Genomic DNA, 217,928 nt, shown 5'->3' on the forward strand with positions numbered 1-217,928 from the left:
CCTATAAAATAAACGTTTATTTGCTTATTATTATAACGTATGCAATATACTCAGACCAGCAAATCTAGTGCTATCTTTTTCAAACTACTTCTGACAAAATTACCGCTGTCAGTAAAAATTTCCATAAAATTTTAACCATTTTCTCCATAAGAAAAAGGCCTTGCGAATTTCGCAAAGCCTTGAATTTACTATGGCAGAGAGGGTGGGATTCGAACCCACGGTACCTTGCGGTACAATTGATTTCGAGTCAATCACCTTCGACCACTCGGACACCTCTCCATCGTTAAAAAGCAATAAAATTATAACACATGGCAAATCAAATTTCAATATTTTTTTATTCGTTCGTTTTTTTCACAATATCTTTCGCCATTTTTTCAAATTTTGGACGCGGCATCATAACATAATGTCCACAGCCACAGCATTTTATACCAAAATCCATTCCCACCCGCAATATTTCCCAAGTGTCGCTGCCGCAGGGATGCTTTTTTTTCATTTTGACAATATCACCTTTTTGATAGTCAATCTTATTCATTTTTTTCACCTTTATTACTTATGTTGTTATCCAAATTTAATTTGCATGTAGTTCTGGAAACTCGTTCGACAGGTTCGGGATGTATTACAACATCTACGGTCGCTCCCATAGTTTTTTTAATGTCCATTTCAATGGCATCACAGACTTTATGCACATCGCCTAAACTCATGCCGCAGTCAAAATTTATATGTGCATCTATCATTTTATATGCACCGGATGAACGTGTACGTAAATTATGATATCCCAATACAGCTTCATATTTCATAAATATATTCGATATCTTTTTTTCATATTCGGCTGACAAGCTCGCATCTGTCAGATCCCGCGTACTCTTAACGATCATTTTATAACCTGCCCGAAAGATTATCATCGCTACTGCTATTGCCACTACCGGATCAAGCCAATACCATCCCAGAATATGTATACCACAAAGCCCTATCAGCACTCCCACCGAAGTCCAAACATCAGACTGCAAATGCAGTCCGTCAGCTTCGAGTGCCTGTGAATCAGTTTTCCTTGCGACGGAAATCAATCTGCGCGAAACTAGTAAGTTGATGATTATAGAAACAAACATTATCGCGATGCCATATTCAATATCCTGTATCTGCGGATTAGAACGGAATTTATCGAAAGTTTCATAAATTATCATTACAGCGGCCAGAACTATAAGCACTGCCTCGATTGCCGAAGATAAATTTTCATATTTACCATAGCCATAGTCATATTTTTGATCAGGCGGTATCATTGCCTTTCTGACTGCCCAAAAAGCAATCATAGCGGCAATAAGGTCGACACCTGAATGCATTGCCTCTGAGATCAAGCTCATTGCGCCGACATATAGGCCCACACAAAGTTTCAGTACGACTAGTATTGTATTCGATATCACTGACAAATATGCTGTACGCCGTTTCAAAACACCATGTGCAGCCGTATCCATTATTTTACCTCTCATTCAAATACAATTTATAATAAGCACAAAAAATTAATCTGCGGAAAACCGCAGATTAATTTATTTACATTATAGTAGCATACAACATACCAAAAGTAAAGGTTACGGCTTTACAGCATACCGATTTTAGTTATATGAGAAACTTTATAACCTAGTTTTTGAAGATCAACTGTGATTTCATTCAAATCCGGAAAAGTTCCGCGAATAATTGCCTCAGAATCACCATTAGGTGTGTTAAAAGAAACAAAACTGTCAATATTCAGCTGGTGCTTTGCAAATACATCGGCAATCTCTTTGGTCGCACCGATTTTATCCTTAAAATCAAGAGTAACACGCATTTTACCGCTGGCCAGCCCCATTACCTTTACCAATACACGGAAAATATCCGTTTCAGTTATTATGCCTACCAACACCCCAACACTGCTCACTACCGGCATACCGCCTATTTTATTATTGCACATCAGCAGCGCTGCTTCTTCAACAGTTGCTTCATCAGAAACACAAACTATCGGAGCAGACATTACATCGCTGACCGGCATTTTTGCCAGTAGCGAATTTATTTCATACTTAGCCAAGGTAGTCGCAGGGGAAGGAGCTATGCGTGAAATGTCACGATCACTTATAATACCTACTACTTTGCCGTCTTTCATAACAGGCAAACGGCGAAAATGATTCATTTTCATGAGTCCCGCAGCCTCATCCACAGGAGTATCCGCTGAAACAGTAATTGGGTTTCTTGTCATATAACTTGATACAAACACATTATCAGACTCCTTTCATTAACAGCCATTATCCGCCAAGATATGCCTTACGCACGTCCTCGCTGGCAGACAGCTCTTTAGCATCGCCGCTGAGCGTGATTTTTCCGGTTTCCAAAACATAGGCACGATTAGCTATTGATAACGCCATATTAGCATTCTGTTCTACAAGAAGAATAGTTGTTCCTGCTTTATTTATATCCTTTATTATCTCAAAAATTTCTTTTATCAAGAGAGGCGCCAATCCCATAGATGGTTCATCAAGCAGAAGAAGACGCGGACTGCTCATAAGAGCACGTCCCATCGCAAGCATTTGCTGTTCACCGCCTGACAGCGTGCCTGCCTCTTGTTTCTTGCGTTCGGCAAGACGGGGAAAATGTTTGAATACTCTTTCCAGATCGCTTTTTATGCCATTCTTATCTGTTCTGATATAAGCTCCTAGTTCAAGATTTTCCATAACTGTCATATTGGCAAAAATACGGCGGCCTTCCGGTACCTGAGATATTCCATATTCGACAATTTTATGTGCCGGCTGCCCGCTTATCGTCTTATCTTCAAACGATATTGTTCCTGTTTTAGGTTTAAGCAGCCCGGAAACAGTGCGCAGAGTGGTAGACTTGCCTGCACCATTAGCGCCAATAAGCGTGACTATCTCACCTTGGTCCACCTCAAGGCTTATTCCTTTGATTGCATGAATAGCACCATAAAAAACATTTATATCATCCAGTTTCAACATTATAGCCATTATTAAGCCTCCTCACCAAGATAAGCACGGATAACCTCCGGATTTTTCTTAATCTCATCAGGCACTCCCTGGGCTATAATAGAACCATATTCCAGCACATATATACGTTCACAGATTCCCATTACGAGACTCATATCATGTTCGATAAGCAAGATGGAAAGAGCATATTCTTTTCTTATCCAGCTGATCATGTCCATAAGCTCGTTTGTTTCCTGCGGATTCATTCCGGCCGCAGGTTCATCCAAAAGCAAAAGCTGCGGATGTGTAGCCAACGCGCGCGCTATTTCCAGACGGCGCTGTGCACCATAGGGCAGATTTTTTGCTATTTCGTCGGCCTTATCTTCCAGCTTAAATATTTTCAGCAGTTCCCGCCCGGTTTCTTCAATCTGACGTTCCTGTTTGATGTAACGGCCAAAACGAAACGCAGCTTCCAGCAAATTATAATTCAAATGAGTATGATAGGCAATTTTTACATTATCCAAAACACTCAGCTCAGAAAACAGACGTATATTTTGAAAGGTTCTGGCAAGTCCTCTCTGTGTGATCTGGGATGGTTTCATCCCCAGCAAACTCCTTCCGTCTAAAGAAAGAGTCCCTGAGGTTGGCTGATAAACTCCCGTAAAAAGATTAAATGCCGTCGTCTTTCCTGCTCCGTTCGGACCGATAAGTCCCACTAATTCGCCTTTATTTATAGTCATATTAAAATTGCTGACAGCTTTTAACCCGCCGAACAATTTTGATATGTTCTTTGCCTCCAACAATATGCTCATACTCATTTTCCCCCTTTAAAACGTTTAAAAATGGGCAAACTCGTAATTTCGATATTGCCGAACAACCCCTGCGGACGATAAAACATGAGCGCAATAAGGACAACGGCATATATGCTCATTCGCAGTTCAGGCCAATCGGAAAGCAGCGCCGAGATAGTAGTAAGAATAAATGCTCCTGCTATGGAGCCGGTAATAGAACCCATGCCGCCCATAACCACCATTATCAGATAGTTAAATGATGATAAAAAAGTAAAGGACGACGGATGCACTATATAGAAAGTATGAGCAAAGAGACATCCTGCCACTCCGGCAAAGCCTGCTCCTACGGTAAAAGCAAGCACTTTGTACTTTGTCGTATTCACACCCATAGCCTCCGCAGCTATTTCGTTTTCGCGAATTGCCACACAGGCACGGCCAAACGATGAATTCACATAATTTTTTATAAAAAATACTACAAACAGCATTACAAAAAACGCCCATGCAAAATTTGTAGATTTGGGAATTCCCATAAAACCGGCCGCTCCGCCCACGTAATTGACATTCATTATAACGATACGAATTATTTCGCCCAGTCCTAATGTAGCTATAGCAAGATAGTCACCGCTGAGTCTCATCGTCGGCAGACCGATAAGGCAGCCTATGATAGCCGCCGTTACAAATGCCGTAATTAAACCGACAATAAAAGGCATATGAAAATTAACCGACAAAACAGCTCCCGTATAAGCTCCTATAGCCATAAAGCCTGCATGCCCCAAAGAAAATTGGCCTGTATAGCCATTTATAAGATTAAGACTTACAGACATAATTATATTTATACAGATTACAATTATATTAAGCTGCCAAAAAGGATCCAAGGCTTCAGAAGAGATCAATCCCTGCAATACTGCAAAGACAATTAGGCTGATAACTATTGCCTTAAGATCTGTTTTACGCAATGAACTCATTTATCACACCTACACTTTCTCGTTAGTATTTTTGCCCAAGAGACCTGACGGTTTAAAAAGTAAAACCAATATCAATATGGCAAAAGCTGCCGCATCACGAAAAGTAGAAGAAATAAAACCGCTTACCAGTGCTTCTATAATGCCCAGAATAATACCGCCGGCAGCAGCTCCCGGTAAGATGCCTATGCCGCCAAGAACAGCTGCAACAAAAGCCTTAAGGCCCGGCATTATTCCCATGAGAGGATCAATGGAATTGTAATAAATCCCCACCAATACTCCCGCAGCGGCAGCCAGGGCCGAACCTATCCCGAACGTTACTGAAATAATCCTGTTAGAGTTTATCCCCATCAACTGCGCCGTCTCAGTATCAAAGGAAACAGCACGCATAGCCTTTCCCACTTTCGTATACTGGACTATATAGGTCAAAATAGCCATAAGAATTATTGTTATGGCAAAAATCATTATCTGCTGATTATTAATAATAAACGGTCCTATATGATAAGCAGCATCATCCAGAAGACTGGGAAAAGTCCTCGGCTGCGGCGTAACAAAATACATCATTGTATACTCAAGAAAAAATGATACACCAATCGCTGTTATCAATACAGATATACGTGGTGCTGAACGCAGCGGTCTATATGCAAACCTTTCTATAAGCATCCCCAATATTCCTGTCAGAAGCATTGATACAAGCAAAGCAGGCAAAACCGGCCAATTCATTATAGTTATGCAAAAAAAGCCGATATACGCACCAACCATATAGATATCGCCATGCGCAAAGTTTATAAGTTTGATAATGCCATATACCATGGTATATCCTAAAGCAATCAGCGCATAAATACTCCCCAGCGATATTCCATTGATCAGCTGCTGCAGGAACTGATCCATAATCCCCATCAGAAAGCCCCCATTACATTTTATTTTTTTAATAAATACATAATACTATAATCAAAAGTTAAATAAATGAGAATTGCAACACTGCACTGTCCCGTGCACTTATAATTCTCGTTAAAAAACACTTTGACCATGTACCACTATTTGGCTGGCTCCTAATTATAGACAAAAATAAAACCTTCAGCCGACCAGCTAAAGGTTCCGATGCCAACCAGTGCTTCAACCTAAGCAGCTCACCGTTGAGCACATATCAACTATTATAAACATACGATCAGTTATATTTGATATTATATGTTACAGATTATATTATTGTCAATATCAGTCTGATATCTGCCAATCCTTCAGTCAATTCCAGCCGAACCGACCGAAATTGACCGTCCCCCTGATCAATTTTCCGGGGCTATCTTTTCCCGCATAACTTTATTGCCATCTTTCATTTCAATTATTACGGCAGATTTTATAGGATTATGATCCTTATTTATACTGATAACACCAGTTCCTACCTGAATATCCTTCAGATTTTCCAATGCATCACGTATTTTTTGCGGATCGCTGCTCTTAGCCTGTTTAATGGCTTCAATCAGCATTTTTCCGGCATCATATCCCAAGGCTGCAAAAACATTAGGTTCCTTGCCGTTATTTTCTTTTTCAAACATTTTTATAAAATTCTGCACATCTTTATCCTGATCGGAATAATGTGTACTGTAAAATGTATTGTTCAGCGGATCTTTGCCCGCTATATCTATAACCTTTGTATCATCCCAGCCGTCCGTACCAAGTAAAGGTGCTGTTATTCCCAGTTCACGCGCCTGTTTTACTATTTTGCCGACTTCTTCATAATAAGCAGGAATAAAAATTATATCCGGGTTGGCTGCTTTTATTTTTGTGAGTGTTGTCTTAAAATCCTGATCCTTCTGGACAAAAGCTTCTTCGTCGACGATCTGCCCGCCTGATGCTTCAAATTTTTCTCTGAATACCTTTCCCAGACTTTTTGAATAATCCGTGCTTGAATCAACATAAATAACCGCTGTTTTTGCATGTAGTGTTTTAACTGCAAAGGTAGACATTACTTCTCCCTGCTGCGGATCAATAAAGCAGCTGCGAAAAACAAAGGGCTTAACCTTGCCATTATCATCTACAGTTACCTTCGGGCTGGTAGCTGCCGGTGCGATAAGAGGAATCTTGCTGTCTGTCACGATTGGCGATGAAGCTAAAACATCACCGGTAGTAGCCGGTCCGACAATAGCTGAAACCTTATCCGTAACCAACTTTGTTGTCGCATTAGCTGACTCTGATGCTTCCGATTTGCTGTCTACTTCTTCAAGCTCAATTTTCTTTCCGTCGATTCCGCCTGCATCATTTACTTCCTTAACTGCCAATCTCAAGCCGTCCAAAGCAGCTGAACCATAATTTGCGGCATTCCCGGTAAGCTCGAAATTCGCTCCGATTTTGATGGTATTGGCATCATCTGCATTCTTTTGTCCGCCACAGCCGGAAAGAACTGCTGACATCATTGTCACACCAAGAAGCGTACCGACAATTTTTAAACGCTTTCCCCTTAATTCCATGAAACTCCTCCTATTAAGATACCTTACTTAGATTTTTAAAAGCATCTTTCCCCAGGTATGAACTTGATTATACGACGACCGCTTACACTGCAATCAGCTCAGTTGAACCCAGATCTCTATCTCGTATAAAAAAGAGCATTAACTGCCATTCTTATTGCAATAAATATATTATAGTTTGCAAGTATACACTAGTCAAGAAAAAATTTTAGGGTTATATCGTTTATATATACAAAAAAAACTTCTTATCCTCATTTTAGGAAAAAATATAAATAGTATTTTTCATAATTCCTTTAAAATATGAAAAGGGGACAAAAAATCATACTATTCTCTCCTGATGCACAATATAATTGTTCCTGATAAAATCAGGCAATATCGCTACTCAGATATACTGTGCTATAATAAACCAGAGGTGAATTATATGCTATATCCATTAAAATTAAAAGCTCCCCTTAAAGATTACATTTGGGGCGGAACCAGACTGAAAAACGAGTATGGAAAAGAAACAGATTTGCCAACGATTGCGGAAAGTTGGGAATTGTCATGTCACCAGGCCGGCTTAAACATTATTGAAAATGGTATCTTCAAAGGACAAACCCTGCCTGAATGCATTTCCCATTTGGGCAAAAAAATCATAGGCACAAAAGCAGCCAGTCTTGATTACTTTCCCTTGCTTATAAAATTAATAGATGCCCATGATAATCTATCCGTACAGGTACATCCAAATGATGACTATGCTCAAGCAGTAGAAGGCGAACCCGGCAAAACCGAAATGTGGTACATAGTCGATGCCGAACCCGGTGCAAAATTGATTTATGGCTTTAAAAATAAAATAAGCCGGGATGAATTTGAAAAACGTATAACTGATAATACCTTGCTTGATATATGCAATCAGGTTTCTGTAAAAAAGGGCGATGTATTCTTCATTTCCTCCGGCACACTGCATGCCATCGGCAAAGGTATACTCATAGCTGAAATACAACAAAATTCCAATACAACATATCGTGTTTATGACTATGGCAGAAAAGGCAAGGACGGCAATCCACGAGAACTGCATATAGCAAAAGCCCTGACGGTAACCGATCTGCATCCGCCGGCACAGAAAAAAGGCGCAATTGGCTCCATAAGCATTTTTTCTGACTATAAAATAAAACTATTATCCCAATGCTCTTTATTTACAGTATATCTTTTTACTATTGCCGGCAACTGCACACTCTGCGCAGACAATGAATCCTTCCATTCTTTGCTTGTACTGAACGGTGAACTATGCCTTGATGCACCCAACGAAAGTTTAATATTAAAAAAAGGAGACAGTGTATTTATCCCAGCTTCCATGGGAGATTATCGCATCAACGGTATGGGAGAATTTATTTTAACGACTCTCTAAAGCAATCATGGTATATACCTGGCTGCCTCCGAAATCAGCTTTTATCATTGCAAAAAGCTTCACACCAGATTATTTTTTCATGCAGACAAAAAAAGCCTTCTTCCATGGGAAGAAGGCTCTATAACCAAATGGTGGCTCACCCGAGATTCGAACTCGGGACACCCTGATTAAAAGTCAGGTGCTCTGCCAACTGAGCTAGTGAACCATTTAAGTGCCGCTCATCAAGCCGACTATGATATTATACTAAGCTAAGAAAGATTTGTCAACACTTTTATCGATTTTTATTTTTGCAGCTGCCATTCATCAATAATGCTGCCATCCTGTTTATACGCTTTTACCGCAAATTTATGCATATCAGCATCCAGTTTCAGATACATTGGCTCAGAAACAGGATTAAAAAATTCTTCGTCAGTGCTTTTTTGCGGAGAATTTTTCCATGCCTGATCACCGCTCCTGCCCGTAGAGACATAGACTGCTGGGCTGCCGCCAAAGCTTAAAGGCTCAGTACGTGAATAAGAATGTATATGCGCACTGAACACTGCGTCAACACCATGTCTGCTTATTATAGGCAAAAATGTTTCACCGATATTATTCAAGGAACCGTCAAGAGGGATTTTCCACGGTTGCCTGTGCATCAGCACTATTTTCCACGGCAGATTCGACATGGCTAAATCTTTATCCAGCCATTCTGCCTGTTCCTTAAAAAGATTAGGCAGTGCCGCCTGCTGCTCCTCAAGCTGTGTATCCAGTACCACAAAATGCACTGGCCCGTAATCAAAAGAATAGGCATGTTTTTGGATGCCGTATGAACTGTTTTCAGGAACATCAAAAAGGAGCTGGAAAATTTTTGGTCCAACCGGTTTCCAATCAAGATCATATGTTTCATGATTTCCCATAACAGGAGCGACAGGTATTGCATTAGAAAATTTGGCTATACCACCGAGCCATGCCCGCCATTGCGATAAGTCCATACCATTATCGACCAAATCGCCCATATTTATAAAGAAATCTATATCCGCATTTTTCGCATATGCTTCGTTGGCTGTTTTTTCCCACACAGAATAATCAGCAGATTGTGAATCACCGAAAATAATGGCCGACAACGTCAATTTATTTTCATCAGGAGTAGAAAAAGCATACCAATCAGAAAATCCGGCACCCGAACTCACACGATACCTGTAAGCTGTGTTGGGATCAAGCGAGCGAAGCTTCACCGTATATACTGATGTAGCTTCGTCAAAGGAAGAAACAGTTGCTTCATAGCTTACATCACAGTGTTCTGCATACGAAAGCTCCAGCAGCCCCGTATCATTTTTCCTGCCAAGCCATGAAATAGTCCTGCCGTGCGGCGCATCAGGCGGAATAGTCTGCCAGACGTAAAAGGGTTTTCCTTCAGCTTCATCAATTATATTTTCCGGTTTTTTTTCAATACCTGTATATATTTGGGGATAAAACATATATAAAATCCCCAGGAAAAGAATAATTATGCATATTGCCAGCGTGATAATCTTCCTAGACATAAAACACTCCTCATTTAAAAATATACACGCTGAATTCATTCATTACATAAAAAATAAACAAAATATAACGCTTAAACATTTATCAGGAAAAAGAAATTATTTTTTATCAATTTTCAGGCAGTATTGCCAATTCTGCATCACTGCTTCATTTTTTATAAAGAGTCCTTGATATTCGCCATAATTTCTTCCATATTTTTTTTGAATGCACCGCGTTTTGCTCTTAAATCACTGGTCGATGAGTTATTTTCCTTAGTAACATCTATGCTTTTTATAACAGCATCCCCATCAGCCAAATACGCTTTGACTTCAACGGATGCACGCCTGACCGTTTCCTTACCCCAAGAACCTGAGCCCCGTTCCGTTTTTTCGATCACCGGATCTTTTACAATGATAAATAACACTTTATCATATCCACTATATTTCACAAAATCTAAAATAATATCTTTAGTAAGTGGTTGTTCGTCAAGAAACCCTTTGTCCAACCAATAGTTTTGATATTCAGTTTGAACATTTGTCCCTACATCGACGGTATATTTTTTTATATCGGTCGGAGACTGTACCATTGCCTCAGAAATAATATCAAAAAAATCCGATGTTTTGACATCTGCATTACCTATAATTATCACACCAATTTTCCCCGTTGACCGCTGTAAAAGGTCCGATTGCCCTTTTTGTTGGACATCAGCTGCAAATGCAGTTAACGTAAATAAAGAAAAAAACATCATCGCCAATACAAAAATTCTTTTCATCCTTAACACCCCTATGATCGATTTTTAGTGCATTTACACGTTTGGAGGAAATTTTTAATTATATTAATTCAGTTTATTCTAGCACAGATAAAGTCTCACGTAAACTTTGCAATTTTATTCTCTTTGTACAATCTATAAAAAAACAATAACAGGGAATGAGAAATTACATTTGAAGCACAATAAATTTTTGTATTAGCAAAATCATTACTTTCGTATAAAATTGATAAAGTCTTATGTAGTCTGGTTTTGATAAAAGGAAACATCGCTGCAATAATTTGTTCAAACAATTTTGACCCCCAACATTTGTGCTAGGCCAGCAGCTTGCACCGCATTGATTTTTACACCTTTAAGTTCGTCGAATGTTTCGGATACCATTATCCCCTCAATGATACAATCTGATAAATCTATTCCTTTAAGTGATGTTTCAAAGAAATCCACACACTGAAAATTAGCCGCTCTAAATTTACTTCTTTGAAATTTTACCTCAGAAAAAAAAGATTCTTTAAAATTGCTGTTATCTATAGTACATTCCTTCCATACTGTATTGGCAGCGTTTACATAACATAACGAGCTATTCAAGAAGATCATTTCTTTAAAACAGCTCTTGCTGAAATTACTTCCGTCTCCCTTGCATTCTAAAAATTGGGATTTTTTCCAGTAGCTTTCTGTAAAAATACAATTTGAAAGAACACAATTTTCAAAAACCACATTATAAAAGCTGTCTTTTGAAAAATTGCAATTAATAAATTGACATTTAACAAATTGTACTGATTCAAATTCTATTTTTGAAAAATCGGCATTTGTGAAAGCTTCATATTCAAAATTCATATTCTGAATATCGCCATCTTCTAATCTTGCGTCGGCAATCATTTTTCCCAGCATGGTACCAAGATGCCTCCCTATCCATTATAAATTATCATGGTACAAAGAATACTATAACAATATTGACAAAACAAAAGGCCACACTAAGCTTATCAATTTTCATATGACCTACATTTTCCCTTGGTGGGATGTCCTGGTTTCGAACCAGTAACCTCTTGCATTGAAAGATGCCCAGTACCGGATGGGACACAACAGTGCCCGTATGCTTCTGGACGTATACAGCCACCGCTCCAGCAGCTCTTAATCACTCTGAAAATATTCCACCTAAACCAAAAATCGTGAAAGCCAAATAACGGCCCTCACGATTTTTTATTACCGTATTGCTATACGTTGCTGCATTTTACTTAAAAAGGATTTGCAGCAATCACTGCAAATCCTTGAATTTTCCTGGTGGGATATACTGGTTTCGAACCAGTGACCTCTTGAATGTGAAGCAACTTAAAAAATACCTTTCGAAGCCTTTATTTAGTGGGGTTGCAGGATTTTTACCTCGAAAAAATTGCATTTTGGAAAGTCTTTATTTATAAGGGTTTGCAGGAGTTAAGAAAAGTTAACTGTGCCCAAAGTGTGCCCACTTTTTTTCAACAATTAAGTTTTCTTAACCGTATCTTCTTATAGGCAGCTGATAAAGATTTTTAGTATTTTCAACTAATGTTCGATCATAGTCCGGTATCGCGTGACCATATAATTCGAGTGTATGGCTAACCTTACTGTGCCCAAGTCTGCGGGACACTTCAATGATAGGTTCGCCTGCCGCTAGTAGGTTTGTTGCATAAGTATGCCTTAACGTGTGAAACTTCTTATACCCTATACCAGCATCACGCAGCACACTATGCCAGAACTTATCAAATGCAGTCGGTTCAATGGGATTGTTACGGGCACTTACAAAACATAGCTGCTCATCATTTTTAGGTAGCCGGTCAAGCAGCTTTTGCAGCTCTATCATTGTCTGGTCATAGACAATTAATTTCCGGACAGATGCCTTTGTTTTTGGGTTGCCCATTATCAGATCACCGCCGGCACGTACCAATATTTTACGGATAAATATCTGCTTGGTCCTGGGGAAAACGTCACAACGCCTTAATCCCAATACTTCGCCTTTGCGCATTCCCGTTGTCGCGGCTAAAAGCACAGCAGCATATTTTTTCTTCAGTATCGGGTGGCTGGCGCAGGTTTGCAGTATTTTTGCTATCTCGGCTTTGGTAAATATCTGGATGTCTTTTTTCTCGAAATGCGGGGCATCCACACTGTCCATGATATTTTTCCTGATCAGGCCTAATCTGTACGCTTTTGAAAATATACCGACAAGTGTTGAATGTACCTTGTGCGTAGTATTTGCTGAAACCTTTTTAAGCAGCTCCTTGTACAGCTGCTGCACGTTGAGCGGAGTAACTTCCTGTAATTTTAAGCCTGCAAGCGGTTTTAAATAGCCAACAAGGAATTTATAATAGTCATACGTACTTGGCCTTACAGAGTCCTTTTTGTAGGTTTTCAGCCAATCGAGTGCCCAACGCCCGAATAACGCATCAGACGGTGCAACAAAATTATTATTGTTTATGTCATTACGCTGTGCAACCAGAAAAGCCGCTGCGTCTGCTTCGTTGTCAAACCTTTGATAGTGCCTATTTCCCTCATTATCAAAAAAAGCTACTCTGTACTTTTTACGGGATTTTTCGTATGCTATAGATCCCTCCCCACGTTTACGAATTTTTTTATTAGTAGACATAAAAAATAGCCTCCTATTCGTTTGAAAAGAAAGCTGATTACTGATATAATTTAATTGCAATTTGGTTGAGTAATCAGCCATGAGCCGTTTTGGTGTTACAGCACCGGGCGGCTTTTTTATTTTAGTATTTAATTTCTCTGAAAATCAGAATTGGAACAATTTTATATAACGATTTTGAATATAAAGTACTCATGGCAGAAGCGTAAACATCAATAGCATTTTCAATTGATTCGACTTGTGTGGGGTCCGCTTTAGCAGAAACAGAACAATCAAGAATACCAAGCGTAAACCAATTATCTGGCAGATTTACACCGTAAGTCCTCATGAGATCATCTTGCCTTATAGATAATCCATTTTCTTTTAATGTCCCATTTATAATTTCTTCTTTGAAATTTATAGATAGAGAAATGGAATCCGGCATCTGCTGTATCATACCATTCATTAACTTAAAAATATCCTGAGCATTTTTATTGAATTTAATGCCTAATGCCGACTGATTTTTTATAATTGCAGGTAGTATAGCTTTCATGCTGGCGATATCACGAATAGTGATTGGTGAATGAATTAAAGCTAAATCTCCTGCACATGGAAAAGGTAGTTTTGATAAAGATGTAAGGTTTAAATCATTAAGCAGATTTATTAATTGGCTATGATACGGGTCATACCGCTCTGCTGCACTGCTATTGTCTTTATTGTCGTTTTCATATGAGCCGTTCATAATACCTGTATTAAGTTTTGCGGATGTAGAAGAACCCTCAGAAGTACCAATAGTTTTGGTTACACTTCTCAGGGTTCCATTGCGTATCTGTGATATTAAAGAATCTATCCGTTCTTTATCAACATAGAGAAAATCAATTAGCGAAGATTTTTCAGGAAAGTCAGCGTCGGTTCCGTCTTCTTGCCCCATTTGTTTACCTCCTTGGCAATCTCTTTACATTTGGCAGCATGCTTATCATATTGAACTTTAATGGCATCAACATTAATTGATACGTTGATTTTCTTTTCCATAATGATTGCCCCCTTTTTTCTTAATTATAACAACAATAGGAAGAAGTGTACATATTAAATTTTTATAGTAAATTGCTATTTATTACCCTCCATGGCGGTCTGGTGCTACAGCACTGGGCAGCTTTTTTCTATTTTATATCGCGTTGACAATGCGGACAAACTGTCGCACCCGGTTTTACATATTCCTTACAGTATGGGCATTCGGTATAACCCTGCTTTTCAAAATCTTCTTTTATTTGCTTTGGAGATTTAGGAATAACTAACGAATGTATTAATGCTATTATGAAAAGCAACACACCGTAAATATACCATGCAACAAAATCTCTCCCCTTTTGATGTGCTATTGTTGCGGGTATGATTCCAAGAATTAAAGCCGTAGTAAGAAGCATCAGCATAATTAACTCACTTTCTTTCATCAGATATATTTTAATCATCTATATTAGGCCCCATAATATGTCCCCAGCTTGCAACTTCATTACCTGATAATTCATGTATGATTGAAAGGTGAAACGAATCTAGTTTTAAATCAATTTCACGCGAATGCGCCATTGTAGACCATGACACAAATGAAGCCTTTATAAAACCCAGTTTTGCATCTTTGGATAAGTATTGCCAATTATCATTTACAGTTACTATTAATGTAGATGCAGCAGGATCGTAATTTACTCCTGTATACACAGGAGAATATCCATTATTGCTAAATAGATTATTAAACCCATCTAACATTTCATTTAGTTTTCCATGATAATCAGTATAATATTTTTGTGCAGTTGCTTTTTCATCTTTAGCCTTTTTATCGGCTATATTATTTGTCTGCCGGTTTTGTTCTTTATCTTGTTCGGCTTGAATCCTTTTTTGTTGAGCTATGTAATTATTTTCAAATGGTTTAGGAGCATTACTTTCTGAAAATAGCCATATAACGCCAAGAGCACATGCAAATATTGCAAAAATAATAACAACTAGGGGACGCTGATTCTTATACATATTTCCACCCTCTCAATTTTTGAAATATGTAATATTTCTATAAAACTTTTATAAATTCCTTTGAAAAAGCTCATCTTACCATTGACTGAAACGCTACTGCTTTACCTAAAATCTTAAATTCCGTGCAATTATCTTTCGTACATATAATAGGTTTGTATTTAGGATTTTCCGGCATTAATGTTACGGTGCTGTTATTATGATAAAAACGTTTTAAAGTGGCGCTATCATCAATCAGAACTGCAGCTATTTCTCCATCTTCAACTTCCGGTTGTTGTTTTATAAAAACTATATCGCCATTATATATTCTGGCGTTTATCATGCTATCGCCTTGTACTTGCAAACAAAAATCGGCATGAATTCCGTCAGCCATATTTGCGTAGCCTTCTATACTTTCCTGTGCCAGAATAGGTTTTCCCGCAGCTATTTTCCCAATTATTGGCAATTTTGTTAATTCAATAGGTCGAATATTAGATGCAGAAGGAATAGTAGGTTGATTGCTAAGCTTTATAGATAATAAATCTGTTCTTTTAATATTAAAATACGTACATAATTTATCGAATTTATCCATTCTAGGAAGCTTTTTACCTTTTAGCCAATCATTTACCGTTGCTGCGCTGACACCCATATATTCTGCTAATTCTCTTTGAGTTGTTTCTTTTGAATCAAAAATACGATTAAGATTATTTTTAAAGTTTTGTCGAAGATTATCGTTTTCTTCCATAATTTCCACGCTTTCTTTTTTCTATTGACTATATTATAAAGCTTAAAGCTAATATTTACAATACAAAAACATAAAAAAATTAGCTTTTAGTATTGACATAAGCTTAAAGCTAATTTATACTAATAGTAGTGAAGGAGATGAATAATAAATGCAAATATCATTGAGAGCCGCCCGTGTAAACGCTAATTTAACGCAAAAAGATGTTGCACTGCATTTATGTAAAAATAAGCAGACTATAGTAAATTGGGAGAACGGCAAAACCCCAATTGATATGGCAAATTTTGATGCATTGTGCAGATTATATAAGATTAGTGCTAATTATATTTTTTTGCCTAGAAAGTTAGCTTAAAGTTAATAAGAAATAAAATCAAGCCAATCGTGAAATTTAGGAGGAAGGTGAGAAAAATGGAGACAATTAAAAAGAACCCTCAAACTAATGAGGATTCTGAAATGGCGCTTAATTATCGAATACAAAATAGATTGAGCATTCTATTAAACCACAAATCTCAGATGACTAATGAATTAAGGCTACCATGCCAAAAGCTAGATAATTCATTAAGAGTTCAATACACACTATTTGAAAAAGCGTTTTCAAATTTAATAGCTTGTGAAGGGGAACATTTAAAAAAATTTAATATGGAAAAACTAACATTATCAGAACTTCATACTAAATTGCTAAATGCCGACAGTGAAATAAACAAAACAATTATAAAAAAGGATATACAACAAAAAGAAAATGAGATTGTTAAGAAATTATTTTTAGTTCTTAATGACGAAGAACTTACAATTACTCAAGCAACCTCATTATTACAGATAGCAAAACAAGAAATACTAGAAACCAGATTACGGAATATTAATCGCAGTTCTTAACAATGGCATTCGGATTCATACTATTTAAAATGCGTATTTGCATTTTATCTCCATGACTACAACGATTGCCATTGAAAGCTCCAGCATAGCACCCAATAAAAACTTTTCCGTATGAAGAACAAATTGGCAGGTTCAAACAATCACAAGAATAAACCTTTTTACCTTCAGTATTTAATTCAATGTTATCACTTAAGCATTCTGGTTTAATAAAATTATCCATAAATAATCACCTCTTTTTCTAAGGCGATTATATCACAGAAAGGAGCTGTAACATGCAAAAAGCAATGAGTGCATTAAGTTATGCAAAACACTGCGGGTTACCATACCCAATGGTAAAGCAGTATTGCATAGAAGGCATAATCCCGTGCTTCAAGCAAAAGGTAAGATACTATATTCGCCCGGATATTGCGGATGAAGCACTTGCCAAGTATGAAGCACAAAAATTAGATCCAGAACCTATAAAAGAGGTACACGTATTAAAGCAACCAAAAGATTTTAATTTTTTTGAGGCCTTAAAAAAGGCGTAAGGAAGTTGGTTTAAATGATCCCACATTGTTGGCGCTGCGGGCGAATATTAAAGCCTCCTAATGTGCAGCAGTTAGTGCTATGGAGCGGGCAGTCGGTTATGGTTTGTGCTGATGACCGGAATTGCCCGGCAGTCGTAAATGGCAGCCGGCGGAAATTAAGAGAGCTACAGCGGAAAGGGGTGAGATAGTGAGCGATTTAGTACCGTGCATAGCAAGCTTTACGCTCGGCATCGGCGTGACGCTGATATGGATAGGACTTAAATCCGAAGAGCCAGTAGAGGCGAAAGTAGGCTATAAAAACGAATGCATAGGCTATGACGAAAGGGGAAAAGATAAATAATGTATAGGTCAACAATAATACGAGCTAAGGACCTGCGGGTGCTGGCAAAAATGGAGCTGATAGAAGCATGGCTAAAATCACTGAAACGGTCAAAAAAACTAAAAAAATAATGCGTCACCGTGTACTGATAGCCGATGCAATATTTATTATCTGTATCATCATGGCCGCGGCTGTTGTGCTGGGGGTGCGATAAATGGAAAAACTTAAACCGTGTCCGTTCTGCGGCAGCAGGCCCTTTATTGAGGATGACAGTCGTCCTAATTCTATAAATGATGGTAACGCTTCATGGCATATATTTTGCCCGAATTGTGGGTGCTCGCAAAAGCAAAATCAGGATATTAAAATGGTGGTCGAAAACTGGAACATGAGGGCAGAACACAAAAAAGCCGCTCAGGAGTGCAATCCATGAGCGGTATGAGAAAAAACTTATTCTAAATAAATAATACCACAAAAGGAGATAAAAATCACATGGAAATGCAATTAAATGTAAATATTAGTGCACCTGAACTTGTACAGGCTATAAATAATCTTGCGGGGGCTTTGGCAGGGAAAATTACGGTGCCAGCTGTCGTCGAAGCACCTAAGTCTACCGAAAAAGAAGAAACGGCAGAAGCGCCTAAACAGCATAGAAAAAAAGCAGCGAAACCAGCAGCCGTTAAACCGGAGACTGCGCCGTCGGCAGAAGAACCTTCAGAAACAACCAGCACTGAAAAATCAGAGGACGAATTAAGGACCGAACTTAAAAAACTGGCTGTTGAAAAGGCAAGAGGTGGTAAAAACGGTGAAGTTAAAGCAATAATTGAGTCTACCGGATCCGTAAAACTGTCGGGTATAGCGGCAGACCTGCTGCCGGATGTGCTGGAAAAAGTGAGGGCGTTGTGATGCCAGCGCATGCAATATTAAGCGCATCCGGCAGTAAAAGGTGGCTGGCCTGCCCACCGTCGGCACTTCTGGAAACAAAGTTTCCCGATACTAGTAGCGAAGCCGCAAGGGAAGGTACCTTCGCACATTATGTAGCAGAAAAGATTTTGTCGAACTATTTATCCAAGGAACCATTAATAGAAAACCAGCTGCTCTCTCCTTTAAGAGGCAGAGAATTTTATAGCGAAGATCTGATCGGCTATGTCCGTGAATATACGGATGCGTGCATTGAAAAGATTAATGCCGCTAAGGCTGCCGACACGATGGCAGTTGCTTTCATTGAAGAAAAGTTGGATTTTTCAAAATGGGTACCAAAGGGATTCGGGACCGGTGATTGCGTCATTATCTCAGACGGAATTCTTGAAATTATTGACCTAAAATATGGCAAAGGTGTTCCAGTATCCGCAGAAGGCAACACACAGATGCAGCTCTATGCTCTGGGGGCAATTGACGCATACAACATGCTTTACGATTTTGACCTTGTCCGTATGACTATTGTACAGCCACGGAACGGTGGCGTGTCACAGCAGGAAAAGTCAGTGAAAGAATTGCTGGAATGGGCCTGTGACGTAGTACAGCCGACAGCGGCGCGGGCAATAAAAGGTGAAGGTGAGCTATGCGCTGGTGATCACTGCCAATTCTGCCGGGCAGCTTTAAAATGTAAAACCTACTCAGACTACTGCATGGAAATTGCAAAGCTCGAATTTAGAGGGGCGAACCTGCTGGACGATGAAGACATCGTTTTAGTTCTGGAGCGTGTTGATCATTTAGTTAGCTACGCTAAAAAAATAAAAGAATTTGCCTTAGGGGAAGCCCTAAACGGCAAGAAATGGACCGGTTTTAAAATTGTTGAAGGTAAAAGCAGACGAGTATACTCCGATGATAGCAAAGTCGCTGACACGCTGAAAACTGCCGGTTATAAAACAGACCAGATATTTAAGCCTAAAGAACTGCTGGGGCTCACTGAAATGCAGAAACTTTTAACCAAAAAGAAATTTGATACTTTGTTATCAGACCTTATCACAAAACCTGCCGGCAAGCCCGCTTTGGTACCAGCAACCGATAAAAGGCCGGAGTATAACCCGGTCGAAGCTGATTTTAAAAATTTAATGGAATGAAAGAGGTAATTATATTATGAAAGAAACATCAAAAACCAGAACAGTATTACAGAACGTCCGTTTATCCTACGCCCACATTTGGGAACCGGCAGAAGACCTGAACGGTAGTCTCAAATACAGTGTATCACTTATAATCCCGAAGGACGATAAAGCCAATCTGGCACGTATCAAGAAAGCCATTGAGGCAGCCAAGATCGAGGGTAAATCCAAGCTGGCCAATAAAAAAGGTGTTATCCCATCAAACATAGATTTACCTGTCAGGGATGGTGATGTAGACCGTGCGGACGATGAAAACTATGCCGGCTGCTATTACCTAAATGCCAAAGCCAATCCTGATCACGCGCCTAAGATTGTTGACCATAAGTGTGAACCTGTCATGGACCAGAGCGAGGTTTATTCCGGCTGCTATGCCCATGTATCGGTAAACTTTTTTGCCTACAACAAAAACGGCAACTCCGGTGTAAGCGTTGGCTTAGGCAACATCATGAAATATAAAGACGGTGAACCATTATCCGGTGGTGCGTCCGCAGAAGAAGATTTTGCGGATTTGACCAGCGACGAAGATGAATCGGCAGACAACTTTTTAAATTAAACTTTGATCGACAACAGCAAAAGCCCGCGTGTTATATGCGGGCTTAAAAATTAGGGATGATGTCATGGATACACTAGCGATAGATATTGAAACGTACAGTGACTTAGATATTAAAAAAGTTGGTGGTTATAAATACGCCGAAAACTGCGAAATACTTTTATTTGGCTTTGCTTTTAACGATGATCCGGTAGAAGTTATAGATATGACAAAAGATAAGTTGCCCGGCGAATTATGCGAAATATTAAACAATCCGCTTGTCTTAAAAACAGCCTACAATGCCCAATTTGAGCGCACAGTGTTAAGTCATTATCTGGAGCGCGCAACATTTTTACCCGCTGCACAGTGGGCCTGCACTATGGTATTATCGCTTACACTCGGGATGCCGGGAAGCCTAGAACGAGATTCAAAGGTCTTAAATTTATCAGAGGATGAAGCTAAATTGTCAACGGGCAAAAGCCTTATACAGTACTTTTGTAAGCCATGCAGGCCGACAAAGACAAACGGAGGCAGGGTTAGAAATATGCCGGAACATGCGCCGGATCGCTGGCGGCAGTTTATAGAGTACAACCGCCGGGACGTTGAAACAGAGCGCATTATCCGTAAAAAGATGGAACGCTTTAAATTAAAAAAATCCGAACAAAAATTATACGCACTTGACCAGCAGATAAATGATCGCGGTGTAAAGATTGATATTAACTTAGTCGAAAAAGCCATAAAAGCTGACACGGAGTTTAGCAAAAAGATAAGCAGCGAGGCTGTCAGGATATCAGGCTTGGCAAACCCCAACAGCGGGGAACAGCTGAAACGCTGGATTGAAAAGCAGGAAGGTTTTTTCCCGGCATCGATAACAAAAAATAATATTGCTGAAGTAAAAGAAAAATGCCGGAGTTCGGCAGTCAGAAAAATGCTTGACTTGAAAATGCTTTTATCAAAAACCTCCGTAAAAAAATATACGGCTATGGAAATCGCCCGCTGCAACGATGGTCGGGTGCATGGACTTTTACAGTTTTACGGGGCAAACCGGACTGGCCGTTGGGCCGGCCGGCTCGTGCAGGTGCAGAATTTACCACGTAATTCAATGCCCGATTTGGACGATGCGAGAACACTTTTAAAGATCGACGGTGAGCTGCTGGAAATGCTTTATGACAATATACCTGATGTCTTGTCGCAGCTTATCAGGACCGCTTTTATACCAAAGGTTGGATGTACCTTTATAGTAGCCGATTTCTCGGCAATAGAGGCAAGGGTAATAGCATGGCTGTCAAATGAGAAATGGCGGTTAAAGGTATTCGCTGACGGCGGGGATATTTACTGCGCATCAGCTACGCAAATGTTTAAAGTACCAGTTGTGAAGCATGGGGTCAATGGCGAGTTGCGGCAGAAGGGCAAGATAGCTGAATTGGCACTTGGCTATCAGGGCTCCGTTGGTGCACTTAAAAAGATGGGTGCTGATAAGATGGGCCTTTCAGATGATGAACTGGTTGAAATAGTGGCAAAATGGCGTAAAGCCAGTCCAAATATTGTCCGGTTTTGGTACGATATTGAAAATGCTGCCAAAAAGGCAATCAATGAAAAAATGTTTGTGAAACTGCCAACGCATCATTTGACAATGAGGTATGAAGCAGGAATGCTGCGCATTGAATTACCATCCGGCAGAATAATATCCTACATTCGCCCGCGAATCGAAAAAAACAGCCAGGGCAGGGATGCAATAACCTATGAAGGTATGGAGCAGGCAAGCAAAAACTGGGGCAGGCTGGAAACCTACGGCGGCAAACTGGTTGAAAACATTGTACAGGCAACGGCGAGAGATTGTTTAGCCGTTGCAATGCGCAGGCTTGACCAGCATGATTTTAAAATTATCATGCACGTGCATGACGAGGTGATCATAGAACACGAAGATCCTAATGCATTAAAGGCAGCCTGCGATATCATGGGCCAGCCGATAGACTGGGCGCCAGGACTGCTGTTAAATGCCGACGGATATACAACAAATTATTATAAAAAGGACTGATTAAAACGAATATAGCAGCATTTTATAAATGGGCACCAAAACTTGTGAATAAAAAGGCGGTCAAATATCTGGAAAGAGTAGTCTACAGTACAAAAGACTGGCTATATATCTGCAACGATGCTAGGTTTATTGCAATCCGTAATAGCACAAATTTGCCAGAAGGGCCACTCGAGGCCGCTACTTTACAACCATTAAAAGATGACAACGCACAATATGATGTAACATACAACCGTCGTAAAAGCTTTATAGGTCAATGGTTAAATATGAACAGTGAAGAAACAGTGTCTATCGTGCCAGCTGATTGGCTATCAGCGGTGAAAATACTCGAGTCAATTATGTGTGCAGTTAGACTGTCCAATAAAAAAGTGGTACCTGTACTGATTACTGCGCAAGGAGATAAGGTTAATGCTCAACTACATTTACATGAAGAAACCCATAATTTCGATACCATACGTGGGGCATTGCCATATAAAGGTAGTTGGAAAGGTTGGGCAGTTGTAGATGTTAAACTGCTGGCGGAAACAATCAGATTGGCCAAGGCATTAACGGGGGAAGACGAGTCTTTAATTATGAGCTTTATACGGTATGAGCGGGATATAGGACAAGCACGGCGTATTAAAAATTTTGAAGAAGGCACGCCAAGTCCTTTTTTAAAATTTACAAGCACTGATCTGAAAATAATAATCGCAGGATTTAGGATGCCTCTTAAACCTTATAAGGACCTGAATATATTTGAAACAACGGAGGATTGATATTTAATGAATGGCATAGCTAACCAAATGAAACAACAGTTAGAGGTTTTGGACGATTTGAAAAAATTGCAGGACGAAGCAGAAAAAGAAAAATTGTTTGGCAATTCTACGAATGAAGAACATAAAATGATACCTTTTGATATTGATAATCCGTTATGCCGTCGCCTGGCCATGCAGTCAGACCGGATAAAATTTTTTCTGCCAGGTACCTCTTTTGATTTATACACCGCGGGCAAAAAACTTAAAAACTGTGTGGGGGCATACGTAGACGAGGTTAAAAATAAAGAAACGCAGATAGTTTTGGTATCCGATGATAAAGGCAAATTAGTTGTATGCATAGAGGTTAAAAATAATAAAGTCGAACAGGCTAAATTATTTGCAAATAAATGCGTGTCTACGGATCCGCTGTTAAACGCAGAAGTGATTGACTGGGCTGAAAAGGCGAAAATAGACTGGCAAGGCTGCAGCGATATCAAGCAGAGAGATAACTATTTGATGCCTTTACCGGCTGCCGTATGACCATGAAGGAAGGTGTACAACATGCGGGCAAGCGAAAAGCCGGCAGTCTCAACAATAAAACATGACGGTGAAATTAATATCGCCGTTGGTCATAGCCGAAAATCCAAAGCCTGGAAAAATAAAATGCTGCTCTGGTCAGCGCTTGTCAAGAGGCTTAGTGAGACAAAGCGCACAAATGAAACAGCAGCAATATACCGAAAATTATCAAAGCTGAAGCAGGATGAAATAAAAGACGTTGGCGGCTTTGTAGGCGGTACCTTAAAAGGTGGCCGCCGTACCGCTGATAATGTTGGCTGGCGTCAAATAATAACGCTTGACGCCGACTTTGCGGATAGCGACTTTTGGGATAATGTTGCTATCGGGATTGGTGGCTGCGCGGCTCTCGCCTACAGTACACACAAGCACACCAAAGATACTCCGCGCTTTAGGCTGGTACTGCCGCTGTCACGAAGCGTAAACCCTGATGAATATCAGGCGATAGCCAGAAAAATTGCAGATAATATCGGCATTGATATGTTTGATGATACCACTTATCAGCCGCACAGGCTGATGTATTTTCCGAGCACTCCCGCTGACGGCGAGTTCTATTTCAAGTTTTATGACGGTCCGTGGTTTGACGCCGATAAATGCCTGGATACGTATCCAGACTGGACGGACCAAAGCTATTGGCCAACCAGCTCAAGACTTACCGATGCAATAAAAAAACATGCGGCAAAGCAGGAAGACCCACTGGATAAAAAGGGAATCATTGGCGCTTTTTGCCGGACCTACACAATACAAGAGGCCATATCAAAATTTCTGCCTGATGTCTATGAACCCTGCGGCGCTGATGACCGGTATACCTATAAGGAAGGCTCGACCAGTGCCGGGGCAATCGTGTATGACAATAAATTTTTATACTCGCACCATAGCACAGATCCTATCAGTGAGATGCTGGTAAATGCTTTTGATCTCGTCAGAGTGCACAAGTTCCGCGGTATGGATGAAGACGCATCGGAAAGCACAAAAACAGTCAGCCTGCCAAGCTACAAAGCTATGCAGCGTTTAGCTGCGGATGATGATAAAACCAAAATTTTAATAGGTCAGGAACGATTAGCAGAAGCGCAGACTGATTTTAAGAATGTAAAAACCGATAATGGTGAATGGCTGAAAAAGCTTGATATTAACAAGTGGGGTGCATATGAAAATACCCCGAAAAACGTAAAAGTGATCTTAGAGAATGATCCCAATCTAAAAAACTGTTTGGGGAGTGATGAATTCGCTCACAGATGGATAATATTAAATAATCTGCCTTGGCACGATAAAAGCAAAGGTGTCGTATGGCGTAACGAAGACGATAGTATGCTCAGGAACTATTTAAGCGACGTTTACGACATTTCCGGCAAGGATATCATAAATGATGCATTGGTTGAGGTCGTTGACAGACACAGCTTTCATCCAGTTAAGGAATACATCAGAAAACTGCAATGGGATGGCATACCACGACTTGAAACGCTGTTTATAGACTATCTGGGGGCACAGGATACAACCTTTAATCGCACTGTTTCCCGTAAAACCTTAGTGGCGGCAATAGCAAGGATTCTAAGCCCCGGCTGTAAGTTTGACTATGTGTTGACCTTTATCGGGGCGCAGGGGATAGGCAAGAGTTACATGCTAAAAAAGCTTGCCGGTAAATGGTGTTCAGACAGCCTGACAACTCTTTCCGGCAAGGAAGCAATGGAAGCAGTGCAGGGATTCTGGATTATAGAACTCGCCGAATTATCGGCTCTTAGAAAATCGGAACTGGAAGCCACGAAGCAGTTTATAACCAAACAGGAAGACAGCTTTAGGCCTGCATATGGCAGGCGCACAGAGCAGTATCCAAGGCAATGCATATTTATTGCCACGACAAACGAAAATGACTTTATACGGGACCAGACGGGGGGCCGCCGCTGGTGGCCGATGCTGGTAGATAAGGGCAGCGCCAAGCGTACTGTAAAGGATTTGACGCAGGATGAGATAGATCAGGTATGGGCTGAAGCCAAGCACTTTTATGATACGGGAGAACAGCTATATCTGCCGGATAACATGGAAATTATAGCAAAAGAACTACAGGAGTCACACACAGAATCAAGCCCGCTGGCAGGCATGATAAGCGAATATCTTGATAAGCTGCTTCCAGAGAACTGGGAAAGCATTGATATAGGCGAAAGACGGGCATTTATTAATGATGATGGCTTTACATCTGAACTTAAGGGAACTGTACAGCGGGACCGCGTTTGTGCCTTAGAGATATGGATAGAACTACTGAATGGCGATCCCAAACGGCTTGACAGGTTAAAAGCAAATGAGATAAACGGCATTTTACGCAAAATGCCGGGCTGGGAGGCATCAAGAAATGGGTTAAGATTTGGACGGTTTTATGGTTTTCAAAGAGGTTTTCAAAGAGGTTTTATTAGAAAGGATGAGAGCTAAAATGGGTGATACAAAGTCTGATACATTGAAAAAGTTTGTATCAGAAATATTTACAATATTACACTTTTTAGTAAAAACAGCAAGACTTGAAAATGATACAATCTAAAAATGTGTATCGGGTTTTGTATCACCTTTTAACGCAGTAACCGCAAGGATAATATTCTTCTTGATACATTGATACAAAATATATATAGAGAGTTTGAAAGTTAAAATAATACATACATATGTACATATACGTTTTAACTTTCGATATACATTACGCGCGAGAAAAAAAGTTTGTATCAGGGGGTAAAAAAATGCTTGAAAGAGACCTGGAACATAAATTTAAAAAGGAGGTACAGAAACGACTAAATGCGTTTGTCTGGAAATTTGTCAGTCCGGGAATTGCAGGAGTGCCGGACAGATTGGTAATCCTGCCGAATGGCAGATGCATTTTTGCAGAGCTGAAAAAAGAGGGTGAAACATTACGCCCTTTACAGCTTTACCGCAGGCAGCAGTTACAAAAAATGGGTATGGCTGTCTGGGTTATCGACAGCAATGAAAAAATACGGGAGTTTATAAATGCCTATAAAGTATGAACCGCGGAATTATCAGGAGTACTCAAAGAATCGAATAATCGACACGCCGGCCATAGCGTTAATGCTTGACATGGGGATGGGCAAAACAGTGTCCACATTGTCAGCGGTGGAAGATTTGATGTATGACCGCTTTGATATCAGAAAAGTTTTGGTTATTGCACCGCTGCGAGTTGCGCAGACAACATGGAACGATGAGTGCGATAAATGGTGGCATACCAGTTATTTAAAAATATCTGTCGTAGTCGGGGATTTAAAAGATCGCACAGCGGCGTTAAACCAAAAAGCTGATATTTACACGATAAACCGGGAAAACGTGCAATGGCTCGTAAACTATTATGGACGTAACTGGCCATTTGACATGATTGTGATTGATGAGTCATCAAGCTTTAAAAATCCACAGGCTAAACGATTTAAAGAGCTAAAAAAAGTCAGGCCACTAGCTAAACGGGTTGTTGAGCTTACCGGGACGCCAAGGCCAAACGGGCTGATGGATTTATGGAGTCAGATATATCTTTTGGACCGTGGTGAGCGGTTAGGCCGGACAATAACAGCCTACCGGGATAAATATTTCACGCCGGGAAAACGTGACGGCCATATTGTTTACAGCTGGGAGCCGAAGCCGGCAGCAGAAAAAGAAATATATCACCGGATAAGTGATATCTGTATCAGCCTTAAAAGTGAGGATTATATAAAACTGCCACCCATAATCTATAACGAGGTAAAAATAGATCTGCCGGCTGGTGTAATACAAAAATATGAGGCTATGGAAAAGGATTTGATCATGGCCATGGGCGATAAGGTTGTAACCGCTAGCAATGCGGCTGCCCTGACAAATAAATTGTTGCAGATGGCCAGCGGTGCAGTTTATGACGAGGATAAAAACATAATCCGGCTGCATGATTCAAAAATAAATGCCTTATCCGAAATTGTGGACTGTAACGAAGGGAAAAACATAATGGTGTTCTATTACTTCAAACACGATTTAAAACGTCTTAAAAGGGCATTTCCGACAGCGAGAGAGCTATCCACAGTTAACGATATACGTGACTGGAACAACGGAAAAATAAAAATGGTTTTAGTGCATCCTGCCTCCGCGGGGCATGGATTGAATTTACAGCATGGTGGCAGCATAGTAGTCTGGTTTAGTCTTAACTGGAACCTTGAGCTATACCAGCAGGCCAATAAGCGCCTGCATCGTCCGGGGCAGAAAAGTACAGTCGTTATAAACCTGCTGATCGCAAAAGGTACAAAAGATGAGGATGTAATAAAGGCCTTGCGGTTAAAAGATAAAGGTCAAAAATATATGCTTGAAGCTATAAAAGCAAAAATTGATAAATTTAAAATTGGAGGCGTGAAATGAATATTTACGCGCTCTATCAAGGCGAAGAATATTCATATACAGGTACCATATACGAAATAGCTGAACACCAGCACATCAAAATATCCAGTCTTTATGGATATGGAACGCCAGCCCGTAAAAAGCGAATGAAACCGGGTAGCAAGCAGAAAATATTAATAAAATTGGAGAAATATAAAGCATGATAAAAATAGAAAGTCAGAATAAGGGGATGCCGCTATGGTGTGCAAACTGCAAAAGTGAATATGATGTTAAACTTATAAGCTTACAAAATTCCGAAATTGATAGAAATATAATTCCACTGTGTAGGGATTGTCGTAAAAATTTGATGGAATTGTTAATGTGTGATTTGGAGAGTGATAACAATATGGAACGCGGGAATTATATGAGTATTGATAGGGTTAAGAGGTTTTCAGGCATAGTAAATATACCGCCGGAGCAAATTAAATGCCGTGAACCTAAACCACCAGTCAGGCCATCGTGTGTGACAAAACATAAAAATCCTGCTGGCTTTACACCAAAACCGGTACCCGAGGTAAAACAGGCTGTGAATGAGCTGGTTGAGCCGGTAAATAAAGCATTTCCGCAGGATAATTCACAACCCACAGATACCACAAATAAACAATTTCCGCAAGATAGCGAAGAAAATGAATACAGATACCTTAATGCCGCATGGCTTGATGAAATTGCAACCGGATTAACCGCAGGAATTAAAAAACATCCCGGAGAAACATGGCATGATATCCCGGTCAATGAACATCTTGCAAGAGCGTTTAGACATATAAATCTCATGCGTATAGGTGATAGATCGGATAATCATATAATAAACGCGTCAATGCGGCTGATGATGGCATATGTAGTTGACAGGAATAAATAAACTTAAACGGAGGAATAAAGAAAATGAAATTATTATCACGAACAGAGAATTACACACTTAAAATAGCAGAAGCTATTGCAGCCTGTGCTGATAAGGATACAGATTATTATATTGGTGAACCACTCACAAACGATAACCTAACAGATTTTTTTACAGCGTTATTATGTGCCTATATGTTTACCTTAAACAGGGTAACAGGTCAGGAAAATGATCTACTAGATATCATCGCAATAGCTAATAAATTGGCATTTCAGTATATAAAAACAAGTGATGAGGAGTCTGACGAATGATAGACGAAATCTTAGAATCGTATGAAATGCGTGCAAAGGCAGCTGAAGAAAAAGCTCAAAACTATGAAGCAGCGCTAAATCGTGCTATATATGTGATTATAGAAAACGCGAACCACACTTGCAAAGGCTGCCCGCTAAAGGGCTCTGGGCTGCCACGAAATCAGAATAGCTGCCGAAATAGATTAATCGAATATTTCACAAATCGTGACTAAATTGTAAGCACCAATGAATAATAACATAAACGAGGTAAGCAATGAGTAAAAAAATAATGTGTCCTATTTGCCTTAGTACAAAAGGTGAATACCATGAAATGATATATAAACCAGACGGATATTTTAAATGTCCGCACTGCAAGTCTGAAGTTTGGCCAAACCAATTACCGCCCGATGAACTTGAAGTATTTTATGGGGAAATGGCTAAGACACACTACTCTACGGATGCATTGCCTGCGGGTGAAGCATTGAAAGGTAGAGGAGGCAGCGGAAACGGGAAAAAGCATAAGGCTAAATCTGATAAACCAAGTACGACAAAGCTTTATAAGCAGCTTTTTAAAGAGACTTGACATTTGACAGAAAGTAAATTACAATAAAATAGATTTGTATACCTATTTTTAAATCAATAACAATTCAACACATCGGGTCGTCTGAGAAATCAGGCGGCCTTTTATTATGCAAAAAAATAGCGCTATCATATACTGATGGCGCTAGAATACTATTTATTTAACCTATATATGGAGGTTTACGAATGCCCAAGTGATGCTTTAAAGATTCTTGTAAAATATGTGAGTAATTTACATGATGTTTTTCTGCGGCATCATTGAGCCATTTTGGAATCGTTAAAGTTTTTTTAACAGATTTATTTGCCATTTCATCTCTGACAAGCGGCATCCAAACCTCAACTAGATTTACGAAGGCATTATCAGGGAGAGTTACCTTATGAGGAGAGGTAGCGGCAGGAATTTTTTCACCATCTTCTTCTAAACCGTAAAGGTGTAATTCTAAAGCTTCTTTAGCAGCTGATAATGATTCTTCTACAGTTTCACCGCTGGTAACGATACCGGGTAAATCGGGAAATGTTATGCAATATCCATGCTGTTCACCTGGTTCGAAGATTGCTGGGAATATATATCTATCCATTTCAAACTCCTTTCAGGGGCTATTAAAGCCCCGCTTGTTTTAATATACTTTTTATTACTTTAGGGTCTAAATCTTTTTTAGGATGTTGTACCGTTACTAATCCTTTTTTAGTGGGGTGTTTAAGCTGACGATGGTCACCACGAGTTCTTACTATATACCATCCATCCGCAAGTAGTATTTTCAAAATCTCTCTTGATGAATAGCCTTTCATGTTTTCCCTCCCTATGTTTATATTATAGCACGTGTTGTAATACGTGTCAATATAAAGAATAAATATTTTAGCGTATCAGCAATGCTGGTGCGCTTTTTCTTATATCTCAGTGTAGATAAGTAATAATTGTTATTTATTACGTAATTAGATAATTAACAATTATTACTTGTTGAATGCTATTAAGGTACTTCCAGCAAATCGGCGCGCCGCAAGGGTCGCGAAGCCCCCGGCGCTTTTTTAGATATGAAGTTTTTTTAAGCCTTGTTTGTACACTTGGCTTAAGCGAAGGTGATAAAATGAAAATTTCACGTGATTTAAAAAAATTAACAACTACCCAAACAGAAATGGCAAAAATACTTGGAATTACTCAACAGCGGGTTAGTCAACTCATAAAAGATGGGGTAGTAGTTCGCGATAAAACTAACGCTGTCTTGGTAATTGAAACATTGAAGAATTATTACAAGGTGCATAGTGATAGCGAAGCCAGCGAAAAAGACATCCAACTTGATCATGAACGTGCGATTCATGAAAGGGTAAAACGTGAAATTTCCGAAATAAAATTAGCTGAAACCAGAAATGAAGTTCACAAAACTGAAGACATAGAAGTTATGTTTGGCAGCATATTTACAATTTTTAAAAGACGTATGCTTACAATTCCTCATAAATTTGCAAAATTGCTTATTGATAAATCTCCAGATGAAATTAACAGTATGCTTGAAAAAGAAGTTAAAGCGGCACTCGTTGAGTTATCATCTGCTGACTTATCTCAAATAGGATCTTATGGTGGTGAGGGTGATGATACCGAAGAAGACGGTTGATTTATTTCAACGTTTGCTAAAAATGGTGGCACCACCGCCAAGTATGAGTGTGGGGGAATGGGCAGGCTCCTATCGATTTATACCTGATGAATATGGTGCTGAACCCGGGCCATGGGATTTAAGCCGCGCTTCATACCAAGAACCTATTATGGATTCTTTCACAGATAAAGGTGTCCATAAAGTTGTGGCCATGCTTGCGGCACAACTAGGAAAGTCAGAAATTCTTTTTAATGTTCTTGGTAGATACATACATTTGGATCCGTGCCCTATGCTTATGGTTCAGCCAACAATAGAGGATTCAAGAGATTGGTCAAAAGAACGTTTTACGCCAACAGTTTCGAAAACCCCTGTGCTTGCTCAACGCATCCATGAACAAAAATCAAGAAACGGTGAAAATACGATCTTAAAAAAGCTTTTTCCTGGCGGTTATTTGGCGCTGGTTGGTTCAAATGCCCCATCAGGATTGGCAAAACGTTCTATCAGGGTTTTACTTTTTGATGAAGTTGACCGTTTTACCAAGTCGGCAGGAACAGAAGGGGATCCTGTTGACCTTGGTATTAAAAGAACATCTAACTTCTGGAATTATATTATCGGCCTTTTCAGCACCCCTACGGATGCGGCAAGTCGTATATATCGTGAATATATGCTTGGTACACAAGAAGAATGGCGGTATAAATGTCCTAACTGCGCTGAATGGCATTGGGTAACACTTCACGACATGGATTATAAATATGAATCATTTGAAATTGATGGTAAGAAATCTTACCGTGTTGATGCTGTGAAATGGCGGTGCCCCGATTGCGGTTTTGAATTTAGCGAAAATGAAATGAAAGCAACTCCACAAAAATATGTCACTCTTAATCCAAACATTACTGATGTCCGGTCTTTTCATGTGAATGCCTTTTCAAGCCCTTGGCTGTCATGGAATGACATTGTAAAAGAATATCTTATTGCTAAACAAAATGGTCCTGAATCATTAAAAACTTTTATAAATACTCGTTTGGCTGAATTATATAAACCGATTGGAGAATTAAAAAATATAGATGTGTTGCTTAAACGCAGAGAAGAGTATAAGGCGCAGCTCCCTGATGGAGTATTAGTTCTTACTGCTGCTGTTGATACGCAAGATAATCGGTTAGAATACGAGATTGCCGGCTGGGGTAAAGGTGAAGAACGCTGGGGAATAAAAAAAGGTGGCATACTTGGTGTTCCCGATCGGCAATCTACATGGGATGCCCTTGATGAACAACTTGATAGGGAATATGAGTTTGCTGATGGCAATCGTATTAAAGTTGCCAGGACATTTATTGATTCGCAAGGCCATTATAGTGATGATGTTTATAATTATTGCCAAAAGAATATATATAAACAGCGGTATTCGATAAAAGGTGCTTCGCTATATGGCGTGCCGCTTATCGCGAAATACGCTAAGGCTAAGGGGCATCCTGGATTACCGCTTGTTATGTTAGGTACTGATAATGGTAAGCAATATGTTTATCAAAGGCTAAAAGAAATAACTGAACCGGGGCCGTCATATATGCATTTTCCAAGTAATGAGGATAATGGATATGATGAACGGTATTATAAGGGCCTTCTAGCTGAACGACTTGAAGATAAGATGGTAAAAGGTGTTATTAAAAGGGTATGGGTCAATATAGCTTCTGACAAAAGGAATGAACCTCTCGACCTTCAAGTTTATAATCTTGCCTGTATAAAAAGTTTGAATCCTGATTGGAATGAGTATGCAAAATTGTTAAAACCGGCTGCGCAGGAAAAAAAAATCGAAGATGGGCAATATGGTTGTATAAAGAAGGGTGTGATTTAAATGGCAGATGATATTCAAGGGCAGCGATTACAGAACTATCTTGATGCTGAACAAAAAGCCTTAAATGGGCAGGAATGGCAATCTGGTGGAAAAAGAGTCCGCCGCCCTGACCTTAATTCTTTAAATACCGGAATTAATCAGCTGTTGTCAAATAATACGGCAGTAAGATCAAAACAAATTATACTGAGGGATTTATAAATGTCAAAAAAACGCAGGGCGCGTATGCCAACAAAAGGAAAAATAAATATTGCAAGACGTACTTTAAAAAATACTGGCTACTCTGAAAATGGTGCAAGCTATGGTAAGGCATCAATGGCTGGCTGGGACGTTGTTCGCAGCAGTCCTACTTCTGATATTATTACCAATCTCGGCACTTTAAGAGCAAGGTCAGCCGATCTTACAATGGGCGCTCCAATTGCATCAAGCGCTATCAATACTTCAAGAACAAATGTTATAGGCGTTGGATTAAGTGTAAGCCCAAAACCCAAATATAGCGTTCTTGGAATTACAGCAAAAGATGCTGAACAATGGGCAAGGATGGTTAAAAATGAATTTGATGTATGGGCATCTTCAAAATTCTGTGATATTTTCAAGAAAAATAATTTCTATGATATGCAGGATATTGCTTATATGTCATATCTTGTTGATGGTGATAGTTTTGCTGCTTTTAAATATCGTACACCACAACCTGGAATGCCTTATGCGTTAAGAATTCAATTATTTGAAGGCAGCAGGGTATGCAATCCTGGCACACAGGGAGTAATTAGTTCTGTTTCTCCATGGATGGTAATTGTCCAGAATCCTAATAATGGCAACCATATTATTGATGGGGTTGAAGTTGATGTAGACGGTGCTGTAGTTGCGTATTGGGTATGCAATAAATACTTATATGATCCAACGAACATGACTCAATTACCCGAATGGGTACGCGTAGAATCCTTTAGTCCGCAGACTGGACAACCGAATATATTACAAATTGGTCATGATGAACGTCCCGAGCAATATCGGGGCGTTCCGTATTTAGCACCAGTACTTGAAAGTTTAAAGCAAGTCAGCCGTTATACAAGTGCTGAATTAACAGCAGCGATCATTAAAGCATATTTTACGGTCTTTTTTTCAGAAGAAGTTCCAAATACAGGCGGCGCTTTTCCGCTCAATGAAGGCATTAAGCCAAGAGATAAAATAACACTTGATCCTGATAAATTCGAACTTGGGCCTGGTTCAATGAATGTGCTGCCGCCTGGCTATAAGGTTACATCAATGGATCCGCAGAGAAGCTTATCAACATTTGAACCGTTCACGCAGGCTCTAATAAAGGAAATAGGCGCGGCGCTTGAAATACCATATGAAGTATTGATTAAATCGTTCAATTCTTCTTATACGGCAAGCAGGGCAGCATTATTGCAGGCGGGTTCAAATTTTAAAATGCGGCGTACATGGTTTGCAAGAGATTTTTGCCAGCCGGTATTTGAAGCTTGGCTTGCTGAAGCTATTACGATAGGAAGAATAAAAGCACCCGGTTTTTTTGATGATCCGCTTATCCATAATGCATGGTGTAATACCGATTGGTATGGTCCTGTAATGGGAGTTTTGGATCCAATAAAGGAAGTGCAGGGGGCTGCATTACGTGTTCAATATGGCATTTCTACACGTGAAAAGGAAACAGCGGAAATGACAGGCACTTCATGGGATGAAAATGTGGAAAGATTAGCGATAGAAAAGCAGACAATGCAAAGGTTAGGCTTGCCACTTGAAACAGCGGTTGTACCAAGCTCTGATCGTTCAGAAAATGAGCAAAACGGGGAGATGAATAAGACATGAAGTTTTGGAATTTTAAACCTGTTGATGGTGGTGCAGAACTCCGGATTGATGGAGATATTGTTGACGATAATGCTATCTGGATGTATGAATGGTTTGGTATTAAAGCTGCTTCACCGAATACTTTTAGGGATGAACTTAATAAATATTCCGGACAGAATATAACAGTCTGGATAGATTCTTACGGTGGTGATGTCACGGCTGGGGCTGGTATATATAACGCTCTTAAAAGCCATAACGGAAAAGTTACGACTGTCATAGATGGTAAGGCAATGTCGGCAGCGTCGGTTATTGCTATGGCTGGTGATACTGTCCAGATGTCGCCTGTTGGTATTTTGATGATTCACAATCCATGGTCAGAAGTATCAGGAGAAGCGAAGGATATAAGAAAGGTAGCAGATGTACTTGATACCGTAAAAACAACCATTATGAATGCTTATCAGCAGAAAACAGGTAAATCTGTTGATGAAATAAGCCAGATGATGGATGATGAAACTTATATGGATGCGCAAAAAGCTAAAAATTTAGGCTTTATTGATGAAATTTTGTATCAGGACGAAGGACAAAAGCCACCCATTCAAAACTCGCTTATGTTTACTCGTTTTGCTATACAAAACAGCGGAAATGCCGATTCATTTAAGAAGTTTATTGAAAAAAATAAGAAAAAATTAATTGAAAATAAGGAGGAATTACCTTTGGAAGAAAATAAAATCAATACGCTGGAGGATTTGCAAAAAGCTTATCCGGATTTGTATGGACAAATTGCTCAAAACAGTATAGAAAATGAAAGAGGACGCATTTCAGCACTTGAAAAAATGGATGATCCACAAAATGAAGCGCTTCACGCTATAATAGTGGACGCTAAAAGCTCTGGTAAATCAGAAAAGGACATAAAATATGTAGTAGATATATTAAATAAGTATCCTGCAGCAAAAGAATCAGAATATCAAAAAAACGATGGCAAGGATTTTATGAAAGATGTCATAGAGGATAATAAAAAATCTGGTGTTGATAATATTGCATCAAACGGTAAATCAAAAATTGAAAATGAAGAAACTGAGCGTAAAAATGCGGTTAAATTCATGGTAGAAGCAATTAATAAAAGAAATGGAGTGAAAAAATAATGAGCGAATTAGTAAATACAGCAGCAACATTTACTTATGATCCTTTAATCGGTGGCCCGATACCAGCACGATTGACAAAAAACGTAACTATAATCAGCGGGGCAGGGGTTTTAGCCAGAGGTACAGTCCTTGGAAAGATTACTGCATCAGGTAAATACACGATTGTAAAAAGTACAAATACTGATGGCAGCCAGACTGCTAATTGTGTTTTGGCTCAAGCAATTGACGCAACAAATGCTGATGTTATAGCCACGGTATATTTACGTGGACGGTTTAACCGCAGCGCCTTGATATTTGGCGGGACTGACACAGCAGATACGCATGAAGACACCTTGCGTGATCTTGATATTTATCTGACGAACGTACAATAAAAAGGAGATGTAAATAATGGGATTAGATATCAATAGTACTTACACACTTTTGCAGGCATTAGAAGAAAGTTATCCGCCTCAGACACTTTTCAGGGACACTTTTTTTCCGAATGAAAATACTTTCAATACTCCTACTGTATTAATTGATTACAGAAAGGGAAGTCGTGAACTTGCGCCATTCATTGTTAAAAATGGCAGCGGAGTAACTATGCAGCGCACTGGTTTTCAGACAAAACAGTATGAGCCACCAATGATGGCACCTCAACGTCCCACTACTATAAAGGATATTGAAAACCGCTCTTTCGGTGAAAATGTATTTTCCGTTCAGACTCCGGCGCAGCGTGCTCTAGTTTTACGCGCTAAAGATATGGCAGAACTTCAAGACATGAATGTGCGCCGTATTGAATGGATGTGCGCTCAGCTAATGTTATATGGTGAATTTAATGTTACTGGCTATGCAGATGACGGAAAAACAGCTTTAGTAGATACTGTAACATTTGCTGACTGGACACAGAAGCTTACTTTATCTGGAACTGATTGCTGGAGTGCGACTACAGGTACTCCTTATAGTGTTATGCAGGATATGTCCAAAACAATAGCTCGTAATAGTGGTAAAGTACCAGATATCGCTATTTGCAGCTTTAAAACAGCAGACGCAATCATAGAAAACAGTGAAATGCTTAAGTATTTATCTATTCCAAACAGAGATAATTTAACTCTTATGCAGTTCCAGCCGCGTATTACTGCACCTGGTGTAATGTTCTATGGTTTTATTAGTTCTTTAAATCTTCAGATATGGGCTTATGATGGTGTATATGATGATGGCACAGGAACTTTGCAGCAGTACATTCCTGACGGTTACTTCATTATGGGGGTTCGTGGTCGTGGTTCTCAGCTTTTCGGCGCTGTGACTCAGCTTGAACAGGATAATGTTTATAGAACCTATGAAGGCAAGAATGTACCGAAAGTGTGGAGCGAAGTAGGAAAAGATACTCAACTGATACGTGTTGCATCTAAATGCGTGCCAAAACCAGAATTTATAGATGACTGGTATACTGTAAAGGCATTTTAAGGAGGTCTTATTGATGGATATTTTAGTTAATAAATTTAAAGTAAGGCACAACGGTAGGACTTATAAAAAAGATGATGTTATTAAAGGAATTTCCGATGATGAGGGCAAAAAATTAGCTGCCGCTAGTAACGGAACCTTAAAAATAATAGCAGGAACTTCTGATGAAGTAAAAAAAGATACGCAGCTTCCTGATGTTGATCCTAAAAAAACCATGGGTACCAAAAAATGACATTGAAGGACGATATGCTGGCTGACGTTGACAGTGTTTTTTTTAATTCTGATGAAATGGCAGAAACAATTACTTATACATCAGATGGCGTTGATAAAAATATCTCAGCACTAATTGAAATTGGCACTTCGTCAGGAGAAAAACGGAACTTAAAGGAAAAAGACCGTAGCTATGGTGATGCTACTTTTACTATTAAGCAGTCAGATATTCCCAAGCCACATACTGGCGATAAGATTTTATACAATGGTAATAAATATACTTTTGATATTATAGAGCAATGTGTGAATGGCATGTATGATTTACGATTTGCATCTAAGGAGTCAGCTGTCAGTATGGGGAGGTTGTCATAATGGAATTACAAATAGAATATGACGATATGGCAGTCCCTTATTTAAAAGATTTGGTTGCTAATAATCCGAAATGGATTGCTAGTGCATTAAAATCTGCTGCTTATCAGTCACAAAAATTAATAAAGTCTGGCATTCAGTCAGGTGCACCGGGTGACGAATCTTACACGCCCTTAATGCCTGATAAATTGCGACAGGCGCTAGAAATGGTACTGGGTGGTAATGTTAAATCACATTATCAGATAATGGGCCGCTTGAAACAAGCTGTAGGTTACGATAAGACACGAGCTGATGAAGGTGTTGTTACTGTTGGTTGGCTCAGCGGTTCAGCTGTAAATTTAGGCAGCAAGCAGCAGGAAGGTTTTACAACCGAAGTAACTGATAATGTACGTCGGGCATTTGCGGCAGCGGGCATTAAGCTTGCAAAGGGCAAGACAGAACTGACTATTGCGGCTCGTCCTACATTCCCCCCCATATTACCGGATGTCAATGTTACTGCTATGCAGACAGTACAGGCTAAGCTTGTATCTTATATCTGCGGTAATGATGTAAGATCTACGGCAAGTAGTGCTCGTATATATAAGGTTTATAAGTAGGTGAGTAAATGGAAATGACATTGCCGTTATGGTCAATATGTTCCAAATGGCTGACGGCGCTCGAGCAATCAAATAAAATTCAGGAGTTCTGCCAAGCTAATTATGGGAGGGCTCCTATTTTTTTAGGCGGCGCAAATCCAAGGCAGGCACCTGATGAAGATTTTTGTCCTTACATTCTTGTAATGCCAGGACGAAAAGGCGAAGGTTCAGACCCGCTTACTTATACAGTCGGGGTTGCTTGGGTAATCGCACAGCCAAACGTGTTAGTAGATGGCGTTAAAAAACCGTTTAATGACTATTCGGAAGCAAAAGAAATTATCATCTCCGGCATGCAGGAATGTGATGAATTTGGACAGATGATTTTTGAAGTATTACAGACCTGTGCGGAAGAAACAGGCTATCCTATTTCAAAAATTGAGTATGATATTTCTCCGGTCACCGCTTTCCCGCAGTTTGCCGGAGTTATGTTAGCAACAACTAATATTGAACCCGCTATGGGTGAGATTTTGACATATTGAAAGGAGATTGACAATGCAAGCAAAGGGCATGAAAAGCATTCTTAATCTAGTATTTGAATCTACATACGGGGTTCTTCCATCAACCGGAACAATATATCGTATGCCGTTCAATAAGAATGCTTTAACTTCTAAGCAAAATCAAATAGCATCAAATACGATTACTGGGCGCAGGGATGCTGTGCAACCTGGTTTAGGACAGATTGATGTATCGGGGCAACTCGATTTACCGCTTGATGTCCGTAATATAGGTCTGGCTTTAAAGGCAGTTATCGGTGTGCCGACAACCACTTCTTTAAGTACGTCAGGCAACTTAATTTCTAATAGTCCGATTGACGTAACTTTAGAAGACTGGACAAAAATAACCACAGGATCTTTTCATATTTCAATTGATGGCACTGCCTCCGATGTAACAGGTATTACGTTCGCATCTGTAGTGTCTATGTCTGCTATTGCCACAGCAATTCAAGCAGCAATACAGGCGGCTAATACAAAGTTTAGTGCGGTAATAGTATCTTATGATGAAGGCACACAGAAAATCACAATAACATCAGGTACGACTGGTGCAACAAGTTCTGTTAGTCAAATGACGGCGGCAGCATCGGGAACATATTTAGGTGATTTGCTTAATATGACTAATGGTGTATCAACAACGGGTGCAGCGCTTTATCAGCATGTATTTAAAGTTGGCGATAGCGTGCCATCTTTGACAATTGAAAAAGGGTTTTCTGATATTGGCAAATATTTTCGGTACCTGGGTGCGAAAGTTAATAAATTTTCGCTGACTGCCCAAGTTGGAAACAATGAAACAACTTACACAATGGATATGATGGCGGCTAACGAAGTGGAAGCGGCTGTACCTCTTACCGCAGCTCCAAGTTCTTTAGCATTATTACGGTTTAATAACGTAAATGCCGAAGTAAAAGAAGGTGGCAATACACTTGCTACATGCCGTAAAATACAGCTCGATATTGATAATGGTTTAGATGGCGATACTTATTGTCTTAACGGTTCTGGTATCCGTCCAGCTATCAATGAAGGTGTTTTAACTCCGTCAGGCTCGGTTGAAGCATTATTTATTGACACATCTTTGCTCGATAAGGCAATAAATGGTACCGAAACATCTTTGGAATTAATTTACAGCAATGGTCAGTACAGTTTAAGTATTAAATTACCTGAATTGCTTTTTGAGCGTGCTACCCCTACTGTAGATGGGCCTAAAGGAGTTACGGCTACATTAAGCTATAAAGGTTATTACAGCAATGATTCGGGCAATTCAGCGGTTATTGCTACACTTATTAATGATGTATCATCATATGCAGGATAATTGGAGGTTTCATCAATGACAGATGAAGAAAAAAAGAATCAGGAAAAAGCTAAACAGATTTATAAAGAACAGCAGGAATATATTGAAAAGTTGATTACGGAAAAGAAACTGCCAGAACTTAAAGCGCTTACTCGCAAACAACGTAAAGAACTTGATGAGTCACATAATAATTATTTAAAAGAGGTATTCACGGATAAACGTAGTCCTCTTGTTGTGCAGGAAGGCTGCTATGACTGGATTTTGGATAATGTCTATAAATCTTTTAATTTCTCTGATCTGCCTAATAATGTATGCTTAGCATTTGGACGTATGGTATACGATCTGACCTATGGAGATAAATTGTCCGAAAAAAACTAATAGATGTCTGGTCATGGACCTATGAATGGGCAGACTATTGCGAATCATGTAAGGCAGCCGGAGAAAATACGGATTGCGAAACTTGTGACGCAAAACAGACTGAACTAATGCCAATAAATTATGTTACATATAATTTATGGAGTCGTACGCAAACTCAATGGCAGTGGTCAGGTGGAATGGTGCCTGTATTGGCAGGGCTTAATTACTTGGCCATGTTTGCTATAGCAGAACAGCTTGATATTGATGTTTCACCAGGTATGCTTTTAAAGATCCAAGCGTTGGAAGCTTACACGATAGAAAAAATCAGGAAGAAAATGGAAAGAAAGTGATATTATGGCTCAAAATGATGTACAAATCAACATTATAGGTAAAGACGATGCGACAGGAGCTTTTCGGTCCGTATTATCATCCGCTGAAAAAACATCACGTAGCATACAGGGTTTAGGTGGTAATGTAGGCTCGTTAAATTCCACCCTTTCAAATGCCGGCACAAGCATAATGTCGCTTAATTCTATTCTTTCCAACACTACAAGTTATGCTTTAGCTATAGCAGGTGTAAATGGACTTGGTGATGCTATGCATTCAACTATCGGGGCGGCGCTTGAATTTTATACTACAATGCAGACCGGTGCGGTATCTCTTGCGGGGTCTTTAATGTCTATGGGGCAGATCAATGGAGAATCCCTTACATGGAATCAGTCATTAAGTATGTCTAAAGAACTTATGCAAGAACTTAGTGATCAGGCATTAGTAACGGGGGCCTCAACAAGAGAAATTTCTGACGTTTTCAGGGCAATGTTGCCGAACGCCTTGAATGCCGGAATGTCTATTGAACAGACGTTGAAATTAGCGGGTACCCTAACTACAACTGGTAAATCATTAGGCTTAAACGGAAACATTTTAATGCGTGATGCACAGGATCTAATCAGTGGTAAAAATGTTCAGCGTACAAAATTAGGTGCCGTTTTAGGTCTTACTAATGAAGATATTCAGCAGGCCAAACAATCAGCTAATGGATTATTTAATTTCCTAAGCACCAGACTTCAAGGTGAAATGGAAGCCAATCAAAATTACCTTGAACTACTAGAAGGACGCTGGAACCATTTAAAGGAAGCGATGGCTCGTGTCGGTGGTTTAGGTGCAACGCCATTACTGAAATCAGTAACCGATGAATTAGCAAATATAGCCAACCAGTTTGTTAAAATTAACAATCAAACTCGTGAGGTAGAATATGTAAATCCGGATATGATAGAAGGAATTGCATCTGCGGGGCAGGTTTTAATGAACTTTGGCAATCAGTTTCAAAGATTCGTTACAGATATCAGTGGTGTAGGCGTTCCGGCACTACATGCACTTGGTGCAGGCATTGATTTTGTATCACAGCATGCTGCCATAATGGGTGAAGTTTTAATGGTTACGTGGATAGGCCGGGGCATTAATTCTTATATCTTGGATTATAGGAATGTATTAAATGGCGCGACAGAAGCAGAAACCTTCTTAGGGCGTGCCGCTCTTAAAACAAAAACTCAACTGCAAGCACAAACAGCGGCCATGACGGCGCAAAAGACGGCATATTTAAAAGAAGCACAAACATCAATGGCGACTATTGCTGCTACTTCTGCCCCGAAAGTCAGTAAAACAAATATTGCTGCAGAAATAGCTTTAGAAGCACAGTTGGGGCAGGTAGTGACAAATACTACTAGCGCTGAAACACGTAAAATGTTAGCCGCTACAACTGCTGCTACTGCTTTTAGAGGTGCAAACGCTGCCCTTTTGGCTGGTGAAAACGAACTTGCTATAAAGATACTAGAAACAAATACTTCTTTAGATGCGCAGGGGGTTGCTGCGGGTACAATGTCAGCTCGTGCTGCAAGTGCCATCGAACTTATCCAAATGGGTGAAACTGAACTTGCTCAAAAAATATTAGAAACTAATGCCGCTTTTGATTGGCAGGGAACAGCTGCAGCGACAGCAGGAGCAAAAGCTGTTGAAGGCGCAACTGCGGGTACAGCAGCGCAAGCAGCTTTGACGGGTGAAGCTGCTAATACAGCAACTGTTATAGCTGGGGCCGGGGCTACTGCTGAAGTTACGGGCGGCAAAATGGTTACAGCTGGACGTACGGCGACAACTATTGTAAAAGATTTAGCATCTTCTGTATTTACGTTGGCTGGAGGCTGGGTAACAGTTGCTCTAATGACAATGTATGCCACTTCTAAGCTTGATGATTATTTCCAAAAAGAACAAAAATATACTAGAGAACATACGTTTCAAGCACCTAATGGGCAATATTATACTTATCAACAAAATGGTGATATAACACCTGCCGCTAATTCAGAAGGGCTGCCAAGTTACGGAATCGATTCATACTCGTCAAAACTATTCGGTCAGTTTGGTATAGGGATGAGTAGTTCCAATAGCATTGATAATTATAATGATGAAGATATAAGGGAACAGGAAGCCGCTAAAGAACAAGCTGATTATGATGCTGAAATACAAAAAGAAGCTGATGAAGAAAAATCACAACAAGATCGTTGGCTGGCTATCCAAGAAAAGCTATCACAGGATCCTCACTATTTAGATACCCAAAAAGCAATTAAAGATTTAATGGGGCAGGTAACAGGTAAATATTCTGGTGACGATAACGATAAGTCGACTCAAAAGGCTGCTCGTCAGCTTGCCCACCAAGAACAGCAGATTGCTGAAGCCAATAAACAATATTCTGACACTATTAATAAAAATGCGCAGCTTATCAAACAGGCTAACGATAAAATAAATAGTATTTTAGCCAGCCTTGATGAAAAAATTCTTGATATAAATGGGACGCAGCTGCAAATTGATTTATCAAAAGATAAAAAAGAATGGGCCGATATTGTTAAACAAATTCACGGAGCGGCTGTTAATTTAAAGACCCTGAGCTATACAACGGCTCAACATACCACTATGGGCGGCGGTTTAGGTGCAGACCTTTATAATATAGCCGCATCAAAAGACGGCATGCCTTATCAGCTTGGTGGTGATGGTGTTTCTTATACTGATTGTGGCAAATTATTTGTTGATGGCATTGAACAGGCAACAGGAGTGTCTATAGGTAGGACAGTAGATGCTATTGAACAATATGCATCGGATAATGGCGCTTGGCATCCGGCAGGCGATGGGTATATGCCAAATGTTGGTGACGGTGTTGTTGTATTAGGCGGTGATCATATTGTTATAAGCAACGGTGAAGGCGGATATGTTGGTGCTAATAGTTCGACAGGTGTGGTTGAAAAAAACAGTGTTGAAGGAGATTTCGGAGCGCCAGTTGGTTATGTATCGGTGTCTCAATTATTTCCCGAATATAACGCGCAGCCGGACATTAGTCAATCACAGGCTGCCATTCCACAGACTGATGCAGTTGGGGTAATTACAGAAGCGGCAAAAGAATTAGGCTTTGATAACGTACCACTTTTGATTGCGCTGGCCATGCGTGAATCTGGTGGTGACGATGTTAATAATATCAATGAAGATGCCTATAATCCTGATTCTGATGCTCGTGGCATGTTTCAGATCACGCCGGGGCAAGATGTTGCTAATGATGATGGCAGTCGTTCTAATATTTCTGCCCTTTATCCAGCTTATGATACGGATCCACTTGAAAATGCTAAAGCCGCAATTACTATATTACAAGATAAGATAAATCAATATGGCGATATATGGGAAGGCGTTAAGCATTATGGTGAAGGCACAGACGAATATGAAGGACAGGTTCAGGCTGATTATAATAGTTTAGGTGCTGGCGTAAATTTAGCGCCTACTTCATTTTCTCGATATACACCGAACGGGACTCAGCTTGCCTTAAGTCAAAATAGCCGATTAAAACAGATATCCGATACCAAGGCTTACCGTGATTGGAGCATAAGGCGGCGCAAACAGATTGAAGAAACGCTTTATATGAATGATGAGTTAAGTCCTGACCAAACCGCTAGAGGCAGTGCTATTCGTGATAAAGCACAAGCTGATATAAATGCCAATAATGACCAATTCAAGGATTTTGTGAAAACATCTGGATTGAATGATAAAGATACACAGGTTGCTCAAAATTATTTAGATGACCTAAATAAAAAAGTTAAGACTAAGATGGAATCAGATTTACGTGATTTAGCAAGTACTGAGCATGATGAAATAAAACAACATCTTTCTGATATGAGCTATTTACAAAATGACTACGAAAGTAATTTAGATATTAAGCAACAAAAGGAATTAGAAAGATATATCAAGGTCCTAAATGAAGAATTAAACCAAACAGATATTTCATACAAGGATAGGCTCGCATTAACTAAGGAACTTGTTGAAAAACAACAGGAATTAGCTGAAAACAAAGGTAAATATTCAACAAATGATGCTTGGAAGTCCACTATGCGTGAAATGAAAAGTTATCAAATGGATGCACAGTCAAGTATGAAAAGTGGATGGAATAGCGTAACCGGTGATATCGAAGGTGTATTTAGTGATCTGCTGACAACAAATAAGTCATTTTCAGAACGCATGAAAAACCTGTATATAGATGTTGGTAATACTATTCTTAACACTATGACAAAGATTATTATGCAGGGACTTGTCATGAACAGTATTATGACCATATTTGGCAGTAATACAGGTGCATATTCGGGTCCATCAAGTGCATATGATATTGCATTTTCCAAAATGCAATCACTTTTGACTGATTCAACATCATCTGGGGCTGGATATACTTTCGGCAGTGCATATACCTTTGGTAATGTGTCTGCTTACGCCAGTGGGGGTGAAATGGATAGCGGATATGCTCTTGTTGGTGAAAATGGTGCAGAACTTATACACACAAATACACCAGGTTATGTTTATAATGCAAGAGAAACAGCAGATATCTTAAATCGCACTGCAAATAATAATAATGCTGCTGTGCATGGTACTCCATCTGTTCAAATGACTTTAGTAAATAAAACAGGGCAGCAGATAAAAACAACTTCCGGCAACGTAAAATTTGACGGTAAAAAATATGTGGTATCCGCTGTATTGGAAGCTGTTGCCAATAATGAGTCTAACATCAGAAATATATTTAAGGGGATGGTAGGATGAGTGATGCAATTGCATTTCCGGGCATTATAAAACCATCCTATGGAACTACTATAGACCCGGAAGATACAAGCCTTTTAACAAAAATGGACGATGGTTCGCAGGTCGGGCGCCGTAAATTTACGAAAAGCCGTATATCATGGAAATTGAAGTGGGATGCCATCACAAAAAGTGACTATCTAATTTTATCAGATTTCCTGCGGAATACTGTTTATTTTTCAGCGTTAACATTTGAGTGGGTATGTCCTTTGGATAACACAACTTATACCGTAAGGTATACGGCAAAGGAAGAATTCGAGACAAAGGATGTTAATACCCTGACAGGTTCTATTACATTAACGGAGGCATAAGATGCTAGCATTATCTTCAATTGCAAAAAAAGAAAAAAATAAAATGTCTACCGATTCCGTTATGCTTATACTTTTAGAATTGCAGGTGCCGATAAGTGGCGTAGACCCTATCAGGGTTTGCTACAATACCGAAGACATCACATGGAATGGTCAGCTATGGCAAGCGTTCCCACTTGAAATAGAAGAATGCAAGGAAGATTCAACAGGTTCCTACCCGTCTTTTGCTATTAAGGTAGACAATACAAGTCGCGCACTTACTTATTATATTGAAGAATCAAACGGTGCTAATGGTGGTACAGTAGTGCTGCGAGTAGTGAATAGTAAAAATCTTGACAGCGCTACGCCAGAAATTGAAGAAAAATACGAAGTTACAAAATGCGATGTAGATCAAAATTTTGTGACACTTACCGTTGGTCCGTCTTATTCACCAGACTCAAGACGACCTATTGGCAGGTATTTAAAAAACGGCTGTCGGTTCCAATATAAGGATGCACGCTGCGGTTGCACATCAAGTGCCACTTCCTGTAATCATACATTATCTGGTTGCAGGGCAAATGGAAACAGCACGCGTTTTGGCGGTTTCCCTGGTATTGATCAGGAGGGTGTATATGTATGATAAAATATGATGATTTAATCGGAGTACCATTTAAAAATAATGGCAGGGATATAAAAACCGGAGTTGACTGCTATGGTCTTGCAATGGAAGTTTATAGCAGGTTTGGAATTAAGCTTCCAGAGTTTTTCGCTGATTATAATGATAGCGATAAAATCAGCAACATTATTCATGGACAGATGGGTTCAAGTGTATGGCGAGAGGTTAATCCTCCTTATCCGGTACCTTCATTACTTGCAATTCGGTTTGGTGTTCCATCGCCGATAATTAACCACACTGGGGTTTATATAGGAAATTCACGATTTATTCATATCAGGGGAAAAACAGGAGTTTGCATCGAAAATATACACAGCATAGCATGGCGACATGTGATTGCTGGTTTTTTTATTTATAAGGGCCAATTATGATAACACTCATCGTAGTAAAAAATCCTTTTGCGCCTTATAAAGGGCGCGAAATACATAAAATTAAATATAAGCCTGATAAAACACTGCTTGCTTATACAAAGCCATACCTTTTCGATAATATAGATGTAGATAATATGATATTTGCCGTTAAAGGAAAATTAGTAAATCCTGATAGCAAAATAAATGATGGTGACTTTATTGTTATGTCCCCGTCTATTGGTAAAGGTGGCGGTAAAAATCCACTACTTGTTGTAGCTACGATTGCTTTATCTGTGGCTGCCATGTCATTAGGTGCAGGGTTTGCAGGTGTATCTGCATTATCACAGGCAACAGGCTGGGCGGCAATAGGTGGGTATGCTGTTGCTGCTGGAGTTATGTATTTAGGTGGCACACTTATTAATCATGCTTTTGGCACGGCAAAAAAGGAAAGCACATCAAATCCTACCTATAGCTGGGATGGTATTACTACTACCAGTGGGCAAGGCAACCCTATCCCACTTACCTACGGTACTGTTAAATCCGGTGGGCAGACGCTTAGTAAATTTATTACAATCAGTAATGATGATCAGTATTTATACTGGCTTATATCTGCTGGCGAAGGACCGTTAAGCTTTAGTGATATAGAAATGAACAGTAATCCGATCGGTTATTATAAAGATACCAGCTATGACATAAGAAATGGCACTTTTAACCAATCGGCGATATCTAATTTTAATGATACAGTTTCGACACTGGAATTAGATCAGGAATTATTAACTGATTCTTATAGACAATATGATATTGACGGCAACGCTAATCAAGGCTTAATGATTCAGGTGGAATGTTCAAATGGTTTGTATTATGCAAATGATAATGGCAGCTTAAGTACAGAATGGGTATCAATAAAAGCTGATTATTGTATTACGGGTAGTAATAATTGGATAACGTTTGTTAATGAAAGTATATCAGCAGCGCAGACAAGTGCAGTACGTAAACAATATAGGGTAGATGGTATAGCGGCTGGTACTTATACCGTGCGTGTTATTTGCACAGGGCGTGGTGCTGATATAGGGTCCACCAGAGCACAAACTCGGATCTGGTGGACAGCGGTTTCAGGTATAACTTATGATGACTTTTGTTATCCAGGCATCGGACTTATTGGAATTAAGGTTCTCGCTACAGATCAGTTGTCCGGATCACCATCTGTTACCTTTTTAAAAACACGTTCAACAGTATTGGTCTATAATCCTGATAAGGCTGCATATGAACAGCAAGATGCCACCAATCCCGCATGGGCGTCATATGATGCCGTGCACAGGGCAGTTGATTTATATGGCGACGGTAGTGCGGTTGTTGTTGATGGTGCGCCGGCAGAACTCATGATGTACGATAAATTTGCTGCATGGGCGGCATCATGTACCGCAAAAAGTCTACATGTAAATATTGAGGTCAATACAGCTGATGAAATGCTGACCGTCATAAATAAAAATATTGCCTGCGTAGGGTACGGAAGAGTACAATTGTTTGGAGTCAAATATGGTTGCACATTCGACGACGTTGTGGATACGCCTGTTCAGATGTTTACAATGGGAAACATCATACAAGGAAGTTTCCAGGAAGAATTTTTGCAGACTTCCGACAGGGCAAATGCCGTTGAAATAACTTTTACTAATAAAGATAAAAACTATGAACGTGATACTACAACTGTCTATTCAGATGATTATGATGAAGCAGATCAATATAATACAGTAACATCAATTACGATGGATGGCATAACAAGCTATGAACAAGCCTATGCCTATGGCAAGTACCAACTGTACTGTAATAAATGGCTTGTACGTACTTGCGTATTTAATGCCTCAATTGATGCAATAGCCTGTAATGTCGGCGATGTTGTTGCCCTCTCACACGATGTGCCTGAATGGGCCTGTAGTGGGCGTATCACGGCTGTCAGTGAAAATACTATTACAATGAATGGCATTTTCGATAATTATGATAGTACAGCAGCTTATCAATTCCAGTATAGAGCGTCAGATACTGATTCCTTATATACTGTTGAAGTATTATCAATTATTATTTTGTCAGATGGCGTTCAAGCCGTTTTAGCTAGTCTTGGGACTGATGCACCGTCAATAGGAGACATATGCGATATTGCTAAAGTAAATATAGGCTCCAAATGGTTTACAATTAAAGCCATCACCAGAAGCAATAATGGCGAATTTGAACGTCAAATTACAGCCTTGGAATATAACGCGAACGTCTTTAACCAGAACTATACAATCCCACCGCAGAACTATTCTACTGCACAAGCTAACCAGGCACAGAATGTTATCAATATATCAGCAAAGCAAGTACATTGGCTGGCATCAGATGGAACAAAACACGCTCATTTATATGCTTCGTGGGAACTTCCATTAGGCGCATATGCGAGTAAGTTTCTTGTTTATGCATCAACTGATAATGTAACTTTTAATACGATCGCAGAAGTAAGCACATTTTCAATTGATTTTGATACGCTTCCAGATACCGTTTATTACTTAAAAATAAAAACTATTACTAATTTGTCTCAGTCAAATGGAGTTACAATTACTGCTGATGTTGGACAGGATATCCCACCTAACGACGTTACTGGACTTATGGTTACACAGGTTCTATCAAATGCTACTCAGGTTAAATTAACATGGGCAGCTAATACCGATATAGATCTTAAAGGATATCGTGTCTATGTAAATAATATCCTTGTTTCAAATATTTTAACAGACTCAACTTATATTTATACCGCATCTTCAACTGGCTCATATACTTTTGGAGTGGTAGCGGTAGATAATAGCGGAAATGAATCAACAAACCCTGATACACAAACGGTCACGATAACTTGTGAACCCGCAGATGTAGCAGGGTTTTCCTTTGCACAATCCGATGCAGATCGCAGTATTGCAGTGTTCACTTGGAACGCCAATACCGAAATAGACCTTAGCTACTACGAAATACGCATGGGCGATACTTGGGACACAGGAACAGTCATCGTTACCAAGACTAAGGCTACGACTGTACGGTATACGTTGCCAAGTTCTGGACACTATACATTCTGGGCAAAGGCAGTGAATGCTGAAGGATTTTATTCTGTTACTCCTACAAACCTCACAGAACAGGTCACACTTGAACCGGATGCAGTAACGAACCTTGCAATAGTCCAGTCCACACAGGATAAATCTAAAGCTATATTGTCGTGGACTGCATCGTCGGGCAGCGATATTTCATATTACGTTGTGAAATACGGCGATGCCTGGACTACAGGGACAGTAGTTGCACAGACCAAGGAAATCACGCTGGAAACTGCACTCCCGGGCAATGGTACATTTCATTACATGGTGCAAACCGTGACAGTCGCCGGGTATGTCAGCACAATAGCAAGCATAGATATCGTTGACGTTTCTATCCAGCCGCTCGACGTCACAAATTTTAAAGCTACACAAAGCAGCACTGATAAAACGATAGTACGCCTTACTTGGGATGCACCATCAGAAGTTGACATTTCATATTACGTGATAAAGTCAGGTGCATCTTGGGATACTGGTACGATAATTTCTCCACGTGTCTCCACGACTCTCTATGACGTAGAGTTAACAGACGAATTATCTCATACATGGTTAATCAAGGCTGTGACCATAGCAGGTAACGAAAGCCAGTACGCAGCGTCTATCTCTGGTAACTATGACCTGCGCCCGTCCGTCGTGCCATCGTTGCAAGCTGCGCAGAACGTCGATGACAGAAGTATTTTAAATATTCAGTGTGGTGAAGTTGACGATGGCGACCTTAGCGGATATCAAGTCAAGATTGGCTTTGATTGGAATAGCGGAGAAAGCCTACCATTTACCCGTGAACTTTACTCTACATATACATTGACCACCAGCGGCAATTACAAAGTAATGATAAAAGCTGTGAATAATGCCGGATATTACTCAGACGAATTGTCAATTTCAGTGAATGTGCAGGTTGAACCTTCGGACGTCACTGGCTTTATGGCGTTTCAGAATGGTGATACCGTGGAACTTTATTGGAATAAGAGCAGTGATGCTGACGTTACAGGCTATGAAGTTCATGAAGGATATTCGTTTGACCAAGGCAGCACAGTTGCAACAGGAATTACAAATGCTAATTACACAGTTGATATAGATAATACAAGAACTTATAGGTACTTTGTAAAGGCAATAAACAGCAGTGGTAAATACAGTATCAACGCGGCTAGTGCTTCGGTTACTGTGTTAAACATTTCCTCTCGGAATGTCATTGAAACTTACGATGAAATAGCGCTGGCGAGTGGAACACACAGTAATACTGCATTCGGTGCATCTGCCTTGAACTTCCAGACACTCGGTGGCAAATTCAGTGACTATCCAACGACGAAATTTTCCGATGTCGGCGGTGCGTCGGTGCTGAAATTAGCAAAGGATACTAGCGGTAATTATCCTGTATCCGGCAGTTATCTCTCGGCAGTAATCGACATAGGCAGTGTCATAACTGCAAATGTGACTACACTGTTTACAAGCTCTGTCGCACTCAAAGGCGGCTTGGCGGCATTGTATATCCGCACTTCACAGGACAACGCCACGTGGTTAGACTGGGAAGTTTTCAAGCCTATTCAACGTACTTTTCGATATATTCAATTGCGTGTAGATCTTGCGACTATTGATACTACAAAAACACCGGAAGTCAATCAGTTTATCGTGTCTATTGATGTGCCAGATACCGATATACGCAAAACTGTATCTTTGTCTGCCGCAATAAACACGATATCCTACGGGCATACGTTTTACACTAATCCTACAATTATAGGTACTGTGATAGGTTCTGGTCTGCAATTTGAATTGCTAAGTGTGGATAAGGCTCAATGCACAGGGCAAATTATAGATAAAACTAATAACGATGCTGTTGTTGCGGGCAATGTATGTCTGCAAATTGGCGGCTACTAAGGAGATGGTATAGATGTCATATAATGGCGATAATCCTGCTGACACCGAGTATATCAGCGCTGCACCTGCAGAAATCAGGGCAAATCAGGAGCAGCTACGTACTGGGCAAATTGTTGATGCAAAAGGCGCGGCGGGGCTTATACCTAGTAATAACACAGGACAGATACCTGTTTCGAATGGTACAGTTTGCGTAAATCTCAACGCCGACATGGTGGATGGGCATCATGCCAGTGAATTTGCTACGGTGGGTCATGTACATGCGGCTGCCACGGTAAATACAGATGGCTTTGAGTCTGCCGCAGATAAAACTAAGTTGGATGGCATTGCCTCAGGCGCGGAGGTAAATCAAAACACATTTGCAAATGTCGCAGTCGGCAGCAACATAATTCAAGCGGATTCTAAGCAAGACACTTTGACAGTTGTTGCGGGGGCAAATGTAAACATCGCTGCTGATACTACAAACGACAAATTGACCATCGCAGTAACTGGGTGTGTGCTAAACAGCGGTGGTGCTATATCCGGTGCACTGAATTTGGCAAATAATATACAGATAAATGGCGTAGACAAAGCAGGTACAGCGTATAATTTGGTATTACGTGATGCCAGCAACAATAGTATTCTTGGGTGCACTGCCTATCCTACGGTAATCAATTCTTCTGTTCAGCCTACATGGAGTAATGGCACGGCTGCTAAGACGCTGGCTACTACAGATGGCACAGTAGCTAATGCTACTAATGCTGCTGCGGCAATAAAGGCTACACAAGATGCCAGCGGTAATGTCATTACTGATACCTATGCACCTTTGGCATCAGCAACATTAACAGGTACGCCTAAGGCACCCACAGCGGCCTCGGGGGATAATACAACACAGATAGCTACAACGGCTTTTGTAACTGATGCGATAAAGAAAGTAGTTTCTGGTAATACTCTTACATTTGGCAGTGTGACCATAGGAGTTGATAGATAATGAGTGACTTATACTATATTTTTAATGGTATAAAAAACACTATGGAATTGGTCAATTCTAAACGATCTGGTTATGATTATCTCACTGTAGATGGGGCATATGCATTATTACTGCCAGCATATGAAGCTTCGTATACTACGAAGCTTTGGGTAAGCAGGGACGGTGGAACGACTAAGAAATATATTGCTATTCGTCAGACTTTTAACGTTACTATTTCTCAATCTGCGAACCAGACAATTACAGTAATATGCAATGGTACCAGCTATACATCATCATTTACTGCCAGATATGGTGATGCTTTCAGCGTTTCTATCATTGGCAACAACGGCTATACAGCAGGCGGCGTCAATGTATCATCTGGGAATGTTACAGGAGATATAACAGCATATGCAACGAGTGGGGCTACATTAGTTGTTGCAGGCAGTGTGACATATGCAAGTAATCAAACAGCTTCTGGGCAATTTATTGTACCTGCACATGTTAATGTATTAGCGGTTTATAGTAATGCATGGAGTGGTTCAAGAAATGTAGCCGTTACTTCTGGTAATCAATATTTAATTAGGGTAAGCACACAACGCAAAATTGGTGTTGACGTCTATAGAGAAACATTCGTATCGATTGGTAATGCAGATTTATCAAAACATACATCCGATCCAAATCCACTTACAATAACGATATCATGGTCAGATGCTGTTAATACTTATGGTACTGGGTGTAGTGCTAATTATCAGTCAGTATGGAATAGCAACTGAAGCTTGTAATCTAACTGCTGTGACAAGCTATCAAGCCGATAAATCGTGATAAGGTGGTGATTATTTTTGGAAGACAATACTGAATTTCAAAAGGAAACAGTAAGTAGACTGTCAAGTATAGAAGCTCAACTAAAGATGCTCAATGAGTCATGTATCCCATGCCAGGTAAGGACAAATAACGCTAACGACATAGCAAAAGAAGCTCTATTGTCAGCAAAGTCAGCCCATCATCGGCTTGATGACATGGAAAACTCGCGAAAAGAACTTAAAAACGATCTGGGCAATGTTATTGATGATAAAATTGGCAGCATCAATCGTACCGCACGTATAGTCAGTGCGCTTACTGCTGCTTTTATAAGCATTGTCGGTATATTACTGCAGCATTTTTGGAGGTGATCAGTTAAAATCCGCTATCTAAGTAGGAGGTGTGGTATTGATCTTATTGACAAAAATAAAAAATCATATAGGCGTTATATGTATGGCATTTGGACTACTCGCAGCGGCGGTAGTCCTTTTTTCATGGGTTTATGGCTACTGGTCTAACGGCCTTTATGGCACAAAGTTCCAAATTGATAGCTGCTGGCAAGGTATTAGTGCGTGTGGTGTAGGTCTTGTAGGATTATTTAAATGGCTGATAGACAGTACACATAACAGTCCTAAAGACCAGTTCCCATATATAAAAGGAGAAGATGAGAAATGAAACAAGGCATAGATGTGAGTTTTGCTCAAGCAGGTTTTGATTTTAATGCAGCCGTCAATAATGGCAAGTCTTTTTGTATTGTTAAGCTTGGCGAACACGATTATATAGATAGTGCTTTTGCGGATAATATCAACGGTGCACTAGATGTAGGAATGGATGCAGGCGTTTATTTTGTTCCACGTTCAACCGATACAGATGGTATTAAACAGGAAGCGCAGTTCTTCGCTGATTCTATAAAACAGAACATAACCGCTGCATTGAATTGTGGTATATGGTTGGATATTGAAGAATGTTATTATCAGGGGAAAGTAGACAAGCAAACTCTTACTGACCTTGTCATGACATTTATCAACACAGTTGATGCGGCCGGTTATGATTGCGGTTTGTATGCAAGTTATAACATGCTGACAAATTATATGGATGTAAGCCAATTACCGGATTATGTACAATTTTGGGAAGCTAACTATGGCACCAAGACTTGTGCTTTTAAGGATGAACATCCTGATAAGCAGGTATCTTACTGGCAGTATTCAGATTCTAACGGACAACTTGATTTAGACATTATGTATGAAGAAGGAGAATGATTAACATGGCAACAACAGCTGAACAACAGGCTAGTGCTGACGTTACAGCACTTAAAAATGATATATCGACATTAGAAACAGCTAAGTCAGATTTATTAGCAAAAAGTAAGGATTTGTTTATTGCGGAAATAAATAATATTGATGAAAAAATAGCTTCTAAAACTGCTGAACTTGAATCCAAAACAAAAACTGTTGTAAATACAGCCGTAAATGATGCAACAACAGTTGTAAAAGAAACTGAGGCAGAAACTACTTCATGGTGGGTAAAATCCCGCTATGACGTATATGCTATAGCGGGATTGCTGATGTTAGGGTACTACATTTTTGTAAAATGAGGTAATTGCATGATAAATTTTATAAAAGGCCATAAAAAGATTATCATAGGTGCGCTGGCCATTATTATTTTAGGTATCAGCGCATATTTTATTTACCAACATTTTCATCCAGCTAAAACCGTTACCACTGAAACGCAGATGCAAGCTGAAACCCCATCCGGTGTAGAAACTGCCGCAGACAATGCGCAGGTGCATATATCCAACGGACAGGCGCAGGAAGCCGCAAGCCAGATAAAAGATATTGTATCGTCCAAACAACAGCCGCAATATGTCGTCTATACGACGGCCAGCGAAGCACCGGCGGTAGAGAAAACTGCACAAGAAAAAGCCGGCGCCGATTTTGCAATTGTGACGGATCCGTCGAGTCCCACTGAAACGGTAGATACCTCTAAATTACCGCAGGACACGCAAATAAGTCTGAACCAATACAATGTTCAGGCGTACAAGAAAACATTGCATACAATCAGCTATGCACCAAAATCAATAGATAATACAAGTCCGAAAGAAATTGGTTATTCAATATCACGCAAAATTACTAAAGATGGAAAATATGTTGGTGTGGGAGTTGATTATAATTTTGACGATAAGGCAACAATGGTAAAACTCGAATATACATGGTAATTACGAAAGCCCGGCATTGGCATAAAACCAGTGTCGGGCTTTTTTATTTTGCTCAGCTTTACTTTTTGCCTTATATATGGTGTTTACTTTACTTTTAGTTACACCAATTTTGCATCATTAAAGTGTTGTTATTAGTGGGATATAGGCATTTGTGAATAAAAAGGTAAAGTAATTCAAGTTGCTAAAATGTGCTCATATCTGTAAAGTAGTTGCCTCGATTTTTAACTGCAACTTTTTACATGTTCAGCATGATACAGGCTGTCAAAATAGGCTGTCATAAATCGTCTGACAGCAATAAAAAAATATCTTAAATATTTCTAATTTTATACGTATAATATATTGACTTTTATACGCATAAATGTTATTATATATACATAGCAAGGGAAACCTACTAAATAAACTTGAGCCCGGTACTTGCAAAGCAAGGAGCCGGCAAAGGAGACATTAAAATGTTAAACCAAAAACAGATTAAGAATTTAGAAAGCGCAGGATTTGAAAGATGGACAAAAGGACAGGATGACCGCTTATACATCAATGCTTTTGACGTAGTAGCGAACGATGAAGGATTTCAGGCTCAAATAGGCCGTTCTGGCAGATTTGAACGTGAAATAGAAGCCACGAAAGTGTATATTGATATCGAAACCGAAGAAATCGTAATTGATTACGGTTTTAAAGGAGCATTTGACCGTAAAGACTTTAAAGCACTTGTGGATGCGCTTGTATCAGAAGCAGAAGAAGTAAAAATTGAAGATGTGATTGTTGATGATGCCACAATCACATTTGAGGAATCCCCAGAAGTTGTGACGGGGATTGCTACAGATAAAAGCGGTAGCAAGTATCTAGTCAGGTGGGCAATATTACCCGCTTGGAACGATGACGAAGACGAAATAATAGACGCAGCTGATTGGAAACATCCAATTAGTATTGAATTACAAGATTAATAAATATGGCGGTCGTTGCTGACCGCCTTTAAAAAAAGAGGTAATTAAAATGAAATGTTTTCGTCCCCTACAGAGGTTTTTATTTTGCAGAGGTTAGAAGTTTTTGCAATAAGTTACTATAATTAGGAGAATTTTAAATATGAAAAAAACTATATACATGTCCGAGCCGCTTGAACGTCTCGCAGAAGATACCAAAAGTGCCGATCGTAGAAACGGTGGGTTTTCCCGCCGTCTCGGTGAAATCGTTGAAAGATACGATATAATTGGACAACTCACAAAGTTGCCAGAGTTTACAGAGATAGAAACGCAGATACTAAGCGAAGTAATCTGCGGTAGCATCATAGATACACGTAAAATCCGTGGCTTGCATCTTGACGTACTGGATGCAAGCATAGGAAATATTAACGAGCGTAAAGCTCTTGCAGAAAAAATAAAATCCCTACAGGCAGCTCAACGGTTGAAAATTATTGAAGAGTTAGGACAATGAAAAAAGGGCAAACTACTTTGCGCAAACGTATATGTAAATGTGGCAAAGAGTTTGACGGAGGCCCGCGGGCATTGTATTGCCCTGATTGTCGTGCGGAAAAACGTAAAGAATATGATAAAAAAGCCAAGCTTAATAAAAAGCTTGGCAAAAATATAAAAATAGGTGTAACAATAAGAAAGTGCGCAGTTTGCGGAGAACCTTTTATAATGATGAGTTCTCAACAAAAATATTGTAAAAAATGCGCTTCTGATGCAATTAAAGCAGCTGATCGTGTCCAATCACGAGGCTGGCTGCAAAGAGCCGTTGATAAATACGGAAAAATTTACACGATTAAAAGAAATACCAAAAGGCGTAGTGAAAAACAAGAAAAAATATGTACTGTGTGCGGTGATAAATTTATCGCAAAAAATAAAAACAGTAAGACATGTTCTGACCGGTGTCAGCGAATTTATGCGACCTTTTTACACAGTAAAGAAAAATCTTTTGCTATGTGGAAAAAGAAAGCATTTGCACCGCACAACTATGCAAGAATGTCATGGAATAAAGCACAACAAAAATGGGTAGCGTATTATAAATCAAAATACTTGGGCACATTTGAGAAAAGAGAGGATGCTACAAATGCTGTGCAAGCCATGCATAAAAAAACTTACAAAAAATACGATTATGAATCAATGCTTGGGAAAAAAATCCAAGGCAGCCATTTAACCATTTTGAAGATAGACGATGACATGGCATATTGTCATTGTGATTTGTGTGGCAATGACAAATGGATAAGAAAAGTATTTGTCGCGTCAAAAAAACAAATTTCATGTAATTGTGTCCATAACACAACTGCGAAAACAAACTTCCACTCGAAGTCATAAGGTCTTCTATTGTACAATCTAATCATAGGAGGCCTTTTTATCATGGCAAAATAAAATCAAATGATACTAGATTAGTGTCATTTGAAATATCAGATGAAGGTGATGAATAGTATGCCCAAAAAACTAAACATAAAGCCAGGTGACAAATTTGGTTACTGGAGTATACTGACATACCCTGATTACACTGTGCGTCCTCCACGAGCTTGGTGCCGTTGTAAATGTGGTACTGTCAAAAATGTCAGTATACATGCGTTGAGTGCAGGCCGTACTAAGTCATGTGGATGCCGGCATAATTCACCGAGAGTTTATATACCCAAAGATTACGGTATAAAGCCCGGGGACAAAATTGGGTATTGGACAGTAATCAGTCAGGTCGGTAAATGCTTTATATGTCAATGTGTCTGCGGTAATGTGCATAAAGTACCTGCTACAAGATTACTTAGCAGACGTTCGCTATCATGCGGATGCCGACGCAATGAAAAAAAGGACATGGATAATCTGCAAAAAGGCTGGAGCATAATGCAAAAGCTCAGACAATCTGGGACTAGCCCCAATTATAGTTCATCGCGTAAAACAAATAAGAACTCATCGACAAGTATCACTGGCGTTAGTCTTATGAAAAACGGCAAATACAGGGCCTATATTGTTATTGATCGGCGGCAAATATATCTCGGCACCTTCTTTGACGTCGAAGAAGCTATTATTGCAAGAAAAGTCGCGGAAGAAAAATATTTTAGGTCACGTGAAAAAATCGCCAAAGAAATTATTAAAAAATGCAAATAGATATATCGCTCATTGTATAAAATATTTTCAGTAATCAGCCCCAAATCTGGGGAGCAATTGGGGAGTAACAGAAATTATAAACAACCAGCAAATCCCTGATACATCAACATTTTATGATATCATAGCAAAACAAGATAATTTGCCTTAATCCCTTATATATCAGGCTTTATAGGCCATTTCTAGGGCAAGCTTCTAAGCCGTGTGTCGCAGGTTCGAATCCTGCTTGGCGCACCATAGTAAAATTAAGGCTTCCAGCGTTTTGCTGGAGGCTTTTTTATGCTTTTGGGGGACCGTTGGGAAGATTTTGGAGCAATATAATGAGAACAGTGAGAATAACGAGAACAATGGAAGCTATAAACTACAAAATAGGGTTATTTATAGTGATTTAGGTTTTAGGCCGTTACTCACAGTCAGTATTGATATATTTTTTTGAGAATAATTGGAATATTGAGATATATAGTTTAACAATATTATTTGGTTCATTGTTCATTCTACAATGAGCCAATTTAATTTATACAACCAATGCCATTGAAAATTTCAACCGTCAATTACGAAAAGTAACTAATACAAAAAATGCCTTTGTTTCGAAGTAACGCTTTAATGAAATTGCTATATTTAACAACAATGAACATTGTCGATAAATGGACAATGCCAGTTCGTAATTGGGGGATTATACTCGATGACCTCATGATTTATTTTAGTGACCGTGTTAAAATTTCTTTATAAAACTCAACTTGATTTTATCCTGATATTTGGACTTTACACAAAAATCTACGCATTCTCTGGTTCGGCGCCAGATAAAAAGTAGCTTATTCATAATGTGTCCAACACCGAACAATACGCACTATTTTATTTTTTTCATCAACAGTATATATCATTCTATGCTGGATATTTAACCTTTTGCTATAAGCACCCTGCAAGTCTCCTATCAACTTTTCACGTGGTGGGTTGTAGGGATTTTCCTTTAATTCATCTATATATTTTTTTATTTTTTTTCTCATTGAACCTGTTATTAATTCTGCATCTTTTATGGCCTTTTTGCTATATTCAATAGTATACTTCACCACTCTATAGCATTTTCCGGTACATAATTTTTGCTATCTGGATTAAGTGCATCCTTTACGTCCTCTTTTAAATTAGGAATATTTGTTTCACAATATAATGTTTCGATCAAGGCATCATAATCTTCTTTGTTAATAATCATTACTGCGCCACCGTCTTTTGTTGTAATTGCTGCTGTTTCATTATATTTTGTGACTTGATTAAGAGTTTCAAAAAGATTTTTTCTAAAATTTGTAGCGTTTTGGATAATCATAATATCACCTCCTATTTACGTACATTATAGCGTACACAACTTAAAAAGGCAAGAAAAAATAAAGGAGATAATTAATATATGTATGGTATAGATGTTTCGGATAATAACGGTAATATTAATTGGTCTGCAATAGCAGCTTATAATAATAATCCAGATAAGACTATAGAATTTGCAATTGTGGCCTGTAGTTATGGTTCATCTGGTTGACATGATAATTTTCAGTTTAATGTTAATGGCGCGCCCGTGCGACTGGCCTTAAGTGCGGAGCTTATCATTACAGCTTATGCTATTGTGATCCACCCCATCCAGCCTTAGAAGCCGCTAACTGTAAGAACGCAATAGATGAATCTGGTGTCTTACTCGAATTGCCTGTTTTCTACGATATGGAAGATGCTGATCATTGGAAGATAAAGACTACAGTCATACGGTTTCTTTTTTGATAAATAGGCTTCAAAGCTAACAAAATCAATAGTTAAAGGCGGTTTTATGTCAAACTTCTAAGCCGTGTGTCGCAGGTTCGAATCCTGCTTGGTGCACCATAGTAAAATCAAAGCTTCCAGCGTTTTGCTGGGAGATTTTTTTTGTATAAAAGAAAACCACGCGATAGTCGCGTGGTTCAAAAAAGCTTAAGCGGTGAGTCCTAATGTGCTAACCTGAAAATAAGCCTGCCAGCTTAAAATACAGATTATACATTAGGAGATGCCACTAAATGCCGAAACAAGAAAATAATGACACATATAGTTTAGCACATACGAAGTGGAATTGTAAGTATCACATAGTTTTTGCCCCGAAGTATCGTAGAAAGGTATTTTATAAGGAAAAACGGCAAGAACTGCGAGATATAATGAGAACTTTATGTGAATGGAAAGATGTAGAAATTATTGAGGGAGAAATATGTCCAGATCATATACATTTGTTAGTTTGTATACCACCAAAGATAAGTGTTTCAGGATTTATGGGATATCTAAAAGGGAAAAGCAGCTTAATGATCTTTCAAAAATTTGGGAATATGAAATTTGCGTATAGAAACCGCGAATTTTGGTGCAAAGGGTACTATGTAGATACAGTTGGAAAAGACACAAAAGCTATAACAGAATATATAGCAAATCAGTTAAAACGAGATAAGGAAGCAGACCAATTAAGTTTATTTGATCCAAGAGACCCGTTTACGGGTAGCAAATAAAAGTTGCATGGCTGGCAGGCCAATAAAAGGCGCATTTATGCGCAGCCAGTGAAAAAGGGCTATGCCCGAAAAGGAAAAACCACCCGCTATGCGGGTGGATAATTATTGTGCATTTTTGGGGAAAATTGGGAAAAAATAATGGAAGCTATGGAATAAAAAATGTAGTATTGATACCGTTTATAGTGATTTGGGCACTTTAGGCCGTTACTCACAGCGATTATTGAAGCTTTTTTTAGAGAATAACGAAAATACTGAGGATGATGAGAAATATTATATCGGAGCAGAAATAAAAAAGACAATGGCGAAAATAATATATTATTACGATTTGCAGGAACGAAAGAAAGATGATGAACTAACTCAAGCCATTGTGGAGCTTTTCCGCAAAAATAAAAAAATCTACGGGACTCGATAAATGAGGGTTAAGCTCCACAAGCAAGGCTTCCTCGGTTGGGATTATACGATTATGTCAAATGGTTTAATAAGCATCAGATTCACGGAGCTCTAATCCAATAAATAAATTCAGTATTAGTTTTCATGCAGACTTGCAATTTATTTGTCATAGCTTTATAATATGGATATATATTAGTGTGTTACTGGTAAGGCAGGCATTAACTATTCTTCGCTGAAAAAGGCGGAGTATAGTTGATGCTTTTTTTTATAGGCTTTATTTTAGTTTAGCAGATAGAAAAACAATAATTTTAGTTACGTTATCGTAGCACAGAAAGAAAGGATAAGATTTATGAAAGACGAAATTTTCAGCGTGCTGCAACGTGTCGGCCGCAGTTTTATGCTGCCGGTTGCCATCCTGCCGATTGCCGGGCTGCTTTTAGGTATCGGCAGTTCGTTTACTAACGCCAATACAATTAAGATGTATGGTCTTGAAGGTATTCTGGGAAATGGTACTGTACTTCATGCACTGCTTACTATAATGAGCAGCGCAGGCAATATTATTTTTGGCAATCTGCCGATTATTTTTGCCGTTGGGGTCGCTATTGGTATGGCGAAAGCCGAAAAAGAGGTTGCGGCTCTTTCTGCCATGATTGCCTTTTTTGTTATGCATGTTTCCTGCAATGCCGTTCTTCAGCTTACAGGAAAGGTTCTGCCGGACGGTACGGTTGCCCCGGGAGTATTGGAAGGAACCATTGCAAATACCACTGGCATTATGTCTCTGCAGATGGGGGTATTCGGCGGAATCATCGTCGGTATCGGTGTAGCCTGGCTGCATAATCGATATCATAAGATAGTACTGCCAGACGCACTTTCCTTTTTTGGAGGAGCAAGATTTATTCCGATTATTTCCACAATAGTTTATCTTTTTGTAGGTATTTTAATGTATTTCATTTGGCCGATTGCCCAGAACGCAATTTTTTCTCTTGGCGGACTTGTCACAGGTACGGGGTATATCGGCACACTCATTTTCGGCATCGTAAAGCGTGCACTTATTCCATTTGGACTGCATCATGTTTTTTATCTGCCATTCTGGCAGACAGGCGTCGGCGGCTCTATGATGGTAGATGGCAATCTCATTCAGGGAGGCCAGAATATTTTCTTTGCTCAGCTTGCCTCGCCTGATGTAACGCATTTCAGTGCTGATGCCACGCGATATTTTTCCGGTGAATTTATTTTCATGATATTCGGGTTGCCTGGTGCCGCTCTTGCGATGTATCGTTGCGCACGGCCGGAGAAAAAACGCATAGCCAAGGGGTTGCTTCTTTCAGCGGCGCTGACATGTATGCTGACCGGTATTACAGAACCAATCGAATTTTCCTTCCTGTTTGTTGCACCGATGCTCTTTTATGTACAAGTCGTACTTGCTGGTGCCGCCTATATGATCGCGCACATGCTGAACATAGCGGTAGGGCTTACTTTTTCCGGCGGACTGCTTGATCTTTTTATTTTCGGCATTCTGCAGGGGAATGATAAAACAAGCTGGATGTATATCATTCCTGTCGGCATTGTTTATTTTTTTCTTTATTATTTTATTTTCACTTTTCTCATCAAAAAATTCAATCTTAAAACTCCCGGGCGTGAGGATGATGATCAAGAAACAAAGCTTTATATGAAAGCCGATGTCAACTCTCGTAAAAATAAAGGCAGTATCAATGCTGCCGATACGGATGAAATGAGCAGTCTTATCGCACGTGCCCTCGGCAGCAGAGGAAATATCACTTCTGTCGATTGCTGCGCAACTCGGCTGCGCTGCTCAGTTAAGGATTCTTCGCTCGTCGATGAAAAAATGCTCAAGGCCACGGGTGCAGTCGGAGTGATAGTCAAGGGTACTGGGGTCCAGGTCGTCTATGGACCTAAAGTGACTGTTATCAAAACCAATCTTGATACTTATTTGCAAACGGCTCCGGAAACAGAACCGGAACTTGACGTAATGACGTCGGCAGGTTCTGCGGTAAAAGTTTCCGAAATGGAAACGAAAACAGCGGTAATCAGACAAAAGCATGCACTTTATTCCCCGTTTAACGGCACAGTGCATCCGATCACAGAAGCGCCTGATACTGCTTTCTCCAGTAAAATGATGGGTGATGGTTATTTCGTCTATCCTTCGGACGGCACCGTTGTCGCTCCGGACGATGGAGAGGTAGTTTTTGTTTTTGATACAAAACACGCCATAGGTATGAAAACATCAGACGGAGTGGAATATCTGCTGCATATTGGTATAGATACCGTCAACCTGAAAGGACAAGGGTTTGAAGTCTTTGTTGAAAAGGGCCAGCAGGTTAAAAAAGGTGATAAACTCATGCAATTTGATGCAGCATTTATAAGAGAAAAAGCCGCTTCTGATGCTTGCCTCGTAATTTTCACCGGCCTGCAGGAAAATGAAGAAATTCATATGGAAAAGATTGGTGAAATTGAAGCACTTGCTGAAGTTGCCTATTTAGAAAAATAACAGAAAAAATCCTCCTGCAGATGACGAAGTTTCTTGTTATAAGGTATAATAAATAATAATTGTTGTCTGCAAGGGGGGAGCTTTTACGTACCGGATTATCAAGGCATTAAATAACAACAGTCTTCTGGCACTTGACAGCGATCATCATGAAGTCATTTTGATTGGTAAAGGTTTGGGATTTGGACGTAAGAATGGCGAACGGCTTGAGGATACTCATGATGCTAAAATTTATACACTGACAAACGATGGAAATAACAGCGCATTACAGAAAATCAACAGCATTAATCCAATTTTTATTGAAATTGCGGTGCAGATCATCAGTGAGGCAGAAAAAAAATTCCAGGACATCAATAAAGATATTTTGCTGCCCATGGCCGACCATATTGCCATGGCTGTAAAGCGCGGTCATAATGGGGTATTATTACCCAATCCATTTCACCATGATATTATGTCCATGTTCCCGGATGAATACCATATAGCCAAGAAAGGACTGAATGTCATTTATCGTAAAATTGGCATCCATCTGCCAGTCGAAGAAGCTGGGTATCTTTCGCTGCATATTCACGCTGGGCTTTCGGGTGAAAATGCAGCAGCAAGTCTTGCAGATGCCAAACTTGCTGCCATTCTCATTCACAAGATTGAACTTGCTTTAAATCGCAATTTTTCCAAGAATACGCTCAAATATAATCGACTTATGAGTCATGTTTCTTATATGATTTTGCGCATCAAAAAACACGAGCGCATTTCGGTCGATATGAATAAATATGTGCAAACCAGTTTTCCTCAGGCCTACGCACTAGCTGCGGAAATCTGCACTGACATTGTTAGCGAGCTTCAGACAGATGTTTTTCCGGAAGAAATCAGTTTACTTGCCTTACATATCCAGCGTGTAATCTAAATAACTTGTATTATGATATTATATAAAATAAAATTATAGAGAAATAATGAGGCTGCTGCATGAGTGATTTTTTACTTATGCAGCAGCCTCATTTTGCGGTTTTTATGGTATGTTTATTGTTTGAATATTGGGACAGCAGTCATAAAATTTCGCAGATTGAGGGCATCCCAAGGAAGATGCTCTGCTATGGATAATCCTACTACATCTGTTTGCTTGTAGATATCATGAATAAGCCGGGCGATCTGCTGCAATGTCATATCTCCGCTGGGAGCGTTAAATGGAGGCTCTCCCGGTTTAGAAAAAAGCAGGGAGCGGAACAGAGAAGGGTTCAAAACATCCAAATCAAAGTGAACCGCAAGATGCTTTATTTGGTTTTTAGTCAGCCAGTCCAGTACAGGAGCACTAGTTTCTGCTAAGGCTTTCGGACTTGCCCAGCGTAAGCCTAACCGGTTTACTATCTTCTTCTCGTTTGGGGTAATTTCCTTCAGACCACCGTACATTACCATGTTAGATTTTATAGGGAATTTTACTTCAGAAGAAAATTCTGGGTCACCCTCTCCTAATAAATTTCCCAGAACCATAGCATGTTCATGATTGTACATAGCAGGAGTGGATATATCGGGATGGGCGTCCAGCCATAATAAACCAAGCTCTATACAATGTATTTGTTAATAAAAACAAGTACGCACCTTTTTGACCTGTACTATCTTGGAGGAAAGTGCAATGAGCATGAAATAATATCAAGGAAGGGTGCGTGTGAATTTTGATTATCATGGTTCATCTCTTAAAAATGCCTGTCAAACTAAAACTGTGTTCACATAACTTCTTATTTATTTTTTGATTTGCAGATAATTTCATAATGCTTACTTTTATAGTGGGATTTCATCTCACCGATAAATAATTAATCACCTCAAGTACAGCAGGATATCTCTTGCTGTACTTTGTTTTTTTAGAGCGAAGATCTATTATCTGTGTTGATTTCATTTGTCTTTTTTAGGGAATGAGTCGTTTTTTTTAGATTTTCATAATGCTTACTTTGAGATGGCAGTTTAGATTTAATTTTATGCAAATAAAAAGTCAATTGTCGTTTAGATGACTTACAATTAAGAGATTTTGTGATAATATACCAACTAAGATTTTTATACAGAGCCAGCTGATCTGATAAACAGAAAGTTGAATATATAGTTATTATGGTTCGGTTCTAATATGTGCGAGTGAATATTGTTCTGCAGTTATACTTGTACGGATATCATAATATCATTATAAGTAAAAATCTGCTTTGGAAAGGTGGCAGTTGAATGCAGGGGAAAATGTTTCGCAAATTATTATTCAGGAGTGTTTGCTAAAACATCTGGTAATGTCACTATGAGCAGTGTGAACGGACGGTGAGAATATGAATCGCTTTGATAGAGATGATGCTGTACCACTGTATTTGCAGGTCGGGACTTTTTTGCGCAATGAAATTTTAAAGGGATCATATACCGGACGGCTTCCATCCGAACATGAATTGATGGAGTTATTTCAGGTCAGCAGAGCGACTGTAAGGCGGGCTGTCAGAAAACTTACAGAAGAGGGCGTCCTAGAAACACGGCAGGGATTAGGAACTTTTGTGTCTGTGAGATCAATAGAGGAATGGCTGGGAAATTTGAGCACCTATTTTGATATTGTCAATGAAATGGGAATGAAACCCAGTATACAACTGCTGCATCGCGGCGTAGTGGAAGCACCGCAGGATGTTCTGGCAATATTCGGTACATATCAGGTATATCAGACGGTGCGTCTGCGCTTGGCAGATGATATGCCGATCGTTATTGAAAAGCAATATTATCCATTGGGAGTCGGTAAGAAATTATTGAGCTATGATTTGAATGATATTTCCACTTACGATATATTGGAAAATGATCTGGGCGTCACTCTATGGGAAGCCAAGCAAACTATATCGGCTATAATTCCGACGGCAGAAGAAAAAAAATTGCTCAAATTATTCAGCAATACACAATGCTGTGCTCTTTTGTCCAAAAGACTGGTGGTCGATGTGCAGGAGCGACCATGGGAATATGAAAAAAGTGTATATCGCGCAGATATGTATAAATTTTGCATTAATTTGACACGCAGGAGAAAAAAGTAAGATTCATAATTATATTATTGGATCGGCCGATTAGAAAACTAAAGGCCGGAAAGCAGGATATATCAGCTTTCCGGTCTTTTTATTTTGGGGAGGAATAAATATTGAAAGACATAGAACAGACACAGGAACTTATAGATATTGATAAGAAGAATTTATGGCATCATATCACGCAGCATAAAATTTTTGAATATAAGGAGCCGTTCATCATCGCCGAGGGAAAAGGGTGCCGGATAAAGGATATACACGGCAGAGAATTTTTGGATGCTGTTTCCGGTGGTGTATGGTGTGTCAATGCTGGTTATGGGCAGGAATCGATCGCTAAAGCGGCATACAGGCAGCTGGTACGACTGCCATATTATTCCGGCAGTGCCGGAAATCCGCCGGCTATTCTGCTGGCGCAAAAACTTAGCCAGATGATTCCGGAGCTTAGCCGTGTATATTTTTCAAGCAGTGGCTCAGAAGCCAATGAAAAGGCATTTAAGCTGGCAAGACAATATAACCGCCTTAAATATAAAATGAATAAGTACAAGATTCTTTACCGCGAGCGGGATTATCATGGAACTACACTGGCGGCGCTCAGTGCGACAGGACAGGCAGAAAGGACAGAGGCTTATGGACCGTTTGTCCCGGGATTTAAAAGTATCCCGGCGGCATATTGTTATCGCTGTCCTTTCGGTAAAAAATATCCGTCTTGTGATATCCAATGCGCGCATGTGCTGGAAAAAGTCATAAGGCAGGAAAATCCCGATACTGTGGGAGCATTGATTCTTGAACCGATTACGGCAGGCGGCGGAATCATTATTCCTGTGGCAGAATATTTTGAAATAATCCAGAAAATATGCCGTAAATATGCCGTACTGCTTATCATAGATGAAGTTGTGACAGGTTTTGGACGCACAGGAAAAGCCTTCGGTCATTTCCATTGGGGCGTCAGACCGGATATAGTGACAACAGCCAAGGGAATAACGAGTTCCTATATGCCGTTGTCCGCTACAATGGCGACTGAAAAGATTTTTAATGAATTTATAAGTGGATCAGCTGATAAAACAGGTTATTTTCGTGATATCAGTACTTTTGGCGGGAGCGCGGGGGCATGCGCGGCTGCCTTGGAAAATATAAAAATCATGCAGGAACAGCAATTATTTGTCAACAGTGAAAAAATGGGAGCTTATTTACTGGAGAAGCTGAATGAGTTCAGGGATATGCCGATAATCGGTGATATAAGAGGCAAAGGATTGTTTGTCGGCATAGAGCTTGTCAGTGACAGGAAGAGTAAAATGCCGATCAATGAAGCCTGCATGGCGGCAATAGTAAATAAAGCAGCTCAATGCGGGGTATTGATCGGAAAGATGAATCGCAGTATACCGGGGCAAAATAACGTGTTGGTGCTGGCTCCGGCACTGGTAGTCAATAAAGATGAGATAGATAAAATCGTTTCAGCTGTTCACAATGCCCTGGCAGAAATAAGAGTTTAAAAGAAAGGACGGTGTTATGTCTTTGGCTGATTCACAAGTGAAAATCAAGAGAAATTTTCCCTGCAAACCAAAAATTTGGCTGACAACCGAGCACTTGATCACACTGTCGACAGTGGCTGTTATTTTTATAAGTTGGTATGCAGCAACCGAGTGGAAACTGTTTTCTGAGGTGATAATACCACCGCCGGGCAAAGTATATAAGACCTTTATTGATATCCTGAGCGAAGGATACAAGGGGGCGGCACTGTCAACGCATCTTTTTGACAGTATTGAGAGATTATTGGCAGCGTTTGTTTTTGTTTGTCTTACTGCTGTTCCTGCCGGACTTCTGAGCGGTTATAATTCAAAAATACGAGCCGTTCTTGAACCGCTGGTAGGTTTTTACCGCCCGCTGCCGCCGCTGGCATATTATACTATGCTGGTCATCTGGATGGGAATAGGCAACAGCTCCAAAATAATGCTGTTGTATCTTGCCGGATTTGCGCCGGTATATCTTGCCTGTATTTCCGGTGTGATGAAAATCAAACGGGACTATATCTCCGGGGCCTATACGCTCGGAGCAAATAAATATCAGGTATTTGTTTACGTTGTACTACCGGCCTGTCTGCCAGATATTTTTACAGGCCTGCGGACGGCTCTGGGATTTTCCTACACGACTTTGGTAGCAGCCGAGATGGTGGCGGCCGAGACAGGGATAGGCTGGATGGTGCTTGACGCCAGCAAATTTCTCCTCAGTGATGTGATTTTTGTCGGAATTTTTATTATGGGTATTACCGGAATAATGTTAGATGTGCTGTTGAAATTTATGGAAAATAAGATTATCCCATGGAAGGGAAAAGAATAAGGGAGAGCATAGTGATGAAAAACAAATTGAGTTTAAGTTTTATGGTGCTGGTAATTATGTCTTTATTGTTTGCCGGCTGCGGCAATAATCAGGCTGCTAAAAATGATACTGCAAATGAAACACCCGAATCCATTACGATAGGATTGCAGGCCATACCCAATGACGAGCTGGTAGCCAAACAATGGTATGAAAAAGAGCTGGGAGTCAAAGTCAATTTCAAGCAGTTTGATTCAGGACGTGATGTCAACACGGCTATGACGGCCGGCAGCATTGATATTGCCATACTGGGTTCAACACCGGCTGCTATAGGTATTGCCAAGGGAATACCTTATGAAGTTTTCTGGATACATGACGTGGAGGGGGATAATGAAGCACTGGCGGTAAAAAATAGCGCCGGAGTAAATTCAATAAAAGATTTAAAAGGGAAAAAAATAGCTGTCCCCTCAGGCTCGACTACACATTATAGTTTGCTTAATGCGCTTAAACTTGAAGGAATAAATCAGGGAGATGTCAGGATTCTTGATATGCAGCCGCCGGAAATCTTTGCGGCGTGGCAGCGCGGCGATATTGATGCGGCCTATGTATGGCAGCCTACCTTGGGAAAACTGCTTAATGACGGCAAGCTTTTGGTAACCAGCCGTGAGCTGGCGCAAAAGGGGATCGTAACGGCAGATGTTGGCATTGTAAGAACCGAATTTGCGCAAAAATATCCTGATATAGTAAAGAAATATGTACAATTGCAAGAAAAGGCTTTTAAATTATATAGTGACAAACCTGACGAGGCAGCACAGAGCGTAGCATCGGAACTAAAGATAGATCAGGCTGAAAGTCTTAAGGAAATGAAAGAACTTTTATGGCTTTCAGGAAAAGATCAGCTTACAGAACAGTATCTCGGAACAAGCAGTAAAAAGGGAGATTTTGTGAAGACATTGAAAGATACAGCAGATTTTCTGGTGGAACAAAAGGCAATTGATTCGGTTCCGGAAATTGCTGTATTTGAAAAAGCAGTGAATCCGGCTTTTATTGAAGCCGCCACAAAATAAAATTTATTTAGGAGTTATCAGTATGATTTCTGTCAGGCAACAGGAAAATTTAGAGAATATAATAAGACTCAGCAATGTATCTCTGGCTTATTCGGCAGATAGTGCGAATGTGCTGGAAAACATTGATCTGAGCCTTAATAAAAAAGAATTCGTATGTGTACTGGGTCCGTCAGGCTGCGGCAAAAGTACCTTGCTGAAGATTATTGCCGGATTTATATTTCCTTCACAAGGAACAGCTCAATTCGGTACAAAGGCTATAGCAGGTCCTGATTGGCAGCGTGGTGTGGTTTTTCAGCAGCCACCGCTTTATCCATGGCTGAACGTGGCAGAAAATATAAGATTTGGTTTGAAAATGAGGCATTTTTCCAAAAAGCAGTCAGAAGATCTGATAACAGATTATCTTGAAAAGGTTGGTTTGCTTGCCTTCAGAAATCATAAACCCTATGAACTATCAGGAGGCATGAAGCAGAGAGTCGCAATAGCCAGAACGTTGATCAATAATCCGCTTGTTCTGCTGATGGATGAACCGTTCGGTGCACTTGATGCCCTGACTCGGGAACAGATGCAGGCTATGCTCAGGAAAATATGGCTGGAATTGAACAACACGATTCTATTTATAACACATGATGTAGATGAAGCATTATCATTGGGAACGAGGGTGCTCGTAATGGCGAAAGGTCCGGGCCGGATAATCAGAGAATATAAAACCTCATTCACTTATTCTGCTGCCCAGGAAAACACAGAAAGTATTTACCATTGTGATGATTTTTTGCATATGCGCGGAGAAATCCTGCATCTTATTCGCAGCGCAGTTTAAGCTCAACCGGGTAGCAGGCAATGTTTCTATGCGGCATAAAATATTTTGCTGAAGGTGAGCATAAAGAACAACAATTATCTGCTATTCAATGAATAGCAGATAATTGTTGTTCGGCATGGAGTAATTCTGTCAATATTTTCTTATCCTCCAACGCGGAAATTAATGCCAGATAGAAATCATCAGACTGTTCCAGTATTTTTGCTGCAATAGTGTCTGCTTCACGGCTGAGCAATGCATTATAATGAAGATTAAAATTTTCTTTTTGTACAGTAAGATAGCCGTCGGCAAATTTATCGAGTTGTTTTTGCAGTTCGTCACGCATCAATTTATTGTCACCTTTTTCAAAAAAAGATACGGCATTTTTGAAATACGACATTACCTTGGAAAATTTTTCACGGGGGATATTTGTAAAAGTATTTTCAAAGATAAGCTCTGCATTGTGGGATAGTTCAAAATCTGTAAAAGTGAGATCGGTATTTATTTCATGAATGGAATGGGCAATCGATTCACTGTATTCGCTGAGTGATTTTTCGGTAAAACGGTCCAAGCGCAGCATCGTTGCCTGCATCTCTTGTACAAAATCAAAACCCAGCTGTTCGAGAAAATCGTCAAGTGCGTTTTTTAAGACTTTTTTGAGGGCAGGACTGTCATCACGCAATATGGCAGGATTGAAAGACTCACGAAAAAATTCATTGAAGCGCAGAAACACACGCTGCTTGACATAATAAAGCAGTTCGGCGGTTTCTTGTTCAGATTTTCTTTGCAGATTCTCTGCTTCAGTATTAGCTATAATATCATTTACTAAATTTCTCTGCCGGCTTATGCTGCTTTTTTCTGCTTTTTTCTGAACATCATTTTTTTGAGCGTTTAGTATAAGCTTTTTTATGAGAGCAATGACTCTTTTGCATTCATTTTCAGAAGAGTCTATTACCATTTCGGATAGGTCGTTGGTTATGAAGCGGTAAAAAGCTTTTTCAAAAGCAGCCATGCCGGAGGAAATAGAATCTCCCGCGTTCTGTTTTTCCTTGAGAGCCATCAGGCTGGATAAGGTACTCAGATAAGGGTTTCTGATGCCGTACTTTATGAGCTGCCCGCGAACGTAAGATACGACGGCATCTTTTTCTTCGTCATTAGCCGCCAAATCAATGGCATTTATAATGAAGAACATTTTATCAAGCTGGAAAGATTCTTTTACGCGCCCGAGCTGGATCAGAAATTCTCTGTCGGCTCTGGAAAAAGCATGATTATAATATGTGACAAATAAAATGGCGTCCGCATTTTTAATGAAATCAAAAGCAACTCCGGTATGGCGTGTATTGACCGAATCTGCACCGGGAGTATCAACAAGCGTTATTCCTCTGCGGGTCAGAGGACAGTCGTAATAAAGATCTATCCATTCCACAAAGCAGGATTTTTCTTCTAATGCCACATAGTCATCAAATTCACTGATTCCTGCAGATATAGTCATGCCAAGCTGCTCGGAAAAATTGCTGTAGCCGTGCATAAATGCCTGTAAAAAAGAGTAGCTGGTTTTTTCAACATGATCCTGCTCTATGCGGCTGCTTGGCGGCAGTGCTTTTATCTTGCTGACAGCATCAGCCAGATCAGTTGTCTGTATGCCAAAGATTTTTAGAGCACCGTTAAGATCGGTAAGAATGTCAGCTTCTGTTTTTATTTTGACAATAACGCTTTCGTGAGGATGAGTTTTATCCACAGGTCTGATATTATTGATAGCTGCGGTCATGGGATTAGGGGATACCGGCAGCACTTTTGCGCCTATCAGTGCATTGGCAAAGGATGATTTACCGGCACTGAAAGCACCGAATAAAGCTACTGTAAAACCTTTTTTATCCAGGCGCAGTGCTTTATCCTGCAGTTCTGAGGAGAGTTTTGAAAACCCCGAAAGATCTTTTAGGACAGCAGCTGTTTGCAGCAGCTTTTGCGCAGTTGTTTTCAATTTTCCGGCTGCAGTTGCAGTGGAAGCCTCTGTGTCACGGATAGCGGGTGAAGCAGTAGCAGAAACTGTAGATACAGAATGTACCGGCGGGAATACTTTTTTTTTCAAAGTTTTATTTCCTGCAATTATTTCAAATTCCTGTTTCATTTCTGTAAATAATTCACAATCATCGGGCATTGCCTGCGGCCGATCTAATAGTGCAGCTAATTGTTTCTGCTGATCCAATATGCTTTCTGTCTGATCTTGAATTCTCTTCAGCGCGCAAATGTATTTTTGCATATCTGCAGATTCCTGCTTGAGTTTTTCCTGTGATGCCGTTAATTCATGACGAACTGCTGTTAATATTCTGTCCTGCAGAGGAGCAAGTATATTTTTAGTAAAATGTTTTATTTCAGCGGATACATCATCAGTATAATTTGATACGGATTCATCCGAAAGGCGGGCACCTTCTTTTACCGCCTCCAGAGGCAGACTGATCGGGAATAATATGTCAAGGGTTTGTATATCGGCTGATATTGAACTGTCATTTATATGATTTTCCTGTACATAATTGCTGAGAAATGTATGTATATGCCATTCGATTTGTGATTTTGTTTTTTCAAGTATAGCTTTGTAAAAAATATTCAATCTTTTTTCTTTTTCAAGCTGCGTTTTTCTTTTGGCAAAAAATAAGCCTGTTTTAAAACCGGGCTGCCGGGCTGCCAAATAATTTTTGGCCAGCTCTCTGGTTTCAAAAGGCATAAGATATGCATTATTAAGTATTTTATCTATTTCAGTGACAAAATTGCTTTTCAGTGCGGTTAAATTTTGTGTCAAATATTCATTTTTTTCACGTAAAGTATTGTAATCAGAATTAAAGCGATTCTTTTCTTCAGGACTGAATTGCGATAAAAGTTTTCTGAAAGGCTGGAGTTCTGTTTCATTTTTTTCCTTGCGGATAGCAAAATGATCGGCAAGAATTTTCTGCATCGCATGCTGGACAGAATGCAGAAGCAGGCTGTCCTTGCTGTCCAAACGCTCCTTTAAAAAGGCTTTTAATTCGCTGAACTGATTATGCGGATGATTTTTTTCTGTCAGTGAGGTATAAAAAATTTTGGCGGGTCTCACGCCCCATGCAGCAAAGGATTCGATCACCCCTCTTTTAAAATCAGCAAAGGGAATTTCCTGTTCGGAGTGTTTATCTATTTGATTAATGGTCAGATATATTTCTTTGCCTGCCTTGATAAGATTTTGCGTAAACATAAAATTAAGTTCAGATTGAACGTGATTATAGTCCATTATATAAAATATTAAATCTGCTAAATGGAGTGCAGATTCAGTGGAAATACGATGAGCATCGTCCGCGGAATCTACTCCCGGAGTGTCCATTATCGCTATGCCTGCCGACAAATCGAGACTGGAATCGTCTATTTCAATTTTTTCGATTTGATCACCGTCCTGGCAGTGTTCTTTTATCATTTCGTAATCGTAAGGAGCAAGATAAAGGCGTGGTTTTTCTTTTTTGAAGAAGACTCTGGCGCAGTCATCTCCCCATCTTATTTTTACCAGATTGGCACTGGTGGGAATAGGACTGGAGGGAAGCAGATTTTCACCGAGCAGTGTATTGATCATTTTTGATTTTCCTGCTGAAAAATGGCCGCAAAAAGCTATTGTGAACTCTCCGCTCATTAATTTTTGAGCCAGTTGTTTCATCTTTACGGCGTTTATCATGTCGCTGTTTTCGAGAAGGTATTTATGAGCGCAAAATAACTTTTCTTTTAATATCTGTTTTTCTTTAGTAGTATATTCAGTTTGAAACATAAGTATCTCCCCGCAGTAAATAAATTGTGTTGGAAAAATAAAAATCATATTATTATGCAGCATATCAGAACATGATATATTTTATACTATAGGAGCAATAATTGGCAATATTTATATTGCTTGAAGCAAATAATAAAAGATGTAAATACAAAAAACTGCCAGCGTATACTGACAGTTTTTTGTATTTACATCTTTAGCAGGGACATACGTTTTGCCCGTTCTGCAAGACCAGAAGTTTCCTTGCCTTTTTCGGCTATTTCTTCTATAGGAACATTGAGCTCGCGGGCCAATAGTTTTCGTATGCGCGGTCCGCAAAAGGCGTTTTGGCAGCGACCATAGCTGGCACGTGTGCGGCGTCCTACGGCATCGACAGATTTTACGGGAATGCCTCGATGCAGACAATCTACTATTTCTGACTCGGTGACCTGTTCACAGCGGCATATAATATTAAGCTCTGGATCAGGAGAGTCGATCACACCTTTGAAATCGGCGGTTTTTTTACGTATTATAGGTTTGCGTTCAGCTGTAAAATCAGGATTTTTTTCCAGCTTAAGTTTGGCTTTTTCTAATATATCAATTACTTTCAGCGCTATCGCCGGTGAGGATGTAAGTCCCGGTGAATCAATACCTATAAGATTAATGAAGCCATTTATTTTGCTTTCTTCAATTATCCAGTCTTTTTGATTGGCAGCCGGGCGATTGCCGGCAAATGATTTGAGAGCTTTGCGCATATCTATATCAGGAACAGATTTGCGGGCTGTTTCTGTAATGTGCCGGAGTGTATTTTCATCCGTACCTACATCTGCCTTATCATCAATTTCTTCGGCATTGGGACCTATCATAAGATTACCATGGTATGTGGCCGTTACCAGTATACCTTTGCCAAGCTTGGTAGGACACTGGAATATGACTGATTTGACCAGATGGCTTTGTTCCTTGTCTAAAATGACGTATTGTCCGCGTCGAGGTACTATTTTATAACCATCTATGCCGGCCATCAAGGCAACCGCATCACTGTATATACCGGCAGCATTCACTACGAAGCGGCTTTCAATAGTTTGTTTTTTTGTCTTGACAGAAAAGACATTATCTTTTTTTTCTATGCTTTCAACTTTATGTTCAAGCAGTACATCAACGCCATTTTTTATAGAGTTTTCTGCTAGCGCTATAACAAATTCATAGGGTGATACAACGCCGGCGTTTCTGCAGTATAATGATGCCCTTACTTCGCTGCTTACATGCGGTTCATGCTGCCTGGTTTCTGCTGCATCCATTATTTTCAAACCCTCAACGCCGTTCGCTATACCATAATCGTAAAGTTTTTGTAATGTGGACATTTCCTCATCACTGAAAGCAAGGACAAAGGAACCGGTTTGTCTGTAACCGAAATGCAGTTCTTTTTCAAGCTGAGCATACATTCTGTTGCCCTTTACGCATAGTTCAGCTTTTAAAGTACCGGGTTTGTCTGAATATCCGCCGTGGACGATCCCGCTGTTGCCTTTTGAACAGCCGCAGCTCACATCTGCCTCCTTTTCAAGCACACAAATGTTGAGCTTGTATTTTGAAAGTTCTCTGGCCAGATTCATGCCGACAGTTCCGGCACCTATAATACAAATATCATACATAAAAATTCCCCTTTCAAATATAGTATATTAATATGATCTGGTGCTGATATGCGATCGAAAACCTTTGTCCTGGGCAACATATCTGCCTATGGATTTTATCTTCCCGCCTATGCAGCAGCGGCATTGAGCAGGAGTATCGGCAACGCAAATTTTACCGGGATAAAGGGCATACTTTCGTCTGTAATCACCTTCCGTAACATTCGGCATCACTACATTTGCTCCTGCCTGCAGGATTATGACGCGGGCATCTGCTTTCAATGTTTCCATTGCTGTTGTGGCAGGGATGTTCGCTTCCGGCAGCAATAATCTGAGCAGTGACACCATTTTTTTTGTCAGGTCAAAATCGCCTTTAGCGGCAAAAGCCAGAGGTGTATCCATGTTGGGAATCAATGGACCTATGCCGATCATATCGGCGTCCAGCTGCTGAAAAAAAAGGATATCCTGAGCAAGAGAATGCAGAGTTTGTCCGGGTAATCCTATAAGGCAGCCTGTGCCGACTTCATAGCCCAGCTCCTTTAAATTCCAGAGGCAGCTTTTCCTGTTTTCAAAACTCATTCCAGGATCCAACTGCTCGTAAAGATTTTTGTCCGTGGTTTCAATACGCAGAAGATAACGGTCTGCACCAGCCTGCTTGAAAGCTCTGTATTCGTCTAAACTGCGTTCACCCAGAGAAAGTGTAATGGCAAGGTCCATTTCTTTTATTTTATACAAAAGATTCGTTAAGACTTTCACGGAAAAATAAATATCTTCTCCCGACTGCAATACCACAGTTTTGTAGCCATAACTCTTTGCTTTTTTTGCAAGTTCCAGAATTTCTGCTTCACTGAGACGATAGCGCTCTATCTTAGGATTATCACGGCGCAAACCGCAGTAAAGGCAATTTTGGCGGCATATGTTGGAAAATTCTATAAGACCGCGTAAATGTATGCCACTTCCCACATATTTTGCGCGGACCCGGTCTGCAGAGATGGCAAGTTCTCCGCTGCTGGATGGGTTCTGAAGCAGTGAAACAAGTTCATCCTCTGTAAGCTTGTGTGTGCGCTCAGCCTTCTCTATATATTTATTCATTTATGTAATCTCCATGCGGCATTTTTACAGATCATTTTCTGCTGATTTATTTATTGTTTCTGTTTTTAATACACTCAATATACCATCTTTATTTTGTTTGATCGTCAGGAGAAAATTCGCAGCAAGATAAGGGTCATATAAACTCCCCGATGCATTTTCAATTTTTGCGGCTAAGGATTCATACGCCTGACCAGACACCAGTGATTCCATTAAAAGCATAGCATGAAAATCATCAGCCAGTCTGAAAATCCTGCATATAAGGGGAATTTCTTCGCCAAACAGACCCAGTGGATAACCGGAGCCATCCCAGTTTTCATGATGCTTGAGAATATAATCAGCCACATCGGAGTATTTTGTGGACATATTCAATATACGAAAGCCGATTTCGCAGTGGCGCCGCAGCTCTATCTGTTCTTTTTCAGATGGAAGGAATTTTTTTGCCAGCGTGTTTTTTGAAATACCAATAAGACCTATATTATGTACGGTGGTCAGTTTATCCAGCTGCCCAATTATAGAGGACGATAAATGAAGTTTTGACGCATATATTTTCAATAGATATTTCAGTAAGGTAATATTGTCATATTTCAAAAAATCCGCCTTTTCTAAAATGGACAGGATATTGTTTATGATTATTTCTCTGACTATAGGTGTATTATAGAGCTTTTCTTTATACATATTGTTATCTGCGGAATCAAAAATTTTCTGGATGCTATTTTTGTCGGTAAATAACTGCCAGCCGAGAGAAACGCTAAGATACATGTTTGAATAAAGTTTATTGTATGACTCAATAGATTGCTTTATTTTTTTTTCAAGTTCAGACATATCCTGTTTTATAGAAATAATGACAAATTCATCACCGCCGATCCGAAATAATGAGTCTCCTTCAACAAGACATGAAAATAATATTTTTGCGGCAGACTTTATCAGTTTGTCTCCCATGCTGTGCCCCATAGAATCATTTATCAGTTTCAGACTGTCGATATCACAGATCATGAGGCCAAAGGGACTTTTCCTATTTTCTTTTTTAAAATTTGACATGACTTCGTCAAAATAATTGCGATTGAATGCTTTTGTCAAAGAATCATGATTGCTTAAAAAATCAAGCTTTTTTTTCATATTCGTTATATCGGTGATATCTCTGATAATGACCAGAACTTCATTGTCATTATACTTTACAAAACGTGCTTCAAAATATTCTTTCCTGCCGTCGATAATAATGTGGTAATGGAAATATCTGATAGTGTCTGTGTAAAGTGTCTTTTTAATTTTTTTGATAGCATTATCAGCAATGTATTCGGAGAATAGATCTTTAATATTTTTATTTATAAATTCATCTGGAGGAAGATAAAGTTTCATGTTTTGGGGTTGATTATACCCCAAAAATACACCATCGGCATTCATATGCAAGAGCAAATCAGGTACGATCTGCCAAATAGTAGAATTGTCCATACCGGCGGTATGCGAAGTTGGTTGTTGATGGTTTTTCATGAAATACTACCTTTCATAATTGAGAATGAAAATTGCGGTTATGAGGAAGAAAACAGGATTTGATCAGAAGCATATAACCTTCTGAAAATAGAAAAGCGTTGATCAACTCATAATTATAATTAAAACATAGTTGTTCTGTGAGGTAAACTATTTTCTGTAAGTTTTTCTGAAGAAATGTTGAGTGAATTAGGTACTGACTGGTCTTTGACCAAGGTTAAAAAAAGCGCAATATATTTTATAATATTCTTTTAAAAATGGGAATTTTAACCAACTTTAATATTAAATATGGAAAAAAGCACAGCTTATTAATTGTATTCACAGCTATATTATAAATTATACCATGAAAATGCCCGGATTTAATGAAATTATGATTCAAAAATATAAATATAGATTAGGCGCTTTTTCTCTATTTTGCTGGTGAAAATACTTGTTTGGTAGTAAAATGAATCTAAATAAATAATAAATAAAGCTAGGGGTGCCTGCAAGGCTGAGAACAAGAATAGTATTCCTGTAACCCTTTACCTGATCTGGATAGTGCCAGCGAAGGGAAGCGTTCAAATAAAGCACCGCTTTTCTGGCAGGAAAAAGCGGTGCTTTATTTTGAAATGGAGAATTAAGATGAAGGAAATTTTTTACAGTAAGTTTATGGAGCTTTCAGCGCAGCCGGCCGGTGCTTTTTTATTGGCGGGAATTTTAATTATTATTTTTGTATTTTTTTATCTAAAACAGATAAAGTTAACGACAAAAATACTTACGAATATGGGATTGATGATTGCGCTCACAGTCATATTGAATATGCTTCGCATATATCATATGCCGCAGGGAGGGAGTGTGACACTTGGAGGCATGGTTCCGCTGCTGTTGTTATCATATTCTTATGGTCCGGCTGTGGGAGCATTGGCAGGTTTTGTTTATGGTTTGGTCAATTTAGTACAAGATCCCTTTATTCTTCATCCCGTTCAGGTACTGTTTGATTATCCGCTGCCATATATGGCTGCGAGTATTGCCGGATGTTTTCAGAGAAATATTTTAATGGGTGCTGTCGTGGGAATTTTCGGCCGCTTTATTTGTCATTTCATTTCAGGGGCAGTATTTTTCGGCAGCTATGCACCAGAAGGAATATCACCGTACTGGTATTCATTAGTATTCAATGCCTCATATCTCATTCCTGATTTACTTATCTGCCTGATTATTCTGCACATGCTGCCGATTAAGGTACTGGTCAGGCAGATGCGCGGCAGATCATAACGATTGAATAATAAAATAAGTATGTATGAGAATATGTTATCAATTTGATGAGCTCAGCTTAAAATAATAAAATGAATGAGCAGCAATTTAAAAATAAAAAATAAGAAGATTATGTTTGGCACAAAGCCTGAAATTGAATGAACCGTTGGTATTATTCAATTTCAGGCTTTGTGATTATATGAACGTACAAATATATGCGGGCTTTGCAGATGCAAGCGGCAGTTTCATCATACATAAAAGTAATATATATACGTAGTTTGAAGAATTAGACTGGGTAAAGTAAAGATGCTATTATGAAGACAATAAATCTTCGACGGATAAAAACCGTTGCTGAAGAGTTTAAGCATGCTGTTGGGAGTAGATATTTGAAGGAGGGAAAAAATAATGTTTGATGTGAGTAATTTATTAACAATAGGACAAAATTCTATGATCAGAAAGGAAGTGCAAAGATCAGATACCGCGGGAAGTTATTCAAAAGATCTGAACAGATTTTTATCAACAACGGCAGTCGTTGATATGGCTATCAGAGCATCAATGAATACAATAGATAAATATTTGCCAGACGGATTTGTCAGTATAGGATTTACCATGAAATTCACTCATACAGCAGCGACCAGCCTGGGGATGCATGTTACGGTCAAGGCAAGTATAATCAATATTGAAGACCATGAGATTGATCTGCGCATAGACGCATGGGATGAACAGGGAGAAATAGGGCATGGGCTGCACAAAAGAAGTATCGTGAGTAAAAAGCATTTATATGAAAATGCGGAACATCGGACCCGTTTTTTATCAAATCAGCGGTTGGACGGGATAAAATAAGGAGGAGTTAGTATGATGATTTCTGATGATCTGACAGGTGCACTGTCATTAAGTTTGATAGACTTTATTTTAAGCTTTGTGTTTATCGCAGGAATTGGTGCAATATTATATTTATTCCCATATATAAATAAGCTTGGTGAGATAAAGGAAGAAGACAAGTATTGAAAAACGGGGAGAGTGATTTTGCATGATCGATTTTGGTGAACTTATGGAAGCAATGCTGATGCAGACAGGTCTTATGGCAATCTCTGTAGGAAACATTATAATGATAATTATCGGAGCGATAATGCTGTATCTGGGAATCGGTAAAAAATATGAACCATTTCTACTTGTCGGGATAGGACTGGCATGCATAGTAACAAATATACCCGGTTCGGGATTGGCAGAGGCAGGCGGTCTTTTTCATTATGCATATCAAGGCGTTGAATTGCTGATATTGCCTCCTCTGATTTTTTTAGGAGTTGGTGCCATGACGGATTTTGGCCCAATGATTGCCAATCCTTCTCTCGTAATTTTAGGGGCAGCGGCTCATCTGGGGATTTTTATAGCACTGCTGGGGGCTAAGCTGTTGGGATTTTCATTGGCTGAAGCTTGTTCCATTGGTATCATAGGGGGAGCAGACGGACCTATGGCGATTTATACTACTATGCAATTGGCACCGCATTTGCTGCCGCAAATATCAGTAGCAGCGTATTCTTATATGGCATTGATGCCTCTTATTCAGCCGCCCGTTATGAAATTTCTTACTACTAAAAAAGAACGCCAGATAATTATGAAACAGCCGCGTTATGTATCGCGCCTGGAGAAAGTTGTTTTTCCGATAATTATTATCGTTATAGTAAACTTGTTTTTGCCGCCGGTCGCGCCGCTTATCACCATGCTTATGCTGGGAAATTTATTGCGTGAGTGCCTGCTTCTCGACAGAATGGCGGAAACAGTGTCAAATTCATTGCTCAATGTTATAACATTGATACTGACCGTCGCTATAGGTTCTACAATGAAGGCTGAAAATTTTTTGACGGAGCAAACACTGCTGATAATATTGCTGGGCTTGCTGGCTTTTGTTTTTGGCACCGCTTCCGGGGTAATTTGCGCCCGTATCATGAATAAGCTCAGCGGAGGGAAGATAAATCCGTTGATTGGTTCGGCAGGTATAGCCTCCGTTCCTATTGCAGCACGTGTATCGCATATTGTCGGTCAGGAGGAAAATAAAAATAATTTTTTAATAATGCATGCCATGGGTCCTAATCTAGCCGGTGTTTTTGGTACGGCAATTTCCGGTGGGATCATGCTGGCACTGCTTGGACATTAAAAGATGGCGAGAAAAGAAAAATTATATACAGTAAATAATGAAAAAGACTGTGCCGGAAAGTAAATATAAACATTACTTTCTGGCACAGTTTTTCTATTCAAACGGCAAAGTCTGCAATGACGAGGCTGTTTATTTTTGCCTGCTGGCGGAGGACATCCATAATCCATGAAGATTACAGTAAGCATAGGCCTTAACATTACTTTCATTGCCAATATGAAAGGATGCTTCAGGAGTATCTCCGGGCTCAAGTTCGACACGCTGTATTCTGTCTCCGTATAAAATTGTAATCCATTTTATAAAATGTTCCGGTGTCATAGGATGACTAATGCTGCCAACTTTAACGACAGCAGTATCATTGCCGAATTCAATGATAGGAACATGTTTTTCATTGGAAGCGTCGACTGAATTTGCTTGCACCAGAGTCATGGGCTTGCCACAGCAGATCAATTTGGCATCGGCTACTGTTATGGTCCTGGCAAAGCTGGTTCCGCTCTCAATAAGCTGTTTTTTACCGAGATCGATTACCTCCAGTATATAGCCGCATACCTCGCATTTGTATATCAATAAATCTTTCATTCTAAAACCTCTTTCCAATAATATATAATATCTTTTCCAAATTAATAAAAGTATGCGATAATAATAAACATAACTTATATCAATTATTTATGGATAATCTTTATTAATATTATACATTATAAGAAAAGTTTTTACAAGATTATATAAGCAATAATTTAAAATATTTTATATTGAATTTTACAAATATATCTTTAATTGCTATCAAAAGATAAATTATTGATTTTGAAGTAAATATACTCAATCTGCCTGCTCCGATTTTTAAGAATGTGGTAAAATATAGTATATAATATATTTTATTGAGGGGAAAAAATGAATAGAAAGTCACAGGCTACTATTGTTTTAATAGTAATGATCGCAGGCACATTGCTTTCACTGAACGCCGATGGGTTCACAGGTGGAATCATTCATAATGGATTTCTGGCGGCTATGATCGGCGGGCTGGCTGATTGGTTTGCTATTACGGCAATTTTTAAAAAACCATTGGGGATTTCATGGAGGACGGCTATTCTGCCGCGTAACCGTCAGCGCATAATGGATGAGATAATTACATTTATTGGCGAAGATTTATTAAATACTTCAAATATAATGAAAGATATAGTTCAGTATGATATGTCAAAAATGTTTATAGTTTATCTTGAAAAGCTTGGCGGAAGAAATAGATTGAAGAAAGTAATCGAACCTATTTTCATAAATCTTTTCCAAAATATTAACAGTGACAGCCTGGCTTTTGCTATTGAAAAAGCAATAAAAAAGAATGGGCAGAAAAACATATTGAAGGATATTTTAATACAGACTGTATCGCATTTAGGGGATGCAGATGTTTATGCAAAGCTGACACATGTTTTTCATGGATTAGTCATAAAGATATTGGATGATGAGAACACAAGGGCTGTTTTTGAGCCTGTGGTGCATGAAATAAAGGAAGAGTATAAGGAAGGCTCCACACTTCGTGAAATGATAATAGCTATGTTTGATCTGAGCGATGAGAATTTGATTAATATTATAAAAAATAAGCTGGCAGTCACGGCAGAAAATCTTAAAAATTATGATAGTCAGGAATACAAGGCACTTTTTGCCTGGCTTCAGGGAGTACTTGAAGAATTACCACAAAATGAAAAGTTTAATAAAATTCTTGAAGATGTAGAAAATCAGGCAATAAGCAATGCAGATATAGCCGGCTGGACAAAAAAATATATTGATATATATACAAATGATGATAATAATGTCATATATTTGCTTGAAATCGCAAACAAAGCGTTTGACAGTGCTGTTAATAAATTTATAAGTGATGAGTCTGCCCAGAAAACTTTTGATCGCTGGGTCAAGGAAAAGCTTAGTGCCTTTGTCACGAAAAGTTCACCTTTTATCTTGCAGATAATAAGAGATAAACTAAATAATTATTCCACAGATTCTTTTATTGCATTGGTCGAAAGCCATATAAGCAGTGATCTGCAAATGATCCGCATCAATGGCTCATTAGTGGGAGGTTTGGCGGGAATGCTGCTCTATGTTTTGACTTATTTCGCGGAAAGGATGTTTAGTTGATGCATAAATTCAATCGGGCTGATAAAACTTTACTGGCAGCAGCCTGCTTTTTTGTAATTGCTCTGTTGATCAAAGTAAGGTATCCGGGGGTTATTGCCAAAGGTTTTTTATTTTGTGTGGAAGCTGCATTGGTAGGTGGTATAGCCGACTGGTTTGCTGTATCGGCACTTTTTAAAAAACCTTTGGGGATACCATGGCATACGGCAATTTTGACAAAACGCAGACAGGCATTTACAGAGGCGACAATTCGTCTTGTGCAAAAACAGTTTTTTGCTAAAAAGATAATCTTTCAAAGAATTAAAATGCTTAATGCCCCTGAAAAAATTATACAATGGCTGGATAGCGCCGAACAAAAGAAGATATTTGCCGAAAAAACAGCATTTGTTATTTTTCAGAAGGCAGCGCAGCTGGATATCGGTATTACGGCTGATAAATTGGCTTTATTTTTGGACAGCAATATGGGTGTAGTTTTGAGCATAGATAAATATTGCAACAAGTGGCTTGAAGGAAATGAATGGAAAAAATTATTCATAAAAAATCTGGCATCTTTCGCAGAGGAAAAGTTTTCCGATGATGCGGGATTGGTGTATATAGAAAAAGCATTGGAACAATTTGAAAATGAAAAATTAAAATCGGGAACATCTTCATTCTGGCTTTCGCTGGGAGGAATTTTAGATGTCATAAATAATGAAGAATGTGCCAAATTGATTCAAAAGAAACTGCTGGTATTATCAGAACAGCTGTCAGATGAACAGAGCCGTGTATATAAAGACATTATGTCTGTTGTTGACAAGTCTGTAAAGGAAATGATCACAGAAAAAGCATGGAAGGAAACCATAGCCGTTTTCCAGAAAAAAATATTGGATGCAGGTATGACGGAGAAATTGGTTTTAGCCTATATGAATGATATAAAAGGGCAGCTGTCCGATCCTTCCAGAAATACTGAACTGAAAAAAAGCGTTACAATGTTGGCGGCGGAAGAAATAGAAAAATGTTTTGCTGTGATACACAATAATAAAAATATGAGAGAGCTTATTGATTCACTTATAAATGATATGCTGAATCGGTCTGCCCTGCAGGCTCAAAGTATGGTCGGCGACATAGTGAGGCGTGCTCTCAACAATATGAGTGATGAACAGTTGAACGATATTGTTCACTCTAAGATAAATGTTGATCTTATCTGGATACGAATGAATGGATCTATTGTAGGCGGAGGAATAGGGTTTTTATTGTTTGTATTTATGGAAGTAATAAAATAAGTCGATGTATTTTGTAAATATTAATGTAATTATTGAACTAGCTAAATACAAACAATACTTTTTTTGCTATACTATATGAAGTATTAAAGAAAAGGGAGGCTCCTTTCATGGGAAAAGCACTGATTATCGGCTGTGGCGGTGTAGCGAGCGTAGCTATTCATAAATGCTGCCAAAATAGCGAGATTTTTGATGATATTATGATTGCCAGCCGTACAAAAAGTAAATGTGATGCGTTAAAACAAAAGCTCGACGGTGGAAAAACAAAAATTTCTACTGCACAGGTGGATGCTGATTCTACGGAACAGCTGATAAACTTAATAAATGAGTACAATCCTGATATAGTTCTGAATCTGGCGCTGCCATATCAAGATTTATCAATAATGGATGCCTGTTTGGCTACAAAAAAACATTATGTAGATACGGCAAACTATGAACCTCCGGAAACGGCCAAGTTTGAATATAAATGGCAGTGGGCATATCGTGATAAATTTGAAGCTGCAGGTATAACCGCGCTTTTGGGAAGCGGATTTGATCCTGGAGTAACAAGTGTATTCAGCGCATATGCATTGAAGCATCATTTTGATGAAATTAATTACATAGATATTTTGGATTGCAATGGCGGTGACCATGGTTACCCGTTTGCCACTAATTTCAATCCGGAAATAAATATCAGAGAAGTTACTGCAAATGGGAGTTATTGGGAAAATGGAACGTGGGTAGAAACAAAACCCATGCAGATAAAAAGGAGTTATGATTTTGCTGAAGTCGGCAAAAAAGATATGTATTTATTGCATCATGAAGAGCTTGAATCTTTAGGATCGAACATAAAAGGAATAAAGCGCATTCGTTTTTTTATGACGTTTGGCGAAAGTTATCTTACACATCTGATCTGTCTGCAGAACGTGGGGATGACATCGATTGAACCAATAGAATTTGAAGGGAAACAGATAATTCCCCTGCAATTTTTGAAAGCTGTGCTCCCCGATCCGGCAAGTCTTGGACCGCGTACTGTCGGTAAAACGAATATAGGCTGTATTTTTACAGGAATTAAGGATGGCAGAGAAAAGAATTATTATCTTTATAATATATGTGACCATCAAGAGTGCTATAAAGAAGTGGGATCGCAGGCTGTTTCCTATACGACAGGTGTGCCGGCAATGATCGGAACAATGCTTGTCATGAACGGTGAATGGCAAAAACCGGGAGTATACAATGTCGAAGAATTTGATCCCGATCCGTTTATGGCTGCTCTTAATAAATGGGGTCTTCCATGGAAAGAAAGCTTTGATCCTGTTTTGGTTGATTGAAATAAAGGCATGTCTTCCCAGAAGACGAATTTTGTTAATTTAATAGCTTGGACAGGGCATTTTTTATTGACTGACGAAAACAGTGATAAAGGATGCCCTTTCAGCAGTGTATTTATAATATTTTCGATTGCACCATGACAAAAATTTCGGTAAAGGATGATGAGCGTTCTGGATAAGATAATAATTGAGGCGGCACAAAAATTACCGACACCATGCTATATAATATCAGAAGAACTGCTGGAAAAAAATTTATTACAGCTTGCTGAAATAGAAAAAAAAGCCGGCTGTAAAATATTGCTGGCCCAAAAGGCTTTTTCAATGTTTTATTTTTATCCGCTTATTGCAAAATATCTGGCGGGAAGTACCTCCAGCGGATTGCATGAGGCAAAGCTGGCACATGAGTATATGGCAGGTGAAAATCATATATTTTCGCCCGCATATGACAGCAGGAGCTTTGAAGAAATAACCTCTATATGCAATCATATAGTTTTTAATTCTTTTTCTCAATGGAAAAGATTCGGCAAAGAAGCTCTGGCGGCAGGCTGTGACTGCGGACTGCGCATTAATCCATGCTTTTCTACTCAGGAACATGCTATTTATGATCCATGTTCGCCTGGGTCCAGACTGGGAATCACTGTCGATAAATTTGAGGGAGAATACCTGGAGGGAATAAACGGACTGCACTTTCATACTTTATGTGAACAAGGAGCTGAAGACCTTGAGGCGACTCTTGCAGTGGTTGAAAAGGACTTTGGCATATATCTCAAGCATATGAAATGGGTGAATTTAGGCGGTGGTCACTTGATTACCAAGAAGGGGTACAATATAGATTTACTCGTTGATTTGATCAAAAATTTGCGCACAAAATACAATGTCGAAGTGTATCTTGAGCCGGGGGAAGCTGTAGCGCTTAATGCGGGATTCTTAAGTGCAGCTATCCTTGAGATAGTGGAAAATGGTAAACATACGGCTATTTTGGATGCATCGGCTGCATGTCATATGCCTGATGTAATAGAGATGCCATATCGTCCTGATGCACTGGGAAGTGATATGCCGGGGAAAAAGGGATACACGTATACATTAGGCGGGGCTACCTGCCTTGCGGGTGATGTTATAGGTGACTACTCATTCGACAAGCCGCTGGTAATCGGTCAAAAAATTATTTTTTGTGATATGGCTATTTATTCCATGGTAAAAAATAATACATTTAATGGAATGCCTTTGCCCTCAATAGCTGTTATCAGGAAAAACGGACAAATAGAAATTGTGAAGAGTTTTGGATATGATGATTTCAAAAAACGTCTCTCTTGAGAAAACGAGCAATAACTGGATAGCGGCGATTAGTTTGGCGGTATCAGCAATCATTTTGCTTTTTCTGTCAGAAAGTTCGGCCTCAGCTGAGATCCGTCTTCCCGAGCTGGAAACACCGGCTATCCATATACCCAGTGTACCTGCCGTTCCGTCACCGCAAATGCCGGAAATTAAGAGCATTGGCATAGATACCGATAAAATCGCTAATGAAATAGATGAGCATGCCAAAGCTGCAGATAAGGATAATAAAAAAGCGCAGGGTAATTCAGAACTGAAAAATAATGAGAAAAATACTGCGCCGGATAAAATACGTGATAATAAATATATCAAACGAGATGCTGCATCTAAGAAAGATGATAGATATGCCGATGACAGCAGTGATAAAAATAAGGAAACGGACGCATCGTCTTCCGGTACGGATCCGGTTGAAAACGAGCAGGAAAATAAACAGGAGGAGGGAGTGACGGCACAGCAGCTTTTGACTGCTGATTTTTCTGCGGTGATGTTTTATATTTTCAGCAGAACGGCTTTTATAGCAATAGTTTTATGGCTGGCGTTTTTGCAGGTGGCGAAAAAATTACCGGTGCTTCTGGAAACTTTTTCATTTGCATTGATGAATATTTTTGCCGGAGCTTTTTATTTTCCTATGGCGGGGCGATTGGACGGAGAGAAGCTCGATTTTTATAACAAAGTAATTAATAATAATGATTTTCTGCTGATAATGGGAGCTTTTGCGGTCTGCTCTGTGGTAATAGCCGGAATGGCGGGAGCCCTAATAATATTTTTGCAGAATGTAAACAGAGGAGGTAATTCAAATGGGAAAAATACCAAAAAATTTATCTGATTCGGCTATGTTTAAGGACTATAAGGAAAACAAAAAAGAAAAATCACTGTTCGATATAGCAAAAGAATTTGATGATGCAGATACAGTGAAGTCTCACGCTGCAAAAAAAGACGATAGTTATATGGATAAATATCTGACTGATGCTTTAAATAAAGAATTGCTCAAATTAAAGCTGGACTTGTACAAGGATGGTATAATCGACTATCAAATAAAAATTGGCAGAGAGGGAAATAAAATAGTACTTTATCCGTCAGTTAAAAAAATAATAGGATTTGAATAAATTGCAATCAGGCTGGTTTGTTTTTTTGCCAGGCTGAAGGGATATATTTCCTTCCCTTTTGGCAGGGGGCTATACAGGCTGCTATGGCTGTGTAACGTGCTAATACTCTTAAATCCCTGGCCTTTATAATGCGGCTGTATCCTAAATGTTTCATAAAATAATACCTCCATTTTAGTTTTCTTAAAAATAAAGTTCGGTTTTCTTTATAAGACGATAATACATCATACCAAAAAATTTGGCAAGGTGTTTTTCAACTTTATGAATTTTGTACTGGATGTTTGAGTTGATTTTTCCGAACAAATTAAGTATACTAAATAAAAAATGGAGGTTTAAACTATGACAGATTTTGCCGAGAAATTGCGTGAATATATGGATGCGACAGAAATAAGCCAGACTAAATTGTCCAGGATTACTGGAATAAATAAATCTTCTATATGCGAATATTTGTCTGGAAGCTACGAGCCTAAGCAAAAAAATGTTTTAAAGATAGCAGCTGCACTCAATATACCCCCAGAATATTTTTGGGGAATGAAAATTGTATCATCAGAAAAAAAAGGAAATACGGCCAGCGTAAAAAAAGTTCCTTTGATAGGCAGTATAGCTGCCGGGAAACCTATCCTGGCAGTACAGGATTTTGATGAATATATTCCATGCAGTGATTTTGTAAAAGCGGATTTTTGTCTTCGTGTTGCCGGGGACAGTATGATAAATGCCAGAATTTATGATGGAGATATTGTTTTTATTCATGAACAAGCGGATGTGAACGACGGAGAAATAGCAGCGGTGCTTGTTGACGACAGCGCCACCCTGAAACGCATTTATAAATATGGAAATATGATTCAGCTGCGTGCTGAAAACCCAAAATACAAACCAATGGAATTTAATCAGGGAAATTGCAGTGATGTCCGCATTCTTGGTAAGGCCGTGGCTTTATTGGGGCGGGTCCTTTAAATTGTTGAAAACTGATAGTTGATAGGAGCGGATGACCGGAAATGGGCAATATAGAAGAATTTAATCAAAATAAGATGTTTAAAAAGTATACTAATGCTTGTGTCTGCAATGTTAAGGCAGCGGTCAGACTCTATGACGAGAAACAGGATCCGTCTTTTCCGCCGCTGCTGGCTTACTTATGCCAGGGACATGCATGCGCCAAGCAGATTCAGCTCTTGGCAGGATTGACAGAAATAAATCAATATGATGATTTTTATGCTGCATTTATATTATTGAACAATACATTTATGCGCTTTGCCTCTACCGGACACAATGAAGATGATATCCACAGTATATATGATGCATTTATGAGGACGTTCAGCAAACTGAATCAATAATCAATAAGTTCTTGATAGCGTATCAATCTTTTTGCTTCTGTGGATTTTATTGCACTGCAGGTGATTAAGAAAGCTGTCTGACATATCTTTCTGTGATAATGAACCGAAACTTTGTATAAGGTTTTGGTTTATTTTTATTTTCAGAAGAATTTTTGAGGATTATCTTTTATTGACGCTTATATTAAGGTATTGCAATAATGTACTTATTAAAGGAGGCTCCGAAAAAATCCTGCGCTGTATTCTGCATTAAATGACAGCATATTAATACAATGTTTGAGAAATATGTTTTTTTTCGGTATAATAATTTAATATAAATCTCTTATAGAAATGAAGCCGGCTTATGATTTTATATCCACATTAATTTTTCCATGTTTTCAAAACGGACAGGGAGAAAAATCCGGAATAGAAGAATTATTGATAGGGAGTATAATGGTGAAAGAAAAATTGACGAAACGGGAAACAAAAAAGATTCAGTCGAAGAAAAGCATAATCGAAGCAGCCACTAAATTATTTGCCGAAAAGGGACTGTCAGAGACTTCCATTGCTGATATAATGAAGGAGTCCAAGCTGGGTTTGGGAACTTTCTACAATTATTTTGAATCTAAGGAAGCTTTGCTTAAAGAACTTTTGAATCAAATGGCGGAAGACATCCGTACTTCCTTTGCCTTTATTTCACAAACACGAGAAACTTATACGGAAATATTAGAATCTGTTGTTGTTCAAACAGCTTCAGTATTGGACAAAAATCGTTTTGTGCTTCCCTTGTTTATTAAAGCAGCCGATAAAAGTGCATTACCTCCGGAATCGGAGCACGAAACAGGGGCCGCTCCTCTGTTTAAGTATATTTTTGACGGCATCATAAAAAAAGGGCAGGAAAATAAGGAATTTCGTGATGATATACCTGCCGGGATAGTTACGGAAATGTTTCATTCTATTTTTCAGGCAGCATCTTTCAGCAGTCTGCCTATAGATTTCTGCGATAATGTTCACTATAAGGTGATGGTAATAATAGACGGTTTAAAAGTAAAATAGAGCTGTAAAATAATTAAGAGCTGCAGGCGTTAATGCCCGCAGCTCTTAATTATTTTTGCAGTATGAAGAAATATATAAAGTTATTTGAGCGGTTTTTTCAGAACTGCTAAAATAGCCATGGAGATCAAAGAACCGATAAGGATGGCGACGAGATACATGACGGGATTGCCTATGGTCGGCACAACAAAAATACCACCATGCGGAGCTCTGAGAGTGCAGTCAAAAGCCATCGATAAAGCTCCTGCCGCAGCAGAACCTACTATGCAGGCCGGGATAACGCGGAGCGGGTCACTGGCGGCGAAAGGAATAGCGCCTTCTGTAATAAATGATAACCCCATTACGTAATTGCCCACAGCAGATTTACGTTCATTATCCGTAAAGCGATTTTTGAAGAAGGTACTGCATAGGGCAATAGCCAGGGGCGGTACCATACCACCAGCCATAACAGCGGCCATTATGCCGTATTCTCCGCTTGCCAGCATACCTGTGCCTATTACATATGCGGCTTTATTTACAGGACCGCCCATGTCTACGGACATCATGCCGCCAAGTATAGCACCGATAAGAACACGGCTGTTTGTATCCATATTTTTCAGTGTTTCAATAAGCCATGAATTGATGCCGCTTACCGGTGGATTGATTATGAAGGTTATGACAATTCCCATGAGAAGGACACCGAAAAGCGGATAGATAAGAATAGTTTTTATACCCTCAAGAGAGTGGGGAAGTGCCGCACATATTTTTTTCAGGCCAATAATTATATAACCGGCAATAAAACCTGCTATTAAAGCACCAAGAAAGCCTGAACCGCCCGAATTAGCCATAGCACCGCCGACGAAGCCGGCAACAAGTCCTGGGCGGTCTGCTATGCTCATAGCTATGAAACCGGACAAAACGGGTAGCATAAAACCAAATGATACACCGCCTACACTTTTGAAAAATGCGGCCAGCGGGGTGTTGGAACCAAAATTAGAAGGATTTGCGGGATCAAACGGATCGACAAGAAATGCCAGAGCTATCAAAATCCCACCGCCGACGACAAAAGGAAGCATATGGGAAACACCGTTCATCAGATGTTTATAAATCTGGCGCCCAAAAGTTTCTGTTTCATTTTCAGCAATCGCTTCTTCATTTTTTGCGGCATTGTGCTGATAAAGAGGGACATTGCCGCTCAAAGCTTTGTCTAAAAGTTCATCGGCTTTATTAATACCATTTGCTACTTTGGTAATAAGAACAGGACGCCCGTTGAATCTGGACATTGGCACGTTTTTGTCCGCGGCTACTATAATACATTTTGCATTTTTTATTTCTTCGCTTGTAAGTCCGTTTTTGGTGCCGCCTGAACCTTCTGTTTCTACTTTTATGGTAATGCTGCGTTTTTTTGCATGCTGTTCAAGGCTTTCAGCGGCCATATATGTGTGTGCTATACCGGTAGGACAAGCTGTTACAGCCAATATATCATACTGAGAAGCGGTTCCTTTTGCTGCTGTAGCGGAAGGAATACTGTCCGCAGTGCTGTTTTCTGCGGAAAAACGGTCGGCTTCTTTTTCATCGATCAGCTTCAAAAATTTATCGGGTGTTTCGGCAGCTATGAGAGCTTCTTTAAAATCGCTGTCCATCAGCATTGTAGCCAAAGCACTGAGCATCTGAAGATGTTCGTCATTGGCGGAATCGGGAGCGGCAATCAGAAAGAATAAACGGGCCGGGCGATTGTCCATAGATTCAAAATCTATTCCGTCTTTTACTACCATTGCGGCGAGTCCTGCTTTTTTTACTGCGGGACTTTTAGCATGGGGCGTGGCAATACCATCTCCCAGACCGGTGGTGCCGGATTCTTCGCGGGTGAAAACAGCTTTTTTGTAAAGCTCCTTATCGGCAAGAATACCGGTGCTGTCCATAAGATCGACCAGAATGTTGATGGCGTCTTTTTTGTCTGTTGGACGGGCGTTGAGCAGTATCCCGTCTTTTTTCAATAAATCAGTAATATGCATAATCTAGCTCCTTTTTATATTTAAATAGTTATTTGTTTCATCAAAGTATCTACTTCTTCCATTACCGCAAGATTTTCGGAAAAAGCAGAAGCTGAGCCGGCTGCTATTCCCATACGGAAAGCCGTTTTATAATCAGCGGATGAAAGATAGCCCGCCAAAAAACCGGCAACCATTGAATCACCGGCACCCACAGAATTTATCAATGTTCCGGTGGGAGCGGCGCAGGACATACAATCACCTTTTTCAGTGAGCAAAATAGCTCCGTCACCGCCACGGGAAATCAAAATATTACGTGCGCCGCGCTGCTGTAATATTCTGGCATGCTCAATCAATGCTTCTGGTGTGGTCAGTGTTTTGCCGAACATACCGCCTAATTCATGATTATTCGGTTTTATCAGAAAAGGTTTATATTCCAGTACATTGAGAAGTAATTTTCCTTCGGCATCCACTACAAAATTTACATTCTTATGATAAAGGCGCTCTAATATTCTTTCATAGATATTATTAGGAAGAGTATTTGGTATACTGCCGGCTAAAACAAGATAATCACCATTTTGCAGTTTATCCAGCTTGGCAAAAAGCGCATCAATGGATTGCTGAGGTATATTCGGTCCCTGGCCGTTGACTTCGGTCTCTGAGTCGGCTTTGATTTTTACGTTTATTCTGGTGTTGCCTGCTGATAAATGGATGAAATCACAACTGCAGTTAAATTCATTTTTCATCTGCCGTTCTATTTCCTCACCGGTAAAACCTGCTGTAAATCCAGAAGCGATACTTGAGACGCCAAGATTTTTGAGTACTATTGATACATTTATGCCCTTGCCGCCACAGAGTATTTTTTCATATTTAAGACGGTTGATGGTACCTGTTTTGAATGAATCAAGTCTTACAATATAGTCTAATGAAGGATTGAATGTGACTGTATATATCATGAGAAACTCCTTTGTTTAATTTACAGAATATTTTTATACTATTATTGTGTCTGATCAATCAGCCAGAATAATTTTATATTTTTCATAGGTATCATCAGGGCGTTTGTCAGTTATAATTGAAGCCGCTCCAAGAGCAGAAAAGTTAACAGGTGTTATTTTGCCGAACTTCGAACTGTCCGCTAAAATATAGGCTTTTTTACAATGTTTTATAGCAGCTTCTTTTATCATGGCCTCTTCGGCAGTGGGCGTTGTAAAACCGGCTACCAGGCTGATGCCGTTGGTGCCGAAAAAACCAACGGTGAAATTGTATCTTTGAATATTGGCTATCGCCAGAGCACCAACGGCAGCATAGGTAACAGCCTTCATATTGCCGCCGATTATTATTGTTTCAAAACCGCGATTCATCAGCTGCACTGCATGAGAAGCATCATTGGTGACGTATACGGCATTTCTTTCCCTGAGCTGTTTTATAAGAAGTCCGGTCGTCGTTCCGGCGTCTATATAAACAACATCATTCATTTTTATCAACTGTGCGGCTTTAGCTGCAATAGCCATTTTCTGTTCAGTATTGACACTTTCTCTGACCTGAACTTTATCTTCGGTTGTTAAGTAACTCTCAGGAGACATTGCACCGCCATATATTTTCACAAGGACACCTTTGCCATGCAATATATTAATATCCCGTCTTACAGTTGCTTCGGAAGCTTTCAAAATTTTTGATAATTCGGTAACACTTACCGAATGACTCTGCTTTAGAAGCTGCAATATTTTATTGTGTCTTTGCGCTGCCAGCATATGATTTTCCTCTTTTTATTTAAATTATATACACACAATAAATCAAAGTCAATCAAAATAAATCAAAATAAGTATTTAAAATGATCGAGTGTGATTATTAACAAATTATAAACAATTTACATCTGTACAATGTATTTGAAATATTATATAATAGTAAATATATATTTAGACAGCCTTTTATACCTGCTGAACATTAATGAGGTGATTTGATGGCGATAAGGCGAGTTGTAGTAGACCGAAGAGATAGTGCGATCTATCGGGATGTCTTGAAAAGAGGAGGGTTTATTTCGGCTAGTTATTTATCAATCAATGGTTTTGATGCTATGAGGTTAAAAAAATTGGCTTTGCAGGGAAGACTTGATGCTATACGGTGTGCCATCGGTAAATCTGTACGGTGGTATTATCAGGAAAATCAAGCTGAATTGGCTCATCTAAAGGGAGAAGTCTAACACAAAAAATTATTGCTGTAAACTATGAGGTCGGCTTATGCCGATCTTTTTTTTACCTGTTTTTAATGAAGTGAAGGTTGCAGTAATATCAAGGAAAATAAAATTGTCAAATAGTTTATGAAAGTTTCTTTGCCTGGAACTACAAAAAATATACGATTTTTGATATAATTTAACGGATATAGTTATTAAAAAAGGGAAAAATGCATCTGTCTCTTACTGATTCATAAATATGTTATAATGTATATAGATATATTGATAAATTAAAGCCTGAGCAGAGTAAAGCAGGATGTTACCGATTCTATCGGTAAAATTTATATTATTATTTTAGGAAATAATGATGAATAAAATTAACGAACTAGAGCAATACTGCCTGAAAAAAGAAGAATGGATGAACGGTTATATAAAATCTTTTTATAGCAAGGACAAAAATGTGCAGGAAGGCATATTGATAAAGGAGGAGCATACGAGAAAAGTCGCTGCCATAGCTTATTCTCTGGCAGTTCATCTGCAGATGAATGAGCATGATGCCCTATTGGCCAGAATCATAGGTCTTTTTCATGACATAGGCCGTTTCAAACAATTTAGCATATATAAAACATTTAACGATGCTCAGTCAGAAAATCACGCGCTGCTTGGGTTGAAAATACTGAAAGAGCAGAGACTGCTCGGCGAATTGACTGAAACTGATCAGACTTTAATTGAATTTGCTGTTAAAAATCACAATGCAAAACAAGTGGAACCAACAGAAGACAGGCGTTATCTCTTTTTTGCAAGACTTATCAGAGATGCAGATAAACTTGATATTTTCAGAGTGCTTCAACCGTATTTGACAACAGATGATGTTGAACCCTGCAGCAAGACCTTTATCGGTCAGTTTAAGAATGGCGGTCAATGTGACTACAGTATGATCAGAACGCAGAATGACAGGAAACTTGTACGATTGCTGTGGATATATGATGTGAATTTTTCATGGACACTGGATAAAATAGTGTCACAGGGATATGTAGCAGAAATAGTAAAAAGTCTGCCCCAGACAGAGGATATGAAAAAAGGATTTGCTTTGCTGAAAAAATATATTATGCATAAGCTGCAATATGAGGATAAGCCTTTTTGCTATAGAGATGAAAAAACTCAATGAACTATGCTGCAAAAGATTGAATTGCTGTGAAAAATGAACAAACTATAGGGATGAAATGCCTGTTTTGCATATAATCATAGTTTGCTTCATTTAATGTAATTTTTAAAAAATAATTTTTAATGAGGGATATTTGATGCCGGAAAATGTAAACCTTTTGCCCAATTTTATTCACAATGCTATAGACGATGATTTGAAAAATGGTAAATATGCTGATGGAATACATACTAGATTTCCGCCTGAACCAAATGGTTATCTGCATATCGGTCATGCTAAATCAATATGCATAAATTTTGGCACTGCACAGAAATACAACGGACAGTGTAATCTTCGTTTCGATGATACAAATCCGACAAAAGAGGATGTAGAGTATGTTGATTCTATTCAGGAAGATGTCAAATGGCTGGGATTTACCTGGGATGACCGCATGTTTTATGCATCGGATTATTTTGATAAATTATATGATTTTGCTGTGGAATTGATAAAGCGCGGCAAGGCATATGTGTGTGATCTTACCGCGGATGAAATACGGCAGTATCGTGGAACATTGACAGAGGCCGGAACAGAAAGTCCTTATCGCGGCCGCAGCATTGAAGAAAATATAGATTTGTTCGAACGTATGAAAAAGGGAGATTTTGCTGACGGGCAGAAGGTACTGCGCGCCAAGATCGATATGGCATCGCCCAATATAACTATGCGTGACCCTGTTATTTACAGGATATCACATACGCGCCATCATCGTACCGGTGATAAATGGTGCATTTATCCGATGTATGATTTTGCTCATCCATTATCTGATGCTATTGAAAAAGTTACTCATTCAATATGCACTTTGGAATTTGAAGAGCATCGTCCTCTTTATGACTGGCTCTTGGAAAATCTGGGCTTTGACAGTAACAGCAGGCCGCGGCAGATTGAATTTGCCCGTTTGAATCTGACTAACATGGTCATGAGCAAACGTAAATTGCGTCAGCTGGTAGAAAGCGGCTGCGTATCCGGCTGGGACGACCCGCGCATGCCGACTATTTCGGGTTTTAGACGCAGGGGTTATACCGCTGAATCTATCCGCAGTTTTTGCGAACTTATAGGTGTCGCTAAAAGCAACAGTCTTGTAGATATAGCTATGCTGGAACATTGTGTCCGAGAAGACCTGAATAAACGTGCAGATAGGATAATGGCGGTTCTCGATCCCATAAAGGTAATAATAACAAATTATCCGGAGGGCAAATGTGAGTATTTATCTGCTGAAAATAAACCTGACAGCAGCGCAGCCAGATATGTTCCTTTTTCGCGGGAGATTTATATAGAACGGAGCGATTTTATGGAAAGTGCTCCGAAGAAGTTTTTCCGTCTGAAACCGGACGGTGAAGTGCGTTTGAAATATGCGTATATTATAAAATGCACCGATATTGTAAAAGACGCAGACGGTAATATAATTCAGATAAATTGCACTTATGATCCGGATTCTAAACGGGGAGGCTCCACAGCAGGAAGAAAAGTAAAAGGAACGCTTCACTGGGTACCGCTTGACGGATGTCTGAATGCAGAAGTTCGTCTGTATGATTATCTTCTGAATAATGATGAGAATGCTGAACAGACAGATTTTATGAAAGAGCTGAATCCGGCTTCGCTTACGGTTTTGCAAAATTGCAAAATTGAACCGGCTGCCGCATGGGCTGCACCGGGAACAAAGTATCAGTTCTTGCGGCAGGGGTATTTTTGCGTTGATAAGGATTCAGCAAAGGGTAATTTGGTTTTTAATCGTGTTGTTGGACTGCGTGACAGCTGGGCAAAAACTGTAAATAAAAAATAAAAATGAACTGTGTTATTGATATTTTAATAATTACTTGTTAAGAAAGACAAAAAAACAGTTGACAGCGATACAAGATTTGAGTATAATATTCTTCGTTGGCAACATTCCTCGATAGCTCAGTTGGTAGAGCAATCGGCTGTTAACCGATCGGTCGTAGGTTCGAGTCCTACTCGAGGAGCCAATCGAATATTCCTTGATAGCTCAGCTGGTAGAGCAATCGGCTGTTAACCGATCGGTCGTAGGTTCGAGTCCTACTCAAGGAGCCAATTTAATATTCCTTGATAGCTCAGTTGGTAGAGCAATCGGCTGTTAACCGATCGGTCGTAGGTTCGAGTCCTACTCAAGGAGCCATTTACGGGCCTCTAGCTCAGTTGGTTAGAGCCACCGGCTCATAACCGGTTGGTCGCAGGTTCGAGTCCTGCGGGGCCCACCAACGTCGAAATGAATGCAAAGCATCTGCTTTGCATTTTTTTGTTTGTATATTATAGATGGTTTGCGCTTTTTGTTAATAACTGCTATACTACTTAACAAATAATCATTATATACTATTGGAGTATTAATTATGTTGCCGCAAAAAAATCATCTTTATCGGCTGTATTCAGAATAAAATCGAATGAGATATTTGTATAGTATTATTTGGGAGGTCGTCATTATCAATTTTCAAAAATTGAAACAGGAAGATAAATCTGTTTTTGATTCGTTTTTCAAGGCAGATTACTATGAAAACTCGCATTTTACATTTACAAATTTATTTATGTGGCGTAAGCCATACAATATGGAGTGGTGTGTAGAAAATGGTGTGTTGTTTTTAAAGGCAAAATGGGAAACTGATGAGTTTGCTCTTCAACCTTTCGGGCCTCAGGAAAAAATGCAATGGGCCATAAAAAATCTGTCGGAGTATTTTACTTCTATAGGTAAACCTCTTATTTTTTATGGCTTGGAAAAACGAATGGCAGATGAACTGGAAAAATTTTCTGCTGCCAAATTTAATATAATTGCTGATGAGGATAATTTTGATTATGTATACAGCAGCGAAGATTTAATCGAATTAAAGGGAAGAAAATTTCATTCCAAAAAGAATCATTTGAATAATTTTCGCAAGAATTATCCGAACGCCGAATATATTCCTATTACTGATGAGGTAATAACATTATGTAAACTTACTGTGAACGGCTGGTATAAAAACCGCAGTCAGGATATGCCGGATGATCCTTTCATAGCAGCTGAGCGGGATGCTATAATTGAGGTTTTGAATAATTTTGCCGATCTTTCGTTAAAAGGCGGAGCCGTTATTAATAATGGGCGTATTATCGCTTTTACGTTCGGTGAGCAGCTCAATACGGATACGGCCGTTATCCACGTGGAAAAAGCAGATCCCGATATTAACGGCGCTTACACTTTCATTAATCAGGCTTTTGTTTTGAATGAATGGAAGAATATGAAATTTATAAACAGAGAAGAAGATATGGGGATAGAAGGTCTGAGAAAGGCAAAGGAATCCTATCGGCCTGTAAAAATGATAAATAAATATAATGCGGAAATAAAATAATTGACCTTGCGGTCAAAAATAATATTAAGCTGATGCTGCTGAAGCATTGGCTTTTTTATTGGCAGGACATTAATTGAGCCGATTTTAATAATTAGTTATTGGCAATTGTGTTCCATTACGCTATAATAGCTTTATATGTTTGCAAGAAGGAGCCGAAATGGAGAGAGTTATTTTAAAAGTGGAGGGGTCGCAAACTGATGCATTGGGAGAGATAACAAATTTAGAGTTTGTTTCTGAAGGTCAATGCTACCACAAAAACGGAATGAGTTATGTGTTGTATGATGAAGTCAGTTCAAGCGGCATGCAGGGCACAAAAACTCTTTTGAAGATTGCTGATGATTCTATAAGACTTGTACGCAAAGGGAAGATAGAACATGAGCAGTTTTTTTCGAGTGGGTTAAAAAGCGCCAGCCGCTATAAAACTCCTTATGGGGAAATAAAGATATCCGTACATACAAAAAAACTGGACATAGATAAGGGCTTCATATCCAGCAGCATACACGTTTTTTATGAAATGGCAATAGATGGCAAATGGCAAAGTGACAATGAACTTCATATCGAAATTACAGCAGCAGATAAAACGAGCAAATATTTAAATTGATTTTAGGGAGGATGGATTGTTGAATATCCAAGAACTGGTTATAGGAGAAGTCAAAAAAGCTGTAAAGAAAAACATTGACGACGGCATTTTTCCACAGGCCGACATACCTGAAATAAAGCTTGAGGTGCCGCCGCAAAAAGAGTATGGTGATTTCGCCACGAATTTTGCAATGCAGTCGGCGCGCGTATTCCATATGGCACCTAAAAGGATTGCAGAGGAATTGATAAAACAGATAGGTCCTGAATATCTTGCAAAAACAGAGATAGCGGGTCCTGGTTTTATCAATTTTTATTTGAAGCCGGATATTATTTATAAAGAATTGGCAGATATTATCGAAAAAAAGGACAAGTATGGCGATCTATCTGATAATGGCATTAAAATTCAAGTGGAATATGTCAGCGCTAATCCAACAGGACCGCTTCATGTGGGACACGGGCGCGGAGCAGCTTTTGGCAGCGCTTTAGTAAATCTTTTAAGAGCCGCCGGTTATCAGGTGGAAAGTGAATATTATATCAATGATGCCGGAAATCAGATTGATAATCTTGCAGCTTCGGTAAATGCCAGATATCTTGAGCTGCTTGGCAAAGCGTCGGAGTTCCCCGAAAACGGATATCACGGACATGATATTATAGAAACTGCTCAGCGTATAATTGATAAATCCGGCAGCGAATATCTTGCTTTGCCAGACATTGAGCGCATTATTCTCTTCAAAGAAGTTGCTCTCAAAGAGAAACTTGAGGCATTGAAAGAGGATCTGGATTCATTCAATGTTCATTTTGATGTTTGGTTCAGTGAGCGGACTCTTCATCCGGAAGCTGTAAAAAGCGCGTGCAATGTATTGCTTAAAAATAAAGCCATGTATGAAAAAGATGGGGCCAAGTGGCTCAGATCCACAGATTATGGTGATGATAAGGATCGTGTAGTCATTCGCGACAATGGTGTACCGACTTATCTGGCGGCGGATATTGCTTATCATAAAGATAAATATGAGCGGGGTTTTGACAGGCTGATAAATATATGGGGGGCAGATCACCACGGCTATGTTTGCAGAGTAAAGGCGGCAATGGATGCTCTGGGTTTTGATTCGTCGAAACTTGAAGTGCTTTTGTTGCAGATGGTGAGTCTTTACCGTAATGGTGAACTCGTAAAAATGTCTAAGAGAACAGGGCAGAGCGTTACCTTGGCAGAGCTTATTGAAGAGGTCGGTACTGATGCTGCCAGATATTTTTTTATAATGAGATCATTGGACAGTCAATTGGATTTTGATCTTGATCTGGCAAAATCCGAGTCTAATGAAAATCCCGTTTATTACATTCAGTATGCATATGCGCGCATATGCAGTATTTTCCGGCAGACAGCAGAAGCGGGAATAGTACAGGAAAACAATGTTCGTTTGGATTTGCTGACGGATGAAACAGAAACTGCGCTTATTAAAAAAATAATGGCCTATCCTGATGAGATACAATTAGCGGCAAGAGATTATGCACCGCATCGTATAGCCAATTTTTTGCATGATTTTGCTGCTGATTTTCACAGTTTTTATAATAAATGCCGCATAATCGGGGTTGATGCACCTTTGGCGCAATCACGGCTGGCTTTGTGCGGAGCGGCGAAAAATATTATTCATCATGCGCTTGATATTTTGGGGGTCAGCTCCCCGGAAAAGATGTAATAAAAACAACATAATTTTGAGAGGAAGATATTAATGAATTTCACCAATGGAACAGATCCGGATTTGGCATATCATATTTTGACCGAGCTGGGTGATGCGATGTTTTACAAAGAACTTATCATGAAAGTAATAGAAACAAAAAATAAACCTATTCAGTCATTGCCGGCGGCAATTTCGGAAGTATACACATTGATCAATATGGACAGCAGGTTCCGTCATGTTGGCAAAGGCATGTGGAAACTGACAGAATGGCTGCCGCAGGATACTAAAAGTGCGTCTTCAGGCTCTTCTGCATCTGGCGGTAAGGGAAAAAATAATACTCAGCGCCGTATGAAATTGCTTGAAGATATACAGGAAAGTGCTAATTAATCAATTAGAGAGGCAATTATACATTGCACTGCGTTCCGGAAGGGGACAGCAGGCAGTGAGTGATATCAAAAATGCGATAATATAATGGAGGAAAAAAATGGCAAAGTATATTTTTGTTACTGGCGGGGTAGTGTCGTCTTTGGGAAAGGGGATCACAGCTGCCTCTTTGGGGCGTCTGCTGAAAAGCCGGGGCATAAAAGTTACCATTCAGAAATTTGATCCGTATATAAACATTGATCCGGGCACAATGAGCCCATATCAGCATGGTGAAGTATTCGTTACAGATGACGGTGCGGAAACTGATCTCGATCTTGGCCACTATGAAAGGTTTATCGATATCAATCTGACTAAGGGATCCAATGTAACTACAGGGAAAATTTATTGGTCAGTACTTTCCAAAGAACGCCGCGGTGATTATCTTGGCAGTACCGTACAGGTGATTCCCCATATAACAAATGAAATTAAACAGCGCGTTTATGACGTTGCGGCATCAGACGGTGCCGATGTCGTTATTACTGAAATAGGCGGGACTGTTGGTGATATTGAAAGTCAGCCATTTTTGGAAGCAATTCGTCAGGTGAAAAAGGAAGTAGGCAAAAATGATGCCTTATATATTCATGTAACATTAGTTCCTTATATTATGGCTGCAGGTGAATTGAAAACAAAACCGACTCAGCATAGTGTCAAAGAGCTGAGAAGCATTGGCATTCAGCCGGATATTCTTGTGTGCCGCACAGAAAAATCTATTTCTTCCGATATGAAAAAGAAACTGGCACTTTTTTGTGACGTTGATGTAGATGCTGTTATAGAAAATCCCACGGCATCGACCATCTATGAGGTTCCTCTTATTATGCAGAAAGAGGGACTTGACAGGATAGTTCTGCAAAAGCTTAATATGGATTACAGCCCTGCTAACATGGATGAATGGGAGCGCATGGTATATAAAATAAAAAATCCTAAGCAGCGGATAAAGATTGCAGTCGTCGGTAAATATGTAGAATTGCCGGATGCCTATATATCAGTTACAGAAGCTCTTCATCATGCAGGAATAGCAAACGAAACAGACGTGAAAATAGTTTGGATAAATGCAGAAAAAATTGAAACGGAAAATCCGGAACTTGATGAGGTATTCACAGGCTGCAGGGGAATATTAGTTCCGGGGGGATTTGGTGACCGCGGGGTTGAAGGAAAAATAGCATCTATAAAATACGCCCGTGAAAATAAGATACCTTTTCTCGGACTTTGTCTTGGAATGCAGTGTTCTGTTATTGAATTTGCCCGCAATGTCTGCAAGATGGCTGATGCGCATAGTACGGAGTTCAACAAGGAAACTGCGTATCCCGTTATTGACCTGATGCAGTCGCAGCTGGATGTAGAAGATATGGGTGGAACAATGCGTCTTGGTTCTTATCCATGCAGGCTGACGGAAGGAACACATGCAATGAAGGCATACGGAGAAACTCTTACTAATGAACGGCATCGTCATCGCTATGAATTAAATAATAAATTTCGTCAAAAATTGATTGACAATGGGATGATCGTAGCAGGGACTTTGCCTGATGACAGTTTGGTCGAAATTGTAGAAGTAAGGGATCATCCATGGTTTGTAGCTTCTCAGTTTCATCCTGAATTAAAATCCAGACCTAACAGACCGCATCCTTTGTTCCGCGATTTTGTAGCGGCAGCTTTAAAATATGCGGGATTGTAAAAACTAGTTGCTGCAAATAACCGCCAGGATTGAGCTTATGCATCATTAACTCAAACTAGGCGGTTATTTTTATCCGATAGATACTTTATAAAACTTATGTGGCTGGGATAAATCAGATAAATGTAAAATTTATCTCTGAAATCAACTTCACAGCATAAAGTATAATAATTACACCGCAGCATCTGTTTATTTTTGTCAGAGAACAGGCATTTATTTTATTGCTGAATTTTCCTGTAAAAACAGTAAGGCCTGTAAACCAAAAAAAGGATGCAGAAATAATGCCGAATATAAATAAAACGGCAGCATCAGCATCTAAAACTGCGTGAAAACTGCCAAGCATCAAAGTACCGTCCAAAATGGCCTGCGGATTGAACCAGGTGACAAAACAGGCAGTAGAGATAATTTTGCGCATTGATGTTTTGGACGATGCAGACTTTGCAGCTGTAGTTTTCATTTTGATTAAATTGATACCTATATGTAAAAGAAAAATGCTGCCGGCCCCAATTAAAATTGATTTTAAAAGGGGTGAATATTCCAGAAGAATTCCTATCCCCCAAAAACAGGACAGGGACAATGTCATATCAAAGAAAACTATGATGAGGGCAATTTGCAGAGCTTGATTTCTGTCATGGGTAAGTGCGGTATTTATCACAAAAAGATTCTGCATACCTATGGGAGCTGTATAAGCTATGCCGATCAATATTCCCTGAAGATAATAGAGCATATAATATTCCTTTCCCAACCAAAAATAAATGCTATAATATAAAATGTATTTGTATTTTATAAATTATAAAATAATTTTATTCGTATGTATCCAACCAAAAAATTGTATTAAAACCAACCATAAAAAGGAATCAGTATATGAATAAAAATGGTCTCCCAGTACAAATAAATTGGTGCCCTGACAAAAGCAGCCCTGTTCCTGTTTATAAACAAATAACAGCATTTGTCTGTGATAAAATATCGAGCGGTGAATGGACCGCAGGCACACAGCTTCCATCTCAAAGACGGCTGGCAGAACTATTCGGGGTCAATCGCAGTACTGTCGTAACCGCAATGGAGGAACTTGCTTCTTATGGGATTTTAAAGGGCAGCAGAAAAGCGGGTACACAAATCAGCGGTGATACGTGGTCACTTATCTTACCCAAATCACTTGACTGGGGAAAATATATCAACTCAGGGACATTTAAAGCCAATAAACATATTTTACAAATGATCAATCGGCTGGAATTTGAACCGGATATTCTGCGTCTTAGTACGGGAGAAACTGATCCGCGATTGTTCCCTCATGCTCTTTGGCGTAAAATTTTAGCGCAACTCAGCAAAAAAAATACGGTTTTCAATTATTTGGAAGCATCTGGTTCGGAGAAACTGCGCATGGCAATTGCTGAGCGAATGGGCCGCAGGGGCATAGCAGTTTCTCCGTCCAGAATATTGATCACTTCAGGTTCATTGCAGGCTCTTCAACTGATATCAGTATGCCTGATAAAGAAAAAATCTGTTGTATACGTAGAAGCTCCGAGTTATCTCCAATCACTGCGGATATTTCAATCTGCGGATATTACACTCAAAGGTATAGGCATGGATAAAAAAGGCATGAAGCTTTGGAAAATCCCGCCGGCAGCCGGAAATATGAAACAGGAAAATATGTCATTTTTATATACTATACCTACTAATCATAATCCTACAGGAATAACAATGACTTTGGACAGACGAAAGGATTTGATGGATTTTTGCGTGAAAAAGCAGATTCCTATAATAGAAGATGCTGCCTATGAAGAATTGTGTTTCGAGGAAGCAGTGCCGTCCTTGAAAGCTATTGATAAAAACGGTATAGTCATTTATTTAGGAACCGCTTCGAAGACGTTGGCTCCGGGACTGCGTGTCGGCTGGCTTATAGCATCAGAACCTATTATACAAAGACTTAGTGATGCAAAAATGCAGATGGATTATGGAACAAGTTCCCTTTCCCAGCTGGTTTTCTCAGAGTTTTTGACAAGTGGATTTTATGATAAGCATCTGGCAGCGCTCAGAAAAGAGCTTTTGCTTCGCAGAGACAGTGCCTTGATGATATTGGAAAAAAATTTTTCGGATATTGCATCATGGTATATACCTAAGGGAGGCTTTTATATATGGCTGACATTCAGTAAAAAAATTTCTTCGGAAAAATTGTTTTTTTCCGCTGCCAAGGAAAAAATTCTGTTAAATCCCGGGAATATTTATGATTTTCGCCCCAATAATTCACTGCGAATATCGTATTCCTACCTAAATTGCTGCGAATTTGCGGAGGCAGTTCAGAAACTTGCCATTATTGTTCGCAGTATTATGAAATAATGGTGGCCTAATGGCCGAGAAATGAAAAAGCCGAAGCATCCCAGCTTCGGCTTTTTCATTCCTTATAAAACTATTTACCAATAAATAATTTTGTTACTAAAATTTTATCAACACGATTACGATCCATATCAGCAACTTCAAAACGCAGATTGTTCCATATTTTATATTCAGCTGTTTTAGGGATATAGCCAAAATAGGATAATAAAAAGCCCCCAATTGTCTGGTAATGGGCACGTTCTTCGCCTGGCAATTCGTCAAGATCAAATTTTTCTTTGAAATCGTCGATATCATAAAGACCGTCCACATACCAGGAATTTTCATCACGCTGTACTATCTGCGAAGAATCATCTTCTTTGGGATAAGATATATCGCCGATTATTTCTTCAATAATGTCTTTTAAGGTTATGAGACCCAGAACGCCGCCGTATTCATCAGCAACGACTGCTTCATTGACATTATTTTGACGAAATTTTTCCAGTACGCGGAAAGTTTCCATGGAACGGGGGATAAATATGGGTTTTTTTATAAATTTTTCGAGATCATTTAAATCGTTATCAATGGCGGCACGCAATATATCTTTCGCATAAATAATGCCTATGAGATTATCCAGATTGTCTTCACCTATTAGAAATATATCGTCAGAAGTATCCTTGATAATCTGCATGTTTACAGACATACTGTCTTTAATATCAAGCCAGTTTATCTGTGTGCGCGGAGTCATGAGAGAGTATGCAGTTTGATCACTCATATGGAATATGCTGTCGACCATATCCTGCTCGGCTTTTTCCAGCGTACCTTCTTCAGTCGCCCTTTCAATAAGATCTTTTACTTCATCTTCAGTAACGCTTTCATTATCCGGTGGATTGGTGCCGGTTATCATTAATATCATGTTTGCTGTGTGAGAAAGCATATTTATGATCGGCCTTGTAACACGGTGAAAGGCAAAGAAGAAGCCCGTATATTTTACGAGGTAGTATTCAGGGCGTATCTGGGCAATTTTTTTTGGTAAAAGAGTACCCAGTAAAATACTTAAAAGCAGGGAAAATAGTATGGAGAAAATAAAAGTGATTTCATATATATATGGTACGAAGGGAACCGTTTTCTGCAGGAAAAAATAAAGATAAGGAATAATTATCATTCCGACGGACAGTCCAATAGCAAAATGGCAGACATTGGAACATATGATCAAGCCTGATACCACCTCATCGGGATCATCAATAAGATTGCAGGCTTTTTCAAAGCGGTGATCGTTGTTTGCAATTGTTTTGTCAAGTTGATTCTTATGTGCTTCGACAAGTGCAGTACGCAGAAGAATCAGAAAACTATTGCAGAAAAGAAGAACAAAGATCAGAATCAGTAATAAATTGGTCTCGGGAATATCCACGAGAATGTCACATCCTTATTTTTAGATTGCTACCATTATAGCATAAATAAATGAGGAAAAATATTAATTTTTCTATTGACTTTTAATTTTTTTCATGTATAATAATATCCGTTGCTGTGATTGCAGCAATTGCGGAAGTAGCTCAGTGGTAGAGCACCACCTTGCCAAGGTGGGGGTCGCGAGTTCGAGCCTCGTTTTCCGCTCCATAATATGCGGGAGTAGCTCAGCGGTAGAGCACCACCTTGCCAAGGTGGGGGTCGCGAGTTCGAGCCTCGTCTCCCGCTCCATAATTGCGGAAGTAGCTCAGTGGTAGAGCACCACCTTGCCAAGGTGGGGGTCGCGAGTTCGAGCCTCGTTTTCCGCTCCATAAGAATTCATCCCCGGCTTTTTGCCGGGATTTTTTGTTATATGTGGAGCAAAGCCGCAAAACCCCTAATGGTTGTGTAAGGCTTGTATTTGTATATTGTTTATGTTATTATTCTTATAGTATATTAGGTGTATTACGGCTTGTTATGGAATGAATACAGCGGCGTGATACATTATAATTTTAGGAGGTTATTTTACACGATGAAAGTCAGTACAGAAAAAGCAGACAGCCAGAAATTGGTTCTAACTATAGAGGCACCGGCAGATGAATTCGCAAAATCGGTCAAAGCTGCCTGCAAACAGTTAGCAAACCGCGTCAATATACCTGGTTTCCGAAAAGGCCATGCACCTAAGCAGATTCTCGTTCAGAATTTGGGCAGACAGGCTATTTTGGATGAAGCTTTTGAACTTCTTGCACCAAAGACTCTCAACGATGCATTTATTGAAGAAAAAATTGAACCCGTGGACCGTCCTCAGATAGAAATAGTTACATTAGAAGAAGGCAGCAATGTTGTTTTTAAAGCTACTGTCACACCAAAGCCGGAAGTTACTCTCGGCGAATATAAAGGGATTGCAATTGAATTACCGAAAGCTGAAGTAGCTGAAGAAGAAATTGAAGAACAAATTAAAAATATGCGCAGTCATCATGCAAAAATGATAGATGCTCAGGAAGATGCTGTTGTTGAAAAAGACAACTTCATTACTCTTGATTTTCTTGGAAAAGTTGATGGTACTGCTTTTGAAGGCGGCGAAGCAAAAGATTATCCGCTGCAGGTCGGTTCAGGACAATTCATTCCAGGGTTTGAAGAACAATTGATCGGTGTAAAAATCGGTGAAGAAAAAGATGTCACAGTAAAGTTTCCTGATGATTATCATGAAGCATCTCTGGCAGGGAAAGATGCAGTTTTTTCCTGCAAAGTAAACAGTATTAAAATTCAGGAACTGCCTGAATTAGACGATGAATTTGTGAAGAAATCAACGTCATATAAAGATCTTGAAGATTTGAAAAAAAATCTGCATGAAAATCTGCTCAAAGCGGCACAGACACGTGCCGAAGGGGAATTACGAAATCAAGCGCTGAAGAAAGTATCTGACAATGCTAAGGTTGATATTCCCGATGTTATGATTGATAATCGTGTTGACAATATGCTGAATGAACTTTCGGCCAGTCTTGAAAGCCACAGCATGAACATGGAACAGTATCTCAAATACAGTAATACAGATATGGCTAAACTTCGTGAAACATATCGTCAAAGTGCAGTTGATGCTGTTAAAACAGACCTTGTTTTGGAAAAGGTTGCTCAGACTGAAGAACTCAAGGTTAATACTGAAGAAGTCGATGCTGAAATAGCTGCTATGGCTGTTCGTTATGGCACCACTCCTAAGGAAGTAAGAAAGATAGTCGCAAAGAACGGTTATGTTGCTAATCTTTATGAAACAATAGGCCGTAAAAAGGCGGCGCAACTTATTATAGACAACTTAGCAAAATAGTTGTATAATTCTCCGAAAAGGGAGGAGTGATTTATCATATGAATTATGTGCCAATGGTTGTGGAACAATCAAGCCGTGGTGAACGTGCTTATGATATTTATTCACGTTTGCTGAAGGATCGTATAATTTTTTTGGGTGGACCTATTGATGATAATGTTTCTAGTGTGGTAATAGCTCAATTATTGTTTTTAGAATCAGAAGATCCTGATAAGGATATACATTTATATGTGAACAGTCCGGGCGGTGTAGTTACTGCCGGTCTGGCTATTTACGATACTATGCAGTATATAAAACCTGATGTTTCTACTATTTGTATAGGACAGGCAGCCAGCATGGGTTCTCTGCTGCTCACTGCGGGGGCTAAAGGCAAGAGATATGCACTTCCTTATTCACGTATTATGATTCATCAGCCTCTTGGCGGAGCACAGGGACAATCTACGGATGTGCAGATCCAAGCAAGAGAATTATTGCGCGCCAGAAAGATAGTCAATGAAATATTGATGCGTCATACAGGTCAAAGCGAAGCTAAAATTGAACTTGATACAGAGCGTGACAATTTTATGTCAGCTGTTGAAGCAAAAGAATATGGTCTGATAGATGATGTGATCGTCCGCCCTGAGGATTTAAAGAAGGATAATAAGGCGGATAAGAAATAATCGCTTCGTTTTGTTTCCAAGGGAGAGGTGATGAAATGCTGAAATTCGGTGACGACAAGGGACAGCTTAAATGCTCATTTTGCGGTAAACCGCAAAGTCAGGTACGTAAATTGGTGGCGGGCCCTGGTGTATATATATGTGATGAGTGTATTGAACTGTGCAATGAGATAATTGAGGAAGAATTGACCGATGGCGTTGAAGTAGAACTTAAGGATGTGCCTAAACCCAAGGAGATAAAGGCTATACTTGACCAATATATAATTGGTCAAGAGGAAGCAAAGAAAACCTTGTCGGTAGCAGTTTATAATCATTATAAACGCATAAATATAGGTCTTAAACATAATGAGACAGAACTGCAGAAATCAAATATTCTTATGCTCGGGCCTACAGGCAGCGGTAAAACGCTGCTGGCTCAGACAATGGCGCGGATATTGAATGTACCTTTTGCCATTGCTGATGCTACCTCTCTTACCGAGGCAGGATATGTCGGTGAGGATGTTGAGAATGTTCTTTTAAAGCTGATTCAATCGGCTGACTATGATATTGAAAAAGCAGAAAAAGGCATTATCTATATAGATGAGATAGATAAAATTGCAAGAAAATCAGAAAACACATCGATAACCAGAGATGTTTCCGGTGAAGGTGTCCAACAGGCATTGCTCAAGATTTTGGAAGGGACCGTAGCAAACGTACCTCCGCAAGGAGGGAGAAAGCACCCTCATCAGGAATTGATTCAAATTGATACAACCAATATATTGTTTATCTGCGGCGGTGCTTTTGATGGTCTGGAAAAGATAATCGAAGGTCGTCTGCGGCAGAAGAATGTTGGTTTTGGCGCTGATATTAAAAGCCGCAAGGAGCAGGATACCGGCGAGTGGTTCAAATATGTACTGCCGGAAGATTTCTTGAAAAACGGGCTTATTCCTGAATTTATAGGACGGCTGCCGGTTGTGGTGACACTTGATGCTCTTGATGAAAAGGTACTTGTGGATATTCTTGTAAAACCCAAGAATGCATTAGTCAGGCAATATCAGAAAATGCTTGAGATAGATGGAGTGGCCCTTGAATTTGATGAGGATGCGTTGCTTCTCATTGCGAAAAAAGCTTTACAAAGGAAAACGGGAGCACGTGGTCTGCGGTCGATAATTGAAAAAACGATGCGCAATGTTATGTATGAAATTCCCTCTGTGAAGGGTGTTACGAGCTGTCGGATAACTGGTGAAGCTATTGAAAAGGGTGTTGATCCGTTGCTGACATATGGCAGTAAGAAAAAGGCATCTGCCAAAAAATCTATAACAAGTGAAGAATCGGCTTGATTATGCTATCAAGATGGATGGCGTCTGCCAGCGTTTTAAGCTGATAAAAAGTATGTCAAGTTGAGCATGCATCAGCATAGACAATAGAAATGCCATGAGAAGTTGTTGTGTCTATATTTCAGCAAAACTGTATATAATCAGGCTTTGTTGAAGTATTTGGCGGTGATGGATCTCCTCTTAGAAGAGGAGCCGTTGCCTGCCGATAGATGCAGCAACTTTTTTATTGAATAAAAAGTACTGGAAAGGAAGTGTGCTAATATATGCAGAAAAAAAAGAATTTGAAGGTACTTCCGTTGCTTCCATTGCGGGGAATTGTGGTTTTTCCTTATGTGATAGTCAATTTGGATGTAGGCAGGGAGAAATCTATAGCGGCTCTTGAAGAGGCAATGATAAAAGATCATAAGATAATTTTGAGTGCTCAAAAAGACCCTGCTATAGATGAACCGACAGAAAATGATATATATGAAATTGGTACAATGGCTGAAGTCAGACAGCTTTTAAAGCTGCCAGGCGGTTCAATGCGTGTTTTAGTGGAAGGAATGCATCGTGCTAAAATAGAAAAAATAACTCTTCTGGATAAATATTATGAAACCGAAGTCATAGAATATAAGGATGAAATAAAAGATGCATCTATTAATATGGAAGCATTGACAAGAGCCGTAATACATCAATTTGAAGAATGGGTAAAGCTGAGTAAAAAAATACCGCCTGAGACATTAGTATCAGTTGTTATGATTGAAGACGGCGGTCATTTGTGTGATCTTATAGCCAGTCACATGAATATGAAAATGGAAGATAAGCAGGAATTGCTTTCTCTGTTAGATCCAGTGAAACGTCTGGAAAAATTGTATGCCATTCTTTTAAGAGAAATGGAAATTCTCGGCATAGAAAAAAAGATTGGCGATCGTGTACGCAGTCAAATGGAAAAGATACAGAAAGAATATTACTTACGGGAACAGCTAAAGGCTATCCATCAAGAACTTGGTGATAAAGACGGTGGAAATACGGAAATTGATGCATACAGATTTAAAATGACTAAGGGCAAATATCCTGCTGCAGTTCTTGAGTGCCTGGATAAAGAAATAAAACGGCTTGAAAGGCTGCCGGTTTCTTCGTCGGAAGCCGGTGTGATACGAACATATATCGAATGGCTGCTGGTATTGCCATGGTCGCGTGTAAGCCGTGATAAGCTTGACATTGAAGCCGCGGAGAAAATATTGGAAAAAGATCATTATGGCTTAAAAAAGGTGAAGGAACGAATCCTGGAATATCTGGCGGTGCGTAAATTATCAAACGGAGTAAAGGCTCCGATAATTTGCCTGGCAGGTCCTCCGGGAGTAGGGAAGACATCTCTCGCATCATCCATAGCCAAAGCCATGGGACGTAAATTTGTCAGAGCGTCTCTTGGCGGCGTTCGCGATGAAGCGGAGATACGAGGGCATCGCCGCACATATATAGGTGCTTTGCCCGGCAGAATAATAAATGGTATAAAAAACGCGGAAAGTAAGAATCCTGTATTTTTACTTGATGAAATAGATAAAATAGCATCTGATTACAGAGGTGACCCTTCGTCTGCTCTTTTGGAAGTTCTCGATCCTGAGCAAAACAAAGCTTTTTCAGATCATTATATTGAAGTGCCCTTTGATTTGTCACAGGTGTTTTGGATTGTGACAGCAAATAACATTGCGAATATTCCTCGTCCGCTGCGAGACAGGATGGAAATAATCGCGCTGCCAAGCTACACAGAAGAGGAAAAATATCAGATTGCACGGCAGTATCTTGTTGATAAACAGCTGTCTGCCAATGGACTGAAAAAAAGTCAATTGCAGTTTATGGCCGGAACGCTGCAAAAGATTATTGCGGATTATACGCGTGAATCAGGAGTCCGGGAACTTGAAAGACAAATAGGTGCTGTATGCCGTAAAACAGCTAAAAAAATAGTTGAAGAGGATAAAGATAAGATTCGAATTACTGTTAAGAATCTGCCTGATTTTCTGGGCAGAACAAAATATATGCACACACGTGCTGAAGAAAATCCTCAGGTTGGAGTATGTACGGGAATGGCGTGGACAGAAGTCGGCGGTGATATTTTACCGACAGAAGTTACTGTACTGGCAGGAAAAGGAAATCTCATTTTGACAGGGCAGCTGGGAGATGTCATGAAAGAGTCTGCTAGGACCGGTTTGAGCTACATAAGAAGCCGCAGTGATGAACTGGGACTGGACCCTAAATTTTATGAAAATAGGGATATTCATATTCATCTGCCGGAAGGTGCTATTCCTAAGGACGGACCGTCTGCAGGCATTACCATGGTTACAGCTATGGTATCTGCGCTTACAGAAAAAAAAGTACGAAGCGATATAGCCATGACCGGTGAAGTAACACTGAGGGGAAGGGTGCTGCCTATAGGCGGACTGAAGGAAAAAACTTTGGCCGCTTATCGCGAAAAAATATATACGATCATTCTACCAAAAGAAAATGAAAGAGATATAGAAGATATTGAACAGGATGTACGCGACAAAATAAAATTTATTCCTGTCAGTACAATGGATGATGTATTGAAATACGCATTGGTGAAAGAATGACCGATATAATTAAGGAATCAATAAATATAACTAAGGCTGAATATATTGCTTCGGCTGTTGAATCAAGTCAGTTTCCAGAAGAAAAACTTAGACAGATAGCTTTTATCGGACGATCGAATGTCGGCAAATCATCACTGATAAATTCGCTTACACGCTTTCATAATTTAGCACGCGTCAGCGGCCAGCCGGGTAAAACGCAAACAATAAATTTTTTTAAACTGACGGCTAAGTATTATAAGGATGCGACGACAAAGGATTTTTATCTTGTGGACCTTCCTGGTTATGGTTATGCCAAGACAGGCCAGGACAAGAGAAAAAAATGGGCAGTCTTTATTGAAAAATATTTTTTGTTTCCGCAGGATTTATATTGTGTTTGCCAGCTCATCGATATACGCCATGAACCGATGCCATCAGATGTCAAGATGTTCAACTGGCTGATTGAGCATGATATTCCTGTATTTGTCATAGCTACTAAGGCGGATAAGATCGGCAAAGGAACTGTAGCAAAAAATATTTCCCGCATAAAAAAAGCTCTTAATGTTCGAGAACTTACAATTCTTCCGTATTCATCCACAAAAAATGAGGGACGTTCATATTTACTTGACTTTATAGGTCAGGCTTTGGTAGAATGAATACATAAATATGAATCCGATTCAAGTATGCCGGATATGACTGTATATCCGGCGGCGCTTGATTTGATTAGAAAATCGTTATCCGTATGTTTTATATCATTCAGCTGGCCTGTGCCCGTTTTTGCTGACGGATAAAATCATTGGAGTGGGTATATGCTTTCATTATCAGATAAGAAGATATTAAACGCCATACAAACAAATCTTCCATTGACATCGCATCCTTTTGCGGAACTGGGCAGAATAACAGGATTGACCGAACAGGAAGTGCTTGCCCGGCTTAACGAATTGAGAGAAAAAGGATATATAAGGCGAATAGGTCCTTTTTTTGATTCGGATAAGCTTGGCTATGTAGGAACATTGGTCGCACTGAAAGTGCAGGATGGTTATATGGAGAAAGTGGCGGCAGCGGTGAATGCTTATGAAGGTGCTACGCATAATTATGAACGCAAGGGAAAGTATAACCTCTGGTTTACTTTGCTCACGCAGAATGTGGCGCAGCGTACTAAAATTCTTGATGATGTTCGTGCTTTGCCGGGAGTGGAGTCAGTTATGAGTTTAGTATCCCGCAAAAAGTATAAGGTCAATGTAAAATTTAACTTAAAGTAGGTAATATGATGGATGCATTAGACAAGAAAATTATCAGAGCAGTGCAAAGCGATTTTCCCCTTGTGGCAAAACCTTATGAGGCTTTGGCTATGCGTGTCGGCATCAGCGAAGATGAGTTGCTCAGCAGACTCAGACAGTATAAGCATAATGGACAGATACGCAAGATGGGAGCGGTTCTCGGTCATTATACGGCCGGTTTTTCCGCCAATGTACTTTGTGCATGGGTAGTCCCTTTAGAACATATGGATGAGATAGCAAAATCAATGTCAGCCAATACTGCTGTATCACACTGTTATGACAGGACGACGACTGAGGAGTGGCCTTATAATGTTTATACGATGATACATGCAAAGACACGCGAAGAATGTGATGCCGTCGTTGATGAATTGGCAGAAAAAAATAAGCTGACTGACAAGGTGATGCTCTACAGTGTAAAAGAATGGAAAAAAACCAGCATGCGGTATTTTGAGGAAGAATTGGTTTGTCAGACAGTGAATGTGTAAATAAGAATTTATATTATATCCCTTGAAGGGAACGAAGGCTTTAGGATAATTAATTTCCTGAGCCTTTTATTTTTCCCGGTTATTGAAGCGGATATTTAAAAATGCTACAATAATAAAAGTTCTCATTTAACGCAGGAAACATTGATTAAATGAAAATATCAGCAAGGATAGAAAAATAAATTGATGAAGGATTGATAAAATGTTTTCGCAAACTATGTATGAATTGGGTACAAAGAAATCTACCATAAGAACTATTTTCGAATACGGACGGAAAAGGGCCGCCGAAGTGGGAGAAGACAATATATATGATTATAGTTTGGGCAATCCCAATGTGCCTGCTCCAGCTTATATAAAACAGGCTATTTTTGATATACTGAATGAAGAAGAGCCATGTGCGGTACACGGTTATACCATCGCACCCGGATTGGTATCGGTGAGAGAAAAATTGGCGGACAGTGTTAATCGGCGTTTTCAAACCAATTTTGCGGCAAAAAACTTTTTTATTACCGGTGGAGCTGCCGGTGCGATAACCATAACATTTAAAGCGTTGAGCGAAGCCGGTGATGAATTCATAACATTTGCTCCGTTTTTTCCGGAATATAAATGCTTTGTTGAAGCTGCCGGAGCAAAATTAGTGGTTGTTCCACCGCAGCCTGCTGATTTTCAGATAGATTTTACTGAATTTGAGAAAAGAATATCTGCCGAGACAAAGGCTGTTATTGTTAATTCGCCCAATAATCCCAGCGGGGCTGTATATTCAGAAAAAACCATAAAAAAACTGACAGATATAATGAAAAAAAAGGAAAAGGAATACGGGCATCCTATTTTTCTTATATCAGATGAACCATACAGAGAAATTGCCTACGATAATATTAAAGTGCCGTATCTGCCTCATTATTATGCAGATACGATTGTCTGCTACTCTTATAGTAAATCATTTTCTCTGCCGGGAGAACGCATCGGTTATATTATTGTACCTGATGAAGCCGCTTCTTTTGAAAAAATATACGGAGCTATAGCAGGCGCTGCGAGAGTGCTTACACATGTAAATGCACCGTCTCTATTTCAGCGCGTTATAGCACGCTGTTGTGATATGCCGTCTGATATAAGCACATATCGGCAGAATGGTACACTTCTTTATAATGGATTGATCGCCGCAGGCTTTAAGTGCATAAAACCGCAGGGAGCTTTTTATTTATTCCCGGAAGCATTAGAAGCCGATGATTATGCGTTTTGCAAGAAAGCACAGAAATTTGATCTGCTTTTGGTTCCGGGAACTGATTTCGGCTGTCCGGGACATTTTAGAGCATCATATTGTATAAAGACCTCTACAATAGAAAAATCTCTTCCTGTTTTCAAAAAGCTCGCTGAGAGCTACGGAATAGGGAAAAGGAGCTGATATTTTGTTTGAAGTACCGGAAAAAGAAGATTATAAAGCTGATAATCCTCATTTAAAAACGGAACATATCACTCCTATAACAGTAAGAAAACCTGAATTGAAAAAGGAATTTCAGCAACTGCGATGTCTGATTGATGAAAAAATTTTCGAAAATTATATTGAAACAGTGCATAATTTGACAAAAAACGAAAATACTCTTCTCATAACAGCGGGAAATGAACTGCAAAAAATGCATATAGAGGATTGTATTCCTGCTTTAAAGAATGCTTTCAACGTTGAAAAGGTAAAAGTCATTGGTTTAATGAAACCATTTTTTTGACAAAATTATTTATTCACGGCAGTGAAATACGGAAAAGCAAGTATCATAGAACGGAGCAATTTATCGCAGGAATGAGGATCAGCAGATCAAAAGCTGCTGATCTTTTTTGCGGTAAAATAAAACGGCGCATCTTGAAATAGAGTACACTTTCTAAAAATCTTGTTAAAGCTTATAATTTGCGTTATACTGTTTTTGACTTATGAATGATTGTCTGTTAGAATTTTATATAGTCTGTTTGCCGGAGATATTGCAACTGCGCTGACTGTGCATTGAGGAAACACTAAATATAGTAAAATACCGAAAAATGGTATATCAAAGGTTTTCACTGCGTATTTTATTATGCAGCTGTCTTGAATATTTTGTTTCTATTATATAAGAGGTGACGATATTTGTTAGGTTTTTTAAAAATTTTGCTTGGCGATAATAATGATAAAGAAATAAAACGCATGCGCGGCATTGTTGAACAGATAAATTTGCTTGAACCGGAATACAGGAAAATGAGTGATGGTTCTTTATGCGGCAACACGGAAAAATTTAAAGAACGCGTGGCTAATGGTGAATCGTTGAATTCGATTCTGCCCGAGGCTTTTGCTGTTGTGCGTGAGGCTTCCAGGCGCACACTGGCAATGCGGCATTTTGATGTACAGCTGATCGGCGGTATTTGTCTGCACGAAGGAAAAATCGCTGAAATGAAGACAGGCGAAGGTAAGACTCTGGTGGCGACAGCTCCGGTGTATCTTAATGCTTTGTCTCAAAACGGTGTACATATGATAACAGTTAATGATTATCTGGCTAAACGGGACAGTGAGTGGATGGGACGCCTATACCGCACTCTCGGTTTGTCAGTGGGCCTTATCACACACGATATGGATTTTGCTGAACGTAAGTTTGCCTATAATTGTGATGTAACTTTCGGTACAAATAATGAATTCGGTTTTGATTATCTGCGGGATAATATGGTCATAGGCAAAGATCAGATGGTGCAGAGGGAACTTCACTATGCTATTGTCGATGAAGTAGACAGTATATTGATTGATGAAGCGCGCACGCCTCTTATTATTTCAGGACCGGGCAGTAAATCTACCAATATGTATTCCATAATGGCAAGAGCCGTGGCTCCGCTGAAAGAGGGGGAAGACTACACTCTCAACGAAAAGGAAAAAACTGTATCTCCCTTGGAATCAGCTGTCTCCAAAGTGGAAAAAGCGCTGAATATAGATAATCTGTACGATACTGCAAATATAGAAATGTCTCACTGCTTTACTCAGGCCCTGCGTGCAAAGGCAATGATGAAACGCGACAGGGATTATGTTGTGCGGGATAATGAAATTATTATTGTCGATGAATTCACAGGCCGTCTCATGGTCGGCAGACGTTATTCCGACGGGCTGCATCAGGCTATTGAGGCAAAGGAAAATGTAAAGATACAACGTGAATCACAAACTTTGGCAACTATAACTTTTCAGAATTATTTCCGTATGTATGATAAGCTGTCAGGCATGACCGGTACAGCAAAAACAGAGGAAGATGAATTCCTTAAAATATATAAGCTGCCGGTTATAGTCGCCCCTACTAATAAACCTGTTCTGCGCACCGATTACCCCGATGTTATTTACAAAACGAAAAAGGCAAAACTGAAAGCAGTAGTGAGTGCAATCGGTGATTATCATTCAAAAGGACAGCCGGTACTGGTCGGTACGACGTCAATTGTTCAGTCGGAAGAACTGAGTGACCTTTTGAAAAAAAGTCATATTCCTCATAATGTGTTAAACGCGAAATATCATGAAAAAGAAGCGCAGATAATCGCAGGAGCCGGGCAGGCAGGAGCTGTAACGATCGCCACAAATATGGCCGGGCGCGGGACTGACATTACGCTGGGCGAAGGTGTGGCAGCTAACGGCGGTCTGCATATCATAGGTACAGAACGCCATGAATCACGCCGCATTGATAATCAGCTGCGCGGACGTGCCGGACGTCAGGGAGATCCAGGCTCTTCAAGATTTTATTTATCACTGGAAGATGATTTGATGCGCCTGTTCGGTTCGGATAATATTGCCAATATAATGGATAAGCTTGGTATGGGAGAGGATGATCCTATCGAGCATAAACTTGTTACCCGTTCTATTGAGCAGGCACAGAAAAAGGTAGAGGCACGTAATTTTGATATCCGCAAACATGTTCTGGAATATGATGATGTTATGAACCAGCAGCGTGAAGTTATATATGGGCAGCGCCGCAAAGTACTGCTTGAAGATAATCTTAAGGAAAATATACTCGGCATGATACATGATATTGTCAAACACGAAATGGATGTATTTGCCAACGAAAAAGTATATCCCGAAGAATGGAATATTCAGGGACTCATTGAGGATGCAGAAAAAATTTATGCACCAAAAGATACGTTTTCAAAAGAAACTCTTGAAAATATGAGCAGGGACGAGCTGGAAAATTATTTATATAAAACAGCGGATGACACTTATAATGCTCGTGAAAAACTGTTCGGTGAAGATAACATGCGCGAGCTGGAAAAAATTGTCATGCTCAAGATAGTGGACAGTAAGTGGATGGAGCATCTTGATGAAATGGATATGGTCCGTGAAGGGATCGGGCTGCGGGCGTACGGACAGAAAAACCCTCTTGTTGAATATAAGATCGAAGCCTATGATATGTTCCAGGCTATGATCAGCAGTATTCAGGAAGATGTTGCCAAACTGATGTACAGGGTGAATATCGTACAGCAGGAACAGCCGCCGCTGGAAGATCGCTTGAAGGGAGCTACGGCTTCCCATGGTGAGGAAGCTGCTGACAGTAAGAAAAAGCCTGTGGTGAAAGCGGATACTGTTGGAAGAAATGATCCCTGCCCTTGCGGCAGCGGGAAGAAATATAAGAATTGCTGTGGACGGAATAAGTAAAAGAATATTTTGCCTATAATTATTTAAGGATGTGAATACAGTGTTAGAAGACTTGCGTGTAACGATAGTTGACTTAAAGAAAAAACTGGATGAAATGGGGGCTTCACTTTGACGTCGCTCATAAAAAAGAAAAAATAGCGGAATTGGAATATAAGATGGGCGAACCGGCTTTCTGGGATGATACTGAAAAAGCCCAGGCAGTGTCTACTGAATTAAATACGCTGAAGGATGGCGTGGAACGTTACCAGAGCATGCTTAACAAGTATGATGATATGCAGGTGCTTTGGGAAATGGGGATGGAAGATAAGGATGAATCTGTCTGCAGTGATGTAGAACAGGAAATCAATGAAATAAAAGATCAGATCGAAAAATTAGAACTGGAAATATTATTGTCGGGAAAATATGATGCCAATAATGCTATATTGACTCTTCATGCCGGCGCAGGCGGAACGGAAGCTCAGGATTGGACGCAGATGCTTTTGCGCATGTATGGCCGCTGGGCAGAAAAAAATAAATTTGGGGTCGAAACTGTTGATCTGCTGCCCGGAGATGAAGCGGGGGTAAAATCAGTCACACTGATGATCAAGGGGCATAATGCATATGGATATCTGAAGGCTGAAAAAGGGGTGCACCGATTGGTGAGGATTTCTCCTTTTGATGCGAATGCGCGGCGGCATACATCATTTTCTGCTTGTGATGTAATGCCGGAAATAGATGATAATGTCGAGCTTGATATCAATATGGCAGATGTGCGGGTTGACACTTACAGAGCAAGCGGCGCAGGCGGGCAGCATATAAATAAGACAGATTCGGCAGTCCGCATGACACATATACCCACAGGCGTTGTGGCACAGTGTCAGAATCAACGTTCTCAGCTGCAGAACAGAGAGCAGTGCCTCAAACTTTTGCGTGCACGTCTTTTTGAATTGGAAATACAAAAAAAAGAGGCTGAACTTGCCAAGCTTGAGGGTGATCAGCAAAAAATAGAATGGGGCAGTCAGATACGCTCGTATGTATTCCATCCGTATAATCTTGTAAAGGACCATCGAACTAATGTCGAAACAAGTGATACGCAGGGAGTAATGGACGGCGGTATCAATTTATTCATAGAAAATTATCTGCGTGCAAAGGCCAATAAACAGCTGTGAGACAGCAACTGTTGTCCTATTTTATAATTATGATGGCAATGTTTTTTATTGCTGCAGGGTGAGAAAATTGCGTAAAATTTTAATTATCGTTTCAGTATTGATAATAGTCATTACGGTACTGACAAGTTTGATTTTGCCTAATTATATTTCCTATACGGTATATAATTATTTGCAAAATGATATGCAGGCGCATGCTATACAAGGTGAGGTACAGACTCATCCGCCTTTCATGATAGCCAGCGGGCAGATAGATAGTATTGATTATAAAGCTGACAGTGCCGTTATCGGGCAGACAGAAGTACATGATCTTTTGCTGACCGGCAGTAATCTGCATATAAATATGACTGATCTGCTGAGGGAACGTTTTACATTAGACAGAGCGGAAAATATTGATCTTTCCTGTACTATTGACGCAAAATCACTTGAAAAGCTGCTTTTGCAGAAAATAAACAGACTGCACAGCGCCACTGTGAATATTACGCCTCAGATCGTCACTGTAAAGGCTGATATACCTATATTGAACAACAATATAGCAGCCAATATGAGCGGATATCTGTATACTTCAGACGGAAATATTTATTTTAAAATTGCAGAATTTGATGTTGAAAACAGTTTACTGGGGAAAATCAGCTTAAATACGAAAAATGATGTAATGCTTCTTGATAAAAGCAAGTTGCCTTTTGGTGCAGAGATTAAGTCTGTTACGCAGGAAGACAATCAGATATCCATTAAAGCAAGTGCTCACAAAGAATAGATAAGGTGGGAAAAATGTTGAGGGTTTTCAATTATAACCGCTGGTTTATACTGCTGATTGCAATAGGTCTTGTTGCTGGGCTGGTAATAAGTTTTCAGCGTTATCATGTGGAAAGCAGCAATGCGACTATAGAGCTGGCTCTTGATTATGAAGATTTATTAAAATTAGCAGAAAATGAGGGGCTGCCACCGTCTGAAGTGCTTGCTGAAACAAAAAAAGCAGGAATAACATCGCTGGCTGTTTACGAAACCACATTCAAAAAACTGAATGAAAACGGAAAAGCTGCTGCAACATCGGGAAGCGAGATCTTGCAGCGCTATCATAACGGATCTCTTTCTGATCCGGATTGGTCAGCGTTGGTATCTGCCGGGAAAATAGTGGGGACAGATGTTTATGTAACAGGTAATGATCCCCAGACGTTCAAGGAAGTAAAAGAAGATTTGCTTTTGCGGCTCGGCAATGAACGTGTGCGGACGTTGTCTGTCGGCAGCAGCGAAGTTCTGGCGGTAAAAGCTAACTATGAAAATTTTTTGAAAATGAATCTGGGAATGCCTACAGATGAAATGAAAGCTGTAAATGCGGCAGGATTTTATGTTATAGCGCGTCCCAGCAATTATACCGATGTCACGGAAAAGGAAATTGATGCTGTCTTTGACAGATTGAACGGCATTAAAATATCCGATATAGTTTTTTCCGGACCGCAGACATTGGGAGCGCCAAAACTGCTGAATTATACCGTAGAAAAAATGAAGCAGCGTGATATAACATTGGGCATGATAGAAAATGTTTCACAGTTGAAATTTTACCCGCAGGACGGATTGGTTGATATAGCACAGGGATTGGATTATAAGGCGGCCCGTCTGTACACTATTCCTAAAGATGAGCAGCCTAAAATGAAACTGGCCGATGCGGTAGAACGCTGGAGCAATACTGACGAGGAACGAAATATACGTATTGATCTTCTGCGTCCGTACGAGAAACCTGCTACAGGTCTTTCTGTGATGCAGACCAATATAAAGTATTTTGCTGATACCAGAGATAAATTAGAGGCTAAGGGGTTTGAAATAGGACCGGCAGGCAGCTTGGAAATATATGACGGCAGTCAGCTTTTGCGCATATTCATAATGATCGGCATCTGTGCCGCAGGCGTACTGTATTTATCACTTATTATACCTGATTTTAAATTAAAATATCAGTATATGCTCTTTGTCTTGATCACGCTGATCTGTGTGATTCCTCTGGCTATGGGTCATGGCAATAAAATACGTGTTCTGGGGGCCTTTGCCGCGGCCAATTTGTTTCCGACCCTGGCTATGATATATTTACTGGATAAAATGAAAGATATAAAACGCAGCAAAAATTCTTCTTTCCTGCGTATAATGTTGTTGTCTTTTGGGATGATAATTGTGACAAGTGCGATTTCCCTGATAGGCGCTGCTTACCTTTCCGGTATTTTATCTGATGTGCGTTATTTCCTTGAAATTGAAATCTTCAGGGGGATAAAGCTTACGTTTGTCCTGCCGATGATATTAGTGGGAATAGCGCTTTGTCAGCGCTTTAACGTTTTTGACGACGACAATCCTTTGGTTCCTATGAATATAATTGAACAGATAAAGCATTTTCTAAATATGAAAATATTGGTGAAAACATTAATGATTTTCGTCATGCTGGCATTAGCTATGGTAGTATTTATCGAACGATCGGGACACACAGCCGGCTTTCCTGTACCCGGCATAGAATTAAAAATACGCGCTATTTTGGAAAAAACATTCTTTGCCAGACCTCGGTCAAAAGAATTGTTTATAGGTCATCCGGCGTTTTTTATTATGGTAATGGCATGGCTTAGGAAATGGCCTGTATTTATCTTCGGTATATTGGTCTTTGCTGCTACTATAGGACAAGGCTCAATGGTCGAAACTTTTGCCCACATGCGTACACCTGTTTATATGTCTCTGGTCCGTGGTGTTGGCGGTGTCGTATTTGGTGCGCTGCTTGGTTTTCTGGTATTGTTGATATTGGAACTTTGGCGGCATTTCTCTTCTGTATTGGAGAGGAGGAAAAATGCCGGGCATGAATAATATTGTAGTTTCTGGGTATTATGGTTCTAAAAATGCCGGTGATGAGGCAATGCTGGCGGCAATGCTGGAAGTTTTTACCGATCTTGATCCCAAGATTAAATTTACCGTCATATCGACAAATCCGGCTGACACGGCAAAGAGACATGGCGTAAAATCAATAAACTGGCTGTCGGTGTTTTCCATTGTGAAAGCTTTAAAAAATGCAGACTTACTGATAAGCGGCGGCGGCAGTCTGTTGCAGAACGTGACCAGCGGACGCAGTTTATATTATTATATGGGAATCCTTTTTTTGTCCATTTTGGTAAAAACACCTGTCATGCTTTATGCACAAGGTATTGGTCCGGTTTTTGGCTGGCTGCCGCGCAGACTTATGCGCTGGTTCTGCAATCATGCAAGGCTTATCACAGTCAGAGATAAAGAATCCTTGACTGAATTGGAGCAGATGCATATTTCCCAACCCCTTATCAAGGTCACAGCCGATCCGGTTTTAGCAATTCACTCTGTGGAAAAAAATATTGGCCAGCATATTTTATCTAAAAATAAGATCTCACGCACAAAACCGATAGTAGGAATTTATGCGAGAGAGTGGCGTGGCCTGATCAATTACAAAAAGGTGCTCGCAGAGGTTTCCGACAGGATAGGAACATCTTATGGCGCACAGATAGTGTTTATACCTATGCAGTATCCTGAAGATGTCGCAGCAGCTGAAAAAATAGCGGCCTATATGAAATCGGCACCAATATTGCTTAATGACGAATATACCACAAGTGAACTGTTATCAATAACGGGAAATTTGGACATGCTTATATCAATAAGATTGCACGCATTGATATTTGCCGGTGTAATGGGAGTGCCAATGGTAGGTCTGTCCTATGATCCCAAGGTAGACCGATTTTTGAATTCCATAGGTGAAAAAGCTGCTGACGATTTGGAAAGTGCAACAGCTGAAAGTATTTTTGTTCAATTTGCTGCAAAATGGCAAAATAAGGACAAATGCAGAGAAGAAAATGGGCAGCGATTATCTGAGCTGCGCAGTGCAGCCTCCAGCAACGCAGAGTTGGCGTTAGGTTTAATAAAAAAACAAAAAACTATATAATATCGAGCAATTGAAGCTTTTTATGTAAATAATATGGCATATATAAATTAAAGGGGCTGTGAAATAACACTCCTATAAAAACAAAAGAGGATCGCTGGCTCGAAAGAGCCGGTGATCCTCTTTTTGTGGTAAAATTTTACGTGTCTAATGAAAAATTCAACCATCAATTATTTTAAAACAAAACAGGCAGTTTTGCCACTATTTATTTCGGATTTTCTGGATATTTGTGATCCTGTGCTGGTTTTCGACAGATTCATGGAGGGAATCGACTTGGAGAAGTACCTGAAAAATGTTCCGGAACACGTTACCGGACGCATCAGGTACAACCCGACCAGCATGTTGAAAACAATCTTATTTGGATTTATGACAAATGGATATATCTCGCTTCGCGAACTCGAAGATTGCTGTAAAGTCAATCTTCGCTTTATGTATCTCATGGAACACGAGACTCCATCTTATCGCACGTTCGGCTATTTTATCGAAACTATGCTCAAACCATCGGTTGAGGAATTGTTCAGCGAGATCAACAATAAAATTTTTGCCAAAGATCATGTGGATTTGAGCCATCTGTATATTGACGGTTCGAAATTTGAGGCAAATGCTAATAAATATAGCTGGGTATGGAAGAAAGCGACTGAAAAATCTAGATATAGACTTTTTGAAAAAGTCACGGGATTACTCGATGAAATCAACGACGATCTTGCCAGCTTTGGCATCAAAATTGATACGAATTCCGAATACGTTCCTGAGTACCTAAGTGAAGTAACGGATCGGTATGCCAAAATCTATGAAATAGATGAAACAAAATTTGTCCATGGAAAAGGCCATCGAAAAACACCCCAGCAGAGCTATTACGAACGGCTTCAGGAATATACAGCGAAACTCAAAGAATATGTTGAAAAGATAACCATTTGTGGTCCAGACCGGAACAGTTATTCCAAAACAGATCACTGTGCGACATTCATGCGGATCAAGACAGATTATATGGGCAACGACCAGCTCCTGCCAGCCTACAATGTTCAATTTGGTATTGCAGATGAATACATAGCTGTAGCTGATGTAAATCAATACCGTGCAGACATGGATTGTTTTGTTCCCTTACTGGAGAAATTTCATAATACCTACGGATTTTATCCAAAGTATCCAGTTGCTGATGCAGGATATGGTTCATACAACAATTATATTTACTGTGAGCAACACGGGATGGAAAAATACATGAAATTCACGATGTACAAGAAAGAAACCACGAATGCGAAGTATCGAGAGAATCCGTTTCGAGCCGTGAATTTCAAGATTGATGAAGAAGGCACTCTGCGCTGTCCGGCCGGACAGGCATTTCATCTGCAATACAGACAAAATGTAAAAGGGAATCGATACGGACGTCAGGAAGAAGTTTACCAGTGTGAAAATTGCAGGGATTGTCCGTATGCCTCCGAGTGTAAAAAGACAGATAAAAATAGGACGATACGAGTTAATCAGGAACTAACTTCTATACACCAAGAAGTTGTGGATAACCTAGAAAGCATTCAAGGCGCGCTTCTTCGAATGAATCGCTCGATTCAATCTGAAGGCACTTTTGGCATCATGAAAAATAACCGCTGGTATAAAAGAATCGTTCGAAAAGGCATGAAACAAGTACGTTTAGAGATTTTCCTGGTTTCCATCGGGCACAATCTTTATAAATACCACAATAAAAGACTACGTTTGAAGAAAGCCGCATAAACTGTAGAAAAGCAGTTTTTATGGGGAAAGGGGTTGTATGCCCTTTTTTCAGTAATTGCCCGCTTGTTGCCTCAAACTGTGTAGAAAAAGAGGCTGTGGACAAAATGATTTCTCATTTTGTCACAGCCCCTTTAATTTATATAATATACTTGGTTTCATATAACGGGCAAGTCATTTTATAAGATAGTAGATCACGATAAGCAATACTCCAGGTATTCCTAAAGTTCCGGCTAATATTGCCGTAAAAAAATTAATAGGTATCGCAAGACCTAAAACAGCATTTACCAGCCATAAGCATATTGCACCGATAATACTGTTATAGATAAGTTTCCATAATATATGCATAGGCAAAGATAATATTTTTGTTATGATGCATAAAATAAAAATACCTATTAAAAAAGCTATGACCAGACTAATGTCAAACATTGTTTAACTCCTTGATAAAAATATTAAATTTCTCGGCGGTTTTCCAATGCTTTTGCCAAGGTAACTTCGTCCGCATATTCTAAATCACCGCCTACAGGCAGTCCGTGAGCAATGCGGGTAACCTTTATCCCTGCCGGCTTTACCAGTTTGGCAACGTACATTGCGGTAGCCTCACCTTCAACATTGGGATTGGTGGCCATTATGAGTTCCTTTATTTTTTCCGTCTGGAGTCTTACCAGAAGTTCTTTGACCTTTATATTGTCGGGACCTATTCCGTCCAGTGGTGACAGCACCCCGTGCAGAACATGATAAACACCTTTGAAATCACGCATACGTTCCATTGCTGCAACATCACGGGGTTGTTCAACGACACATATTATTGAATGGTCGCGACTGGGGGCGGAACAAATGCTGCATGGGTTGACATCACTTAAATTGAAACAGGTATTGCAAAAGCCAATTTTTTCTTTGGCTTCGATTATAGCATTGGCCAGAGCCTTTGCCTTTGAAGGCTCCATATCCAATATATGATAGGCAAGACGTGCAGCTGTTTTTGAACCTATTCCCGGCAGCGTACGCAGATGCTCAATAAGTTTAGCCAAAGGTTCAATATACTGCATTAAAACATTCCTGGGGGTATATTAAGGCCGCCTGTAAGTTTCCCCATCTCCGAAGCCATCATATCGTCTACTTTTTTTACAGATTCATTTATTGCTGCTGAGATAAGATCCTGAAGCATTTCCACATCCTGCGGATCAACTGCCGATGGATCAATAGTCAGAGAAACAACTTGCTTTTCACCATTCATAATAACTTTGATAACGCCACCGCCGCTTGATACTTCAACAGTTTTTTCTTTCAGATCATCTTGCATTTTTGCCATCTGCTGCTGTAATTTCTGGACTTTTTTCATCATGCCGGCCATATTGCCGCCCATAGGATTGAACATTAAATTTATTCCTCCTGTGAATTTATTTAAAACTGCGACAACTGCAAACTAATATTGCCGCCACCGCTATCTTGAGGCAATTCTGATTTTGAAATGAAAGTGTCAGTAATTCCCTGATTCGATAACTTGATACATATTTATTAAGTATATAATATAGATGCATTACTTGCAAGTCAGCATTCTTTATAGTTATAAAAAATGTATGGCTGCAAAAATTATACGGGATTGCTATTTTTAAATAATTATTTTGCGATCGGTAAAGCTGATATATTCCGTGTATATATTTTTCTATGAATAAGTATTTATGTTGTTGTTTTATGTATTATGCAGGGAATTTACATGAATTTATAATTTAGCAAAAACTTTCTGTTTAAAATCATCCAATTGGCTGTACAAATTTTTTCCCGGGCATAAAGTACTGTTAAGATCGCGATGACCAAAGATAATATTATCGGCGGTATTCAATCTATAAAGCTGACATAAATATGCTGTCAGATATTCACCTGAATTGAGCTGAGCTTCAGTAGGATATGCAGTTTCGAAATCGCCTACTATGTTGATGCCTACAGATGTCTTATTATAGCCGTAGCAATGCGCGCCTATGGTATCCGCAGGTCTGCCGCGTTCTATAGTGCCATCTTTTCTTATTACATAGTGATAGCCTATTCCCGCCCAGCCGTTTGCTAGATGCCATTGATGAACTTCTGCTGCAGATACATCCTGATTGGTTCCGCCTATATGATGAATAATGATCATATTAGTTTGCTGACGATTTTCTAATGGAAGAACAAAACTGAGATGCGTTTCCTTTATAGGAGGAGAGGTGAGTGGCTGTCCTGAAGCAGCCAAAGCGATTTTGCTGAAAGTAAATTGAGGCAAAAACATGAGACTGCCTATTGTACCAAAAGTATAAAATAAAAATTTCCTGCGATTTATCAATATAAACTCCCTTTATAACATGGAAAATCAGCTTTTTTGTATACTTATTCAATATACTACTATGCTATACTCCAATTATGAAATTTTTATGAAACAATTGGAGTATAGCAATAGATGAGTATTAATTGGAACTTGGTCGGTCAATATTTAAAATGAAAGAAAAATCCGCCATACAGCCGATTTTTCTTTCGGTTATACAGCGGATAAAACTAAGCGTACATGTATGTTAATCAGGTAATAGAAGCCTCATAAATATTTTTTATACTGGAAGCAAGAACAGTATCAAAATCATTATCAGATTGCTGTGCGTAAAGTCCTTCTGCCAGTGCCCGCGAAAAACTGGCTATTAAACCATTATTGCGTGATAATTTGTCATTTGCCTCCTGCCGGGAGAAACCGCCTGAAAGAGCTACCACCCTGATAATATTTGTTTGTCCATTTATCAGATCGCTGTAAAAATTATCGATTTCGGGAATAGATAACTTGAACATTATTTTTAAATCAGATGGCAGTAAAGAAAGTTCCTTAAATATCTCCTCTTTCAGTATCTTTTCTGATTCTGCACGATTTTCGCTGTGAATATCAACTTCAGGTTCAAGTATGGGGACAAGCCCTGCAGCAGCTATCTGTCGTCCAATTTCAAACTGCTGTTTGACAATTTTTTTTATACCATCTCTATTTGTCTGCTTTATTACAGAACGCATTTTTGTGCCGAAAATATTCCGCTGCACAGCACGTTTCAAAAGATCAGCTAAATCGGGCATAGGTTTCATGAGCTGAACACCGTCTGTTAATTCAGCCAGACCTTTATCAACTTTTAGAAAAGGAACGATTCCCTTCTTATTCCAAAGATAATCCGCCGTCAATTCTCCGTCAATTTTCCGGTCCATAGTATTTTCAAATAAGATAGCAGCTAAAATATAATCAGCCTTAAACGCAGGACTTTTTATTATCCGTGTACGCATTTCATGCACTTTGGCAAACATTTCGTCGTTGCCGTTATATTCATTTTCCTTTATACCATAAGCAGCCAATGCCTTCGGTGTGCTTCCGCCGCTTTGATCCAGAGCCGCAATAAATGCCTTGTCATGACTCACTCTTTGCAATTGTTTTTCATTCATTAAAATTCATCTCCTCTTTAGAAAGTTTTCGTTAAATTGAAGATATATGATAAAAAAATCTCTTCAAGTAAAACGAATATTTTAAGTATCAATTGAATAGTTTAATAATAATACTTTTCCCATTTCTTTGCAAGCAGAAGAAAAATGTCGGATATTGCAGCAAGTATATATATATATCTTTAGAGCATGTCACAATTGTTACAGCATTAAATAGAAAAAAGGTATATATTAAAATAAATAATTCAGAGGAGATGAAATCAAATGGAAACTATTTTAAAGAATATCAGAAAGTCAGAAGTACTGGTTTTAAAGGATTTGGTGAAGTATCAAGATGAACAGGTAGTAAGCAAGACACTTATCCAAAATGATGCTGTGGGAATGACTTTATTTGCTTTTGCAGCAGGAGAGGGCTTAAGCACGCACGAATCCAATGGTGATGCTTTTGCCATTTGTCTTGACGGAAGCGGTGAGATAACTGTGGACGGAATTTCGCATAAATTGGAAATAGGCGAGTCCATTATTATGCCGGCACAGCATCCGCATGCGGTATATGCTGAAAACTGTTTTAAAATGCTCTTGGTAGTAATTTTTCCAAACAAGATAAAATGAGATATTGGCTGGCAGAAGATATTATTGGTAATGTATTACGATTGTTTTTGGGGAGTATATATTTTTTATTGCCAGATCAGTATACCTGCTGAATGCATTAAGTATTTAACCTTACGGTAAAAGTGATTATTTCGTTGGTATAGGATACATTGAGCTTTCCTTTTATGAGCTGTGCCAGTTCTTTTGCCATGGCCAATCCTATACCATAGCCCTTTCTTTTGCTGTTATGTGACACATCACCGCGGTAAAATCGTTCAAAAAATCGGGAATAATCGATCGCAGCTCCGGCGATGTGAGTATTGGAAATAGCGATGATAGCACCTGTATTTTTTTTATTGCGTGAAAGAATTACGTTGACGGTACCGTTATCATCACAATATTTGACGGCATTATCAACAAGAATATTTATAAGTTCATATATACATTTTGCATCGGACTGGATATGGATAAGAGGGTCGATGCGACAGGTAAATCCCTTTTTTTGATCACTGAGCATTTGCCTGAATGATTCAGTCACAGTTGTCACTGTTTCTGATAAATCTACGGACGTTATGTCAAGATCTGCACGGGAGCGTTCCCCCATTTTTGCGAGCATAATAAGATCATTTATCAGCTTGGATAAGCGGTGAACTTGTTTCAATATGTTGACCGTCCATTCACTCTTGCCGTTGATAAGCTCCATCGCCTCGGTATTAGCGGAAATAATAGCTATCGGAGTTTTCAATTCGTGACCGGCATTGGTGATGAACCGTTTTTGATTTTCCATGTTGAGAATAAATGGTTTGATAGCCATATTGCATAAAGCGGCCAGAATAAATATATATAATAGTATGCAGATGAAACCGAATAATAAAGAATAATGCATAAAGGAGTCAACTGCACCTGCGTCACGTGTATAATCCATAATGACGATAAGAAAATTTCCGCTGGGATCTTTTGTTATCATATAGGCATAACTGGCTCTGTCCTTTTTGAAAAAGCCCTGCATTTTTCCTTCTTGTGCAGTAGACTGTGCATATTGTATTGCTTCATCTTCGGTAAAAGCAGCAATATTTTTGATGTTTATTTTTTCGATATATCCCGCCGGATTGACAAGAACACTAAAAAATCTTGTTTGATAAGAAAATTCAGGCGTATCATCAGACCAATTTGTGTCGCCGAACCAACTGCTGTCCTGTGGGGTCTTTTCTTGCGGGACATTTCCGCCGTTCTGTGAAATATATAAAAGAACAGATTCCACTTGAACATGCATGCGCATATATACTATTGTATTGATCAAGCCAAGGGCCCCGGCCACTATAATAACAACAGCTGCTGTAGCCGCCGCAATAAATTTTCTCCGCAGATTTTTTATTATATCCATGAATTGTACCATATCCCCGCTGTTTATTTTTCTTTTAGAAGGAAGGTTTTTCCCTTATTTCCGATGATTTGGATGTCTGCATTAACAGATTCCAGCTTTTCCCGTAAATATGACACATATATCCAGACAATAGTTTTGTCCACATCTGATTCACTTTTCCAGACGTGCAGAAAAATAGCTTTTGTTGATAATTCTCTGCCGATATTAAGCATAAAAAATTTCATGAGTTTTGTTTCTTTATTGCCTAAACGAATAGAATTTTTACAGGATAATTCCTGTTCTTCCACATCCAGGGTGACGGTACCGCAAAAAAGCCTGGATGGTGAAAAGGCGTTGATGCGCCGTACCATGGACCGGATACGAGCCAATAGCTCTCCCATAGCAAATGGTTTTGTCAGATAGTCATCAGAACCCGCATCAAGGCCTGCGATTCTGTCATCTGTTTCTGCTTTAGCTGTCAACATAATGACGGGTGTGAAATTACCACTGCCGCGTAATTGCTTCAGTGCATCGACACCATCCATCTTAGGCATCATAATATCAAAAATCATACAATCATATGTGTTTTCCTGTGCCTTTTCTACGGCAGCAGCTCCGTCGTAAACAGCGTCTACTTCATAACCGGAATGTCTCAGTACAGCGGTAAGTGCTGATGACATATCGTGTTCATCTTCTGCCAGCAATATTTTCATGTCTGTATTCTCCCATAATTATTGTTCAGTGCGGATCAGATTACGTATAGTCTGCATAGATATGTCGCAGGCTGCCAGTTCATCGGCACATCGTTTCAGTTCTCGCACGATCATTTCGGAATTTTCTATATTACGCTTGTATTTCATCTGATGTTCGAGACTGGCCCATGAATCCATGGCAATGGTTCGCAGCTGTATTTCAGCAAAAAAGTGTCCGGGACATATTTCTGATGCATCTTCATAAGGCATTGTAAGCTCGACTATTATATGATAGCTGCGATATCCGTTTGCTTTTACATGCTTTATGTAATCCTTTTCCTGAATAATGCGGCAATTTGGTATGGCTTTAATATAGGCGATATTTACATAAATGTCTTCAATAAACCGGCAGATGATACGAATGCCGATCGCATCCCGTATATCGTGAAGTGCTGCACATGGAGTCTGCGGCAATCCCTTACGATGACATTTTTCTGCCATACTGCCATGTGTTTTAATGCGGTAAATCAAGTGCTCATATGCCATTTCGCCCGTCTTATTTTTTTCTTTTTCATTATATTTTTGGATATTTTCCAACAGATTGTTCATAACCTTTTCGAGTACAGGTATATATTTTCCGTATACATTGTCAACCATATGTTCACCTCATTATATGCATCCTTTTATCCATATTATAACATATTTTGATTTTGGAAAAACCAGCACTGTAAGTAGATATTTATATATATTTGCTGAAATTTACCGTTATTTATATTTGTATATGGATATAAAAATCCGTCTTATTAAGCAGGCGTATGGACCTGAATAAGACGGATTTTTTAATGATGCAATATTTAATTTTAAGGATTCAGCAGATTCTGGGGATTTGTTCACCTGCAGGCATATCAATTATCCTTATCCCGCCAATAGCTGTACGCAGACCCACTTCGCCGGGAGCGATACTGTTTGTACTGCCTATTATACAGGCATTTTTGCCATATACATCTTTGTGCATAACGGCAAGTATCCGGCTGCTATAGGTTTTGTCTGCAAAGATTACCATTTTGCCTTCATTTGCCAGATATATCGGATCAAAACCCAGGATATCGCAGAACCCTCGTACTTCTTTACGTACGGGAAGCTTGTCTTCATCAATAATGATACCGACACCTGCCTGGGCTGCTATTTCATTGAGAACGGCTGCTGCGCCGCCGCGGGTGGCATCACGCATTACGGCTATTTTGGGCGCCGCCTGCAATATTTTATAAACAAGTTTATTTAGCGGAGCACAGTCACTTTTTAGTGTGTCCGGCAATTGCAGATTATGTCGTAATGCCATGATCGCCGCGGCATGATCACCGAGATATCCGCTGACTATTATATCCATTTCCGGCTTTACATTTCGCGGAGCTATATCGCAGCCGTCTATTAAATTACCGACACCTGCCGTATTGATAAAAATGCCATCACCGCTGTTTTTGTTGACTACTTTTGTATCTCCTGTGACGATATATATACCGGCCTCAGCTGCTGCCTGACTCATGGTATCGACGATAGTGCGCAAATCCTTTATTGGAAAACCTTCTTCCAAAATCATGCCCACAGATATATATTTTGGCACGGCACCTGTCATAGCCAGATCATTCACTGTGCCGCATACGGCCAGTTTACCTATATTGCCGCCGTTAAAAAACAAGGGTTTTACTACATAGGAGTCTGTAGTGAAGGCAATATTATTCTTTACAGGAAGCTTGGCTCCGTCATGCATCTGACGCAGATATTCATTATCAAATGCTGGAACCATTATTTCTTCGACCAGCTCACGGCTTTTTACACCGCCCGCTCCGTGAGCCATAGTTATGAATTTATCTTCCATAGTGATATCTCCCTTGCCCATATTTATACCACGCATGGCATGTGCCCTCAATGGAAACCATGCATGCACCGGCAGGGTGTTCCGGTGTACATATTTTTTTGAATAAAGGACATTGCGTAGGGTTGATATTGCCTTTTAGTACATCACCGCAGCGACAGGCTGGATTTTCTCTTGAGTTTTCCTTGGTCACAGGGATGCTGTGCAGTGCGTCATATTGAGCGTATGCCGCGTTGACTGTCATACCGGAATTTTCTATTCCGCCGAAGCCTCGCCAGTTTGCGGATGTATTGCTGAAAACTGAAGATATTGCATTTTGAGCAATGGGGTTGCCTTCAGTCCTGACCACGCGCTTATAAGCATTTTCTATTTTTGCCTGACCGTTTTGAACCTGCAGGGCAAGCATATATACGGCCCGAAGAATATCGAGTGCCTCAAAACCGGCAATGACAGCCGGTTTTGCATACCTTTCAGATACAAAGGAAAAGGGGGCTTCGCCCGTAATGACGCAGACATGGCCGGGCAGCAAAAATCCGTCGACTTTTATTGTCGGATCGCTTAATAAAGCATCGAGAGCCGTATATGTCCATTTGTGTGCAGAGAGAATAAAAAAATTATTTATTTGCTTTTTTTGTGCTGTTTGAATAGTGGCTGCCGTCAAAGGTGCGGTTGTTTCAAAACCAACCGCTAAAAAAATTATTTTTTTTGCAGGGTTATTTATTGCCAGCTGCAGGGCGTCAAGCGGAGAGTATACTATACGGATATCAGCGCCTTCTGCTCTTGCTTCATATAAGCTTGTGCTTGTACCGGGAACTTTAAGCATATCGCCGAAAGTAGTTATGATCACGTTTGAATTTTTCGCATAGGCGATTGCAGTATCCATATAATCATTCGGCGTGACGCATACAGGACAGCCGGGACCGCTTACAAGATCCACCTTTTCAGGAAGAAGCTGTCTTATGCCGGAACGAAAAATAGATACAGTATGTGTACCGCAAACCTCCATAAATCGCGTAGGTTTTGTTATAAGTCTATCAATGTTTTGCAGGAAAAACTCTGCTGCCTTCTTGCATTCTTCAGGCATTATCATTTTGGGCGACCTCTTTTAACAGCTGGGCAGTATAATTTGCCTCTTGTTCATCTATTGTCTGAATCGCAAAACCGGCATGCATAAGAACAAAATCACCTTTTTTTGCATCGGGTAAGAGCATCAAACTGATTTTTCTCTGTATGCCCTCAACATCAACGGTTGCCATCATATCATTCTTTTCTATAATTTTTGCAGGAACAGCAAGACACATTTTTATCGCTCCTTTTATAATAAGCCTCTATTTTTATTTATAATAGCACATGCTGCCGCTGCCTGTCCAAATGACAGACCACCGTCATTTGCAGGAACTTTTCTATTTATATAAACGGAAAAATCGTCTTCCAGCAGGGCAAATATGTTTTTGAGCAATAATAAATTCTGAAAGACTCCACCGGACAGAACAATTTTTCTGACCCCGGTCTTCTTCTTTAGAATCCTGACGGTATCCACCACGGCAGCTGCCATTGTTAAATGGAAAGAAGCAGCTTTTTCGGAGATTGCAGTATCATCCTCAATTAAGCTTCTGAACATAGGCAGAAAATCTATCTGACACATTCCATTTTCTTCTTTTGATTCATAAGGTAAAAGGCTGCCGTTTCCTGCCGCCGCTATTTGCTCAAGTTCTATTGCGGCCTGTCCTTCATAATTTATCCTTCCTCTTATGCCAAGAACAGCCGATACCGCATCAAATATTCTGCCGGCACTGGAGGTAAGGGGTGAGTTAAAGCCTTTTTCTGCTATTTGAACAGCTAAGGACCAGTTTTCCGGTACAGATTTCCATAAACCACATTCTTTTTCCAGCATTTTTTTCCCATATAAAGAATGCATTATATAAGCGGCAAGGCGCCATGGTTCTTTTATCGCGGCCGATGCTCCCGGCAGAGGCAGATATGAGAAATGTGCCAAACGCTCATAGGAAGTACAGTCACACAGGAAAAATTCGCCGCCCCACAGACAGCCGTCATCGCCATAACCGGTACCGTCAAGTGCCACACCGATTACCTTTTCCGATATGTTATTTTCAGCAAGGACAGAAACAATATGTGCATGATGGTGCTGTATTTTGATGAGCGGCAATCCTGTTGCAAGTGCATATTTCGTAGAAAAATATTCTGGATGGAGATCACATGCGGCTATTTGCGGCTGTATGGAAAAAATTTTTTGATAATGGTTTATGGCCTTTCTGTAAGAATCATATGCGGCCTTGTTAGCTAAATCGCCGATATGATGGCTTAGAATTGCCTTATTTCCATCGGTCAGACAAAATGTGTTTTTCAATTGACTGCCGGCAGCGAAAACTGACAGCTGCTTATTGCAAGATGACAGAAAAAGGGGTGCAGGGGCAAATCCTCTGCTGCGCCTTATGTAATAAGCTTCATTTTTCACCACTTGCATCACTGAATCATCTATAGACATATTGATGCGGCGATCATGTATCAAAAAATGATCGGCTATTCCAGCCAGACGTTCCAGCGCGTCCTCTTCTTCGTAGGCAATGGGTTCTTCACTGAGATTGGCACTGGTCATCACAAATACATCTCCTTTTTGCAGGAGCAGACAATGGATAGGTGCATAAGGAAGCATAAAACCAATACTGCAATTACCGGGAGCCACTGCAGCAGCCAGAGCACAATTTTCTTTTTTTGCAAGAAGGACGATGGGCGCTGAAGGACTCTTAAGGAGGCTTTCTTCTTTGGCATTGACAATGCATAAGGTTTTTATCGTGTCTACTGAATCTGCCATCACGGCCAATGCTTTGTCAAAGCGTTTCTTCCTGTTTCTGAGTTTAAGTATTGCAGAATTATTATAGGCATCACAGACCAGATGATAACCGCCGATACCTTTTAAAGCAATTATTTCTCCTTTTTTTATAGCTTTTCTTGCTGATTCCAGTATAATTTCATTATCAATTGATATTACAGTACCTTTGTTATTCAAAAGTTTGTACTGCGGGCCGCAACTATTGCAGGCATTTGGCTGGGCATGAAAACGCCTGTCCTGAGGCTGCGCATATTCTTCCCTGCATTTGCTGCACATAGAAAAAGTTTTCATTGTAGTATTGCGCCTGTCATAGGGAATGTCTTCCACTATGGAAAAGCGCGGTCCGCAGTTTGTACAGTTAGTAAAAGGGTAATGATATCTTCTGTCAGATTTGTCCATGATTTCTCTGCGGCAATCAGCACATATTGCCAGATCTGGTGATATAAACGCTTTCCGTAGGGCAGCAAGAGGACTTTTTTTTATTGTAAAATCTTTTTCCGAAGCAATGATTTCTTTTTCAGCTGTTACAATTTCCATGACGGAAGCTGCGGGCGGTGCTTCATAGCTAAGCTCTTTAAGCATCACATCAAGAGATGTTTCAATACCCTGAATTTCCATTAAGACACCGTCATCATCGTTTAAAACGAAGCCGGTAAGATTATTTTCCCGTGCCAACCGATAGACAAAAGGCCTAAAACCGACGCCCTGAACGATGCCTCTGACTCTTACTGATAATCTTTTCATAATATTTTACCATCAAACGGGGAAAACATGCCATTTTTTTAAATGGCTGAGGACTTTCTCTATCGTCTTATCCATCTTTTCCTCTATGATTTCTGTAAGTTCCATTCCCAGGTCGACAACAGCCGGTTTGATACCCATGACAACAGTTTCATCAACAGGATCATTGGTTATGGCAAGTGCTGCAAGAAGATCATTGATACCAAGATCATGCACCGATATTTTGTTGGAAAAGTAAGCGTTGACTTCACTTCCCTCAAAACAAAAAAAATCTCCGGCAGTGCCTGGTGCATTTATGGCGTCTACTATAAGTAGTTTTTTTGTACCTTCTATATATGGCAGGAGAAGCATTCCCAATGTTCCTCCGTCAAGGATTCTCACTTTTTCAGGCCACTTCATCAGCTGTAGTTTTTCGATCAGTCTGACGCCAAAGCCATCATCCTGCATAAGAATATTACCGACACCTAGTATTGTAACATTATCCATTATTTTTTTTCATCCGTTCATTTTTTTCATAAGCAGCTGCCCGAAGCCAGCTGCACCATTGATCAAGACCATTATCTGTGCGGCAGGATGTTTCAATGATACTGATACCGGGATGAAGACAATTGATATCATGCCGGGCATTTTCCATGTCAAAATTTGTAAAGGGCAATATATCGATTTTGTTGAGTACAACGGCAGAGGCTTCTTTAAATATCAAAGGATATTTAAGCGGTTTGTCATCACCTTCAGTAATACTCAGAACAACGGCTTTGGTATCCTCCCCGATATTGAATTCGGCAGGGCAAACAAGATTGCCCACATTTTCGATTATAACAAGATCAAGGTTTTGCAGATCAAGTTTGCTGAGGACCTTTTTCACCATCATAGCATCCAGATGACACCCGCCGCTGGTATTTATTTGGATGACGGGAACATCATGGTCCGCTATGCGGTCGGCATCTTTGCTGGTAAAGAGATCACCCTCTATAACGGCTAAGCGCAGATGATTTTTTAATGAGCCTATAGTTTTTTCCAGCAGAGATGTTTTTCCTGCACCGGGAGAACCGATCAGATTAAGAACAAAAATACCGTATTCGTCAAAAATTTTTTTATTTTCAGCGGCCAGTTTATCATTGCTTCCTAAAATATCCTGCATTACCTGAACTTCCATCAGTCTACCTCCAAATATTCAACGCGCAGCTCCCGCCCCGATATAATATCTACCTTGGCACTGCCGCACTGAGGACAAAAAAAATTGTAATTTTCAATATGCGATTCATTGCCGCAATCATTGCAATGTCCGATGAGCGGGATACTTTTCAACTTCATCTCTGCATTTTCGGCGATAGTTCCTTTAGCGGTAGCTTTAAAACAAAATTCAAGAGATTCAAAAACAACGCCTGTCATTTCTCCTATCAAAAGAGCGATGGTCCTGACTTTTGTAGCATTGCTTTTTTTTGCATAACTTTCGACTATCTCCATTACACCCTGTGCCATTGCCATTTCATGCATAATTTACTGCTCCTGCAATCAAAAAGGCTGCTGCAATCTTTGTTTGCAGCAGCCTTTTATTTCTTAATTATTTACTTAAATAGCTGCCTGCAGACCCTTTTGTTCAAAAACAGCGGTAAGTTCACTTAAGCGTGTTTTTGCAGGGTCATAATTTATTGTTGTTTCTCCGTCATGAGTATGAATATGCACATACAATACTCCCGGAAGACCCAAAAGTTTTTCTTCCACTGCCTTGGAATTTTTTGCATCATATCCTGTGACAAAAAATTGAATCTGAGTTCCCTGACCATGGCTTGAACAGCCGCATGTTGAGCACATATGAAAACCTCCTGCTAGCCTTTAATGATTTTACCATTTTTGTCTCTTATATCATTTATATCATCGGGCAAATGAGCCAATACTTTAGTTCCTGAAATCATGCTGGAAATTTCTCCTTCACGTTCCATAAAGTCAGCGCGCACTACCATATAAACATGTATAGCTGCAAATAAGAAAATGCACCAAGCCACTATGTGATGAACAACATGAAGAAACATTTCTCCGTATGGAACGACAAGCCAGCCAAAAATCGAGCCGCCGATACCATTGGGATTTACCTGAAAATACATAGCAAAGCCGGTCAGTATTTCTACCACTATCAAGCCGTAAATTGCTATATAGGACATACGCGCCATCGGATTGCGCAAAAATTGTTTATGTGAATATTTGAGCAGACAATAATGCATCATTACTTCCACAAGATCATCCCAGAATTTCATTTGAAAGAAATTAGGCAAAAGCCTGTCGCCCTTATTGATTATATAGCCGTATATTCTGAATAAAAATGCTGCCGAAAGAATGAAGCCGGCAAGAAAATGAAGATTTCTTATCCAATCGACAGATAAATGCCATTCATTCAAAATTACATACTGTCCTTCACCCATGGACATAGGCGTCATTACAACTATACCGGTAGAAAATAAAATTATTATAGAAATGACCATCAGCCAATGAAAAATTCTCAAAAAAGGACTGAAAATATAAAATCTTGTCAAATGAGCTTCCTTGCCATTAGGTATGGAAGTTTCAACAAACTGATTTTCTCTGACCGTCATACTTTACCACTCCCTATATATGGATCGGTGTTAACCATACTAAGTGTTTTCTTCTTGCTGTCATATACGTGCGCGGCACATGCGAGACATGGATCAAATGAACGGACCGCTCTTACTATTTCCAAAGGTTTGTCCGGTATGGCAACATGTGTGTCAATCATGGATAATTCATACGCCCCGTTTCCTGATTGATCATCATGCGGACAGGCATTCCACGTTGTCGGCACTACGGCTTGATAATTTTTTACTTTTTTGTCTTTTATTACTATCCAATGAGATAAGGCTCCGCGCGGTGCTTCATAAAGACCTACGCCTTTAAATTCACCGTTCGTCCACGATGAAGGTTCCCATTTTAAAGTATTGGCGATATTTGTATCGCCTGTGCCTATATTTTTTACCAATTTGTCGAAGAAATATTTTTCCATTGTTGCAGCAAGCTGGGCATCAAGAGCACGAGCGACAGTACGGCCGGCAGTTGATGGCAGCCACTTTTCGGGCGGGAGATTGAGGAGTTTTGAAACATGATCTATCTGACCGATCATGATTTCTTCTGCCCAGGTAGGTGTTATGATACCTTTCTTTACTTTCGTATAAACGATAATATAACGTGCAAGAGGACCCACTTCACAGACCCTGCCGCGCCATTTTGGGGTTTTTATCCATGAATATTTATTATCTTTGTCAAGATATTCCCATTTTTCTTTGTTGCCGTTTTTGTCACCTGTATAATTGGGATCTGTTTCACCATCCCACGGATGAAGTGCATCATTATTCTCATACCAGGAATGTTTAGCGTTTTCGGTTATTACAGCACTGTCTTCAAGGTCTTTCCCCGTCAATTCCGTATATTTTGCACTGTTTAGTCCTTGAGCAAAATCTTCTACTACACCGTTGCAGCGAACAAGTGCCGCTGAGGCAAAATCTTCGTGTCCGGCAAAAGGTTCATCAGGATAAGAGCCAAAACCGAGTACACGTATTCCGGCAAGACCGCCCCCGTCGATGGCACTGCCTTTTTGCGCATGAATGTGAGCAATAGCCAGGGCATCAGGTACGTAAAAGGAATTTACCACATCCGCAGCCAGAGAAATTGCAGTTTCGACAGCAGCCAAACGCTGGCTGTTGACAGGTGCGTTCATATCATTCATTGAAATGGCGCAGGACATACCGCCGACGACATAATGAGGATGCGGGTTTTTACCGCCGAATATGACATGCGGGATTACTATCTCGCGCTGTTTGTCCAGCATGTTCAGATAATGTGATACAGCCATCAGATGCACTTCGGGAGGTAATATTTGATATGCGGGATGGTCCCACCAATTAGCGGCGAAGATGCCCAGCTGGTTGCTGTCAACGAGCTGTTTTATTTTATCTTGTATATCTTTATAGTACGCTGTTGTAGCTTTGGGAAAAGCTTTGGGATAGGCGCTGAAATCGTATCCTTCGGGATTTTTCACAGGTATGGAATAAGTATTAAGGACGGTATCCTGCATTGCCGCTGTCGCTTTAGGATCGGCTTTTAAAGCTTCAATAGGACTGACCCAGTCCAAAGCATGCAAGTGATAAAAATGGACTATATGATCATGCGCTGTTATTGTGCCTGCCATAATATTGCGTACATAATGAGCATTTTTGGGTATTTTTATAGAAAGTGCGTCTTCGACAGCACGGACTGCAGCCAAAGCGTGCACACTGGTGCAGACACCGCAGATGCGCTGTACATAAGCCCATACATCGCGAGGATCACGGTTTTTTACTATAGTCTCAATGCCTCTCCATGCTGTTCCGCTTGAGAGAGCATCATTTACTTTTCCCGAAGCTTCGTCAACCTCAACTTCTAAACGTAAATGACCTTCTATTCGAGTAACAGGATCTACCACAACTCTTTTCATGAAAAAATCAATCCTTTCTTCTGCTTATTCTGTCGAGTTCTTCAGCAGTCTTTTTTTTATCTTCAAGTTCTTTTTGATCACGTTTTCTCTTCTGAACAGCTGAAGTAGCAAGATGCGCAGTTATGCCAACAGCCAGTGCGCCCGTCGCGACGGCGCCTATTTTGTCTATATTGCCGAGACCGAGGCCCGCGACTTCAGGCAGGCGCGTGTAAAATGGATCATTGTCCCAAAAATTCTTACTTGTACAACCAATGCAGCCATGTCCGGATTGAATAGGATATGATAATCCATTCCACCAGCGCATGTTGCCGCAGGAGGCATATGTTTCCGGGCCGCGGCAGCCGAGTTTATATAAACACCAGCCGGCTCTTGCCCCGGCATCATTGAAATCATTGGCGTACATGCCGGCATCAAAGAACGGTCTGCGGTAGCATGTATCATGTATACGATTACCAAAGAACTGCTTAGGACAATTTTTATTATCAAGAGGAGGCAGATTGCCAAACATTGCATAATGGGCAATAACACCGGTCATTACTTCAGGAATAGGAGGGCAGCCGGGAACATTGACAATAGGTTTATTGCCTACGATTTCATTCAGGGATACAGCTTGTGTAGGATTAGGCCGGGCAGCCTGTATGCCGCCCCACGTGGCACAGGTGCCGTAAGCAATGATAGCCGCAGCTCCAGCTGCCGCTTCTTTTACTTCTTCGACAAATGGCCTGCCGCCTACCATGCAGAAACCGCCTTTGGGATCAGGGGGAGCAGCTCCTTCTACGGCAAGGATATATTGTCCTTTATAAATTTTCATAATTTCCTGCAAATGGTTTTCAAACGGCTCACCGGATGCGGCACTGAGTGTGTCATCGTATTCCAAAGCGATCATATTGAGTATGACGTCAGATGTCAACGGTGCCCCTGAACGTAAAAAAGCCTCACTGCAGCCTGTGCATTCATGTCCGTGAAGCCAGATTACGACCGGCAGTCTTTTTTCGGCAGCTTTGACAACATCGGGCAGCATTGTGGGAGCTAATCCGAGCAAGGCAGTCATTGCTGTGCAGGTTTTAATGAAACTGCGACGGCTAATCCCCTTTTTCTTGTACATGTCCCAGATAGAATCGTATCTTTCCATAATAACCCTCCTGTGATATTCTTTCGCGTATTATAATATCAATTATTACATATTCCATGCAATATTATAAACCTTGTTTATTTTATTAGTCAAGGAGAAGAAATAGTATTTATTGTATATGTATAAAACATTTTTGTCGAGTATATTATTTAACGAGCTGTTAAAATAAAAAAATAATATTTACGGAGCGAAATATGTATAATTACTAAGGCTATAATAAGAATTTTTTAAAATAATAATATATACGTAATATATATTATATACGTATATGTTTTAAAAAAAAAGTGTTAATATGCAAATTTTCAGGCATTAATAAAAAAAACAGGCATACAAGGTCGGGTACACCAACCTTAAATGCCTATTCTGGTTAATCATTTTTCAGTCAATCTTATCCATATTCCGTGCATCGTGTGCAGTCTGCAATACCTTTTCCAATGAACTTCCCATGGAAGCTTCGACTGTGGCCGCGATGGCACCCTCAACTATTGGCGCGTTCGCTAATTTTACTACTTCGGCAAGATCAGGGTCCAGCATTTCCTTGGCAAGACCGACACTCATGACAGCACTGCCAAGATCTGCCATAACAACTACACCGTCGCCTGAATTTGCGGCCTCCATAGCTTCCTGGATGCGTATCGGATCTGTGCCTATACCGCCGTCAGCTGTTCCGCCGGCAGTAAATACCGGATGGCCTTTCGCCATTTGCAGGGCCAATTCTTTTACCCCTTCGGCAATTTTAACACTATGAGAGACAATAACAATGCCAACCATTTTTTTACTCCTCTTATTACTTTATATAGTTATAAAGCGCAGTCAACATGATAGTCGCTGATGTGGCACCGGGGTCCTGATGACCGATGCTGCGTTCAGCCAAATAGCTTGCCCGTCCTTTTGTCGCAATAATCGTTTTTGTATACTCAACGCCGTCTTGAGCAGCCTGGACAGCAGAAGAAAGGCATTCGAGAAGAGTTTTATCTGCTTTTATACCCTCAGCAAATGCTTCCGATGCTGGGATAAGTGCATCAAGCATTGTTTTTTCACCTTTTTGTGCCTTGCCACGATCCTGTATTCCCTTTATAGCTGCGTCAAGCATAGCCTTGGCTGTATTGGCATCAATGTTTGTTTTGTCCTTGCATGGTCCTGCGGCACGCAGAAAAGCTGTCCCGTATAATGGACCGGAAGCTCCGCCCACACTTGAAATCAGCCCCATACCCACAGTTTTTAAAATGGAGGATATATCCGTGTCATCAGGCAGAACCTCTGTTTTTTGTAAAACACTTTCAAAACCGCGTGCCATATTTATACCATGATCTCCATCCCCGATCGCCTGATCAAGATCGGTAAGAAACATTTTTTTTTCAATAACAGCCTGTCCGACTATTTTTACAGCGTCTTTTCCAGTCATTAATAATCCGTCCTTTTCTGTGAATTAAGTTTTGTTGTCAGTATTGAACAAAGGCAGGAGTATCAGCCGGCGCCAGTAAAAGTTCCTTTAATTCGTCATCCAGTTTCAGCAGTGTTACTGAATATCCGGCCATTTCCAAAGAAGTCATGTAATTTCCTACATATGTTTTTACCATATGCAGACCTTTTTCCTGAAGAACAGCCTGTACTTTATTGCTGACCACATAAAGCTCCATCAGAGGTGTGGCACCCAATCCGTTTATTAGGACAGCTACTTCATCACCGCTGTTATATATTTTTTCGGCCAATATTTTATCTACAAGCTGTTGTGTGATTTCATCGGCTGTTCTTATAGCTTCACGATGAGTGCCGGGTTCACCGTGTATGCCCATGCCGATTTCTATTTCATTTTCTGCCAAGGTAAAGCTGGGTTTTCCTGCTGCCGGTACTGTACAGGGAGATAAAGCCATGCCCATAGAACGTTCGTTGGCAATAACCTTTTCCGCTATCCGTTTTACATCCGCCAGCACTGCGCCCGATTCCGCTTTTGCTCCGGCAATCTTATGAACCAGTATCGTACCCGCAATACCGCGGCGGCCTATTGTCCAGGTGCTGTTTTCTACGGCTACATCATCATTTGTTATTACTTTTTCCACATCTATGCCGTCTGCCGCAGCCATTTCCGCAGCCATTTCAAAATTCATGACGTCGCCGCTGTAGTTTTTTATTACGAGGAGAACGCCTTTTCCGGCATCAACCGCCTTTATTGCTTCATAAACCTGATCGGGTGTAGGCGATGTAAAAACAGGGCCTGCCACCGCGGCATCAAGCATGCCTCTGCCGACATAACCACCGTGAGATGGTTCGTGGCCGCTGCCGCCTCCGCTGACTAAGGCAACTTTATCAGCTTTTTTATTTGTTCTGATGACAGAATCAAAGCCTTCTAATCTTGTCAGATACTGAGGGTGAGATGCTGTCATGCCATTGAGCATTTCTTCTACGACATTGTCGGGATTATTAATGATTTTTTTCATATAATGAGCCTCCTTATCAATATATAGATTATAATAATTATACTATAAAGCAGGAAAAACATCTATTAAAATATATTGCTCTGTCTGTATAATAAAGCGGCATTTTGAGGAACAAAATGCCGCTTTATTATCTGATCTATTTATTTATAAACCATATGCCTGACGCAATACAGTGAGCGGATGAATTGCTTTCACTCCGCTGCCGTTTTCCATCTGCAGGCGGCAGGTACCGCATTCACAGACACCTAATTTTGCGTGAGAATTTTTTATCCTATTAAACAGTTTAGAACCAACTTTCATAGCTATTTCATGCTTATCTGCTTTAAAGCCATAACTTCCGGAAATACCGCAGCAGCCAACATCTGCTTCCTCGATATCTATACCGGGAATCATTGGCAGAAGTTCCATAGACGGACGTCCGATAGCCTGAACCTTCAAATGGCACGGAGCGTGATAGATATACTTTGTGTTGTCATTTGCAAAGTCAGTATCAAATTGACCGTCATCATGTAATTTTGCCAGATATTCTATGGAATCATACATATGCGCAGCGTATTCTGCCATTCCTTCAAAGTCGAACAGCTCTTGATATTCCTGTTTGAGCATAAGTCCGCAGCTGGTGCATGCGGTAACTATGTCATAGCCTCTGTCCACCCAGCTTTTCAGCAATGCCGTATTTTTTGAGGCATTTACTCGTGCATCGTCGATATAGCCGCCGGATACCATTGGTGAACCGCAACAAACAAAATTTTCGTCTATAGCCACTTCGATTTTATTTTTCTGATATACTTTGACAAGATCAGTACCAACTTCCGGCTGGTTATAGTTGATATAGCAGCCAGAGAAAAAGACTACTTTGCGGGGATATGGGGTCTGTTTTATTTTCTTAAATTTACTGATAAAGGATTCGCTGGCGTAAGACGGCATTTTGGCATCTTGAGCTATACCCATGGCTCCCATAACACCAAATGATTTTCCTACAGACATGCCAAGATTTGCAAAAGTTGAACCGAGAGGCAAAGCTGTTATAAGTTTGCCCATTTTTTCACTGTGCGCAAGCATATCATCAGCTTTCGATTTACGCGGATGTGTTTTGTAATATTCATTTTTGGCTATCATGTTGAGCGTAGAGATAGGAACGCCAGAGGGACATACTAAATCGCAGGTTTTACAATTTGAACAGTAATCAAGCATAGGATCATCATCAGATACCAATTTTCTGAGTCTGGTAAGAGCAGGGCCAGTCATTTTCGGGCCGCGGAATTTTCTTGTTGCTGCGGTCACAGGACACGCAGTGATACATATAGTACAAGCGGTACATTTATCAGGATCTATCGCATGTTGTTTATTTATTGCCATTCTTTTTTATGCCTCCCCACAAAATGCGGCAGCTGCTTTATAAGCTGTGATCAAAGCCACACCATTGCCTGACTTTTCATAACAGAAATCGTATCCTGCCAAACTTCTGCCTACAACTTTTACATTAGAAGCAGGTTTGCTGCCATCCGCAGCAACCGGTGTAAGATTTTCATCTACGCTGACACCATATTGCGCAAAAATTTGTTTTTTGTCCGCAAACAGCTGCTTGTAGGACCAATCTGTTTGGACTTTAGGAACTTCAATATCGATATTGAAGATAGGTTCCGACATAGCGCCGATTTTAGCTATGATACCGCCGCCGTAAACGCCGCCGGTAGCCAGGATAAATTGCTCAGCATAGAATTTTCTCTGACGGTCAAAACCTTCTGTTATAACAGCCTGACATTTTCCATCTATTATTTCCGAACCCACAACACGTGCTTTTTCAATTATTTGAACACCGCGTTTCTTGGCACATGAATGGAGCATTTTATTCAATCGGGTCCCTGTTACAGCCGGGGGTAAAGAAGACACCTCTATCAATGCACAGGATAGTTCTTTTTTCAGAGAATCAAGAACCTTATAATTTGGCTCCAATCCTAAAACAGGAGGCAGAACAATAGCTGTATTGGCTTTGACATGCCCCTTTACTTGATCTACGAAGGAACGGTGGCCTTCATCTGTTTCCAGCCATCTTGCCACATCCATAGCTGAAATATCACGTAAATCACGTCCGTATTCAAAATTGAGCTTAACGATGAATTCTTCAACATTTTTATTTTTGCTCAGACGTTCCCGCAGATTTTTTGTAGCCATATCGGCATAAAAATCTTTCATGGTATCAAAGCCGACTACAAGTATATTATCGGCTTTGAACAAAGCTTCTGTATCCATGGTGCGAGGAACCAGGCAAGTTGGTTTAAAGTTGCCGACAGCCGTAGGCAGCCATAAATTTTTATCAGGGGAACCTAAATACGGATACCCTTCTTCTTCAGTAATTTTCAAAAAAGCCTCAAGTGCCTTTTTTGCTGTTTGGGCACCGGTTTTTGCGTAAGGATGATTTGCTGATATACCGTCCATCCCTTTCAGCGGGTCAGCAATAAACTTTCCCTGATCATCATAACCGAGAACATCTATAATACCGCCGCCTATAGTGAGCGTACCGGCACCATAGGACAGTATCTGGACTTTTTTCCCCATATCTGCGGCTATACATGCAGCAAATAAACCGGATATACCATTTCCTATGATCAAAATATCACTTTTTTTCATTTTATCTCTTCCACCCCGCTCAAGTTTAAGGCTGCATCGTAAATTGCGCGCGTAAGTTCGATATCACGAAGCATATTTCCCCACAATACAGGGCGGATACCCTTCCAACGCGTTTCTAAAAATTCCTTGAACAAATATACGGAATCCTTTGCCCATGGCATATTTTCTTTATTTACAGCACCTACACTGCGATAGGCACAAAAAGTTCCCTGACATGTCCCCATTCCCAAACGTGTGCGTCTTCTTAAATCGCTTACGGTATGGCTTGTCGGCTCTGAAGCTACCTCTTCGATTTCTGCCAAAGTGACATTTTCACATTCGCAGACAAGTTCTTTCATTTCAGGTTGTGTTTCGATGCGTTTAATAACACGTTCCAGTTTTTCGTTGCCTAAGCGTGAAGATGCAAGTTCTGCACCATAGCTTGGGAATACTGCTTTTGCTCTGCTTATGAGATCCGGTGACGGATCGTCCACCAGATTTTCTTCTGCTGTGTGGCATTTTGCATTGACACCCAGCTGTTCACAAACAATATCACACACTTTTTCTGCCATCAGACGATAGGTAGTAAATTTACCGCCGCATACACTCATAAAATGATTGATACCGTCGTGTGCGTGATCAAGAGCGACAAAACCGCGCGATGCACTGCGGCCTTTCGCATTAGGATCGGCACTGTACAAAGGACGTGTTCCGGCAAAAACACGTAAGATGCGATAATCGTAAATGTTTTCAAAAGTTATTTTTCCTATTTCCATCATTGCCATAACTTCTGCTGTTTCTGTGCTTGTATCGTCCGGTGCACTGTCAATGGAGCTTGTTCCCAATATAGTTATCGAACCATGCGGTACAAAGATATCTGCATCCGAAGATTTGTGGAGTCTGTGCACTACACGATTGCAAATACGATGATTAAACGCTATCAGGGTACCTTTGCTGGGTTTGACATTTACAGAAAGGCCCGCTAAATGAGCAACTTCCCCGGCAAAAGAACCGGAGGCACTGATAACGAAATCGCAGGAGATTTTTTCTTCAGCACCAGTCCATCTGTCCCGTATTTTGACACCGACAACAGTGCCGTTTTCTGTTTCAATGCCGATTACTTCTTTATAAGTCATGGCCTTGCCGCCATACTTGTTCGCTGAAGCCACAGTCTGCCAAAGCAGACGGAATCCGTCAACGGCGGCACCGGGACAGCGATAAGCTGAAAGTAATTTGCGGCTCAGATTAGGTTCTAATTTAAAAGCTTCATCCATAGAGATAGGAACAGCTGAAATACCACACTCAGCGCAGGATTTTACCCATTCCTGCTCAAATTCCTCACTGTCTTCAGGAGCACGTACAAAAATACTTTCTGTAGCCTCAACACAATGACGGCCTATCTTGCGCAAAATGGTGTTTTCCTGGATGCATTCTTTTGCAGCTTCTTTATCTTTTACAGCATAACGGCCGCCGCTGTGAAGCAATCCGTGAAATCTTGAACTGGTCCAGTAACCAAGGTCATCACGTTCTACCAGAATTGCGTCTACTCCGCGCATTGATAAATCACGCAGAATACCGACGCCGGTAGCACCACCGCCGATAACTACTACTGTTGTTTTTAACATAGCTTTTTCCTTTTCCTCCCTGAGACTTATATATTGTCAGAATTTAAATTATAGCAAAATAAATTTTCTTTAACAATATATATTCTTTTACATTAGGATTTAAATTTTAATTTTATTGTCAGACGATATATTTTTGAAGTATTATTAGTATAAATGCAGTCCTTTTACATATATAAATATGTTTTATTTATCTGTATGTTCTATTAAATAAAGCAGAGATACGCCTGACAGATAAAATCGCTTAATTATTATTATAAAGCATGAGTTGATTTATAGCAATATTTTTTGATGCATTAATAAAAATATTTATTTCATATGAAGTCACTAATTCTTCATTTGAAATAAAAAAACAGCGATAAATATAGGCCGCAGTTATTAAAGATAACTGCGGCCTATACTATGAAACAAATAAGCTTTTTTTACATTTATCAGAGCCAGTTCATGGTGCGTCTAACCGCTTTAAGCCAGCCTACATAAAGTTCATTTCTTTCTTCTTCGCCCATATTAGGTTCAAAACGGCGATCAAGCTGCCAATTGTTGATAAGTTCTTCTTTATTCTTCCAGAAGCCCACGGCAATACCTGCCAGATAACACGCGCCTAACGCAGTTGTTTCAACGACTTTAGGACGATCGACAGGAACACCTAACAAATCACTTTGGAACTGCATCATAAGATTATTGGCAACGGCACCGCCGTCAACTTTCAAGGAGTCAAGCTTGATTCCCGAATCAGACTGCATAGCATCGAGAACATCTTTTGTTTGATATGCCAAAGAATCAAGTGTAGCACGGATAATATGATTTTTGCTTGTTCCGCGTGTCAGGCCAAAAATAGCGCCGCGTGATTTCATGTCCCAATAGGGTGCACCCAGACCAACAAAAGCTGGTACAACATAAACACCTTCAGCATTTTTTACCTTACCCGCATAATATTCTGAATCAGGAGCTGAATCAAGTATTTTTAAACCGTCACGCAGCCATTGGATGGCTGATCCGGCAACAAAAATGCTTCCTTCCAATGCATAGACTACTTCATTATCAAGACCCCATGCGATGGTTGTCAGCAAACCGTTCTTGGAATCATAAAGCTGTGATCCTGTATTCATCAGCATGAAGCAGCCTGTACCATAAGTGTTCTTTGCCATGCCTGCGTTAAAACAGGTCTGACCGAATAATGCAGCCTGCTGATCTCCTGCAATACCAGAAATAGGAATTTCAACTCCCTGTGTAACACTGGGGATTGTTACACCATAAACTTCACTGGAAGGTTTTACTTCAGGAAGCATGCATTTAGGAATATTAAGATGGCCTAAAAGTTCGTCATCCCATTTCAATTCACGAATGTTGTACATTAAGGTGCGTGAAGCATTTGAGTAATCTGTCACATGCACTTTGCCGCCTGTGAGTTTCCAAATGAGCCATGTGTCCATGGTTCCAAAAAGAAGATCGCCGGCTTCTGCTTTTTCACGTGCACCTTCAATATTATCAAGAATCCATTTTACCTTTGTGCCTGAAAAATAAGCATCAATGAGCAGTCCTGTTTTTTTATGAAAAGTATCGGCCAGTCCCTTTGCTTTTAGTTCGTCACAAATTTCCATCGTCTGGCGTGATTGCCAAACGATAGCATTATAAACAGGCTGACCTGTGGTTTTGTCCCATACGACAGCAGTTTCACGCTGATTGGTTATACCTATAGTAGCAATTTCATTCGGATCTATGTTAGCTTTTGCTATTACTTCAGAAATGGTGCCTACCTGTGTTGACCAAATTTCATTTGCATTGTGTTCAACCCAGCCCGGTTTTGGAAATATTTGAGTGAATTCACGCTGAGCCACAGCCACTATATTGGAATCATGATCGAATAAAATAGTTCTTGAACTCGTTGTTCCCTGATCTAAAGCCAATACATATTTTTTTTCCATAAGAAATAAACCTCCCAAAATGATAATTTTTTTTAGTTGATATATAAAGCTGCCAAAATATTTATTAGAGTATGCCAACCATTTTAGCAAATATATAAGCTGCAATACCGCCAACTATAGGACCAAGTACAGGAACCCAGCTGTAAGCCCAATCAGAATTGCCTTTACCGGCTATAGGCAGTATGGCATGGGCTATACGAGGACCAAGATCACGGGCAGGATTGATGGCATAACCTGTAGGACCGCCTAAACTAAGACCCAGTGCCCAAATCAATATGCCAACAAGATATGGACCTACACCTGCTGGAAATTTTCCGTTATTAGCATGGAACATAGCAAATATCATGAGAATAAGAATAAAAGTACCTATGGCTTCGCATAAAAAATTGCTTGCATAGCTTCTTATTGCAGGAATCGTAGAAAATACGCCTAGTTTGCTGGCTTTGTCTTCTGTGGCTTCCCAATGCGGTAGATAAGCAAGATAGACTACTATCGCACCTACAATGGCACCAAGTACTTGTGCGACCATTGTTGCACCGGCTTGTGCAGGAGTATATACACCGTTCATGGTTTTTGCTAAAGTTACAGCGGGATTTAGATCTCCCTGAGGCGCACCTAAGGAAGTTGATGTAAAAACCCCCAGCATAACAGCAAATCCCCAGCCTGCCGTTATTACAATCCAGCCGCTGTTTTCACCTTTAGAGCCTTTCAGACAAACATTAGCTACGACACCGCACCCAAAAATTATAAGTATAGCTGTTCCTAAAAATTCTCCAAACAAATTATCCATTTATAAATTCCTCCTAAATAAATATGAAATTATCCGTATGCAATTATTTTTAAAGGACTCCTTTCTCTTAGTATTCATTACAATACGGTGTATAAGCATATACAATATTTATAGTACATATAATTTTTGTAATTTTCTAATTTCTTTAGTACACGCAAAAATATATACCCCATACGAAGAATATATTTTTTGTGTGTACATCACCAACGAATTACATAACGCAATATCTAAGTATAAGATAAAAATTTTCTGCCAGATAAATTTTATGAAAATATGTAAAAATACTATTTTTTAAGCCGCCCGCCGATTATATCATTAACCTTATAAATAGTAACAAATGCCATTTCATCGACATCAAGCACAGTTGTTTTCAATTTGTCTATTTCCAATCGTGTTACTACACAGTATAATATTTTACGTGATTCTCCGGAATATCCGCCTTCACCATGCAATAAAGTCACTCCGCGCCCTAATTCATTCATAAGCCTATAAGAAACCTCTTCGTGATTAGATGTAACAACCATTACTGCATATGATTCGTCCAATCCTTGAATAACAATGTCAATTGTTTTTGCAATGATGAAATAAGCTATTAAAGAATACATTGCATTATCCCAGCCAAAAACGAGTCCCGCACCGCTCAAAATGAACAGATTGATGAACATTACTATTTCACCGATTGAGAATACGGTTTTCTTATCTAAAATGATCGCAACCATTTCAGTACCATCAAGAGATCCGCCGTTCCTTATTATTAAGCCAACGCCCAGTCCCGTTACTATTCCGCCGAAAACAGCAGCCAAAAATGGCGTCTCTGTTACCTCTTTTATCGGTACGAAAACACTGGTCCAACCGGAAAGACAGATAATAGAGAAGATACTAGCGACCACAAATGACTTACCGAGATTACGATATCCCAAATATAGAAAGGGTATGTTCAGGATTGTCAGGAAAACGCCCAAAGGCAGACCAGAAAGATAACTGCCCATTATGGAAATGCCGACAATGCCTCCGTCAATGATGTGATTAGGAACAAGAAACAATTCCAAACCGACTGCTGTTATTATTGAACCAATAAATAATAGTAAATATTTGCGTATGCAATGTGTATATTGACGTTTACGGCATAATTCCTGATTTTCCAAATTCCCCGTCCTTTCTGAAATGAAACAATAAATACTGCTAAAGCTAAATGTTATCTGGTAAATATTATAATTTAATTTTTTCATTTATGCAAACGAAAAAATTGATATACTGTTAGCATTACCAAAGAGTTACAAATGAAATCAAGAAGACTGTCATAGAAATTGTTTCAACTCTATTAAGCTGATTTTTTGGAAAAAATACTACTATATTTCTAAAAATACCTAAAATAAAATCACTGAAGTATATTAAGTAAATTAAGTTTGAAAATATCAATCAAGTCTTTGTTATTTTTGTAAGCCTCGGTTAATTTTCCCTGTAAAACAGACATTTCCTGCCTTATTGTCTCAAGTTTGCCCAAACTGTTGTTGATTTCGTCAATTTTTGTTTGTGCCTGAGCTATTTCTTTATCAATTTGAATATTATTTTCTTGTTTTTGTGCAGCTTTCTTTTCTTTTTCACCTGTCAAAGAATCAATGACATTATTGAGCCATGAAGCTTGCGGTTCAGAAGAGTTCCTGCCGCTATTGAGTTCATTTTTTTCGTGTTCAAGCTGACTGCGCTGCTTTTCCAGTTCTTCTTTCTGACGGTCTATGGCGGCCTGCTGTTTTTTTAAATCCTGTTGCTGGTGAATTGATTCATTTTCGGTAAGCTGCTTTTGATCGTTGTAATAAGAGGAAAGATAAAAACCACCTATTAAAGCAAAAAAGAAAACGATTAAAATCCCCCAGATCCTGATATGTTTTGCGTTAAACCAACTCTTGGAAGGCAACGGCTTTTTCTTTTGCTCAACATCTTTTATTTCAATATCGGAACGATGCCGATCGAGAAAGTCTTTATGGGAAATCGGTTCCAGTTTACGTGTTTTATCCAAATCTGCATCATGGTTATTGCGCATTTTTTTCCTGCTTTTTTTTATGATCAACAAATGCACCGTGTTCTTTGTACATAGTAAGGCAAAGCCTTTTCAAGGACCAAAATCTGTTCAGCGGTGTAACGACTGCTTTATATGAGATAATTATATCAGCATTATGTAATTTTGCCAATACTTCATCAAGGCGTTTGCTTTTTATGTTATGAAAAATCATTACTTTATGGTTAAAATCAAAATCTTTTTCATCGGGAATGCTGACTTCAGAAAAGCCTGTGAGACCCAATAAATAACCTACCTTTTGACAGTGACAGTTTTGCTTTACTACAACAGTATTTATATGCATAGCCGCAAAAAAATCCTGAACCTTCTGAAGGAATTGTTCATCGATAAAGTTGTACAGTAAAACTTTTTCTTCTTTTATTTTTCTCATTATATTCTACCTTATGCTCTCCTGTTTCTATTTGGAAAGATCTCTTTTTATTATATTCGTGAGATTATTTTCATTTGTTTCCAATATTTTTGCCCTTTTTAGACTGTCATTTGCATCCCGGAGACTTTTTATATTTTTATCATCGAGCCATTTTATATAATTTTCATAATATGCGATGTAATAATCACATATTTGCAGCCGGAGCCGCTGCAATGTTTCTGCTGATTTAGGCGGATTTATGGCAGCCAGAGCTTCTTTAAGCATATGCCAATGCGGAAGCATGTTGTCATTCATAATCTTTTTTAGATCATCGCGGACCGAATTGCTGCCGATATTTCCTGAAGAAATTATTTCCTGCAACTGTGAATCAATATTATTAAAGGTCTTTTTGTGTTCATTCATCAGTGCGTCGGTTTTTTCTACATAGGAAAGCATATACTTTTTGCGTTCAGTGCTCAGCATAGAAAGAAATTCTGAATAATTTTCTATTTTGGTGACCATCCAGCGACCGTTGTCCTGCTGCAATAAAATTATTTTGAAAGTAAAGGTTTTTGCTATTTCATTTTGCGTTGTATCAACAGCAAGAGTTGCTGTTTTTGCAGATTTATCCACAGATATTATTTTGTAATCATTGACAGAAAGATCAATTAATCCGGCATTTTCAAGCAAGCTCATATAACTTGCCGTATCCTCATCAGCAGATGATGCGGTATCATCGGACCATTTTTCAGATGATACAAATTTCGTCAGCGCTGTGTCAAGATTTTTTAGAAAAGCAGTTTTGAATATAGATGAATATTCTTGTAAGGCAAAAGCTGTATTATCAGTCGTCTGCTGGTCAGATTGAATAATATCGGCGATAATGTCATCGGCCATGCCGCTCAATAATTCTTTTCTGTCAACGTATTTGTTGAATTCTGCCAAATCATGTTTATTTATTGATTCACTGATCATTTTCAATGCGTATTCAGGTGTTTTTATGTGATAACCGAAATACCAATATAATGTGCTGCAAACTATTATTGCCATTATAATACTTGCAATAATAGTTTTTACTCTGAAATTATTAAAAGAAATTCTCATGTTAAACACCTCCTGTGTCAGGCGAATTTATTTCATATTATGACATCTTGTCAGTTTTTCTGCAAGAGCCGTGTAGCAAATTTTGGAAAAACATCGAAAATCATAGTATAATGGTTCAGCACGAATTGTTTAGCGGCGGCATATACATAAAACTAAACAGGCTGATCTGTTTTGTGCAGCGGTATTTAGTTGTGGATGCAGTTTTCTTAATTTTAGAAGGGAATGTATATTTTTATTATGAGATTTAAGAATGTCGTTTTTGATATGGATGGAACCTTGATCGACACCCATGATATATTAGTGCTGTCTTTGAGGGAAGCTTTAAAAGAAATAATCCCGCTGCGGGTTTTTACAGATAGTGAACTTTCTGCTGTTATCGGTATACCGGGCGAAGACGGGCTGCGTAAGCTGGGGGTGAAAAATCCTGAACTGGCTTTGGAAAAATGGAATTTACATATGAAAGACTATCATCATGCTATAAAAATTTTTGATGGTATTAAGACGCTGCTCAAATCTTTGAAAGAAAAAAATATAAAACTTGGCATTGTAACCTCAAAGCTGAAACGTGAATGCAAATCAGATTTTTTTCATTTGGGGATAGCCCAATACTTCGATGTAATAATTTCAGCCGATGATACTGCAAAACATAAGCCTTTTGCTGAGCCCTTGCTCAAATATATGGAAATAGCAGGTGCAGAGAGGCAGGATGTGCTTTATATAGGCGACACTATTTATGATATAGAATGTGCCGCCGCCGCAAAAGCAGCATCCGGGCTTGCTGTTTGGGGATGCCGTTCTGTCGAACATATAAAAGCCGACTACTATTTTAGATCTCCGGCAGAAATCATATATTATCTGGAGCAAAAAAGTGATCCTCTGCTTGAAATGCCATGGCTGAAATGGGCTATGGAACTGCGTTTTATCGCTCAGGCGGGTCTTTATTATTCGAAAAACAAGTTTGACATTGAACGATTCGAGCGCATCTCATCAATAGCTGTTGAGATGCTTGCGCTGAAAACAGGCATTCCCACTGATCAGATAAACTCTCTATTTTGTAATGAAAAAGGATTTCAAACACCAAAGATTGATACACGGGCAGTTATTTTTAATGCAAGTAATGAAATACTTCTTGTTCAGGAAACAGATGAACAAGGAACGTGGTCTCTTCCGGGAGGCTGGGTGGATATTGATAAATCTATAGCGGAAAATACCGTTAAAGAGGCATTAGAAGAAAGTGGATTAACAGTTTTTCCGCGGCGTATCATTTCAGTACAGGAACGAAATCGTCATAATCGTCCGGTTTATGCATACTCAGTATGCAAAATCTTTATTGAATGTGACATTATTGATGGATCATTTAAAGAAAACAGTGAAACTTCCCGTAGTGCTTATTTTTCTTTTGACTGCCTGCCCCCTCTTTCTGAAAAAAGAAATACGGCAGAGCAGTTGGCTCTTTGTTTTAAGGCTCATAATGACATACACTGGAACGTGATTTTTGATTGACTGAATAATGCCCTTAGAGATAAAAAATCTCTCAATAAAGACAGAAGTATTGCTACAGCTGTTTATATTGGGAGATTTTTAATAAATAATTGTTTTGACAGTTGACTATTATAACTTAAAGCTTTGAATACTGTTTTTCAGTTTATTGGCAAGCTGCGATAAATCATCACTAGATGCGGCGATTTCCTGCATTGCTGCCGATTGTTCTTCTGTAGCCGCAGAAACGCTCTCGGAACTGGCTGCAGTCTCATTCATTGCCTGATTAACTTCGTTTGAGGATATTTCAACAGTGTGTCCGTCGTTGACTAATTTATCAGTATAAGAAAGTACTTTTGCAGTTTTTTGCTGAACATTTTGAATCAGATCAGCTATTTCCAAAAATTGTTTTTCTGCGTCGGTAACATTTTTTATACCCTCGCTGACATCTGTGCCGGAATGCTCCACTGCCGATACAGCTGTTTCCACATCCTGATTGATTTCTGCTATAAGTGAAATTATCTGTCCTGCAGAATCCTGCGATTGTTCAGCAAGTTTGCGCACTTCATCAGCGACAACTGCAAAACCTCTTCCGTGTTCACCGGCTCTTGCTGCTTCGATGGCGGCATTCAGTGCCAAAAGATTGGTCTGAGCTGCTATGCCGGAAATAATATTTACTATTTCTCCTATCTTAGCGGTTCCTTTGGAAAGTTCTGTAACAGCATTTGTGACATTCTGAGAGCTGTTATTTATATTTTCCATTTGTATTCTGGCATTTTGGACAGTCTGCGTGCCGCTTTGTGTTTTTTGAACAGCACTGTCAGCAAAATTGGTAGCATCTTGAGTATTATCCTTCATTTTACTGATATCCTGCATAAAGCCATCAAAAATCCTGTTTACTTCATTGATGCCTTTTTGTCCGCGTACGGTTTGTTCGGATACTTTTGTCACAGATTCAGCTACCTGAGTCGCAGTCTGGGCAGACTGACCAGCACTTTCCTTAAGCTGAAGGGAGGAACTGGCTGTATGCACTGCTGCCTTGTCAACCTGGTGCATCAAACTCCATAATTCTTCTCGCATAGTGATCATGGCTTTTCTCAGTGTACCAATTTCATCCTGAGCATTATATTTAGACCGGTCTATTTTTTCTAATGTTTCCTTTGAAAGGTCGCCCTTGGCTATTGCTGAGACATACTGGGACATCTCCTTGATGGGTCTTGTTACCTTCCCGGCCAGCAAATTGACGACAAATACTGCGATGCCCAATCCTATAAAGAATAATATGATAAACATCCATGTGAGTTTTTGGATAGGGGCAAATTCCTGCGATACAGGGGCAACTGTGAATACTCCCCAGTTATCTTCAGTGGGAACATAGGCAACAAGTGACGCTACGCCATCAATTGTTGTGATCATATATCCTTTTTTCCCCTGAGTAATATTTTGCAAAGCATCTGTCAGATCTTGATTTTTTATGTCCTTAATGTTGGTTTTCATTACAAGATCAGCATTAGGATGACTCACAATTACTCCATCGGGAGCCACTATCATACAGTAGCCATCCTCACCTATTTTCAATTCACTGAAACCATCGGTGAATTTTTCCAAAGGAATACCGCCGACCACAGCACCGGCAACCTTCTGGTCGACCGATACAGGCGCCGCGCCAACTACTATGGCTTTACCCGTGGTAACTGCGACAATTGGGCTGTCCATGAAAGTTTTGCCTTCGGGCAGTCTTTTTATATAGGACAGTGCTGAAGCATCAACATATTTACCGGCACTGGTGGCAACTTTTTTTGCCGTCAGATCGGTAATAAAACTGACAGGATTCCATTCTGTGTAGGTATCATGCATGCGTTTAGTGAATTCAAATTGCAATTGATCATTTGCCTGATACTCAGGAAAGTTATGTGTTACTTGTTTACCGAAGGAATCCATAACAGTTTTTTCTTTCTGAAAGCGTATATCAAATGCATTAGCTATTTCCTGTGCCTGAATCTGGAATCGTTCTTCCAGATTGGTCTTCAGCATGCTGGATGTAGTCCAATATGATATAAACATGACACAAAGCAGGATAGCTGCGATAGTTATACCGAGAGGAACCAATAATTGAAACTTTAAACTTTTCATTACAACCCTCCGTTGTCGTACAAAAAATTTTTCGTATTCAGTTAGATTGTTCTACTGCTTTCAACTCTTTGCTGTAGTCGCTGTTGAGTGCCGCATTTTTAAAAGCGTCGCCGCCCGGCAGGACCATCCGGAAATCAGATATTCTGGACACCTGCACTTTACCATGAATAATTTCACCGCTCAGTACATGTCCGCCTGATTTGCGGTCATCCGAAATAAAATGCAAATGGTAGCCGGGGACGTTGATTCCGTTCATATATTGTGGGCACCATATGCCGACAATCGTTCCATGTACATTTTTTAGATCAAATTCCGATTGAGTTTTTGCGGCTTCGGCCAGTGTGGGGTAAGGTTTACTTTTTTGCGGAATTGCGCGTGTTTTCAGATTCATTACGCCATCTATACGAATGGCATAAACGTAATTTCTGTCTTTAATGATAGAATCCAATGCGTTTTCTATTTCAGCAAAACTCTTTGCATCATTGATTTCACCAAATATTTCTGGTTTGAAATTAAGTACGTTCGCAAACGGAGTTTTTACTTTGTCATCAGAAGTGATTACAGCTCCTGTAGATTTTACATGATAAGCTTTACCATCCAGCATAACCATTTCTCCGTCTAAGCCGTCATATGTGCCTATGCCAAAATTACCGTACTTTTTCAGCTCTCCCACAGAAATTTCACCTTCATATACTCCCTGGATCAAAGCATTTATTGTAGAAACCTGATACATGGCATTTGGCTCTTGGGCTTTAGCCACAGATACAAAAAAGGACATGCAAAAAAACAAAATTAACATTCTTCCGAGCAAATTGATTCTCTTCATTATTCCGACCCCATTTTCTTTGTATTAATAGTAAGCCCGACTATATCCATATAATCAGACCGGCCAATCTGTAACTCTGTGTAAAACAGCGGTCATACTTTATTACTTACAAAATTTTTATTCGTTTTTTGCATATTCAGCTGCACGGAATCATACATTAAAACAACATATTAAATTGTCTTCACTAAACTTTAATAACAGCAAAATTTAGCAATTTATCCAATCCGTTTACCCGTATTCGTGTATCATGAGGATCGCACTCGTCGTTTTCACGAAAACATTGATAAGACTTCAATAGATAAAATAATCCCGAATATTGCTTTGCAGTTCAAACATATATCACTGCGAAAAAATATTACATATATTATCGCAGTTACAGAGCAATATGCGTTTTTTATCGGCTCCCTTCATCAAATAGTATATTATCTGTCAGTCTGTTGATAATGTTACATACTACATTCTATAAAACATGTGCATCATCAGACTGCTTCGGATAATAATCAAGATATGAACGAAAATAAAAATTCTTCCGCTCATGCCTGTAAAACAATGCCACCTCCTAATTAAAAAAGCCGTCCTATATCAGTAAAGACGGCATAATTACGAATTTATTTTACTATATTACTTTTAACAAAAAATGTCAATAAATTCAGACTCATCTATAGTGTTTGTTTTGGCGATATAATAAATTTTTAGTAAAATATTTATTTACACTATAAAGTTTTTGTTAATTATTTTATTATTATTTATTATAGATGTTCTGTTTTATTTATTTTATTAACGAACGTTTACCGTTTTATAAGCAAATATTAAGTATATACTTTTGTTAATTATTTTTGTAAGTTTCCGCCAAATATGTTAAACTGACTGTAAACTTTTAGAAAGAATAATACCCAATGAAAATTATTATTTCACCGGCGAAAAAAATGAATACAGCTACGGATGATTTTCTGCCTGCCGGACTGCCTGTATTTATAGCTGAAACAGCAAAACTGCTTGATATTTTGAAGACCATGGATTATACCGCGGTAAAAAAGTTATGGCACTGCAGCGATGCTATTGCAACTATGAATTATGAGCGTCTGCAGACTATGGATTTGTATCGAAATCTTACACCGGCTGTTCTGGCATACGAAGGCATTCAGTATATGCATATGGCTCCGGGGATTTTTGAATACAGCCAATTAGAGTATATAAAAAAGCATTTGTATATTTTGTCCGGGTTTTACGGACTTTTGCGGTCCTTTGACGGGATCGTACCTTATAGATTAGAGATGCAGGCAAGGTTTCCTGCAATGCCTTTTAAAAATCTTTATTCTTTTTGGAACGATAAGATTTCAAGCGTGCTTTGCAGTGACAAAGAATTGATATTGAATCTTGCTTCTAAAGAGTATAGCAGGGTTGTCACGGATCATCTGCCGTCTTCTGCCCGATTTCTTACCTGCACTTTTGGTGAAATGAAAGCCGACAGGGTAGTGGAGAAGGGCACAATGTGTAAAATAGCACGCGGAGAAATGGTCCGCTGGCTGGCTGAAAATAAGGTTGCCGATTTTCAATCAATTAAAGAATTTGCCATATTCGGCTATAGCTACAACAATATGTATTCTACTGAAAATAATTTTGTTTTTATTCGTAATAATCCGGTCGTACTTTGAAATGATCCTGGCAGTTAAGGAAAAAAGGACGGCTGAAGATATTCATAAACAGGGGGAATTAAAATGCTTCAATCCGGTGACAAGGCTCCAGATTTTATTCTTTTAGATAAAAACGGCAGCAAAGTATCACTATCCGATTTTTCCGGCAAAAAAATTGTCCTTTATTTTTACCCGCGGGATAATACGCCGGGCTGCACAAAACAGGCTTGTGCTTTTGCCGGTGCGTATGAGGATTTTAGGAAACAGGACATTGTTGTTATAGGCATCAGCAAAGACAGTACGGCATCGCACCAAAAATTTGCAGAAAAGTATGACCTTCCGTTTATACTTCTTTCTGATCCGGAATTGCAGGCTATTAAAGCCTATGATGTCTGGCAGGAGAAAAAAATGTATGGCAAAGTGAGTATGGGAATTGTCCGTACGAGCTATATAATTGATGAAAACGGTGTCATTGAAAAAGTCATGCCAAAGGTAAAACCCGATACCAATGCGGCAGATATATTGGCTTATCTGCGCGAATAGTAAGCAGAAAGATGCAAAACGGACATCCCGATCGTTCTTAGAAATTAAAGCAAAAAGGCAGTTGTTACTGTATACTGATCATATAGTAACAGCTGCCTTTTTGCTGTTTTCTTACAAAGCTTACTTGTCAAACATTTTATCTACCAGGCCGCTTACCAGATTCTCATCGGCAACAAAAGGAATTGTTATATGACCTTTACCGGTGTATTTTTTGTTGAATTCTTTTGATGTTTCTATGGCATGAGGATTGCGTGCCCAGCTGCGGCGGGCGACACCACCCATAACATCCCAGAGCATAGCTGACTTTATGATAGTATCAATACGTTCACTGCCGTCAAGCACCAGTCCAAAGCCGCCGTTTATTGCCTTGCCTATTCCTGTACCGCCGCCGTTGTGAAGAGAGATAAGGCTCATGCCACGGGCTGCATTGCCTGCATAACACTGTACCGCCATATCGGCCATAACATTGCTGCCGTCTTTGATATTTGAAGTTTCCCGGAATGGTGAATCTGTACCGCTGACATCATGATGATCGCGTCCCAGCATAATGGGGCCTGTTTCACCCTTACGCACTAACTCATTGAACTTGAGAGCTATTTTTATGCGTCCCTCGGCATCCTGGTAAAGTATGCGTGCCTGAGTACCGACAACCATTTTATTTTTTTCCGCATCACGGATCCAATTATAATTGTCTCTGTCCTGGTATCTTCTGCTTGGATCTATGCAATCCATAGCGGCTTTGTCTGTCTGCATCAGATCTTCATGCCTGCCGCTGAGGCATACCCAGCGGAATGGACCGTAACCGTAGTCAAAAAGATGCGGTCCCATTATGTCTTCGACATAAGAAGGGAGAATAAAACCGTCTTTTTCATCAACGCCGTTTTTCGATAATTCCTTTACACCTGCATCATAGACTGCCTTAAGAAAGGAATTTCCATAATCGAAAAAGTAGGTGCCTTTTTTGACGCACGCCATTATCAGCTCATAATGGCGCCGCAAACTTTTGTTGACAAGCTTCTCAAAGGTTTCACGGTCTTCGGCGAGCATGCGAGTGCGTTCTTCAAAGCTTACTCCCTGAGGACAATAACCGCCGTCATAGGCCACATGGCACGATGTCTGATCACTCATCAGATCGATCTTGATATCGTTTTTAACTACGTATTCCAAAAGATCGACTATATTACCGTTGTAGGCGATAGAAACAGTTGTTTTATCATGTAAATGTTTGTCAGCTGCAGCAAAAACTTTATCGAGATCTTTGTAGCATTCACCGACCCAGCCCTGATCAAGGCGTGTTTTGATGCGGGAGTAATCGACTTCCGCTATTACTCCTACTCCATTTGCTATTTCTACGGCTTTTGGCTGAGCACCGCTCATTCCCCCCAGACCGGAGCTGACGAATATGTGGCCGTTGAGATCGCCATCGTTAGGAATACCTAAATGCATTCGTCCGGCGTTCAAAAGAGTGTTATATGTGCCATGCACTATTCCCTGCGGCCCAATGTACATCCATCCGCCCGCAGTCATTTGACCGTAATTTGCCACACCCATTTCCTCGGCTATTTCCCAATCTTTTTCATTGTCGAACATACCTATCATCAGAGCATTTGTGTTGATTACACGGGGAGCTTCCGGCTTCGAAGGAAAAAGACCGAGCGGCATCCCCGATTCCACCACTAAAGTCTGTTCATCGGTCATTACTTCCAAATATTTTTTGATAAGCCTATAACCCAGCCAATCATGACATACACTGCCTGTCTCACCGTAAGTAACAAGTTCATAAGGATAAAGAGCCACCTCAAAATCAAGATTATTATCTATCATCACTTGAAAAGCTTTTCCTTCCAAACATTTTCCGGCGTATTCATCTATTGGTTTTCCGTATATGCGCCCTTGAGGGCGCCATCTGTATGCATATATGCGCCCGTAAGTCTTTAATTCCTGTAAGAATTCCGGAGCTGCTTTTTCATGCAGTTCTTCGGGCAGATAACGCAAAGCATTTTTTAAGGCTATTTTTGTCTGTTCACTGCTTAAATGAAAACCTCTGCTTGGGGCTCTGCGTATTCCCTGCTCAAATATCGGTTCATCAGGAAAGATATTATCCAGCTTTATTTCGGTCGTTGACTGTATCATTATGCATTGCTCCTTTATGACTATTAGAATATAATTTCACCATTTTTTATCACATGCTCAACTATATTAATTCCTGTCAGATAGACTAAAAATCTATAGTCCGATTTGCTTAAAAGTAAAATATCAGCCTTTTTACCCGGCTCTATACTGCCTGAAGTATCAGCCTCATCCACTGCGGCCGCGGCATTCAGTGTAATCGCTGTCAATGCCTCATTTATTGTCAGATGCATATTAATAACGGCAAGTGCAAGTATAAGCGGCGCGGCGTATGAATAGCAGCTTCCCGGATTGAAATCGCTGGCTAAGGCTACGATGCAGCCGGTGTCTATCATCTGTCTGGCCGGGGCAAATTGCTTGCGCATGCAAAAGGCTGTCATCGGCAGTAATACTGCCGCAGTATTACTGCCAGCTAATTTTTTTATATCTTCATCGGTAACAGCAAGCAGATGATCTGCACTGACCGCCCCTATGTCCGCAGCCAGACCGCCGCCTCCTGTCGACACTATTTCATCGGCATGTATTTTTGCCTTCATGCCCGTTTCCTTTGCAGCCAGCAGCAATTTCTGCGATTCAGCTATACTGAATACACCCTTTTCACAAAAAACGTCGCAGAACTCAGCAAGTTTTTCTTTTTGTATTTCAGGAAAAACCTGTTCTATCGTAAAATCTATAAATTCATTGGATCTGCCGGCAAATTCGGGAGGTACGGCATGTGCTCCTAAAAAAGTCGTTTTCAATGTAATCGGCAGGTCTTTCTGCAGTCTTTTCATTGTCCGCAGCATTTTAAGCTCGGTATTTTTATCCAAGCCGTATCCGCTTTTGCCTTCTATAGTTGTAAAACCTTGTTTGAGCATATTTTCGAGAATTTTTTTACCGGCAGAGTACATATTTTCTTCGCTCATCACACGAGTCTGCCGCATGGTGCTGACTATACCGCCGCCTCTTTTTAAGAGATCCATATAGGGAACACCCTCGAGCCTGGCGATGAACTCGTCGGCACGAGTTCCGCCAAACAAAAAATGTGTATGCGGATCAACAAAGCCGGGAACGGCACATTTTCCGTGAGCGTCTATTTCTTTGACAGCTGTGCCAGACGATAGCTGCGGCAGTACTTCTTCGGCTGTGCCTGCCAGTTTTATTATTCCGTCTTCACAATAAATTGCGCCGTTTTTATAAATCTTTATATCGTTCATTGCTTTCCCACGCAGTGCTGTCTTTCCGAGCGGAGTGGCAATTTCAGCTAAATTTTTTATAAGCAGACGATTCATCAGCTTTACCTCATATTCAGTACATTTATTTATATTTTCCGCAGAATGCCATTATCTGCATCAAGTTCTACCATGTCACCGTCATGGAAATCTTTGTAAAAGTCATCATCCATTTTATTTACCATAGGAGCGTCAAGAATGATAGCGCTCGCAGCTAAGGTCGTATCAGCATTTACCACTATCATGGCAGCAGGATTCATTCCTGTCATTTTCAATTGATACATTCCGTCTGCCTGTACAACTGAACTCCCTTTACCATAGGGGAATACTAAGATTTTTCCGGCAACGGATTTTTGATAAAGGCAGTGCTCTTTTTCTATAATCTTACCGTCTTTTGGTTCAATAAGATAAAAGCACATACCGTCATCGGAAAAAAGTAATTGGCCTGTTACCTTACCACCTGATATTTTGTGGCAGTCGTATTGTTTTTTCATTTTAGTATTCTCCTTTCAAAGCTGCATATATACTTTCTTTAAGAGGGGCTATGATAAACTGCATATCACGCCGTTTCGTATAATAGGCGCATTTGGGAGAATCTGTTATTCCCTTTTTACCATATAAAAATTTCCAGCATGGTTGATCCATACAAGTATCTTCTACTATTTCACCGCCGGCTGTTTTTATTATATCCGCATATCCCATTTTTTGAGACAAACTGCGAGTCAGTGAAGAGGTCATAATAAATAACGGAACAGATAATTTTTTCCCTTTTACCATTTCGGCAACCGTGCATACCTGGTCGATCGTGAAATGCGGGCAGCCATATAAGGCAAAATCTATTTTCCCATTTTTGTCAGATATTTCTTCGCGCATATTTTTCAGATCATTATTGGTGATGGTTACTTCATACTGTGGTTTTTTGCCTTGAAAGGCATCTTCCATTGTCAGTGCTTCCGGTGTAAAACCAAGAATGTGATAAAGGGCTACGTTGCCTCCTGTATTAAGCTGTGCGCCCAGATTCATCAGAGCTTCCTTACTGGGATTTGTCAGCCCTTCAAAAACAGGGATAGAAAAGCCGATTTTTTTTGGAGCAAAATAACCGAGCATCTGATAAGTAAAATCATCTTCCATATCAGCCTCCACATGTACCAATACCTGTCCGGCACGATTTTCTTTCAATAAAAATCCGTAATAAGGTGTTACTCCCGTAACAGCACTGCATAGAGCGCTCTGCGCTGATTCTCTGTTAGAACGGGCACCATAAACGGAGTTTACAAAAGGCGTCGCGCTTGATTCGGAAAATGAAATGATTTCGCCGAAACGCGGTACATTTTTTTCAAGATAAGGCGTACAATCATAAGTCATTATTGCGCCGAGCTTGGTGTAGGCCGCATGTGTACGTTTGACTATTTCTTCGTCTTCCCTGTCAATATCAGTTATTGCCTGAAATTGTTCCAGATTGAAACTGGGATTGACAGTCGGACGTATACGGCATACTGCCTCACCAGCCGTTAATTTTTCAGCAAACCATAGATCAGCTTCCTGATTGCTGAGCGCAACATGAGTACGTGTCACGGGAACCATCTTGGGAGCATCGTAGGCTTCTCCTATCGCAACCAGTATTTTCATTGCCAGCTGAGTGCCCTGCCCGTAGTTTCCTTCTAACATTTTTTTTTCTTCTTCAGTAAGATACATATATAAACCTCCCCAATTATAGTATTGCTCCGGATAATGAAAATAGTGCAATAAAGTTTTTACTCATTTTCAAGATGCTGCATAGTCATTTTTACCTGTTCAAGTACACGACTTTCTGTTGTATTTACCAAGTGGCCCTGTATGACTGTTGTTTTGCCGTTTACAGCTACACGTTTAATCGCTGTGGGCTGCATGGAGTAAATAAGATTGGGTAGAAATTGCTGCCCTTTTTTTGTCAGGGGCTGCATAGAAAAATCATATACAGATATTCCGACGAAGTCGGCTTTATAACCGTCGGCTATTTTGCCGATGGGAAGGTCAAGCACTGTACCGCCTGTTTCGGTTCCCATTTTGAATGCATCATGGAAATTCACACAAAGAGCGTTACAGGTTTTTGCCTTCTGCAGAAGTGATACCATGCGCATTTCCTCAAATACACTGATGCGACTGTTGCCGCAGGCTCCATCACTGCCCAGTGCTATGGGGACCGAATGCCTGATGTATGCGGGAATATCGGTGATACCGTCTGCGAGGAACATATTGCTTGACGGGCAGTAAATAAGATGAGCACCTTTTCGGCCCATCGTTCTTATTTCATCTTCACTGAGCCATACACCATGTATTATTGACATATGTTTGTCAACTACGCCTAAGGAATCAAGATATTTTAACGGTGTCATGCCATGTTCTTTTTTTACTTGATCTACTTCAAAGATTTCTTCCGCTACATGAATATGATAGGGGGTATTATATTCACATGCCAGACGGTAGCCTGCTTTGATCATTTCAGGGGAAGCAGCATGCAGACTGTGCGGTGCGGGCAAAACTTTCACCATTCCACCCGTATATTTTTTCATCAAAGATGCTGTATTGCTGACTGCTGTTTCGACATTTTCTACATAACCGGAAGGTGCGCCGGTCCAGTCATACATAGTTCTGGCTATGACCAGTCTTATTCCGGCATCGTTTGCTGCCTGAATAACTGCTTCATCGCTTTCACTGCCAAATTGATGAAGATAAAAGAAATCGGCTACAGTGGTCGCACCGCATTTCATCATCTCTGTAAAGGCAAATAGTGCTCCCGTGTAAATATCCTGCAATCGCATACGCGGTGAAAATTTGTAGAGAGAGTTATCACGCCATTCTAAAAAAGGCCGGTCAGCGGCTACTCCGCGGAGTAAGCTCTGAAAGCTGTGATTATGGGCATTAATGCTGCCGGGAACAATGACGAGATCACCCCAGTCTTCTTTTCCGGCGTCAGGATACTCCTTTTCCAGCTGTGCTGCTGCAGCTATCTTTTCAATATCACCGGTGTGCATATTTACTGCAATGGCTTTATTTTCCACAAGACAGCTGTCAATAAAAATTGCTGCTGCTTTTATTATTTTTATTGACATCATACCAGCTCCTTATCCAAAATCAACAATGTATCGAGATAAACTTGTGCCGCTATAGCCACTTCACGCGGAGCGGTATATTCCTGAGGACAATGGCTGTATCCGTTGACACTCTGGGAAAAAAGCATAGCGGTTTTTGTCAGCCTTGCCATATTGGCAGCATCATGTCCGGCCATGCTCACAAGCTTCATCGGCGGCTGCGCTTCTTTTTCGATGGCCTTCATGACAGCCTCCACTGCCGTTTCATCCATGGACATTTCCGGTTGATCAAGATTAAGTCTGCGTATTATTTTTATATCCCGTTTTTTCTCTATTGCTGCTATCCTTTCCTTTAATTTTGCCAGAGCCTTTTTCCTATCTTCAGGAAAGGCCGTACGCAGATCTATGGTAAAAGAAACTTCACCCGGTATGATATTGGAAGCGTTTGGAATAATCTGCATATGACCGACAGTCACAGCAATTGACGTGAAATCTTCCATTATATGTTCAATGGCAAGACAGAGCTCTGAGGCAGCACATAATGCATCCCGCCTGTCCTGAAGCTGTGTGGTGCCTGCATGATTTGCCTCTCCTTTTATTGATATAATTTCTCTGTAGATGCCTGTGATACAACTGACGGCCGCAACAGCCTGCTGTTTGCGGTATAAACGTTGTCCTTGTTCGATATGGAATTCAAGGAAAGCGGTCATAGTGCCTTTTTCCAGAACGGCACTGTCTATTTGGCTGCTGTTTCCGCCGAGCCAGTCGATAGCTTCAGTCAAAGGTCTGCCTGTATTTCTGTCGTGCAGAATACTTATATCTTTTTTTGTCAGGCGGCCGCATAAAATTTTGCTGCCGAGGGTAGAAACAGAAAAGCTGTTTGGTTCTTCACCGGTAAAAGAGATAATTTCTAAGGGGTGACGTGTTTTTATTCCACTGTCACTTATTGATTGAATGGCTTCCATTGCCATCAATACACCAAGTGCTCCATCAAATTTTCCTCCATTGGGAACACTGTCGTGATGCGATCCGAAAACAATCGGTTTATTTTTTAGATGTTCGCCGTAACTGCCCCACATATTGGCGGCGGCATCAACAGTGACTTTCAGGCCTATGTCTTTTTCCCATATATCTTTGAGCCATCTTCTTGTATCTTTATCAGCCTGGCTGCCAAGCTGTCTGTCTATACCACCGGTTTTTTTATTCAATCCGAACTGAGACATTTCTTCTAATCTGAATAGTAAACGGTCCTTATTTATAGTGATTTTTTTATTGTCACTTATTTCTATCACACAACATCAGCCCCTTGCTAATCTATAAATATTTGTAGAATTAATTCATTTATATAAAAATATAATAAATAAATCATTCAATAAAAAGCAAAAAAAGTGCCTTATTCACGAAGAATAAAGCACCCTTGCTTTTTATTAGTGCTTTAATTATAAAATTCTGATACGTAAATGTCAATAGTAAACTTTATTATTAAGTTCTATATTCTCTATTTTTTCCATTCGTTTCGATATTTCCGGTATCTTTTTAGCAGCATCACGCAGAAGTATGTTAAAAAATATCATGGGTGTACTGTAGATATCAAAAATAGAAGAAACAGTGAGCGGGACACAAACAGCAGAATCACTGCATTCCATTAAAGGTGAAAATTCACTGTCGGTGACACCATAAATATGAAATCCTGATTTTTTTAATTTCTGACATTTTTCGACAAGAGCTCTCGGATACCGCGGCATCATAACGGCCAATATATTTACACTTTCAGGGTCCGTAAGCTCTACCGTGTCCCATTGCGGAGACGATGGCGTGTATTCATGTACAAAATCCCTCATTTTATTGAGAATGTAATGCACATATGGCACGATAGTAAAAGACATCCTGGCTGATAAGATAATCAGCGGCTTAGTTGAGGCAAGCATATCCACCATTTTTTTATAGGACTCAGACTCCATTATACCGCCAAGTTTTTCCATATTTGCCAGTTCGTTATCGAAAATAGAGTGCATGTATTTATCTTTTATGCCGTGCTTTTCTGTGAATTGCAGCCTTTTAGGGGCAGTAAGTTCCTTGCTTACCATATTTTGCAGATTTTGTAAAAAATCATTATATCCTCTGTAGCCAAGAGCCATGAAAAATCTTGATATGCTGCCCTGGCTGACACCTACCTGTTCGGCCAGCTCATTTGTCGTCATGAAAACGATTTGCAGATAGTTATCATTTATGTATACGGCAATTTTTTTATAAGTAGGGGACGTATCAGCAATAAATTTTAACATGTTAGTAAGTTGCTCAAATGTTTCAATATTTTTTCCCATATATTTATCCTCCTTTTATTAATAGTATAATTCATGTATCAGTATTAATACTCAATATATTATACTGCATATACTATACTGCTGCATAATTTATTTTTAAGTCTATTTTGAAAAAATCACCAGTTGATTTTACAAATAACAGCTCTTGAGTGATCTATAATTTTTTTTAATTTGCACGCAGGAAAATTATTTAAATACAGCAATTCTCCTTTATGCAGTGTAAAACTTTTTTGACCGCATAAAATTTCATATGCACCGTCTGCTATATATATGTAACAAGCATTATCAGCTTCTAAACTAAAATGAGGATCAGCAATGGTAAAAAGATCTGCATTTTTATAAGAGTTTTGTTTAAGCATCACGTTAAAATCGGTGCAGCGGCCTTTGCTTATGGTCTTATCGGCTCCGCTGAAAAAGTGGGCAGTAAAAGGTTTTAATTTTATCTCTTTCCGGTTATTGTGTATAAGTGAGATTTCATTATCCAGACTCATCAAAATGCGGTCTATACCAATCAGTTCGGTAAAGGTGGATACATCCGCATCTACTGTTGCCGAGCTTAAGCGCAGCTTGAAGTCTCTGGCTTCGTAATGTGAATTGTTGGGGGAAATGTACAATTGGGTGGTGGATCCGCCGCTCCAAGACGTAGTCTGATGTTCTTTTGCCGAAAAAATTTTTTCAAACATATTTTTTTCACCTCAGATTTCCATATTATACTAAAAACGGCACCTATCATATATGATAAGCGCCGCTGCCTGCTCCAAGTATAGAAGCAAAGAAAAGAAATGTCAAGAATTCGTTTATTATGGCTGTCGTGAAGAAGTTCATTTAAGTGGTTCTGTTATTATGCCGCCGCCTAAAAGAATATTGTCATCATAAAAAACTACTGACTGTCCCGGTGTTACAGCACGCTGCGGTTCTTTAAAAATAACTTTTGCCGTATTATTTTCCAGCGGATAAACTGTCGCCTGGCACACATTCTTTCCATAGCGAATCTGCGCATATGTTTCAAGAGGCCCCTCTATATTATCAAAAGGGATCCAATTCAGTTTTTTGGCCATAAGCCCTGAGGAAAAAACATCTTTGTTGCTTCCGACGACAACTTCATTTTTATCGCTGTTGAGCTGGATTACATACAAAGGTTCAGCTGCGGCGATTCCAAGTCCCTTTCGCTGGCCTACGGTATACAACGATAAGCCGTTGTGACGCCCTAATATATTACCATCAACATCGACTATATTGCCAGCTTTGAAATGCATTTGCGAATGATTTTGAAGATATGCTTTATAATCGTCATTGGGAATAAAACATATTTCCTGGCTTTCCTTTTTATTTGCTACAGGCAGATTATATTTTTTAGCCATTTCCCGAGTCTGCGTTTTAGTGTAGCTGCTCAGAGGGAAGATTATGTGACTGAGAGCTTCCTGACCCAAATGATAGAGCACATACGACTGATCTTTGTGAGTGTCAGCGGCACGTTTGATCAGATAACGTTCTTTTTCGTTTTTTTCTATGGTAACATAATGCCCTGTGGCCATATAATCAGCGCCGAGTTTCATGCATTCGTTCAGAAGTCTGCCGAATTTTATGCAATGATTGCAGCGGACACAGGGGTTGGGGGTATGCGCTGACATATATTCATCTATGAAATAATCAGATACTTCTTTTTTAAATATGTCCTTGAAATCCATAACATAATGCTTAATATTAAGCAGATTGCAGACTATGCGTGCATCCTTTACAGAACTGAGCTGATCGTAGCTGTCTTCTTTGGAAAAACCGCGGCCTTCATCACTTAAAACCATGGTAACGCCAAAAACGTCATAACCCTTGTCCAATAAAATAGCAGCTGTCGTAGAGCTGTCTACACCGCCGCTCATAGCAACGGCAACTTTTTTCTTTTCCACTATTATCTCACCTTGCAATAAATTAATAAGGGATGGAGAACAGGAAATATTCCATGTCCCTCCATCCCGATAACCATGTGCTGAATCAGAAAAGGTTCATGCCTCCACCATACTGTTTAACATAGAGGCTTTCTTGCCATTTTCACATAAATCAGCCAGAGTAATCGAGTCCAAAACCTCGCTGATGCTTTGACACACCCGCTCCCATACTCCGCGGGTTACACATTTATCTGCTTTTTTACAAATCTGGCTGCTGGAATCCGCTTCATTCAGAAGACAATCTACCAAGGCAATAGGTCCTTCCATGATAGTGATAATATCGCCTATAGTGATATCGGCGGGATCCCTTGTCAATACATATCCTCCCTGTGCGCCACGAGTACTCTTGACAAGACCGGCATTTCTGAGCGCGCAGATAAGCTGCTCCAGATAATTATCGGAGATATCCTGCTTTGCAGCGATAGTGCGCAATGATAAAGGTCCCTGGCCATAATTCAATGCCAATTCATACATGGCAGTGACACCATAGCGACCTCTTGTCGACAATTTCATATATATTTCCTCCATTCATATCCTATTGAAGATGAAGATTGCAACTAAAATAGAAATCCTGCTAATATTATAAGTTTACTATATTATAACAGTTAGCGTATTATTTGTGTAAAAAATTTTGATGTTCTTGCAAATATTCTTTTATAATCTTTTCTCTGCCGTTACTGCTTGGTTCATAATATTTTGTGCCGATAAGCCCGGACGGCATATATTGCTGTTTTACAAAATGATCAGCGTAATCATGGGGATATTTATAGCCTGTGCCATGACCAAGCTTTTGTGCACCCTTATAATGAGCGTCCTTCAGGTGTGCCGGTATGTCGCCGCACTGCAGATTTCGAACATCCGCAATAGCTTTGTCTATCGCAAGATATGAAGAATTGCTCTTTGGTGCCGATGCTATATAGGTTACGGCCTGAGCAAGAGGCAGACGGGCTTCCGGCATTCCTACAAACTGCACAGACTGTACAGCTGCCATTGCCAGCACTAAAGCCATCGGATCTGCGTTGCCTACATCCTCAGATGCACATATCGCTATCCTGCGAGCGATAAAATTGGCATTTTCTCCTGATTCAAGCATTTTTGCCAGATAATAAATTGCGGCATCGGGGTCGCTGCCGCGCATACTTTTTATAAAGGCTGACACTGTATCGTAATGATTATCACCGTTTTTGTCATATGATTGGATTTTTTCGCCAGATATTTCCTGCAGAATTTTTTCGGTAATATCAGTTTCGGCAGCGGCGGCCATCAGTGCGGACTGTTCAAGCAGATTAAGTGCCACACGTGCGTCACCGGAGGAAAGCTGTGCTATAGTATGCAACTGGCTGTCCGAACAGGAAATATTCATACTGCCAAGACCGTTTTTGGTATCTGTCAATGCCTGCCTCATTATTTTTAGCATTTGTGAATCGGTCAAGGCATTCAGCCTGATCACGCGTACACGGGACAGCAGTGCATGATTTACTTCAAAATACGGATTTTCTGTAGTGGCACCTATGAGGATAAGGCGGCCATCTTCGACATAGGGCAGAAGAACATCCTGCTGTCCCTTGTTAAAACGGTGTATTTCGTCAATAAAAATTATCGTACGTCTTTGATAAAATTTTCTCTGTTGTTCAGCTTCATCAACAATTTTACGAATGTCTGCGATACCGGAGGAAACAGCGTTCAATTGTTTGAAATCGCTCTTGGTCATTGAGGCTATCATTTGAGATAAAGTAGTTTTTCCTGTACCGGGCGGACCAAACAGAATCAATGAAGGAATACTGTCCTTTTCAATCAATGTACGCAAAAAACGTCCTTTACCGAGAACATGGTCCTGTCCCGCAAACTCATCAAAATTTTGCGGGCGCATCCTCACAGCCAGAGGAACAGCATTCTTCATGCTGTTGTTTGTATTCTGGGCGGCAATAGAAAATAGGTCCATATCTTCCATTGATCAGACCCCCGTGGAACCCATGCCGCCATGACGGACAAGTCCCTTATCATTGCTGTCCCCATCGGTCATAAGATATTTATAGAAAATTCCCTGAGCCAGACGTGTTCCCTTTTTTACAGAAAAATCTGTTGAGGCATGATTAAAAACAGCCAGCATGATATGTCCCTCATTGTTGGCATTATTGTAATAGTCAGCATCAATAATACCCTGTCCGTTAATGAAGGAAAGAGAATTTTTCAAAGCTATGCTTGATCTGATGTGAATACCAAGGTACTCATCATCATTCATATATGCTTTGAGACCTGTGGGAATGAGAGTTACTTTTCCCGCTTTTAAAATCGCATCTTCTGCGCAGGCTATATCATATCCTGCACTTTTATCTGTTTTTCGTTCAGGCAGAATAATATTATTTCCTTCATAAACGCTTACTATTTCAAAACCGCGGTTTTTCATTTTTTCCCCCTGTACATAGGCACTTTCATTTTGTCTGTGCAAAACAAATAGGGTTTTTTATTTGAAGCTGTTATTTACAGCGGTTCGACTGATTTTATAGAATAAATCCAACCGGAATAAAACCCCTTTTTACCAAAAATATCAAATATAAGTAAATTCATATACATTATAATTGATATTACTAATAATAGCAAATATGTATTGTTCATTTAGGATTGCTTTCACCAGAAAATCGCATATAACAGCTTTTGCACCGGTCAGAAAGAGGCGAAATATTGTGCTGCTGGTCAATTTTGCATGATATTCTTTAGTTAGGAGGCAGATCATGTATTTTATATATCTGCATGCTGTACAGCGGTTAAAATAAAACCTGTCCAATATTCAAAATGATGAAGTTTATCGAAAGTATTGATTTTTTTTTCAAAGCGTTGTATAGTAAAAGTAACTTTTAGCACTCACTGCTAATGAGTGCTAACAAAGCAATAAACGATGAAGGGGTTTGAATTATGTCTAAAGAAACGCATGAATTTCAAGCAGAGACTAAACAGCTGCTTGATCTGATGATCCACTCAATTTATACAAATCGGGAAATATTTTTACGCGAACTGACATCCAATGCATCTGATGCCATTGATAAAATTCACTTTGAAAGTCTCACCAATAAAGATTTACTTGAAGGTGATGACAGCTATGAGATTTTCCTGGTACCTGATGAAAAGTCGCATACACTATCTATTGCCGATAACGGTATAGGGATGGACAAGGAGGAACTCATTGAAAACATTGGTACGATAGCCAAGTCTGGCACCAAGGTCTTTCTGCAGAAAATGATGGAAGCGAAGGAAACTAATTCTGCTGTCTCAGGTAAGGAACTTATCGGTCAATTTGGTGTGGGTTTTTATTCTGCGTTTATGGTAGCTGAAAAAATAACTGTGGTTACGCGCAAAGCCGGACAAAAACAAGCTTACAAATGGGAATCTGCCGGTGACGGATCATATACGATCGAAGAGTGTGATAAGGAAAAACGTGGAACAATAATTACACTTACGCTGCTGCCTGAATTTTATGGTGAAAAGGCTGAAGAAAACTTTACTGATACTTATAAAATAGACAGCCTTATCAAAAAATACTCAGACTATGTGCGCTATCCTATAAAAATGAATTTTGTTGTCGAAGAAACACCAAAAGATAAAGACGGTAAGGAAATAGAAGGAGCGGAAAAAGTTAAGCATGATGAAATACGCACCTTAAATTCTATGCAGCCGCTCTGGGCTAAAAATAAGTCAGAAATAAAGAACGAAGAATATAATGAGTTTTATAAAAATCTTTTCCACGATTGGGAAGAACCGATGGAAGTACTGCATAATAAAGCTGAAGGGACTATAGAATATACGTCGCTGCTCTTCTTTCCTTCACATGCACCTTTCAATCTATATCATACTGATTATCAGCCCGGTTTGCAGTTATACTCGCGCCATGTCTTCATTATGGATAACTGCAAGGATCTTTTACCGGAGTATCTGCGCTTTGTCAAAGGGCTTGTTGATTCCCCTGATTTTTCTTTAAATATTTCCCGTGAATTGCTGCAGCAGAGCCGCGAACTGAAAATAATCGGCCGCAATTTAGAAAACAGCATTTTAAAAACATTGGAACGAATGCTTAAAAATAATCGTGAAAAATTTGAAAAATTCTGGGCTGAATATGGCAAATCGCTGAAAATAGGCGTATATGGAAGCATGTACAGCGGCAATGATACCATAAGCAAACTCAAAGATCTATTGCTTTTTGCGACTTCTAATGGGGATAAAGGATTAAGTTCTCTTAAAGAATATATTGATCGCATGCCGGAAAGCCAGAAAAAGATTTATTATGCTGCAGGTAAGGATCGTAAGGCTATAGACAGTCTGCCGCAAATGGAACTTTTGCGTGAAAAAAATATAGAAGTTCTCTATTTGCTTGACAATGTTGATGAATTTGCCATTGAAGCACTGCGTGAATATGATGGTAAACAATTCCACTCAATAAGCCGCGGTGATCTGGACCTGGATGATGTAGAATCTCAGCAAACAAAGAAGGAAACGGAAGATATCACCAAGAAAAATGAAGATCTTATCAAAGATATCAAGGAAAGTCTCGGTGAAAAAATTGCTGATGTCAAAATAAGCAACAGATTAAAATCAAGTGCCGTATGTCTTGTTGCAGATGAACAGGGACCAAGCTTCACGATGGAACAGGCATTCGCTGACGCCAGTAATCCGATGTTTAAGGCAAAACGTATTTTGGAAATAAATCCGCATCATGAACTTTTTGAACGTTTGCAGGCAGTGCATAATCTTGGCAAGGAAAACGATGAATTCAAAAATTATTGTGAGTTATTATATACACAGGCACTTCTAATAGAAGGCATATTGCCTGAAAATCCTGCTGACATTGCTAATAAAATTGCTGCCTTAATGGCAAAATAAGAAAATATAATAAAAACGCTTCTGCTTCCCGAATTTATCGGACAGAAGCGTTTTGCTTTTATATATAAAAATCTTTATGACATGTTGGAAATTCCGTTTTTCCATAACTAATAATGGTAATATATAATTTCAGCAGCCAGTATAACATGATCACTGTGATGAAATACATAACTAAAATATTTAATAAGACCATGATACAATTATATTAGACAGATTGGATGCTGTCTTTTCGCTTCAATCAAGTGAAAAAGATAATGCTGTATTTTGGGAGTAAGGAGGAACTGCAAAGTGAGAAGGATAGATAGAGAAATTACTGATTTGAACGATATTATAAGAATAATGAAAGATTGTAAAGTATGTCACGTAGCATTTCACGATGAAGAATATCCTTATGTGGTTCCTATGACCTTTGGCTTGGAAGTCAAGGCTGATGAGATAAATATATATTTCCATGGTGCCAAAGTAGGCAAGAAACATGATCTCATCAGGAGAAATAACAAGGTCAGCTTTGTTATGGAAAATATTTGCAGCATTGTTACTGGTCCGCAGGTCGGTGAATGTGAATGTACGATGGAGTTTGAATCTGTTATGGGAACAGGGATAATCGAGTATGTTCCAGAAGAAAGAAAAACTATGGCATTGCAGACGATGCTGACCCAATACGGAGTGAAGGAAGGCAAAGCCGACTATCATTTCCATTGCGAAGTAGTTCCAAAGATTCATCTGCTGTGTCTGCGGATTAACTCACTGTCAGCGAAAAGGCGTGATGTGGCTGAGCAAAAATATATTCCCCAAAAATGAGTATTAGTATATTTTTCTATAAGTTTTGTTGTTTAAACATCATTGCGATATATGGTGAAAGAATGAGCTAGTGCTTTATAAACGAAATTAGGCTGGGCTTTGTAAAGTAAACATGAAAGATTAACAAACAGAAACAGCCAAATACTTCAAGCAACGAACAAAAGCTTGTGTTTACTTCTGGCAGAAAGATTGAGCCCTGCAACTTGTGCCGGAGTCAAACTGTTAAGAGCGGAATGAGGCCGGACAAAATTGTAAAAAAAGAGAAAAACCGCGATAAGGTTGTTGGCGGAATTGAAAGAAGAAAATCCCTGTTTGGTTTTATACCATGCTTTGAACTGCTTGTTAAAGCATTCGATCAGGTTGTTGGTGATATCGTCACTGAAGCTGTGGACACGGATATGTTTGGCATTCAGCACTGCTTTTACAGGAACTTTGTAGGCACTGTAACGGTCGGTTACAATGGCTCTGGGTTTGCCAAGGTGCTTAACGGAATTAAGCAAGGAAAAAGCCTGAGGACTATCCCGGTGTTTGGAAAGATGAAAGCCGAGGACAAAACGTGTTTCGCTGTCCACAATTAACCAAAGATAATATTTCATGCCACGGATTTTCACCACGGTTTCGTCCGCGTGCCATTCATCGGAGTCGAAATTGAGCGTTGGTATCAATTCAAGTGCAATGTTGTGAAACAAAGGGGCAAATTTCGTACACCAGTTGCTGATGGTGGTGTGAGAAAGCTGAATATTCATGACCGTACGCATAATAAGAGCAATATTGCGGAAAGAATTCTTGCCTAAATAAAACATTGACAATGCTGTCAGAATAACATGCATAGGATAACGCATTCGCTTGAAGTTGGTTTTTCCTGACAATTTCGACATGGAAGGTGCTGTAATAGCAGCTTGTTTTGGGACAAAAAGGGAATGACCGCATTTCTTGTCACCACATTGGTAGTTTGAATAATATTTGTGTTCATGATGAAGAAACATGGCCTTCCCGCAGATAGGGCAAATTGGGTAAGAACGTATGCGTGGCCTTCCTGATTTGCCGGTTGTATTGGCATATGGTACAAATTGATGCCCGCATACACGGCAAAGATATTTTTGGTTTGCATCTTTATCTTTGCCATAACGATAAAAGTTTTGATGGTTGTTGCATTTTGGACAGCAAATCTGATATGATTTTGTCATGAGGACTCGTCTCCTTTCGGGAGGTACAGTGTTTGTGATAAAACTATTGTACCAGAAGGGCTGACGAGTCCTCAACTTTCATTTAACTTTACAATACGTTAGGCTGCTAAGGGAGAAAAAACTATGAAACAAGACAGCTGCGTCGATATCATCAATGACCAGACAAGGCGGGCTTTGTGGGAAGTACAGAATGTGATTGAGTGTATTCCGGATGCTTTGTGGAATAAAAAGTATTGCCATATGCCAATGTGGAAGCATGTTTATCACATGATTCATTCGCTGGATTCTTGGTTTATCAATCCATATGATGAAAATTTTACGGAACCTCTGTTTCATGTTCCAGATTTAAATAATCTTGATGTAGCATCAAAAAAAATTTTGACCAGAAATGAGCTGGCAAATTATTACATCGTTATTAAAAAAAGATAACAGATTATCTGCAGCAGTTGCACGATGACGATCTGCTGAAAAAACCTGCTGGATGTGAATATACAAGATTTACACTTATTCTTGCTCAGCATAGGCATCTGCACAGCCATATGGGAATAATCATGGGATTTATTATTGATAATGCAGGTCTGTGGCCAAAAATTATTGGACTAGAACATGATATTCCTTTAGATGAAAAACACTGTAAATATTTTTAAATAAATATAATAATAGCCAAATAGTAAGGGTTCCTAAATCAATTTTTGCATTCAGTGTATATTTATACATATTCTATTGTTAGTCCCACACCGACTTCTTGTATACGAAAATTTCGGGATAATTCAATTTTTGATTGCAAATCTGTGCAATGGCAAGGCGATATATGCTGTATTTTATTTTGCTTCATATACAGACATGTTTTTTGAAGTAATTCTTCACTTGGACCAAGCAAGTGAAATCCGCCAATAATGTCAATAATTCTGGTATCATGGCAAATACTTTTTGCTTTTTCCACAATATTGCAAATACCTGAATGCGCGCACCCTGCAATAATGACTAAGCCCTTGGATGCTTTATATACCAGAGCAGAATCATCCAACAGAAAGTCATCAAAATCGCGATCTTTATTTCTGAATTTTCCAATTGGCTTTTTGTTTTCAAAATCGTTTTTTCTTTCTATTTCTCCAAGAAAAACTAAATTATTCGTAAGCCAAATTTCTGATTTGCTCAATACTAATCTGAAATATCGTTTCAAAATATCTTCTTTTATCAGTGAGCCTATTTCATTTTTGTCTTCGTATTTATCACAGAAAGCCAATGGGTGAGCGATAAGTTCAGGTTTATTGTATTTACCATGTTCTGTATAGGCATCTGCACAGTGTCGTATTAAATAAGGCAGACCACCGGTATGATCATTGTGCCCATGTGAGATAACGATTGTGCTGATATCATTTAAAGCAATATGCATTTTTTGAGCATTTTTTAAAAAAATATCAGTGTATCCGACGTCAAATAATAATTTCATATTTTCATCTTCAATATAATAAGAGACTGCCGGTTCGCCTAAAAAATAATGATCAATAAGCGTGTTGTTGTCAACGAGTACTGTTAATTTCATATTTTCACCTTTCTGATTTTGATGGCAGAGTGAGAAATTTTCAGGAAAAGTGCGGGCAGATACAAAAATATCGGGCAGATTTGATCAATTTAGAATTCATAGGGCTTCCAATGTAAAAGTTATGTTTTTATCTTTACGGCTATTCTAGTGACATAGTTGTCGGCAGTATTCATACTGATTTCATCAAGCAAAGATTCCTCATATGAAAATGCGTCGATTTTATAATGCTGGGTTTCCAAAAATTTTAAAATTTTTGCATATGCTCCATTGTAATTATTGGAATAAGAACCATGAAAATAACCAACAGCATATAATCCTGCCGGCTGAGTGAAGCGCTGTGCGCAGGCAGGAGCCGCTCCTTTAATGGAAAGGGAAGTTTTAGTAAAGCAATAGCTGTAATTTTGAAAATCTCCGGATAAAATATCTTCCTTGGCGACCATAGCGCCAAGCTGGTATCCTACATTAAGGTTATGTTGAAGACAGTAGTTTATATGCTGCTGCACTATGCGATGCTGGGTGGCTTCATCATGTTCATCATGGAAATTTTCACTTAGCAATAATTTTGAAGACGGAAGATGCTGCAGTCTGACATTGTTCATTATAAGCTGCTCCGATTCTTTGAGAAGCTGCAGCTTATTCTTTATCAAGAGGTTAAGTCTTTGTTTATGCTGAATTTCTTTTTGCAGGTATTTTCTTTGCAGCTTCAGGAGATCACGCAGATTTTCCGGGGTGCGATTATCTATATAGTCCTTAATTTCTTTTATAGACAGCCCTATTTCCCGTAAAGCCCGAATGACATAGAATATATATAATTGTCCATAGGAGTAAAAATGGTACCCATTTTTGCCAATAATATCTGGTCGAAAAATGGGGGCTGTGACAAAATGAGAAATCATTTTGTCCACAGCCTCTTTTTCTATACAATTTGAGGCAACAAGCAGGCAATTACTGAAAAAAGGGCATACAACCCCTTTCCCCATAAAAACTGCTTTTCTACAGTTTATGCGGCTTTCTTCAAGCGTAGTTTTTTATTGTGGTATTTATAAAGATTGTGCCCAATGGAAACCAGGAAAATCTCTAAACGTACCTGTTCCATGCCTTTTCGAACAATTCTTTTGTACCAGCGGTTATTTTTCATAATCCCAAAAGTACCTTCAGATTGAATCGAGCGATTCATACGAAGAAGCGCTCCTTGAATGCTTTCTAGGTTATCCACAACTTCTTGGTGTATAGAGGTTAGTTCCTGGTTAAGACGAATCGTCCTGTTTTTATCCGTCTTCTTGCACTCGGAGGCATACGGACAATCCCTGCAATTTTCACACTGGTAAACTTCTTCCTGACGTCCGTATCGATTCCCTTTTACATTTCGTCTGTATTGAAGGTGAAATGCCTGTCCGGCCGGACAGCGCAGTGTGCCTTTTTCGTCAATCTTGAAATTCACTGCCCGAAACGGATTATCTCGATACTTTGCGTCAGTAGTTTCTTTCTTGTACATAGTAAATTTCATATACTTTTCCATACCGTGTTGCTCACAGTAAATATAATTGTTGTATGAACCATATCCTGCATCAGCAACTGGATACTTTGGATAAAATCCGTAGGTATTATGAAATTTCTCCAGTAAGGGAACAAAACAATCCATGTCTGCACGGTATTGATTTACATCAGCTACAGCTATGTATTCATCTGCAATACCAAATTGAATGTTGTAGGCTGGCAGGAGCTGGTCGTTGCCCATATAATCTGTCTTGATCCGCATGAATGTCGCACAGTGATCTGTTTTGGAATAACTGTTCCGGTCTGGACCACAAATGGTTATCTTTTCAACATATTCTTTGAGTTTCGCTGTATATTCCTGAAGCCGTTCGTAATAGCGCTGCCGGGGTGTTTTTCGATGGCCTTTTCCATGGACAAATTTTGTTTCATCTATTTCATAGATTTTGGCATACCGATCCGTTACTTCACTTAGGTACTCAGGAACGTATTCGGAATTCGTATCAATTTTGATGCCAAAGCTGGCAAGATCGTCGTTGATTTCATCGAGTAATCCCGTGACTTTTTCAAAAAGTCTATATCTAGATTTTTCAGTCGCTTTCTTCCATACCCAGCTATATTTATTAGCATTTGCCTCAAATTTCGAACCGTCAATATACAGATGGCTCAAATCCACATGATCTTTGGCAAAAATTTTATTGTTGATCTCGCTGAACAATTCCTCAACCGATGGTTTGAGCATAGTTTCGATAAAATAGCCGAACGTGCGATAAGATGGAGTCTCGCGTTCCATGAGATACATAAAGCGAAGATTGACTTTACAGCTATCTTCGAGCTCACGTAGCGATATATATCCATTTGTCATAAATCCAAATAAGATTGTTTTCAACATGCTGGTCGGGTTGTATCTGATGCGTCCGGTAACGTGTTCCGGAACATTTTTCAGGTACTTCTCCAAGTCGATTCCCCCCATGAATCTGTCGAAAACCAGCACAGGATCACAAATATCCAGAAAATCCGAAATAAATAGTGGCAAAACTGCCTGTTTTGTTTTAAAATAATTGATGGTTGAATTTTTCATTAGACACGTAAAATTTTACCACAAAAAGAGGATCACCGGCTCTTTCGAGCAAGCGATCCTCTTTTGTTTTTATAGGAGTGTTATTTCACAGCCCCTCTTTTTATTTATATTGCAAATTTTAGCAAACTCGCCGGTAGATAAATATGCTTTTTGCAAAATTTTTCAGCTCCTTGTTGACTGTCCTGTTAGTGGATAGTTTATCATGAAATCTGGTTGAAAAAAAGAAATATTTCAAAGGAGAATAGAATTTGTTACTTGGAAAAATCATAAAAAATCATCGTATCTTAATTGCCTCAATATTAATTTTGGGGTTATCGGGTGTAATATTTTTTTATCATAGCAATGATAATACAATACATGCAGATGAAAAAAAAGTAAAAGTAAAAATTATGCATCCATTGCAGCAAGATATATCGCTTTCTTATAAATATGTCGGCACGGTCAAAGCAGAAGATGAGATAAAGATTCAGTCGAATATATCAGGTAAGATTAAGGAAAAGTATGTTAAAGGCGGACAATATGTTAGACAAGGCCAGGCACTTTATAAAATAGATTCCCGACAATATGAATCGGCGCTTCTTTCAGCCAGAGCTGCTTTGGAACAATCTAAGGCAATTCTTCATAATGCGGAAATAGATTTAGCGCGGGATGAAAAATTATTGGCTTCAAGTGCTGTATCTGAGCAAAAGGTGACAACGCAGCAGTCACAGGTTCGTCAAAATAATGCCGTTGTTGCAGCAAATGAAGCGCTCGTAAAAAAAGCGCAGGAAGATCTTGATGACACAGTGGTTTATGCTCCGACATCGGGGAGACTGGATCTTAAAGATGTTCCGGCGGGGACATATGCGGCAGCTGGTTCAACGACGCTTGCTACGGTAGGGACGAGCGATCCGACTAATGTGCAGTTTAATATCAGTGAAAATGAATATCTTAAAACAATTTCAGAATGGAATGATGAAGGCGAAAATAAAACGGTAAATCTTATATTGAGCAATGGAAAAGAATATCCATTGCCAGGCAGTATCTTTGCCGTTGATCGTTCACTTACAGAAAATACAGGATCTCTTACGGTTAAGGCACTCTTTCCGAATCCTGATAATGATTTACTGCCTGGGATGTTTGCACGTGTCCGGATAAGTGGCCCTGTTGTACCAAATGCAATTTTGGTACCGCAGCGTGCTGTGCAGCAGCTTCTTGATAAAGCATTTGTCAATATTGTCAATAACAATGGTGAAGCGGAGGCACGGGAAGTGAAACTTGGTGATAAAGTCGGCAGTTACTATATTATTGAAGAGGGAATAAAAGCTGAAGATCAAATTATTGTCGAAGGTCTTGTAAAGATACAGGACGGTACGAACGTCGAGGCAAGTGCGGTCACCCCGGAAGAAATGGGTTTTTCACTTACAGAAGATACAGAGACAAATATGGATTCATAAAGGGGAGATTAGCTTGTCACGATTTTTTATCAAGCGTCCTGTTTTTGCAATTGTTATAGCATTGATTATGGTTATTCTTGGAGGAATTGCAGCTATACAATTGCCTGTGGCTCAATATCCGGAAATTTCACCGCCTACGGTTACAGTGTCAACAAATTATACAGGTGCGGATGCTTCTGTCGTTAATGAAACAGTGGCACAGACAATTGAGTCTGAAATCAATGGTGTCCAGGGGATGGACTATATGAGTTCAAATTCTGACGCTTCCGGAGCATATAGTCTTGAGGTAGTGTTTAAATTGGGCACAGACGGTGATATGGATGCTGTTAAAACCCAAAATAATGTGGCGGCTGCTGATGCAAGTTTACCAGGCGAAGTACAATCTGTCGGTGTGACTACTCGAAAATCATCATCCGATATGGCATTAATGATATCGCTTTATTCACCGAAAGGCACATATGACAGTGTTTTTTTAAAGAATTATGCAGATTTATATCTTTTAGATAAAATCAAACGAGTCACGGGTGTGGGAAATGTCGCATCCTATGGTGCAGATTATGCCATGCGTGTCTGGCTTAATCCCGATAAGCTTGCAATGTACGGTTTGACTGTGGCTGATGTTACGTCGGCTATTAAAGAACAAAATATTCAAGCTCCGGCGGGTGCAATCGGTCAGATGCCGGCATCAAAGCATCAAGAAAAACAATATATCGGAAAAATAAAAGGACGTTTGAAGACGATAAAAGATTTTGAAAATGTAGTAGTGGAAGCACAGGGCGATGGATCTTTTGTTAGGCTCAAAGATGTGGCACGAATTGTGACCGGTGCCAAAGAAAATACATTTAGTGCTTATCAAAATGGGAAAGAAGCTTTTAGCTTTGGGGTTTCACTGACAAACGATGCCAATGCCATGCAGACGGTAAAGGCAGTACAGGATATTATGACAGAGGGAAAAAAACATTTTCCCCCAGGTATGGAATATAAAGAAGTCGTTGATAGTACGCGATATATTCATGCCTCTATTGAAGAGGTACTGCACACGTTTGCCGAAGCATTGGTTCTTGTCATTATTATTGTCTATCTTTTTTTACAGAGTTGGCGGGCTACACTTATCCCTGTCCTTGCAATACCAGTATCCTTAATTGCAACTCTCGCGGCATTTGTCATACTGGATTTTTCTATCAATACACTGACCTTATTTGCTATGGTACTGGCTATTGGGCTGGTTGTTGACGATGCCATAGTCGTGATAGAGAATGTCGAGCATCATATGCAGGAAGATAGGATAGGAGTGAGAGAAGCCACAGAGCGGGCTATGGATGAGGTGCAAGGCCCGGTGGTAGCGATCGCCTTTGTTCTTGCAGCTGTTTTTATTCCGGCTGCGTTCCTTGGTGGGATGATGGGAGTTTTATATAAACAATTTGCGCTGACGATTGCTATATCAATGGCTTTATCGGCGTTTGTGGCATTAACATTAACCCCTTCTTTGTGTGTCCTTCTGTTAAAAACTAGGATACAAGCAGGACAAACCAATAGGCTGGCGCGGTTTTTTGCCAAATTCAACAATGGATTCGATGCGTTGAAGCACAGTTATTTGAAACAGGTCATATGGATGATTAGCAAAACAAAATATTGTATATTGTTTCTGATTTTATTGATTATAGGGATAGGAGCTCTTTATAAAATTGTGCCGTCTACTTTCGTGCCGGATGAGGATCAGGGATATTTTATGACGGCAGTTAATTTGCCGGAGGGTACTTCGATGAATCTTACGTCAGAAACTATGCATAAGCTGGCAGATGAGATTATGGACTCTTCCGGAGTTACAGATGTCATGGAAATAATAGGTTTTGATGCATTATCCAATGGCCAAAAAGCCAATGCGGGGACGATGTTTATTTCGTTAGCACCATGGGCGGACCGAAAAGATGTGAAGCTGAAGGTGGATGCACAGGTCGCAAAAGTCAATGAAGAAGGCGCAGAAAATATTCCTGAAGCGATGGTGGTTGCTATGAATCCGCCATCTTTACCGGGACTTGGTATGATAAGCGGGTTTTCTTTGCAGCTGCAGGATATGTCAGGGCATACGGATAAAGAGCTTGACAGCATTACAAAGCAAATTATCAAGACAGCCAATCAACGACCGGAACTTCGTGAAGTTTCAACAACTTTCAGTATCAATTCACCAAATGCAGAATTTGTTATCGATCGTGATAAAGTCAAAGATCTTGGTATCAATTTGGCTGATGTATTTACAGCGGTACAGGCTAATTTTGGCGGTGTGCAGATCAATGATTTCAATCAATTTGGACATACTTATAAAGTGGTATTGCAGGCGGATAAGAATTATCGCAGCGAACTTGAAGCAGCTAAATTTATTTTTGTAAAAAATGCCGAGGGCACCATGGTACCTCTTGATACACTGCTAGAAACAAAAATCAACACAGGGGCTTCGATTATTTCGCGCTTCAACGGAGCCCGCAGTATTAATATACAGGGTTATCCAAATGATGGTTATTCGTCAGGACAGGCACTGAAAGCCATGGAAGATGTCGTACAGCAAATAGCGCCGGTCGGATTCAATATAGAATGGTCTGGTCAAAGCAGGCAGGAGAAAGCATCCGGTGACGCTGCTTTTAAAATATTGGCACTGGCATTTGTATTTGTCTTCTTGTGTCTTGCGGCACTTTATGAATCGTGGAGCATACCTTATGCGGTGCTTTTGACAGTACCAACGGGGATTTTTGGAGCATTGTTTTCGGAACTTGTGATGGCGCAGCCAAATAGTATTTATATGCAGATAGGGGTTATCATGATTATTGGTCTTGCAGCAAAAAATGCTATTTTGATTGTTGAATTTGCCAAAGTACGCGTTGACAAAGGAATAGATCCTGTCCGTGCTGCGGTCACAGCTGCTGGACTTCGCTTGCGGCCGATACTGATGACTTCATTTGCATTTATTTTTGGCTGTATGCCGTTGGCCTTGGCAGAAGGAGCTGGAGCAGGAGCGCGAAACGGAATGGGAATTGCCGTTGTTGGCGGGATGATTTTCGCAACGGCGATCGGCATTTTTTTGATTCCCGTATTGTTTATTACAGTTGAAACTATTGTTGCCAAATGGAATGTTTTTCGCCGTAATATATCGTAATATATACTGAAAAGAAAAAATAAAGACAAGATTTTAGGAAAAGAGCTGGATGAATTTTTGCAAAGAAAGATTCATCCAGCTTTTTTTGCGCCAAACAAATTTCACGGAAATATAACGATATTTTTCAGGAATTTCATGACAAAAAAGAATCTGATCGCTTGTGAAAGAATCTGCGGAATCTTTGGGAAAAAGACCGATGCCAAGCCCCGCACTGATGCTGGCAAAAAGAGCGCTCAACGAATTGAATTCTATGATCCTGGCAGGAACTAATTGTTCATCTTCCAGCCAGTTTTCTAAAATCTGCCGGTAAGAACAGCCTTGAGGAAATACTAAAAGAGGCTGCTGAAGAAGCTGTTTTGTTGAAATGTTCTTCAGCGTGTTATTTGTAATCAGGGACAGTTCTTCATCCCTGACAATGACAGAGGATAATTTTTCATGCCTTGTTGCTCCGGCAACAAAGGCACCATCAATAGTATGCTCCAGAAGTTTAGCAAGAGAACGTTTTGATATATCTGTATTTATTGTCAAAGCGATCTCAGGATTAGCTTGATGATATTTGATAAGAATATCCGGTACAAACGTGACAGCAGCCGACTCCATGGTACTGATAGAAAGCGTCTGCTTAGTTGTGTCTGTGGAATGCATAGCATTTTCAGTATCGTAGGAAAGTTGGAGAAGTTTATCTGCGTATGCCAATAAAAGCTCGCCTTTTTCTGTTAATGTTACACCTTGGGATGTGCGATGAAAAAGTTTAACGGCAAACTCTTTTTCTAAATTTTTAATTTTTGTGGAGAGATTGGATTGAGCATAGTTTAATTTTTGTGAGGCACGAAGGAAACTCCCCTCATGGGAAACTGCAGAAAAATATTTTAAGACTTGTAAGTCCATCTTGCAAAACCGCCTTTTATAATATATATTGTATTTAGATATATTTATATATCATTATTATATATAATAATGATGATTTGTAAAGACAGAGCAGAAAAGTTTAAAATATCAATTCTTGATGGACAAAATAATAGCATAATGAATTGTGCAAAGGGGCGCGCATGTTATGAAAAATGATTTTTATGTTGCAAGCTGTGTATTTACTGAAGAAGAACCTGCGTTGAGTAAAAAAGTACAGACCTATGTAAAAGATAAATTTGCTATATCATCTATTCGTTGCTGTACGGCCAACTATAAAGTAAAAGAATTTACAGAAAAAATGCCGCAATGGTATCAAGCTGAATGGCAGTCTATACCTCATTTCTTAGAATATGCGTCGGCAGGTACAATGATATCGATTTGCCATAATTGTTCTGCTGTTTTTGAAGAACGTTATCCTGAAATCAAACGGTTATCAATATGGGAACTGATTTTACAGGATAAGAGTTTTCCTTATCCGAATTATCACGGAGAAAAAATGACAATACAAGATTGCTGGCGGTCAAAAGAAAATAAAGCAGAGCAGGATGCTGTGCGGGCGCTTATGCGGCACATGAACATAAATATTGTTGAGCTGGATGAAAATTACAGTCAAACAAAATTTTGTGGATACTCTCTTTATCAGCCGCAGCCGCCGAGAAATCCCAAATTGGCGCCTAAACGCTTCTTAGCGGGAGCAAAGGGATTGTTTCAGGAGCATACAGCAGAAGAAAAGAAACAGATCATGGAAGTATATTGTTCCCAAATCACCACAGAGAAAGCAGTGGCATATTGTCATTACTGTATCCGCGGATTGAATTTAGGGGGAAAATATGGGATTCATCTGGCACGACTGCTTTTTGAGCCGGAATTGATCTGCTGATTTTTTAATAAATATAATATTCTATTGACTTATAGTGTGATCCAGGTCGTATACTGAATATGACATGGAGGTGGATTTTGTTGATAAAGCAGATAAAATATTTTCAAGCAGTTGTACGCTGTCAGAATTTTACAGAGGCGGCAGAAGAATGCTATATTTCCCAGTCGGCGATCTCTCAGCAAATTCAAGCATTAGAGAGAGAGCTCGGCGTGAAACTTTTGGAACGGAAAAAACGTAAATTCTTTTTGACACCGGCAGGAGAGTTTTTTTATAAGAAGAGTTTAGTGCTGGTGAATGATTTTGATCATCTTTGGGCGGAGACGATTCAAATTGCGAAAGGTGCGGTACATGATCTTGCAATCGGCTATTTGAAATATTATCGGGGAAATGAGCTGCGGCAGTCAATAGCGGAATTTCGGGTTAAATATCCGGAAGTAGCTTTGCAGACACTGGATGGTGCGCATGAGGAGCTCTATGAATTTTTACGTACAGGAAAGGCCGATATAGTGATCAGCGATCTTCGCCGCACACCTTCTAATCAATATGTGAATTATTATCTGACTAAAAAAAAATTTTATGCGGAGCTTGCGGTACAAAATTCTCTTGCCGAATTAGCAGTGGTTACTATGGCAGATTTAAAAAATTTGCCATGCATCATTGTTTCTTCTAAAGAAGAGGAAGCACATGAAGAATCCTTTTATCGGGAATATATAGGTGTTAAAAGTGATTTTGTTTTTGCGGATAGTTTGGAGGAAGCGCATTTAATGGTGGTGTCGGGAAAAGGATTTATGCCGCTTGAGTTCATTCAAGAGCCGACAGATAAAGAATTGGTGGTCCGTCATATTCCTATCATTTGGAATGGAAAGCCGGTGTGCCGCGAATACTATGCATTTTGGCGGGTGGATGCAGTGAAAAATTATATGGAAAATTTCGCGGTTCTTTTGAAAAAAAATTTCTTGGCAGAGGCATGCAATAAAGCTTTCTAAAATTATAGAGATGCGCTGATAGAAAGACTTGCCGCGGCAGGTCTTTTTCTTTTGTGACAAAATAGATAAGTTTTTCTTATGGATAATATGCAAAATCCGAATTGTTCCAAATCATTGGAAGGCATAAAATAGAAGAGTATTAAGACTTCTGCAAGAATTTGGGTGTGTAGGTGAATATAAGCAGATCCTCCGCATGATTGCACGGGGGCGGGGGTAATTGTCAAAAGGCGAATTAAAAGGATATACAAAATTTTTAAGGTTTGGTTGATTGTAAAATGAAAATGAACAGTTAGCAAAAAGTCCACAGTGACTTTTCTTTAAATGGTAAAATGGAGTTCTCACAGCACCATTAACCAAAGAGGAGACAATCACTATGGACTGCCATAATTATATCACAGTATTCCCTGAACGAAAACGTGGTCAGCATTTGGGACGGGAAGAACGCGGAGCGATCCAGCAACTAAACAAGCAAGGATACTCTCTGCGGGCAATCGCCCGAGAAATCAATTGTTCGCCAAGTACTATCATGTATGAATTGCGCCGCGGTACACCGCTGCGCAAAAGCCATAGAGGACGTACACCGGAGTACAGCGCCAAACGAGGTCTTGCAGTATATGAAATGAATCGAATGAAGTGCAAAAGGCCGCATTATATCACACATTGCTCAGATTTTGTTAAGTGGGTGGTTGCGCAAGTTAGGGCAAAAAAGTGGTCGTTAGACGCTTGCGTCGGTCATGCGCGCCTGCACCAGCTCTTTGCTGATAAAGAAATGGTATGCACGAAGACCCTATATAACGAAATGGCTGCTGGTAATTTGCCGCTATCGCTGTTCGAGCTGCCTGAAATTCTAAAGCGAAAGCAAAACAAAAAAGGAACCCGAAAGCATAAACGTCTGAAAGGTCGCAGCATTGACGAACGTCCTGACATCGTAGATTTACGCACGGAATTCGGCCATTGGGAAGCTGACACGGTGATTGGCAGAAAAAAAGGCAGAGAAGCTGCTGTTTTAACTCTGATTGAGCGTGTTACAAACAATTACCTGGCTATTCGCATTCCTGGTAAAAACAGTGAGTCTGTCATGGCTGCGATGAAAGAACTACACGCTGAATATGGTGAGCGTTTCAGTTCTGTTTTCAAAACCATTACAACCGATAATGGCTCTGAATTCGAGGAATTTTCCAAGATTGAAGCCTGGGGTTCCAGTGTTTATTATGCACATCCTTACTCCTCTTGGGAGCGACCAGTAAATGAACGGCACAACGGCTTCTTGCGTCAATATATTCCAAAGGGCGTTTCGATTGAGAAATATACTTATGAAGATATATTACATTTTGCCGATGAATTGAATAGCCGTCCGCGCAAGCGACTTGCCTACCAGACACCGGAAGAATTGTTCGACGCTTTTCTCGATAAACTTTATATTGCCTGAGATCATCGGCATTTTACCAAAGTGTTCAATTTGCTATTGCAATTTACGATTTTTAAGGTTTTTCTATTTTTGTTTTTAAAAATGCTTGCAATGGAGTTAACTCCAAGTGATACGATAAATTTATACACAGTAAAATCAAAGAATTTATAAAAACAGGGGGTATTAGTTATGGGGATTTCGAGGCGGGGGTTTATGAAGTTGGCTGGTGCTGCAGCTGTCGGGACAGCTTTTTCAGGTTTAGGTGGATTGGAAAAATCATTGGCACAGGCGCCGGTTGTCGGCAGTACGGAAGTGACAGGTGGAAATACAGTCGGTTCGACAGCAAAAGTTTATTTTACGCAGCAGATTGATGCAGACCATTTGGTTCGTTTGTATGACCAAATGAATGAAGGCATATATGGGAAAGTTGCCATCAAGCTGCATACAGGTGAACAGCATGGGCCGAATATTTTGCCGCGCGATATAGTAAAAGCATTTCAAGCGCATATTCCTGACAGCGCGATCGTTGAAACAAATACTATGTATACGGGTGATCGGGATACAACTGAAAAACACCGTAAAACATTGGATGTTAATGGCTGGACTTTTTGTCCGGTGGATATTATGGATGAAGAAGGCACGGTCATGCTGCCGGTTCGAAATGCTCTTCATCTCAATGAAGTATCAATGGGCGGGCATATTGTAAACTATGATTCAATGATTGTGCTTACTCATTTTAAAGGACATGCCATGGGCGGCTTTGGCGGGTCGCTTAAAAATATAGCTATTGGCTGTGCGGATGGAAAGATCGGTAAACGCCAAGTTCACGGTTTTAAAAAATCAACGGCACCACAAGCTCAGGATTGGAGTGATTCCATGGTAACGAAAGAATTGTTTATGGAAAATATGGCTGATGCCGGTAAAGCAACGGTGGATTATTTCGGCAAACATATTATATTTATAAATGTTCTGCGCCGCATGTCGGTGGACTGTGATTGCGCCGGAGTGAGCGCAGCTGAACCAAAAATTTCTGATATAGGGATTTTGGTGTCAACCGATATTCTGGCGATTGATCAGGCATCGGTAGATATGGTCTATGCTAAACCGGAAAATGAAAAACATGATCTTGTGGAACGTATGGAATCACGGCATGGCTTGCATCAGCTAGATGCTATGCGCAAGCTGAAGATGGGCAATGATAAGTATGAGCTGATTTCTATCGATTAATCCGGTCTGCCGGGTACAGTGCCGTGCTTAAAATAAAAAAGTAAAGGTTTTGTTTTCAAAATATATAAAACGCAGTCAAATTTGAAGCTGACATGAAATAATACGAATGAATTGCTCTATTTTTCATCAATTGCCGAAGGGAGTACCAACCATACTTTAATGAAAACAAAATTTTTTAGTAATCATGATATATTTAGACTATTTTTGCCAATAATTATTGAACAATTTCTCGAATACCTTGTAGGACTGGCGGATTCGATCATGGCTGCTTCTGTCGGAGAAGCGGCAGTATCAGGGGTTTCGCTTGTCGATTTTGTTATGGCTCTTTTAATCAGTCTTTTCGCGGCTTTGTCAACCGGAGGTGCGGTGGTGGCCGGGCAATATTTAGGCTCGCAAAAAGAAAATGAAGCAAGAAATACGGCAAATCAGTTGGTCTGGTTTGCCGGTATTTCATCATTACTGATTATGTGCTGTATATATTTGCTGAAACCTTTTATACTGCATGTTATTTTTGGACAGATAACCGCTGCCGTGGAAGATAATGCTGAACGCTATCTCATGATTACAGCACTTTCTATTCCTTTTTTGGCATTGTATAATGCCGGAGCCGCTATTTTCAGGACCATGGGAAACGCCAGACTTCCCATGCTGATCATGCTTGCTATGAATATTGCCCATGCGGCAGGAAACGCTGTTCTTATTTACGGATTTCATTTTGGCGTGGAGGGTGTGGCTATTCCCACTTTATTGGCTCGTATTGCTGCTGCTGTTATTGTTCTGGTATTTGCCATGGATCGGCGTCAATCACTTTATCTTGCGCGAACGTTGAAATATAAATGCAATTTAAAATTAATCAGGCAGATCCTCAGCATAGGTATTCCCTATGGGTTAGAAAACGGACTTTTTTATTTTGGACGCATTGTTGTATTAAGCTTGGTTGCTACTTTCGGTACGGCTGCTATTGCTGCAAATGCCGTCGGCGGCACTATTGTTATGTTTGAAGCCTTACCCGGTATGGCGATTGGTTTTGGAATGACTGTTGTCATTGCACGATGCGTCGGTGCCGGAGATTATGAACAGGCAAGATATTATACAAAAAAGATCATGGGGATTGTTTATGCAGCCCAAATTGTAAGCTGTGCTGTTGTTATAGCACTTCTGCCGGCAATTATGGATGTTTATGGATTATCTTCGGAAGCTACTGCGATGGCATATAAAATTGTTTGGGCTCATGCTCTTATCGAAATTTTAATTTGGCCATTGGCGTACACGCTGCCTGTTGCATTCCGTGCTGCGGGAGATGCAAAATTTCCAATGGTAATAGGGACACTTTCCATGATTTTTAGCCGCATTGCTTTGTCCTATGTGCTTGCAATTGATTTTGGGATGGGAATGTTCGGTACTTGGATAGCCATGTTTATTGACTGGCTGATCAAGGCAGTAATTTTTTTGATACGCTATCTGCGCGATACATGGACACATTATAAGGTGATTTAGAAGTGCTTGGCCGTATTGTAGATGGATTCATGAAAGAGTGATAGAAATTCTGCAGAGAAGATGCTATATGGAGTTACAGGTGTATGAGCAATCTTGTAAAGCGGCTGTATTGTCGAGATAATCTGTAAAATTATATTTGTGAGAGTAGGAATTATATGTGTAAAAAAGTATTGGTTTTATCTGCCAGCCCGCGCAGAGGAGGAAATTCAGATATCCTTTGTGCCCAATTTGTGCGAGGCGCAAGAGATGAAGAAAATGAAGTTGAGAAAATTTTTCTTAGAGATAAGAAAATCAATTATTGTACTGCCTGTTATGCATGCAGAGATAGAGGAAAATGCGTTCACCAGGATGATATGGCAGAAATTCTAGAGATGATGATTGCGGCTGATGTCATTGTTATGGCATCACCTGTTTATTTTTATACATTGGATGCACAGATGAAGACTTTGATTGATCGAACTGTTGCACGCTACACAGAAATCAGAAATAAAGAATTGTATTTTATTATTGCGGCAGCAGATACAAGTATTTCGATGATGCAGCGGACTATTGAATGTTTTCGCGGATTTGCTGACTGTCTTGATGGTGCCAGAGAAAAGGGTGTTATTTACGGAGTTGGCGCATGGAATATTGGCGATATTGAAGGCACCAAAGCAATGCAGGAAGCCTATGAGATGGGAAAAAATGTATAAAATAAACTGATGAGACGGAGAGAAATATGAGTAAGATGATAGTAGTGTATTATTCATGGTCAAATGGAAATACAGAAAAAATAGCAAAACAGCTGCAAGAGGCCACGGCTTCTGAGATTGCACGCATAGAAATGGTAAAGCCTTACAGCGGAAGCTATGAGGATGTTGTAGAACAGGGGAAAGAAGAGGTCAATCGTGGATTTAAGCCTGAAATAAAATCAATGGCAGTCGACCTGAAGAATTATGATATCATTGCGGTAGGCACGCCGACCTGGTGGTATACAATGGCTCCTGCCGTAGCTTCGTTTTTAGATAACCGGGACTGGAATGGTAAAATAGTAGTCCCTTTCATTACCAACGGCGGTTGGCCGGGGCATATTATTAACGATATAAAAATAGCCTGCCAGGGAGCTGAATTTGCTCAAGAAATGGAAGTTCGTTTTGATTCCAGCGGCGGAAACCATATGGAAACAGGAGAAGATGAAGTTGGGGCATGGATTACGCGAGTGAGAAATATTCTTTTAGGGTGAAATAAAAGAATTTATATTTTTCAGACCGTACTTTATTGATCATCAGGTATGGCAACTGATGAGGATGAATATTAATATTGGCTCAGGAGGTATTTGATGATGAAAGAATTAAGTATATTCCCAATAGGGAAAAAGAACGATGCATACGCAAAATATTTTACAGGACAGAGTTATTTAAATATGTTGTCATTGGATCAGGTAGTTGTAGGAAATGTAACTTTTGAACCGGGGTGCCGCAATTGGTGGCATATACATCATGCAAAATCTGGCGGCGGACAAATTCTTCTTGTTACGGCAGGAACAGGCTATTATCAGGAGTGGGGCAAAGCAGCGCAGGAATTGCATCCGGGAGATGTGGTGCACATTTCTGCGAATGTAAAGCACTGGCATGGTGCGTCGCCGAATAGCTGGTTTGCTCATTTGGCTATTGAGGTTTCGGGCGAAGAAACTTCAAATGAATGGTGTGAACCAGTACCTGATGATGAATACGGGAAATTAAAATAATTTATAATAAAATGTTTTGTTCAGGTAAATTCTTGAAGATTGCCTTATGAGGAGATTTACCATTAAAGCAGTACATTGACAGTTCTTAAATGTAATGATATCCTATATATAATTATTTTCCAGCTAATTAGAAAACTAAAGGCTAGGAAATCAGATGTGTTTTCCGTCTGCTTTCCTAGCCTTTTTTGTTTGTATTTCAGGTAATATACTTAGGAGGATAAAATATGAAAATAACTGTTAATGGAGAAAAAATTACTTTGGAGAAGGCTGTTACTGTTGAGGAACTGCTTGTTGTTACGCATGCAGAGACTCCTGAATATGTAACTGTCCAGATCAATGATGAATTTGTTGATCGCAGTGATTTCACCGACAAATTGGTAAATGATGGCGACACAGTCGAATATCTTTATTTTATGGGTGGTGGGAGTTTATGAATCTTACCAACGAACAAATGCAGCGTTATTCACGCCATATTATTTTAAAAGAAGTAGGCGGCAAGGGACAAAAAAAATTGCTGTCATCTAAGGTGCTCATTATAGGAACAGGCGGGCTGGGTGCACCTGCAGCTATGTTTTTGGCTGCGGCAGGAATAGGCAATATAGGTCTTGTTGATTTTGATACGGTAGAGCTTTCCAATCTGCAGCGCCAGATAATACACTTTACCGACGATGTAGATAAACCCAAAGTGCAATCAGGCAGAGAAACAATAAATAAAATGAATCCGGACGTAAATGTGACAACCTATGAAGAAATAATAACTGCTGCCAATATCAAAGACATAATTAAAGATAAGGATTATGACTTCATTATTGATGGTACTGATAATTTTCCGGCAAAATTTTTGATCAATGATGCCTGCGTGATGCTGCAAAAACCCTTTTCGCATGCGGGCATCATCCGTTTTAAAGGGCAGACTATGACTTATCTTCCGGGAAAAGGGCCTTGCTACCGTTGTGTATTTCAGACACCGCCTCCCGCCGATGCTGTTCCAACATGTAAACAGGCTGGAGTTCTTGGAGTTATGGGAGGAATAATCGGTACCATTCAGGCCACTGAGGCGATAAAATATGTTTTGGGTATTGGCAGCCTGCTGAACAGTTATTTATTGACATATGATGCTCTCAATATGGAGTTTAGAAAGATAAAAATTCCGCATAATCATAAATGCGGTGTGTGCGGTGACCATCCTACCATTACGGAATTGATAGATTATGATCAGCCCCAATGCGAATTTAAAAGGTGATATAATGATTATTTTAAAAAAAGACCAATTTCAAAGTATTGTGGAATACGCTCGCGGCAATCTGCCTGAAGAGGCCTGCGGCCTTCTTAGCGGATATATAAAAAATGAGAAACGTATTATTGAAAAAATATATTTTCTGACTAATCTTGATCACAGCCCGGAGCATTTTTCAATGGATGCCAAAGAACAATTTGCAGCTGTTAAAAATATGAGAAAGCATGGATATGTATTGATCGGTAATTTTCATAGTCATCCGTCATCTCCGTCAAGACCGTCAGAGGAAGATAAAAGGTTGGCTTTTGATCCGCTGATGAGTTATTTGATTTTATCCTTGGCAGAGAAAGACCCCATATTAAGAAGTTTTAAAATAGAAAATAAGATTTCCAGTGAGGAATCCATAAATATATTATAGGGGGAAAAGTTAGTGGGGAATGTTGATTATAAGGAACTTAAAAAAGGCGGCTTTATGCGTCAGATACAAAAAGGGTATTTTTCTATGCGGCTTAAATCTGTCGGTGGGCATTTGACTGCACAGCAGCTGAAAACAATTCAGGAAGTTGCAGAAAAATATGGACACGGTTATATACACCTGACATCACGTCAGGGAGTGGAGATACCTTTTATAAATATTGATAATGTAGATCAGGTAAAGCAGGAACTGGCTCAGGGTGGTGTACAGGTGGGAGTATGCGGCCCGAGAGTAAGAACGATAACAGCGTGTCAGGGCAATAAAATATGTCCTTCAGGCCTTATTGATACAGTGGATGTGGCCGCACAATTGGAAAAACGTTACGGTGGCAGGGAATTGCCGCATAAATTTAAATTTGGTGTTACAGGATGCTGCAATAACTGTCTGAAGGCTGAAGAAAATGATTTGGGAATAAAGGGCGGTGTAAGACCGGCGTGGAATGATAAAGTATGTACATTTTGCGGTCTTTGCCAGATAATTTGTCCAGGGAAGGCCATAGAGGTCAATAAAAAGGATAAAAATTTAACTTTTGATATGGAAAAGTGCATTTACTGCGGCAAATGTTTGAAGGTATGCCCAACTTCTGCGTGGTCTGGAGACCCTGGTTTTATTGTCTCATTCGGTGGTTTGTACGGAAACAGGATAACAGTGGGCAAAAGATTGCTTCCCTTGATTTTTTCGACTGATATTTTATATAAAATTATTGACGCAACACTGACCTTTTTTGAAGAAAATGCAAGAAAAGGGGAACGATTTGCCAATACTTTGGACAGAGTAGGCTGGCATTTATTGGAAAAGGAGCTAAAAGAAGTATTATGAGTATAAAAGCAGATGATTTTGTAGATATAACGGATGTAGTATGTCCGGTTACTTTTGTAAAAGCAAAGATGAGCATAGAGGATCTTGAAGACGGGCAGATCCTGGGAATTAAGATGAATGAAGGGGAACCTATATTAAATGTTCCGCGCAGTTTTAAAGATGAAGGTCATAAAGTTATTGAGGTAAATGACAATGAAGATGGTACATTCACCATATTCGTTGAAAAGGGTGGTCTTTGATGAAATTTACTACTAAGCTTTTACACGGTAATGTCGGCCCTAACGCTGAAACAGGGGCAACAACACCACCCATATACCAGTCTGCCGCATTTAATCATCAAAGTGCCTATGAAATGGAAAAAATTTTTTCAGGAAAAAAACCGGGATTTGTCTATACGCGTGTGAATAATCCAACAATTGATTATTTTGAACGCCGCATGACATTGCTTGAAGGAGGAGTTGGATCGGCAGCTTGTTCATCGGGGATGGCGGCTATATCTCTTGCTGTTTTGAATATAGTGCGAAATGGAGATGAAATTGTTTCGGGAAGTGGTATCTTCGGCGGAACCTATTCATTTTTTAATGGACTGTCAGCATATGGAGTAAAAACGATTTATGCCAAAGAAAATACGGCGGATTGTATTGAAAAGTGTATCACTGATAATACCAGACTCATATTTTTAGAAACTATTGGCAACCCTAAGCTCGACGTACCGGATATTGGAGCTTTTGCCCGACTGGCTCATGAGTATAATATACCGTTGATGATTGATAATACTGCCGCAACGCCTTATTTGATACAGCCTTTAAAACATGGAGCTGATATTGTTGTCCATTCAGTTTCAAAATTTATTAACGGAGGCGGCAATTCAATAGGCGGAATAATTATCGACAGCGGGCATTTTAAGTGGAACAAGGAAAAGTTTGCGCATTTTGGTGATTTTGCCAAGTTTGGGCCGTTTTGTTATCTGGCGAAACTGCGGGCGGGATTATTTAAGGATATAGGCAGCTGTATGGCTCCTTTCAATGCTTATCTGACAAATATAGGGCTTGATACGCTTTCATTAAGAATGGAAAGAGTGTGCAGCAATGCTGATAAACTGGCAAAATATCTGTTGACCTGCGATACAATTAAAGCGGTAAATTATCCGGGACTACCTGATAATCCCGATCATGAAATAGCAAAAAGACAATTTGCTGATAAATATGGCGCCATATTGACCATAAGAATCGGCACAAAGGAAAAAGCCTTTGCATTGATAGATAATTTGAAATACGCACTGAATGCAGCAAACATCGGCGATACAAAGACTTTGGTCATTCATCCCGCTTCCACAATTTATGCTGCGGATAGTGATGAACAGAAAATGAATGCAGGTGTTTATGATGATCTTATAAGAATTTGTGTCGGGCTTGAAGATATAGAAGACATTGAGGCCGATTTTAAACAAGCCTTATCTAAAATATAAATCAAAATAAAAATGCTCAATAAAAAACTGCCGCACTGTATGATTCTCTGCAGTACGGCAGTTTTTATCAAATAAACGGTGGTCTGTTCACTTATTTAGTAATTTGTTGCTCTGACCTGGAAGAAAGATTGAGGATGATCGCATACCGGACAAATTTGGGGTGCCTTTTTAGCTTCGCATACATAACCGCAATTTGCACACATCCAAATCACTTTTTCATTTTTCTTGAAGACGGTATCTTCTTTTATGTTGCTTAAAAGAAGCTGATATCTTTCATCATGTTCTTTTTCTATGGAAGCTACCATTTCAAAAAGTTTAGCAATTTTTTCGAAACCTTCTTCATGGGCTATTTTGGCAAAACCGGGGTACATGCTTGTCCATTCGTAATTTTCGCCGGCAGCGGCATCTTTTAAGTTTTCGGATGTATCACCGATGCCGTGTACCAGTTTGAACCAAATTTTAGCATGTTCTTTTTCATTTCCTGCAGTTTCTTCAAAAATCTGCGCTATTTGCTGATAGCCGTCTTTTTTTGCCTGAGCTGCATAAAATGTGTACTTATTGCGTGCCTGGGATTCACCGGAAAATGCTGCTAATAAATTTTGTTCAGTCTTTGATCCTTTTAATTCCATTCTTAATCTCTCCTATAATAAAAAATTATATATAGTTGGCAAATTTAATTACCAATCTTTAGCTGATAATAAAAAACGGAAAACTATTATTGATTAGTATTATATATCATACACTTTAATTGTCAAGAGCGTATGCTTTATTTACTTTGACTTGATGTATAATATTGCATATAATAGGAGTATTAAAATTACGAAAAGTAACGGGGCGATGAAGATGTCGTTTTCGAAAATGGAAACTTTTTTGGAAAAGCATATAGAAGGTTTTTTTAATCGTAAATTTGCCAGTGATCTTCAGTTTGCGGAAATACAAAAAAATATTGCTCATATTATAAATCGCAATAGAACGAAAATAAATGGTATGTCATTCGCGCCCAATTATTATGAAATCTTGATGAGTGAAATAGATTATGGGCGTATCTGCTCACGCAAATCGCGAGAAATGCTGTACGAATACATAGTGTGCAGTGTAATGCGGCAGGATCTGTTTATTGAAGATGCCCCATTTATTAAATTCAGCAAAAATAATGAAATGAAAAAAGGCAGCTGCGATATTCGTGCGGCCTATATGAAAGATGAGGAAAAAGATAAAGAAATTTGTGATGTTGCCGAAAAAACTATTGTTATTCAAAAACCTACTATAAAGGAAACTGCCGCAATGCCTTCTGAGCATGTCTATGCTGTGCTCACAGTAACTGAGGGAAAGGATATAGACGCTCATCTGGATATCGGCAGTCAGCAGATCCATATGGGGAGACGGGAAGAAAACGAATTTTTACTTACTGATCCCAATGTTTCAAGGTTGCACGCATATATATCTTTTGAAAAATGCAGACATATTTTATATGATGCAAATAGCTTGAACGGTACATTTGTGAATGGCAGAAAAATTTCTGCATCATGTCTCAAAGATAAGGATATAATAGATATGGGACATACACAGATGGTTTATGAGGTGCTTTAATGACGATAAAGATATTAATTACAGCATTGGAGTATGCACTTTTGTTTTGTATATGTGCATTTGTTTATAAAACGATGCGGGCGATGTATTTTGATATACGTGAGAAGGCATACAGTAAAAACGAGGCACATGCAGAGAAGAAGGTTGCTTTGCTTATATTGCAGTCATATGATGAACGGCTTTTAAATAAGCGGATTTTATTCAGCGACATGCTGACCTTAGGGAGAGGCCCCGATAATGATATAGTACTGTCTGATGCCTATGTATCACATCATCATGCGGTCATCAGTCCTATAAAAAACCAATATCAGATTGAAGATCTGCATAGCCGTAATCGTACATATGTAAATGAAACAGAGTTGGATAATAAAATTTTTCTGCAGAATGAAGATATTATAAAAATCGGAACGACGATATTCAGATTCGAGAGGTGATAATAATGCATGTGACACATGGCAGTAATGTGGGATTGGTCAGAAAGAACAATGAAGACAGCTATATCTGCCTTGAACCGTATGCTTTTGCTGTCGCTGATGGAATGGGGGGACATGCGGCAGGTGAAGTAGCCAGCAGACTTCTGATTGAAGAGGCATCACGTATTTTACGGCAGCAGCAGGGTGATGTCTGCAATGAAGGATTATTGAAAAAGATTATTGCAGGGGCAAATGCTGCTATTCTTAAAAAGGCTGATGCAGATGAACGCCTTGCGGGTATGGGAACGACAGCCAGTATAGTGTATGTTTGGGAGAAAAAAGCAATATGGGCACATATTGGCGACAGCCGCATATATTTTCTGCATGGCGGAAATTTGACTCAAATTACGACAGACCATTCACTGGTGGATATGTGGGTCAGAAATGGGACTATAACTGCGGAGGAGGCATTGCATCACCCGCAAAAGAATATTTTGACGCGGGCAGTAGGTGTTGACAGCAGGATTGAGATTGATACCGGCGAATTTTCGGTGTCAGCAGGAGACGTGCTCCTGCTGACAACAGACGGATTAACTAACATGGTTGAAAATGATAAAATAGAGCATGTGCTGCTTGATAAAAATATAGAAAATAAGGCGGCCTGTCTTATAAATAAAGCTGTGAAAAATGGCGGAACAGACAATGTAACTGCAATAGTGGTGGAGTTTTGAAATGTATTATTTAAAAAATAAGACATTATGTCTTCAAGCTTTGCTTCCGGCATTGGCAATGCTGATTTTTTATATTAGGGACAATTCGGTGGCTACAACAGAAAATTTGGTGATAACTACAGCGGCATGTTTGTTATTTATTGCGGTTCCCTTGGCATCAAGGAAGTTTATAAAAAACATTGACGGATATATATTACCATTGATATGTTTTTTGTGCAGCATGAGCCTCATTATGATGCTGCGCTTGAAAATGAGTTTATTTCATGCGCAATTTCGCTGGATTGTAATAGGAATGATTCTCATGTTTCTCACAATTTATTTTTCAGAGAAATTGCTGCGGCTTCTCGATTATCCTTATATACTCGGCTTATGCAGCATTATTGTGATCGGGTCGGTTATAATATTCGGAACAGAAATAGGGGGCGGGTTAAACTGGATTGTAATCGGACCTTTCCAGATGCAGCCTGCAGAATTTTCTAAGTTGTTGATACTTGGTTTTTTGGCATCATATTTACAGGAAAATCAAAATATGCTTAATTTACCCAATAGACACTGGGGTTTTTTGTATTTACCGCCGCTGAGATTTTTTGCGCCGCTTGTAGTAATTTGGGGGATAGCCCTGCTTATATTTGTTTATCAACGCAATTTGGGATTTGCGCTGCTGTTTTTTGGTATGGCTATGATGATGACTTACGCTGTGACAAGTAATAAATCATATATATTTTTGGCGGTGGTGTTTTTCATAATAGCATCTTTTTTTAGTTATATGGTGTTCGCACATGTGAGAGTCAGAGTCATTATATGGCTTAATCCATGGGCCGATCCTATGGGGCAGGCTTATCAGATTGTTCAATCCTTATTTGCACTGGGCTATGGGGGACTTTTTGGTACAGGTTTTTTTCAAGGGTCCCCGGAAATAATACCTATTGTCCATACTGATTTTATTTTTTCTGCTATTGGTGAAGAATTTGGACTCATTGGAGTATTGGCGGTGATTATGACATATTTGCTGATATTTTTCCGTTCTATTAAAATAGCCTTTTCCTGTACTAATGAAAAATATAAGTTATTGTCTTTTGGCATAGCAGGAACCATGCTTTTGCAGTCTTTCATAATATTGGCAGGCGATACCAAGTTGATCCCGCTGACAGGAATCACACTGCCATTTATCAGTTATGGCGGCAGCTCGATGCTTTCAGAATTTATGGCTATGGGCTTGCTGCTGGCCATAAGCGCAAAGGAGAATTATCGTGCGCGACAATGATATAAATAGGAACATGCTGAGAATAGTGCGTGTTTTTATAGTAATGTTTGTAGTCCTGATAGGAAATTTATCCTATATACAAGTTATAAAGGGTGACTCATATACTAATAATCCACTTAACCCGCGCATTGCCAATAAGGAGAATTCTACTTTGCGCGGAGATATATTGGATCGAAACAATAAAAAGATAGCCTATAGTCAAAAAGAAGAAAATAAGGTGAAACGCGTTTACCCATATAGTATGCTTTTTGCTAATTCAGCGGGATATGTTGGTAAAAATATTGGAAGTGCAGGAGTTGAGCAGACAGAAAACAGCAGCCTGAGCGGAGTAAACATGCTTTTGCATCAACTTGGACCGTTGGAACAGCTCTTTGCAGCGGAGAAGGGGAATACCGTAAAACTGACATTGGATGAAAATATTCAAAAAGCTGCCTGGGATGCTATGGGAAATAAGCGGGGAGCAGTGGTTATTTTAAATACTAAAACAGGAGCTGTTCTGGCTATGGTGAGCAGACCTGCTTTCGATCCTAATGGTGTAGAAGAAAATTGGCAGGCTTTGCGAACCGATCCGCAGAGTCCGCTTTTAAATAGAGCTGCGCAGGGACTTTATCCGCCGGGATCAGCGATAAAACCGATGATAGCAGATGCGGCTTTGGAGCAGGGTGTTATAAACACAACAGAAAAAATAAATTGCGGTCCGTATTATGATCTTGGCAACGGTCAGAAAATATATGAAGCCGACAAGGCGGTATACGGCAATATAAACCTAGAAGAAGGTATTATTCATTCCAGTAATGTAATGTTTGCCGGGCTGGCTGTCCAGATGGGCGATAAGGGTTTGGAAAATGCATTCAAGAGGTTCGGCTTTTATGATGAACTAAAAACGGATTTTACACAGCAAAATGCACATTTGTCTGATTTCGCGAAATTGAGCAGGGGAGAAACAGCTCAGGTGGGAATCGGACAGGCAGATTTGTTGATATCACCTTTGCGAATGGCTATGCTGGCATCGGCTTTTGGCAATCAGGGAAAAATGATGAAGCCATATATGGTGGATGAGATACTTTCACCGGGCGGCACCACTTTGCAAAAAAACTCACCGGCAGTCTTTAAAGAGGTTACCACACAGGACAGGGCGAATACAATAAACAGTTATATGGAAAATGAAGTGTTAAAGGGAACAGGACGAAATGCGGCGGTAAAAGGAATAACCATCGCTGGTAAAACGGGAACAGCAGAGAATTCATTCGGCGCTGATCATGCATGGTTTATAGGCACGGCACAGGTGAAGGATGAAAAAATATCTTTTGCCATCATTTTGGAAAACAGCGGTTTTGGCGGAGCCGAAGCTGCGCCGGTTATAAAATATGTAATCAACACTATGCTTAGGGAGGATTAAACATAATGTCTAAACAAATTTTGGCTGAACGCTATGAATTGATAGAACGTATCGGCGACGGGGGCATGGCTGCTGTTTATCGTGCACACGATCAACTGCTGGACCGTTATGTAGCTGTGAAGATACTTCACCCTCAATTTGCCAATGATGAAGAATTTATAATTCGCTTTAAAAAAGAGGCACAGGGAGCCGCGAAACTTTCGCATGCTAATATTGTAAATATTTATGATGTAGGTGAGTGGGAAGAAAAGCATTTTATTGTAATGGAATATGTTGAGGGTGAGACGTTAAAATGCAAGATTCAACGCGATAAAAAATTATCAATACGTGACACGCTGAATATCAGTGCTCAGATCAGTGAAGCTTTGGAACACGCGCATACACATAATCTTATTCACTGTGATATCAAACCGCATAATATACTGATAAAACCGAACGGGCAGGTAAAAGTAGCCGATTTTGGCATAGCCCGCGCTGCATCATCTTCCACTATGACCTATAGCGGCAACGTAGTCGGGTCAGTACACTATATTTCACCGGAGCAGGCACAGGGTAATTCGATAACACCAAAATCAGATATTTATTCATTGGGTGTAGTTATTTATGAAATGCTGACAGGCCAGGTTCCCTTCAAAGGTGAAAATGTTGTGAGTATAGCTTTAAAGCATTTACAGGAAACACCTGTTCCTGTTCATGAATTACGTCCAGATGTGCCTCCTGTAGTGGAAGCGATAGTTTTAAAAGCAATGGAAAAGGATCCTCTGAAACGCTTCAGCAGCAGTCAGCTCATACTTGATATACATAAAGCGGAAAAAATGCTTTTTTCTGAGGAACAAACAGCAGATGATCCATATGCAACCAGAGTCCTGCCCCGTGAACAAATTCAGGAAATAATGAGCCAAAACGCAGAAAGATCCGTGCATGGCAAACAGCAGGGTTCTGTCATGAAGTCAAAAAAGTTCATCATACTGCTTGTATTCATATTGATGATCGGTTTTTTCACTGGAGCGTTTCTTTCTTTCGGTAAATTTTGGAGCAACGCGGAAGTTTCTGTTCCAAACGTCGTGGGACAGACTGAAGAACAGGCTAAAGCTATGCTGGAGGATAAAAAACTTCGTGTGCAGATTTCCCAGAATTACAATACAGATGTGCCGTCAGGCATTGTAATATCTCAAACACCGGAAGCGGGAACTACGGTGAAGGAAGACAGGATGATAACTATATATGTCAGCAAGGGCGCAGAAAAAGTTGCCGCACCTGATATAACAGGGCTTACAAAGGAAGACGCAGAAAAGCAGCTGAGTAAGATCGGTTTGAAAATAGGAACAATTATCGAGGAATATTCTGATAAACCTTCTGGGACTATTTTGCGGCAAAATCCCACAGCAGGCGATAAAATAGATAAGGGCAGATCAGTTGATATTGTGGTAAGCAAGGGAAAAGAAATAAAAAAATTGACCGTTCCTGATGTAACGGGCGACACACTTAGCGCTGCGCGAACGATTATAGAAAATGCAGGATTCTCTGTGGGAACAATAACAGAGGCAGAAAGTGATAAACTGCCGGGAACTGTACTTGAACAAACACCTCGATCGGGCGGGCAGGCTGAGCAGAAAAGTGCAGTCAATATTGTAGTGGCGAAGCAAAAGATCACAAAGGAGCAAGCTAAGGAACCTGCTAAAGACAGCGGCAGCGAAAAGAAAGTAAATACGGACAAAAAAGGAAACTGAGTTCGTCTTATAATGAGGAGGATAAATTTTTGAAAGCAGTTATTTTATTATCCGGAGGATTAGATTCTACTGTTTGTATGGCAGCAGCCAAAAACAAAAATTATGATCTTTATCCGATAAGTTTTGATTATCAGCAAAGACATAACATAGAATTGGAAAGCGCAAAAAAAATAGCAAAGTTTTTTAATGTCAAGAAACACTTAATAATCAATACAAATATGAACGCTATCGGCGGTTCTGCTCTTACCGATAATAGTATTGAAGTGCCCGATAGAGATCCTGACGAAACAGATGTACCAATAACGTATGTTCCTGCCAGAAATCTCATATTTTTGAGCTATGCTTTGGGTTATGCTGAAGTATTGGGAGCAGAATATGTTTATATAGGCGTGAATGCAGTTGATTATTCAGGTTATCCGGATTGTCGTCCTGATTTCATAAAAAAATTTCAGGATTTGGCTGACTATGCTACAAAAGCCACAGCGGCTGAGCATAAAAAAATAGAAATAGTAACACCTCTGCAAAATCTCTCGAAGAAAGATATTGTTCTATTGGGCGCTAAATTGGGAGCACCGTTATCTATGACCAGAAGCTGTTATAACGGCGGAGAAAAAGCATGCGGACATTGTGACAGCTGCAAATTGCGATTAAGAGGTTTTGAGGAAGCAGGTCTGAAAGATCCGATAGAATATATGGAGTGATAATGTTTTGAAAGATGTTCAAAATATGGGAGATACCCGAGGTATTGCTATTCAGAGCGTAGGTATAAGCAAGGCTTGGCTGCCTTTTCTCGCTGCATCAGAAAAGGGGAATCCACAAAATGTAACAGCCTTGGTCGCAAAATTTACTGTCGACTTGCCTAAAGAATATAAAGGAACACATATGAGTCGTTTTATGGAAATATTACATGAATATGCAAATAAACCACTCAATTTTACGGCAATCGATGAACTACTCAAAGAAGCATTGCGCAAGCTCGATGCAAAATCAGCGCATATCACCATAAATTTTAAATATTTTATAGAAAAAGCTGCACCTGTCAGCAAAAGAAAATCGTTATTGGATATTGATTGTATATTCAGCGGCGATAAAGTTGAAAATAAACCATTGGAATTTACAATGGCTGTAGCGGTCCCAGTTACTTCTTTATGTCCATGCAGTAAAGAAATAGCTGATTATGGGGCACATAATCAGCGCAGTATGGTAAAAGCTGCTGTCAAATTTTCCTGCCCGAACGGACTGACTATTGAGAAGTTAGCGGAAATTATTGAAAAAGAAGCTTCATCATCTGTCTACTCAATATTAAAACGTGAAGATGAAAAATATGTTACTGAGGCGGCCTATGAAAATCCTAAATTTGTCGAAGACATTCTGCGCGATTTAGTTTTATCTTTGCGAAAATTGAAAGGGATAGATTATTTTTCTGTCGAATGTGAAAATTTTGAGTCCATTCATAATCATAATGCATATGCTTCACATGAAGAATATGCATAAATATTGTTGAATATAAAAGGCTGCGATACATGATGAAAAGCATGTGCCGCGGCCTTTTGCAGGCACAATAAGAAAGGTGTGCGGCAGGAAGAAAGGAGAGGGAAAAAGAGCAAAAAGGAAAAATCTGAAAAAAAGATCAGAAAAAGGATTGACAAAGAATGTGAGATTAGATATAATAATTTCTGCGCTCAAGAGAGCGGCAGGGACTCGGAAACAAATCAATAAGATTTGAAAAAAAGTTCTTGACAAACGAAAACGCCTGTGATAATATATACAAGCTGACTCGTTGAGGCAGGCACCTTGAAAACTAAACAATACATCATAATGTTTTCAAACATACCGGATGTGCGGTTTAAATATAAACCTGAAACAATTTCTTTTAAAACAAAATGAAAGAGCCAAATTGGCTCTCCAATAAATTAATGGAGAGTTTGATCCTGGCTCAGGACGAACGCTGGCGGCGTGCTTAACACATGCAAGTCGAACGGGACTTTTATTTCGGTAAAAGTCTAGTGGCAAACGGGTGAGTAACGCGTAGGCAACCTACCTTCAAGATGGGGACAACATCCCGAAAGGGGTGCTAATACCGAATGTTGTAAGAGTACTGCATGGTACTTTTACCAAAGGCGGCTTTTAGCTGTTACTTGGAGATGGGCCTGCGTCTGATTAGCTAGTTGGTGACGGTAATGGCGCACCAAGGCAACGATCAGTAGCCGGTCTGAGAGGATGGACGGCCACATTGGGACTGAGACACGGCCCAGACTCCTACGGGAGGCAGCAGTGGGGAATCTTCCGCAATGGGCGAAAGCCTGACGGAGCAACGCCGCGTGAACGAGGAAGGTCTTCGGATCGTAAAGTTCTGTTGCAGGGGACGAATGGCATTAGTGCTAATACCACTAATGAATGACGGTACCCTGTTAGAAAGCCACGGCTAACTACGTGCCAGCAGCCGCGGTAATACGTAGGCGGCAAGCGTTGTCCGGAATCATTGGGCGTAAAGGGAGCGCAGGCGGACATTTAAGCGGATCTTAAAAGTGCGGGGCTCAACCCCGTGATGGGGTCCGAACTGAATGTCTTGAGTGCAGGAGAGGAAAGCGGAATTCCCAGTGTAGCGGTGAAATGCGTAGATATTGGGAAGAACACCAGTGGCGAAGGCGGCTTTCTGGACTGTAACTGACGCTGAGGCTCGAAAGCCAGGGTAGCGAACGGGATTAGATACCCCGGTAGTCCTGGCCGTAAACGATGGATACTAGGTGTAGGGGGTATCGACCCCCCCTGTGCCGGAGTTAACGCAATAAGTATCCCGCCTGGGGAGTACGGCCGCAAGGCTGAAACTCAAAGGAATTGACGGGGGCCCGCACAAGCGGTGGAGTATGTGGTTTAATTCGACGCAACGCGAAGAACCTTACCAGGGCTTGACATTGATTGACGCATTCAGAGATGGATGCTTCCTCTTCGGAGGACAAGAAAACAGGTGGTGCATGGCTGTCGTCAGCTCGTGTCGTGAGATGTTGGGTTAAGTCCCGCAACGAGCGCAACCCCTATCATTTGTTGCCAGCACGTAACGGTGGGAACTCAAATGAGACTGCCGCGGACAACGCGGAGGAAGGCGGGGATGACGTCAAGTCATCATGCCCCTTACGTCCTGGGCTACACACGTACTACAATGGGATACACAGAGGGAAGCAAAGGAGCGATCCGGAGCGGAACCCAAAAAATATCCCCCAGTTCGGATTGCAGGCTGCAACTCGCCTGCATGAAGTCGGAATCGCTAGTAATCGCAGGTCAGCATACTGCGGTGAATACGTTCCCGGGCCTTGTACACACCGCCCGTCACACCACGAAAGTCATTCACACCCGAAGCCGGCTAAGGGCCTTATGGAACCGACCGTCTAAGGTGGGGGCGATGATTGGGGTGAAGTCGTAACAAGGTAGCCGTATCGGAAGGTGCGGCTGGATCACCTCCTTTCTAAGGATTTTTTATAAAATCTGTCGAGTACATCCGGAAAATGTGTATGAAAAGTTTATGTATTGTTTAGTTTTGAGGGTTTCTCCCTCTATAATAAAGTTTATTGTAAGCATTGTGATGATGTTTATGTAAAATTTAGATTGCACATTGAAAACTACACAGAAGAAAGCAAAGAACAATTATCACCAATGCCAAACTTGTGAAAAAACATTTTCTAGAGAATGGCGGGGAATAGTTGGACCAAGCACAATTAGGAAACTAAAAACAAAAGCTAAGACGAAACATATGAACTTAAGCTAAAAGGTGACATTTTAAGAGTGATCTTAGAATGTAACGGCAAAGCTGCAAGAAACATCATAATGCAAGGAAGGGCAAAGCTGAATGAAGAAAGTGTATTAATATACGCTGATGAGTGAAGCAAAGCACTGACGAAGCAGGATGGTATTAATGGCAGGTTTGACGAAGTTAAGCGAATAAGGGCATACGGTGGATGCCTTGGCGCCAGGAGCCGACGAAGGACGCGGTAAGCTGCGAAAAGGTACGGGGAAGAGCAAGCATCTAGTGATCCGTACATATCCGAATGGGGCAACCCGTCAGAAGAAGTTCTGACATCCGAAAGGAAGGTAAACCCGGGGAACTGAAACATCTAAGTACCCGGAGGAAGAGAAATCAAACGAGATACCCAAAGTAGCGGCGAGCGAAATGGGCAGATGCCCAAACCGTAACACTTCGGTGATACGGGGTTGAGGACCGGCAGAAATTAAGGAACGTTTAGCCGAATGACTTGGAAAGGTCAGGCATAGGAGGTAAAACCCCCGTAGGCGAAAAGCGGAACTTAAGGGCCGGGATCCAGAGTATCGCGGGGCACGAGAAACCTTGCGAGAAGCTGGGGGGACCACCCTCCAAGGCAAAACACTAACTGGCGACCGATAGCGCATAGTACCGTGAGGGAAAGGTGAAAAGAACCCCGGAAGGGGAGTGAAATAGAACCTGAAACCGTATGTCTACAAGCAGTCGAAGCTCCGTAAGAGAGCGACGGCGTGCCTATTGAAGAATGAACCGGCGAGTTACATTATATTGCGAGGTTAAGTGGAAGACACGGAGCCGAAGCGAAAGCGAGTCTTAATAGGGCGTTAAGTAATATGGTGTAGACCCGAAACCGCAGTGATCTATGCATGTCCAGGTTGAAGCGCAGGTAAAAATGCGTGGAGGACCGAACCCGTGAGTGTTGAAAAACTTTGGGATGAGGTGTGCATAGGGGTGAAATGCCAATCGAACGCGGAGATAGCTGGTACTCCCCGAAATAGCTTTAGGGCTAGCCTCAAGGGAAGATTACAGACGGTAGAGCACTGATCAGGCAAGGGGGCGTAAAGCCTACCGACCCTAGTCAAACTACGAATGGCTGTAATAAAATACTTGGGAGTCAGACTGCGAGTGATAAGACCCGTAGTCGAAAGGGAAACAGCCCAGATCACCGGCTAAGGTCCCAAATGCTGTGCTAAGTGGAAAAGGATGTAGGACTTCATAAACAACCAGGATGTTGGCTCAGAAGCAGCCACCATTAAAAGAGTGCGTAATAGCTCACTGGTCGAGAGGCTCTGCGCCGAAGATGACCGGGGCTCAAGCACAGAACCGAAGCCGTGGCAGGATATAGAAATATATACTGGGTAGGGGAGCATACTGTATGCGACTGAAGATGTACCGTAAGGAGCATTGGAGCGTACAGCAGAGAGAATGCCGGTATGAGTAACGAAAAGAACAGTGAGAATCTGTTCCACCGAAAGCCTAAGGATTCCTGGGCAACGCTCGTCGTCCCAGGGTAAGTCGGGACCTAAGCCGAGGCACAAAGCATAGGCGATGGACAACAGGCAAAAATTCCTGTACCACTTCGGATCGATTGAACGAAGGAGTGACACAGAAAGCAGTTTGAGCGCGCGAATGGAAGAGCGCGTCGAAGCCGGTAGGCTGCATGGCAGGCAAATCCGCCATGTGAGAAGGCTGAGAAGTGATAGATAGGTGAATCTACGGAGGAACCGAATTCAAACGAGCTACGCTGTCGAGAAAAGCTTCTAGTGAGAGAAGAAGTGCCCGTACCAAAACCGACACAGGTAGGCGCGGAGAGAATCCTAAGGTGCGCGGGACAACCCTCGTTAAGGAACTCGGCAAAATATATCCGTAACTTCGGGAAAAGGATAGCCGCAGACGGTGAAACCCGAACGGGTGGAGCTGAAGGCGGTGGCACAAGAGAGGCCCAAGCGACTGTTTAGCACAAACACAGGTGCCTGCGAAAGAGAAATCTGACGTATAGGTGCTGACACCTGCCCGGTGCCGGAAGGTTAAGAAGAGGAGTCAGGAGCAATCCGAAGCCCCGAATTGAAGCCCCGGTAAACGGCGGCCGTAACTATAACGGTCCTAAGGTAGCGAAATTCCTTGTCGGTAAGTTGTCCGACCCGCACGAAAGGTGTAACGACTTGGGCACTGTCTCAACGAGGGACCCGGTGAAATTGAAATACCTGTGAA

212 protein-coding genes, 9 tRNA genes, 2 rRNA genes, 1 pseudogene and 1 riboswitch are annotated in these 217,928 nt (G+C 39.9%); of the genes and pseudogenes, 138 read left to right on the plus strand and 86 right to left on the minus strand.

Features of this window, described 5'->3' with window-relative positions; genetic code table 11:
* Window positions 1-191: 191 nt before the first annotated feature.
* From I6758_RS13600 to I6758_RS13640, 9 genes are all read right to left on the minus strand, one after another.
* Window positions 192-279, minus strand: a tRNA-Ser gene (locus tag I6758_RS13600).
* A 55-nt stretch (window positions 280-334) separates the two neighbouring features.
* Window positions 335-532 (minus strand): DUF951 domain-containing protein, encoded by a 198-nt coding sequence (locus I6758_RS13605; protein WP_196605773.1) that lies wholly within the window; start codon window positions 530-532, stop codon window positions 335-337.
* The gene (locus tag I6758_RS13610; RefSeq protein WP_196605774.1) at window positions 525-1,469 is read right to left on the minus strand and encodes a cation diffusion facilitator family transporter; all 945 of its coding nucleotides are present in this window, start codon (window positions 1,467-1,469) and stop codon (window positions 525-527) included. The genes I6758_RS13605 and I6758_RS13610 overlap by 8 nt, the downstream gene beginning before the upstream one ends.
* Window positions 1,470-1,591: 122 nt before the next feature.
* A complete protein-coding gene (locus tag I6758_RS13615) occupies window positions 1,592-2,242 on the minus strand; it encodes a CBS domain-containing protein (protein ID WP_196605775.1) in 651 nt (216 codons plus the stop codon).
* Between the two features lie 28 nt (window positions 2,243-2,270).
* Window positions 2,271-2,975 carry an ABC transporter ATP-binding protein gene (locus I6758_RS13620; protein ID WP_196605976.1) on the minus strand — a complete coding sequence of 235 codons (705 nt, stop codon included), beginning with the start codon at window positions 2,973-2,975 and terminating at the stop codon, window positions 2,271-2,273.
* Between the two features lie 11 nt (window positions 2,976-2,986).
* A complete protein-coding gene (locus I6758_RS13625) occupies window positions 2,987-3,754 on the minus strand; it encodes an ABC transporter ATP-binding protein (RefSeq protein WP_196605776.1) in 768 nt (255 codons plus the stop codon).
* A gap of 2 nt (window positions 3,755-3,756) precedes the next feature.
* Window positions 3,757-4,698 carry a branched-chain amino acid ABC transporter permease gene (locus I6758_RS13630; protein WP_196605777.1) on the minus strand — a complete coding sequence of 314 codons (942 nt, stop codon included), beginning with the start codon at window positions 4,696-4,698 and terminating at the stop codon, window positions 3,757-3,759.
* A 9-nt stretch (window positions 4,699-4,707) separates the two neighbouring features.
* Window positions 4,708-5,595: a branched-chain amino acid ABC transporter permease gene (locus I6758_RS13635; RefSeq protein WP_196605778.1), complete on the minus strand. Its 888-nt coding sequence runs from the start codon at window positions 5,593-5,595 to the stop codon at window positions 4,708-4,710.
* A 383-nt stretch (window positions 5,596-5,978) separates the two neighbouring features.
* Window positions 5,979-7,160 carry an ABC transporter substrate-binding protein gene (locus I6758_RS13640; protein WP_196605779.1) on the minus strand — a complete coding sequence of 394 codons (1,182 nt, stop codon included), beginning with the start codon at window positions 7,158-7,160 and terminating at the stop codon, window positions 5,979-5,981.
* 418 nt (window positions 7,161-7,578) lie between these two features.
* Between I6758_RS13640 and I6758_RS13645 the strand changes: the two genes are divergently transcribed.
* Window positions 7,579-8,544, plus strand: a complete 966-nt coding sequence (locus I6758_RS13645) for a type I phosphomannose isomerase catalytic subunit (protein ID WP_196605780.1) — start codon at window positions 7,579-7,581, stop codon at window positions 8,542-8,544.
* A 129-nt stretch (window positions 8,545-8,673) separates the two neighbouring features.
* On the opposite strand, the gene I6758_RS13650 is transcribed toward I6758_RS13645, so the two are convergent.
* The 10 genes from I6758_RS13650 to lexA (I6758_RS13695) all read right to left on the minus strand — a co-directional run bounded on the left by I6758_RS13650 (window position 8,674) and on the right by lexA (I6758_RS13695) (window position 16,134).
* Window positions 8,674-8,749 (minus strand) — tRNA-Lys (locus I6758_RS13650).
* 76 nt (window positions 8,750-8,825) lie between these two features.
* Window positions 8,826-10,064 carry a purple acid phosphatase family protein gene (locus tag I6758_RS13655; protein ID WP_196605781.1) on the minus strand — a complete coding sequence of 413 codons (1,239 nt, stop codon included), beginning with the start codon at window positions 10,062-10,064 and terminating at the stop codon, window positions 8,826-8,828.
* A 152-nt stretch (window positions 10,065-10,216) separates the two neighbouring features.
* The gene (locus I6758_RS13660; RefSeq protein ID WP_196605782.1) at window positions 10,217-10,813 is read right to left on the minus strand and encodes a hypothetical protein; all 597 of its coding nucleotides are present in this window, start codon (window positions 10,811-10,813) and stop codon (window positions 10,217-10,219) included.
* A gap of 279 nt (window positions 10,814-11,092) precedes the next feature.
* Window positions 11,093-11,695: a pentapeptide repeat-containing protein gene (locus tag I6758_RS13665; RefSeq protein ID WP_196605783.1), complete on the minus strand. Its 603-nt coding sequence runs from the start codon at window positions 11,693-11,695 to the stop codon at window positions 11,093-11,095.
* 598 nt (window positions 11,696-12,293) lie between these two features.
* Window positions 12,294-13,421 carry a tyrosine-type recombinase/integrase gene (locus tag I6758_RS13670; RefSeq protein WP_196605784.1) on the minus strand — a complete coding sequence of 376 codons (1,128 nt, stop codon included), beginning with the start codon at window positions 13,419-13,421 and terminating at the stop codon, window positions 12,294-12,296.
* A 121-nt stretch (window positions 13,422-13,542) separates the two neighbouring features.
* A complete protein-coding gene (locus I6758_RS13675) occupies window positions 13,543-14,328 on the minus strand; it encodes a DUF6414 family protein (RefSeq protein WP_196599804.1) in 786 nt (261 codons plus the stop codon).
* On the minus strand, window positions 14,277-14,429 hold the full coding sequence (locus I6758_RS13680) for a hypothetical protein (RefSeq protein WP_196605785.1): 153 nt from the start codon (window positions 14,427-14,429) through the stop codon (window positions 14,277-14,279). Before I6758_RS13680 ends, I6758_RS13675 begins: the two co-directional genes overlap by 52 nt.
* Window positions 14,430-14,557: 128 nt before the next feature.
* The gene (locus I6758_RS13685) at window positions 14,558-14,863 is read right to left on the minus strand and encodes a zinc ribbon domain-containing protein (protein ID WP_196605786.1); all 306 of its coding nucleotides are present in this window, start codon (window positions 14,861-14,863) and stop codon (window positions 14,558-14,560) included.
* Entirely contained in the window at window positions 14,856-15,413 is a 558-nt protein-coding gene (locus I6758_RS13690; protein WP_196605787.1) for a hypothetical protein, read from the minus strand. Before I6758_RS13690 ends, I6758_RS13685 begins: the two co-directional genes overlap by 8 nt.
* A gap of 70 nt (window positions 15,414-15,483) precedes the next feature.
* Window positions 15,484-16,134, minus strand: coding sequence for a transcriptional repressor LexA (lexA, locus tag I6758_RS13695; RefSeq protein ID WP_231038683.1), 651 nt, complete (start codon window positions 16,132-16,134; stop codon window positions 15,484-15,486).
* 148 nt (window positions 16,135-16,282) lie between these two features.
* Between lexA (I6758_RS13695) and I6758_RS13700 the strand changes: the two genes are divergently transcribed.
* Window positions 16,283-16,483 carry a helix-turn-helix transcriptional regulator gene (locus I6758_RS13700; RefSeq protein WP_196605788.1) on the plus strand — a complete coding sequence of 67 codons (201 nt, stop codon included), beginning with the start codon at window positions 16,283-16,285 and terminating at the stop codon, window positions 16,481-16,483.
* A 56-nt stretch (window positions 16,484-16,539) separates the two neighbouring features.
* Window positions 16,540-17,004 carry a hypothetical protein gene (locus tag I6758_RS13705; protein WP_196595923.1) on the plus strand — a complete coding sequence of 155 codons (465 nt, stop codon included), beginning with the start codon at window positions 16,540-16,542 and terminating at the stop codon, window positions 17,002-17,004.
* Here the strand turns inward: I6758_RS13705 and I6758_RS13710 are convergent.
* Complete coding sequence (locus I6758_RS13710; RefSeq protein ID WP_196595924.1) at window positions 16,988-17,224, minus strand: hypothetical protein; 237 nt, start codon at window positions 17,222-17,224, stop codon at window positions 16,988-16,990. The genes I6758_RS13705 and I6758_RS13710 overlap by 17 nt on opposite strands.
* 52 nt (window positions 17,225-17,276) lie before the next feature.
* Here I6758_RS13710 and I6758_RS13715 point away from each other — a divergent pair, with 52 nt between their 5' ends.
* The 18 genes from I6758_RS13715 to I6758_RS13795 all read left to right on the plus strand — a co-directional run bounded on the left by I6758_RS13715 (window position 17,277) and on the right by I6758_RS13795 (window position 29,905).
* Complete coding sequence (locus I6758_RS13715) at window positions 17,277-17,531, plus strand: hypothetical protein (RefSeq protein WP_196595925.1); 255 nt, start codon at window positions 17,277-17,279, stop codon at window positions 17,529-17,531.
* A gap of 187 nt (window positions 17,532-17,718) precedes the next feature.
* Window positions 17,719-17,871: a hypothetical protein gene (locus I6758_RS13720; RefSeq protein WP_196595927.1), complete on the plus strand. Its 153-nt coding sequence runs from the start codon at window positions 17,719-17,721 to the stop codon at window positions 17,869-17,871.
* A gap of 67 nt (window positions 17,872-17,938) precedes the next feature.
* Window positions 17,939-18,064 carry a hypothetical protein gene (locus I6758_RS15090; RefSeq protein ID WP_269140321.1) on the plus strand — a complete coding sequence of 42 codons (126 nt, stop codon included), beginning with the start codon at window positions 17,939-17,941 and terminating at the stop codon, window positions 18,062-18,064.
* Window positions 18,065-18,280 carry a Lar family restriction alleviation protein gene (locus tag I6758_RS13725; RefSeq protein ID WP_196595928.1) on the plus strand — a complete coding sequence of 72 codons (216 nt, stop codon included), beginning with the start codon at window positions 18,065-18,067 and terminating at the stop codon, window positions 18,278-18,280.
* A gap of 59 nt (window positions 18,281-18,339) precedes the next feature.
* Window positions 18,340-18,753 (plus strand): hypothetical protein, encoded by a 414-nt coding sequence (locus I6758_RS13730; protein ID WP_196595929.1) that lies wholly within the window; start codon window positions 18,340-18,342, stop codon window positions 18,751-18,753.
* A complete protein-coding gene (locus I6758_RS13735; RefSeq protein WP_196605789.1) occupies window positions 18,753-19,910 on the plus strand; it encodes a DUF2800 domain-containing protein in 1,158 nt (385 codons plus the stop codon). Before I6758_RS13730 ends, I6758_RS13735 begins: the two co-directional genes overlap by 1 nt.
* 16 nt (window positions 19,911-19,926) lie before the next feature.
* Window positions 19,927-20,502, plus strand: coding sequence for a DUF2815 family protein (locus tag I6758_RS13740; RefSeq protein ID WP_196601712.1), 576 nt, complete (start codon window positions 19,927-19,929; stop codon window positions 20,500-20,502).
* A gap of 64 nt (window positions 20,503-20,566) precedes the next feature.
* Window positions 20,567-22,516, plus strand: a complete 1,950-nt coding sequence (locus I6758_RS13745) for a DNA polymerase (RefSeq protein WP_196605790.1) — start codon at window positions 20,567-20,569, stop codon at window positions 22,514-22,516.
* Window positions 22,517-22,560: 44 nt separating this feature from the next.
* A complete protein-coding gene (locus I6758_RS13750) occupies window positions 22,561-23,268 on the plus strand; it encodes a hypothetical protein (protein ID WP_196605791.1) in 708 nt (235 codons plus the stop codon).
* 6 nt (window positions 23,269-23,274) lie between these two features.
* Complete coding sequence (locus tag I6758_RS13755) at window positions 23,275-23,787, plus strand: PcfJ domain-containing protein (protein ID WP_196605792.1); 513 nt, start codon at window positions 23,275-23,277, stop codon at window positions 23,785-23,787.
* 21 nt (window positions 23,788-23,808) lie between these two features.
* A complete protein-coding gene (locus I6758_RS13760; protein WP_196605793.1) occupies window positions 23,809-26,241 on the plus strand; it encodes a virulence-associated E family protein in 2,433 nt (810 codons plus the stop codon).
* Between the two features lie 296 nt (window positions 26,242-26,537).
* A complete protein-coding gene (locus I6758_RS13765; protein WP_196595936.1) occupies window positions 26,538-26,819 on the plus strand; it encodes a VRR-NUC domain-containing protein in 282 nt (93 codons plus the stop codon).
* On the plus strand, window positions 26,809-28,179 hold the full coding sequence (locus I6758_RS13770) for a DEAD/DEAH box helicase (protein ID WP_196601781.1): 1,371 nt from the start codon (window positions 26,809-26,811) through the stop codon (window positions 28,177-28,179). The genes I6758_RS13765 and I6758_RS13770 overlap by 11 nt, the downstream gene beginning before the upstream one ends.
* Window positions 28,176-28,361 carry a hypothetical protein gene (locus tag I6758_RS13775; protein WP_196601724.1) on the plus strand — a complete coding sequence of 62 codons (186 nt, stop codon included), beginning with the start codon at window positions 28,176-28,178 and terminating at the stop codon, window positions 28,359-28,361. The genes I6758_RS13770 and I6758_RS13775 overlap by 4 nt, the downstream gene beginning before the upstream one ends.
* A gap of 182 nt (window positions 28,362-28,543) precedes the next feature.
* Window positions 28,544-29,053 carry a dATP/dGTP diphosphohydrolase domain-containing protein gene (locus I6758_RS14990; RefSeq protein ID WP_231038684.1) on the plus strand — a complete coding sequence of 170 codons (510 nt, stop codon included), beginning with the start codon at window positions 28,544-28,546 and terminating at the stop codon, window positions 29,051-29,053.
* Between the two features lie 23 nt (window positions 29,054-29,076).
* On the plus strand, window positions 29,077-29,343 hold the full coding sequence (locus I6758_RS13785; protein ID WP_196595440.1) for a hypothetical protein: 267 nt from the start codon (window positions 29,077-29,079) through the stop codon (window positions 29,341-29,343).
* The gene (locus I6758_RS13790) at window positions 29,340-29,555 is read left to right on the plus strand and encodes a hypothetical protein (RefSeq protein WP_196595441.1); all 216 of its coding nucleotides are present in this window, start codon (window positions 29,340-29,342) and stop codon (window positions 29,553-29,555) included. Before I6758_RS13785 ends, I6758_RS13790 begins: the two co-directional genes overlap by 4 nt.
* Window positions 29,556-29,596: 41 nt before the next feature.
* Window positions 29,597-29,905 (plus strand): hypothetical protein, encoded by a 309-nt coding sequence (locus I6758_RS13795; protein ID WP_196595442.1) that lies wholly within the window; start codon window positions 29,597-29,599, stop codon window positions 29,903-29,905.
* Window positions 29,906-30,062: 157 nt separating this feature from the next.
* Here I6758_RS13795 and I6758_RS13800 read toward each other — a convergent pair whose 3' ends face one another.
* The gene (locus I6758_RS13800) at window positions 30,063-30,479 is read right to left on the minus strand and encodes a type II toxin-antitoxin system HicB family antitoxin (protein ID WP_196595443.1); all 417 of its coding nucleotides are present in this window, start codon (window positions 30,477-30,479) and stop codon (window positions 30,063-30,065) included.
* A 22-nt stretch (window positions 30,480-30,501) separates the two neighbouring features.
* Entirely contained in the window at window positions 30,502-30,690 is a 189-nt protein-coding gene (locus tag I6758_RS13805) for a type II toxin-antitoxin system HicA family toxin (RefSeq protein ID WP_196595444.1), read from the minus strand.
* Between the two features lie 296 nt (window positions 30,691-30,986).
* On the opposite strand from I6758_RS13805, the gene I6758_RS13810 reads away from it, so the two are divergent.
* From I6758_RS13810 to I6758_RS15235, 31 genes and pseudogenes are all read left to right on the plus strand, one after another.
* Window positions 30,987-31,508, plus strand: a complete 522-nt coding sequence (locus I6758_RS13810; RefSeq protein ID WP_196605794.1) for a hypothetical protein — start codon at window positions 30,987-30,989, stop codon at window positions 31,506-31,508.
* Window positions 31,486-33,333, plus strand: coding sequence for a phage terminase large subunit family protein (locus I6758_RS13815; protein WP_196605795.1), 1,848 nt, complete (start codon window positions 31,486-31,488; stop codon window positions 33,331-33,333). Before I6758_RS13810 ends, I6758_RS13815 begins: the two co-directional genes overlap by 23 nt.
* Window positions 33,334-33,531 (plus strand): hypothetical protein, encoded by a 198-nt coding sequence (locus I6758_RS13820; RefSeq protein WP_196605796.1) that lies wholly within the window; start codon window positions 33,334-33,336, stop codon window positions 33,529-33,531.
* Window positions 33,532-35,154, plus strand: coding sequence for a phage portal protein (locus tag I6758_RS13825; protein ID WP_196605797.1), 1,623 nt, complete (start codon window positions 33,532-33,534; stop codon window positions 35,152-35,154).
* Complete coding sequence (locus I6758_RS13830) at window positions 35,151-36,275, plus strand: head maturation protease, ClpP-related (protein ID WP_196605798.1); 1,125 nt, start codon at window positions 35,151-35,153, stop codon at window positions 36,273-36,275. Before I6758_RS13825 ends, I6758_RS13830 begins: the two co-directional genes overlap by 4 nt.
* The gene (locus I6758_RS13835; protein ID WP_196603306.1) at window positions 36,275-36,646 is read left to right on the plus strand and encodes a head decoration protein; all 372 of its coding nucleotides are present in this window, start codon (window positions 36,275-36,277) and stop codon (window positions 36,644-36,646) included. Before I6758_RS13830 ends, I6758_RS13835 begins: the two co-directional genes overlap by 1 nt.
* A 16-nt stretch (window positions 36,647-36,662) precedes the next feature.
* The gene (locus tag I6758_RS13840; protein ID WP_196605799.1) at window positions 36,663-37,718 is read left to right on the plus strand and encodes a major capsid protein; all 1,056 of its coding nucleotides are present in this window, start codon (window positions 36,663-36,665) and stop codon (window positions 37,716-37,718) included.
* 13 nt (window positions 37,719-37,731) lie between these two features.
* Window positions 37,732-37,947: a hypothetical protein gene (locus tag I6758_RS13845; protein ID WP_196605800.1), complete on the plus strand. Its 216-nt coding sequence runs from the start codon at window positions 37,732-37,734 to the stop codon at window positions 37,945-37,947.
* Window positions 37,944-38,297 carry a head-tail joining protein gene (locus I6758_RS13850; RefSeq protein ID WP_196605801.1) on the plus strand — a complete coding sequence of 118 codons (354 nt, stop codon included), beginning with the start codon at window positions 37,944-37,946 and terminating at the stop codon, window positions 38,295-38,297. Before I6758_RS13845 ends, I6758_RS13850 begins: the two co-directional genes overlap by 4 nt.
* Window positions 38,297-38,890 (plus strand): hypothetical protein, encoded by a 594-nt coding sequence (locus I6758_RS13855; RefSeq protein ID WP_196605802.1) that lies wholly within the window; start codon window positions 38,297-38,299, stop codon window positions 38,888-38,890. The genes I6758_RS13850 and I6758_RS13855 overlap by 1 nt, the downstream gene beginning before the upstream one ends.
* Window positions 38,891-38,898: 8 nt before the next feature.
* Entirely contained in the window at window positions 38,899-39,408 is a 510-nt protein-coding gene (locus I6758_RS13860; protein WP_196595454.1) for a hypothetical protein, read from the plus strand.
* A gap of 13 nt (window positions 39,409-39,421) precedes the next feature.
* Entirely contained in the window at window positions 39,422-40,732 is a 1,311-nt protein-coding gene (locus I6758_RS13865) for a phage tail tube protein (RefSeq protein WP_196595455.1), read from the plus strand.
* Window positions 40,733-40,747: 15 nt separating this feature from the next.
* Window positions 40,748-41,089 carry a hypothetical protein gene (locus I6758_RS13870; protein ID WP_196595456.1) on the plus strand — a complete coding sequence of 114 codons (342 nt, stop codon included), beginning with the start codon at window positions 40,748-40,750 and terminating at the stop codon, window positions 41,087-41,089.
* Between the two features lie 107 nt (window positions 41,090-41,196).
* On the plus strand, window positions 41,197-41,418 hold the full coding sequence (locus tag I6758_RS13875) for a DUF1799 domain-containing protein (RefSeq protein ID WP_196595457.1): 222 nt from the start codon (window positions 41,197-41,199) through the stop codon (window positions 41,416-41,418).
* A gap of 4 nt (window positions 41,419-41,422) precedes the next feature.
* Entirely contained in the window at window positions 41,423-46,183 is a 4,761-nt protein-coding gene (locus I6758_RS13880) for a transglycosylase SLT domain-containing protein (protein WP_196595458.1), read from the plus strand.
* Window positions 46,180-46,530, plus strand: coding sequence for a hypothetical protein (locus tag I6758_RS13885; protein ID WP_196595459.1), 351 nt, complete (start codon window positions 46,180-46,182; stop codon window positions 46,528-46,530). Before I6758_RS13880 ends, I6758_RS13885 begins: the two co-directional genes overlap by 4 nt.
* A gap of 1 nt (window position 46,531) precedes the next feature.
* Entirely contained in the window at window positions 46,532-47,146 is a 615-nt protein-coding gene (locus I6758_RS13890) for a DUF1833 family protein (RefSeq protein WP_196605803.1), read from the plus strand.
* Complete coding sequence (locus I6758_RS13895; protein ID WP_196605804.1) at window positions 47,143-47,550, plus strand: C40 family peptidase; 408 nt, start codon at window positions 47,143-47,145, stop codon at window positions 47,548-47,550. The genes I6758_RS13890 and I6758_RS13895 overlap by 4 nt, the downstream gene beginning before the upstream one ends.
* On the plus strand, window positions 47,547-52,502 hold the full coding sequence (gene gpJ, locus I6758_RS13900) for a TipJ family phage tail tip protein (protein WP_196605805.1): 4,956 nt from the start codon (window positions 47,547-47,549) through the stop codon (window positions 52,500-52,502). Before I6758_RS13895 ends, gpJ begins: the two co-directional genes overlap by 4 nt.
* 13 nt (window positions 52,503-52,515) lie before the next feature.
* The gene (locus I6758_RS13905) at window positions 52,516-53,469 is read left to right on the plus strand and encodes a hypothetical protein (RefSeq protein ID WP_196605806.1); all 954 of its coding nucleotides are present in this window, start codon (window positions 52,516-52,518) and stop codon (window positions 53,467-53,469) included.
* Window positions 53,469-54,221 carry a hypothetical protein gene (locus tag I6758_RS13910; protein ID WP_196603291.1) on the plus strand — a complete coding sequence of 251 codons (753 nt, stop codon included), beginning with the start codon at window positions 53,469-53,471 and terminating at the stop codon, window positions 54,219-54,221. The genes I6758_RS13905 and I6758_RS13910 overlap by 1 nt, the downstream gene beginning before the upstream one ends.
* 66 nt (window positions 54,222-54,287) lie before the next feature.
* On the plus strand, window positions 54,288-54,617 hold the full coding sequence (locus tag I6758_RS13915; protein WP_196605807.1) for a hypothetical protein: 330 nt from the start codon (window positions 54,288-54,290) through the stop codon (window positions 54,615-54,617).
* A gap of 37 nt (window positions 54,618-54,654) precedes the next feature.
* Window positions 54,655-54,921: a hypothetical protein gene (locus tag I6758_RS13920; protein WP_196605808.1), complete on the plus strand. Its 267-nt coding sequence runs from the start codon at window positions 54,655-54,657 to the stop codon at window positions 54,919-54,921.
* Complete coding sequence (locus I6758_RS13925; RefSeq protein ID WP_196601676.1) at window positions 54,918-55,505, plus strand: GH25 family lysozyme; 588 nt, start codon at window positions 54,918-54,920, stop codon at window positions 55,503-55,505. Before I6758_RS13920 ends, I6758_RS13925 begins: the two co-directional genes overlap by 4 nt.
* Before the next feature lie 5 nt (window positions 55,506-55,510).
* Window positions 55,511-55,840, plus strand: coding sequence for a hypothetical protein (locus I6758_RS13930; protein ID WP_196605809.1), 330 nt, complete (start codon window positions 55,511-55,513; stop codon window positions 55,838-55,840).
* Window positions 55,841-55,849: 9 nt separating this feature from the next.
* On the plus strand, window positions 55,850-56,461 hold the full coding sequence (locus I6758_RS13935) for a hypothetical protein (protein ID WP_196605810.1): 612 nt from the start codon (window positions 55,850-55,852) through the stop codon (window positions 56,459-56,461).
* A gap of 449 nt (window positions 56,462-56,910) precedes the next feature.
* A complete protein-coding gene (locus I6758_RS13940; RefSeq protein ID WP_196595471.1) occupies window positions 56,911-57,402 on the plus strand; it encodes a hypothetical protein in 492 nt (163 codons plus the stop codon).
* 139 nt (window positions 57,403-57,541) lie between these two features.
* Window positions 57,542-57,889 (plus strand): hypothetical protein, encoded by a 348-nt coding sequence (locus I6758_RS13945; RefSeq protein ID WP_196605811.1) that lies wholly within the window; start codon window positions 57,542-57,544, stop codon window positions 57,887-57,889.
* Window positions 57,886-58,752, plus strand: a complete 867-nt coding sequence (locus I6758_RS13950; RefSeq protein WP_196595473.1) for a hypothetical protein — start codon at window positions 57,886-57,888, stop codon at window positions 58,750-58,752. Before I6758_RS13945 ends, I6758_RS13950 begins: the two co-directional genes overlap by 4 nt.
* 111 nt (window positions 58,753-58,863) lie before the next feature.
* On the plus strand, window positions 58,864-59,535 hold the full coding sequence (locus I6758_RS13955) for a hypothetical protein (protein ID WP_196595474.1): 672 nt from the start codon (window positions 58,864-58,866) through the stop codon (window positions 59,533-59,535).
* Between the two features lie 506 nt (window positions 59,536-60,041).
* Window positions 60,042-60,261: pseudogene (locus I6758_RS15235) on the plus strand (transposase); the annotation flags it as partial.
* An 83-nt stretch (window positions 60,262-60,344) separates the two neighbouring features.
* Here I6758_RS15235 and I6758_RS13960 read toward each other — a convergent pair.
* Window positions 60,345-60,602 carry a Txe/YoeB family addiction module toxin gene (locus I6758_RS13960; RefSeq protein WP_196605812.1) on the minus strand — a complete coding sequence of 86 codons (258 nt, stop codon included), beginning with the start codon at window positions 60,600-60,602 and terminating at the stop codon, window positions 60,345-60,347.
* Window positions 60,596-60,850 (minus strand): type II toxin-antitoxin system Phd/YefM family antitoxin, encoded by a 255-nt coding sequence (locus I6758_RS13965; RefSeq protein ID WP_196605813.1) that lies wholly within the window; start codon window positions 60,848-60,850, stop codon window positions 60,596-60,598. The genes I6758_RS13960 and I6758_RS13965 overlap by 7 nt, the downstream gene beginning before the upstream one ends.
* 78 nt (window positions 60,851-60,928) lie before the next feature.
* On the opposite strand from I6758_RS13965, the gene I6758_RS15095 reads away from it, so the two are divergent.
* The 4 genes from I6758_RS15095 to I6758_RS15165 all read left to right on the plus strand — a co-directional run bounded on the left by I6758_RS15095 (window position 60,929) and on the right by I6758_RS15165 (window position 65,830).
* Entirely contained in the window at window positions 60,929-61,057 is a 129-nt protein-coding gene (locus tag I6758_RS15095; protein ID WP_269140356.1) for a hypothetical protein, read from the plus strand.
* A 502-nt stretch (window positions 61,058-61,559) separates the two neighbouring features.
* Window positions 61,560-62,033, plus strand: coding sequence for an IS200/IS605 family transposase (tnpA, locus tag I6758_RS13970; protein WP_196605814.1), 474 nt, complete (start codon window positions 61,560-61,562; stop codon window positions 62,031-62,033).
* A 739-nt stretch (window positions 62,034-62,772) separates the two neighbouring features.
* On the plus strand, window positions 62,773-64,932 hold the full coding sequence (locus I6758_RS13975) for a PTS transporter subunit IIABC (RefSeq protein ID WP_196605815.1): 2,160 nt from the start codon (window positions 62,773-62,775) through the stop codon (window positions 64,930-64,932).
* 97 nt (window positions 64,933-65,029) lie between these two features.
* Complete coding sequence (locus I6758_RS15165; protein ID WP_330998064.1) at window positions 65,030-65,830, plus strand: PRD domain-containing protein; 801 nt, start codon at window positions 65,030-65,032, stop codon at window positions 65,828-65,830.
* 113 nt (window positions 65,831-65,943) lie between these two features.
* Here I6758_RS15165 and I6758_RS13985 read toward each other — a convergent pair whose 3' ends face one another.
* Window positions 65,944-66,495, minus strand: a complete 552-nt coding sequence (locus I6758_RS13985; RefSeq protein ID WP_196605980.1) for an arginase family protein — start codon at window positions 66,493-66,495, stop codon at window positions 65,944-65,946.
* 728 nt (window positions 66,496-67,223) lie between these two features.
* Between I6758_RS13985 and I6758_RS13990 the strand changes: the two genes are divergently transcribed.
* From I6758_RS13990 to I6758_RS14010, 5 genes are all read left to right on the plus strand, one after another.
* Window positions 67,224-67,958 (plus strand): GntR family transcriptional regulator, encoded by a 735-nt coding sequence (locus I6758_RS13990; RefSeq protein ID WP_196605816.1) that lies wholly within the window; start codon window positions 67,224-67,226, stop codon window positions 67,956-67,958.
* 101 nt (window positions 67,959-68,059) lie between these two features.
* Window positions 68,060-69,433, plus strand: coding sequence for an aminotransferase (locus I6758_RS13995; RefSeq protein WP_196605817.1), 1,374 nt, complete (start codon window positions 68,060-68,062; stop codon window positions 69,431-69,433).
* Window positions 69,434-69,449: 16 nt separating this feature from the next.
* A complete protein-coding gene (locus tag I6758_RS14000; RefSeq protein ID WP_196605818.1) occupies window positions 69,450-70,277 on the plus strand; it encodes an ABC transporter permease subunit in 828 nt (275 codons plus the stop codon).
* Window positions 70,278-70,291: 14 nt separating this feature from the next.
* Entirely contained in the window at window positions 70,292-71,320 is a 1,029-nt protein-coding gene (locus I6758_RS14005; RefSeq protein WP_196605819.1) for a taurine ABC transporter substrate-binding protein, read from the plus strand.
* 22 nt (window positions 71,321-71,342) lie between these two features.
* Complete coding sequence (locus I6758_RS14010) at window positions 71,343-72,137, plus strand: ABC transporter ATP-binding protein (RefSeq protein WP_196605820.1); 795 nt, start codon at window positions 71,343-71,345, stop codon at window positions 72,135-72,137.
* Window positions 72,138-72,222: 85 nt separating this feature from the next.
* On the opposite strand, the gene I6758_RS14015 is transcribed toward I6758_RS14010, so the two are convergent.
* The 4 genes from I6758_RS14015 to I6758_RS14030 all read right to left on the minus strand — a co-directional run bounded on the left by I6758_RS14015 (window position 72,223) and on the right by I6758_RS14030 (window position 80,075).
* Complete coding sequence (locus tag I6758_RS14015) at window positions 72,223-75,894, minus strand: dynamin family protein (RefSeq protein WP_196605821.1); 3,672 nt, start codon at window positions 75,892-75,894, stop codon at window positions 72,223-72,225.
* 185 nt (window positions 75,895-76,079) lie between these two features.
* The gene (locus I6758_RS14020; protein WP_196605822.1) at window positions 76,080-77,519 is read right to left on the minus strand and encodes an NAD(P)/FAD-dependent oxidoreductase; all 1,440 of its coding nucleotides are present in this window, start codon (window positions 77,517-77,519) and stop codon (window positions 76,080-76,082) included.
* A gap of 27 nt (window positions 77,520-77,546) precedes the next feature.
* Window positions 77,547-78,587 carry a [FeFe] hydrogenase H-cluster radical SAM maturase HydE gene (gene hydE / locus I6758_RS14025; RefSeq protein WP_196605823.1) on the minus strand — a complete coding sequence of 347 codons (1,041 nt, stop codon included), beginning with the start codon at window positions 78,585-78,587 and terminating at the stop codon, window positions 77,547-77,549.
* A 24-nt stretch (window positions 78,588-78,611) separates the two neighbouring features.
* Window positions 78,612-80,075, minus strand: coding sequence for a diguanylate cyclase domain-containing protein (locus I6758_RS14030; RefSeq protein ID WP_196605824.1), 1,464 nt, complete (start codon window positions 80,073-80,075; stop codon window positions 78,612-78,614).
* A 461-nt stretch (window positions 80,076-80,536) separates the two neighbouring features.
* Window positions 80,537-80,641, plus strand: a riboswitch (TPP riboswitch).
* A 52-nt stretch (window positions 80,642-80,693) separates the two neighbouring features.
* Here I6758_RS14030 and thiT point away from each other — a divergent pair.
* From thiT to I6758_RS14050, 4 genes are all read left to right on the plus strand, one after another.
* Window positions 80,694-81,323, plus strand: coding sequence for an energy-coupled thiamine transporter ThiT (gene thiT, locus I6758_RS14035; protein WP_196605825.1), 630 nt, complete (start codon window positions 80,694-80,696; stop codon window positions 81,321-81,323).
* Window positions 81,324-81,707: 384 nt separating this feature from the next.
* Window positions 81,708-82,145: a thioesterase family protein gene (locus tag I6758_RS14040; RefSeq protein ID WP_196605826.1), complete on the plus strand. Its 438-nt coding sequence runs from the start codon at window positions 81,708-81,710 to the stop codon at window positions 82,143-82,145.
* Window positions 82,146-82,157: 12 nt separating this feature from the next.
* The gene (locus I6758_RS14045; RefSeq protein WP_196605827.1) at window positions 82,158-82,310 is read left to right on the plus strand and encodes a hypothetical protein; all 153 of its coding nucleotides are present in this window, start codon (window positions 82,158-82,160) and stop codon (window positions 82,308-82,310) included.
* Between the two features lie 22 nt (window positions 82,311-82,332).
* Window positions 82,333-83,457 carry a sodium ion-translocating decarboxylase subunit beta gene (locus tag I6758_RS14050; RefSeq protein WP_231038686.1) on the plus strand — a complete coding sequence of 375 codons (1,125 nt, stop codon included), beginning with the start codon at window positions 82,333-82,335 and terminating at the stop codon, window positions 83,455-83,457.
* 129 nt (window positions 83,458-83,586) lie between these two features.
* Here the strand turns inward: I6758_RS14050 and I6758_RS14055 are convergent, their stop codons facing one another.
* On the minus strand, window positions 83,587-84,033 hold the full coding sequence (locus I6758_RS14055) for a desulfoferrodoxin family protein (RefSeq protein WP_196605982.1): 447 nt from the start codon (window positions 84,031-84,033) through the stop codon (window positions 83,587-83,589).
* Between the two features lie 309 nt (window positions 84,034-84,342).
* On the opposite strand from I6758_RS14055, the gene I6758_RS14060 reads away from it, so the two are divergent.
* The 9 genes from I6758_RS14060 (at window position 84,343) to I6758_RS14100 (ending at window position 92,939) form a co-directional block, all read left to right on the plus strand.
* A complete protein-coding gene (locus I6758_RS14060; RefSeq protein WP_196605828.1) occupies window positions 84,343-85,578 on the plus strand; it encodes a DUF445 domain-containing protein in 1,236 nt (411 codons plus the stop codon).
* A complete protein-coding gene (locus I6758_RS14065; RefSeq protein WP_196605829.1) occupies window positions 85,578-86,837 on the plus strand; it encodes a DUF445 family protein in 1,260 nt (419 codons plus the stop codon). The genes I6758_RS14060 and I6758_RS14065 overlap by 1 nt, the downstream gene beginning before the upstream one ends.
* A gap of 107 nt (window positions 86,838-86,944) precedes the next feature.
* The gene (locus I6758_RS14070) at window positions 86,945-88,144 is read left to right on the plus strand and encodes a saccharopine dehydrogenase family protein (RefSeq protein ID WP_196605830.1); all 1,200 of its coding nucleotides are present in this window, start codon (window positions 86,945-86,947) and stop codon (window positions 88,142-88,144) included.
* 159 nt (window positions 88,145-88,303) lie between these two features.
* The gene (nspC, locus tag I6758_RS14075) at window positions 88,304-89,455 is read left to right on the plus strand and encodes a carboxynorspermidine decarboxylase (RefSeq protein WP_196605831.1); all 1,152 of its coding nucleotides are present in this window, start codon (window positions 88,304-88,306) and stop codon (window positions 89,453-89,455) included.
* Window positions 89,427-90,299, plus strand: a complete 873-nt coding sequence (locus tag I6758_RS14080) for a hypothetical protein (protein ID WP_196605832.1) — start codon at window positions 89,427-89,429, stop codon at window positions 90,297-90,299. The genes nspC and I6758_RS14080 overlap by 29 nt, the downstream gene beginning before the upstream one ends.
* Window positions 90,271-90,579, plus strand: coding sequence for a hypothetical protein (locus tag I6758_RS14085; protein ID WP_196605833.1), 309 nt, complete (start codon window positions 90,271-90,273; stop codon window positions 90,577-90,579). Before I6758_RS14080 ends, I6758_RS14085 begins: the two co-directional genes overlap by 29 nt.
* A 336-nt stretch (window positions 90,580-90,915) precedes the next feature.
* Window positions 90,916-91,530 carry a transcriptional repressor LexA gene (gene lexA, locus I6758_RS14090; RefSeq protein WP_196605834.1) on the plus strand — a complete coding sequence of 205 codons (615 nt, stop codon included), beginning with the start codon at window positions 90,916-90,918 and terminating at the stop codon, window positions 91,528-91,530.
* A gap of 41 nt (window positions 91,531-91,571) precedes the next feature.
* Window positions 91,572-91,907, plus strand: a complete 336-nt coding sequence (locus I6758_RS14095; RefSeq protein ID WP_196605835.1) for a hypothetical protein — start codon at window positions 91,572-91,574, stop codon at window positions 91,905-91,907.
* Window positions 91,908-92,336: 429 nt separating this feature from the next.
* Entirely contained in the window at window positions 92,337-92,939 is a 603-nt protein-coding gene (locus I6758_RS14100) for a TetR/AcrR family transcriptional regulator (RefSeq protein WP_231038687.1), read from the plus strand.
* Window positions 92,940-93,019: 80 nt separating this feature from the next.
* On the opposite strand, the gene I6758_RS14105 is transcribed toward I6758_RS14100, so the two are convergent.
* The 3 genes from I6758_RS14105 to I6758_RS14115 are packed head-to-tail and all read right to left on the minus strand — an operon-like array spanning window position 93,020 to window position 96,657.
* Window positions 93,020-94,930: a PTS fructose transporter subunit IIABC gene (locus tag I6758_RS14105; RefSeq protein WP_196605837.1), complete on the minus strand. Its 1,911-nt coding sequence runs from the start codon at window positions 94,928-94,930 to the stop codon at window positions 93,020-93,022.
* A gap of 20 nt (window positions 94,931-94,950) precedes the next feature.
* Window positions 94,951-95,862 (minus strand): 1-phosphofructokinase, encoded by a 912-nt coding sequence (gene pfkB, locus I6758_RS14110; RefSeq protein WP_196605838.1) that lies wholly within the window; start codon window positions 95,860-95,862, stop codon window positions 94,951-94,953.
* A gap of 54 nt (window positions 95,863-95,916) precedes the next feature.
* A complete protein-coding gene (locus I6758_RS14115) occupies window positions 95,917-96,657 on the minus strand; it encodes a DeoR/GlpR family DNA-binding transcription regulator (protein ID WP_196605839.1) in 741 nt (246 codons plus the stop codon).
* Window positions 96,658-96,866: 209 nt separating this feature from the next.
* Here I6758_RS14115 and I6758_RS14120 point away from each other — a divergent pair, with 209 nt between their 5' ends.
* The 12 genes from I6758_RS14120 (at window position 96,867) to I6758_RS14175 (ending at window position 105,953) form a co-directional block, all read left to right on the plus strand.
* Complete coding sequence (locus I6758_RS14120) at window positions 96,867-97,106, plus strand: hypothetical protein (RefSeq protein ID WP_196605840.1); 240 nt, start codon at window positions 96,867-96,869, stop codon at window positions 97,104-97,106.
* 337 nt (window positions 97,107-97,443) lie between these two features.
* Window positions 97,444-98,244: an HD domain-containing protein gene (locus I6758_RS14125; protein WP_231038688.1), complete on the plus strand. Its 801-nt coding sequence runs from the start codon at window positions 97,444-97,446 to the stop codon at window positions 98,242-98,244.
* A 133-nt stretch (window positions 98,245-98,377) separates the two neighbouring features.
* The gene (locus I6758_RS14130; protein ID WP_196605842.1) at window positions 98,378-100,054 is read left to right on the plus strand and encodes a glutamine--tRNA ligase/YqeY domain fusion protein; all 1,677 of its coding nucleotides are present in this window, start codon (window positions 98,378-98,380) and stop codon (window positions 100,052-100,054) included.
* Between the two features lie 105 nt (window positions 100,055-100,159).
* Window positions 100,160-100,235, plus strand: a tRNA-Asn gene (locus I6758_RS14135).
* A 9-nt stretch (window positions 100,236-100,244) separates the two neighbouring features.
* Window positions 100,245-100,320, plus strand: a tRNA-Asn gene (locus I6758_RS14140).
* Between the two features lie 9 nt (window positions 100,321-100,329).
* Window positions 100,330-100,405 (plus strand) — tRNA-Asn (locus tag I6758_RS14145).
* 5 nt (window positions 100,406-100,410) lie between these two features.
* Window positions 100,411-100,487, plus strand: a tRNA-Ile gene (locus tag I6758_RS14150).
* 180 nt (window positions 100,488-100,667) lie between these two features.
* Window positions 100,668-101,603 carry a DUF2156 domain-containing protein gene (locus I6758_RS14155; protein WP_196605843.1) on the plus strand — a complete coding sequence of 312 codons (936 nt, stop codon included), beginning with the start codon at window positions 100,668-100,670 and terminating at the stop codon, window positions 101,601-101,603.
* 157 nt (window positions 101,604-101,760) lie between these two features.
* Window positions 101,761-102,204 carry a DUF1934 domain-containing protein gene (locus I6758_RS14160; protein WP_196605844.1) on the plus strand — a complete coding sequence of 148 codons (444 nt, stop codon included), beginning with the start codon at window positions 101,761-101,763 and terminating at the stop codon, window positions 102,202-102,204.
* Between the two features lie 19 nt (window positions 102,205-102,223).
* Entirely contained in the window at window positions 102,224-103,876 is a 1,653-nt protein-coding gene (gene argS / locus I6758_RS14165; RefSeq protein ID WP_196605845.1) for an arginine--tRNA ligase, read from the plus strand.
* A 33-nt stretch (window positions 103,877-103,909) separates the two neighbouring features.
* A complete protein-coding gene (rpoE, locus tag I6758_RS14170) occupies window positions 103,910-104,245 on the plus strand; it encodes a DNA-directed RNA polymerase subunit delta (protein WP_196605846.1) in 336 nt (111 codons plus the stop codon).
* 97 nt (window positions 104,246-104,342) lie between these two features.
* Window positions 104,343-105,953, plus strand: a complete 1,611-nt coding sequence (locus I6758_RS14175) for a CTP synthase (RefSeq protein ID WP_196605847.1) — start codon at window positions 104,343-104,345, stop codon at window positions 105,951-105,953.
* Between the two features lie 112 nt (window positions 105,954-106,065).
* Here the strand turns inward: I6758_RS14175 and I6758_RS14180 are convergent, their stop codons facing one another.
* Window positions 106,066-106,695, minus strand: coding sequence for a LysE/ArgO family amino acid transporter (locus tag I6758_RS14180; RefSeq protein WP_196605848.1), 630 nt, complete (start codon window positions 106,693-106,695; stop codon window positions 106,066-106,068).
* A gap of 119 nt (window positions 106,696-106,814) precedes the next feature.
* Between I6758_RS14180 and I6758_RS14185 the strand changes: the two genes are divergently transcribed.
* Complete coding sequence (locus tag I6758_RS14185) at window positions 106,815-108,287, plus strand: aminotransferase-like domain-containing protein (RefSeq protein WP_196605849.1); 1,473 nt, start codon at window positions 106,815-106,817, stop codon at window positions 108,285-108,287.
* A gap of 70 nt (window positions 108,288-108,357) precedes the next feature.
* On the opposite strand, the gene I6758_RS14190 is transcribed toward I6758_RS14185, so the two are convergent.
* Window positions 108,358-109,671, minus strand: a complete 1,314-nt coding sequence (locus I6758_RS14190) for a hemolysin family protein (RefSeq protein WP_196605850.1) — start codon at window positions 109,669-109,671, stop codon at window positions 108,358-108,360.
* Between the two features lie 131 nt (window positions 109,672-109,802).
* On the opposite strand from I6758_RS14190, the gene I6758_RS14195 reads away from it, so the two are divergent.
* The 18 genes from I6758_RS14195 (at window position 109,803) to I6758_RS14280 (ending at window position 129,254) form a co-directional block, all read left to right on the plus strand.
* Window positions 109,803-109,877 (plus strand) — tRNA-Gly (locus I6758_RS14195).
* A gap of 6 nt (window positions 109,878-109,883) precedes the next feature.
* Window positions 109,884-109,958: transfer RNA gene (locus tag I6758_RS14200), tRNA-Gly, on the plus strand.
* Window positions 109,959-109,963: 5 nt separating this feature from the next.
* Window positions 109,964-110,038: transfer RNA gene (locus I6758_RS14205), tRNA-Gly, on the plus strand.
* A gap of 200 nt (window positions 110,039-110,238) precedes the next feature.
* Window positions 110,239-111,528 carry a trigger factor gene (gene tig / locus I6758_RS14210; protein ID WP_196605851.1) on the plus strand — a complete coding sequence of 430 codons (1,290 nt, stop codon included), beginning with the start codon at window positions 110,239-110,241 and terminating at the stop codon, window positions 111,526-111,528.
* Between the two features lie 38 nt (window positions 111,529-111,566).
* Window positions 111,567-112,184, plus strand: coding sequence for an ATP-dependent Clp endopeptidase proteolytic subunit ClpP (clpP, locus tag I6758_RS14215; protein ID WP_196605852.1), 618 nt, complete (start codon window positions 111,567-111,569; stop codon window positions 112,182-112,184).
* 35 nt (window positions 112,185-112,219) lie between these two features.
* Complete coding sequence (clpX, locus tag I6758_RS14220; RefSeq protein ID WP_196605853.1) at window positions 112,220-113,500, plus strand: ATP-dependent Clp protease ATP-binding subunit ClpX; 1,281 nt, start codon at window positions 112,220-112,222, stop codon at window positions 113,498-113,500.
* Window positions 113,501-113,760: 260 nt separating this feature from the next.
* A complete protein-coding gene (gene lon, locus I6758_RS14225) occupies window positions 113,761-116,085 on the plus strand; it encodes an endopeptidase La (RefSeq protein WP_196605854.1) in 2,325 nt (774 codons plus the stop codon).
* Complete coding sequence (yihA, locus tag I6758_RS14230) at window positions 116,082-116,717, plus strand: ribosome biogenesis GTP-binding protein YihA/YsxC (RefSeq protein ID WP_196605855.1); 636 nt, start codon at window positions 116,082-116,084, stop codon at window positions 116,715-116,717. The genes lon and yihA overlap by 4 nt, the downstream gene beginning before the upstream one ends.
* A 153-nt stretch (window positions 116,718-116,870) precedes the next feature.
* Window positions 116,871-117,323, plus strand: coding sequence for a siroheme decarboxylase subunit alpha (gene ahbA, locus I6758_RS14235; RefSeq protein WP_196605856.1), 453 nt, complete (start codon window positions 116,871-116,873; stop codon window positions 117,321-117,323).
* A 5-nt stretch (window positions 117,324-117,328) separates the two neighbouring features.
* Window positions 117,329-117,826, plus strand: a complete 498-nt coding sequence (ahbB, locus tag I6758_RS14240) for a siroheme decarboxylase subunit beta (RefSeq protein ID WP_196605857.1) — start codon at window positions 117,329-117,331, stop codon at window positions 117,824-117,826.
* 199 nt (window positions 117,827-118,025) lie between these two features.
* Window positions 118,026-119,225, plus strand: a complete 1,200-nt coding sequence (locus tag I6758_RS14245) for a pyridoxal phosphate-dependent aminotransferase (protein ID WP_196605858.1) — start codon at window positions 118,026-118,028, stop codon at window positions 119,223-119,225.
* A gap of 4 nt (window positions 119,226-119,229) precedes the next feature.
* The gene (locus tag I6758_RS14250; protein ID WP_196605859.1) at window positions 119,230-119,544 is read left to right on the plus strand and encodes a hypothetical protein; all 315 of its coding nucleotides are present in this window, start codon (window positions 119,230-119,232) and stop codon (window positions 119,542-119,544) included.
* 389 nt (window positions 119,545-119,933) lie between these two features.
* Window positions 119,934-122,456, plus strand: a complete 2,523-nt coding sequence (secA, locus tag I6758_RS14255) for a preprotein translocase subunit SecA (protein WP_196605860.1) — start codon at window positions 119,934-119,936, stop codon at window positions 122,454-122,456.
* A 40-nt stretch (window positions 122,457-122,496) separates the two neighbouring features.
* Window positions 122,497-123,604 (plus strand): peptide chain release factor 2 gene (prfB, locus tag I6758_RS14260; protein ID WP_196605861.1). Its coding sequence is split into 2 segments (ribosomal slippage): window positions 122,497-122,565 and window positions 122,567-123,604, totalling 1,107 coding nucleotides; the frame shifts between segments, so codons are not numbered across the junction.
* 67 nt (window positions 123,605-123,671) lie between these two features.
* Window positions 123,672-124,358, plus strand: a complete 687-nt coding sequence (locus tag I6758_RS14265; protein ID WP_196605862.1) for an LmeA family phospholipid-binding protein — start codon at window positions 123,672-123,674, stop codon at window positions 124,356-124,358.
* A gap of 17 nt (window positions 124,359-124,375) precedes the next feature.
* A complete protein-coding gene (locus I6758_RS14270) occupies window positions 124,376-126,436 on the plus strand; it encodes a DUF5693 family protein (protein ID WP_196605983.1) in 2,061 nt (686 codons plus the stop codon).
* Entirely contained in the window at window positions 126,429-127,532 is a 1,104-nt protein-coding gene (csaB, locus tag I6758_RS14275) for a polysaccharide pyruvyl transferase CsaB (protein WP_196605863.1), read from the plus strand. The genes I6758_RS14270 and csaB overlap by 8 nt, the downstream gene beginning before the upstream one ends.
* Before the next feature lie 192 nt (window positions 127,533-127,724).
* Window positions 127,725-129,254, plus strand: a complete 1,530-nt coding sequence (locus I6758_RS14280; protein ID WP_196605864.1) for an IS1182 family transposase — start codon at window positions 127,725-127,727, stop codon at window positions 129,252-129,254.
* A gap of 171 nt (window positions 129,255-129,425) precedes the next feature.
* On the opposite strand, the gene I6758_RS14285 is transcribed toward I6758_RS14280, so the two are convergent.
* From I6758_RS14285 to I6758_RS14305, 5 genes are all read right to left on the minus strand, one after another.
* Window positions 129,426-129,680: a pro-sigmaK processing inhibitor BofA family protein gene (locus I6758_RS14285; protein ID WP_196605865.1), complete on the minus strand. Its 255-nt coding sequence runs from the start codon at window positions 129,678-129,680 to the stop codon at window positions 129,426-129,428.
* 23 nt (window positions 129,681-129,703) lie between these two features.
* Window positions 129,704-130,300: a recombination mediator RecR gene (gene recR, locus I6758_RS14290; RefSeq protein WP_196605866.1), complete on the minus strand. Its 597-nt coding sequence runs from the start codon at window positions 130,298-130,300 to the stop codon at window positions 129,704-129,706.
* Window positions 130,300-130,629, minus strand: coding sequence for a YbaB/EbfC family nucleoid-associated protein (locus I6758_RS14295; RefSeq protein WP_196605867.1), 330 nt, complete (start codon window positions 130,627-130,629; stop codon window positions 130,300-130,302). Before I6758_RS14295 ends, recR begins: the two co-directional genes overlap by 1 nt.
* A 345-nt stretch (window positions 130,630-130,974) precedes the next feature.
* The gene (locus I6758_RS14300) at window positions 130,975-131,568 is read right to left on the minus strand and encodes a peptidoglycan recognition protein family protein (RefSeq protein WP_231038689.1); all 594 of its coding nucleotides are present in this window, start codon (window positions 131,566-131,568) and stop codon (window positions 130,975-130,977) included.
* Window positions 131,569-131,798: 230 nt separating this feature from the next.
* Window positions 131,799-132,689 (minus strand): fructose bisphosphate aldolase, encoded by an 891-nt coding sequence (locus I6758_RS14305; protein WP_196605868.1) that lies wholly within the window; start codon window positions 132,687-132,689, stop codon window positions 131,799-131,801.
* A 261-nt stretch (window positions 132,690-132,950) separates the two neighbouring features.
* Here I6758_RS14305 and I6758_RS14310 point away from each other — a divergent pair, with 261 nt between their 5' ends.
* Window positions 132,951-133,298, plus strand: coding sequence for a cupin domain-containing protein (locus I6758_RS14310; RefSeq protein ID WP_196605869.1), 348 nt, complete (start codon window positions 132,951-132,953; stop codon window positions 133,296-133,298).
* A gap of 97 nt (window positions 133,299-133,395) precedes the next feature.
* Here the strand turns inward: I6758_RS14310 and I6758_RS14315 are convergent, their stop codons facing one another.
* The 26 genes from I6758_RS14315 to I6758_RS14440 form a co-directional block, all read right to left on the minus strand.
* Window positions 133,396-134,661, minus strand: a complete 1,266-nt coding sequence (locus tag I6758_RS14315) for a sensor histidine kinase (RefSeq protein WP_196605870.1) — start codon at window positions 134,659-134,661, stop codon at window positions 133,396-133,398.
* Window positions 134,662-134,684: 23 nt separating this feature from the next.
* On the minus strand, window positions 134,685-135,353 hold the full coding sequence (locus I6758_RS14320) for a response regulator transcription factor (RefSeq protein ID WP_196605871.1): 669 nt from the start codon (window positions 135,351-135,353) through the stop codon (window positions 134,685-134,687).
* A gap of 18 nt (window positions 135,354-135,371) precedes the next feature.
* Window positions 135,372-135,989: a GTP pyrophosphokinase gene (locus tag I6758_RS14325; RefSeq protein WP_196605872.1), complete on the minus strand. Its 618-nt coding sequence runs from the start codon at window positions 135,987-135,989 to the stop codon at window positions 135,372-135,374.
* Between the two features lie 211 nt (window positions 135,990-136,200).
* Window positions 136,201-137,208, minus strand: coding sequence for a hydrogenase expression/formation protein HypE (gene hypE, locus I6758_RS14330; protein WP_196605873.1), 1,008 nt, complete (start codon window positions 137,206-137,208; stop codon window positions 136,201-136,203).
* The gene (gene hypD, locus I6758_RS14335; protein ID WP_196605874.1) at window positions 137,198-138,295 is read right to left on the minus strand and encodes a hydrogenase formation protein HypD; all 1,098 of its coding nucleotides are present in this window, start codon (window positions 138,293-138,295) and stop codon (window positions 137,198-137,200) included. Before hypD ends, hypE begins: the two co-directional genes overlap by 11 nt.
* A complete protein-coding gene (locus tag I6758_RS14340; protein WP_196605875.1) occupies window positions 138,282-138,506 on the minus strand; it encodes a HypC/HybG/HupF family hydrogenase formation chaperone in 225 nt (74 codons plus the stop codon). Before I6758_RS14340 ends, hypD begins: the two co-directional genes overlap by 14 nt.
* A 14-nt stretch (window positions 138,507-138,520) precedes the next feature.
* Complete coding sequence (gene hypF / locus I6758_RS14345; RefSeq protein WP_196605876.1) at window positions 138,521-140,800, minus strand: carbamoyltransferase HypF; 2,280 nt, start codon at window positions 140,798-140,800, stop codon at window positions 138,521-138,523.
* A 12-nt stretch (window positions 140,801-140,812) separates the two neighbouring features.
* Window positions 140,813-141,283, minus strand: a complete 471-nt coding sequence (locus I6758_RS14350) for a HyaD/HybD family hydrogenase maturation endopeptidase (protein WP_196605877.1) — start codon at window positions 141,281-141,283, stop codon at window positions 140,813-140,815.
* Window positions 141,276-141,953: a hydrogenase nickel incorporation protein HypB gene (gene hypB, locus I6758_RS14355; RefSeq protein ID WP_196605878.1), complete on the minus strand. Its 678-nt coding sequence runs from the start codon at window positions 141,951-141,953 to the stop codon at window positions 141,276-141,278. Before hypB ends, I6758_RS14350 begins: the two co-directional genes overlap by 8 nt.
* Window positions 141,953-142,294, minus strand: coding sequence for a hydrogenase maturation nickel metallochaperone HypA (hypA, locus tag I6758_RS14360; protein WP_196605879.1), 342 nt, complete (start codon window positions 142,292-142,294; stop codon window positions 141,953-141,955). The genes hypB and hypA overlap by 1 nt, the downstream gene beginning before the upstream one ends.
* A gap of 75 nt (window positions 142,295-142,369) precedes the next feature.
* Window positions 142,370-142,612, minus strand: coding sequence for a hypothetical protein (locus I6758_RS14365; protein ID WP_196605880.1), 243 nt, complete (start codon window positions 142,610-142,612; stop codon window positions 142,370-142,372).
* 14 nt (window positions 142,613-142,626) lie between these two features.
* Entirely contained in the window at window positions 142,627-143,388 is a 762-nt protein-coding gene (gene cybH / locus I6758_RS14370; RefSeq protein WP_196605881.1) for a Ni/Fe-hydrogenase, b-type cytochrome subunit, read from the minus strand.
* Window positions 143,385-145,280, minus strand: a complete 1,896-nt coding sequence (locus I6758_RS14375; RefSeq protein ID WP_196605882.1) for a nickel-dependent hydrogenase large subunit — start codon at window positions 145,278-145,280, stop codon at window positions 143,385-143,387. The genes cybH and I6758_RS14375 overlap by 4 nt, the downstream gene beginning before the upstream one ends.
* 7 nt (window positions 145,281-145,287) lie before the next feature.
* On the minus strand, window positions 145,288-146,412 hold the full coding sequence (locus I6758_RS14380; RefSeq protein WP_196605883.1) for a hydrogenase small subunit: 1,125 nt from the start codon (window positions 146,410-146,412) through the stop codon (window positions 145,288-145,290).
* Between the two features lie 378 nt (window positions 146,413-146,790).
* Entirely contained in the window at window positions 146,791-147,183 is a 393-nt protein-coding gene (dhaM, locus tag I6758_RS14385; RefSeq protein WP_196605884.1) for a dihydroxyacetone kinase phosphoryl donor subunit DhaM, read from the minus strand.
* A 16-nt stretch (window positions 147,184-147,199) separates the two neighbouring features.
* Window positions 147,200-147,817 (minus strand): dihydroxyacetone kinase subunit DhaL, encoded by a 618-nt coding sequence (gene dhaL, locus I6758_RS14390; RefSeq protein ID WP_196605885.1) that lies wholly within the window; start codon window positions 147,815-147,817, stop codon window positions 147,200-147,202.
* A 37-nt stretch (window positions 147,818-147,854) separates the two neighbouring features.
* Window positions 147,855-148,850 carry a dihydroxyacetone kinase subunit DhaK gene (gene dhaK, locus I6758_RS14395; protein WP_196605886.1) on the minus strand — a complete coding sequence of 332 codons (996 nt, stop codon included), beginning with the start codon at window positions 148,848-148,850 and terminating at the stop codon, window positions 147,855-147,857.
* 144 nt (window positions 148,851-148,994) lie between these two features.
* A complete protein-coding gene (locus I6758_RS14400; protein WP_196605887.1) occupies window positions 148,995-150,209 on the minus strand; it encodes an anaerobic glycerol-3-phosphate dehydrogenase subunit C in 1,215 nt (404 codons plus the stop codon).
* 6 nt (window positions 150,210-150,215) lie between these two features.
* Window positions 150,216-151,481, minus strand: coding sequence for an anaerobic glycerol-3-phosphate dehydrogenase subunit GlpB (gene glpB, locus I6758_RS14405; protein WP_196605888.1), 1,266 nt, complete (start codon window positions 151,479-151,481; stop codon window positions 150,216-150,218).
* Window positions 151,478-153,085 carry an anaerobic glycerol-3-phosphate dehydrogenase subunit GlpA gene (gene glpA / locus I6758_RS14410; protein ID WP_196605889.1) on the minus strand — a complete coding sequence of 536 codons (1,608 nt, stop codon included), beginning with the start codon at window positions 153,083-153,085 and terminating at the stop codon, window positions 151,478-151,480. The genes glpB and glpA overlap by 4 nt, the downstream gene beginning before the upstream one ends.
* 428 nt (window positions 153,086-153,513) lie before the next feature.
* A complete protein-coding gene (gene glpK / locus I6758_RS14415; RefSeq protein WP_196605890.1) occupies window positions 153,514-155,007 on the minus strand; it encodes a glycerol kinase GlpK in 1,494 nt (497 codons plus the stop codon).
* Window positions 155,008-155,071: 64 nt separating this feature from the next.
* Window positions 155,072-155,797, minus strand: a complete 726-nt coding sequence (locus I6758_RS14420) for an MIP/aquaporin family protein (protein ID WP_196605891.1) — start codon at window positions 155,795-155,797, stop codon at window positions 155,072-155,074.
* 284 nt (window positions 155,798-156,081) lie between these two features.
* Window positions 156,082-156,942 carry a YitT family protein gene (locus I6758_RS14425; protein ID WP_231038690.1) on the minus strand — a complete coding sequence of 287 codons (861 nt, stop codon included), beginning with the start codon at window positions 156,940-156,942 and terminating at the stop codon, window positions 156,082-156,084.
* A 233-nt stretch (window positions 156,943-157,175) separates the two neighbouring features.
* Window positions 157,176-157,838 (minus strand): coiled-coil domain-containing protein, encoded by a 663-nt coding sequence (locus tag I6758_RS14430; RefSeq protein WP_196605893.1) that lies wholly within the window; start codon window positions 157,836-157,838, stop codon window positions 157,176-157,178.
* Entirely contained in the window at window positions 157,828-158,244 is a 417-nt protein-coding gene (locus tag I6758_RS14435) for a DUF3783 domain-containing protein (protein WP_196605894.1), read from the minus strand. Before I6758_RS14435 ends, I6758_RS14430 begins: the two co-directional genes overlap by 11 nt.
* Before the next feature lie 27 nt (window positions 158,245-158,271).
* A complete protein-coding gene (locus I6758_RS14440; protein WP_196605895.1) occupies window positions 158,272-159,327 on the minus strand; it encodes a hypothetical protein in 1,056 nt (351 codons plus the stop codon).
* Window positions 159,328-159,564: 237 nt separating this feature from the next.
* On the opposite strand from I6758_RS14440, the gene I6758_RS14445 reads away from it, so the two are divergent.
* Window positions 159,565-160,830: an NUDIX hydrolase N-terminal domain-containing protein gene (locus tag I6758_RS14445; protein WP_196605896.1), complete on the plus strand. Its 1,266-nt coding sequence runs from the start codon at window positions 159,565-159,567 to the stop codon at window positions 160,828-160,830.
* Window positions 160,831-160,938: 108 nt separating this feature from the next.
* Here the strand turns inward: I6758_RS14445 and I6758_RS14450 are convergent, their stop codons facing one another.
* Window positions 160,939-162,939 carry a methyl-accepting chemotaxis protein gene (locus I6758_RS14450; protein ID WP_196605897.1) on the minus strand — a complete coding sequence of 667 codons (2,001 nt, stop codon included), beginning with the start codon at window positions 162,937-162,939 and terminating at the stop codon, window positions 160,939-160,941.
* A 37-nt stretch (window positions 162,940-162,976) separates the two neighbouring features.
* Window positions 162,977-163,765: an acetolactate decarboxylase gene (gene budA, locus I6758_RS14455; protein WP_196605898.1), complete on the minus strand. Its 789-nt coding sequence runs from the start codon at window positions 163,763-163,765 to the stop codon at window positions 162,977-162,979.
* An 896-nt stretch (window positions 163,766-164,661) separates the two neighbouring features.
* Here budA and yaaA point away from each other — a divergent pair.
* Both yaaA and bcp read left to right on the plus strand, forming a co-directional pair.
* Window positions 164,662-165,420, plus strand: coding sequence for a peroxide stress protein YaaA (gene yaaA / locus I6758_RS14460; protein WP_196605899.1), 759 nt, complete (start codon window positions 164,662-164,664; stop codon window positions 165,418-165,420).
* A 63-nt stretch (window positions 165,421-165,483) separates the two neighbouring features.
* Window positions 165,484-165,942, plus strand: a complete 459-nt coding sequence (gene bcp / locus I6758_RS14465; RefSeq protein ID WP_196605900.1) for a thioredoxin-dependent thiol peroxidase — start codon at window positions 165,484-165,486, stop codon at window positions 165,940-165,942.
* A gap of 120 nt (window positions 165,943-166,062) precedes the next feature.
* Here the strand turns inward: bcp and I6758_RS14470 are convergent, their stop codons facing one another.
* The 12 genes from I6758_RS14470 to I6758_RS14525 all read right to left on the minus strand — a co-directional run bounded on the left by I6758_RS14470 (window position 166,063) and on the right by I6758_RS14525 (window position 179,028).
* Entirely contained in the window at window positions 166,063-168,075 is a 2,013-nt protein-coding gene (locus tag I6758_RS14470) for a urocanate hydratase (protein ID WP_196605901.1), read from the minus strand.
* Between the two features lie 23 nt (window positions 168,076-168,098).
* The gene (gene hutI, locus I6758_RS14475; protein ID WP_196605902.1) at window positions 168,099-169,343 is read right to left on the minus strand and encodes an imidazolonepropionase; all 1,245 of its coding nucleotides are present in this window, start codon (window positions 169,341-169,343) and stop codon (window positions 168,099-168,101) included.
* A 29-nt stretch (window positions 169,344-169,372) separates the two neighbouring features.
* Complete coding sequence (locus I6758_RS14480) at window positions 169,373-169,777, minus strand: aconitase X swivel domain-containing protein (protein WP_196605903.1); 405 nt, start codon at window positions 169,775-169,777, stop codon at window positions 169,373-169,375.
* Window position 169,778: 1 nt separating this feature from the next.
* Entirely contained in the window at window positions 169,779-170,978 is a 1,200-nt protein-coding gene (locus I6758_RS14485; RefSeq protein WP_196605904.1) for an aconitase X catalytic domain-containing protein, read from the minus strand.
* 59 nt (window positions 170,979-171,037) lie between these two features.
* A complete protein-coding gene (locus I6758_RS14490; RefSeq protein WP_196605905.1) occupies window positions 171,038-172,375 on the minus strand; it encodes an amidohydrolase family protein in 1,338 nt (445 codons plus the stop codon).
* The gene (locus I6758_RS14495; protein WP_196605906.1) at window positions 172,375-173,646 is read right to left on the minus strand and encodes a Zn-dependent hydrolase; all 1,272 of its coding nucleotides are present in this window, start codon (window positions 173,644-173,646) and stop codon (window positions 172,375-172,377) included. The genes I6758_RS14490 and I6758_RS14495 overlap by 1 nt, the downstream gene beginning before the upstream one ends.
* Before the next feature lie 171 nt (window positions 173,647-173,817).
* Window positions 173,818-174,678: a MurR/RpiR family transcriptional regulator gene (locus tag I6758_RS14500; RefSeq protein ID WP_196605907.1), complete on the minus strand. Its 861-nt coding sequence runs from the start codon at window positions 174,676-174,678 to the stop codon at window positions 173,818-173,820.
* 116 nt (window positions 174,679-174,794) lie between these two features.
* Window positions 174,795-175,361, minus strand: coding sequence for a HutD/Ves family protein (locus tag I6758_RS14505; RefSeq protein WP_196605908.1), 567 nt, complete (start codon window positions 175,359-175,361; stop codon window positions 174,795-174,797).
* Window positions 175,362-175,499: 138 nt separating this feature from the next.
* Window positions 175,500-176,582 carry a tRNA 2-thiouridine(34) synthase MnmA gene (mnmA, locus tag I6758_RS14510; protein ID WP_196605909.1) on the minus strand — a complete coding sequence of 361 codons (1,083 nt, stop codon included), beginning with the start codon at window positions 176,580-176,582 and terminating at the stop codon, window positions 175,500-175,502.
* A gap of 96 nt (window positions 176,583-176,678) precedes the next feature.
* Window positions 176,679-177,134: an RrF2 family transcriptional regulator gene (locus I6758_RS14515; protein WP_196605910.1), complete on the minus strand. Its 456-nt coding sequence runs from the start codon at window positions 177,132-177,134 to the stop codon at window positions 176,679-176,681.
* 100 nt (window positions 177,135-177,234) lie between these two features.
* A complete protein-coding gene (locus I6758_RS14520) occupies window positions 177,235-178,563 on the minus strand; it encodes a replication-associated recombination protein A (RefSeq protein WP_196605985.1) in 1,329 nt (442 codons plus the stop codon).
* 12 nt (window positions 178,564-178,575) lie between these two features.
* Window positions 178,576-179,028, minus strand: a complete 453-nt coding sequence (locus I6758_RS14525) for a dCTP deaminase/dUTPase family protein (protein ID WP_196605911.1) — start codon at window positions 179,026-179,028, stop codon at window positions 178,576-178,578.
* Between the two features lie 506 nt (window positions 179,029-179,534).
* On the opposite strand from I6758_RS14525, the gene htpG reads away from it, so the two are divergent.
* Both htpG and I6758_RS14535 read left to right on the plus strand, forming a co-directional pair.
* Window positions 179,535-181,493, plus strand: a complete 1,959-nt coding sequence (gene htpG / locus I6758_RS14530) for a molecular chaperone HtpG (RefSeq protein WP_196605912.1) — start codon at window positions 179,535-179,537, stop codon at window positions 181,491-181,493.
* 288 nt (window positions 181,494-181,781) lie between these two features.
* Window positions 181,782-182,294 (plus strand): pyridoxamine 5'-phosphate oxidase family protein, encoded by a 513-nt coding sequence (locus I6758_RS14535; protein WP_196605913.1) that lies wholly within the window; start codon window positions 181,782-181,784, stop codon window positions 182,292-182,294.
* Between the two features lie 146 nt (window positions 182,295-182,440).
* Here the strand turns inward: I6758_RS14535 and I6758_RS14540 are convergent, their stop codons facing one another.
* Window positions 182,441-183,481: an IS6 family transposase gene (locus I6758_RS14540; RefSeq protein WP_196605914.1), complete on the minus strand. Its 1,041-nt coding sequence runs from the start codon at window positions 183,479-183,481 to the stop codon at window positions 182,441-182,443.
* Between the two features lie 123 nt (window positions 183,482-183,604).
* Here I6758_RS14540 and I6758_RS14545 point away from each other — a divergent pair, with 123 nt between their 5' ends.
* A complete protein-coding gene (locus I6758_RS14545; protein ID WP_196605915.1) occupies window positions 183,605-183,910 on the plus strand; it encodes a hypothetical protein in 306 nt (101 codons plus the stop codon).
* Between the two features lie 280 nt (window positions 183,911-184,190).
* On the opposite strand, the gene I6758_RS14550 is transcribed toward I6758_RS14545, so the two are convergent.
* From I6758_RS14550 to I6758_RS14560, 3 genes are all read right to left on the minus strand, one after another.
* Complete coding sequence (locus I6758_RS14550) at window positions 184,191-185,027, minus strand: MBL fold metallo-hydrolase (protein WP_196605916.1); 837 nt, start codon at window positions 185,025-185,027, stop codon at window positions 184,191-184,193.
* A gap of 119 nt (window positions 185,028-185,146) precedes the next feature.
* Complete coding sequence (locus tag I6758_RS14555; RefSeq protein ID WP_196605917.1) at window positions 185,147-186,007, minus strand: GyrI-like domain-containing protein; 861 nt, start codon at window positions 186,005-186,007, stop codon at window positions 185,147-185,149.
* Between the two features lie 20 nt (window positions 186,008-186,027).
* Complete coding sequence (locus I6758_RS14560; protein WP_196604344.1) at window positions 186,028-187,557, minus strand: transposase; 1,530 nt, start codon at window positions 187,555-187,557, stop codon at window positions 186,028-186,030.
* 293 nt (window positions 187,558-187,850) lie between these two features.
* On the opposite strand from I6758_RS14560, the gene I6758_RS14565 reads away from it, so the two are divergent.
* Both I6758_RS14565 and I6758_RS14570 read left to right on the plus strand, forming a co-directional pair.
* Window positions 187,851-189,038, plus strand: a complete 1,188-nt coding sequence (locus I6758_RS14565) for an efflux RND transporter periplasmic adaptor subunit (protein WP_231038692.1) — start codon at window positions 187,851-187,853, stop codon at window positions 189,036-189,038.
* A gap of 13 nt (window positions 189,039-189,051) precedes the next feature.
* Entirely contained in the window at window positions 189,052-192,186 is a 3,135-nt protein-coding gene (locus I6758_RS14570) for an efflux RND transporter permease subunit (protein ID WP_196605918.1), read from the plus strand.
* A 33-nt stretch (window positions 192,187-192,219) separates the two neighbouring features.
* Here I6758_RS14570 and I6758_RS14575 read toward each other — a convergent pair whose 3' ends face one another.
* Entirely contained in the window at window positions 192,220-193,074 is an 855-nt protein-coding gene (locus I6758_RS14575; RefSeq protein ID WP_196605919.1) for a LysR family transcriptional regulator, read from the minus strand.
* Window positions 193,075-193,240: 166 nt separating this feature from the next.
* On the opposite strand from I6758_RS14575, the gene I6758_RS14580 reads away from it, so the two are divergent.
* The 14 genes from I6758_RS14580 (at window position 193,241) to I6758_RS14645 (ending at window position 204,818) form a co-directional block, all read left to right on the plus strand.
* Entirely contained in the window at window positions 193,241-193,975 is a 735-nt protein-coding gene (locus tag I6758_RS14580; protein ID WP_196605920.1) for a hypothetical protein, read from the plus strand.
* Between the two features lie 80 nt (window positions 193,976-194,055).
* A complete protein-coding gene (locus I6758_RS14585) occupies window positions 194,056-194,961 on the plus strand; it encodes a LysR family transcriptional regulator (protein ID WP_196605921.1) in 906 nt (301 codons plus the stop codon).
* A 373-nt stretch (window positions 194,962-195,334) separates the two neighbouring features.
* Window positions 195,335-196,390, plus strand: coding sequence for an IS30 family transposase (locus I6758_RS14590; RefSeq protein WP_196603708.1), 1,056 nt, complete (start codon window positions 195,335-195,337; stop codon window positions 196,388-196,390).
* Window positions 196,391-196,558: 168 nt separating this feature from the next.
* Window positions 196,559-197,596, plus strand: coding sequence for a DUF362 domain-containing protein (locus I6758_RS14595; protein ID WP_196605922.1), 1,038 nt, complete (start codon window positions 196,559-196,561; stop codon window positions 197,594-197,596).
* A 204-nt stretch (window positions 197,597-197,800) separates the two neighbouring features.
* Window positions 197,801-199,093 carry an MATE family efflux transporter gene (locus I6758_RS14600; RefSeq protein WP_196605923.1) on the plus strand — a complete coding sequence of 431 codons (1,293 nt, stop codon included), beginning with the start codon at window positions 197,801-197,803 and terminating at the stop codon, window positions 199,091-199,093.
* A gap of 155 nt (window positions 199,094-199,248) precedes the next feature.
* Window positions 199,249-199,785: a flavodoxin family protein gene (locus I6758_RS14605; protein WP_196605924.1), complete on the plus strand. Its 537-nt coding sequence runs from the start codon at window positions 199,249-199,251 to the stop codon at window positions 199,783-199,785.
* 26 nt (window positions 199,786-199,811) lie between these two features.
* On the plus strand, window positions 199,812-200,315 hold the full coding sequence (locus I6758_RS14610) for a flavodoxin (protein ID WP_196605925.1): 504 nt from the start codon (window positions 199,812-199,814) through the stop codon (window positions 200,313-200,315).
* A gap of 96 nt (window positions 200,316-200,411) precedes the next feature.
* Window positions 200,412-200,819 (plus strand): cupin domain-containing protein, encoded by a 408-nt coding sequence (locus I6758_RS14615; protein ID WP_196605926.1) that lies wholly within the window; start codon window positions 200,412-200,414, stop codon window positions 200,817-200,819.
* A gap of 224 nt (window positions 200,820-201,043) precedes the next feature.
* On the plus strand, window positions 201,044-201,253 hold the full coding sequence (gene thiS / locus I6758_RS14620) for a sulfur carrier protein ThiS (protein WP_196605927.1): 210 nt from the start codon (window positions 201,044-201,046) through the stop codon (window positions 201,251-201,253).
* Window positions 201,250-202,062 (plus strand): HesA/MoeB/ThiF family protein, encoded by an 813-nt coding sequence (locus I6758_RS14625; RefSeq protein WP_196605928.1) that lies wholly within the window; start codon window positions 201,250-201,252, stop codon window positions 202,060-202,062. The genes thiS and I6758_RS14625 overlap by 4 nt, the downstream gene beginning before the upstream one ends.
* Window positions 202,063-202,066: 4 nt before the next feature.
* A complete protein-coding gene (locus I6758_RS14630) occupies window positions 202,067-202,474 on the plus strand; it encodes a M67 family metallopeptidase (RefSeq protein WP_196605929.1) in 408 nt (135 codons plus the stop codon).
* A 12-nt stretch (window positions 202,475-202,486) separates the two neighbouring features.
* Window positions 202,487-203,350 carry a 4Fe-4S binding protein gene (locus I6758_RS14635; RefSeq protein ID WP_307222176.1) on the plus strand — a complete coding sequence of 288 codons (864 nt, stop codon included), beginning with the start codon at window positions 202,487-202,489 and terminating at the stop codon, window positions 203,348-203,350.
* Window positions 203,347-203,589: a sulfurtransferase TusA family protein gene (locus I6758_RS14640; protein WP_196605930.1), complete on the plus strand. Its 243-nt coding sequence runs from the start codon at window positions 203,347-203,349 to the stop codon at window positions 203,587-203,589. The genes I6758_RS14635 and I6758_RS14640 overlap by 4 nt, the downstream gene beginning before the upstream one ends.
* Window positions 203,589-204,818, plus strand: a complete 1,230-nt coding sequence (locus I6758_RS14645) for an O-acetylhomoserine aminocarboxypropyltransferase/cysteine synthase family protein (protein ID WP_196605931.1) — start codon at window positions 203,589-203,591, stop codon at window positions 204,816-204,818. The genes I6758_RS14640 and I6758_RS14645 overlap by 1 nt, the downstream gene beginning before the upstream one ends.
* Before the next feature lie 95 nt (window positions 204,819-204,913).
* Here I6758_RS14645 and rbr read toward each other — a convergent pair whose 3' ends face one another.
* Entirely contained in the window at window positions 204,914-205,447 is a 534-nt protein-coding gene (gene rbr / locus I6758_RS14650) for a rubrerythrin (RefSeq protein WP_196605932.1), read from the minus strand.
* Window positions 205,448-205,661: 214 nt separating this feature from the next.
* Here rbr and I6758_RS14655 point away from each other — a divergent pair, with 214 nt between their 5' ends.
* The 10 genes from I6758_RS14655 to I6758_RS14700 all read left to right on the plus strand — a co-directional run.
* A complete protein-coding gene (locus I6758_RS14655; protein WP_196605933.1) occupies window positions 205,662-206,408 on the plus strand; it encodes an FhaA domain-containing protein in 747 nt (248 codons plus the stop codon).
* Entirely contained in the window at window positions 206,408-206,842 is a 435-nt protein-coding gene (locus I6758_RS14660) for an FHA domain-containing protein (RefSeq protein ID WP_196605934.1), read from the plus strand. Before I6758_RS14655 ends, I6758_RS14660 begins: the two co-directional genes overlap by 1 nt.
* Before the next feature lie 5 nt (window positions 206,843-206,847).
* Window positions 206,848-207,552: a Stp1/IreP family PP2C-type Ser/Thr phosphatase gene (locus tag I6758_RS14665; RefSeq protein WP_196605935.1), complete on the plus strand. Its 705-nt coding sequence runs from the start codon at window positions 206,848-206,850 to the stop codon at window positions 207,550-207,552.
* A 1-nt stretch (window position 207,553) separates the two neighbouring features.
* Entirely contained in the window at window positions 207,554-208,816 is a 1,263-nt protein-coding gene (locus tag I6758_RS14670; RefSeq protein WP_196605936.1) for an FtsW/RodA/SpoVE family cell cycle protein, read from the plus strand.
* The gene (locus I6758_RS14675; RefSeq protein WP_307222171.1) at window positions 208,803-210,215 is read left to right on the plus strand and encodes a peptidoglycan D,D-transpeptidase FtsI family protein; all 1,413 of its coding nucleotides are present in this window, start codon (window positions 208,803-208,805) and stop codon (window positions 210,213-210,215) included. Before I6758_RS14670 ends, I6758_RS14675 begins: the two co-directional genes overlap by 14 nt.
* Before the next feature lie 5 nt (window positions 210,216-210,220).
* Window positions 210,221-211,945 (plus strand): Stk1 family PASTA domain-containing Ser/Thr kinase, encoded by a 1,725-nt coding sequence (pknB, locus tag I6758_RS14680; RefSeq protein WP_196605937.1) that lies wholly within the window; start codon window positions 210,221-210,223, stop codon window positions 211,943-211,945.
* A gap of 29 nt (window positions 211,946-211,974) precedes the next feature.
* On the plus strand, window positions 211,975-212,646 hold the full coding sequence (gene queC / locus I6758_RS14685; protein WP_196605938.1) for a 7-cyano-7-deazaguanine synthase QueC: 672 nt from the start codon (window positions 211,975-211,977) through the stop codon (window positions 212,644-212,646).
* A gap of 7 nt (window positions 212,647-212,653) precedes the next feature.
* Complete coding sequence (folE2, locus tag I6758_RS14690) at window positions 212,654-213,439, plus strand: GTP cyclohydrolase FolE2 (RefSeq protein WP_196605939.1); 786 nt, start codon at window positions 212,654-212,656, stop codon at window positions 213,437-213,439.
* A 419-nt stretch (window positions 213,440-213,858) separates the two neighbouring features.
* Window positions 213,859-215,408 (plus strand): 16S ribosomal RNA (locus tag I6758_RS14695).
* A gap of 463 nt (window positions 215,409-215,871) precedes the next feature.
* Window positions 215,872-217,928 (plus strand): 23S ribosomal RNA (locus I6758_RS14700); the annotation flags it as partial.

The organism is Pectinatus haikarae, from assembly GCF_015732185.1.
In the GTDB taxonomy this organism is placed as follows: Bacteria; Bacillota; Negativicutes; order Selenomonadales; family Selenomonadaceae; genus Pectinatus; species Pectinatus haikarae.

Coding starts and splice junctions, on each gene's coding strand:
- I6758_RS13605 (WP_196605773.1), bottom strand. CDS start 532: ATGAATAAGATTGACTATCAAAAAGGTGATATTGTCAAAATGAAAAAA.
- I6758_RS13610 (WP_196605774.1), bottom strand. CDS start 1,469: ATGGATACGGCTGCACATGGTGTTTTGAAACGGCGTACAGCATATTTG.
- I6758_RS13620 (WP_196605976.1), bottom strand. CDS start 2,975: ATGTTGAAACTGGATGATATAAATGTTTTTTATGGTGCTATTCATGCA.
- I6758_RS13625 (WP_196605776.1), bottom strand. CDS start 3,754: ATGAGCATATTGTTGGAGGCAAAGAACATATCAAAATTGTTCGGCGGG.
- I6758_RS13630 (WP_196605777.1), bottom strand. CDS start 4,698: ATGAGTTCATTGCGTAAAACAGATCTTAAGGCAATAGTTATCAGCCTA.
- I6758_RS13635 (WP_196605778.1), bottom strand. CDS start 5,595: ATGGGGATTATGGATCAGTTCCTGCAGCAGCTGATCAATGGAATATCG.
- I6758_RS13640 (WP_196605779.1), bottom strand. CDS start 7,160: ATGGAATTAAGGGGAAAGCGTTTAAAAATTGTCGGTACGCTTCTTGGT.
- I6758_RS13645 (WP_196605780.1), top strand. CDS start 7,579: ATGCTATATCCATTAAAATTAAAAGCTCCCCTTAAAGATTACATTTGG.
- I6758_RS13655 (WP_196605781.1), bottom strand. CDS start 10,064: ATGTCTAGGAAGATTATCACGCTGGCAATATGCATAATTATTCTTTTC.
- I6758_RS13660 (WP_196605782.1), bottom strand. CDS start 10,813: ATGAAAAGAATTTTTGTATTGGCGATGATGTTTTTTTCTTTATTTACG.
- I6758_RS13665 (WP_196605783.1), bottom strand. CDS start 11,695: ATGCTGGGAAAAATGATTGCCGACGCAAGATTAGAAGATGGCGATATT.
- I6758_RS13670 (WP_196605784.1), bottom strand. CDS start 13,421: ATGTCTACTAATAAAAAAATTCGTAAACGTGGGGAGGGATCTATAGCA.
- I6758_RS13675 (WP_196599804.1), bottom strand. CDS start 14,328: ATGGGGCAAGAAGACGGAACCGACGCTGACTTTCCTGAAAAATCTTCG.
- I6758_RS13680 (WP_196605785.1), bottom strand. CDS start 14,429: ATGGAAAAGAAAATCAACGTATCAATTAATGTTGATGCCATTAAAGTT.
- I6758_RS13685 (WP_196605786.1), bottom strand. CDS start 14,863: ATGATTAAAATATATCTGATGAAAGAAAGTGAGTTAATTATGCTGATG.
- I6758_RS13690 (WP_196605787.1), bottom strand. CDS start 15,413: ATGTATAAGAATCAGCGTCCCCTAGTTGTTATTATTTTTGCAATATTT.
- lexA (WP_231038683.1), bottom strand. CDS start 16,134: ATGGAAGAAAACGATAATCTTCGACAAAACTTTAAAAATAATCTTAAT.
- I6758_RS13700 (WP_196605788.1), top strand. CDS start 16,283: ATGCAAATATCATTGAGAGCCGCCCGTGTAAACGCTAATTTAACGCAA.
- I6758_RS13705 (WP_196595923.1), top strand. CDS start 16,540: ATGGAGACAATTAAAAAGAACCCTCAAACTAATGAGGATTCTGAAATG.
- I6758_RS13710 (WP_196595924.1), bottom strand. CDS start 17,224: ATGGATAATTTTATTAAACCAGAATGCTTAAGTGATAACATTGAATTA.
- I6758_RS13715 (WP_196595925.1), top strand. CDS start 17,277: ATGCAAAAAGCAATGAGTGCATTAAGTTATGCAAAACACTGCGGGTTA.
- I6758_RS15090 (WP_269140321.1), top strand. CDS start 17,939: ATGGCTAAAATCACTGAAACGGTCAAAAAAACTAAAAAAATAATGCGT.
- I6758_RS13725 (WP_196595928.1), top strand. CDS start 18,065: ATGGAAAAACTTAAACCGTGTCCGTTCTGCGGCAGCAGGCCCTTTATT.
- I6758_RS13730 (WP_196595929.1), top strand. CDS start 18,340: ATGGAAATGCAATTAAATGTAAATATTAGTGCACCTGAACTTGTACAG.
- I6758_RS13735 (WP_196605789.1), top strand. CDS start 18,753: ATGCCAGCGCATGCAATATTAAGCGCATCCGGCAGTAAAAGGTGGCTG.
- I6758_RS13740 (WP_196601712.1), top strand. CDS start 19,927: ATGAAAGAAACATCAAAAACCAGAACAGTATTACAGAACGTCCGTTTA.
- I6758_RS13745 (WP_196605790.1), top strand. CDS start 20,567: ATGGATACACTAGCGATAGATATTGAAACGTACAGTGACTTAGATATT.
- I6758_RS13755 (WP_196605792.1), top strand. CDS start 23,275: ATGAATGGCATAGCTAACCAAATGAAACAACAGTTAGAGGTTTTGGAC.
- I6758_RS13760 (WP_196605793.1), top strand. CDS start 23,809: ATGCGGGCAAGCGAAAAGCCGGCAGTCTCAACAATAAAACATGACGGT.
- I6758_RS13765 (WP_196595936.1), top strand. CDS start 26,538: ATGCTTGAAAGAGACCTGGAACATAAATTTAAAAAGGAGGTACAGAAA.
- I6758_RS13775 (WP_196601724.1), top strand. CDS start 28,176: ATGAATATTTACGCGCTCTATCAAGGCGAAGAATATTCATATACAGGT.
- I6758_RS14990 (WP_231038684.1), top strand. CDS start 28,544: ATGGAACGCGGGAATTATATGAGTATTGATAGGGTTAAGAGGTTTTCA.
- I6758_RS13785 (WP_196595440.1), top strand. CDS start 29,077: ATGAAATTATTATCACGAACAGAGAATTACACACTTAAAATAGCAGAA.
- I6758_RS13790 (WP_196595441.1), top strand. CDS start 29,340: ATGATAGACGAAATCTTAGAATCGTATGAAATGCGTGCAAAGGCAGCT.
- I6758_RS13795 (WP_196595442.1), top strand. CDS start 29,597: ATGAGTAAAAAAATAATGTGTCCTATTTGCCTTAGTACAAAAGGTGAA.
- I6758_RS13800 (WP_196595443.1), bottom strand. CDS start 30,479: ATGGATAGATATATATTCCCAGCAATCTTCGAACCAGGTGAACAGCAT.
- I6758_RS13805 (WP_196595444.1), bottom strand. CDS start 30,690: ATGAAAGGCTATTCATCAAGAGAGATTTTGAAAATACTACTTGCGGAT.
- I6758_RS13810 (WP_196605794.1), top strand. CDS start 30,987: ATGAAAATTTCACGTGATTTAAAAAAATTAACAACTACCCAAACAGAA.
- I6758_RS13815 (WP_196605795.1), top strand. CDS start 31,486: ATGATACCGAAGAAGACGGTTGATTTATTTCAACGTTTGCTAAAAATG.
- I6758_RS13820 (WP_196605796.1), top strand. CDS start 33,334: ATGGCAGATGATATTCAAGGGCAGCGATTACAGAACTATCTTGATGCT.
- I6758_RS13825 (WP_196605797.1), top strand. CDS start 33,532: ATGTCAAAAAAACGCAGGGCGCGTATGCCAACAAAAGGAAAAATAAAT.
- I6758_RS13830 (WP_196605798.1), top strand. CDS start 35,151: ATGAAGTTTTGGAATTTTAAACCTGTTGATGGTGGTGCAGAACTCCGG.
- I6758_RS13835 (WP_196603306.1), top strand. CDS start 36,275: ATGAGCGAATTAGTAAATACAGCAGCAACATTTACTTATGATCCTTTA.
- I6758_RS13840 (WP_196605799.1), top strand. CDS start 36,663: ATGGGATTAGATATCAATAGTACTTACACACTTTTGCAGGCATTAGAA.
- I6758_RS13845 (WP_196605800.1), top strand. CDS start 37,732: ATGGATATTTTAGTTAATAAATTTAAAGTAAGGCACAACGGTAGGACT.
- I6758_RS13850 (WP_196605801.1), top strand. CDS start 37,944: ATGACATTGAAGGACGATATGCTGGCTGACGTTGACAGTGTTTTTTTT.
- I6758_RS13855 (WP_196605802.1), top strand. CDS start 38,297: ATGGAATTACAAATAGAATATGACGATATGGCAGTCCCTTATTTAAAA.
- I6758_RS13860 (WP_196595454.1), top strand. CDS start 38,899: ATGGAAATGACATTGCCGTTATGGTCAATATGTTCCAAATGGCTGACG.
- I6758_RS13865 (WP_196595455.1), top strand. CDS start 39,422: ATGCAAGCAAAGGGCATGAAAAGCATTCTTAATCTAGTATTTGAATCT.
- I6758_RS13870 (WP_196595456.1), top strand. CDS start 40,748: ATGACAGATGAAGAAAAAAAGAATCAGGAAAAAGCTAAACAGATTTAT.
- I6758_RS13875 (WP_196595457.1), top strand. CDS start 41,197: ATGCCAATAAATTATGTTACATATAATTTATGGAGTCGTACGCAAACT.
- I6758_RS13880 (WP_196595458.1), top strand. CDS start 41,423: ATGGCTCAAAATGATGTACAAATCAACATTATAGGTAAAGACGATGCG.
- I6758_RS13885 (WP_196595459.1), top strand. CDS start 46,180: ATGAGTGATGCAATTGCATTTCCGGGCATTATAAAACCATCCTATGGA.
- I6758_RS13890 (WP_196605803.1), top strand. CDS start 46,532: ATGCTAGCATTATCTTCAATTGCAAAAAAAGAAAAAAATAAAATGTCT.
- I6758_RS13895 (WP_196605804.1), top strand. CDS start 47,143: ATGATAAAATATGATGATTTAATCGGAGTACCATTTAAAAATAATGGC.
- gpJ (WP_196605805.1), top strand. CDS start 47,547: ATGATAACACTCATCGTAGTAAAAAATCCTTTTGCGCCTTATAAAGGG.
- I6758_RS13905 (WP_196605806.1), top strand. CDS start 52,516: ATGTCATATAATGGCGATAATCCTGCTGACACCGAGTATATCAGCGCT.
- I6758_RS13910 (WP_196603291.1), top strand. CDS start 53,469: ATGAGTGACTTATACTATATTTTTAATGGTATAAAAAACACTATGGAA.
- I6758_RS13925 (WP_196601676.1), top strand. CDS start 54,918: ATGAAACAAGGCATAGATGTGAGTTTTGCTCAAGCAGGTTTTGATTTT.
- I6758_RS13930 (WP_196605809.1), top strand. CDS start 55,511: ATGGCAACAACAGCTGAACAACAGGCTAGTGCTGACGTTACAGCACTT.
- I6758_RS13935 (WP_196605810.1), top strand. CDS start 55,850: ATGATAAATTTTATAAAAGGCCATAAAAAGATTATCATAGGTGCGCTG.
- I6758_RS13940 (WP_196595471.1), top strand. CDS start 56,911: ATGTTAAACCAAAAACAGATTAAGAATTTAGAAAGCGCAGGATTTGAA.
- I6758_RS13945 (WP_196605811.1), top strand. CDS start 57,542: ATGAAAAAAACTATATACATGTCCGAGCCGCTTGAACGTCTCGCAGAA.
- I6758_RS13950 (WP_196595473.1), top strand. CDS start 57,886: ATGAAAAAAGGGCAAACTACTTTGCGCAAACGTATATGTAAATGTGGC.
- I6758_RS13955 (WP_196595474.1), top strand. CDS start 58,864: ATGCCCAAAAAACTAAACATAAAGCCAGGTGACAAATTTGGTTACTGG.
- I6758_RS13965 (WP_196605813.1), bottom strand. CDS start 60,850: ATGATTATCCAAAACGCTACAAATTTTAGAAAAAATCTTTTTGAAACT.
- I6758_RS15095 (WP_269140356.1), top strand. CDS start 60,929: ATGTATGGTATAGATGTTTCGGATAATAACGGTAATATTAATTGGTCT.
- tnpA (WP_196605814.1), top strand. CDS start 61,560: ATGCCGAAACAAGAAAATAATGACACATATAGTTTAGCACATACGAAG.
- I6758_RS13975 (WP_196605815.1), top strand. CDS start 62,773: ATGAAAGACGAAATTTTCAGCGTGCTGCAACGTGTCGGCCGCAGTTTT.
- I6758_RS13990 (WP_196605816.1), top strand. CDS start 67,224: ATGAATCGCTTTGATAGAGATGATGCTGTACCACTGTATTTGCAGGTC.
- I6758_RS14000 (WP_196605818.1), top strand. CDS start 69,450: ATGTCTTTGGCTGATTCACAAGTGAAAATCAAGAGAAATTTTCCCTGC.
- I6758_RS14005 (WP_196605819.1), top strand. CDS start 70,292: ATGAAAAACAAATTGAGTTTAAGTTTTATGGTGCTGGTAATTATGTCT.
- I6758_RS14010 (WP_196605820.1), top strand. CDS start 71,343: ATGATTTCTGTCAGGCAACAGGAAAATTTAGAGAATATAATAAGACTC.
- I6758_RS14015 (WP_196605821.1), bottom strand. CDS start 75,894: ATGTTTCAAACTGAATATACTACTAAAGAAAAACAGATATTAAAAGAA.
- I6758_RS14020 (WP_196605822.1), bottom strand. CDS start 77,519: ATGTATGATATTTGTATTATAGGTGCCGGAACTGTCGGCATGAATCTG.
- hydE (WP_196605823.1), bottom strand. CDS start 78,587: ATGAATAAATATATAGAGAAGGCTGAGCGCACACACAAGCTTACAGAG.
- I6758_RS14030 (WP_196605824.1), bottom strand. CDS start 80,075: ATGAAAAACCATCAACAACCAACTTCGCATACCGCCGGTATGGACAAT.
- thiT (WP_196605825.1), top strand. CDS start 80,694: ATGAAGGAAATTTTTTACAGTAAGTTTATGGAGCTTTCAGCGCAGCCG.
- I6758_RS14040 (WP_196605826.1), top strand. CDS start 81,708: ATGTTTGATGTGAGTAATTTATTAACAATAGGACAAAATTCTATGATC.
- I6758_RS14045 (WP_196605827.1), top strand. CDS start 82,158: ATGATGATTTCTGATGATCTGACAGGTGCACTGTCATTAAGTTTGATA.
- I6758_RS14050 (WP_231038686.1), top strand. CDS start 82,333: ATGATCGATTTTGGTGAACTTATGGAAGCAATGCTGATGCAGACAGGT.
- I6758_RS14055 (WP_196605982.1), bottom strand. CDS start 84,033: ATGAAAGATTTATTGATATACAAATGCGAGGTATGCGGCTATATACTG.
- I6758_RS14060 (WP_196605828.1), top strand. CDS start 84,343: ATGAATAGAAAGTCACAGGCTACTATTGTTTTAATAGTAATGATCGCA.
- I6758_RS14065 (WP_196605829.1), top strand. CDS start 85,578: ATGCATAAATTCAATCGGGCTGATAAAACTTTACTGGCAGCAGCCTGC.
- I6758_RS14070 (WP_196605830.1), top strand. CDS start 86,945: ATGGGAAAAGCACTGATTATCGGCTGTGGCGGTGTAGCGAGCGTAGCT.
- nspC (WP_196605831.1), top strand. CDS start 88,304: ATGAGCGTTCTGGATAAGATAATAATTGAGGCGGCACAAAAATTACCG.
- I6758_RS14080 (WP_196605832.1), top strand. CDS start 89,427: ATGATGATTTCAAAAAACGTCTCTCTTGAGAAAACGAGCAATAACTGG.
- I6758_RS14085 (WP_196605833.1), top strand. CDS start 90,271: ATGGGAAAAATACCAAAAAATTTATCTGATTCGGCTATGTTTAAGGAC.
- lexA (WP_196605834.1), top strand. CDS start 90,916: ATGACAGATTTTGCCGAGAAATTGCGTGAATATATGGATGCGACAGAA.
- I6758_RS14095 (WP_196605835.1), top strand. CDS start 91,572: ATGGGCAATATAGAAGAATTTAATCAAAATAAGATGTTTAAAAAGTAT.
- I6758_RS14100 (WP_231038687.1), top strand. CDS start 92,337: ATGGTGAAAGAAAAATTGACGAAACGGGAAACAAAAAAGATTCAGTCG.
- I6758_RS14105 (WP_196605837.1), bottom strand. CDS start 94,930: ATGCATATTACTGATTTATTGAAAAAAGACGGGATACTGCTCAACGCC.
- pfkB (WP_196605838.1), bottom strand. CDS start 95,862: ATGATATATACAGTCACATTCAATCCTTCATTAGACTATATTGTAAGA.
- I6758_RS14115 (WP_196605839.1), bottom strand. CDS start 96,657: ATGCTGGCAGCGCAAAGACACAATAAAATATTGCAGCTTCTAAAGCAG.
- I6758_RS14120 (WP_196605840.1), top strand. CDS start 96,867: ATGGCGATAAGGCGAGTTGTAGTAGACCGAAGAGATAGTGCGATCTAT.
- I6758_RS14125 (WP_231038688.1), top strand. CDS start 97,444: ATGAATAAAATTAACGAACTAGAGCAATACTGCCTGAAAAAAGAAGAA.
- I6758_RS14130 (WP_196605842.1), top strand. CDS start 98,378: ATGCCGGAAAATGTAAACCTTTTGCCCAATTTTATTCACAATGCTATA.
- I6758_RS14155 (WP_196605843.1), top strand. CDS start 100,668: ATGAGATATTTGTATAGTATTATTTGGGAGGTCGTCATTATCAATTTT.
- I6758_RS14160 (WP_196605844.1), top strand. CDS start 101,761: ATGGAGAGAGTTATTTTAAAAGTGGAGGGGTCGCAAACTGATGCATTG.
- rpoE (WP_196605846.1), top strand. CDS start 103,910: ATGAATTTCACCAATGGAACAGATCCGGATTTGGCATATCATATTTTG.
- I6758_RS14175 (WP_196605847.1), top strand. CDS start 104,343: ATGGCAAAGTATATTTTTGTTACTGGCGGGGTAGTGTCGTCTTTGGGA.
- I6758_RS14185 (WP_196605849.1), top strand. CDS start 106,815: ATGAATAAAAATGGTCTCCCAGTACAAATAAATTGGTGCCCTGACAAA.
- tig (WP_196605851.1), top strand. CDS start 110,239: ATGAAAGTCAGTACAGAAAAAGCAGACAGCCAGAAATTGGTTCTAACT.
- clpP (WP_196605852.1), top strand. CDS start 111,567: ATGAATTATGTGCCAATGGTTGTGGAACAATCAAGCCGTGGTGAACGT.
- clpX (WP_196605853.1), top strand. CDS start 112,220: ATGCTGAAATTCGGTGACGACAAGGGACAGCTTAAATGCTCATTTTGC.
- lon (WP_196605854.1), top strand. CDS start 113,761: ATGCAGAAAAAAAAGAATTTGAAGGTACTTCCGTTGCTTCCATTGCGG.
- yihA (WP_196605855.1), top strand. CDS start 116,082: ATGACCGATATAATTAAGGAATCAATAAATATAACTAAGGCTGAATAT.
- ahbA (WP_196605856.1), top strand. CDS start 116,871: ATGCTTTCATTATCAGATAAGAAGATATTAAACGCCATACAAACAAAT.
- ahbB (WP_196605857.1), top strand. CDS start 117,329: ATGATGGATGCATTAGACAAGAAAATTATCAGAGCAGTGCAAAGCGAT.
- I6758_RS14245 (WP_196605858.1), top strand. CDS start 118,026: ATGTTTTCGCAAACTATGTATGAATTGGGTACAAAGAAATCTACCATA.
- csaB (WP_196605863.1), top strand. CDS start 126,429: ATGAATAATATTGTAGTTTCTGGGTATTATGGTTCTAAAAATGCCGGT.
- I6758_RS14285 (WP_196605865.1), bottom strand. CDS start 129,680: ATGTTTGACATTAGTCTGGTCATAGCTTTTTTAATAGGTATTTTTATT.
- recR (WP_196605866.1), bottom strand. CDS start 130,300: ATGCAGTATATTGAACCTTTGGCTAAACTTATTGAGCATCTGCGTACG.
- I6758_RS14295 (WP_196605867.1), bottom strand. CDS start 130,629: ATGTTCAATCCTATGGGCGGCAATATGGCCGGCATGATGAAAAAAGTC.
- I6758_RS14305 (WP_196605868.1), bottom strand. CDS start 132,689: ATGAATGAAAAACAATTGCAAAGAGTGAGTCATGACAAGGCATTTATT.
- I6758_RS14310 (WP_196605869.1), top strand. CDS start 132,951: ATGGAAACTATTTTAAAGAATATCAGAAAGTCAGAAGTACTGGTTTTA.
- I6758_RS14315 (WP_196605870.1), bottom strand. CDS start 134,661: ATGGATATAATAAAAAATCTGCGGAGAAAATTTATTGCGGCGGCTACA.
- I6758_RS14320 (WP_196605871.1), bottom strand. CDS start 135,353: ATGAAAATATTGCTGGCAGAAGATGAACACGATATGTCATCAGCACTT.
- I6758_RS14325 (WP_196605872.1), bottom strand. CDS start 135,989: ATGGTTGACAATGTATACGGAAAATATATACCTGTACTCGAAAAGGTT.
- hypE (WP_196605873.1), bottom strand. CDS start 137,208: ATGGAAGATAAATTCATAACTATGGCTCACGGAGCGGGCGGTGTAAAA.
- hypD (WP_196605874.1), bottom strand. CDS start 138,295: ATGATAATGCCTGAAGAATGCAAGAAGGCAGCAGAGTTTTTCCTGCAA.
- I6758_RS14340 (WP_196605875.1), bottom strand. CDS start 138,506: ATGTGTCTTGCTGTTCCTGCAAAAATTATAGAAAAGAATGATATGATG.
- hypF (WP_196605876.1), bottom strand. CDS start 140,800: ATGAAAAGATTATCAGTAAGAGTCAGAGGCATCGTTCAGGGCGTCGGT.
- I6758_RS14350 (WP_196605877.1), bottom strand. CDS start 141,283: ATGGATAATGTTACAATACTAGGTGTCGGTAATATTCTTATGCAGGAT.
- hypB (WP_196605878.1), bottom strand. CDS start 141,953: ATGGAAGTTCAGGTAATGCAGGATATTTTAGGAAGCAATGATAAACTG.
- hypA (WP_196605879.1), bottom strand. CDS start 142,294: ATGCATGAAATGGCAATGGCACAGGGTGTAATGGAGATAGTCGAAAGT.
- I6758_RS14365 (WP_196605880.1), bottom strand. CDS start 142,612: ATGTGCTCAACATGCGGCTGTTCAAGCCATGGTCAGGGAACTCAGATT.
- cybH (WP_196605881.1), bottom strand. CDS start 143,388: ATGACGGTCAGAGAAAATCAGTTTGTTGAAACTTCCATACCTAATGGC.
- I6758_RS14375 (WP_196605882.1), bottom strand. CDS start 145,280: ATGAAAAGAGTTGTGGTAGATCCTGTTACTCGAATAGAAGGTCATTTA.
- I6758_RS14380 (WP_196605883.1), bottom strand. CDS start 146,412: ATGGAAAGATACGATTCTATCTGGGACATGTACAAGAAAAAGGGGATT.
- dhaM (WP_196605884.1), bottom strand. CDS start 147,183: ATGGTTGGCATTGTTATTGTCTCTCATAGTGTTAAAATTGCCGAAGGG.
- dhaL (WP_196605885.1), bottom strand. CDS start 147,817: ATGACTGGAAAAGACGCTGTAAAAATAGTCGGACAGGCTGTTATTGAA.
- dhaK (WP_196605886.1), bottom strand. CDS start 148,850: ATGAAAAAAATCATTAATAATCCCGACAATGTCGTAGAAGAAATGCTC.
- I6758_RS14400 (WP_196605887.1), bottom strand. CDS start 150,209: ATGGCAATAAATAAACAACATGCGATAGATCCTGATAAATGTACCGCT.
- glpB (WP_196605888.1), bottom strand. CDS start 151,481: ATGAAAAAAAGTGATATTTTGATCATAGGAAATGGTATATCCGGTTTA.
- glpA (WP_196605889.1), bottom strand. CDS start 153,085: ATGTTAAAAACAACAGTAGTAGTTATCGGCGGTGGTGCTACCGGCGTC.
- glpK (WP_196605890.1), bottom strand. CDS start 155,007: ATGGAAAAAAAATATGTATTGGCTTTAGATCAGGGAACAACGAGTTCA.
- I6758_RS14420 (WP_196605891.1), bottom strand. CDS start 155,797: ATGGATAATTTGTTTGGAGAATTTTTAGGAACAGCTATACTTATAATT.
- I6758_RS14430 (WP_196605893.1), bottom strand. CDS start 157,838: ATGCGCAATAACCATGATGCAGATTTGGATAAAACACGTAAACTGGAA.
- I6758_RS14435 (WP_196605894.1), bottom strand. CDS start 158,244: ATGAGAAAAATAAAAGAAGAAAAAGTTTTACTGTACAACTTTATCGAT.
- I6758_RS14440 (WP_196605895.1), bottom strand. CDS start 159,327: ATGAGAATTTCTTTTAATAATTTCAGAGTAAAAACTATTATTGCAAGT.
- I6758_RS14445 (WP_196605896.1), top strand. CDS start 159,565: ATGAGATTTAAGAATGTCGTTTTTGATATGGATGGAACCTTGATCGAC.
- I6758_RS14450 (WP_196605897.1), bottom strand. CDS start 162,939: ATGAAAAGTTTAAAGTTTCAATTATTGGTTCCTCTCGGTATAACTATC.
- budA (WP_196605898.1), bottom strand. CDS start 163,765: ATGAAGAGAATCAATTTGCTCGGAAGAATGTTAATTTTGTTTTTTTGC.
- yaaA (WP_196605899.1), top strand. CDS start 164,662: ATGAAAATTATTATTTCACCGGCGAAAAAAATGAATACAGCTACGGAT.
- bcp (WP_196605900.1), top strand. CDS start 165,484: ATGCTTCAATCCGGTGACAAGGCTCCAGATTTTATTCTTTTAGATAAA.
- I6758_RS14470 (WP_196605901.1), bottom strand. CDS start 168,075: ATGATACAGTCAACGACCGAAATAAAGCTGGATAATATCTTTCCTGAT.
- hutI (WP_196605902.1), bottom strand. CDS start 169,343: ATGAATCGTCTGCTTATAAAAAATTTAGCTGAAATTGCCACTCCGCTC.
- I6758_RS14480 (WP_196605903.1), bottom strand. CDS start 169,777: ATGAAAAAACAATACGACTGCCACAAAATATCAGGTGGTAAGGTAACA.
- I6758_RS14485 (WP_196605904.1), bottom strand. CDS start 170,978: ATGTATCTTACTGAAGAAGAAAAAAAAATGTTAGAAGGAAACTACGGG.
- I6758_RS14490 (WP_196605905.1), bottom strand. CDS start 172,375: ATGTCAATAAAAATAATAAAAGCAGCAGCAATTTTTATTGACAGCTGT.
- I6758_RS14500 (WP_196605907.1), bottom strand. CDS start 174,678: ATGGGAAAAAATATTGAAACATTTGAGCAACTTACTAACATGTTAAAA.
- I6758_RS14505 (WP_196605908.1), bottom strand. CDS start 175,361: ATGTTTGAAAAAATTTTTTCGGCAAAAGAACATCAGACTACGTCTTGG.
- I6758_RS14515 (WP_196605910.1), bottom strand. CDS start 177,134: ATGAAATTGTCGACAAGAGGTCGCTATGGTGTCACTGCCATGTATGAA.
- I6758_RS14520 (WP_196605985.1), bottom strand. CDS start 178,563: ATGGACCTATTTTCTATTGCCGCCCAGAATACAAACAACAGCATGAAG.
- I6758_RS14525 (WP_196605911.1), bottom strand. CDS start 179,028: ATGAAAAACCGCGGTTTTGAAATAGTAAGCGTTTATGAAGGAAATAAT.
- htpG (WP_196605912.1), top strand. CDS start 179,535: ATGTCTAAAGAAACGCATGAATTTCAAGCAGAGACTAAACAGCTGCTT.
- I6758_RS14540 (WP_196605914.1), bottom strand. CDS start 183,481: ATGACAAAATCATATCAGATTTGCTGTCCAAAATGCAACAACCATCAA.
- I6758_RS14545 (WP_196605915.1), top strand. CDS start 183,605: ATGAAACAAGACAGCTGCGTCGATATCATCAATGACCAGACAAGGCGG.
- I6758_RS14550 (WP_196605916.1), bottom strand. CDS start 185,027: ATGAAATTAACAGTACTCGTTGACAACAACACGCTTATTGATCATTAT.
- I6758_RS14555 (WP_196605917.1), bottom strand. CDS start 186,007: ATGGGGAAAGGGGTTGTATGCCCTTTTTTCAGTAATTGCCTGCTTGTT.
- I6758_RS14575 (WP_196605919.1), bottom strand. CDS start 193,074: ATGGACTTACAAGTCTTAAAATATTTTTCTGCAGTTTCCCATGAGGGG.
- I6758_RS14580 (WP_196605920.1), top strand. CDS start 193,241: ATGAAAAATGATTTTTATGTTGCAAGCTGTGTATTTACTGAAGAAGAA.
- I6758_RS14590 (WP_196603708.1), top strand. CDS start 195,335: ATGGACTGCCATAATTATATCACAGTATTCCCTGAACGAAAACGTGGT.
- I6758_RS14595 (WP_196605922.1), top strand. CDS start 196,559: ATGGGGATTTCGAGGCGGGGGTTTATGAAGTTGGCTGGTGCTGCAGCT.
- I6758_RS14605 (WP_196605924.1), top strand. CDS start 199,249: ATGTGTAAAAAAGTATTGGTTTTATCTGCCAGCCCGCGCAGAGGAGGA.
- I6758_RS14610 (WP_196605925.1), top strand. CDS start 199,812: ATGAGTAAGATGATAGTAGTGTATTATTCATGGTCAAATGGAAATACA.
- I6758_RS14615 (WP_196605926.1), top strand. CDS start 200,412: ATGATGAAAGAATTAAGTATATTCCCAATAGGGAAAAAGAACGATGCA.
- thiS (WP_196605927.1), top strand. CDS start 201,044: ATGAAAATAACTGTTAATGGAGAAAAAATTACTTTGGAGAAGGCTGTT.
- I6758_RS14625 (WP_196605928.1), top strand. CDS start 201,250: ATGAATCTTACCAACGAACAAATGCAGCGTTATTCACGCCATATTATT.
- I6758_RS14630 (WP_196605929.1), top strand. CDS start 202,067: ATGATTATTTTAAAAAAAGACCAATTTCAAAGTATTGTGGAATACGCT.
- I6758_RS14640 (WP_196605930.1), top strand. CDS start 203,347: ATGAGTATAAAAGCAGATGATTTTGTAGATATAACGGATGTAGTATGT.
- I6758_RS14645 (WP_196605931.1), top strand. CDS start 203,589: ATGAAATTTACTACTAAGCTTTTACACGGTAATGTCGGCCCTAACGCT.
- rbr (WP_196605932.1), bottom strand. CDS start 205,447: ATGGAATTAAAAGGATCAAAGACTGAACAAAATTTATTAGCAGCATTT.
- I6758_RS14655 (WP_196605933.1), top strand. CDS start 205,662: ATGTCGTTTTCGAAAATGGAAACTTTTTTGGAAAAGCATATAGAAGGT.
- I6758_RS14660 (WP_196605934.1), top strand. CDS start 206,408: ATGACGATAAAGATATTAATTACAGCATTGGAGTATGCACTTTTGTTT.
- I6758_RS14665 (WP_196605935.1), top strand. CDS start 206,848: ATGCATGTGACACATGGCAGTAATGTGGGATTGGTCAGAAAGAACAAT.
- I6758_RS14670 (WP_196605936.1), top strand. CDS start 207,554: ATGTATTATTTAAAAAATAAGACATTATGTCTTCAAGCTTTGCTTCCG.
- pknB (WP_196605937.1), top strand. CDS start 210,221: ATGTCTAAACAAATTTTGGCTGAACGCTATGAATTGATAGAACGTATC.